Below are 230,686 nucleotides of genomic sequence, written 5' to 3'. Positions count from 1 at the left end.
CGAAACGGCACGCGGGCGTGGATGGCAGACGCATCACTTCAAAGGCACGGACGGCTGGGCAGATCGACTGGTGGCAGAGGGTTTGTTGACCGTCGATGAAGCCCGCTAAGCCGGAGCGGGTGTCGCACTACGGTTCTCACGGATCGGCAGGTGGACAATGGCGCTGAAGGCTCCGACCGCGACGCCGATCCACCAGACCATGGTGTAGTCACCATAGACATCGTACATCCGTCCGCCCAACCAGACGCCAAGGAACCCTCCGATCTGGTGGCTGAGGAAGATGAAACCGTAAAGCGTGCCCATGTAGCGCAAGCCGTAGAGGTGTGCGACAAGACCCGAGGTTAGAGGCACCGTGGCGAGCCACAGTGACCCCATGACGATTGAGAAGATGATCACCGAAGTCGGCGTGATCGGCATGAGAATGAACGCCGCAGCCGCGACGGTTCTAGCTGTGTAGATTGCGGCCAGCAGGTATTTCTTGGGGAAATGATTGCCCGCCCAACCGGCCAGTAGCGTGCCGCCGATATTGGCTAAACCTACCAACGAAATCGCAACCGCACCCAAGGCGGACGTGGTGGTGATACCCAGGGAGTGCAGGACGCCTCCGGGTTGGATCGGGCCGCACATCTCGGTCACGAAGGCAGGAAAATGGGCGGTGATGAACGCCAGTTGATAACCGCAGCTGAAAAAGCCCAGAAAGATCAGCGCATAAGACGGATCTCGGAACGCTTTTCCAAGAATCTGTCTCATGCTTTCTTCCAACTCGGCTTTGCTGACCGGCTGCGGGGCACGCATGAAGGGCAGTGTCAGCACAAGGGCAAGGATTGCGATGGCGAAAACGATGAAGACCTGTTGCCAAGGCAAGAAGGTGAGAAGCCATTCGGCGGTTGGTGCGCCGATCACTTGGCCGAAGCTGCCAGCCGCAGTTACAATCGCCAAAGACATGGACCGGTTCTTGTCTGATGAGGCCCGACCAACCACCGCAAGGACCACGCCGAACCCGGTTCCCGCGATGCCAAACCCCACCAGCCAAGCATACATCTGATGCCCAAACGGGGTGATAGACCAGGCCGACAAAACCATGCCTGCCGCATAGGTCAGCGCCCCAAGAATGATTGCCTTACGATCCCCAATCTTTTCGGCGATCGCGGCGAAGATGGGTTGCCCGATGCCCCAGGCCAGATTTTGAATCGCAATCGCAAGCGAGAAATCCGTGCGCAGCCAGCCGAACTCATCCGCAATCGGGATCTGGAACACCCCGAACGAGGCACGCACAGCGAAACTGACCGTGATGATGATACATCCGACAATCAGGATTGGATTTATTAGGCGGGCAGAATGCGGCATTGGGAGGCCCCGGTCCATAAAACGTTCGCCGACGGTACAGGATTCACTCTGGCCGTCAATTCAACAGATTTGCGGTCGAGGATAAGGAATTTTGATGTATCGGCAGAACTGCTTGCTTTTCAAGTCGCCGTCTCATCGGTAAGGCTCTGACTTATGACGGATTTGATCTCGCTTTATGACACCCGCATCGACGCTGGAGAGCTGACCCGCGACGATGCGCAAGAGGCCGTGCTGCCGCATTTCGAACGGATCCGCGCAGCACTTGCAGCTCCGGTAAAGCGTGGTTTGTTTCGCAAAGCACCGCCTGCGCCCAAAGGGTTGTACCTGTGGGGCGGTGTTGGGCGTGGAAAATCCATGTTGATGGATATGTTCGTCGACAGTTTGCAGGACATTCCCGCGCGCCGCGTTCACTTTCATGCCTTCATGCAAGAAATCCACGCAGGTATGCACAAAGCGCGCAAGGACGGTGTTGAGGATGCGCTGGCACCGGTGGCGCAAGAAGTGGTCAAATCCGTCCGGTTGCTGGCTTTTGATGAGATGCAGATCACTGATATCACCGATGCGATGATCGTTGGGCGTTTGTTCGACATGTTGCATGCAGGCGGTGTGGTGGTCGTAACGACATCGAACCGGCATCCGGATGATCTGTATAAGGACGGGCTGAACCGGCAGCTGTTCCTGCCCTTTATCGCGCATATCAAAGAGCAGCTGCAGGTGTGGGAACTGGTCTCGCCCACCGATTATCGGCAGAACCGGTTGGAGGGCGCGCCGGTCTATTTCACCCCGATTGGCCCCGAAGCCCACCAGAGTATTCGCGCGGTCTGGACCGATTTGGCCGGTGGTTCGGCTGATCCGCTGGTGCTGCAGGTCAATGGGCGCGCGGTTGAGCTGCCTCAGTTCCGCAACGGTATTGCCAGGGCGACCTTTTATGATCTGTGCGGCCGGATGCTGGGACCTGCGGACTATCTGGCGATTGCCGAAACGGTGAAGGTTTTGGTGCTGGAAGACATCCCGCGCCTGTCGCGGAACAATTTCAACGAAGCCAAGCGCTTTGTCACTTTGATCGATGCGCTCTATGAGGCACGGGTGCGGTTGATCTGTTCTGCCGCGGCAGAGCCCGAGATGCTTTATGTCGAGGGGGAAGGCACGTTTGAATTCGAGCGCACCGCCTCGCGCCTGAGGGAGATGCAGGCTGAGGATTGGGGCGTTTAGGGGGCTCTGCCCCACCGCCTTTGGCGGTTCCCCCGGGATGTTTTTGGCCAGATGAAGCCCTGCGGGCGGATGCCCTTAGCCGTTTTCGCGCAGGATATGGCCAGCAAGATAAAGTGAGCCGCAGATCAGCACGCGGGCCTGTGGGTCCTGAGTAACGATTGAGCGAAGCGCATCACCAACGCTGGCGGCGGTTGTGGCTCGCAGATTGACCTTCGCCGCGGCAGCGGCGGTGTCTTCGGCGCTGAGTGTCGCGGTTTCGCCGGGGATCGACACGGCGGTCAGGCTGTCGGCCTGCGTGGCCAGTGGTGCGAGATAGCCGGTGACATCCTTGGTGTTCAACATGCCGCAGATCATATGGGTCGGGCGTTTCGGCAGTTTGGCCAGCACATCAGCCAGTGCGATACCAGCAGCGGCGTTGTGGCCGCCATCCAGCCACAGCTCGGCTTGCGGCGCGGCCTGAACCAGAGGGCCCGTTTTCAGCCGCTGCATGCGCGCGGGCCATTCGGCGCGGGTGACAGCGGCCTCGTAGGCGGCATCGCCCAGGTTGAGGTGCCGCAGAACGGCCAGCGCCGCGCCAGCGTTCTGAATCTGATGCGCACCCAGAAGGTTGGGCAGCGGCAGGTCACGCAGGCCGGTTTCGTCCTGATAGATCAGGCGTCCGTTTTCTTCGGCCACATGCCAGTGCTGGCCATAGGCGATCAGCGGTGCGCCGAGGCGGGCAGCGGTCTGTTCAATGATCTCCATCGCTTCTTCCGGTTGCCGACCAACGACACAAGGCACACCGCGTTTGATGATTCCGGCCTTTTCAGCCGCGATCTTAGCCAGCGTGTTGCCCAGGAATTGTTCATGGTCGATGGAGACCGGTGTGATCACCGTCATCGCAGGAGCATCGATCACGTTGGTCGCGTCAAGACGTCCGCCCAGTCCGACCTCAAGCAGCGTGTAGTCGGCCTGCGCGCGGGCAAAAGCCAAAAGGGCCGCGCAGGTGGTGATTTCGAAATAGGTAATATTCTCACCGCCATTGGCGGCGTAGCATTCATCCAGCACGGCCGTCAGATTGGGTTCCGAGATAAGCTCGCCCGCCAAACGGATGCGTTCGTGAAACCGCGCGAGATGCGGGGAGGTATACGCATGAACCAGAAGCCCAACCCCTTCGAGCCCTGCGCGGATCATGGCTTGGGTCGAGCCCTTGCCATTGGTGCCGGCAATATGGATCACCGGCGGCAATCTGGTCTGCGGATTGTCCAGCGCATCCAGCAAACGCCAGACACGATCCAAGGTCAGGTCGATGATCTTGGGGTGCAGCGCCATCATCCGGTCGAGGATGGCGTCAGATGTTTGGGGGGTCATTTCTGATCCGTATCGTCAGCTGGGGCGTCTGCCTTGGCCTCTTCCGGTTCTGGCGCGGGCAGATCACCCCGGATCGCCGGGGGTTGGTTCATCAGCATCCGGGTGATGGTGATTAGCTCGTCTCGCATTTCGGTCCGTTTGGTCACGCGATCCAGCATGCCATGATCCAAAAGATATTCAGCGCGCTGGAATCCTTCGGGCAATTTTTCGCGGATGGTCTGTTCGATCACGCGCGGCCCGGCGAAACAGATCAGCGCGTTGGGTTCCGAGATATGCACATCACCCAGCATCGCATAAGACGCGGTTACGCCGCCCGTAGTCGGGTGTGTCAGCACAACGATATAGGGCAGGTTCGCCTCTTTCAGCATTTCGACCGCTACAGTGGTACGCGGCATCTGCATCAGGCTCAGGATACCCTCTTGCATCCGCGCGCCACCCGCGGCGGAAAACAGGATCAGCGGGCGTTTTAATTTCACCGCCTCTTGCGCGGCAGCGATGATGGCATTGCCAACATACATGCCCATCGATCCGCCCATGAATGAGAAATCCTGCGCAGCCGCCACAATCGGCGTGCGCCCAATTTCACCAGCGGCGACCAACATCGCCTCTTTCTCGCCCGTCTTTTTCTGCGCCGCTTTCATGCGATCAGGATATCTTTTCTGATCCCGGAAATGCAGCGGATCGTCCTTGGGCGCGGGCACGTCGACTTCGGTGAAAATGCCACCATCAAACAGATGCTTAAACCGGTCGCGCGGGGTGATCGCCATGTGATGGCCGCACTGAGTACAGACATTCTGGTTTTCTGCCAGCTCGCGGTGGAACAGCATGGTTCCGCATTCCGAACACTTGTGCCACAGGTTTTCGGGCACCTCGCGACGCGAGAAGATCGAGTTGATCCGGGGGCGGACGTAGTTTGTGATCCAGTTCATATCGGAACCTTAATAGAGCGGCTTTGACGTCAAATAAGACGCAACGGAAGGAAATGCAATCAACGCCTGAGTGCAATCCGCGCGGTCAGCCAGCAGACCAGCATTGTAGCGAAATCCACAAACAGCCATTGGCGGAGCATATCGGTCTCTGACATCTCAAAAGGCAGCAGGTAGAGCGCCAAACCGCTCAGCGAATCCGGCAACGAGATAAATACAAGTGCGATAAGATTGTTGAAAAAATGCAAAGCGATGGCCGGACCCAATGTGCCAGATCGCGCTGTCAGGTCCGAGGCCAGAAGGCCAAACACACATGACCAGACGGCCACGATGAGTGCGTTGTCCCCGGCCAATTCGGGGGCATAGTGGCCTGCTGCAAACAGGGCCGAGGGCACGCCCATCCAGATCAGGGGCGATTGGAATCTGGCCGCCAGCGATTGCTGAATGTAGCCTCGAAACAGGATCTCTTCGGCGCTGGTTTGAATCAAAACTGCACACGCAGCGAGGGGCAGCAGGATCAGCCAGACTGGCAGTGCCAGGTTTTGGATCAGCGGCTCGCCCATCCCATAGGGTGGCAAAGCAAACATCACCAACCCCAATATCAATAGGGCCAGAAACACACGCCCAAACTGCTGTAGGGCCAAATTGCGTGGTCCGAGGATGTGACCTAGAGATCGGTGCTGCATCACCCGCGCCGCCGCCGCGACACCCACGATCAGAAACCCGAAGCTGACCAGCAGTAACAATGTGCCTGCCGCAGTCGATCCGCGAAAGAACCCTTCGGCCTGCGCAGGCGGGATCAGGCCCGCGATGAGTGCAAAGATCACCGAATTCAGTGCCATGTAGAGCGCAGCGACGATGACCAGACCGGCCAAAAACCGCCATAGCTCAGGCCGGGCACGTGCCTCAGCGACCAGTGCCTCATGGGCTGCATACGCGCCGGGCTCAGGCGTCATTGGCAACGCTTTCGTCCGAAATTGCCTGAGGCACCTCCGGGAAGATTTCCGAAGGGGTCTGGGCTGTGTTGATCCGCGTCGCCAACGTGGTCAGATAGCCCGCAACCGTTTGCAACAATTGAACTGCAACGGTTGCATCGTTTTCAATGACTGCGCGCAGTTCCTCGGCGCCGATACGCAGGAACGTACAGTCTGACACCGCAGTCAGGTCCAGCTGACGGGGTTCGCCGGTGATAATGGATAAGTCCCCGATCAGGCGCCCGGATTCAACGACCGAAATGGTACGACTGCCGCCCTCGTCATCGACCCAGTTCAGATTGGCCGTGCCTTTGATGCACAGATAGGCCGCATCAGCAGCCTGCCCGCGCGAGAATATCTGCTGCCCCGCCGCCACATCAAACCATTGCGCGGAAAACGCCAACAGGCGCTGGTTACGCGCATCGATGCCAGAAAACAGCTCGGTCGAAGAAATGATCTCGAGCTTGCGGCTTAGATCCGCCGAGGTGCTTTCTTCATGCTTTGTTTGTGTGCGTGAGACGCCATCGATCCGGCCATCTTTGATCTCGATGAACAGGTCATAGGCTTCGGGATGCGCGAAGTGATCTTCCATGAAGATCATTATCGAGTCGGGCAGCAACTCGCGCAGTTTCAACCGTGTCCGCAGGCGGCTTTCTGAATCGTGGCTAGCCAGCGCCTTGTCGAGGATCAGAACATCCGGCCGCTTGATGCCAGCCCGGGAAAAAGCCGCGCGCTCCTGAAAGACCGTGGCCAGATTGTTGCCGCCCAGACCGGCTGGCAGATCATATATAATCGCAGCAGCACGGCGTCTGAGACCAGCCTCGTTCATGGCTTCTGCGACTACATCCTCAATCTCATCCAGATGCGCGCCCGCCGTTACCGAAACCCGGCCGTATAGCGCATTTACCAACACGGGCAGTATCGGGAAATATGTGTCAGGGGACAGCGGGACAAACATTCCGTTCATCGCCCCACGTAGCTGTTCGGCCTGACCCTGCCGAATTGCAAGAATCTTGTCCTTGTACTCATCCGGGAAATCCGAGCCAATTTGTTCGGCGGTCAACAGGAAGGGAACGGTCAGCAGCAGGGCCTGTTCTTCATCGCTGAGCCCCGCGTCGCCCTTAGCCTTGCGCCGCTCATCTATGTCCAACCAGCGGTGATACATTTCCTTGCTCATACCCAACCGCAGGAACAACGGGTGATCCGTGCCATCCCGACCGAAGGTCCGGCTGAGCGTATCCAGCACGGCGTTCGAGATATTCAGCGCGTCCTCTGCCAGATCATGCGCCCGAAGCATCGACAGAAAATGCCCGTCATTGGCCAGGCTTTCGGGTGAAATCTGGCGGGTCGGCGCGGCATAAAGCAGGTTTCCACCCAGCGGAACGGTTGGGTTGAACTGTTCCGGATCAAACCGGTGGACATACTTGTCCAAGCCTTTTTCGCGCAGACGCGTCGCAATCGTATCCCGCAGATTTACAATGTCCTGCGCCAAGTTCGGATGCAGTTTCGGGTCAAACGACGACCCTAGCGTTCGGCGGAACATGAACTCGTCAATACCCATCGCCTCAACCAGTTGGAACCACCAGTCGCGGATATCGTCGATATCGTCCAGCCCTGCTAAACCGGGATCAATCCACTCATCGCTCAGCAGATCTGTCGGATTGCCCGAACGCGCAGATTCGATCTGTCGGCGGGTCGGGGCCTTTACACCAGCCTCATCAATCTGCGGATGCGTTCGCAGCGGCATCATCAGGTTGTCGCCCAACGTGCCGTCAAACAGATAGGGTCGCGAATAGGCATAGCCGATGCGCGCGGCAATCACCGCCTGATGCAGATTGCGCAGATCATGCCCGGCCATGATCACCTCACCCTGAACTGGCAGCACCTCTCGCGTCATCAATTGGCCAAGCGCTGTACGCTCCGCCGAATTGGTCGACTGAATCGCCACTCGCGCACCTTTCGGGATCTTCAGGTCAAGGTCTTCAAGAATGGTTTTGCCGTCCCCATCCCGCACAGTCACATTGCGCAACTCAATATCGCCATCCAAATGCGGGACCGTCTCGGGTTCACCCTCGAATAGCTCCTCTGGGATCATGTTATCCGGGGCAAATCGCTCAGTCACGATTTCCCAGCGCAGCGACATATCCTGCACCTGGTTGTAATAGGTCAACAGATCCTTCCACGGGCCGCTCAGGTCTTTGTAAGCCCCAAGCGCCGCGACCAGGGCACCTACCGTGATCTCGCCTTTGATCGCCAGATAGCCGCCGGCGGAATAAAACAGAAACGGCGTCATCTGAGTGATCAGATTGTTGAGAAACTTCATAAAGAATTTCTTGTTGTAGATCTTGAACCGGATCTCGAACAAGGTGCCCAACCGATGGCTGAATTGCGCCAGACGATAGCGCCAGCCGCCATTGGTCCGCAGATCACTGATCCCCGCGGCACTTTCGCCGATCTCAGAACTCAGGCTGCGCACCTCCTGAATGCGGTCCTTGTTCAGCAGGTTGATCTGGCGTTGCAGCTTGGGGATCAGCCACGCCTGCAACGGGATCAGCGCAATGCTGGCCAGCCCGAACCAGACGCTTTGCATGAACAGGAATGTCACGATGGTCATCATCTGGCCGAACTGGAACACGGGCTGCGCGATAGCGTCCCCCATCAGGCCGCCCATCGGTTCAGCCTCGGATGTGATCATCGACACCAGCTCGCCCTGGCTGGTGGTGGCAAAATAGGACTTGGGAAAGCGCATCGAGCGGTTGATCAGGGTGAATCGCAGGCGTCGTAGCATCCGTTCGGCCAGAACACCCTTCATCGTGTTGATCCGCATTTTCATCACACCGCTGGCGATGACTGTGGCCAGAAAGGCGAAACACAGGATCAGCAGATACTGCACCTGGGTGAATGTGATCCCCCAGACGGCAACCGTATCGCCAGGCGCACCGATAGCATCGTTAATAATCTGCTTGGGCAGCTCAAGCGAAGCGTAGAGAAACGGAAAGGACAGAACCGTCAAACCCAACAGCACAAGCTGCTGCTTTTTCGAATATTTCCATATGAATGAAAACAGAGTGGGTTCCATGAACTGGCCTTATCTGTGCTTAATCTGTTGCGCGGAGGTTCCGAGGAAAACCCACCCTCAGCCCGGTGCCAGACGGTAAGCATTGACCCGGCTGATTACAAGAATGCAACGGGTCTTTGTCACGCCGAATTCAGATCCGCACCAACGGGTCTTCAGGATTTTGTGACTATTCACCCCCATACTGCCATTCCGGGTTTGTCCCCTACACCGTCTTTGACTAAAGAGGTGCAACTTGGGACGATAGGACAATGGGCAGGATTCTGGATCGCTACATACACCGCAAGACGTTGCAGCGATGGCGCAAAGTGGCGGAACAGGCGCAAGATGCCCCGCAATCGGCGTTGCGCCTGCAACGCGATCAGGCGCGCGGCTTACGGGCCAGTCTGAACAAGTTGATCCATATTGCAGATAGCCGCCTGACCCGACCTCAGATCGGATCGGCCCAGTTTCCAAAACCCGTTGGCACGGATTGGGCCTGGCGGCCCGATTTGTGGCGTGGACCACTGGCGCAACCCGGGCTTGCCTCAGCTCCGCGCAAGGCGGGTATCGATGGGCAGGTGACCCTGTTTCACGATTGTCCGCGCGCCCAGATCGCCGTGCGCCAAATCCGCAACCGCGACGAAGCCGATCTTGCGCCGTTCAGCCTGTCGGTTGAGGCATTCAGTTTTGCAGGGACCTTCCTGTCCCTGTCGATCGAATTGCCAGCCGACGCCGCGCGCGATCTGACCCTACAGCACCTGCTGCGGCTGGATGCGCTGGTAAACAGCGAGCAGGACACCGGAATTTTCGCGCGACTCAATATCCAGCACGGACCCAACACCGAACAGGTGTTGCGGCAGATCGATCTGTCGAAAACGCCCAGCGCTGTTGATTTTGATCTGGCGCATCTGCCCCTGAATGAACAGCGGATCGAAAAGATCTGGCTGGATGTGATATTTGAAAACCCGCGCATGAACCGCATTCTTCTGCGCGATCTGACCCTGTGCCGCCGCCATCGCGCCGATTTGTGAGACGCCAGACCATGACGCACCCCAGATTGATCCCCCTTCGGTTCGAAAACGGCCTGTGGCAAGGCCATCTTGAGGCCGAAACAAAACCAAATGTTGAGGTGCGCTATCTGGGCAAGCCCCTGCCCCAGGTCACATTGACAGAAGCCCAGGATGGGTGGGCCTTGGCCGTTCCTGTGCCTGCTGCGGCGCTATCCGAAGGCGTACACTGTTTTGTCATCGTTGATACGACGACTACACAAAAACTGGGGAATTTCACCGTGATCGCAGGCGAACCAGCCGCGGATGATCTGCGGACCGAGGTCGAGCTGCTGCGCGCTGAGCTGGAGATGCTCAAACGCGCTTTTCGCCAGATTTGCCGGGGCGACGACTGACCGCCAATAGTCCGTCAACCTATCTTTTTGGCTTCATTCATGCATCATTGACCCATTTGGATCACGAAGGATGCGGATATGGATCGCAGCAGCATTGTAAAAGTTGCCGCATTGATGGTGACGGGATTTGGCATCGGTATCGATTTCACCGGCGCCCTAATGCTGGTGCCCGCAATCGAAAACAGTTTCGACGCTGACATTACCAGCACCCAATGGGTGCTAAACATCTACGCGCTGTTTTTTGCCATGACCATGGTCGCCGGGGGCCGCCTGGGTGATATGTATGGTCATCGAAAGATCATGATCATCGGCCTCACGATCTTTCTGTTTGCATCCGTGGTGTGCTTTGTTGCCCCCAGCCTGGACTTTCTGATTGGCGCGCGGGCCCTGCAGGGGATCGGCGCGGGCTGTGTCTGGCCTTGCACACTGGCGTTTGGGGCCACCAAAGTCTCACGCCCGGAACACCGTGCCCTTGTGATGGGCCTGATCCTGGCCGGCGTAACCACGGGCAATGTCTTTGGCCCCATGATCAGCGGGCTGGCGGTTAGCTTCGGAGAATGGCGGTATTTCTTTCTGGCGAACATCGTCTTTTCCTGCATCTCCATGGCAACCGCGCTGCTGCTGATGCAACGCGAGACCCAGCACAAACAGGGTGAACATATCGACTACGCAGGCATGGCTATCTTGTCTTTTGCCGTGCTGCTGTTGCTATACGGGTTGGATGTTGGTGCCGATTGGGGCTGGACCTCAGTCCCCCTGCTGCTTTTGTTCTTCGTCAGCGCGGTTTTGTTCTTTCTCTTCCCCAAGGTCGAAAAACGCGTGGTCGAACCGCTGCTGCTGCCTCAGATGATGCAGAACAAACAGTTTCGGATCACGCTGGGGCTGAACATGTTCAATGTGTCTGCCGCCTTTGTCGGCCTGCTGTATTTCCCGCAATACATGCAAAAGGTTTTGGGGTGGTCGACCTTTGAATCTGCGCTGGGGCTGGCACCGCTTACCCTGTTGCTGGCTGTTGGGTCAGTGGTCTCGGGCACGCTCTACAATGATTTCGGCCCCAAACGGCTGCTGTTCTGGGGCTATTTGATCGCCACGATTGGCGCGGCCAGTATCGTGGTTCTTCCCGCCAGTTTCGGATATTTTCAAATCCTGCCCGGCATGGCGATGATCGGGCTGGGTGCAACGCTAACGGTTGGCCCATCGGGCACCGCTGCGGTCTGTGCCGTTAAACCCGAACGCGCCGGACTTGTGGGCGGGCTAAGCTTTATGACCCATCTCGTGTATGGCGCCATCTCGGTCGCCTGCGCTACAGCGATCATGTATGTGGTGTCTTTGTCCAGCCTGCGCGACAAGCTGGCGGCGGCCAACATCCCCCTGACTGACGCCGATCAGCGGGCCATCAACGGCGGAACGCTCAACACCGAATCCGCCCATGCCGTATTGGCCAAACTGAATACCGATCAAGTCGAAACCCTGAAATCCGCGATTGCCAGCGCGTTTGACAGCGGAATGAACATGGCCTTTATCTTTTCCACTATCTCGGTATCCGTGGGCATCCTGCTGGCGCTGATGCTGGACGAAAGCAAGCTGCATAAGATTGAAGACTGAAAAGGGTCCCGTCCTGTGCCAGACCTCTTGCGAAAAAGTTGCGAAGTCAAACACAACGCATAGTGTAACAGGAAACTAAAGAGCTTTTACCCACACAAATTTCTACGAAGGTGCTGCAATCCGGAACGGCGGTTTTGCGGACAGAGTTGTCGTTCGAGGCGCTGAGCTTATTGCGATGAGCAACACAGGTCTGTTCGAATAACCACTCGGTCGCCCCAGAAAGTTATTTTGGGGGTTGGACAGATGTGCAACTCAAACCAGCAGTCCTCCAAGCCTATATCAGGCGCTGCCCATGCGAATCCAGAGAGCTTAAACTCGGACCCGTTCTGTTCTTTCACCTCTACAGGCCAAGACTCTGTTTTTTCACCATAAACCACATCAACGGAGTTTTGACTTAATTGCTTCACTATTAGTGTGTAGTTGCCATTGGGGAAATCAAACTTCCAAGTATGATTTCCAATCTCAGCGATGTCATCATCGTCAAAACGGTGCCATTTCTTCATGCCGTGATAATGTTGAAGTGCGGTGCAATCAGCAACCCCAATCAAGTACAAACTGGTTGAGTAAATTGGGCTCAAATCGGACGTCTAAGGCTTAAATTCTGAAATCAGCTCCAGTTCCTCGAGAGGCAAGTCTTCGAGGGCGACCGTACGTCCATTCCCATCAATGAATTCCACGATGAATATCTTTCCGTCGACATGCTCGTGCACAATTGTGCCTTGCGAACCAGCAGCGACGCCCGCCCTACCTCTCCTCAAAGAGATAACATCAAATTCCTTCACTTTCCCCCCACGACTTCGAGACTTCGCGTTGAGTTTACTTGCCAACTCTCACGTGTCTGCACAGGCCTCACAACCGTTGTTCAGAGGCCACTGATCGCGCATCAAATCACACGCGATCAGCAACTGGTAAAAGGTTTCGCCTGAACCACCTACCCGATCCTTCGGCCTGCCGCTTACTGAGACGGCCCGTTCGGATTGAAGGCGGACAGGCCCTTGAGGATATCGATGGCATAGGCCAGCTGATAGTCCTCTTCCCGCAGCTCGGCTGTCTCTTCGGCCTTGGCGCGATCTTCTTCAATCTGGCGGATTTCATCCTCGCTCAGGCTGTCATTGTCCAGACTGCCGCGCAGCTGGGCCTCGGACCGGGTGAAGGGGTTCTCCTCGTCCTCCTCGGCTTCGGGCTGCGGGCGCGGTTGTTCCACGATGATGTCCGGGCTGACGCCCAGCGCCTGGATCGAACGACCCGAAGGCGTGTAATAGCGCGATGTGGTCAGGCGCATCGCCCCGTCGCCACGCAACGGCATCACGGTCTGGACCGAGCCTTTGCCAAAGCTCTTGGTGCCCACAACGATCGCTCGACGATGATCCTGCAAGGCACCCGCAACGATTTCCGAGGCCGAGGCCGAACCACCATTGATCAGCACCACGATTGGCTTGCCTTCGGCCAGATCGCCGGGGGTGGCGTTGAACCGCTCACCATCTTGTGGATCACGGCCGCGGGTCGAGACGATCTCGCCTTCGTTCAGGAACGCATCCGACACTCGGATCGCTTGCGTCAGCAAACCGCCAGGGTTGTTCCGCAGATCCAGCACAACGCCGTTGACCTTATCGATCCCGCCCGCTTCGGCGATCTGTTCCTCAAGACCCGCTTGCAGGTTCGGGAAGGTCTGATCATTGAACGTGGTTACACGCAACACAACGCTGGTGCCTTCGGTACGTGCGCGCACAGCGGTCAGTTTAATCGTGTCACGGATTATGGTGACATCAAAAGGCTCAGGCTCGCCTTCGCGAACAACCGTGATGATGATCTCGGAGCCCACAGGCCCGCGCATCAAGTCAACCGCCTTGTCCAGCGTCAGGCCCAGAATGCTTTCACCATCCACATGGGTGATGAAATCCCCGGCTTCGATCCCGGCTGCCGCGGCAGGCGTATCATCGATGGGCGAGACGACTTTGACAAAGCCTTCCTCTTGCGTCACCTCGATGCCGAGGCCGCCAAACTCACCCCGTGTCTGCACGCGCATCTGCTCAGCGTCATCGGGCGACAGATAGCTGGAATGCGGATCAAGCGATGTGAGCATGCCGTCAATCGCAGCCTCGATCAGCTCCTCGGGCTCAACCTCTTCGACATATTGCGCGCGAATGCGTTCGAAAATGTCACCGAACAGGTCCAGTTGCTGATACACATCGGCCTTCTTTTCGGCCTCCTGCGCCAGAAGCGGACCAGCGATCTGGGTGGTTGCGATAATCCCTGCCACGGTTCCGGCCAGACCGGCCATCACAAATCTCTTCATACTCGTCTATCCATCCTTGTTGGTCCGAAACCACGATTCCGGGTCCACGGGGCTATTGTCTTCTCTTACCTCTATATAGAGCGTTTCTGACCGGTCAGTTCCAGTGCCATCACCACTTGTTGACAAAATAGCGCCGATTTCGGGCGCCGCACCGGGCATTAGCCCAACTGGTGTGCCTTCGGGGATCACCTGTCCGATGTCTCCGTATACCTCCTGCAATCCAGAAAAAACGAATAGAAGTCCGGGCTGGGGTTCCAGAATGATCAGGTTCCCAAGGTCCAGCAATGGTCCGCGATAGCGGATCGTTGCTGCGGTGGGCGCGGTGACCAAGGCGCGGGGCCGTGTGCCCAAAACCAGTCCGGGGCGGGTCACCCCCGCCGCATCGGTTTCCCCCGCACGGTGCAGCAAGATACCCTGTACCGGAAGCTGTACATCCCCCTTGCGGCTGGCCACGCTTGCGTCGGTCGCGGCAATTTCACCTTCCGAGATTTCGGACAACCCGCTGGCGAACCCATCCAGTGTTTCGGTAGATGAGATCAGGATTGCCGTCTTGATCGGGTCTTCGACGAAACGCATTGGTAGGTCAGTTCGATCAGCAATCGCCTCGCTTAGGCGGGTTCGGGCGGATTGGACGCCGCTCAGGCCCTCGGTCAGGGTCTCAGCAGCATCCTGTTGCAACAGGCGCAGGGTTCGAACCTCTTGCAGATCACGCGCCAGATCTTCTGCCTTGGCGTTCAGGCCCGGCGTGACTTCGGACAGCATCATGCCCGTCCGCGCCGCGCCCAGCGGGCCTGAAGGATGCAGCATCAGAACCGGCGGTGCCGTGGTTTCGATGGTTTGCAAAACCCCCAAGAGCTGCGCCACATCCTTTTCCCGTGTTCGTAATTCTGCCGATAGCTGAGCCTCACGGGTTGCGGCCATGCGCAGGCCATCGCGCATCGCAGACAGGCCCGCCTCATAGGCCTGAATGGTCTGGGTCAAAGCCCGTACCCGATCCCGCGCGCTGTCCGCTTCGGTCAGCGAGATCGAGGCATGCTCCAGCATCTCCGCTGCGTCAAGCGCCGCCCGCGACGGGTTCTGTGCTATAGCCTGACCTGCCAAAGACAGTGCTATGGCAGCTGCCATTACCCTCATGAGATCAAGCTTTCGCCCGTCATTTCAGGCGGCTTTGGCAGGTTCATGAGATCCAGCAGGGTTGGTGCCAGATCGGACAAGCGCCCGCTACGCAGCACGGCCCCTTCGGGACCCCCAACCAAGGCCACCGGAACCGGGTTCAGAGTATGCGCGGTATGCGGCCCGCCGGTTTCCGGATCGACCATCACCTCGCAATTGCCGTGATCGGCTGTGACGATCATCGCGCCACCGACGGTGTTCAACGCCTCGACAACTTGCGCCAAGCCCTGATCCACCGCCTCACAGGCTTTGATCGCGGCCTGCAGGTCGCCGGTGTGACCCACCATATCCGGATTGGCATAGTTGGTGACGATCAGATCATACCCGGCTTCGATGGCCTCAACGAATTTTGCCGTCACTTCGGGCGAGGACATTTCGGGCTGCAAATCATAGGTCGCGACTTTGGGCGATTTGGGCATGTAACGGTCCTCACCTTCCTCGGGGGCCTCTTTGCCGCCATTAAGGAAGAAGGTCACATGTGGGTATTTCTCAGTCTCGGCAAGCCGGAACTGACGCAAGCCCTGTTTGGCCACCCATTCGCCCAGAGTGTTGACGATTGCGCGTTTCGGGAACACGGTGGTCATATAGGCGGTATGGCTATCCGAGTACTCGACCATCCCCAACAACGCCGACAAAACCGGGCGCGGACCTGTATCGAAATCAGCAAAGCCCGGCTCGCCAATGGCGCGCAGGATTTCCCGCGCGCGGTCGGCACGGAAGTTCAGGCAAAAGAACCCGCCGCCCTCTTTGACACCCTCATACCCACCCAGAACCGTCGGCGTTATGAATTCATCCGTTTCCGACTGGTTATAGGCGTGATCAACGGCCCCATACGCCGTGCTGGCCGCACGGCCCTGACCCTTGATCATGGCATCATACGCCTGCGATACCCGCTCCCACCGGTTATCGCGATCCATGGCAAAATAACGCCCGCATATGGTGACAATACGGGCCCCTTCGGGCAGGCGATCCTCAAGCTCGGCAACATAGGTCAGGGCTGACTTCGGGGCTACGTCTCGCCCGTCGGTCATAGCGTGCAGCGCGACCGGTACACCGGCATCGGTGATCGCCTTGGCCGCCGCAACGATATGGTTCACATGCCCATGCACGCCGCCATCTGACACCAGACCCATCAAATGTGCCGTGCCGCCCGCGGCTTTCACCTTGGCAATAAACGCCTGCAGCTCGTCATTGTCAAAAAATGATCCATCCTCGATCGCCAAATCGATCTGCCCCAGATCCATAGCCACAACACGACCAGCACCAATGTTAGTGTGTCCGACCTCGGAATTGCCCATTTGCCCGCTGGGCAGACCCACATCCGGGCCGTGGGTGATCAGCGTGGCATGGGGACCTCTCATAATCGCGTCAAACGTGGGCGTGTCGGCCAAATAAGGGGCATTCGCCTGTGTGTCTTCGGACAACCCCCAACCATCCAGGATGCACAAGACTACGGGTTTGGGCGTGGCCATTTCGGTCTCCGGTAACTGCTCTTGCCCCATCTTCTAGCCTCTGGTCGCCGGGGGGTGAACCGCCTTTGCAGGAATTGGTGCAGATTTAATCAAACCGTCGGCGCATAAGAACCTTACGTCAGGTCCTCTTGTGTGATCAGGGCCGGGCCGCCTAGTCTCGGGACCTGAGGAAGAGGACAATCATGCAAACAGGACTTTCGGGTTTTGCCCTGATCTATGTGTTGGCGCCAGCTGCACTGATGTTATTGGCGCGGCACTGGGCGTTGGCTGGGCGTATCGGGCCGATTGTTTTGTGTTACATGGCCGGGCTAGCTTTGGGGGTTTCCGGCCTGCAACCCGAAGCCGCACAGCAACTTAGGGAAACCGTGATTGAAGCGAGCCTGGGGCTTGCTCTGCCCTTACTGCTGTTTGGCGTCAACCTGCGGGCCTGGGGCCGCGTGGCCGGGTCCGCTTTGCTGTCCATGGCACTGGCCGTTCTTGCGGTTGGGCTTGTCGCGACAGGGCTGTTCTTTGCCTTCAGCGCCACCGGGACCGAACAGGCCGAGCAGCTTTCGGGCATGGCAGTCGGTATGTATACTGGCGGTCTGGCGAATATGGGCGCGATCAAACTGGCGCTGGATATCCCCGAAGGCCGCTATCTGCTGTTTGCAACCGTCGACACGGTCGTCGGCTCGGCCTATCTGTTGTTTGTGCTGACCCTTGCGCCTGCGGTCTTTGGTCTGTTCCTGAAACCCTTCATGGGCGACCGTGACGCAGACCTCCCGCAAGAGGGCGAGGCTGCAAAGCCAAACCTGTATCTGCACGGCATCATCGCCTTCCTTGCAGCGTCGCTTTGTGTTGCGACCGCGTTGATCTTTGCGCCAACCTTCAGCTTTGCCGCTCAACCCGTAGTGATCGTAATCTTGCTGACAACACTGGGTCTTTTGGGATCACTTACGCCATCGCTGCACCAAAACAGAGCTGCGCCTGAAATGGGTATGTTCCTGCTTTATGTATTCTCATTCAGTGTCGCCGCTTCGATGGATCTGGCCAAGTTGCAGGACATGGATCTGGCTGTTCTGGGATTTGTCCTGATCGCCACATTCGGCAGTTTCGCCCTGCACGCGCTGTTCGCCCGGATCGCGGGAATTGACCGGGACACATTCCTGATCACATCGGTCGCCGCCGTCATGTCGCCCGCCTTTGTACCGATGATCTCGCGCAGTTTGCGCAACCCCGCAATCTTGATGTCGGGCATGGCAACCGGCATTCTGGGATTTGCCATTGGGAACTATCTGGGCATTTCACTGGCGCTGCTTCTGGCCAGAGGGGGATAGGATATGGATCATCAAAAGCTGCCCACAGCGGGTCGCCCCGAGGATGAGATACTGGATCAGCTCAAATCCTTTGCAGAGGATGACCCGAACTATCGTGAGGGCCGCACGTGGAGCCTTGTTTATCATCTGGATGACGCGCACGACGCCTTCATCGCCAAGGCCTACAGTGCGTTTTCTTCGGCCAACGGCCTGAACCCTGCCGCGTTTCAAAGCTTGAAACGGATGGAGACCCAGATCATCTCGACCATGGCAGGTCTGCTGCACGGCGGGCCGGACACGTGCGGTGTGGTCACGGCAGGCGGGACGGAAAGCTGCCTGATGGCGGTTAAAACCTACCGCGATATGGCGCGCAAACAGCGCAAGGTGACACGGCCCAACATGATCCTGCCAAAGACCGCTCATGTGGCATGGTTCAAGGCTGCTGAGTATTTCGGGGTCAAACCGCGCCTACTGCCAATGACACCGGATCATGCGACTGACATTTCCCGGCTGAAACGCATGATTAACGCCGGCACCGTGATGATCCTTGGGTCGGCCCCCGAGTACCCGCACGGCACCATCGACCCCATTGCCCAGATGGGGGCGATTGCACAATCCAAAGGTATTCCCCTGCATATCGACGCTTGCGTCGGCGGGCTGATCCTGCCGTTTATGGAACGCAACGGCGTTGACCTGCCCGACTGGGATTTCCGCGTTCCGGGGGTCACTTCGATCTCAGCCGATCTGCACAAATACGGCTATGCGGCCAAAGGGGCCTCGACCATCCTCTACCGCAATCTCGACCTGCTTAAGTATCAGATGTTCATCTGTCAGGACTGGCCCGGAGGCGTCTTTGCCTCACCCGCCCTGCTAGGCACCCGGCCAGGTGGGGCCTATGCCGCTGCCTGGGCGGTCATGCAGAAACTGGGGGTCGAGGGTTATTGCCAACTTGCCAAAGACACAACTGAAGCCGTTGAAAAGCTGAAATCCGGCATCGCGGCAATTGATGGCCTGCGCATCCTAGGCAACCCGCAGGGGCCCTTGCTGGCCTATGGTTCGACCGACCCGAAACTCAACATCTATGCGGTGGCGGATCAGCTAGAACACGCGGGCTGGAGCATCAATCGTGTCCAGAATCCCGATGGCATTCACTGTATGGTCACCGCTAAACATCTGCATGTGGCTGATGAATATCTGGCTGATCTGGCACAGACGGTTGCCACCGTGCGGGCAAATCCCGATCTGGCCAAGACCGGCGGCGCCGCGACATATGGCATGATGGCGCATGTCCCGCTACGCGGGATGGTCAAATCTAAAGTGCTGGATGTATTCGCCGAAATGTATCGCGCAGGGGGCGGGGGTTTGCATCTGGATAGTGGCAAAGCGCCAAACCTGCTGGAACGCGGCATGGCCCGGTATGTGCAGTGGAAAGCGCGGCGTAGTTAGAGCCTGACAATCAGGATTGCCGCTCCATCTGCGCCAGCATCTTCTTTGCGCGTTTGCACTGCAGTTGATCGCGCAGCGGGCTGTTCGGGTCGACATCTTTCTGGCAAACCACGCATTTATCCGCACCCGAGATTGCGTTCAGACCACCGCAGCTGCCTTTGATGGTCTTGCCCATCAGCATCACACCCAGTGACATGCCAATCATGACAAGTGCCAGAAGAACAAAAGCCAGAATGAAAGTGCTCATCTCAGTTCCTACCGTCAGTCGGTTCCCAACGCGTCTTTGAAGGCGCTGCTGTGAACCGTAATATAGGCATCATCGCCGCCTGTCACATCCCGCGAGATGAAATACACGGCAAGTTTATGCTCTTCAGCCAGCGCCAACCCTTTTTCCTGCCCCAGGGCCAGCATCGCGGTCGCCCAGGCATCGGCCATCATCGCGTTTTCCGCCAGAACGGTGACCGAGGTTGTCCGATGTGTGATCGGACGGCCCGTGACCGGGTCGATGATATGCGAATAGCGCACGCCATCTTGCTCGAAGAAGTTTTTGTAGTCGCCCGAGCTGGCCATGCCACGATCGTTCAGCGGCACGATCAGTTGCACGGTTTGCGATCCGGCTTCGGGCTTTTCGATACCGATCTGCCAGGCCTCGCCTTTGTCATTTTGCCCCTTGGCGACCAGATCACCACCAATCTCGACCAGATAGTCCTCAATCCCTGCTTCACGCAGGGTCCCAGCCACCGCGTCGATGCCATAACCTTTTGCGATTGCGGACAGGTTGATCCCCACGGCTGGATCGGATTTCGCCAAAGTACCGGCAGCGCCGTCCAATGTCAGCAACCGGGCCTGACCAACACCGCTTAGCGCTGTCTCAATATCTTCATCCGATGGCACCGGATCTTCGGGTTTCCGTGGGCCAAAGCCCCAAAGCTCAATCAGCGGGCCGAGCGTGACATCAAACGTCCCGCCTGTTTTCGCGTGCACATCGTTGGCCGCGGCCAGTACCAATGCGAACTCTTCCGACACCGCCATAGGGTCCGTGCTGGTCGAGGCCGAGAAAGTTGAAACCTCGGAATTGGGATCCCAGTTCGACATCTTGGCATTGACCTGAGCTAGAGTCTCTTCGACCGCTGTGGCCAGCGCCGCCTCGTCCAAATCCTCACCAATCGCAGTGATGTTGAAGGTTGTGCCCATTGTCTCGCCAGACAGGCGAACAACTTCGGGTTCCTTGTCGAACAGGCAACCGGTCAGAGCGGTCAAAAGGGCCAATGCAGGCAGCAGACGCATGGGGTAGTCTCCGGGAAAATCAGTGCCCGGCATATGCCAGCCACCATTGGCGGAGTCAAACCAGCATCACAGCTTTAGCGGCAAAAAGCCCAGCATCAAAAGGCCAACACCCGCAGGTACGCCAAACAACCAAGCCCGCTTTTGCCATCCTTCGGCCTGTTGTTTCCAAGCCAGGCGAAAATTATGCCCGCAAACGACCACAGCAAAGAAAATCAACGCAGCAACTGGCGGTGTCAGGTAAAGATCGCTCACGTCTTTGGGCTCCTGTTCGGGGTCCGGTTTTTGCCGATCGGGACAATTGGACCCTATACAGGTCGTTTAGCTGCGCTAAGGTGAAAGGGAAAGACACACAATACCCCGGAAGGAGAATGCCTATGGCTCCAACCTCGTATCAGTCCCCCTCGCGCGGCGATAAGGCTGACAAGTCGACCTACAGCCAGTCTGCGGAATCGAACCTGTCGCATGCACAGACAACAGTGGCAAAACTGTTGACAGGTAAAGGAGATGATGTGTTTTCCGTGCGCCCGAACGAGACCATTCATTCCGTAGTCAACACGCTCAAGGAAAAGCGGATCGGGGCAGTTCTGGTGACGGATCAGAACGGGGCGCTACAGGGTATTCTATCGGAACGCGACATTGTGCGCCGCATGGCAGATACGCCTGGCCAGACCCTGCCACAATCGGTCGAAGACTTGATGACACGCGATGTCAAAACTTGCTCACCTGACGATTATCTGAATGACGTTCTGAAAACGATGACCGAAGGCAAATTTCGCCATATGCCCGTCTTGCGCGACGGTAATCTGTGCGGTGTGATCACTATTGGCGATGTGGTGCATTTCCGGTTACAGGAACTGGAATACGAAGCGCTGCGCATGAAGCAGATGATCGTAGGCTGATCGCGTTCAGGTCGAGGTGAAGCGCACACCGCCATGAAACACCTCGGCCGCCGTGAGGCGATTGGTGACAAACGCGCCGGTGTCTATTGAGATAACTCCGTTCTCTGCCCGCGCCTGATCAACAATGGTATGGCCGTGCAGGACCCATTGACCATCCTCTCTGGGCTCGCGCGTTAGCATCGGATGCCCCCACAGGCAGATATCGCGTGGTTGCGCATTAACAGGATGGCGTGGGTCCAGTGCCGCGTGCACAACAGTGATATTGCCGCTGGTCCAGGTCAGGGGACGATCCCTGAGCCAGCTCAATAGGTCTTCCCCCATAACCCGCTGCAATTTTTCAGCAATCTCGACCGCCGGTTCGCCTAAAATGGCCTCGGCCACACCGGTGATGCCAAACGAGGCGAGCGTTTGAACGCCACCGTTTTGCAGCCACAGGCGGCTGACCCGTTTTGGATCGTCAACGAAGCGCAAAAGCATCTCTTCGTGATTGCCCAGCAGGCAGGTGACCCGTCCGCCCGAAGATTCGCTGAGATGCCGCAACTGATGCAAGACCTGAGCGCTGTAGGCACCGCGATCTACATAGTCGCCAACAAAAACCCAAGGGCAACTGTCGTCCAACCGGGGCAGCAAATCCTGCAACAGATCCAGCCGCCCATGAATGTCGCCAATGGCGATGAACGGTTGATCGGGCGCGATCTCGGGCATTATGGGCGACGGCGCTTGCGCGTCGTGTTTACCGAACAGCCCTTTGATCCAATCCCTAACCATCACGTGCCCTCCCTACCCCGGCTCAGCCTTGGCGACAATCGGCAATTCCCAGTGGCGTTTTCGGCGTGTGCCTAATCGACCAGCTTGGCCGAATAGCCGCAAAACGGGAAAATCTGCTTGACCTCGAAGCGGGGAAAGTATCCCTGATGCGCAGAGTTTTATTGTGTTCGAGGGTTTTATGAAACGTGTTTTGATCACCGGGACCGCAGGGTTCATCGGCTTCCATCTGGCAAAGCTCCTGCTGTCAGAAGGGTTCCGGGTGCATGGCTATGACGGGATGACAGACTATTACGATGTCACCCTGAAACAGCGCCGCCATCAGATGCTGATGCAGACCCCAGGTTTCACCGCGACCGAGGCGATGCTGGAAGATCACGAACAGCTGATGAAAGTCGCTGATGAGTTTCAGCCCGAGATTATCGTTCACCTCGCAGCACAAGCCGGGGTCCGATACAGCCTGGAAGAGCCGCGCAGCTACATAAACTCCAATGTTGTCGGTACGTTCAACGTGATGGAGGCCGCGCGCATCCACAAGGTCGAACACCTGCTGATGGCTTCGACCTCATCGGTCTACGGTGCCAATGAAGAGATGCCCTTTACAGAGGTCGAAAAGGCCGACACCCAGCTGACCATCTATTCGGCCACCAAAAAGGCCAATGAGGCGATGGGCCACTCCTACGCGCATCTTTGGGACTTGCCGACAACGATGTTCCGGTTTTTCACCGTCTATGGCACCTGGGGACGGCCTGATCTGGCGCTGTACAAATTCGTGGATGCGATTCTGGATGACCGGCCCATCGACATCTACAATCACGGTGACATGTATCGCGATTTCACAAACGTGGACGATCTGGTCCGTGGCATCCGATTGTTGATCGATGTGCCGCCCGTGCGCCCCGAAAGCGCTGACCAGATTGAAGAGGGTGACAGCCTGTCCCCCGTTGCGCCCTATCGCGTGGTCAATATCGGCAATGGCGACAAGGTGCGCCTGATGGATTTTGTCGAAGCCATCGAAGAAGCGATAGGCAAAGAGGCCATCCGAAACTATATGCCCATGCAGATGGGCGACGTCCCCGCCACATGGGCCAATACTGATCTGCTGCAACGGCTAACTGGTTACCGCCCGCAAACCGATTTCAAAGATGGGATCGCCCGGTTTGTCGCGTGGTTCCGGGACTATCACGGCAAATAAAGACTGAGACCTGAATGCTGCAAACGAACCCCGATGCCCGCAAGATCGCTGTCATTGGATTGGGCTATGTGGGCCTGCCTTTGGCGGTGGCCTTTGGCAAGATCAGCCCGGTCATCGGGTTCGACATCAACCCGGCCCGCATCGACGCCCTGCGCGCCGGCCAAGATGCCACGCACGAGGTTGAACCGGAAGATCTAGCCGCCGCAACGGGTCTGACCTTCACCACCGATGTCGCAGATCTTGCGGCCTGTGACACCTATATCGTCACCGTGCCCACCCCGATCACGGCTGGCAAACAGCCTGACCTTTCGCCTCTGCTTGCGGCATCGGAAACAGTCGGCGGTGTTCTGAAACCCGGCGATCTGGTGATTTACGAATCCACCGTCTATCCCGGCGCGACCGAGGAAGATTGCGTTCCGGTGCTGGAACGCGCTTCGGACCTGAAATTCAACACGGATTTCTTTGCAGGCTACAGCCCGGAACGCATTAATCCTGGCGACAAGACCCATCGGATTGCGGATATTTGCAAGGTGACCTCTGGCTCGACCTCCGAAGTGGCCGATCTGGTCGATGCGCTATATGCCCGGATCATCACCGCCGGAACCCACAAGGCCGAAAGCATCCGCGTGGCCGAAGCGGCAAAGGTCATCGAAAACACCCAACGCGATCTGAACATCGCGCTGGTCAATGAACTGGCGATGATCTTCGGACGCATGGGCATCGATACCGAGGCCGTCCTGCGCGCCGCAGGCACCAAATGGAATTTCCTGCCCTTCCGCCCCGGCCTGGTCGGTGGTCACTGTATTGGCGTTGATCCGTACTACCTGACCCACAAGGCCGAGGCCGTGGGCCATCATCCCCAGATCATCCTGGCCGGGCGGCGGCTGAACGATCGGATGGGCAGCTATGTGGTATCTCAACTGGTCAAACGCATGACCCGCAACGGCATCAATGTTGGTACGGCACAGGTTCTGGTTCTGGGCCTGACCTTCAAGGAAAACTGCCCCGACCTGCGCAACACCCGCGTCGTTGATATCATTGAGGAATTGCAGAGTTATGGCATCAGCGTTGATGTCCACGATCCCCATGCCGACCCCGCCGCAGCCGAGGCTGAATACGGTCTCTCGCTTTTAGAGGTCCCTCAGGACGAGACTTATGACGCGGTCGTTTTGGCTGTCGCGCATCAGGAATACAAAGACCTCGACCCTGCCACATTCCGCGCCTACGGCAAAGCCAACAGCGTGGTGTACGACATCAAGTCCTGCCTGCCAAGGGACGCAAGCGACTTGAGGCTTTGACTCAGTTCCGCAAATGAAAACCGGCGCGTGTTGCGCCGGTTTTTTTGGTCTCTTACCCGCCGAAATCGTCGAGCATGATGTCTTCGCGGTCCACACCCAGATCCAGCAGCATGTTGATGACCGACTGGTTCATGATTGGAGGACCACACATGTAGAACTCACAATCCTCGGGCGCAGGGTGATTCTTGAGGTATTCTTCGAACAGAACGTTGTGAATGAAGCCGGTATAGCCCGTCCAATCGTCCTCGGGCTGTGCGTCCGACAAGGCCACGTGCCAATCGAAATTGTCGAACTCTTCGGCCAGCTGGTCAAAATCCTCGACAAAGAACATCTCTTTCTTAGACCGCGCACCATACCAAAAACTGATCTTGCGATCGCGGTTTTCCAGACGCTTAAGTTGGTCAAAGATGTGGCTGCGCATCGGCGCCATACCCGCGCCACCACCGATGAAGACCATCTCTTTTTGGGTATCGCGGGCGAAGAACTCACCAAACGGACCCGAGATCGTCACCTTGTCACCCGGTTTCAGGTTGAAGATGTAAGACGACATCTGACCCGCCGGAATACCCTCGGACCCCGGAGGCGGTGAGGCAACCCGGACGTTCAGCATGATCATGCCTTTTTCATCCGGATAGTTGGCCATCGAATAGGCGCGTTCAATCGGCTCGTTTACGACGGATTCGTACTGCCACAGATTGAAGCGATCCCAGTCCTCGCGATATTCCTCTTCCACGTCGAAATCGGTGTATTTCAGTGCATGCGCAGGGGCTTCGATCTGGATGTAACCACCGGCGCGGAAGTTCACGTCCTCGCCTTCAGGCAAGTCCAGAGTCAGTGCTTTGATGAAGGTCGCCACGTTTTCGTTCGAACGAACGGTGCATTCCCACTTCTTAACGCCAAAGACCTCTTCGGGGACTTCGATCTCCATGTCCTGCTTGACTGCAACCTGGCAGGACAGACGGTCACCACACGACGCCTCACGTTTTGTGATATGGCTTTCTTCGGTCGGCAGGATCGAGCCGCCACCAGAATGCACGCGCACACGGCATTGCGCGCAGGTGCCACCGCCGCCACAGGCCGACGGGACGAACAGCTTTTCAGCCGCCAGGGTTTGTAGCAGTTTGCCACCCGCCGGGACCGAAACGGTTTTCTCACCGTTGATGGTGATGTTGACATTGCCGGTCGACACAAGGCGCGACCGCGCTGCCATGATGACGGCCACCAGACCCAGAACGATAACGGTGAAAAGGGCTACACCTAAGCCAAAGGTTTCCATTGCGCCCTCCTTACAGTTTCACGCCCGAGAAGGACATGAAGGCCATCGCCATCAGTCCTGCGGTGATGAAAGTGATGCCCAGACCCTGCAAGCCGTCGGGGATGTCCGAGTATTTCAGCTTTTCCCGAACACCCGCCATCGCGGTGATCGCCAGCGCCCAACCAAAGCCTGAAGACAGGCCATAGGTGGTCGCCTCGGCAAAGTTATAGTCGCGTTCCACCATGAACAGCGAGCCACCCAGAATAGCGCAGTTCACTGTGATCAGCGGCAGGAAGATCCCCAGCGCGTTGTAAAGCGGCGGGAAATATTTATCCAAAACCATCTCAAGGATCTGAACCATCGCCGCGATCACACCGATATACGAGATCAGACCAAGGAACGTCAGGTCCACATCCGGGAACCCGGCCCAGGCCAGCGCGCCCGGCTTGAGCAGGTAGTTCAGCAGCAGGTTGTTGGCGGGCACGGTGATGGCTTGCACAACCATGACCGAAATACCCAGACCCAGCGCGGTCGAAATCTTCTTGGAAACGGCGATGAAGGTACACATCCCCAGAAAGAAGCTGAGCGCAAGGTTTTCGACAAAGATGGCCTTTACGGCCAGTGAGATCAGACCTTCCATCAGTGGGCCTCTACCTGCTGAATTTTGTATTCACGCTCTTCCACCTGGTTCGGCTTCCATGTGCGGAAGGCCCAGATGATCAGACCGATGATGAAGAACGCCGACGGTGGCAGCAGCAACATACCGTTGGGCACGTACCAGCCACCGTTGTTGACGGTCTCCAGTATGGTAACGCCGAACAGCGACCCGGCACCGAACAGCTCACGAATGAAGCCGACCAGCAGCAGGATCAGGCCATAGCCCATGCCGTTGCCCATGCCGTCAATGAAGGACGCGACGGGCGGGTTTTTCATCGCAAACGCCTCGGCGCGGCCCATCACGATACAGTTGGTGATGATCAGGCCGACGAAAACCGACAGGGTTTTCGAGATCTCGAACGCATAAGCCTTGAGGATCTGGTCCACCAGGATCACCAGCGAAGCGATGATCACCATCTGCACGATGATCCGGATCGAGCCGGGAATCTGGTTGCGCAGGCAGGAGATGAAGAAGGACGAGAACGAGGTCACGAAGATCACCGCCAGCGCCATCACCATCGACACCTGCAGCGACGAGGTCACCGCCAGTGCGGAACAGATGCCCAGCACCTGCAAGGTGATCGGGTTGTTGTCGACAAGCGGGTCGACCAGCATCTCTTTCTTGGTCTGGGACATCAGAGCTCTCCTGCTTGCAGCTTGGCCAGAAACGGTGCGTAACCCGCATCGCCCATCCAGAATTTCACCAGGTTATCGACACCGACCGAGGTCAAAGTGGCACCCGCCAACGCGTCGATATAGAAGTCGGGTCCGGCTGCCGGCTGGGACTTCGACACGGTGATTTGCAGATCACCATTGTCGTCACGCAGCTTCTTACCGTTCCACAGAGCCTTCCAGCGTGGGTTGTCCACCTCGGCCCCAAGACCGGGGGTCTCACCGTGCTGATAGAATTGAAGGCCGTAAATGTCGTTGCCGTTATTCTCCAACGCGATAAACCCGTAAAGCGTGGACCACAGGCCATAGCCGTGCAGCGGCAGGATCACCTTGTCCAACGCACCGGCGTCGTCGCGCAGCAGATAGATTACGCGATACTTCGACTTGCGGCCAATGCCAGCCGGGTCATCGTCCAGCGCAACGCTCAGCTCAGGATCGCTGGCTGCAGCGATGTCATCGAACGTGGCCGGGTCGAACTGATCATCTACGAAATCGCCGGTGGACAGTTCCAGCACATGAGGTTCGAACGCGGCGAAGGCTTCGGTTACGTCGATGCCGGGCTCGAACACCCCTGCGACTTGCAGAACGTTGACCTGCTTGTCCTTCAGACGGTTGGTTTCCTGCACCGGGCGCAGGCTGACGGCAGCGGCGGATACGACCATCGACGCGACCAGACAAACCGCGACTGCGACAAAGATCGTCTTGCCAACTGAGTCTGGCGAAGCAGCCAGGAACCGGGCAATCGCGCCTTTTGGTTCTTGAGGTTGCGGATCAGACATGGCGACGCGCCCTCCGTTTGATGTTGGCTTGCACGACGAAATAGTCGATCAGCGGAGCAAAGACATTGCCGAACAGGATGGCCAGCATCATGCCTTCGGGGAAGGCCGGGTTGATGACACGGATCATCACAACCATGACACCGATCAGAGCACCGTAAATGTAGCGACCCATGTTGGTGTGGCTGGCGGAAACAGGCTCGGTCACCATGAAGGCCAAGCCGAAGGCATACCCACCAATGACCACATGCCAGTACCAAGGCATCGCAAACATCGGGTTGGTGTCCGACCCGATCAGGTTCAACAGCAGGGTAAAGCCGATGGTCCCCGCCAGACAGCCGACGATAAGCCGGTAGTTGGCGATCCGCGTAGCCAACAGGAAGGCCAGACCGATCATACAAGCAAGCGTCGAGGTCTCGCCAAAGCTGCCCTGGATCGAGCCGAAGAACGCGTTCCACCAGGTGATGCCATCAGCTGCCAGCGCCTGAAAGCCCTGCGACGCGGAGACGGACAGCGCGGTTGCGCCCGAGAAGCCATCAACCGGTGTCCAGACCGTGTCACCGGACATGCTCGCCGGATAGGCGAAATACAGGAACGCACGACCAACCAAAGCCGGGTTCAGGAAGTTCTTGCCGGTGCCACCAAATACTTCTTTCCCGATCACGACGCCGAAGATGATGCCCAAGGCCACCTGCCACAACGGCGCAGTTGCCGGCATAATCAGCGTGTAAAGCATAGAGGTCACAAGGAAACCCTCGTTTACTTCATGGCCTCGCACGGTGGCAAAGATGACCTCGAAGATACCGCCTGCCACAAGGGTGACGATATAGATCGGCAGGAAATAGGTCAGCCCGTGCATCACATTGGCAAAAACGCTGGAGGGGTCCAGCGAGATACCAAACATCTGCAGCAGGGCAATCCGCCAGCCGGTGGCCGAGTCAGGCCCTAGCAGGGCAATGGCCGAGTTCGCCTGATAGCCGGTATTGTACATCCCCCACAGGATACAGGGGATCGTCGCGATCACGACATAGGTCATGATCCGCTTCATATCGATGTAGGACCGTGCATGCGGTGCGACGGTGGTTACAGTTTTCGGAGTGTAGATGAAGCTTTCCACCATCTCGTAGATGGGGAAGTACTTCTCGTACTTGCCGCCCTTGGTAAAGTTCGGCTCGATCCGGTCAAAGAAGCTGCGCAAACCCATGTGGCTCAGCCCTCCTTTTCAATCTTTGCAAGGCAGTCGCGCAGCGCCAGCCCGTATTCATATTTCGCCGGGCAGGCAAAGCCCACAAGGCCAAGATCCTCTTCGTCCAGCTCCAGTGCGCCCAATGCCTGAGCGGTGTCGGTGTCCATCACCAGCAAGGCCCGCAACAACTGCGTTGGCAGGTAGTCCTGCGGCATCAGCCGTTCGAACACGCCGGTCGGCACCATCGCGCGACGGCCCCCATTCAGGTTCGACGTCAACGGAAACAGTTTCTTAGACAAAGCGGACCCGAGCACGGGCTGGACCGAATACTTCGATGGCATCGGACGAATCCATCCCAACGGGATCTGGTCGTGATCCTCGCGAATGATCGAAAGCTGCCGCGCGAACCGACCCAGATAGGCAGTCGGCCCATCGGCCTGCATACCCGACAGGATCGAGCCTGAGATAATTCGGGGCGTGCCGTCGACATTGACCTCATCCCGGGTCAGATCGTCGGTCGAGGCACCCATGACGGTACGGATAAGACGCGGCTGACGCGCGCCGGGGCCGCTGATCGCGATCACGATGTTCGGGTCCAGATGTCCAGTCTGCACCAGACGACCGATGGCGATCACGTCCAGATAGCCGATCGTCCAGACCTGTTTGTCGCCTGCCAGAGGTTCCAGGAAGTGGATATGCGTACCGGCCAGACCTGCCGGGTGCGGGCCTGCAAAAGCGGCCGCTTCGACACCGGCTACATCCGCACCGGGAACGCTGTCACCTTCCTTGTGGCACAGATACGTCTTGCCCTCAGTCAGCTTTGCGATGGCTGCAAGACCCGCAGCAAACGCATCCCCTGCATCTGCAATGATCAAAGCGGCATCCCCGGCCAACGGCTCGGACTCCATCGCGGTGACAAAGATGGCTGCCGGCTTTGTACCCGGTGCAGGCATCTTGGAATAGGGCCGCGTGCGGAACGCGGTCCACAGACCGGCGGCACACAGCTTCTCGGTCACGCCTTCTGCGCTGTCGGCATCGCCAATGCCCGAGAAATCGACACCCGTATCATTGGCGTCCGACACCTCGATCACGACGCTTTGCAGCACGCGGCGCGCACCACGGTTGATCGCCACGATCTTGCCGGTCAACGGCGCCACCATCATCGCCTCGGGCGCATCCTTGTGGCAGAACAAGGGCGTGCCGCGTTGAACCGCATCGCCTTCCTGTACCAGCATCTTTGGCTTGAGGCCCAGATAGTCTGCGCCCAGCGCGGCCACGGTTTTGAACTCCGGCCCTGGATGGATTTTCTGCTCAGGTGCACCCTGAACCGGCAATTCCATCCCTTTTTTCAGTTTGAAAGTTTGCATGTCGCTACGGTCTTCCAAGCCTCTTTTCCTGCGCCGACTATCCTGCCCGCTCGTTCGGAGCCAAGATAACACGAACCACGTCACCTGAGGGAGAACGATTGCGCCAAATCCCCAATGCAATCCGCCAGCGTGCTTTCGATCAGGGACCCTTTACGCGCGCCGCGCACGAAACGCAAACCTGTTACCGCCGAAAAACCCGACAACCGCTTCACTTTCTGCTTAGTCCACCAATTCAAGGGCAATCTAGCACAAAAAAACCGTGTCGCGCCCGATTTGTATCCGGTGTAAGCAACCCCCATGAAAACACCCGGTATGTTCGAAATTTTCCTAGTGGCCACCCCAGGCTTGGAGGCACCGCTTTGCGAAGAAGCGGTCGAGAATGGATTCGAGAATGCACATCGCGTTGCGGGTGGTATCAGTTGCAGGGGAGACTGGGCCGAGGTCTGGCGTGCCAATCTTTCCTTACGCGGGGCCAACAAGGTTCTGGTGCGCATCGGCAGTTTCCCAGCGGTTCATCTTGCACAGCTAGACAAACGGGCACGCAAATTCCACTGGGCCGAGTTCCTGCGTCCCGACATCCCCGTGAAGGTCGAGGCCACCAGCCGCAAGTCTCGTATCTATCACGCCGGGGCCGCGCGCCAGCGGATCGAACGCGCAATCACCGAGACATTGGGCGCACCCGTCTCTTCAGACGCTGATCTGCGCGTCATGCTGCGGATCGAGAAAGATGTTTGCACCCTGTCGCTGGACACCTCCGGAGAGCCTTTGCACAAACGCGGGCACAAACCCGCAATCGCCAAGGCTCCGATGCGCGAAACCATGGCCGCAATGTTTCTGCGGTCCTGCGGTTTTGTTGGGTCCGAGCCAGTGCTGGACCCGATGTGCGGTTCGGGCACGTTTGTGATCGAAGCGGCAGAAATCGCCCTTGGGCTGCAGTCCGGTCGATCTCGGCGGTTCGCATTCGAGTATCTGGCAGGCTTTGATGCCGCTGCATTTGAAGCGCTGCGTCAAGGCGGCCCAACCACCGAGACATCTCTGATCTTTCGCGGCTCGGACCGCAATGCCGGCGCGGTTGAGGCTGCCAGTGCCAACGCGGCTCAGGCAGGGGTCTCAGATGTCACTCAGTTCGCCCACCGCTCTGTCAGTGACATCAAGCCCGTCGGCGATCAGCCCGGCCTTGTGATCGCGAACCCACCCTACGGTGCCCGCATCGGCGACGAGAAACGCCTTCGCGCGCTTTACGGCAGCCTGGGCAAAACCCTGATGTCCCGCTTTCAGGGCTGGCGCGTCGGGATCGTCACCAGCAACCCCTCCCTTGCCCGCGCCACACGCCTGCCCGGCCTGTCAGCCGGCCCCGTGGTCGATCATGGCGGGACCAAAGTGAAGCTCTACCAAACCGGTCCCCTGCCCTGAGCGCATGTCCTGCGCATGGCTCACAATGCCCCTTGCACATCCACCTCACCGCGTATAGACCCCGCGCCACGGTCGGAGTGTAGCTCAGCCTGGTAGAGCACTGTCTTCGGGAGGCAGGGGTCGGAGGTTCGAATCCTCTCACTCCGACCAATGGAACTGGATCGTTACTGTGGAGTTGCAGGGACTTTGTCCCATAAATCACCAATGTGTCCTCAATCGGCACACACTTTGTCCAACTAACTGAAAACAAAAGATCACTTTTTGAGCCTTTTTCAGCGGCTTTTGATCCAGCGTCAGGGGCGGAAAGCGGAAGTCTGCTGCAGTTGCATCGTCTGGTAGATGGCATCGAAGAGCAGACATTCAAAATCACCTGGTTTCGGATGCCGAGACTTCCACAATTGACCGATACGGATGAAGATGAGCACTGACTTTTTCTTTCTTTTTCGTATGATGAGAAGGCTTAAAGCCAGTCGCAGCAATTAGAGTTTTGCTATTGGTGAAACAGGAATGAGCTGCCGTGACGAATGATACGATCAATAGAAATGATATCGCGTTGGCGTTATCAGGAGGTGGATCGCGCGCGATAGCGTTTCATCTTGGTTGTCTTCGAGCACTCAGAGAACGGGGTTTACTTGATCGTGTGAGAACGATCTCAACCGTTTCAGGTGGCAGCGTTATAGGAGCCGCCTATTGTTTGGCGGTTGATGACTTCGATACCTTTGAAAAGCAAATCACTCACTTTCTGAGAAACGGGTTGTTCAAGCCGACCCTGAAGACTGCTTTTTCGCTAATCGGCCTCGCCTGGGTGATCTCAGAGCTCCTTATCTTGTCTCTCTACATTTTTTGGAAGTTCCTTGGTCTAGGCCTTAAGGCGCTCAGGTCGATACTTCGCCTATGCGGGATCTATGTCTGGGTTGGGCGGCGGTTTCGTTTTTTGTTGCGACGACCATTGACGCGAACTTCTTTGATCGAACGGACGCTGGACCGGCTGCTGTACCAGGGAGCGACACTCAGCAAACTGCCGAAAGGCAGTCCAAACCTCATCGTGAATGCAACCGAGCTTACAACTGGCTCAGCGTTTCGTTTTTCTCCCACAGCATCAGGCGGATGGAGGTTTGGCCAAATAGAAAATTGTGACGTCCCGTTGTCGCATGCGGTAGCTGCATCGGCAGCCTACCCTCTTTTCCTCAGTCACGTTCGGGATCGATACGAATTCAAGCGCAAGGACGGAACCAAGCATACGAGTGTTGTCTCGCTGACCGACGGAGGAGTTTACGATAATCTCGGTCTTGGACCGCTCTGGCCTGATCGGTCATCGAAGGTCAGTCTCAATGTAGATCCCAGCCCACATCTCATTTGTTGCTCTGCTGGCTATGGCCTGCGCGCTGACGACCATCCTGCCTACTGGATCAGTCGCATGATGCAATCATTCTACACGACATTTGACCGGGCCCAGAATGCTGCCATTAACCAAATGCATGCACTCAAGGCCAACGGCAAAGTCGACGTCTTAATCTTTCCCTATCTTGGAATGCGAGATCAAAACTTACCCGAAAAACCTGCTGATCTTGTCACACGCGAACAGGTTCATGCATATCCTACTGATTTCTTTGGTATGTCTGACGAAAACATACGGCTCATTGGCCGGCGTGGAGAACAGCTGACACACCACTTGTTGGACCTCTACGGGCAAGAACTTGGCCCGCGGGAGACGTAGGCTCTTGTTTCCGCTTTGTTCCCTCCCCACGTTGGGTGAAAGAAAGGGAGAAGTCCGTGACCCAACTGACGTTTTATAACCTTGGCAATGCTGATTGTTGCCGAATTGATTTCCGCGATGACGGTCGCATGCTCATCGATTACGCCGACACGAAAGACCGTTCTGACAAGAACGATAACCGTTCGGATCTTCCGAAGCTGTTGTGGGAAGATCTTGATGATTTGGAGACGGACACGTACCGCGTTGTCGCGTTTTCGCACCTGGACTCCGACCACATTCAGGGAGCATCCGACTTCTTCTATTTTGATCACGCCGCCAAGTACCAAAAGGGCAAGCGGGCCAAAATAGAAACTATGTGGGTTCCGGCAGCGGCGATCACCGAAGAGGGAGTGGAAGGCGATGCCTACGCCATCCGCGCTGAAGCGCGACACCGCCTAAAGAAAGGTAAAGGGATCATCGTATTCTCGCGTCCAGAACGTTTGAAGGACTGGTTGGAGGATAACGGTTTGACGATCAAGGATCGAGAGAACTGTATCGTCGACGCAGGCAAGTTGGTGCCAGGTTTCACCTTAAAGGGCGACCACGTCGAGTTTTTCGCGCACTCACCGCACGCCTACCGCAGCGATGAAAACACAGTTGAGGATCGCAATGGCGACTCTCTGGTGTTTCAGGCACGATTTGAAGAAGGTGGCGAGCATACCGACGTTTTGTTTACTGCAGATGTCGACTCAGATGATCTCGGGGAAATCGTTGATATAACGCGTCACTATAAGAACGATGACCGGCTACACTGGAATGTTTACGCTCTTCCGCACCACTGTTCTTTCAAGGCCATAAATGTCGAGAACAAGGGAACAGACAAGACCAAACCGACAGATCAGATTAAGTGGTTGTGTGAAGAACAGGGTGAGGAACGCGGATACATCGTTTCGACAAGCAAGCCGATTCCGGCAAAGGGTTCGAAGGAAGACAAGGATAAGCAGCCACCTCACCGACAGGCAGCGAATTACTACAAAGAAGACGTTGTTGAGAAAGATCGTTTTCTGGTGACAATGGAGCGACCGAATGCACTGAATCCCAAACCGATAGTCATCACGATCGGGTCAACTGGGGCGGTCTTCAAATCGTCGGGTGCAGCGGCTGTCGCTGCGACAGCGGCCACCACAGCGCCGCGCGCGGGGCGCGCTTAGTGGCATCGAAGTTTTTCGATCACATAAACAAGCCGATCTCGCCGGACACGCTTCAAAGCGCGTCGGCAAGACGAATGTATGCGCTTATTGCTTCCGGTCGATTGGACGATGTGCGGCTTGTCGATTGCCTGTCGAATGAGGCAGGAGATCATGAAGCGATCGTCGTCGAGATAGTCGTCCCGTTAGGGCAGAAAAAAACCGTTGCCAACATACATACGGTTGAACCCGTTGCGATAACCTTTCGACCACAAATGAGTGTGCCAACGGCGTATCCGCTGCGAGAAGACTTTCCGACCAACGTTCCACATGTGAACGTGGCTCCGGCCGGATTTCCCAGATCCCTGTGCCTGTCCGAGCAACCACATGAAGACCAACTTCGAAGCTACACCGCCGCAGGATTTCTTTCTCAAGTCCGATGGTGGCTTGAGAAGACCGCCTACGGCAAGTTGCACGGTGAAGAGCAACCGCTTGATCCGATGTTCCATCTGTCGCCGGTCGATGTCATCGCATCCGATCGTTTAAACGATGCGGATTACGTCATGGGTGTTCGGCTCAGTTCTCATGAAGATGCGCCACTGCTTCTGGCTCCGCTATCGGAAAGGGAATACGCCCAAGCCATAGGTCAAGATGGCTTGATGACCCCGCTGCTAGTCATCACAGATTCAGTTGCCCACGGACAGCTCAATTGGTTGCCGTTGAGCCTCGCCGAGTTGGTTAAAGTCTACGATGAAGTAGGCGCAGACATTCTGCCTACACTCAAAAGCGCCGTGAAAGCCTTGGTGTCAAAGCCACAGAAGGCTGCGCTGTTGGCACAGCCTACGGTCTTAATTGTTGAAACCGAGATCAAGTCATCGGACGGGCGCAGCCGAACTCAAAAGAAGGCATTTGTCACTAGTACGTCGGCTAGTGAGATCGGGGAAGCATTGGGTGTTCTGGCTAAAGAGGGTGGCGTTTGGGCAACGCTCATTCAGTCGCAGGACGTGGCGACTGACGCCTTAAAGGACATCGGGATTGCCTCGGCAGATCTCCATCCACATTTTTCGCGCAGTCTTGCCTCTGCAGCATCAGGGTATGGCGATGCAGATGAGAATACCATTGTATTGGCTGGTGCAGGCGCTGTCGGATCTCATTTTGCGATGAACTTGGCACGCGGTGGCATTGGAACTTGGCACATTGTCGACGATGATTTCCTGCTTCCTCACAATCAGGCGCGATATGCATTGGAACCAGACAACATCGGCAGCGCTAAATGCGATGCCTTGTGTCTGGTGATCAGACGCCTTTTTGAAAGATCTGATGCAGCGCACGCCCATCTCTCTCGCATTGATGCTGACAATCGACCGGAAGCGCTAAAATCTGCACTCCACGCGGCGAGCGCGTTGATCGACGCAACGGCATCAGTGCCTGCGGCAAGACATTTAGCTTTCGACAGCGACATCGCTGGCTCCGTTAGCTCAATCTTCCTAAATCCAGCGGGCACCGACGGAGTTGTACTGAACGAAAGTTCAGATCGCTCTGTTAAAATCGACTGTGTGGAGATGCATTACTACTGGCTGATCAGCTCTGACGACAGGTTTGCCAATCACCTGGCGAATGCAGGGCAACCTCTGCCTGTTGGGGGTTGCCGGTCACCAAGTGTCCTAGTCCCCGAAACTCAAGTATCCCTGCTGTCGGGGCTCATGGCTGGACGATGGCTGAAGGATCGTGGCAGTGAAATGGCGTCGGTGTCGTTCTGGCAAGGTGCTGAAACGTTTGAAGGTGTAAGCTACACCAAAGCCGAGGTGCCCGGCTTCACGGATGTGTCTGTTGGCGACTGGACAGTGAAGATCTCTGGTGAGCTAGTCCAACAGGCAAATGCTCTGAAAAGTAAGGCTGCACCAAAGGAAACAGGGGGCATCATTGCCGGCACTTGGGATCGACTGCGGAATGTCATCTATCTGGTCGGAATCTACGATGCCCCTCCTGACAGCGTTCACTCGGAAACTGGCTTCGAACGAGGTTCTGTTGGAGTCTTCAAGACTATTTCGGAGCTTGAGCAATCCACGCTGGGCAATCTTACATATGTGGGAGAGTGGCACAGTCACCCTCCGGGCTCGAAAAGCGCACCAAGTTCCGACGACAAGACACTTCTTCGGTGGATTGGCGATATCCTCTCTGACGTGGAAGCGCCCGCGACCATGTTGATTTTTGGAGAAGACGGTTGTCGCATCGTCTTGAAAGAGGGCGACGAAGAGAAGCAAGCTCTGATACATTGAGCATCGGTAAGGTGCATAATTCGGCAAAATTTCAGCCATGGTTCAAGACGGTCGTTTACTAGCTGGGTCCCCTAGGTCGATTTCGTCCGCAAAGCAAAGACTTGCAAATCCGCTGAGTAGTCCAGCATTGCAAGCACTAAGAGTGGACGTCTCAAAACAGATCCTGGGACAAAGGCAGAAAAGCCCGTTCCCTAGACAATTACGTGTCTTTCAATCTCGCGCTTGCGGCGAAATTCCGGGTTAGCGGGCCGCATTGAAGCATTTCCAGCCAAGGACTAACAGCAGGTTTGGGCCGCGATCGGCATGACCTAGGTCTAATTGAGGTAAAATGCTGCGCTGCTTCCAAGGTTCGGAACGAGCCCAACTTTGCTGAGGCTGCAACTCGCGCGAATAGCTAGCCTACCGACCATTGAGCATACGCCGCGGTTGCCCCAATGGCGGCTTGTAGTGTTTTGCTCGCTCCGATGAAGTGAGCGCCCCCACAAACCAACGCTCTGTACTTCACACTGAGAGACTGACACCACTTGCTTCACAAGCCACTCGGCGGCCCCCACAAACCAACCAAATGATCAACGACTGTCGGAGCAGACGCTCTCACCCACTCAGTGCCACCGGCGCCGTAAGGCTGAAACAGGGATCTCGCCATATCCTCTTGTTTCATCGCTTCTTTGACAGAACCAAACTCCCACGCTGCCGCACGTTTCAACGGCTCAGTCATGTCGGTATTGCGGCTCAGACGCTTCTCTAAGTCCCGCGCGTGCCCGATCTTGCATACATCTGGCTGGCTTTCACGGTAATGTACATAAACGAAGCAGATCGGGTCTGGTTCGACAAAGTGCCCAGCCGCAGTTTCTTCAAACAGTTCGAGCAGACTTCTGACCGTTCCTTTCTGCCTTTTTTCTACGCGCTCGGTTTCAAGAGCAATACGACATGCTTGAACAAGGGCAGCACTACGACCTTTGGTCAGTTTGAGATGTGGTACGCCGTCAATAATAGCGACCGACTCTTTCACGCGGGCCATTTACCCTTTCTCCTTTGTTCAGGTACGTATCGGCAAAAGGGTAGTATTTTTTGCTACCTGCGCAAAGTCGAACAATCTTGAGCTTCTTGCATTCCTGTTGATCACTTGGGAGGCCGCCAGATACCATGAGCGGGCATCGCCGAATTCCGCCAGAAGGCAGCAACGCGCAGGAAGCAGACCCCGTGGTGGATTCGTCGACCGGCAGCTCGGTCCGCGTAGCCGTCGTGTGCCAAGGTCATGATCAAGCAAGCGCAGCGAATGGCAGAAATGTAGACTGCGGCTGCAGCATCTAGACTATGTGCCGAAGGTCCGGTTTGGGCCGTTCGTGCTGCCTGGGCACTCCTCGATCACGGTGATGCTGCGAAACCTCCGGGGTCAGCTCCGAACCCATTTCCACAAATGCTGCGGACTGCACCGATGTCGGCTTAAACGATCAGTCATCCTTTGGATGCAATGCGGATGCACAGATCGCTTCGAGGAAACCTAGGTACTCACGGAATGCCGTAGTCCCACTTTCAGATAGGCAATAGACAGTATGTGGTCGCCCTTCTACGACCATTCGGCTGTGCAGATATCCGACCACGCTAAGCTTCTTCAGATGGGCATCCAGATTGCCGTCTGTTATCGAAAGAGAAGCCTTCAACTGTGAGAAACTTGGCTCTCCAAGATAGAGAAGCAAACAAAGACGGGTCCTGACGGGTTGATGAAAAATGGGATCCAGTACGGAAGGAAATGCTTTCATCACATTGCACGACGCCGGAGCTGTGCGGTGTCCCTATCCCATGTCCATGTCGTATAGGCATCTGCAACTTTAACACCGCCCAGCCAAATATCGCGCGGCATGAGGCCAAAAGCGCTTTGCGTACCACTGAGGACCCTCGACCCCACCTCAGTGAGGTTTAAACTTTGCCTGTTGAACTCAGCGAGCTTTTCACGCGAGAAAGACGGATAGCGGAATGGGTATGGCACGCATGCGGCAAGCCCAGCGGCGCACAAATCATCCAGTATGTGATAGGTTGTCCAATCTCCGATATACAGCGCCGTTTCCAGATCCATATTTTGTAAAAACAACTGTTGCGGTCTATGAATTCCGTCGGCAATCAGGCTAAGCAATTGATTTTCTGTTCTGGTCAGCCCCGTTGAGGCATCTGGGAATTCCTCAAGATGACGGCGCAGCGCTGCTGACAAAAATGGGAGTTCATCAAGGTCGCCGTCAACAAAAGTCAACAAGTCCCGGGGATCGCCAGACCGAAATGCAGCCCAACCGGACGCCGCCAGCGTCAGCATACTAGTTGTCACCGGTTGCCTCAGACCTGTCAGCGACGCCATTTCTTCGGGGGATAGTTGGCCGATCCCTCTGAAACCCGGCCTTCCCGGAAATCTATCGACACAAATTATTTCGAGGATCGTGTCGTTAGCGCGCGCGCCCGAGAACCAATCGAGAATTTGCAGAATCTGAAGTTGATCTAGGAGGTCATGTTCAAACCACAGAGTGATACTGTCGTAACCTTCTGATGCTCTCAGATGTCGATCCCTCAACTCAAAATCTCTCTCAATTTCTGCCGGATCTCCATCTGGACCGGCAAGATGGGCCGCACGAACCTTGCTCAGTTCTGAAAGTGACGCTTGGGGCGGAAAGGGGCCATGGAACATCGGATCACGCCACGGAAGAACGTCTCCGGCAACAGCACTTTGCTTGATGATGTTCGCTGCACCATCGCCATTCGTGATGTTAAGAGCTTTCATTTTGATCGACCCTAAGGTTCATCAGCAACTCTGTATCACAGAGCAACTCTGAAATACAGAGTAAAAATCGAGCTCTTCTGGAAGGCTGTCGGGTCGCGTGCTTTATGTGGAAATACAGACCTTGGGGCTAGTGCAGCGAATTTACGCTTGGTCCGCGGTCTGTGAGTTCGAGCATCGATCAATTTTGCACATCCAGCGAGTGTCGGGATTGACCGGCAGCGCCGCAGCATCAGAGGTGGCTGGCGAGTGACCGCAATGGGCCGTCCTAGATCGAGCAGACAATTTTTAGACTCACATGTTGCGATCAATCTGACGGCAGCGGCGAGCCCTTAGCTGCCGTTCATCCGCCTCCAGCATTCTGCGGTGCGACCCGCCGAAGCCGCCGCAAGCAGCATTCGCGAAACCTGAAAGGGCCGAGAGGTCTGCACTGCGAGACAAAATGAGCTTTCACTGCTTCCGCGCCAATGTCAGCTTCACCCATCCGCGAGCCAATACCTCAACTCGGATGAAACAATCGCGCTTCTCCCGCATAGACCTGTTTCCATCTGATGATCGAATACGATTTGCAATCTAGTTTCTCCATCTGATTTGCCAGGAACTGCAACGGTGACATTGGGATTCTCAAACCTTGACTTACGCTTGCTATTGATCGAGCTCTCTTGAGAGTTGAGCTTCAGGAAATGGGACATTTTGTGTCTGAGTAGTCTCGAAGAAAGGGCGTTGGCGATCGTAACCGTTAGACCGCCAACGCCTTTTAACGCCTCAGCTGGACCTTCAAACCTCGTAAGATTGAGAGCTGGAAACCTCCATCGATTTCAATCGGCACAGCGCAACTGGGCCCGTTGCTTCGCGGCATTCCAGAAAGGCAGAATTGATCACCGTTCAGCGCCCAAGAAATTCTTCGAGACATTGATCTAACCTGAATGTGTCCTGTTCCGTCTGGATTGAATGTCATCATCATCGAATTACCGTCAGGCATGGTCGCGGTCCAAGGCTGACCATTCGTGAGGGTGTCAATGGGATCGTTGGCTATTGCGGGCGTTGCAAGAACGAGACCAACCAAAATCGCCACGATGGGTGCACTTGTCATTGTTTCTTACCTCGAGAGGTTTCAGGGTTTAGGCTTCAGATCTGAGGATTATGGAATCATCAGCATTGCAGCGTAGAGGCCAGAGGCTAAAGCGACCAAAAGCAAGACCGCGATGACAACAGCCGTGCCCGAGCTCAGTGTATCAGGCTTCTCTGTTTCATATCGTTTTGTCATCTTCGATTACGTGGCAATTGTAAGGACACTACCAATCCGCTTGGTTTGTTACCAAACAGTTGGAGATATCCGCCCTGCCGCTCCATGCATTCCCTCGCGATTGCTAACCCAAGTCCAAAACCGCCTACGTGACCGTCTGAGCCAGCATCTATGAGCGCAAGGCGATTAAACGGCTGTTGAACGATTCCTCTTAGTTCAAGGGCTATTCCCGGCCCTTCGTCCACAACATTGATTTCCACAAAGTTCTCCTTGTTGCCGTCACCCAGATTGATGATCGCACCACCAGCATATTTGACGGCGTTACCAACGATATTATTCATCGCCCTCAGCGTGAGGGGAATATCGCAAATTGCATCGATTTGTGTCTGACAGCGGAGTTCAACCTTCGCGCCTTGATCGCAAAAATCATCAACAATAGTTTGGCAGAGGCTGTTCAGGTTCGTCGGATAAAGTTCGACATACTTACTTTCACTTCGCAGAAAATTAAGGGCATCATCGATAAGTGTTTCAAGTGCAGAAATATCTCGTTGAACCCCCAAAAGTTGATCACCTAATTCTACGTTTTCTAACCGAAGTTTGAGCCTTGTTAACGGCGTTCGCATGTCATGACCAATAGACGCAAGGGTCTGACCGCGCTCTTCGATCAACCGATTAAGCTTCGATTGCATCTTATTGAATGCGACAATTGTGGAGCGCACTTCTCTTGGTCCATCTAGCACAAGCGGAGAAGAATGAGCGTCAAGTCCAAAACTGTCAGCACCGCGCCCTAACCGTTCTATTGGTTTGACAATCGCGGTACCGGCCCAGATCGCAAGAAAAGCAAGCGGAACGCCAAGAAGAACTACCATTAGCGTTGAAGCGACCAGTGGCAGCGCGCGAGCAAGTGCGTCCGGGCTTGGATAATACCAGAGCCTGGTCCCGTCCGCCAACTCAGCATTTAACGCGAAAGGATGAACGTTTGGTACCGGCCATTTCACCGTTTCTGGCAAAAGACGAGCTTCCACGCGCCCTCGCCACGGGGTGGGCAACACGTCTTCAATCAAGTCGCTCAAGGCGGTCGAGACTATTAACTCAAACTCACCTATCGGCGCATTTCCCAGTTCGAAGCGCCGATCGTTGGTAGTCAATTGAGCGATCGCCTCAGAAGTCGAAACTGTTTTCGGATCTAATACGGCCAGAACGCTCAAGAATGCGTCAGATAGATCTATCTGTAGCTGATTTTTATTCTCACCACCGGAAATTATACCTGAAGATACGATCAATACCGTAATCGCATGGGCAACCAACTGCGAAAAAATCAGTAAGAAAAAGACTTGTAGGCGTATGCTGGTTCGCATCATGAACCATCGGAAATAACCTTTGAAACCGGAAATCACAGTTCTTGAACCTCCACTTCGGCTGTGAAGACATAACCTTCACCTCGTACGGTTTTGATAATTTCAGTATTTCTTTGGTTGCGCTGAAGTTTTCTTCGAATACGGCTAACGAGAGTATCTATGCTGCGATCGTATGGCTCTACGACCCTGTTTTGAGCGAGACGAACTATCGTGTCGCGCCCCATGGTTTTCCCAGCACTCCGGCACAGTACACTCAAGACATCGAACTCGCCACTTGTGAAGAAAACCGCAATCCCGGATGGATCTGCCACAGTTCGCGTTCTTGAATTGAGCGTCCAAGCATCGAATTTGTACAGTCGATGGACGATTTCGGTCTCATTAGAACGAGATCTTCGTAGAACAGCCTCCACACGAGCGACAAGCTCACCTGTGTGAAAAGGCTTCGTAACGTAGTCATCAGCTCCCCGAGTAAGCCCCTGAACGCGTTGGTCAGGTTCGGCCAAGGCCGTCAGCATAATTACAGGAACGTTGTGACGTTGCCGAATTCGTTCTAGGATCTTGAAACCGCTTTCGCCCGGCAGCATGACATCCAGAATGACGACGTCGGGAATGCTGACGGAGAACTCTGCTAGCACCGTCTTGCGGTCGCGAGCAACACCAGTAGAGAAGCCATGCTTAATAAAAGCCTTTTCCACAAATGTTGCAATTTCGCCGTCGTCTTCGACGATTAAGATGTGCAGTTTGCGCTTCGAGTCATTTTCCATAGATACCCAGGGACGTTGCCATTCTCATGTCGTCAAAACTATAGACGTTCGACTCGACCTCATTTGTTACGTTTTTTGTCTGTTCATGTAGACCTGCTAGCTAGGGAAAAATCAGGTCTGAGTTTCTTCAGATGCTGTTCTCAAAAGCGTGGCTGCGGCAAAGCAAATGGTCGTTGGTCCCCTCGTATTTACCCTCTAGCACTACGACTTCAAAGGCCTCATCCCGATGGAACGTAGGCCAATCATGCATTTACACTCAAACTGGACCACTTGGATGGGGCTGATCACTGGCTTTCACAATCAGACTGAACCCAGGTTAAGTTCAATCTGAGCGTTTTTACATATGGTTGAATGCAAAACGGCAGCAAATCCGCGCGCCTTTCTAAAACCTCTTGCGCATCGGGCCCGTCACAAACTTCGAAATCTAGGAGCCAAACATGTCACAACTAGACTATCTCAAATGTCTGGTAGAAGAATTTGGATGCAAGGTAACAGACGAGGAATGGAGTCGCGTCGGCGAACATGGTGTGGAGCGGCAAGTCAAGGCGCGCGCACCGATCTACGACGATGTGACCGTTACCGATCGCGTTTTTCTCATTTCATCGGGTATTGCTGCCTCTTTCTTCAACCATGAAAATGGTCGCGTTACTTTGACGCGATTCTTTGAGCCCGGTCACATCGCGACAAATGTCGACAGCATTTTAACAGGTAACTACGGCAGTGAGGAAGTTATTGCAGTGACAGATGTTGCGGGACTCGATTTTCCATTTGAGTTCTTTTTTCACGAGTATTCATTCGGACAAGAGTTTGGTAGGTTTATCCGATTGCATTTCGTCCAAACTCTACAATTTGATAAAGATCTCTTGGTTTGCCAAAACTTGAACTTCCCGGAGGCGCGTCTAAAATTTCTCCAGACACACCATTCCTCCGTGATGGAGCATGCACTTAAGAGAGACATCGCTGCTTTCCTCGGCATCACGCCTCAAGCCTACAGCCGGATACAGAGAAGACAGAGGCCAGCTAACCAAGCTTTTGCCAACGATGCTGCGGCTACTATGGGCGCAGAGCAAGCCGACAAGAAGCCAGCCGGATAGTGGTCACGCGACACTTGCGCTTTCATGCGGTTGGGAACCTATTGCTGGATTCACATAAATAGTTCGGTTTTTTCAACACCACACTGACTAATGAACTGAGATCTGATTCCTATTCGATATCGTACTCTCATTTGCGAATCTTTTGCTTTAGGACCAGAGAGCAACGTCCAAGTAGGAAACGGTAATGACCCAACTAGAGTATCTTGAAAGCCAGATGATAGAACTTGGTTGCAAGCCAACCCGGTCAGAGTGGCATCGAATCTGTGAAAATGCATCCGAACGAAGGTTTAGAGCGCGCGGCCCAATTTACGATGATGTGAGCAGTGCAGAACGAATTCTTCTCGTTTCGAGTGGGATAGCCGCCTCAAGCTTTATCCACGAGGACGGTCAGGTAAGCCTGACGCGATTCTTTGAAACAGGACATGTTGCGACAAGTGTCGACTGTGCGTTTACCCACAAGTATGGGAGAGACAGGGTTTTTGCCGTTAGCGAGGTTGAGGGGGTGGAGTTTCCATCACAGTTCGCTCTCAAGGAATATTCTACTTCTGGTGACGCGTTTGGCAGGTACATTCGTTTGAAGATCATCGAAACTCTGGAGTTCGAAAAAGATCTTTTGAATTGCAGAAGTCTAAACAGCTCGAAGACGGGCATTAAGTTCCTCGAAACACGCTATAAGTCTGCAATGAAACATGCACTGAAGAAAGATGTTGCGTCGTTCCTCGGAATCACACCACAAGCCTACAGCAGACTTCGAAAAAGGTATTTGGCCATCTGAGCACGCGTTGTTCCGGCACACGATTTCCCAACTTTTAAATCTAGATGGGAAAAAAAGCGTGGCGGACGGTATAGCGGTTGGTTGCGAGAAACCTCGCGAAAGTTGTCAACCGGTGTGGTCAAATGCATCCTGTGAGTTTCAACGAAGATCTGTGCGCACACGCCAGCCCCGGCCCAAAGCGACTTGCAGGCTGGACCATTCAGTAGCCGCGGCTCGAACTTCAGAGGCCAGCGAAAGTCGCTGAGAGGTGGTGGTGCGTTCCGCGTCGAGAAGTTCAAACAACGACGACTGCCCAGCCTCAAAATTCGCCCGATTGAGGTCCAAACTCAGGTCGCTGGCGGTGACTGCCCGGCGCAAGAACTCAATTTGAAGTTGGGACCTGACGAGCGCAGCTGCGTTTTTCTCTACATCTTCTACCGCTGATCGAACAGCCGTGCGCCAAGCGAGCTCGGCTTCTTCCACCGCGGCGATCTGTGCGTCGCGTTGTGCTATCAAGGCGCCCTGCCCAAAAACTGGCAGCGAAAGCGTTGGTCCGAAAGACCATGTGTCCGTATCCGATACAGTCAAGTTTCCCGACAGAGTTAGCGAGGGCAGCAGGTTGGCTTCTTGCACGCCAAGGTCCGCGACTTCGGCAGCATAGCCCCGTTCCGCAGAGCGTATGGAAGGTAGGCTGCGAAGCAAATCCGCAGGCACACCCAGGCTGGAAACCCTGGGCGCAAGAGGTTGAGCAGCGCCTTGCTGCAATCTGCTCAAAAGCGGCGCGGGCTCGGCATCAAGAAGTGTTGCAATGGCGAACACCGATGTTTCAAAGTCAGAGATATATCCTTCGAGATCAGCTTGAGCCGAGAACAAATCGGCTTCTGATTGTGCAACATCGAGTTCCGAGGAGGATCCTGCCGTACGTTTGCTGCGTACGAGGTCCAACGTGCTCTGGCGACTCGCGACAGTTTTTCGCGTGAGCTCCGCGGCTTCCTGCGCGAAACGCGCGTCGATATAGCCCCCTACGATCGACAGCGTGAATGCCAAACGGGCATCGCCGAGGTCGAAGCCGGCCTGTTCAAGATTGGCCACAGCTTGTTCCCGTTCACGCCGGATACCTCCAAAGAGGTCGATCACAAAAGATCCCGAAAGATCGGTGCTGCTGTTTGTGGTGGTCGGGACTCCGTCACCCCCTGTGCGAAGATTGTCATTGGACAGGTTTCCCGAGAGCTGTGCGTTTACCCCGGTTCCACGCAGACCAGCCTCTGCCTGTGCGATACGCGCGAGGCTGGTGCGAATGTCGAGGTTGCTTGAAAGTCCCGTTGCTATGAGGTCGTTCAATATGGGATCGTTGAATTCGCGCCACCACATTTGGGTTTCCGGGGATGTCAAACTCTCGGTCTGACCGGCAACAAAAGAAGAGGAAAGTTCAACCTGTGGGGGTGTGAAGTCCGGACCAACTGCTGTGCAGGCCGACACAAAGACCGTGGCACAGATCGTTACAAGCGTCAGGGATTTCATGAAATGGCCTTGTCAAATGGCACCCCGGCGTTTTGCCCCAACCACCTGTCCAGATTGGCGAAGTCAAAGTAGATCGACATGACCGCAGGAAAAACCAGGATCACGAGAAACACGGATGACAAAACTCCGAACGCCACAGAAACAACCACAGGAACGATCGTGGCGATGGATGGTGACGTCTCAAAGACGACAGGCAGCAGGCCGATGAAGGTGGTAAACGAAGACAGCACGACCGGCCGGAACCTTGCGCGTACCGCCTCAACCGCGGCTTTCGCATAGTGCGTTTCGACCGCGTGTTTTTCAAAGAACGTAACGAAGAGGATTGCGTTGTTGACCACCACGCCGGATAGCGAGGCAAACCCGATCAGCGATGGCATTGATATATCCATGCCCAACGCGAAGTGTCCGAGGACCACACCGATCAGCGCGAACGGTATCGAGATGAGTATAAAGAGTGGCAGAACATAGCTTCTGAACTGGAAGGCAAGGACGATGTAGACCAGCACCAGCCCGATCGCGAATGCTGACAGGATCGACGCTTGCGTTTCGGCTTGTTCATCCGCTGCCCCGCCGATAGTGACGACCACATCGGGATAGAGCGCTGCGATCTCAGGCGCATATTCGTCTGTAATGATTGTACTGATACCGTTGGCGGTTTGAACGGCGCGATCAAGTTCACCAACAATACGGGCCCTTGCGCGATTGTTTTCTCGGGTGATCTGCGCGAAAGACGCGCTCTCTACAATGGTGGCAACACGCAGAAGCGGCACCTGCGCGCCATCGCTTAGCGTAATTGGAAAGGCCTCGAGATCACCCAATGTCGAGGCCACATCCGTTTGTTCGACTTTGATACCATAAACCGTTTCTCCTTCGCTGAAGCTATCGGTCTCGGTGCCCGAAAAGGACGTTCTAAGCTGCCCGGCCAAAGCGTCAGATGTAAGACCCAACGAGCGCCCGAAAGCGTTCAACTTTAGTTCGATTTCGGTTTGCCCGAATGTGAAGTCAGAATAGACAGACCTTACGTCATCTCGTGCCGCAAGTCTGTCCAAGAGAATTGCAGACGCCGCATGCAACTGATCCAAATCTTGAGAAAAGAGTGAGGTTTCAATGTCGCTGCCGCCCGGCGAAGCACTTGAGGTGGTGAAGTTGAGCTGCGAAACGTCAGGTATTGCACCGGCTTCCTCGCGCCAGGCTGCGAGCAGCACCGCCGAAGACACGTTGCGTTCATCGCTGCTGAGCAAATCCACCGTCACGGTCGCGGTGTGCGGTCCGTTGTTGCTGACATCGGCGTTCCGGCCATATTCAACCAGTATGCGCTCAACCAAAGGCGCACCGGCTTCGGTGTCAGGCGCAAGTTCCGCATCGAGGCGCTCAACTGCGGCGACAATTTTCGATGTTGCCGCTTGCGTATGCGTAACCTGCAAGCCCGGTGTCAGTGCCACGCGAGCAACGATTGTATCAGCCTCTGTCTCGGGAAATCCCACCACGCGCACCGTGCCCGAAGTGATCAGTCCGACAGTCAGGACGAGCACCGCAAAGACACAGCCCAGTGACAAGTAACGCCACCGGGTCAAAATCGTGGTCAGTGGCACAACGCCATGTTCGTTGAAGTATTCCAGCATACGCGAAACAAGTCGCTTTTTCTGCTCTCTCGGATTGGCGCCGGAATGCGAAAGGTGATTTGGCAGGATAAGGAATGCCTCTATCAGAGACGCGGTCAAAGTGATCAGCAGTACGATCGGCACAACCTGGAGGACGGCACCAATTTCGCCGCTCAGAAACATCAGCGGCCCGAATACTCCAGCCGTCGTAAGAAACGACGATATGACGCCGGACATCACCTCCTGCGTGCCCTTTATCGCGGCGTCTTGCGGTGGAAGTTCTGCCCGCCACTTGTCGATGTTCTCCGCAATGACGATGCTGTCGTCCATGATAATGCCGATGGACATGAGCAGCGCCAGCAGTGACATCATGTTGATCGTGACACCCACGGCGTTCATCGCAAAGAGCCCCAACAGAAAGGAAAACGGCAGGGCGAGCGAAATCCAAAACGCTTCTCGAAACGAAAAGAACAGGCACATCGTGACGAAGACGAGCACGAGCGACTGCACTGCATTTTCAACCACTAGCGTGATTTGATCCGAGATTGTCTGTGTCGAGTTGTTGATGATCGAAAGGCGAAGGTTTCCGCCATGGCGAGCGTTCACATCGCCGACAAATTCGTTCACCGCGGTAAAGGCATCCAGCGCATCGTCGGCTTTGGCTTTACTCAAAGCGATGATAGCCACCGCGTCGCCGTTAAGCTCTGATCGGTCATCGGGATCGGCAAGGGACAAGGAAACCGCTGCAATATCCGACAACCGGACGAGGCCGCCGTCGCTGGTTTCCACAATTGCAAGCGTGTTCAATTCGGGAACGCTGCGCCGCACGTCGTCCAGCCTCAGACTAAAATTCATCCCGGCGGTTTCGACCGTTCCAAGGGGGCTCGCAATCGACCTTGCGGAAATCGCGTCCGCAACGTCTTTCGGCGAAAGTCCATAGCGTCTGAGCGCGGTTTCGTCGATGCGTATCAGGTATTCCAAAGTTGAGATGCCACGGACGGTAGCACTTGCCACGCCGGGCAACGACGCAAGCTCTGCCGAAAGAGTGTCGGCATAAAGTACGAGCGCTTCATCCGAAGCAAGGCCGCCCACGGCTACCAAGGCAATCTGTTCGGTGCGTGCTGCGATGGCCACAGCGGGCTCTTCTGCGTCGGCCGGGAAATCCTGAACCGCGGACACTTCAGAAAAAATATCGTTGAAAAACTGTGCTATGTCTCCGCTTTCAATCATCGACAAAGTCGCAACGGCAGACCCGGATACCGATTGACATGACAGCTCATCAAGGTCGGTGATGGCTTGCAGGGTGTCATCGAGAACCAGACAGATCTCTTCGTCAACATCCTCAGCGGTTGAACCGGGATAGGCGACAGTGACCGAAACCTGCGAAGACGAGAACTCCGGGAACGACTCCCGTTCCATGCCGCTGAAGGTCATAAGGCCCAAAAACAACCCGGCCAGCAAGATAAGATTTGCAGCGACCGGATGCCGCGCAAAAAACGCAATCATTGGTCTGCCCCGTCCTCAAATGGATCCAAAAGCAAGCCAATTGTTGCAGGCACGGGATTTGATAGGACAAGCCTTGTCCCAGCAGCCATGCCGGCACGAACGTGCACCATGTCACCAAAGGTTTGGCCTAACTCGACATTCAGGCGCACAAGCCTGTCATCCAACCCTACGCCATAGACATAAGCCTGCTGGCCCTCGAACCTTACCGCCCTTTCCGGAGCTAACAGCACATTCTGGAGCAGTGGGCCCGTTAAAGTGACTTCAACGAAGCCGCCGTTCAACAAAGGGGGACGTCCTGACGCCGGATCTGGGAAAGCGGCCCCTTCTATGCGGACGGCAATTCCGATGGCGCCTGTAACTTCATCGATCTGGTCGGTTATGCGTGCGAGTTTTGCGGGCCAGGTAATCGCCATCCCATCCGCGAAGCTTGCCACGACTTCTGCTGTCAGTACGTCTCCAAAAACCGATTGAAAGTTTACGTTTACAGGTTCTAGCCCGGGCAAACCAACAATCTCCGCGACATTGACCGAGCCAACCAGTCGCGCAAGATCAGTGGGCTGGAAGGCGGCTTCGACCTCGGATGCGCTCACGTCTTCAATTGTGACAAGCACATCGCCTACGCGCGCATATTCGAGTGCGCTTGCCCCCCGTTCAATGACACGACCGGTAAAGGGCGCCTTGACCTCGGTCCGCTCCAGGTCGCGCTGGGCGCTTTCGAGATCTGCCTCAGCCTTCGCCAGTGAAGCCTCCGCCGAAAGCGTATCCGGATCAACAAGCGCAAGTGTTGCTTCGAGAGACGTCACCGTTGATTGTTGCGAAAGGTAAGACTGGTTGGCGCTGTCAAGCTCGGTTGTGGCAATAGCGCCTTGGTCGACCAGCCCTTGTAAGCGATCCCTTTCCGCTTTCGAGATTTCAAGAATTTCTCTCTCAATTTCAAGGGACGCCTCTGTGTTCTCACCGTTTACACGAACATCTTCCAAATCCGCCTCAGCGCGCAGAATGTCGGCTTCGGCCAGAGCGACTGCAATCTGATAATCTCTTGGGTCAATCTCAAAAAGAACGTCACCTTCCCGAACCAAGGCACCAACGCGCAGGTCGTCGTCATAGCGCGTCAAGCGCCCTTCCACTTCAGCTATGCCTGACCAAGAACGTGTCGCCTCCACGCGGCCAAAGCCCGTTATTCTGGCCGAAACGGACGTAGGTTGTATTGCTCTAACGCGAACAGGGACTGGTATCTCGGCATTGGAGGAAGCGGCACCGTCCGTCTGATCGGTCATCAACGAAACAACGAATATTGCAAAGACAACAGGAACCAGAAAAATCGACTTGATCAAGACTGAGCGCAAGGCTTTGACCCAACCCTATTTGGAGTATTCTCATTGTGAGACCGGCAGACAACTTCGCCCCACACTGCCGCCCAGTTTAAAATAAATTCTAAGGATGAAAGTTAACCAAGGTTCAGTGGCGTGGCGTTTTCTTCGATTAAGGTCGACATGGGAAAACCAAATTGAAACATTGGTATGGCACGGATCACAAAACCTCTGGTATTCACACTACTTATCGCTGTCGCAGCACTCTCGATCCTTGCCATCTACCGGCTAACGGCCACGCAGCCGCATTTTCAAGATATTGCGTATGCCAAGGAAAGCAGCAGAAATACGCTTGACGTCTATCTCTCCGAAACAACTGCCGAGCCGCAGCCAGTTGTTATCTTGGTTCATGGTGGCGGCTTCCGGTCAGGTGATAAGGCAAGACCAGGCCACTTAAACGATTTTCTCGCAACCGGCTTCGCAGTCGCGGCAATCAACTATCGGCTTTCTGGCGAAGCAAAGTGGCCTGCGCAATTGGCAGATGTAACTCGCGCTGTGCGGTTTCTACATGACAACGCAACAGACTTCGGGATCGACCCGGATCGGATCGCGCTTTTTGGACAATCCGCCGGCGGTCACCTGACCGCGACGTCTACGTTTGAGCTTGCGGCTCAAAGAGCAGGCATCGTGCGCGCGGCCGTGGTTTGGTTCGGCCCAGTCGACTTCAACACGATGGATGACGACATGGCCGCTTCCGGGCAAGGATCAAGCAACACGGATGGTCCGGGCTCTCCGGAGTCGGGACTCATTGGCGCTCCAGTGGGCGAAAATCCGGAGTTGGCGCGGTCCGCCAGTCCACTTACCTTTCTTGAGGCTTTGCCGGATGACGCCCGATTGCCACCCATCCTGATCATGCATGGAGCGAAAGACCCCCTTATCTCAGCACTACAGTCCGTTCGGCTGCATGATGCCATCGCAACGCATCCGTCAAATGGTGGTGTCAGGCTTGAGATCCTCGCTGAAGGGACGCATGGTGGCGGTGAGTTCAATGACCCTGCAACAATCCAGGCGGTCATAGAGTTTCTCGCGGGTGAGTTGGACTCGGATACGTGATGGCCGCATCTGACCAAACATGTCCGTTCGACACGCCAACGAACGCTACCAACAGGCTAACGACGTCTGGTCCATTTGATCGCCGGAAGTTCCTGCTTGGTGCCGCAACTTTGTCCGTAACGGGATGTGCGAGAGACGCCGACTTCGAAATCTCGGGGGTAGGTCCAAGCATGCCTACGCGAAAGGTACTTGTTGCCTCAAATCGCGTCGAGCCGACGTCCGAACAATACCGCATCGGTCGTGGTGACGACGTGCGGTTCTCGATGCTGGAGCTGAGCACACCGAAGAACCGACCTTTTGGAGAATTGCCAGCATCCGAAGGAAACAATTTCGAGCTTGTTTCAGAAATACGGATTCCCGAAAGACAGCTTAGAGCGACTTTGCGAGAGATTGTTCCTGACGCTGCCGAACGGGACGACCCGCTCATGCTCTGGGTTCATGGCTTTAACAATACACCAGCCGAGGCAATCACAAGACAAGTGCAGGTTGTCCAAGACGTCGGGCACGTAGGTCCTGCCGTATCTTTTGTTTGGCCGTCAGCGGGTCGAGGCACTGCATACATCCATGACCGGGATAGCGCCATCCATGCAAGGACCACACTAGCGGACGTATTGAAGGCGCTTCGTCAGGCATGGAACAAGGATATCATCCTCGTCGCGCATTCCTTAGGAGTATTTTTGGCGTTAGAGGCGCTGATCAAATTGAGAGGTGAGATTGGCGACGCTCTTGTGATTGATGGCTTATTGATGGTTCAACCGGATGTTGCTCCTGACGTCTTCGAAAGCCAGATCATGGATGCGCAGCCTTTGCCTTCCAACTCTGTGCTCATCATATCCCAAGGTGATCGGGTGCTAAGGCTATCGGCCTTCTTATCGTCACAGCGTGAGAGGGTTGGCTCTTCGCGCGATGCTGATCGATATCGAGCGCTTGGCCTGACGGTTTTGGACTTTACGTCGATCGAAGACGCTGGGAACTCCCATATTGTTCCGTTCTCGTCCCCGACTGTCTTGGGGCTTCTTGGGGATGCCCTATCGACTGGGTTAAGGAATCCTTCGGCGCCACCTCTCCCACCCCCATCGTGAATGCTGAAGGTGCAACCAAATTGGAAAGTATAGAGCATCAGTTGATCCCATTGCTTCAGGACAGTTTGGCCGAGGCTCAGATGACCGTGCGAGCATATGATACAAAAGCGCAGATTGTGGGTGTCGGTTACATATTCGCTCTCGGAATTGTTGCAGAAATCAATGAGGTGCTTCCAACGGTACCGGGAGATCCAATCGTGTTCGTTCTGCTTTCATGGGGGGTTATTCTGTTTCCGATTTTTCACTTTGGCCACGTCCTCTACCCAACGCGCAAAACGGCACCGAAGTTGAGCCAAAACCTTGAAGTCAGCATAGAGCGAATTCTTTATGTTGAGCCGGAGAGCGTCACTTCGGTAGAAGATCTGCGCGCATCGATCACGAAATGCGACCCGGTAAGCGAATATTGCTACGAGTTGCTGAAAACCTCGAAACTGCGCGAGATCAAGCGGATGCGTTTCTTGCGTGGATTGATCTGGGCTGCATGTGCATTTGGCATCTTGTTCCTTAGCCACACTGGCGCGGTGATGGGCTTGCCCGGAGCTGTCTGAGCCCATGGCGCAAAGAAATTCGCCGGTATTCGCCACTATGCGCAGCGTCCATGAAAGTGCCGAGCTCTGCAGTTCAGAGTACCGGTTCTGTTTTCGCGAACACCCGCCGGGAGACCTAACGTCCAAGCTTAACCGAGGTTCATCTGAGTGATCGTACTTCCGGCTAATGTCAGCGGGGTTTTTCGATTCGGCCGACTGTGCCGTAGCGGTGTTACTGACGATGCTTTTCCAATAGGCGTGGAGCTTGACGATGGAACAATTGGCGACACAGAAATCATTCGCATTTCGATTTAGTCTCATTCTCCTTTTACTGGTGGTCTTAGGTTTTGGCAGCAGGGCTGTGTTTCTGCCCGAGTATTGGCCGCCTATCCGCTCAACACTTATCGTCCATATTATTGTTATGGCCGTTTGGTTCTTCTTAGTCGTTTCACAATCGTTACTGATCAACAGGCGCGAAGTCACCACTCACATACATATCGGTCAGTTTGGCCAGCTCGCTGCGCTTTTGGTCGTGGTGACGGGAGTCTTAATGATCATCGAACTGAATGTGAGAGAGTTCAATTGGATCCAGGTTGTTTCGAACACCAGCAACATAGTCACCTTCGCGATTTTCTTTAGTGCTGCGATGGTCTGGCGCCAAGATCGTGTTGCGCATATGCGGATGATCCTTTTTGCAAGCCTCGCTCTCATGACGCCAGCGCTCGCCAGATTGTTTCAACCTTTCGGAGCCGAAGCCTTGGCAATGCCTGCTTGGCTTGCGCTGATGGCGAGTATTGCTGTCCTCGACTTCAAACTATTCGGTAGGGTGACCAAAGCCACCTTGTTCGGTCTTGCGGTGAGTGTTCTTTCTGCCGTTGCTCTCTTCGTGACCTTGCTCGTTCTCGGTCCAGAACCACCCGGAGCCGAAAGCGCAAGTGCCAGTACCCCGCATAGCCGGCTCGCCAAAATACGAAAACGCGGCCTACCGTGCACCGTTCCAAACGAAGCCAATCATCAGCGAGCCAATGGAGGTTCCATTTGTGCTTGAAATGTGGAGGACAATTCGGGCGGCCTGGCCGATGCTGTCCCGGGCGATCCGCAGCGGTCAGATCTTTCGCCCGCAGTGCAATTTGATCGAGCCGGACCCCGATATCCTATGCCAATATGATGTGCACGTACCCATCGCAAATGGCGCCGTGATGACCTGCAACATTTTCCGGTCAAAGTCGCGTACCAGAGATCGCTTGGCAGACCCTGTCGTGATGTGCGCTCATCCCTACGACAATCATCTGTTACCGGTTTTGGGTCGTACTCCGCTAAAGGGGCCGCCTCAACAGTATCGCCTCATACCACAATCAGGTGAGATCCCGACTTTTTCGACGCTCACAAGCTGGGAGTCGCCCGATCCCAATTTCTGGGTTCCAAATGGCTATACGTTGGTGAACCTCAACCTACCCGGCTACGCCAACAGCATCGGTCAAGCGGAACTCATGTCGAAAAAACAGGGCGAGGACTTCTACGAAGCAATCAAGTGGGTTGCCGCACAGAAGTGGTGCGATGGCGCGATTGGCCTAAGCGGTGTCAGCTATCTCGCCATTAGCCAGTACCATGCGGCCGTTGCCGCCGCGAAAGACGGCGATGCATCGCCTCTCAAATGCATCTCGCCATGGGAAGGCGTTTCCGACCTTTACCGGGATTTAATCTGCCGCGGTGGCGTTGCAGACACGACGTTCCTGAAATTTTGGTGGCATACGGAAGTCAAAGAAACGCTCAACAATTCCCACGAAGCACTGGCAGCGCGCGAAGGTGCCAAACCAACAGAGCTTCTGAACGCTCACCCCTTGTTCAATGAATATTGGGCCGACAAGGCCGTGGATTTCAGCGCGATAAAGACACCTATGCTCGTTTGTACATCGTTCTCGGATCACGAACTGCACACGCCGGGCTCAGATCGCGCCTTTCGCGAGGCTTCAAGCCCACGTAAGTGGATGTACACCCACAGGACTGGCAAATGGGCTTCTTACTACTCGGAGGACGTCAAAACACTTCTTTTGGACTTCATGGATCACCATCTGAAGGGCCAAAGCAACCGTTTCAATAATCTCCCCAAGTTGCGTTTGGAAATACGGTCCTCAAAAGACCAAATCCACGATGTGCGTTGGGAGCAGGATTGGCCCCTGCCAGACACAGAGTACAAACCTCTCTTTCTCTCTGGCGACGGCCTTGTCGAAACCTGCCCTGAAATCGCGTCCGAGGTGCACTATGATATGCAGGGCGCTGCGGAATTCGCTTTAACCTTTTCAGAAGACACTGAACTGAGCGGCCACGTCAAACTGCGCGTCTGGGTAGAGGCAAGGGGCGATAACACATCCAAGACGCCCACTGACATGGTCCTGTGTTGTTTTTTGGATAAGCGCGATGCCCACGGTCATTCGGTCCGCTTTAATGGCACAATCGGATCAGAGGACGATCTTCTATCCCGCGGATACTTACGCGTTTCCCGGCGATCGCTTGACGCTGCACGTTCAACCGATTGGCTTCCCGTTCTGGACGGTAGCACGGTTCAAGAACTGACGGATGGACAGATTGTCCCGGTCGACATCCCTTTGTGCCCCATTGCTACGTTTTTCTCAGCAGGTGAAAGCCTGCATGTGACCATTTCGCCGCGAGAGTTAGTCCATGCACCAGTCTTTGGAAAGGACACGAGTCTGAACAAGGGATTACACGTGCTGCATTTCGGAGGTGAGTACGATGCACAACTGCTGGTACCAGTTGTCCCGCGCGATCGAGTACCAACTGCTACCAATGACTGAGAGCTTCGAAGCCTAACGACCACGTTTAGTGTCGCAAAGAACAGGGCTTCGGCAGTTCCATCACCTCCGACCGCTTGTCGAGCGATCAGAGCACAGCTGGTCGCGCCAGATAAAGGAACTCCTTTGTGTTACTCACTGCTCAATTTCGAGAGGTTCTAAAAGCTTACACATTCGGGTAGAGGAGCACAGGTGCCACACGGGACCGGGACCAGTCGGGCAATCATTTGTCGTCTGCATACGTCCGTCATGATACAATTAGGTTCGAGACCGAAATGTAACACGTATAGTTTAGCCAAAAATGGACTCCTTCGCGGACAGAAGCCGGACTAGCTGCCGAAATAACGCACTATTGGACTCCGATAGTGTTCTGCGGATTGTTGCAGACCAATATGATGTTGGTGAGCCAGAAGACTGCGAACTAATCCGAGCGGGCTCTAATCAAAACTACCTGGTCAGAACCGAACGGGGTTGTTTTGTGCTGCGCATTTATCTGAATGGAAAATACTATATCCGGGGATTCAACGACTTTCGGTTCGAACTTGAGATTCTAGACTTCCTGGGATCCCAAGGATTGCCAGTCGTTCGACCTGTAATGAACAAAAGTAACTCGTGGCTTTCAACATTTAACTTTCAAAACTCGCACCGCTCCTTCGCGCTGTTTCGCTTTCTGTCTGGTGTAAATGCAGAACGAGCTGTTGACGAAGGATTGTTGCAACGTAGGCACGTCGCCGGAGTTGGTCGTACTTTTGCCCTGATCCACAACACTAGTGATGGGTTCACTTCTCCCTACCACCGATACCATCTCAACCTTGAAACCCACCTACTTAAAGAACCGATAGAGTTTTTTGCAGGATTGTTCTCAGAACGGGGTATGATCGATCAATCGTTTTTTTATGAGTTTACAAAAGAGATCAGAACCAGATTCGCCGCGATGCAGACTAAAGCACCAGTGTATGGCATTATTCATGCTGATTTGAACGTCGGCAACATTCTTTTCGATGAAGAGGGTAACTATACGTTTATAGATTTTGATCACTGCGCTTATGGTTGGCGCGCTTATGACTTCGCAGTTTCAGCATTTCAAAATCCCGACATGCGACACGAATTCATGGAAGGGTATGAAACGATCCGACCTTTCAGCACACTCGAAAAGGAACTCATACCCTCGTTTGCCATGCTCGGCCAAATTTGGAACCACTATGATATGGCTCAATTCAGCTTGCTAAGAGGGGAAGAACTTTCAACTTCGCGTCTTCAAGAGGTCAAATCGAAGCTTGAGCGCATAGTATAAGGGCAAGAGGCGAAGCGCTCATGTTCCAAGCAAAAACCTCTGCAGAAACCCTTTAGGTGTGTCATGGAGCAACCGAATAACTCTTATTTAATCGGCGTCAGTCGGCATCACATAAACGAGCGGAGGTTTGGTTCCGAACGAACTCTTGTATCTGCAAGTACTCCAGATCGCAGGTCTGCGATCAAAGGCCCAGCAGTGTCGGCAACGCCGTCGACAGGCGTGGAAGCAAAACGATAACGAATAGGGACAACAGAAATGCGGCCAGGAAAGGCAGCGCGCCTTTGACGATTGGTGTCATTTTCAAACCAGTTGCGTCCATGGCGATATAGAGGCCAGGTCCAACCGGTGGAGACACCAGCCCGGTCAATGTTGCCACACTTATGACAACGCCAAAATGGATTGGATCAATTCCAAAGGCCGCAGAAACTGGTAGCAGAACTGGAACGATTACAATCATCACGCCAATCCCATCGAGAAACATACCAAGTACGAAGACGACGAGACAGACCAGAAAGAGAAAGCTAACAGGCCCAACCGAAAGGCCGGCAATTCCTGACGCCAAGAGATCAGGGATCCCTTGATATGCGAGAACCCAACCCAGCAACGTTGCAAATGCGATAAGCGAGATGATCGATGCTGAGGACATTACAACAGACTTCATTACCGGAACAAAGTCAGCGGCCTCCAGCGAACGAAAAACCACTGTCGAGATTACGAGCGCCACCATCGCGGCAAGCGCTCCAGCTTCTGTGGGTGTCATGACGCCGGAGACGATACCAAGGATAATCGTCAACGGAATCAGACCAGGGAGAGCATCCATTAGAACATCCGACAGAACATAGGACAGAACTTGGTGTTCCGAACGAACCGGCAGACGTTTTCTCGACAGGAAAATCGTGACGAAGAAAGCCGTCATCACCAAAATACCTGGCAGAAGCCCTGCAACAAAAAGCGCGGCAACAGACTGATATGCTAACACGCCGTAGATGATCATAAGCATCGAAGGTGGAATAATGGGTCCAAGAAGTCCCGTTGTCACGGTAAGACCCGTCGCAAAGGATCTGTCGTAGCCGTGTTTCGCCATTTCGGGCACCATGGCGCGGGACATGATCGCAATCTGAGCTGTGGCTGACCCCAGAATCGCGGCGCAAAATGCATTGGTCAGGACGTTCACGTAGGCAAGACCACCATGAAGACCGCCGACAAGACGCATCGCGGAGCGTATCAACCTTTCGGTAATGCCACTCCGGTTCATGATTTCGCCGACAAGGATGTAGAGGGGGATCGCCAGGAAGCCTGTCGCCTCAACCCCCTTAACGGATTGAACAAGAAAACTGTCGAACAGCGCGATAGCACCCACTTCCACTACAAATACGATGGACGACAGCAAAAGAAGAAAGATAATTGGCAGTCCTAAGCAAAGCAGCAGTGCAAACACGACAAGAGTGATCATTGCAACTGCTCCGATTGGTCGTCCGAAAGAAGGATGATTAACTGGTGAAACGTTGCCACGCAGAATTCGATGGCCACAATCGTGTAAAGGCTGGCTCTTGGGAGTGGCACTGTGGCAAAGCGTTCAAACCAGACCCAGGGCGTTACAACGTAGCCGACGGCAAGAAAAGCTAGGCAACCGCACACTGCCGCTAAAAGAAGCTGAAGCCCCTTGACCAATCGACGACGCGCTCCGGGTGACAAGTGCGGTCCTACGAGATCGATACCTATCAGGCGCTTCTCCGCGACAAGAAGGGAAAGCCCGGAGAAAGTTGCAATTATCAGAAGGATGAGAGCAACTTCCTCAGCAAAAAAGATTGGATCGCGCAAAACATAACGGAAGAAGACTTGCGCCGTGAGTATCCCGACCACACCAAGCATCGAGACGATTGCAAGTGTCATTTCCGCAGCGCGCAGCGCTTTGTCGATAGAACTAAGAAATCGCATTCTCTGTCATGACCTGAGAGTCGGTGGCACGGCGCAAGTCTTGATCGCGCCACCGAAACTCACCTTACCGGTTGGCGTCATAGAACGCTTGGACCAGAGGATCGCGTTCCAAAAAGGTTTGTGTAACCGCCGCGCCAGCCCCGCGCAGTTCTTCGCTATCAAGCGATGTCACGTTTGCACCATTATCGGCAAGCACACCGGGTAACGCAGCTTCCGTTGCGATCTGAGCATCCAACGCCCATGCGGTGGAATTAGCAACGATGGCTTCAATGCTGGCCTGCTCTTCCGTGCTTAATCCATCCCACCATTGCTTTGAGGCCAAGATGGCCCCCGGAAAAGACATGTGATTGGTCATGACTACATTGGGCGCCTGCTCGTACATCTTGAGCCCCACAACAATGTCGAGATCCACATCCACTGCGTCGATAACACCGGTTACCAGTGAAGGCATGATTTCCGGCAACGGCAACGCTGTCGGAGCGGCGCCTACTTCACGCCACCACGCGCTGAAGATATCATTTGGAAAGGCGCGCACCTTCAAGCCCGAGAGGTCTGCAGCACTTGCGATTTCGGTCTTCGACAAAACGTGTCGTTGACCCGGAAATACGTAGCCAAGTCCTATAAGTCCCTGTCGCTTGAGACGATCAAGCATCTCTCGTGCCGGAGCGCTTTGAGCTGCGGCACCTGCTTCACTAAGATTCTCGAATTGGTAGGGTAAGAACCAAGCCAGAAAGGCAGGGTCGCGGTTTGCGAGATCACCAACCGGCACGACCGCCATCTCGAGTGCACCGCTTTGCAGCAGTGACAAGACAGTCGGCACGTTGCCCAGCTTGTTCACAGGAAAGACGGCGAGTGTGTCGTCCTGCGACGAGGACGCAAGCGCTTCAGCCATATGGTTTGCTGTCTTTGTGAAGATATGCGGGGGCGGCGTAGGCGTTGAGATACGAAACTCATCTGCATTTACCACTGACGCTACGCCAAATGCCGCCACGACACCCGTGATCAATCCTTTGATGTTCTTCATTCTTTCCTCCCTGGTTGTCGATTTGTATTGAGCCTTAGGCGCTCAGTCTTGATGGTTTCTCCGTTGCTCGACGCAGCGGTGGCGCATGAATCTGTCGGGCGGGATCCAGCAATGCCGTTGCGTCTGCCGTCTTGCAGGCTGCGAAGACATAGCGGTCCCGCCGCAGCAACAGAATGTGTCCGAGGTAGTCTGCAAACGGACGGATCCCGAAACCGTTGCTACGGTCACGCACGACGGTGAAATCTGTCTTTGCGGGGTTCATCCATTCTGGCGTTAGACCTACGATTGCCACGCCAGCATCTGTGAATTGGGCCAGCAGTTCGCCGTTAATCACACGTTCGGGATGTTCCGCGAAACACAACGCCACAGGCGCGTCAGGCAAAATGTCGTCCAGAAGGACTTCGCGACGATCAATTGTCACGACAACCGGTTGCGGGATCATGGTACCGACGGCGGTTGAACCAAGAGGTTTTCGGTCTTGCTCCAAGATACCATCAGCAAATCGCGGACGTGGCTTATACTTCATGTGGGCCACGTAGTCCCGCGCCGGCGGGTAAAGAGCCAAAAGCCGAAAGCTAGCACGCGTCAAAACGCTCGCGATTGACGAAGACGGCATCATGACACGCCCCATTTTCAGGGCGAGGTCGATCATCGCTTGGGCATGAGGTTTTCGCTCGGCCTGATAGCTATCCAGTATTCGCTCCGGATCGGCCATCTTCAGCGCTTCGCAGAGCTTCCATGCCAGATTATGCGCGTCACGAAGACCACTGTTCATCCCTTGGCCCGCAAAAGGCGGCGTTAGATGTGCAGCGTCTCCCGCCAGAAAAACCCTGCCTTCGCGCCACCGCTCCGCCGCGCGGGCATGGAACGTGTAGACCCGACACCTCCGGATTGGAGCAGCTTCATCGGGCCCAATCTTCGCCATGAGACTGCGTGCGAAGCTTTCTTTTTCGGCGGCCTCTGTGGTCTCCCCTGGATTAAGTTTAAACTCGTAACGCCGAATACCGCCCGGCCCCGGTAGGCTGATCGCCGACCTTGAAGGGTCGCAGAAGACCTCCGTATGGAACCCAGGGTTACTTGTCTTCTCCAGATCGACGATCAGCCAAGGTTCTTCAAATGTCGCACCTTCCATTGCGATGCCAAGCCGCTTTCGTGTTGGCGAACGACCACCGTCACACGCAACGACATATGCAGCACTTTGGGTCACAGCTTCGCCGGCAGACGCAAGCTCCACTTCGACGGTCTGATCGTTCTGATGAATACCGGTGACTTCTGAGCCAAAGAGAGCTGTTACCGACGGGTGGCGTTGCAAACCCTGACGCAGGACGTCCTCGAACGCCGGCTGTTCGAAGGCATTGCGCTTATCAAAGCCGAATTCCTTTGCGACTGGCTTAACCTCAGCAAAGACCTTGCCGCTTGGACCCTTATATACCGATCCATAGCCCTTTGCGGTGATACGAGACACTTCGTGGTGCAGCCCGGCTGCTTGAAGCGCGCGCATCGACTCGTCGTCGATGGAAACCGCCCGCGGTTCCTGAACTGTTGTCTCATTGCGCTCTACAAGGGTGGTTTTTACGCCCATGCAGCCGAGAAGGTTGGCCAATAGCAGACCTGTCGGCCCCGCCCCGACAACAAGAACGTCGGTATCCGTTTGGCGTTGCAAATCAGAGCGCATTTTCGTCCAAGATCGGATTGACTAGAGTTCCCAGACCTTTGATCTCGACCTCCACAACGTCGCCATCAACCATGTAAACGGGCGGTTCGCGTCTGTCCCCAACTCCACCCGGCGTCCCAGACAAAATCACATCCCCTGGCGCAAGGGGCGTGAAAGTCGAACAGTAGGAGATGAGACGCTCGACCGGGAAGATAAGATCCGAAAGCGTGGCGTCCTGCATGACCTCGCCATTCAGTCGCGTCTGAATGGGAAGGCTGCCGTAGTCACCCACCTCATCGGGGGTCACCATGTAGGGGCCGAAGGCACCAGTGCTCGGAAAGGTCTTGCCTGGCGTAAACTGAAATGTGTGGCGCTGCCAATCACGCACAGAGCCGTCATTGTAGCAGGCGTAGCCCGCGACATGGGCCAGAGCGTCTTCCTCAGCGATTCCACGTCCGCCCTTACCGATGATCACCGCCATCTCGCCCTCGAAGTCAAATCTCTCTGATACGGCAGGTTTAATCATGGCCTGTCGATGGCCGACCTGGCTGTCAGCGTAGCGTGTAAACACTGTAGGATACTCCACGTCTGGGCGGCCGGTTTCTTCTTTATGCTTTTGATAGTTCAGCCCGACGCAGAGAATCTTGGACGGATTGGGGATGACCGGTAAATACGAAATGTCTGAGAGGCTAAAGCCCGGCTTCGCTGCATTTATGTGTTTTTGAACCTTGTCGAGTGCGTCCACCTGAAGCAACTCTTTGAGCGTCGAAGCTCCCGAAAAGCCCGTCAAGTCTAACACTCCGTCAGACAGAACTGCACCGAACCGTGCACGCCCTTCTCTAATAAAGCTTGCGAGTTTCATGAAAAGTCTCCTCAGGACCGCAGGATCGCGTCGCCCCATTTGTTCAGCGTGCGGGGGTGCTGCGGCCAGTCAATCACATCGCGGTCGTAGATCGTCTCAAGTTCACCAGATATCTCGATCCAGTTGCCGTCTGGATCGGTGTAGAACACGAAAAGGTTGTTGCCCGGTCCGTGCCGCCCGGGCCCCCATGTTAACAGCACATCATTGGCGGCAAACCGATCGCACAACAGCTTGATGTTCTCCATCGTTCCTGCTTCGTAGGAATGATGGTCGACGCCAGTACGGTCCGATTTGAAGCACGCAATCGTGTGATGCTCATGGTTGGTCGTGGTAAAGACCGTCGCAAGATCACCGTTTTCGTGAATGACACGGTCGGACAGAAAGAAACCCATCTTTTCAACATAGAAATCGACAAATCCCGCGATGTTCTCAGTTGCGAAAGTCAGGTGCTGTGTCGGGGCATGAATACCACCTATGTCGGGCTGGTAGGCGACAGTCGGGGCATCTGCCACGCCGAAGCAAATCATATGCCCGTCATTGTCGCGAACTGCAAATGCACCCTTTCCAAAATAGGGACTGGGCGAGTCCAGTATCTCAATCTGCGCCGCCTCTGCTCGAGACTTGTAAACTTCAAGATCGCTCTGCGACCTGCACGCCAGTCCACCAAACGACAGCTTTCCGTCCTGGCCTGCAACGAACGCAATGCGACGAAGCGGGCCGATACACCGAAACTCCCGATCAGATACACGCTCGACGACCATATCCATGTTTGCCGCATAAAAGTTGGCTGCGCGCTCCGGATCGCTGCTCTCGAAAACGATGTGATGAAGAAACGCGGTCGCGTGACCGGTGTACTGCTCCATAGCGCACCCTCCTGTACTGTCAAAATTGTCATTAATCGATAATTTAGACAGAGTCTAGAATCTAATTTGCAATAATCGATAAAAAAACCGTAAACATCGCGAAATTATCCACATTCTGGTAAGATCGGTGTATCGTCTGCTAGGTTGGTGCTAGCAAGAAAAAGTGAAACCTGAGGTGGCCATAGAATCATGACGCAAGGAATTCGTCGCTACGAAAGGATCCTCAATCTCTTCGACGAGGACGACCCGGAGTGGACTGTGCAACGCATGTCCGAGGCTCTTGCTACGTCAAGCAGCACACTTTATCGGCTTGTACGCGAACTCGTCGAAGTCGGCATGCTGGAAAGCACGGTGGAGTCTCGGTTCAGGTTGGGCCCGTTCTTCATCGAATACTACAGGCGCATTCGCCTGAATGACCCGCTGGTTCGCTCTGGAAGCATCTTTCTCAAGCCCCTAGTCAAACAAATTACGGTACCAGCGGCCGTCGTTCTCGCGCGGCTCTACAACGGACAGGTTATGTGTGTCGCCGATGAGCGCTCCCCCAACGCCAGGTTTGAGACGAGTTATGAACTTGGCCGACCAATGCCAATTTTGAGGGGCGCGACATCCAAGGCGGTTTTGTCAACGATGCCCCCCAAAGTGGCCGAGAGGTTCCTCGCAAAAAAGATCAACGCAAAGCCTGCCGAAATTGCACGCGTTGCAGTCGAACTGACAAACATTCGAAAGACTGGCATCAGCGAAACAAGAGGCGAAGTTGATCGTGGCCTCGTTGGCATAGCTGCGCCCGTTCGAAACAACCGGCTCGGCATCAACGCATCGGTGAGTGTCGTTATCGAAGAAGCGACCTCGAACGAAGAGGTCCGAGCCATGATCCTGAGCACTCTAGTTGGTGCAGCGAAAATGATTGAGAACTTCATGAATGAGATAAATGCGGTTGATTTAGCTAGAAACCTTTAGTGCCGGAGTTCAATGCGGACAAAGAAGACAACAGGAACCGGGTGATTTCTTACCCGCAACATCCATTGGCTATGCTCCACAATGCCAAATTATTGTCGCAGTCTTATGGCAGCAAATTTCTATGAGTAGCTAGAGCGGACGTCGTGATGTTGGACTGCAAGGCGCTAAGGGATTACCGATGAGAGTTGTAGAGCACTCGCACGACCGTCTAACTATCAAACGCTCAGCATTTTTCGACCGCCTTATCTTTTCTGGTGCGGTGCTCATTGGGGTAGCTGCGCTCACTCTGATACCCGCCGACGAGGCACCCATTTGGTTTCGGCTAACAATAACGGGACTTTTTGTAGTGGTCGGAACCATATTTCGGCTACTATGCGCCGATGTAGTCGTAACGCTCGACCGAGCGTCCAAGATAGCACGCGTCGACTGGATCAGGCCGATACGGGGCACAAAAAGTCGGACAGTGCATCTAAGCCAGATTACCGGACTAGGGACAGAAGGGGATGACGAAGCGGAGCGATTGGTCTTTCGCCTTATAGGCGAAGAGCCACTTCCACTGGTGCCATACCTTTACACTGGAGGAGATCACCCAGAGATCAAGAGGACCATTGATGCCTGGTTTGTTAGGAACCTGCCAAACTAGACGACTATGCATATCCTGGCGACGAGAACCTGCTTCGATACTCTAAGCCATCGTATTCCTGCGCACGCGTTGTGACATTTCGCGCTCTACCCTCAGGCAGGCTTAACCTCGGCACTTCAAGCAGTCGCGTGAGCATCATGCCAACTCTTCTTCTAAAGCACTGATCAAATCAGTCATTTTGATACCGAGACCATCGCATAACCCTTTAATAGTGCTCAAACTCGGTTGGTGTTTGCAGTTCTCCAACAGCGATATGTAACGCAAGCTTGTGCCAGCTAGATGCGCGAGTTCTTCCTGTGAAAACCCAGCTTTCCTACGCTCTAGCCTGAGGACCTTAGCGAAAGCTTCTAACAACAGCTTGTCATTCGTGGGTTCCATACCCTGACAAACGGCCAATATACGGATTGCATCTATGAAGTATACTGTGAATAATGAAGTATACTGTGAAATCTCTTCAGGGGAACCGAATGCAGATCGTCACTTTCTTCTCACCATGTAGGGCAGTTGGAAAGACTACCGCTGTAGCGGCACTTGGCGCGGCGTTTGTGGAGAGTGGTGAGCGCATCGGGGTCATCGAGTTCGGAGAACGTTCTGAGCAAAGCTACGCCTCCAACCGGACGCAGCTCAGTGACTGGGAGATCGCAATGCATTGCGTTGTTAGCGAGGGCCATGTGCGTGTCGATTACGTCACCGACTTTGAAATGCTGATTAGATCGCTGTGCTTCTGCGAGTTTTCAGACGTGGACTTTATTCTGATCGATGCACCGCAAGAAGACTGCCAGCTTACGCACGAGGTGCTGGATAGAGCTGATCTGGTCGTCATACCGTTTTGCAATGCCGTCGCCGCAAAGCGCAACAGCCAGTGGATTGAACAAAACACATCGATCGCGGCAAAAACTGTTGGGTTGATCACCTGTACAACAAGGAAAGAGGCTGTCTCCATTTCAGCGGATATCCAGTTTGACCGGGCTCCAATCCTTTCGAACGAGCTTCCATTCAGTGCCGTTTTGGAGCGCCAGTTCAAAGAAGGCAGCCCATTCCACTTAGATCTGCATGGATCACGTCATGATACGGAGATTGTGCAGAACGTGTTGGTCGCCGTAGAGGCTGCGGACGCCTGCTTGGCAGCAACGGCGATCGCTGACGAGATCCGCACTTTCATTAGGACCTCTAAATTCGACGCCGCGGGCACTCGTCATGGCTCACTATTCCGATCTGAAGCAATCTCCAGCCCATCAGTCGTTGAAAGCGTACCTGAGACATGAGCCCAGAACTGAACATTTTGCGGGGACATGTTGTTGCCATTGGCAGCCGTACGACTGGCGGGCGGATCGCACGTGGAGCACATCAGGCTGAGTTGCATGCAACACCGGAGATCTGGCTCAAAGACGAAGATGGAAAAGAGCACCATCTACGCGGATGGGAATTCGACAGCGCTCGAAACGGGCACGCATTGATTGTTGTATTGATGAAGGGTGGTGGCGAACTTGTTCAAATCCGAAATCTATCTGCAAAGACGGTCACGGATGGGCCAGCGCTAAACAAAACAAGAATTGGAAGCCAAACCTCTTTCGGTTCATTTGTCAGTTTAGCGCTCCTGCTCTTCATCCCTGCGTTCTTCGGTTGGTTTTTAATTGCCGCCTTCGTTTCGGCGGTATTTGGTATGGATTCCAACGGTTTGAACATTGGTCTGCATATTCCGATTTTCGTGCCGGTTTGGATCGCTTGCTGCCTATTTGTAAACTCGAGGTGGGTCGCGTCAGAACACGCTAAAGGACGGAACATAGAAACCGCTTTGCGGGAAGCTTTGTCCGGCCAAGGTCTAGACTAGCTATAAAGTCACATCGTTCACTGAGTGGCACGCTGCGACACCGATCGACACACTGCTTGAGCAGCGCATGGCCATGATAAAAGAAGTTTGATGAAAAAAATGAACAACTGGTACATCGCCGACACGCACTTCGGGCACGAAAACATCATCAAACACTGCAATCGTCCATTCAGGTCTATCAACCATATGGACTCGGCTCTTGTCGACAACATCTGCGCGAAGGTTGGCCCAAGCGATCGGCTGTGGGTGATCGGAGATCTGGCTTTCGGCCCGAATGCCAAGGACGTGGGTTGGCTACACAGGATCTTTGCACGGCTCCCCGGTGAAAAGCATCTGGTTGTCGGGAACCATGACGGTGACCAGACTCGCTCGTTGCCCTGGGCCTCCGTAAGTGATGTCGTCGAAGTCCAGGATGGTGACGGCCCGAAAACTGTGTTGAGCCACTACCCCATGTTGACGTGGCATAGAGCGCGGAAAGGAGCACTGCACCTGTTTGGTCATGTTCACAATCAATGGCTGGGCAGTCGAAACGCCGTCAACGCAGGGGTCGACGTATGGAATTTCGCGCCAATCTCATTACGAGACGCAAAGCAAAGAGCCCGCACACTTCCGCGGAACAAGCATTGGGATGACGTCGAAAGAGTATCATTCTAGTAAGCCTCCATCGATCAAGCAGTGCTTGCCTTGCAATTTTTCTAGGCCGCTTAACCCGCAGGCGGTTTTCCGCCTATCAGCTGAAGTGGTCATTTTCGCTTCGTATTCGCCGACTGCGACGCGATCCGGCAAATGAAGCGCAAAGCCAAATTCGGCTATGCCACTAATAACACACGAAATCATGGTCTAATCTAGGTGATTGATTTTACAGCGGAATACATCTGCACAGCAACTTGAAAGGCAAGCTTTTCCGCAAGCCAAATAGCTTGCGAAAAGAGCCTGCGTACAAATCCATTGATCTCACCGAATCGCCATGATCAGTCTTGTAAAAGCAGATGAATTGGACACGAAATCGGCCTCAAACCATGAAGAAAACGCTTACGTTTGACATGTCCGATCCAATTGAGCGGGCAGACCTCATCAAAATAAAACTCCGCAATGCTGGTGTCACGACATCAGTCCTTGCAGAGACTCTCGAGCTTTCCCAAGCGTTTGTGGGCGATGTCATCAATTCTCGAAGGGCAAGTACGCGAGTACAAACCTTCATAGCTGAGCAAATCGGCGAACAGGTTGACGAAATCTGGCCGACGAGGAGAGGGAGGGCGATCAGGATGTAGAAAACGAAACGGCCCTCTACCGATGCAACAGTAGAAGGCCGGATGTTCTTATCAGTTGGTACCTGATAACCAGAACATCCTTTGAACAGTCGCAAAAGTCAAGCCGACGCTCGCTTCGCGGGCGTCGAACAGAAACTGCTGTCTAAGGACAACCGACATGAAGTCACTCAAATCAACGGCCCGCCGGAGCGGGTTGCCCAACCGTGTGCGCGCGCATGAAGATGTTCACCTCCTCCCATTTGCGATGCGAAGGGCTCTGGCTCAGCCTTACGGCGTCGGACCGATAGCCACGATACCGACTCCACCGGAGCAAACAATGCCAGAGGAGAGGCCCGCAGGCCGGACCGTCAGCCTGCGTGGGAACAAAGGCAGCGCGAAAAGCGCAATTTCATTGTCCTTGCCAGAGGCCAATGTTTTCATTCGCGAGCGGGCGGAGTCACTCCTAGAAAAGTCCTGTATTCAAGGTCTAGCCTCTCGGCCAGATTTTTTGGATTTGCAAACTCAGGTTGGCCCGGTCACCTACCGTAGCGCAAGTGGCTCGCTCGCTGAGCACTTCATCGATATAGTTTTTACAGATCTGGCCGGCTGTAGAACTGCGTTTCTGGTCAAGCCATGGCATAGAGCATCAAGTCAGAGATTTAGGGGGATCGCAAATGCGGTTGCTCGTGCGGCGGTCCCAAACTATGCGGATGAGGTTCGCATACTCACGGAAGCGGACTTTGCACGTTCAGATGCAACAAACGCATCTATGTTCTTGCAGTTTTCGCGGTTTCCCGACCCAGAAGCCGATCAGGCGCTATCCGAAGCAGCATGCTCTTTCGAAGGCGTCTTCACAATCGACAGGCTGATCCGTGGAACCGGTTTCGGCGGAAGGGCATTTCGATCGGCAGTGAAGGCAATTTTTCGCGGTGAACTGACCCTCAAGAGCTTTGGCACGATAGATCGCTGGACACTCGTGGCGCGGGAGGCAGTGGCATGACGCGTCTTCGAATTAGTGCAGGGACCACCATCACTTTAGGGGGTCATGACCACCGTTACCTCGGCCAAAATAAAGATGGTTTACTGCTCGGCAGAACCGATGACGAGCACCACCGTGAGCTCATTCCCGTCCCTAGGCTCCTGTCACTCATCAAGTTGGAAACGGCCGAGCTTCACCAGCCTTCCTGTCCACCTCAAAACGATCTTAGAGGTTCAGCGGACCCGGCTTCGATTATGACCCTTCTCCCGACTGAGGAGTTCCGCAAGACGTCACATCGGTGGGCTCTCGTGTGCGCCGTGTTCAGCTTAGCCGCCGAAAAGAAGGTCTCCTTCACGGATCGGAGCTTAGCAGAGAACCAGCAGGAGATCCTCGATCGCGGAGAACAGCTTCTTCGCAGAAAGGCGATCTATCGGGCGTGCGATCAAAAATTGAGCCTTGTCTTTCCAAGCACCCGGCAATTGCGGCGTTGGTGCAAACGGTGGCGCAGCAGCAGTGGCTCAGTTTTCTCACTCGTCAATCGCCGGAGTGTTACCAGAACCGTCTCGAAAAGGTGGACCCCTGATCAACGTCGGTTCCTTGATCGGGCGTGCGAGATTTATCTAGAGCCGAAATGCCAGCACATCGGCATAGCAATCCGCCAAGTGCAGCGCGAACTGCAGCAGGAAAACGAGAAACGCAGCACGCACGGTGAACCAGAAATCGGCCATATCTCTCAGCGCGCATTTTCAAATGAAATCAGAAAATTGGATGCGTATTTGGTCGATCTGGAAAGGCATGGCCGCGATTTTGCCTTGAGTAAGCATTCCGTGTCAGTTCCGACAGAAAACCCACCTTTCGTGGGTGCACGGATCGAGATTGACGCAGTACGTATGGATATCATGACCCTGCTCACCGAAATGGGTGTGGCGGGGCGCATGACAGCCGAACAACTGGATGCCGTGCCTCGTATCCGAGTTACAGTGATGATGGCTATCGATGTCGCCTCTCGATGTGTTCTCGGACTGTACATCTCTGAAAATGAAGACACGGCGGCGGCTATCCGTGCGCTTCACCTTGTGACAGTCGACAAATCGAGTTGGAGCCAAGCCGCCGGGTGTAAACGCTCTTGGAACCAATCTGTGGCGTTACACGATGTGTTTTCTGACGCTGGGTCAGCTTTCGCCAATGAAGTCCTCATGCGCGCCATCGCGGCGGTTGGTGGCAACTTAAACATCCTCATTGCTGGCGCGGCACGGTTGCGCGGCTCATGCGAACGGGTATTCCGAACCATCAACCAAGGTTTCCTGCCGCTCCTCAGTGGGCGCACTTTTGGGGATGTTATAGAGCGCGGTGCCTATGATAGCGAGGCAAACGCAGTCCATACGATCGATGATCTAACCAACCTGCTAATTCGTTTTGTCGTCGATGTTTATCATGAAACTCCAACCTCTTCACTTGGTGGTCTCTCGCCAAGAGAAATGTGGGATCATCTCGTCGACGAAGCGGGTCTTTCACCCTGCCCATCTCCCAAGAAACAGCGCCTTGCCTTTGGGTTTTGCGAACAAAGGGTAGTCGACACTGACGGTGTAAAAGTCGCTGCTATTCCCTTTAACTCTCGCGAACTGCAAACTACTGTGCCGCGGAAAGGCAAGACAAAATTCAACGTCTATGTGAACCCACTGGACCTTGGGGCCGTGACGGTCGAGGTGAAGGGAGAATTCATCGACGCCTTCGCTCCTGACCCAAAATTTCGAGGGGTCACACTCGATGAATGGGTCGATGGACACACGTGCATTTGGCCGACTGGAAGATCGTCGAAGGATCAGCCGGTGCAGGTCGCCTTGGAGGCCATCGATAGCATTCGTCAGAGCGACAACGCTGCGCGAACCCGGCGCGGACTAACGTTCAACAGTGTATCGGCAGCTGGCTTCAAGGAGGTTGAACGTAGGCGCTATTTCGGACTTTCGCTTGTTGAGGCAATGCGTGAAGAGGAACAACGCTCCTCTCTACTAGACAAGGAGCTACCTGGACGACCGGCGACACGGCCGGGCGCGGGTTCCAACTCGAAAACAAGGATTAATAGCAAAGACTGCGACACGTCGTGGTGGGATGGTGACGATGAGAGTTGATCGCACCGTCGCTAGCCTTCGCCGTATATTCATTCCCCATGCGGCATCCGATGCGGTCTCTGACGAGTTAGATAGGCTTTTGAGACAGCAGTTTGCCTCAGAAGTGCTCGGGCACTTTGATGAGGCTGGAGGACTTGTTGTCATGGGGCCGTCGGGCTCGGGCAAAACAACGGCAATCAAACACGCGATTGAGCAGCATAAGCTGCTCACCGAGGCCCAAGAAGACGGTATTCGGCCTGCGGTCTTTGTCCGGGTTCCCGCACCTGCGAGTATCAAAGACTTGGGTGCCGCGACACTCAATGCGCTTGGCTGGACAGTTCAAGTTCCATCGCGGTGGTCCGCGATGGAACGATGGCGACGCGCGCAGAACCTGTTGCACGATTTTCGTGTGCGGGTCCTGCACTTTGACGAGGCTCAGCACCTCGCCATGGGCAAACAGAAGGAGCTGCAAGCCACCAACGACGCACTGAAGAGCCGTCTTCAAGATCCTACTTGGCCGGTTGTCGTAGCAATATCGGCGACGCTCGAATTCCAATCAGTGCTGTCTCAAGACACCCAACTGTTAAGGCGTGTGGTCCCCTTAACGATTGAACGGATGTCGCTGGCATCGGATCGAGATGAAATCAGAGACGCCTTGCAGGTATACGTCCAAGCCGCAAAAGTTTCACCGTCCGACAGCATAAAGTCCCACGACTTTTGCCGTCGACTCATGATCGCTGGCGATCGGCTATTTGCGCTGACCTGCAGAATGATCGTCGATGGCATCGAGGAAGCTCTCCGCGAAGGAGCGGACGAGTTGCAAATCGAGCATTTCGCTAACGCGTTTCGCAGGCGGACTGGTGCAATGGACGCCCATAACGCTTTCGTTGCGGACGACTACCAAAAGTTGGATATCTTTTCGATCCTCGACCAACGAAGTGAGGATACCCGGAAATGAAGATGCAGTTGCCGAAAGGCGTCGAAACGTTTCCCAACGAGCCCTGCTTTTCGTTTCTCCTGCGCCTGGCTGAACGCAACGACATCTCTGCGTTTGAGCTGGCTTCGGTATCAGGAGCACGCTGGCCGAACGTAAAGATTGGCTCCCATCAAGCGGTACGCACGAGCGCTGCGCTTGCCGGAATTGGTCCCTACGCGCTCAGACGAGCAACACCTCGCCTGATAGATAGACGTCTATACGGTTTCGTGGGCGCGACATTGCCGGACCGGCTCATGCGATCTGCTGATCTGAGGTTCTGTCCGAGCTGCGCGCAGGAAGATGTTTATGCTGGGCATCCACCCTACATCAGATCGGAATGGTTGCTGCGGGCTTTTAGAGTTTGCCCGATCCATCAAACACCTTTGATCGATTTGTGCAGCATCGACCATCTCAAATACAACTACCTCAGCCAAACGATCGCAAGACGCTTGGAGGACCACAGGCCTGGGCAAAACACGCTCCCTGATCGTCCAGCTTTCGAGCAATACCTGACCAGTCGTATAAACAGGGTCTACACAACGCAAAAACGATGGGTGGACACGCTGTCACTCGAGTCACTTATCGAGTCAGCTGAACTGTTCGGCGCGCTTTTTAGGTTTGGAAAATACAATAAACCGGAATTGAGCTTCGATGACTGGGTGGCTGCCGCGGAACTTGGTTTCTCTATCCTTGAAAACGGGAAAGATGAATTGTTTCAAAGGTTGGCACACCACACAACACGAGCCGAGAAACGGTCACTGATCGGCTATGCCCAATGCTTCGGCCAAGTCTATGCTTGGCTGAACAAGAACCGAGAAGATCCAAGACATAAGGAGATTGTGTCTACGGTTCATGAGTTCGCTGAAAGGAGCTTGCGAACCGAGCATTTGACCACGTTCCTCGGGAGACCACTTACCCGTATCGAGGGTTGTTCGGTAACGCGCCTTGCGGAAGTCTTCGACATTCAACCCAAGCGGGTTCGCGTTTTTCTCGCCAGGTCGGGGGTTGAACCGATAGGTTCAATCGACACCATTATGGGTCAAGTTGTGCTGTATCCAGATGACCCTGCTCGACAGGCCGTACGAAAGTGGTTGGACTTAATTGATGGGCAAGAGGCGCGACAGCTGCTTGATGTCACGCGGTACACATTCAACAGCTTGGTCGAGCACAAAATCGTTCGCCAACACCGCTTCGAGAATCTTCGAGGTCCAAGGTACTCGACAAGAACACTGATTTCATTGCGCCGAAGACTCGAGAGGCTACCGAGCGACAAAAACGAGCAAGACTACGATGTTATCCGCGACCGCTTGGAAAACCTCAGTTCAGCGGCTCGACGAATACCCTGCGAAATCGGGGAGCTTTTTCGGCTACTCTTGCAAAATGAGTTATCTCGCTTGTCGGTAACGCCGAAAGATCAGGGCATCCCAGACATTCAGATCTGCATCAATGAAGCTAAAGAACGGCTTCAGCTGCCAGAACCGCCGGGACTAACGGAGCAGGCCGCTGCCGCGAAGCTTCAGCTGTCGGTCCAAGCCGTTCAATCTCTACGAAAGGCTGGGCACCTCGCGACAATCCAAGGACGTAACCCGGAAACGCGAAAGTTGCTCAAACGGATCGATGAGACTGGCGCGAGCGAGTTTGCTAAGACCTTCGTTAGTCTGTTCGCCTTAGCAGATCTAAACGGCTTGTCCCGGACGGCCGCGGCTAAGTTGCTAGAAAGCCTGCATTGCCCAGTTGCTATCTCCGTGGCCAAGTCGCCCAAGTTCTTCCGGAGATCCGATGTAGCCAAGACCGAACTGACACATGAGTTTGCCGCGCCAAATCAGTCCGGCAAGCCCTCGATTGTAACATCATGGCCCCATTGAAGCTTCGTTCGACAGGGCTCTTTGTTTGCAACGCCTTGGACAAAGTGGGTGAAAAAGAAGGACACTTTGATTTCGCCGACGCGATTTGGCATGATGTATTTCAATGACTTACAGTGGTATTATGGACAAAGTGACCGCGTCTCTTCAGTTACCCTGCTATCTAGGTGATGCTGTCCTCACTTTGCCCGCAGTTTTGGTTCGCAGTAGGAGGCAAAACGATAGCCCGGTATTCAAGTTGTTCTTCGACCTTGATCAGCTACAGGTACGCGGAAACGCCTAAGTGCGACACAAGGTGAAACGCAGCCTGCCCAGCAAACCCTTTAAATGGCTCCGAACCTGAAAAGGTTCGGAGCTTTGCGATTGCCCCAAGCGCTTCTGAATACTGCGTTTCTATGAACTTCACATCATTCAACCAGCCCGAAAATTAGACGCTCCTATTAAGCGTTCCAATCAAACGCGTGCGAAGAGCTTGAACATTCTGGCTAGATCGTGAAACTTCTCTCATGAGTGAATATTTTGATGAGATGTTCAACGGCGACGGATCGCTCAGAGGTCCGTATGAAGAAATCGGCCGTTGGTTCAACGCTGAAGACGCATCAAGATTGCGGGCGAAACAGCGCGAAGCCGAAGAAGTTTTCAGGCTGACAGGGATTACTTTTAACGTCTACGGCAAAGCCGAAGCCGAGGAACGGTTGATCCCGTTTGATATTGTGCCACGGGTCATTTCTGCGCGGGAATGGCAGCGGCTGGAGCGCGGCATCGAACAGCGGGTGCGGGCGATCAACGCATTTCTCCACGACATTTACCACCGTCAGGAAATTGTCCGGGCCGGGCGCGTACCGGCTGAGATGATTGCCGGAAACGAAGCGTTCCTCCCGCAGATGCTTGGTGTCTCACCACCCGGTCAGGTCTATACGCATATTGTTGGTGTCGATTTGGTGCGAACCGGTCCGGATGAGTTCTTCGTGCTGGAAGATAACGCGCGCACACCGTCCGGGGTGAGCTACATGCTCGAGAACCGGGAAACGATGCTGAAGATGTTTCCCGAGCTCTTTAGCGCCACAAACGTTCGGAACGTTTCCGACTATCCACGCAGTCTCAGGCGGTCTTTGGCGGCCTGCGCTCCAACTTGCGCAGAGGGTGAACCCACTGTCGCTGTCCTGACACCCGGCATATATAACTCGGCCTATTACGAGCACGCGTTTCTTGCGGATCAGATGGCTGTCGAGTTGGTCGAAGGGCATGACCTACGCGTTGTCGACGGACGCGTCTGCATGCGCACTACGAAAGGCTACAAGCCTATCGACGTTCTCTATCGTAGGGTCGATGACGATTTCCTGGATCCACTGAACTTTAACCCCGATAGCGCCTTAGGCGTGCCGGGCATTCTGGACGTTTATCGCGCAGGCGGTATCACAATCGCCAACGCGCCCGGAACGGGTATTGCCGATGATAAGGCGATCTATTCCTACATGCCCGAGATCGTAGAGTTCTACACAGGCGAAAAGCCTCTGCTTCAAAATGTTCCCACCTGGCGCTGCAGCGAGCCCCAGTCTCTGTCCTACGTGCTGGACAATCTGTCTGATTTGGTCGTGAAAGAAGTGCACGGGTCTGGCGGCTACGGAATGTTGATCGGTCCAACGGCCAGCAAAAAAGAGATTTCGGCTTTCCGCGACAAGCTCAAATCGCGGCCCACAAACTATATCGCCCAACCTACATTGTCGCTTTCAACGGTTCCGATTTTTGCACGTTCGGGGCTGGCGCCCAGACATGTCGATCTGCGGCCGTTCGTCTTAGTGTCTCCCGAGGGGATCAAGATAACGCCTGGCGGTTTGACCCGCGTGGCGCTCAAGAAAGGGTCGTTGGTCGTGAACTCAAGCCAGGGCGGCGGGACCAAAGACACCTGGGTTCTGGAGGACTGACCATGCTGGGAAAAACTGCCGGTGGGCTGTTCTGGATGGCTCGGTATCTGGAGCGTGCGGAAAATACGGCCAGACTGCTTGAAACAGGACAAAGGATGGCTTTGACCCGCACCAAGAACTCAGCCGAGGAATGGGGCTCGGTTCTGAAAACAGCCGGTGTTCTGGATGGGTACCATGCGAAATACGAAGACATCTCAAAAGACAATGCTGTGGATTGGATGCTACGCGATGCGGATAACCCATCTTCGATCAAGTCGGTCATCAAACAGGCGCGGAATAATGCACGCCTTGTTCGAACTGCCCTAACACATGATGTCTGGAGTGCGGTAAACTCGACCTGGATGCAATTGGATGAGGCTATGAAGCGGCGCGTGAATGAAAGGGATTTGCCTGCGACGCTGGAACTTATTCGGCATCAGGCGGCCTTGGTCCGCGGGGCAATACTGGGGACTATGTTGCGCAACGACATGTTCGACTTCGTTCGCCTCGGAACGTTTGTCGAGCGGGCCGATAACACAGGGCGCATTCTGGATGTGAAGTATTACGTGCTTCTGCCCACCGCCTTCTCGGTCGGTTCATCACTGGACAACATCCAATGGGAAAGCATCTTGCGCTCGGTAGGTGCGGGCGGTGGGTACCGAATGACCCATGGCGACAAAACACGGCCGTCTGATATTGCCCAGTTTCTGATCCTGGACCAACGTATGCCACGCAGCCTTCATTTTTGTTGCAGGAAACTGCAAGAGAACCTGTCTTACCTCAAGAAGGACTACGGCTTTGCCGGACCTTCGTGTGAGGCATCAAATGCTCTCTACGAAAAATACCTAGATCAGAAAATCTCCGATATCTTTGAGCTTGGCCTCCATGAGTACATTCAAGATTTTCTTAACGATCTCGTTGGCTTAAGCCGTCAGATCGAGATTGATTATCGGTTTTACGAGTAGCCAATGAAACTGCACATTCGACACGAGACACGATACGATTTTGACGCGCCAGTTCCCTTTGGTCTGCAACAGCTGAGGAAGACACCAAAGTCATTCCGAAATCAGAACATTGAAAACTGGAACACCGAAATCACAGGCGGGCGCAAAGAACTGACCTTTGAAGATTGCCACCGCAACACTGTGGAATTGATCAGTTTCGAAGCCAATACCCAAAGCATCTCGTTGATTTCCGAAGGCGTTGTCGAGGTGGAAGACACCCATGGCGTGCTGGGGCGTCACGAAGGATCCACTCCATTGTGGCTTTTCGAAAGAAGCACTCCGCAGACGACGCCAGGCAAAGGCGTTGCCGACTTGATCAGAGCGTTGCCCGAAGGCGAACCGCTGGAACAGATGCATGCCCTGTCTGAAGGAATTCGAACTCGGGTCGCGTACGAGATTGGCAGCTCGCATCCGGGCTGGAGCGCTGAGGATGCCCTCGATGCCGGACGCGGTGTGTGTCAGGATCACACGCATATTTTCATTACCTGCGCGCGACAGATCGGTCTGCCAGCACGGTATGTATCAGGCTACCTGATGATGAACGAGACGGAACTGCAGGACGCGACCCACGCCTGGGCCGAAGTGTATCTGAACGGGCTGGGTTGGGTCGGGTTTGACGTTTCAAACGGAATATCCCCTGATGATCGTTACGTACGTGTCGCAACCGGTCTGGACTATGCACAAGCCGCACCGGTAATAGGGAACAGAATAGGGACAGCAGGCGAGCAATTGACAGTGCAATTGCAAGTCGCACAGCAGTAACGGAGAAATTGATGACCTATGCTGTGGGCATGCGGCTGAATCGCGGGCTGGTGTTCATGTCCGACACACGCACGAATGCAGGCGTCGACAATGTTTCCACCTTTAACAAGATGTTCAACTGGACAGTCGAAGGGGACCGGTCGATCACAATTCTGACGGCCGGAAACCTGGCGACCACTCAGGCGACCATAAGCCTGCTGGAAGAACGCACAAAAGCACCGGCAGATCGTTCACCGTCGATCCTGGAAGCACCGACAATGTTCCAAGTCGCACAATTGGTGGCCGCCACGCTGAACGACGTTATCGAAGAGCACGCCCGATCCGGTCAGGAAGCCGACAGCGCCTTTCACGCGACACTCATCCTTGGAGGACAGATCAACGGCGGCCCGTCTCGCCTGTTTCTGATTTACCCTGAAGGTAACTTTATCGAGGCCGGAGAAGACACCCCATTCTTCCAGATCGGAGAGACAAAGTATGGTCGCCCAATTCTGGTACGCGCCTATGATCCAGAAATGAACTTTCCAGAAGCTGTTAAACTCTTGCTTGTGAGTTTCGACTCTACAATCAAGGCAAACCTATCAGTCGGGGCTCCGCTTGACCTGCTTCTCTACGATGAAGACAGTCTTGCAGGTGGTACACGATCCAGGTTCGAACCTGACGATCACTACTTTCGCACAATTTCCGAGGGATGGGGTGACGCGCTGAAATCAGCCTTATCTAAATTGCCTGAGTATGACTCGTAAGAAATCTGAACGATTGAATGCCTGATCCGCACAGTGAGCCACGCGGTTCAGTTTGATGATATACGCGACTAAGTTGCATGTTGTTCTAGTCCCAACAATCGAACTGGCACAATTAGATGAGGCGGCCCGCTAAGGCTGCCTAACAATTGCTATTTTAGCTTACGCCCAATTGATGCCGGGATGAGGTCCGAACAAGGTTCTAAATCCAGATGTTGAAAGCCGCATGACCAATTCGAGGCGACCCAATTGTGGGCCCTGATGTTGTGCAACAGAGCAAGAAACACTTGGTTCAGGATTACCTTTTTCTCGCATTCTCAGCGCGCCAAAGAAGCAGCGCCACCAAAGTTTCCGTGGTTATCGCCAGCCACACCCCAGGACCAATCTCTCCTCGTGCAAACTCGATAGCACCAAGAATAGCCAGACCAATCAGCAGGAATACAATCGCCAACACGATGCTTCGTCGTGTCGGGCTTGGTGGATGTGTTGCGATTGCCAGCATCAGGAAGGCTAAACCTCCAAACATGATGCCAGCGCGCCGAGCGATCACCGCTGACCCTTGTGAAGCGCCAAGTTCAAACAGTTCAAGGACAACACCTGGTGCAAAGATGAGTGCCAAACTCAGCGCTGTGAATAAGCCCCCGCAAATCTTGCATTGATGCGTGAACGAAAGCGCCTGGATCATTTAGGTCAAACCTTGATAGGCCGCGTAGAATAGCCATCCTATCGTCAGGAAGAACACCCACGACAGATGGCGCCCCCGCCCGGCGATAAGGGCGATCAAACCAATCAGCACAAATAGCCCAACGCCACCCAGCAGGAAGGCGGGAATAAACAGCTCGGGCCTCGTCTCGAGTATAACCAACAAAACGGCAAGTGCGAGCCAAAACAGCGACAAGGCATGCCACCCAAACTGCAATGTTAGAACGGTGTTTCGGCGGCTGCCCAAGATGATTGGCAGATCACTGCGGCGGCAGATTGGGTTGATCAAGCTGATCCCACCCAGCACCGAGTGCATCAGCGAAACACCAACAAGAAGTACGGCTGCGATAACAAGCATCTAAAGCCTCACGTCATAGAAACAGGATCAACGCGCACATTGCCCCCAAAGTCAGGATCAGAGGGCTATAGTAGCGGCGGTTGTTGGTGCGAAATGGCTCATAGATGCCGGCGGGTGCGAGATCTGTATACCCAAGAGCTCCGCGAAGTAGAAACACGATGGTTTGCAAGACCAGAAGCCAGAAAGTGATCGGGGCAGGAAAGGGTGAAGGCAACACTTCGGTTTTCACTAAGGGCAAGAGCCCAGCCGCCGCGATAGCACCGGCTGCCATTATGGTGATGACAAATTTTGCACCCTGACTGATCTTAGGATCCAATGCTGGGCCGCCTACCGCGCGCGCGAGCTGATCCTCGGTTGCGAAGGGCCATGGCTTACCGAAAGCCCAAACCAAGTGTAAACATGCGATCGGAAAAAGGATTCCCGCAACGGCAAGAGCCAATACTGTCATAGCATCATGCTCCCGCAGCTACATTCATTCTGCGTTTTGCCCACAATCTTGATTTGTCGCTGGATTTCAGGTGCCACACGCCAAGGGTAGCGCACAGGTACGCCACAGCCGCGACCAAAGGGAATGACATGTGGCATCCGATCAGAACTCAAGCCTTGTGTATACATTCGCTGCGGGCTTTGGCTCGGACGCTCGCCAGAAACGTGCGCTTGCCTCTTTTGAAACCCATTGCTGAAAGACAGAGACTCCTCCATCGGTTTGCTGAAGAACGTCCACCTTCATACAACCCGGTGTCTGACGAAGTTTGCCGACAAGATCTGCGGCTTGTAGCGCAGTACGAACCTGTACGATTTGCAAAACTGGCACAGCCAAGACGCTTGTGGCGGGGCCCGGCCATGCGGCAAGCTGATTTGCCAGACACAAAGCCGGAACCGCGGCAATCACAGAACGCCGTGTCACAGAAACAGTTTCCGCCATTACATCACCATGCGGTCATAGTAAGTGACCTTAGGCGAGCCTTCCATGAACCCCAGCAAGGCAGCCATCACACCGCGTTCTTCGATGAATGCGATATATGCCTGATGATGATCCCGGCTCATCCACTCTTCGTGAATTAAGAAAGCGCGCGAGGCGGGATCGTAATAAAGTGTAACGCTTAGCGCGCCATCAAAGCCGCGCACGTTCGGCAAGTTTTCCGCAAGGAATGAAGACAGTAAGTCAAACTCACCTTCTTTCACTGTCATTTCTAGCGTGACCCAGGTTGTCATAGTTGATCTCCTTCAATGATGCGGAGATGCTGACACCAAACCCCTTAGCCGCGATAGAAAACGCGCCAAGGAAATCGGGATTACAGGTCAATTTCGACGACTGGATCACGCGATATGCAGTCGATGCTGTTTGGGTGTTTCGTGAAACAGGCCTTTGTACGCTTTGATAAAATGCGAGGTGTCCGAAAACCCCGCCTGCAGAGCGATATCTGCTATCGTATCCCGGCTGTTGACAACTTTGTCACGGGCATGCTCAAGCCGTGCACGTCTAAGCCAGACACTTGGAGTTTCACCAAACTCACGCTTGAAATCCCGCTGAAAGGTCGAAACCGAACGTCCCGACAAAGTCGCGTAGTCTGCAATCGACAAATCGGTCAACGCATGCGCGCGCATGATCTGCTTGATATTGCGGCGGGCACGATTGGCATTCTCATGTACCAGAAAGCTATAAAGCTGCCCATCATCATGCAAATGCAGCAGCAAAAGTAGCTCCAGAAGCTTTGCCTTTATAAGCGCGGGTGGGACAGTCAGATCATCATATACTTTTGGTAACGCATCCACATATCCCTGCAGCGAAGGCGAACCTGCAAATAGTGCTGTCTTGCTTTTGGGCGCGGGTGTCAGACCTTTGGACGTTGCCGCGAGATAGTCGGCAATCACCGCGTCGCTAAAGAAAAATAGATAAGCTTCCAACGGGCCATGCGCATCTGAGAAGTCTGAAATCATATGATGATGCCTGGGAACCAATAACGTGTCTCCAGGTTTGACCGTCGTCTCCTCGCCATCCGGGTCAAAGAACGTCTCTTGCCCCTTTAGCACATAGGCAAGGCAGGGTGCGTTCGAAAAAAATTCTGTACCGAAGGCATTTTGGTGCAGAAGCTTGTGAAAGATTCCAGCCCGACCGCTTGCCATAACGGTCTGCGCGCCTGCGAATTGATACAAGCCTTCGGGGATAAGAAGGACATCACTGTTTGATGTCGCGATCGAATTCAGTTGAGCCATTAAGAAGTGCCTCTGCGCGCGGGTGAGCGTAACCTTCGCTGTGTTTTGAGGCAACGGAACACGCGGCGACAGATGGGCGCAGGTGAAAAAGTGAGGAAGCGGCCGGAGGCGCTCAACCGACCACAGCTTTCTTGCCGGATTACATCACGCGTCTCGACCTTGCCTGAGAAACACCGAAAGTCAGAGGCATGCGCACCCTTCCTGCGTATGAAAGCAGCAAACCATCCATCAGTTGAACCAAATGCTGTGCACGGGGCGTTGAAAAACCCCGTGCACTGTTTTCAACCACCAGCGATCTTATGCTGGCCGATGGTAGGGGTATTGTTTCAAAGCGCCTTTCTGAAGATCACTTTGTCGTCCCCTTCAGCCCAGAAATCGCGTATCCGCGCCTCCTTCTCGTAGCCATTTTTTGCGTAGAACCTGCGCGTGGCTGCGAAGTCATCGGTTCCCGAGGTTTCGACGATCAGCATACGTTGTTCCATTTTGATCAAATGCTGCTCCGCGGCTTTGACCAGATGGGTGCCCAACTGATGACCCTGATGCTGCGGATGCACCGCTAAGGCAAGCATGTTCCATGTACCGTCCGCAAGTTCTTCGGGGACGGTATAGCATAGACCAACAGCCTTGCCATTCAGGTGACAGGTCAACCAGAAAGCGCTGGTTTGTTGTGCTAGAAAAGGGGCCAGCATGTCGGGCAGCAGTTCAGCTGGGAACAGCTCTGTCGCGTCCAACACCTGTTGAAGCGCCGGGATCTCTTCGTCTTGTGTTTCTTTGATGACTACATTTTCCATTGTGTGTTTGTCCTATCGATTATCATGGTCAGAACACAGGCCACTGGCAGCGTCTCGATGTGCTGCGGTGTCTGTTTCCGGATGTGTTGAGTGATTGTCTCTCGCCTAGACCTGCAGGGCGAATTGCCGTTCGGTATATCCCCAGACTGGATCGCTCCACCTAAGGTCCGAACAGGCAAAACACGCTGCGGGTGTTTTGAGGTTCTCAACAAAGTCTCTCTTGAGTTTATGTCAACACAAAAGGCTTCCAGCATCGCGCCTGGAAGTTCTTTGGTTCAAATTGGTCCAATCCAGTGGACCTTAGCGGCGGACCGCAATCGTAGACATAAAATCTCCATCACCCGTCGATGCTTGCGGGTGTAGCTCTCACCTAGCGTCGTAAACCCAGTCAGGCAAGTAGATATGCGTAAATGGTCAAAAACTGCTCACGCCTACCAGTCAATGTTCTTTCGAACCCGAAAGAACCCACCTGTCGGGCCACCTTCAGGTAGTGTGGCAAGCCAAATTGCCGTGTCTGCGACGTCCTCGGGGGATCGGTTTGCACCGGCTCCACCCATTCGCGTCCGCACCCGGCCAGGACACATAACATCGTTTAAGCGCGCACTTTATCTCGGGCGTCCAAGAGGTCACCAACGAGATGTGAGACCAGCTTGAGCAAAGATCAGTTCTGATTGCTTGCAACGCGTTCCGCCGCAAGTGCAGGCAGGTTCTCATTTCCCAGTTGTGCACGCAGATTCGCGCGCATGAACGTGATCGAAGAAAGGCAGCAGCTCTGCCCAGGCCTCTGTCAGCGCTTCTGGTGCTACGTCCGATGCCGGTCCTCCGCCATAAGTCGAATAGTCGACATGAAATGGATCGGTCATCAGCTCTTGCACTGCGGCCCAATCACAACGGTCGACCGCAGCAAAGAACCGCGAAACGGTATTGGCAATATCCGTCATCATTGCTCTGCCCTTCATGCTTTGAAGAAATCTGCCACGGCATCTGCCGAAGCGTTGACCACATCAGCGCGGTCGTAGAAGTCGAACTGGGTGACGTCCTCGGCCAACCAAAGCTTCTCTAACGGTGCCTTCGTGCGTGCCTCATAGGCTGCGGCACCGGCAGGCAGTGCGATTGAAGGCGAGCCAACCATGAGGATCGGCTTGGTCAACCGATCTGCCGAGGTCTGAGCATCATAAGTCAGCCAAGGTTTCCAGCTGAGGGCAGAAAACTTGTTGTCGTAAGCGGGGATCAGGCCACGATCTTCTTCGGTATAATATGGCGCCTGATACATCACTGCGGTCTCATCGGTCGAGCTGGCACCCAACAAAATGGTGTCGGCTGCATCCGCCGCCTCACTGGCAGAAATCAGCGCCGTGGTCGCATCTGCGCCACCATAGATACCCTCGGCCATTTCGGGATCGTGCAGCCAAGGCGCGACCAGAGCGAGTTTCGAAAGCCGAGTATCGTCGGCGACCGCCTCGGCCATGTAGCCAGACGACGCACAAATTCCTAAGCCCGAAACGCTGCCGATGTCATCCCGACTGGCCATGAACGTGACCGCGGCTTTGATATCGGCTGTCTTTACCACCGGATCTTCGACATAGCGCGGCGCGCCTTCGCTTTCGCCCCAACCGGTAAAGTCGAACGCCAGCGCCGCGACGCCGCGTGCTGCCAATTCACGGGCATAGGTGCCCGGCATCTGTTCCTTCACCGTGGTCCAGGCCCCCGTAACGATCGCCCCGGGTAGCGCGCCCGCCTTTTCAGCGGGTTGGTACAAAGTGCCTCTAAGCGTCGCACCATTGCTGTCAAAGCTGACTGCTTGGGATGTCACGCCTTTTCGATCAGGTTGGTTTTGCAGGTTGATCGTCGCCATCGGGTCTCTCCATCAAGGCCGTTGTTGATAAGAGATGTAACTGTTCACATGAACTGTGATAATATAGCTATCAACCACCACTATAGTGTATGAAATCGAATAATGAGATTGCCTCTTGGGACCTTGGAAATCTTTGATGCCATCGCCCGCGAAGGCTCGTTCAAGGGTGCCGCCAACCGGCTTGGGCTGCAACCTTCGACGGTCAGCCATCAGCTCAAAACGCTCGAGGCGCAACTGGGTACAGCGCTGATAATCCGCACCACGCGGTCGCTAAGCCTGACAGAAGCTGGCCGGGCCTTGCTGCGCGGCGCTGGCCCGGCGTTTGATCAATTGGCGGACGCGGTCGAGACGGCCCGCTCTGTCGGTCATGCCCCGCGCGGTGCGTTGCGCCTGGCGATGACCGATTTCGTCTACGAGCTCTATGTCAGCCATGCGCTGGAAAGCTTTCGAAGCACCTATCCTGACATCGAAATCGAGATGGCGTTTACCGACGCTCTGACCGATCTGTTGTCAGAAGAACTGCATGCGGGTTTCCGTTTAGGAGACCGTATCGCCCCCGACATGGTCGCGGTCCGGCTCAGCCAGTCTGAACCGCTCGCCGTTTTGGCCAGTCCGACATATCTAGAGCGATGCGGAATTCCAAATACACCAGCCGAACTGCTCAAACATGATTGTATTCGCTATCGTTTTCCCACCTCGCGTCAAATCGCACCCTGGACATTCATTGACCAATCTCAGGACTACACAGTCGAGGTCACAGGACGCTTGATCGTCAATACACTACCAGCAGTCGTTGATCTGGCGCTGAAGGGTCATGGGCTGATATTCACCTTCAGGGATTATTGTGCAGATCAGATCGCACTAGGGACGTTGGTGCCCGTCTTGCAGGATCACTTGGGCAATACGCCCGGCACCTACATTTATTTCCCCCGAGAATACCGCAACATGGTTCCACTGCGATTGTTCATCGATCACCTGAAATCTTCGGTTCTGGACCGGCCATAGATCAGCCCGATAGCGCCTGCGGTAACACGAAAGGAATATCTGTTGGCGGCAGAGTGTTGATGGGTAAATCGATGCCATAGACCTGCTTCATCGTTTCGGTATTCAGAACCTCAGACACTGTGCCCGACATCCACATGCGACCTTCGGACAAGACATAGACCAGATCGGCAAACAGTGCCGTCAGGTTAAGATCATGCATTACAACGACAACGCCGCCGCCTTTGGCCGCGAAGTCGCGCGCGATACCCAGGACGGTGAACTGATGCGCGATGTCCAGGCTGGCGACAGGTTCGTCTAACAGCAACCAACGGGGTTGGTCCTGATCCGTTGCCTCCCAGACCTGGGTCAACACGCGGGCCAGTTGGACACGCTGCTGCTCGCCGCCCGACAGGTTCTGATAAGATCGGTTTTCAAACCCGGCAAGATCGACATGCGCCAAGGCCTGCGATGGCAAATCCCCTTCCGTAGCGGCCAAGCCATTGGACAGTCCTAGCCGTACAATTTCGTGTACGGTAAAAGGGAAGGCCACCGTCGTTTGCTGCGGCAACACACCCCGCATCGCCGCCAATTCCCAAGGGCGTAGCTCTGCAATGTCGTGGCCATTCAGTAAAACGGTCCCCGTGCCCACCAGCTCGCCGCTCAGTGTCTTCAGCAGGGTTGATTTGCCCGACCCATTCGGACCGATGATTGCGATGACCTGCCCGGGTTGGGCTGTAAATTCCACGCCGTGCAGAACCTCTTTGCGTCCCAGACAGACACGAATGTTCTTCGCCTTCATCATTGTTTACATCCCCATCTGCCCGTGGCGTCGCAACAAAATCCAGAAAAAGACCGGCGCGCCCAGTATCGCCGTGACGATTCCGATGGGCAGCTCTGCCGGGGCGACGATAACCCGACTGATCATGTCGGCACATAGCAGCAGCGTTGCCCCCAACAGAGCCGAGTTCATCAATAGCCGGTGGTGATCAGGCCCGGTGCTGAGCCGCAACAGATGCGGCACAACAATACCGATAAACCCAATACCGCCTGACACAGCAACCGCAGCCCCAGTGGCCCCCGCAACCGTAAGAACAGCGATGTTTTTGCAGCGCTGCACCGGGATGCCCATGTGATGGGCAATCGCCTCACCCATCGCCAGACCATTCAACGCCCGCGCCAAGAACTGTGTGCAAATGATGGATGCCAGAATGATCGGGGCTGCCGTTGCAACCTTGGCCCAGGTCACCCCGGCAAGCGACCCCATACCCCAGAAGGTCAGATCCCTTAGTTGCTGATCATCAGCCAGATAAACCATGACGCCTGTCACTGCTCCGAACAATGCAGCCAGCGCGATCCCTGCCAGCAACATTGTTGCGACCGAAGTCTGCCCCTGCCGGGTTGAGACACGATAAAGGATCAGGACAGATGCCCAACCGCCCAGGAACGCGGCAAGTGCGATCAGCCCGTCCCCGACCCAGGCCAGCAATGTCACAGGAAGCAAGCCGCCAAAGACAATGGCCGTGATCGCACCCAGCCCAGCCCCCGAGCTGACACCTACTATACCAGGGTCCGCCAGCGGGTTGCGGAACAATCCCTGCATCACCACCCCGGAGACAGCCAGCGCCGCTCCGACCAAGACGCCCATTGCGAGGCGTGGCAGGCGCACATCCCACAGTACGACCCTGTTGAGATCGGATAGGGGACGCCCCTGGATCAAATCCGCCACGGCCGTGATCAGAGAGGCTTGGGATGCGCCGACAGAAACGCTAATCGCACTGGTTACGATCAGCACTGCTATCAAGCCCAGGGTGATACGTCTGGCGCGAACACGGCGATCCTGAAACTCGATGCGCGACGGTGCGCCGTCCAGCGCCAAGGTCATGATCCGTTCACATCCTGCAACGCCGCCGAAAGGTCAGCGATTGCCTCCGCCGTGCGTGGACCAAAGCCCAGCAGATACGCTCCCGGCATCCGGATCAAAGAGGTGGATCGACCTGCCGGTGTCAACTGGATCGCAGGCAGGGAAAACAGGTCTTCGTCCGAAACCGCATGATTTCCCTGACGCTCCATCATCAGGATCACATCCGGGGCGGTGACGGCAAGCGCCTCGGGCGTAATGGGTTTGAACCCCTCAACCGCGGCGGCGGCATTGATACCACCGGCCATCTTTATGATGCTGTCCGCCTGCGTGCCTGCACCGCCGACAGTTATGTCTCCGTCGCGTGCGTTCAATATGAACAGGACACGTTGCCGATCCTGCCCGGCCAGGTTCTGCGCATTGTTTTCCGCCAATGCCATCTGCTTAGACGCTTGGGCGGCCAGCGCCTCGGCCTTGACCTCAACCCCCAATGCGGCGCCAATGGTCAGGATTTTCTCGACAACCCCATCACGCGAAAAGGTGTCGGCTACGGTGACATAGTCCACCCCTGCCTCTTGCAAGACTTTGATCGCATCCGGCGGGCCGGACCCCTCCAGCGCCAAGATCAGATCGGGCTCAACCGACAGCACGCCTTCGGGCGACAAAGCCCGGCGATAGCCCACGTCCGGCAATTCAAGCGCGGCTTTCGGATAGGTTGAGGTTCGATCACGGCCGACAAGCCTGTCTTGCTGGCCCAGCGCATAGATGATTTCCGTCACCGAGCTGCCAATGGCGATAATGCGTTGGTCCTCGGCCAGTGTGGTACCGGCAGACAGGATCAGCGCCGCGATAAAGGCGATCAGGGTTCTCATTTCGTGACCTCTTGTTCCGACAAAGTAGGCAACCCATCAACCAAAGCGTTCCAGGCCGGGCGGTGATCGGTTTCACCCGAGCGACGCCCGAAGATCTGAAAGATCAGCGCGCCTTCGGCATCGAACACCTCGACCGATACGGCCGGGCCACGCTGCGTGGGCTTGTTCACGGCCCAAACCTCGGCAATGTGATCGGTGCGCAGGTGTAGATTGAAATGCGGATCAAGCACGTTGAACCACGGACCCATCTGTTTCAGCGTTTCGACCGGACCGCCGTGAATTTCGATACATCCCCGGTTGCCGACAAAAACCATCACTTCAAGGTCTTGGTCGCGCACTTGTTCGAACATTCCGGCGACAATATCGGTTTGCAGTGGCCGCGTCAGCGGTGCGCCTGCGATCCGATAAGCCCCCAGCCGGTTCATCTTGAGCTTTGAGGTCAGGCGCATGAACTGATGCGTATCGGTCATCTTAGCCCATTCGCTGCGCAGGATATCAGCTTTCTCGGGGTTGGCCTTAGGTGTCTCGGTCGCATTGCGCGGCTCAACCGATAGGGTCTGCGATTGATCCTCTGACGCCAGCGCCCGCGTCAGATGGGCCCAGTGATCCAAATCCGATCCTTCACGCAGAAAAATCTTATGCACGGCATCGCCGGCCGCATCAAACACCTGGATCGAGCGGCGCGTTCCCGCCTCGGTCTCACGCTCAACCGCAAAGGCATGTTTCCAGTGGCTGGGGAACATCCGCAAATCAATTGCTTCGGTCAGCACCATCGCAGCATGAGAACCCGAATGATAGTTGTCGTATTGACCAACTTTTTCGATGACACAGGACGGGTTGCGCGTTAGCGCCATGACCTCGCCCAAACCGTTCAACTGACCAAACAAATCATCCAGATTGGCCGATATCCGGGTCGCCCCCTGCCCCACAAACGCTGCAACCAGCTGTCCTTCGGTCAAGCCGAGCGATTCCGCCAAGTCCCGATCCCGCTTACCCGCCTTGTTGACATAGGCCTCGCGGATATCCTGAGGGGCCATAAGCACCTGTTCCATAGTCGGTTTCCCATCTTTTGGTGGTTTTGAAGATGCTGGCCCGGTCACTGACGCCGTCAGTGACCCGCTGGCAAAGACTGCATAAACAGTCACGAAATTTGTTGACTGTTTTAGTAAGCTTTATTAACGAGCACAAGTCATCGTCAAATGACGATTCTGAAAGACACTAAAAAAGACTGACTAAGCCAGCGGCTTGCAAGCATTTCCAGTCCTTACACATGCATAGGGGGACAGATATGCGTGCACGAATCTATAAGGCAGGCCTGCTAGGTACTGCCTCTTGCCTAAGTTTGATGACAGCCGCCGCCTGGGCTCAGGAACAGGATGACGGTTTCCTGGGTACGCTGGAGCTGGGCGAAAGCAAGCGGGAAATCCAGACCGACACGGCAGTGCCAATCACCAATATCGATCAGGAAGAGATCAATGACCGTCAGGCGAACACAGTCGCCGAACTGATTGATACCGTACCTGGCGTGACACTGGTGAACGGCTCGACCCCGCAAGGGTCTGGTATCAATATCCGAGGCTTTGGGGCCAACGGGACTTTCGGCACCGATCAGAAAGTTCTTATCCTGGTCGACGGCGCCACCACCGGCGCGGAAGAGCTGTATCGGATCGGCAACCAGTTGTTCACCGATCCACAGCTTTACAAAAGCGTATCCGTGATCCGCGGCACTGTTGGTTCCTTCGAGTTCGGTTCAGGCGTTGTCGGCGGTGTGGTGCAGCTGGAAACCAAGGATGCATCCGACTTCACAGGCGGCATTCCCGGCGTCAAACTGCGCCAACTGCTCGAAGCGTCTACGAACGGAAATGGTTTTGTCTCGTCCTCGATCCTGGCCTGGCAACCAAATGAACAAACCGAGTTCCTGTTGAGCTACACCTATCGGGATCAGGACGATCAGGAAGATGGAAACGGCGATACCATCGGCAATAGTGAATTCACGCTGCCGTCCTATCTGATCAAAGGTAAGTACAGTTTTGGCGACAATCTGGAACACTCGATCACGGCGTCCTGGAACAACTCGACTTCGGACGAGAAAGATGTGCCTTACGACTCGTTCAGCGTCACGGCTGACGCCTTTGGCAATGTGGATCGACGGATTGAAAACCGGGTTGCCATACTGCGGTATCAATACCAACCGGCTGGAAATGATCTGGTCGATCTGGATGTGAACCTCAGCTATTCCGACCAGAGGATCGACAACACCTACATCGCGGGTTCATCCCCTCTGGAAGGGTCTCCGTTTTTCCCATCGCTTCTGGACCTTGCCGAGGCCGAACAGCGGTACGAGACAACAAAGCTGACAATCAAGAACACGGCCTATTTCCAAACCGGTATCGCGTCACATGATCTGCGCGCCGGGATCGAGTTCATTGATCGCGATCGCTTGGATGGCGGTGATGCTGCCCCCGGCGGGACAGATCGTCGTTTCGCACTGTTTGCGGTTGATGACATCAATATCGGCGACAGCCTGACCCTCACGCCGGCGATCCGTTACGAGAAGCAGGATATCTCGGGCGATTCAGATGCGACACCACCGCTGAGCGCAAGCTATGACAACGATGCACTGATGGGTGGCCTGTCTGCGCGGTATGAGTTCAGCAATGGCTTTGCGATCTTTGGCGGCGGAGCCTACACAGAAAACCTTCCGATCATCGATGACCTTGGCACGCCGTTGCTGATGAAGCAGCCCGAAAAGTCGCGGACATGGGAAGCGGGCTTTTCTTATAATGCGGGTGATGTCTTTGCCGCGGGCGATGTCATGCGCGCCAAGGTAAATGCCTATGAGACGACCTTGTGGGACATCACATCCTACCGCGACGTGGACAATGTCAAAGCTCGCGGCGTGGAAGTTGAGGCCTCATACGCAAATGCCGGTGGTTTCTACATGGATTTCAATACCAACATCGTCCACGCGACCGAGTCGGATGCCGGTGTCGAAACCCGGTGGAGGAACGAACCTGCCGACACGGCTCGTCTGACTGTCGGCCAGCGCTTTGGTGAAACGCTGGATGTCAGCTGGGAAATCCTTGGATCCCGTGCCGGGTTCGATTCGTCAGGCGATCCTTTGGGTGGGTTCGGCGTGAACACGCTCCGCGCCAGCTACTTCCCGCAAGAAGGGGCTTTCAAAGGCTTTGAATTCTATGCCGGGATCGAAAACATCCTGGACAAAGACTACCAGGGCAGCCTCTCGTCGCGCCGCGCACCCGGCCGGAACTTCAAGTTCACCGTCGCCAAAACCTTCTGATCTGACACACGAAAGGACCATCATGAAAATCGCATCATATAGAAATGCTCGGCTGGTCCTGCTGACCCTGCTCCCAATTCTGGGGGCAGGGTTTGCCAGTGCTGAAGAGCCGGAAAAGCCCAAGGGCATTTCGATCGAGCTCAGCTCGGCCGAAGACAAGGACCAAAGCTGCATGGTCAGCTTTCTGGTCGAAAACTCCTACGACATAGATATCGACGGCGCGATCTACGAGACTGTGCTGTTCGGTGCTGACGGCAAAGTTGCCTTGCTGACCCTGTTGGATTTCCAAGACCTGCCCGCCGGTCGCCCGCGCGTGCGTCAGTTTCAGTTTGCCGAAATGGCCTGCAACCAGATCAGCCGCATTCTGATCAACGGGGCGCAGGACTGCACCCATCAGGGAGATATGCCAGACGCCTGTATGTCGGGCCTGATGCTAAAAAGCCGCCTCGAAACCGAGATGATTGGATAGGCAAATGGATGCGATCTTGCAGAACCTGAAAGGTATTCTGGCACTCGGCGGACCCGTTGTTGCGATCTTGATCGTCACATCAATCGCGACGCTGTCGTTGATCCTCTACAAGCTATGGCAATATCGGGCCGCCGGAGTGGGCCGTCACATAGAATTGTCCCGCGCCATCCAAGCCTGGGATCGTCAGGATCGTGCCAACGCGATGGCGCATCTGGACAAAAGCCGCAGCTATCTGGCCCCGGTGATTGCCATGTCTCTCGGCGGCGATGGAACCGCCTTGTCGGATCGCGTCGATGCCGAGTCTGAGGCCCGGTTTGCCCAGCTTGAACGGGGTTTGAACGTGCTGGACATGGTCGCGCAACTTGCGCCACTTCTGGGCCTATTCGGCACTGTCCTGGGCATGATCGAAGCGTTCCAAACATTGCAAGGCGCAGGCAATGCGGTTGACCCCGCGCTTTTGGCAGGCGGAATCTGGGTGGCCTTGCTGACCACCGCCGCAGGGCTTGCGGTTGCTATGCCAACCTCACTTGTGCTCACCTGGTTCGAAGCGCGGATGACACGTGAACGCATCTTTGCCAATCAGGCCTTGCGCACGGTCTTTGCCCCTGGCCATGCAGCCGACGACTCCAGCACCCTGCCCGAGGTCACCGCCGCGCATGTCGCTTGAGACCCGCCGAAAACGGCGCAGACGCCTGTCGATGACATCCCTGATTGATGTCATTTTCCTGCTGTTGCTGTTCTTCATGCTCACCTCAACCTTCTCAAAATTCGGAGAGATTGAGTTCGCAACCGCCTCGGCTGGCGGACCGGTTGCGGACATGCCGATGCGATTTGTGAAACTGGTAGGGGATCGTGTTCTAGTCGATGGAACCGAGGTTCCGTTGGACACGGTTGCTGCACTTTTAGACGGCGATGCCGAGCAGCTTGCCCTGATCAGCCTTGGTCAGGACGCAACAGCGCAGCAATTGATCGATCTTCTGACAGCGCTGCGCCCCGTTGCGCAGCTACGCACGCAGGTCATCGGATGATGCGACTGAAACCCAAAGCCCGGCGAACTCGCGAACCAACGATTGCCCTGATCAACGTCGTCTTTCTGATGCTGGTTTTCTTCATGATCGCGGGAACGCTCGCCCCACCGCTGAGCGGTTCGGTTCAGCTGGTTGAAACAGAGGATCTTGAGGGGCGAGAGCCGCCGGATGCTCTGGTCATTCGCGCAGATGGGGTGCTTGAATATCGCGGGGCCGAGCTGACAGATGCTGAGGCCTATGTTGAACGCGCCTCAATCGACTTTCCGCTCGATGACGTCCGCCTTGTGCCCGACAGATCGGTCCCTGCAATCCGGTTGAAAGAGGTCAGCGATGCCCTGCGCGCCTTGGGAGCCACGAAAATCTATGTCGTGACCGAGCGGGGTTTGCCATGATTCCCAGATCGCGCGCAATTGCGGCGCTCGCAATCCTGTTGGCCGCCGCCACGCATAGCCTCGCGCTGCATGAGTTTCGCACGGATGAGCCCGTGTTGGTAGAAGGCGGTGGATCTGTTGAAACAGCCGCGCTTGGATCCTCCTTCAAGGATTTCGTCGCCGGAACTGTCCCCTCGACATCGGCTGAGACGCAGCAACAACCGGTCGAGCCAAACCAGCAAGCTCAAAAAGCAGTGCCGGAGACGAAATCTTTAAATAGAACAGCACCATCCGTCACAGGGGCAGTTCCGGCTAAGCCGAACCTAGCAATTGCACAAACCCCACGCTCTCTCGAGAAACCTTTGGTCCAGAAGCCCATCGCCGAACCAGTGACAGCCCCGAAAACGCCACCCGTCCAAAAGCCTGAACCTGAGAAAACAAAAACCGCCGAAACTCCAGCGAAGGCTGGATACGCCGAGCAAGACCGGAAGAAGGGAGCGGCAACGGGCAAGACAGCAAAGGGTGCAGCTACGGCGCAAAGCGTAACACGAACCACCTCGACCCAGGGCAATGCAGAGGCCAGCAACTACGCCGGTCAGGTCAAGCGCAGAATTCTCCGGGCGCGACGCAAAAGCGTGAACATCAAAGGATCTGTTCTGATCACCTTCCGCATTGCAGACAACGGCGCGCTGCAATTGGCCCAGATCAAGCGCAGTTCGGGGTCAAAAAGGCTCGATCAAGTCGCATTGGCCCAGATCCGTGCAGCGGCCCCGTTCCCAGTCCCGCCACCTTCGGCACGACGCCAATACACCTTGGAGATCAAGGGAAAATAGCGCGGCAAGGTGTCCGAAAGCCCCATCACTTTTCCAACGGCTTGATATTGAAGCTTGGCATGCGCCCACCAAAAAGTGTTCAATCGGGGCAGCAAGGGGATCGGCATGCACAAACCGGAGCGTTTCGAAAAGTTTTATTTCGCCAAGGTGGGCATGGGTGAGGCCTGTGGCTGCGCCGAGCGTGTTATCGACGTCTATGAGTTCAATCGCAAAGGTGGAACCCAGTCGAAGCAAGCCCTGAAGAAAGACAAGCGCAAACGTCGGTCATTTCGATCATGGGCAATGAAATACGGGTTGCTCAGCCGGAAGCCTCGGGCTTAAACCTACACCAGAAAAGTCAGGCGCAAACCCAACCGGAGCCCCGTCGATTGGGACCGGATCACCCCGCGCATCAGACCAAAAGGACATGCCCGTGACAGACCCGTCCATGCAAACCCTCTCACTCGCCGATGTGCGGTCGCTTGCAAAATCGACGCTACAAGGGGTGGGGGTGGATGAGGTTGGAAGCGATATTCTGGCCGATATCATCATGCGGTCGGAACGGGATGGGCCGCGCAGCCACGGTTTACGCAATCTGCCAATTTATGCGCAAAGTTTCACCTCCGGCTACGCCAACCCGACGGCCAACCCGGTCATTCGCCGCATTGCCCCCGGCGTTCTGCGCGGGGATGCGGATAATGGTTATTACCAGATCGCGGCCCATGCGGCGCGCGACGAACTGATCGACATGACCCGTGAAAACGGCATCGCCGCCTTCACCTGTGCCAATTGTCACCATTTAGGTGCGTTGCGTTTTGACACCGAACCATTGGCCGAGGCCGGGCTGGTCGCCATCGCCGTTATCAACTCACTGTCACTTGTGGTGCCACAAGGCGGTGTGCGCCCAGTCTTTGGCACCAACCCGATGTCCTTTGCCTGCCCTCGCGACGGGGCCGCGCCGGTGGTGTGGGATCAGGCCTCGTCCGCCGTGGCGTTTATGGACATCAAGATGGCCGCTGCAGAAGGGCATGATTTGCGGCAACCCGCCGGGCTGGATCGCGATGGGACCCCCACAGCAGATCCGGACGCCATTCTGGAAACCCGCAGCCTATTGCCGTTTGGAGGTCACAAAGGTGCGGGAATTGCCCTTTTGGTCGAGGTTCTGGGCGCAGCTTTGGCTGGCGGCACCCTATCCGTCGACAATGCTGAACGTGAAGCACATGGCGCGCTGAACATCAAAGGCGGGGCGACGCTGATTGCCCTGGATCCTGCCCGCTTTGGCAATGACGCCTTCGCCGGTTACATCACCCGCATCTGCGCTGAGATTAAGGATAATGGTGATGCCCGCGTGCCTGGCGACGGTCGGCTTAAAAATCGCGCCGAAGCCGAGGCCAATGGCATCACCGCCAGCCAAGAGGTTTTGGATCAGATCGCAGCCCTGACCTGAGCGCATAGTCGAAGGCTGAACCCCAGCCAAAGACCCACAATACGGTCACTACGATAGACACGCTCAGGACACGTATGGCTGAAAACTGCCTCGTGTCTGCCTTGTTATTCGCGGTTTCTTGCTGGAAAAGAGAAGCATTCTTGGCAATGCAGGCCCGGCTTTCTAAGTCAGAGGCCCGCACCGCCGGACCTGATTGATGTGGAATGCAGCTTGAGACCCGAACACAGAATGTCGCCCGCCCCACGCCATGAATTGCGCATCGTGCGCAATCAGGGGATAACTTTTCTGGCTTTGGCCTTCCTGTTCAGCATCTTCGTCAATCTTCTGATGCTGACCGGACCGTTGTTCATGTTGCAGGTCTATGACCGGGTGCTGAGTTCGCGCGCGGTTGAGACGCTGACAGCCCTGTTTATCCTTGTTGCGCTGCTTTATGCGCTGATGGCGATGCTGGATTTTGCCCGCGGTCGCATCGTTGCGCGTTTTGGCGCGCGGTTTCAATCCAAGCTGGATGAACGGGTGTTCGATGCCACGTTGCGGCGGTCACTTAACCCGCAGGCCCGCTCGGCCCCAGCGACTGCTTTGCGCGATCTTGAGTCGATCCAGAACCTGTGCTCGTCGCCTGTGCTGCTTGCAGTGATGGACATCCCGTGGACCCCGGTGTTCCTGGCTGCGATTTTCATATTCCACCCGCTTCTGGGGTGGCTGGCCGTTGCAGGTGGCGGGCTTTTGATCGTCATTGCCTTGCTGAACCAGGGCTTGACCCGCCGCAAGGTGGCCGAGGCGCAGGCCGCATCGGCGCGGGCCAACTCCTTCTCGGAACATGCCCGACAAGCGGCCGAGGTTGTCCGGTCCCAGGGGATGCAACAGGATGTCACCCTGCGCTGGATGAACCAGCGCACTGATGCGCTGCGTCAGACGATCGCGGCCAGTGACTGGACAGGCAGCTTCACCTCACTGACCAAATCGCTGCGGCTGTTTTTGCAATCGGCCATGTTGGCGCTTGGCGCTTGGCTGGTGTTGCAGAACGAATTGTCGCCCGGTGCGATGATCGCGGGTTCTATTCTGCTGGGTCGGGCGCTGGCTCCTGTCGAACAGGCCGTTGGGCAATGGTCCATGATCGAAAAGGCGCGCACCGCCTGGACCTCGCTCAACCAGTTTCTGGACCAGACCCCGCCCGAACCCAACCGCACCAAGCTGCCGACACCTGGGGCACGCCTGGCCGCCAAGGCGCTGACCGTGGTCCCACCGGGCGCGGCGGCACCGACCTTGCGCAATGTGACATTGAATCTGGACCCCGGAACGGCGCTTGGGGTGATCGGCAAAAGCGGATCAGGCAAGACCACGCTGGCCAAGGCGTTGCTGGGCCTTTGGCTCCCTTCCGCCGGGGAAATTCGGCTGGGCGGCGCGACACTGGATCAATATGACCCCACCGATCTGGGTCAGCATATTGGTTATCTGCCACAGCAGGTGACGCTGTTTAACGGCTCGGTCGCGGAAAACATCGCCCGCATGTCGCAAAACCCCGATCCGCAGGCTGTGGTCGAGGCGGCCAAAAAGGCCAACGCGCATGAGCTGATCCTGTCTTTGGAGAAGGGCTATGACACGTTTCTGGAAGGCAATGACAGCCAGCTGTCGGGCGGTCAGAAACAGCGCATCGCATTGGCGCGGGCCTTGTATGGCGACCCGGTGCTGCTGATCCTGGACGAGCCGAACTCTGCCCTTGATGCGGATGGAACCGAAGCGCTGAACGCTGCAGTGCGCGGGCTGAAAGAGGCGGGAAAAGCAGCCATCATCATGACCCATCGACCTCAAGCGATCTCGGAATGTGATACTTTGGCGGTTGTCGAACAGGGACAGCTGGTCAAGTTCGGCACCCGTGACGAGGTGTTGAACGCGATGGTCCAAAACGCAGGTGCCATCAAACGCAATCTCAATCAAGTGAACACCGGATGACCGAGCAGACGAAAACCAGTGGGCGCACTCCTTGGCGGATCACAGTGCCAGCATTTGTGGGTTTCTTGGCCCTTGCCATTCTGGTCGGCGGTCTTGGTATCTGGTCGGTATACACCCAACTGGCGGGTGCAATTGTGTCCTCAGGCTCGATCGAGGTGCAAAGCAACCGTCAGGTGGTGCAGCACCCGGATGGCGGCGTCGTAGGCGAGATTTTTGTGCGCGACGGTGCGGTCGTGTCCAGCGGCGATCTGCTTTTGCGGCTGGACGATACCTTCCTGTCTTCGGAAAAAACCATCGTCGAGGCGCAGCTGTTCGAACTTCTCGCCCGCCGTGCCCGGCTGGAAGCAGAACGGGACAGCGCCACCCCCGAAGACCTGGCCATTCAATTGGACGGCGTTCAGCAAGACCATGGCATCCAGCGCGACCTGATCGAAGGTCAACAACGCCTGTTCGAGGCGCGGTTGAATACAATGACTCAGCAAACCGATCAGCTGAAAAAACAGCTGGTTCAAACCGAAAGTGAGATTGACGGCACCGAGGCGCAGCTGGTCTCGCTCCGCCTGCAGGTCGAGCTGATCCGCGAGGAGCTTGAAGATCAACAAAGCCTGCTGAGCCGCGGCCTGACACAGGCCAGCCGGGTCCTGGCCCTGCAACGGGAAGAGGCCAGTCTGAGCGGTGAGATCGGGCGTCTTGAGGCGTCAATCGCCCGGCTCAAAGGACAGATCGCCGCGACCGAAATTCGGATCGTTGAGCTGGACGCCACCCGACGGGAAGAGGCGATTACCACCCTTCGCGACGTGCAATCGCAGGTCGCGGAACTGTCAGAACGGCGGTTGTCTCTGACGGAACGCCTGTCCCGTCTAGACATTCGCGCCCCGGTTTCGGGCACGGTCTATGGCAGTCAGGTTTTTGCCCTGCAATCGGTAATCCAGCCGGCTGAGCCGATGATGTATGTGGTGCCGCAGGACACGCCATTGCTGGTCGCCGCACGGGTGGATGCGATCCATGTGGACCAACTGCATGTGGGCCAACCTGTTGCCCTGCGCTTTCCCGCCTTCAACCAGCGCGAAACGCCTGAACTTGACGGCCACGTGATCAACGTCTCGGCCGATACATTCACCGACGAGCAAACCGGCTTCACCTTCTACCGGGCCGAGCTGGTCCCTGATGAAGGACAGGTCGAACGGCTGAACGGTCAGGTTCTTCTGCCCGGCATGCCGGTCGAGGCGATGATCAAGACCGATGAACGCACGCCGCTGTCCTATCTGGTCAAACCGATGGCCGACTATTTCAACCGCGCTTTCCGCGAATGATCAGTTTTTGACATCACCCGAAAACCGGGCGGCGTTTTCCTTCGCGAAAGCGCTGGCATCTGCATCGGCATCCCAAAACTGTGGATTCGCCTTTGGAATGGTCAGCGCCTTCTGAACCGCAGGGCGCGCATCGATCCGATCAAACCAGGCGTTCAGATGCGGCAGATCATCCACCTTAACCCGTGCCCAGACATAGGCTCGCGCCCAAGGATATAACATCATGTCCGCAATCGTGTATTCTCCGGCCGCGATCCAATCGCGACACTCAAGCCGATCATTCATAACCTCCATCAGGCGGCGACTTTCGTCGACGTAACGGCGGATGGAAAACGGTTCCTCGTGGCCGTTGGGGGCAGCAATATGCTGGAAATACATTGCCTGCCCCATCATCGGGCCGACGTGACCGACCTGAAACAGCATCCACTGCATAACCTCGGATCGTTTGGTTGGATCTAGGGGCAGGAACTTTCCGTATTTTTCAGCCAGGTGCCACAGGATCGCGCCGCTTTCAAAGATTGCACGCCCTTCGGATCGATCTTCGATTGTCGGGATCTTCCCATTGGGGTTGAGGGCCAGAAACTCCGACGTCTTCTGCTCTTGTTTTGAAAAGTTGATATGGGTCAGATCATATGGAACGCCCGCTTCTTCCAAAAAAATGACAGGCTTGTAGCCGTTCATGGTGCCAGCGGTGTACAGATGAATTTCGGGTTGAGACATGGTTATCCTCGGCATGTTTCAGATGTCAGGACAGGCTGACCAGGATCAGTTTAGTTGTCTGCAAAATCTGAGGATTGAGAGATCAAAAAGCAACCAGTATACTTTTAGTAACCTAGTCCAACTTGTGGGTTCAAAGAATGCAGGCAGTTGTGAAACAGGATGAAAACGGGCGACGCGTCGTAAGCAACGCCTGTGCCGAGCCCTGCGCGATCGAGCGCGGAATGCGGATTATCGGCGGCAAGTGGACCGGGTCGATCCTGTGGCATCTCAAGGATGGACCCGTTCGATTTAATGACCTGTCCCGCATGATTGGCGGCGCCAGCAAGAAAATGATCACCGAGCGGCTCAGGCAGCTGGAACATCAAGGCCTTGTGCACCGGCAAGTGATGGATACCGCACCCATTTCGGTGCAATATTCGATTACCGCCTTGGGCACCACCGCACTTGGTTTTCTGGACGAACTCAGAAAGTGGAGCGATCAGTTGCCGCCCGCATTCGCCCAAACTGATACGCCAAAGGTCTGACCGCGTTCTGTCGGCCACTCAGAAATCTCAGCGGTCCTGTGCGATTTAGGCGGCTGGGCCACCTGACCTATGACCCTGCCTTCTGCGCCCCTTCACGCATTTGGCTGAGGGTCTGCCTTGGGGTCAGCGCTTCGGCTGAGATGTTCAGGTCCAGAACAGCCCCTGTATCTGACGCCAGCGCCCTTTCAAACGCGGCCTCGAAATCCTCGGTTCGTTCGACCCGTTCGCCGTGATAGCCATAAGACCGGGCGAGTGCGGCGAAATCGGGGTTTTCCAGCGTGGTCCCTGAAACGCGGGCGGGATAGGTTTTTTCCTGATGCATTCGGATGGTGCCATAGGTGCCATTGTTCAGGATCAGCACGATGGGTTGTGCACCTGCCTGCATGGCGGTCCCAAGCTCCTGACAATTCATCTGAAAATCCCCGTCCCCTGCAAAGCAAACAACGGTTCGCTCTGGATGTGCCACTTTCGCGGCAACGGCTGCGGGTAGGCCATACCCCATCGCACCGGATTGCGGGGCCAACAGGCGTTGTTGAGGGCCGTATTTGAAAAACTTGTTCGGCCAGACGGTGAAGTTCCCTGCGCCATTGGTCAGGATTGCATCATCGGGCAGTCGATCCCGCAAATAGGCCGAGACCTTGCCCATATCCACCGGGCTGGGCAGGTCGGGCAGGTCGAAACCAGCCTCGTAATCCGCATGTGCCTGTGCGCGCCAATCTGCCCATCCTCCACTCGCCACATGCTCGGACAGGGCGGTTGCGAAGGCATTCGGACCGGATTGAATACCCAGATCGGGAATGTAGACCTTGCCAAGCTCTCGGTCCGAGGCGTGGACATGGATCAGCTTCTGTTCCGGCTTGGGCACGCTCAGCAAAGTGTAGCCTTCGGTTGTCATCTCTCCGAACCGCACGCCGATGGCCAGGATCACATCCGCGCCTTGTATCTGCGCCCGTGTGGCCGGTGTCATTCCGGTTCCGGCATCGCCGACATAGCTGGGGGAATGGTTGTCAAACAGGTCCTGAAACCGGAACGCGGCCACAACGGGGATGTCAGAGCGTTCGGCAAAACGCTGCAACGCGGCACTGCCTTCGACGCGCCAACCCCCGCCGCCAATCAGGATCAACGGGCGATCCGCACCGGACAGGGCCGAGATCACACCAGCGATGGCGTCGGGCGTTGGGCCGGGCTCATGTACAACCGCCGAGCCGGTCAGCGCGGGCACATCGGTGACGGCAGTCAGCATATCCTCTGGCAAGGCAACGACGACCGGACCGGGGCGGCCCGAGATAGCCGTGGTCCAGGCGCGGGCGATGATCTCGGGAATACGGTCGACTGCTTCAATCTCGGTCACCCATTTGGCGACGGCTCCGAAATAGGCGCGATAGTCGATCTCCTGAAACGCTTCGCGCCCTTTCATATCCGTGCCCACCTGACCCACAAACAGGATCATCGGCGCACTGTCCTGCATCGCCGTATGCACCCCGATTGAGGCATTGGTCGCCCCCGGGCCGCGTGTGACGAAACAGATACCGGGCTGTCCAGTCAGTTTGCCATAGGCTGCTGCCATAAAGGCCGCGCCACCCTCGTTCCGGCACAGGGTGAAATCCAGCGCACCATTGGCCCCGGCCCGTGCGCTGCCGGTATCATGCAGTGCATCAAGCACCGCCAGATAGCTTTCACCCGGCACACCAAAACTGTGCTGCGCGCCCAGCGCCTGCAAGCATTCCACCAGCACAACGCCACCGTTCCGTTCTGTCATCTCGGGCTTTTCCTTCGATTCGTCCTCTGAAACGCACGCGTCAGACCGACATCGATGGCGTTCCTGTCGCGGCCAACTTGGCCGAAGAAGGCGTCGCAGGTAAATCCGGAAATCCATGAATTGGGAAAATTATTCGACTGACCAGGCCAGGATCATCTGATAACCCGCTTATCACCCCTCGTTGCAAAGACCAGCCCCCTGATCTGGCAGGATTTAAGGAGAGGATCATTGAAGGCTGCCATGAATATCCTGTTCATCATGTATGACCAGCTGCGGTTCGACTATCTCAGCTGCGCCGGGCACCCTCATCTGGATACACCGAACTTTGACCGGGTTGCACGGATGGGCGTGCGTTTCACCAACACATATGTGCAATCGCCGATCTGCGGGGCCAGCCGGATGAGCTGTTATACCGGGCGCTATGCCTCGTCCCATGGTGCGCAATGGAACGGGTATCCGCTGCGCGTCGGCGAGGTCACGCTGGGCGATCACTTAAGGGGCGCGGGTATGGGGTGCTGGCTGATCGGCAAGACCCATATGAAAGCCGACGCTGCCGGAATGGCGCGTTTGGGCTTGTCGCCCGACAGCATCATTGGCGCACGGCAGGCTGAATGCGGATTTGACGTCTGGGTCCGCGATGACGGGCTTTGGGCCGAAGGACCCGACGGGTTCTATGACGAAAAACCCGCGCCCTATAACGACTATCTCAAATCCAAAGGCTATGAGGCTCAAAACCCCTGGGCCAATCATGCCAATGCTGGGGTCGAAGATGGTGAGATCGCCAGCGGCTGGCTGTTCCAAAACGCCGACAAAGCCGCCAACATACGCGAGGAAGATAGCGAAACCCCCTGGCTGACCGACCGAGCAATTGACTTCATTGATCAGGCCAAGGGGCCCTGGTGCGTCCATGTCAGCTATATCAAACCGCATTGGCCCTATATCGTACCCGCCCCCTACCACGACATGTACGGCCCGGCCCATGTGCCACCGGCCAAGCGGGCCAAGGTCGAGCGGGACGACCCCCATCCCGTCTACGCCGCGTTCATGAATAACAAAATCGCCGCAGCCTTCCAAAAGGAAGGGACCCGGCAAAAGGTCATCCCGGCCTATATGGGTTTGATCAAGCAATGCGATGATCACCTTGGCCGTCTGCTGGACCACCTGGAAGCTACGGGCCAGATGCAGAACACGATGATCGTGCTGACATCGGATCATGGCGACTATCTGGGCGATCACTGGCTGGGTGAGAAAGATCTGTTCCACGAGCAATCCGTGAAAGTGCCTCTGATCCTCTACGATCCGCGTCCCGAAGCAGACGGAACGCGCGGCACCACCTGTGATGCGCTGGTCGAACAGATTGATCTGGCCCCCACCTTCCTTGAGGTCGCAGGTGGGGAACCGGCAGGCCATATCCTCGAAGGCCGCAGCCTGATGCCGTGGGTGCGTGGGGAAACACCTGACTGGCGCGACTTCGTGATCAGCGAATATGACTATTGCCTTACGCCGATGCGTCAGGCGCTTGGGCTTTCGAACCCGGACGCGCGGTTGTTCATGGTCTTTGACGGCCGTTTCAAGATGATCCATGCCGAGGGCGGGTTCCGCCCGATGTTGTTCGATCTGCAAAACGATCCGAACGAGTTCAACGACCTGGCCAAAACAGACAGCCACACAGATCAGATCGACCGCCTGTATGGCATGCTGGCGACATGGGGGCGGCGCATGTCGCAGCGGGTCACCCGGTCCGACGCCGATCTGGATGCGATGCGCGGTCGGTCACTGCGCCGGGGCATTCTGCCGTTTCTGGTCGATGGGACCGAAGTTCCTGATGAGCTTATGGAAAAATATCGTGGGGCGGTGTCGCAGAACTTCACGCCTAAGGACAGCTAAACAAGACCTGAGATCAGGGGTCGAGGCGACCCAATACACTTTGAAGATGTCGCGTCGAGTGCCATGTCTGACTGTCGCAGAAGATGCCCGCGCAGCCGCGCAGCTTCAGGCTGACGGCCGAGGCGCTTTGAATCGTTCCCCGATACACACGCCCGGTTTCCGGGTCGCGCAACTGACCCTCCCAAACTTCACCGTTGAACTTCAAACCGGTCAGGATCAGATCACCGATCCGCGCATGCGGCGTATCGGCCTGATCCCAGACCCATAGCAACCGACCACAGGTCGCAGCCGAATCTGAGGGGCAATTTTCAAACCGAACCACCACGCCCAAACCCGGCGAGGCATAGCTGCCGCCCAGATCAAACGCTTGCGCCCGGTCGGCCAGGAATCCCGCAACTAGCGCGACGATCAGACCAACGATGCCCAGCCGGGCCCGCGACAGGCGCGGCGCAGTTTGGGCATAACTCTCATGATATTGCGGATGCTCGGTTTTCATCAACCGATCCCACCATGAGAAGTACAGGCCCAGATTGTACCGCGCATGAGCGTGGTGCAGATCGTGATGCGTGACGGTGGTCAGCCAGCCAAAAACTGGCCGCCCGTCGGGCCGGGCCGGGAATACCTCGACCCCGCAATGCCCCAACGCATTACGCAGCATCATATGGGTCACAAAGATGAACAACGCGACGGGATGCGCGGGCAATATGATCAACACAAGCGGAAGGTAGATCGCGTTCACGACAGCCTCGCCCACGTCGAAACTGTACGAGGTGAAAGGCGTCGGCTGATGCGACCTGTGATGCAACCGGTGAAACCGCCGGAACAGGGGCGGATGGTGCAGCAGGCGATGGCTCCAGTAAAACCATGCGTCGTGCAAGATGATCAGCGCGGCCACGCTGAACAGAAAATACCACCACCCGCGATCTGCGACCTCGGGATATATCGTCATCAAACCAGCCCGCGCGCCCAACGCGATCGACGTCCCGGCAGCCGCGAAGATCAGAACCGTGCGCAAGCTGGCCAATACTTCGCGCCTGATTTGTCCCTTGGGTGGGTCCGTGGGCCTGATCCTCTGTCGATTTAAGAGGCGTGACAGCAGGATATTGATCGCCAGATAGGTGCCGCCGGCACCGATGACATAGCGCAGAAGGTCTGCACCAAACACCTCGGCATAAAGGGTCATGATGTTCGAAAAGGTCAACATAATAGGCTCCGTCGTCTGAATGGATACGAGCAAAGGCTTGGCACGCGCGACTGCACATGACCTGTCGATTTCAAAGACCAGCGGGTTTTCTTAAGAATCGGCTAGGGTTTTTTAAGATCGACCAGCCCATACCGTTGACCCGGACAGGAAACGCCCGTTCTGTTGGGATCAGAATGCCCGATCTTGCGCTGATTGATATCTTTCTCAGAGGTGCCGCCCTCGGCGCCCTTGTTTTATGCGCCTGTATTTTCCTCAGCGGTCGCGTAAACAGAAAAAACCTTTCTGTGGCAACGCTCTGCTTGTGCCTTTGCCCTTACCTGATCGTATCCACACCAGATATCCCGCTGCACCCGATGGCACAGACCGTACTGATCTGGGTGGCGTCACTGGTACCAGTTCTGCTGTATTGGGCTGCGCTGGAGCTATTTCAGGATCAAGCGGATGTAAGACCATGGCAGATCAGCCTTGCCGTTATAGTTGTCGCTTCGGCCTGGTTGTCACATCTGCACATTTGGATCGCGGCACTGCGTGGCATCGCTGCGCTTGTACTGCTTTTTCACATGCTCAGTGTGGTGATACGCGGGGACGCGAATGACCTGATCGCCCAGCGCCGCCGATTCCGGCGGTGGTTCTTGGTCTGGGTTCTGGGCCTTGCCAGCGTCATCACCGCCGTTGAGATCCTGCAACTGGACCGCACAATGCCGCGCGGGCTGTTTGTCCTGCAAGCGGGCGTTATATTCCTGTCAGCGGCGTCGTTTCTTGTTTGGTCGGCATATTTGCGCCCGGATATCTGGCGCACCGCGCCATGCGGCGCTTCGGAAAACGCACCGGCCAACCCGACCCAGGCAGCTTTGGCACAACGCATTCAACAAGCTATGGAAAAAGGGTTGTGGCGTCACGAGGGGCTGACCGTGGCCCAGCTTGCGGCGCATCTGCACACGCCAGAGCATCGCATCCGGGCCGCGATCAATCAGGGCATGGGGCACCGGAACTTTCCCAGCTACGTCAACACGTTCCGCATCACCGAGGCACAAAAACTACTGACCGAACCCGAAATGGAGGCCCGCACTGTCCTTAGCATCGCCTTCGATGTCGGCTTTTCTTCACTCGGCCCGTTCAACCGCGCGTTTCGGGATCAAACTGGAACAACACCAACGGCGTTCAGAAAGCAACATCTAGAGAGAACAATGACGTTAAATGCGAACAGTCCCTAAACGGTCGGCACAACAAGCAGCGTTCGACTCGCCAAGTGTCGAATTTGTTCGCCAAGGCGACAATTTTTGATCAAATTGTTCGTGAGATTAACATTTTTTGATCGCTGTTATTCAATCCAAGATTTGTTGTTGCATTACGTAACCGCCTTGGTCTTAAATCTTTCAGACAGATCAATGAAATCCGCAAAACGCGGATAATCATTTGACGCTACAGGGGGTCTTGTGACCGAATCTATGAACGACGCCGCGTTTGTCGAATTCCAACGCGTTCAAAAATCTTATGATGGCGAAAACCTCGTCGTCAAAGACCTTAACCTCGCCATGCCAAAAGGTGAATTTCTGACCATGCTGGGCCCCTCGGGCTCGGGCAAGACAACTTGTCTGATGATGTTGGCCGGGTTTGAAACCGCCACCCATGGTGAAATTCTTCTGGATGGCAAACCGATCAACAACATTCCGCCTCACAAGCGTGGCATCGGCATGGTCTTTCAGAACTACGCCCTGTTCCCGCATATGACCGTGGCCGAGAACCTCTCGTTCCCGCTTGAAGTGCGCAAGCTGGGCAAATCCGAGCGTGAGGAAAAGGTCAAACGCGCGCTGGATATGGTTCAGATGGGGGCCTTTGGCGGGCGTCGCCCGGCGCAACTGTCCGGGGGTCAGCAACAGCGGATCGCACTGGCGCGTGCGCTGGTGTTTGAGCCCGAGCTGGTCTTGATGGACGAACCGCTGGGCGCGTTGGACAAACAGCTGCGCGAGCATATGCAGTTCGAAATCACCCGCCTTGCGCATGAGCTCGGCATTACAACGGTTTATGTGACCCACGACCAGACCGAGGCTCTGACCATGTCAGACCGGGTTGCAGTGTTCGATGATGGCCGCATTCAGCAGTTGGCTCCGCCGGATCAGCTGTATGAGGAACCCGAAAACAGCTTCGTCGCGCAGTTCATCGGTGAAAACAATACGCTGGAAGGCGTGGTGAAGTCGATTGATGGTGGCGCTTGCGTTGTGCAGCTGGATGACGGCTCCGAGATTGACGCAGTTCCAATTAATGTGAACGCCCCGGGTGATCGGACCAAAGTGTCCATCCGACCCGAACGCGTCGAATTCAACAAGGACCGTCTGCATGCCGATGCGCATACGCTGAAGGCAACGGTCAAAGAGTTCATCTATATGGGTGATGTGTTCCGCTTCCGTATGTCGGTTGCCGGGAATGACGAGTTCATCGTCAAGACGCGCAACGCCCCCGATGCCATTCGCCTTCAGCCCGGCCAAGAGATCGACATTGGCTGGCTGGCTAAGGATTGTCGTGCGCTTGACGCATAGACCAAACCGCGCAGTACAAGCGCGGTTTCACCGAGGGACCGGCTGGCGAAAACCCGTGCGCCAGCTGACACTACAACAAACGGGACTTACTGGGAGTATCATATGAAACCGACAAAGACACTACTGACGGTGGCCGCGCTTGCGACGGCTGCTGGTGCCGTTTCAGCTCAAGAGATGACAATCGTCTCGTGGGGCGGTGCTTATTCGAAGTCTCAGCTAAAAGCGTATCACGAGCCCTATTCGGAAAAGACCGGCGTCACCATCCTGAATGATGACAGCTCGGCCGAAGCGGTCGCGAAACTGCGCGCCATGAACGAAGCGGGCAACATCACATGGGATGTGGTGGACGTGGTTGCCGCTGATGCGATCCGCCTGTGCGACGAAGGTCTGGCACTGGAAATCGACCCGGATACCATGCTGGCACCGGCACCCGATGGCACACCAGCTTCGGAAGACTTCGGTGACCTGCTGGTCAGCGACTGCTTTATCCCGCAGATCGTTTACTCGACGACCTTCGGCTATCGCACCGACCTGGTTGGCGACACTCCGCCCACCGATGTCTGCGCGGTTTTCGATCTGGAAACCTATCCAGGCAAGCGTTCGCTTGAAAAGCGCCCGATCAACAACATGGAATGGGCTCTGATCTGTGACGGCGTTGCCAAGGACGACGTTTATGACGTGCTGGCCACTGAAGAAGGTCAGAACCAGGCGCTGGCCAAGCTGGACACCATCAAGGACAGCGTTGTCTGGTGGTCTGCCGGTGCCGACACGCCGCAGCTTCTGGCCGATGGCGAAGTTATCATGGGCTCCACCTACAACGGTCGTCTGTTCAGCGTCATCGAAGAGCAGAACCAGCCCGTCGCCATGCTGTGGGACGCGCAGGTGTTCGATCTGGACGGCTGGATCATTCCCGCCGGTCTGAGCGAAGAGCGTCAGCAGCGTGCGTTGGACTACATTATGTTCGCAACCGACACACAGCGTCTGGCAGATCAGGCCAAGTACATCTCGTATGGCCCGGCCCGCGCCTCGTCAGCACCGCTGGTTGGCAAGCATGCCGATCTGGGCATCGACATGGCACCGCATATGCCGACCGATCCGGAAAACGCCAAGAACACATTCCTGTATAACTACGAGTTCTGGGCCGACTACCGTGATGACATCGACGCCAAATTCCAGGCGTGGCTGGCACAATAAGCCGGACCTGACGTCATAAATCCGTAGGGGGCGGTGCGCCGCCCCCAGACCAAGACAACGCAGGGTACAATGATGACGGACGCAAGCGAAAACGCAGGGCCAATGCTGGCTGCAGACGGTACGCCGCTGAAACAGTCACTGGCGCGGTCATTGCGGCGGCAAAAGCTCAGGGCTTTGATGCTGATCGCCCCGCTGCTTCTGTTTGTGATGTTCTCCTTCATCGTGCCTATCGCCTCGATGCTGTTCCGTTCGGTCGAAAACAGCATTGTCGCCGAAACCCTGCCGCTGACGGTTCAGGCCTTAGGCGACTGGGATGAAAAATCCGGTGAATTGCCGGACGAGGCCGTCTATGACGCCTTTGTCCGCGACATGGTTGTCGCCATCGACAACAAAACGCATACCCGTCTGGGCTCGCGTCTGAACTACGAAGAAACAGGCATGTCTTCGATGTTCCGCCGGTCCGGTCGTCAGATCAATAAGCTGGACCCCGAAACAGACGGGCCGTTCAAGGATCAGGTCATCGAAATCCACGACGGCTGGGGAGAGCCCAACACCTGGGCGGTCATCAAGACGCACTCGCCTGCAGTGACGAATGGCTATTTTCTGAATGCGGTTGATATGCGCCGCACGCCCGAGGGCGCGCAGTCACAGCCCGAAGACAAGCAGATCCTGATCAAGCTGTTCGGCCGGACCCTGTTCATGTCGCTGGTGATCACCGCCTCCTGCATCCTGCTGGCCTACCCGGTTAGCTATTTGCTGGCGACCCTGCCGATGCGCGTGTCGAACATATTGATGATATTGGTTCTCCTGCCGTTTTGGACGTCGCTCTTGGTGCGAACCTCAGCGTGGAAGGTCATGCTGCAACAACAGGGGGTGATCAACGAAACCCTTGTCTGGCTTGGTCTGGTGGCCGATGACGCGCGACTTGTGATCATCAACAACCAGATTGGAACGATCATCGCGATGACGCATATCCTGCTGCCGTTCATGATCCTGCCAATGTATTCGGTGATGCAGACCATTCCGCACTCTTACACCCGCGCCGCGAAATCCATGGGGGCCACCAACTGGACAACCTTCTGGCGCATCTATTTCCCGCAATCCATTCCGGGCATTGGCGCGGGCTCGATCCTCGTGTTTATTCTGGCCATCGGCTACTACATCACGCCGGAAATCGTGGGCGGCACCAAGGGCGTGTTCATCTCGAACCGGATCGCCTACCATATCTCGTCCTCGCTGAACTGGGGACTGGCCGCGGCACTTGGGACCATCCTTCTCGCGGTCGTGCTGCTGCTCTACTGGTGCTACGACAAGATCGTGGGCATTGATAACGTGAAGCTGGGATAATCAAGATGGCCGCACTTACTCCGATATCCCGCAAACCGCTTTCGATGGTCCTGCCCAGCTTGGCATTGGCCGGGGCTTTTGCCGGCGTCTTTGTCGGCGCAGGCAATGGGTCAATTTTCCTGGGTATTTTGATCGGCGCCGCCCTGATCGCCGCGCTGGCCTGGGTCTACATCACTGTCCTAAAAAACGAACAACTGGCCCGCTGGATCAACATCCTGGGCTTCGGGATCGGAGGGTTCCTGCTTGCCGGACCCCTTGGCGGCGTTCTGGGCCTGCTGGGCGGGTGGTTTTTTGCCTGGTTCACCTATTGGCTGTATGAAGGCCGCTATCGCCAGAAGTTGCTGCCTTACCTGACCGCGAAACAGGTGTTTTATCACTACCTGTTCCGGGTGATCTGCGGCGCGATCTTCGTGTTCCTGATCACACCCATCCTTGTGGTTCTGCCGCTGTCGTTCAACGCGCAAGACTTCTTTACCTTCACGCCGGAAATGCTGCGGCTCGACCCCGAGGGGTATTCGCTCAAGCATTACCGCGACTTCTTTACCAACAATGAATGGCAGCGCAGCTTCAAGAACTCGCTGATCATCGCACCAATTGCGACGGTTCTTTCGGTCACGCTGGGTACGCTGGCCGCCATCGGCCTTAGCCAATCCCACGTGCCGGGACGACGCGCCATCATGGGTATCCTGATTTCCCCTATGATCGTGCCGCTGATCATCTCGGCCACTGGCATGTTCTTCTTTTACAGCGACATTGGCCGCTTTCTGGAAGGCACGCTGGGCATGAACAAGAACTTCGTGGGCTATCTGAAGGTCATTCTAGCCCATGCCGTACTTGGCATTCCATTCGTCATCATCACCGTGACCGCAACACTGGTGGGCTTTGACCGTTCGCTGACGCGTGCGGCAGCGAATATGGGTGCAGGTCCGGTCCGGACGTTCTTCAAGATCCAGATGCCGCTGATCCTGCCGGGCGTGATCTCGGGCGGGCTGTTCGCCTTCATCACCTCGTTTGACGAAGTGGTAGTCGTCCTGTTCGTGGGATCCGCCAGCCAGAAAACCCTGCCCTGGCAGATGTTCACCGGCCTGCGCGAACAGATCAGCCCGACCATTCTGGCCGTCGCCACCATCCTCGTGGTTCTGTCCATCGCACTGCTGACAACGGTCGAGCTACTGCGCCGTCGTTCGGAACGTTTGCGGGGGCTTTCCCCCGCTTGACGGAACGCGCCGTCTGATCTAACGATTTCCTTGTTCACCCCCGCTGCGATGGCGTCGCGGCACTTACGGGGGTGATCGGCTCTCGGACCCCGAGACCGCCTGTCCTGAACGCCGGGACATGTGGCCGGGTTCTTGCTTTTCCCGGCATAGATGAGAGACCGTATGATGAAAGACCTATCCAATCGCCCCGAATTCTTCACCTGCCACAATGGTGAAAAGGCCCCCCTGCCCTTTAGCCAAGGTGAATACGACCGCCGCCTGTCCAAGCTGCGGGCCGTCATGGCACAACGGGACATTCCCGCCGTGCTGCTGACCTCGATGCAGAACATCGCCTACTACTCGGGCTTTCTATACTGCGCCTTTGGCCGTCCTTATGGTTGCGTCGTCACGCAAGATGCCTGCACAACCGTGTCCGCCAATATCGATGCGGGTCAGCCCTGGCGTCGCTCGGTCGATGAAAATGTGATCTATACCGACTGGCAGCGCGACAATTACTGGCGCGCCGTGGCCAGCCTGATCGGTGGCGCGAAACGCGTCGGCATCGAAGGTGACCACATGACGCTTGCCGCCCGCGATACCGCCCTGCGTATGCTGGATGCACCGGAACTGGTGGATATCGCACCCGATACCATGACCGCCCGTATGGTCAAATCCGCCGAAGAGATCGAGTTGATCAAAGGCGGCGCGCGCACCGCCGATGTAGGGGGTGCCGCCATCCACGCCGCGATCCGTGAAGGTGCAACCGAGATCGAGATTGCCATGGCAGGCCGCGACGCAATGGAAGCGGAAATCGCCCGCGCCTATCCGCAGGCCGAATACCGCGACACCTGGGTCTGGTTCCAGTCAGGTCTGAACACCGACGGCGCCCACAATCCGGTCACCAAACGCGCGCTGCAAAAGGGCGATATTCTGTCGCTGAACACCTTCCCGATGATCTCGGGCTACTACACCGCACTGGAACGCACCCTGTTCTTGGGCGAGCCCGACGCCGAAAGCTTGCGCCTGTGGCAGGCAAATGTGGCCGCGCATGAGCTTGGCCTCAGCCTGATCAAACCCGGCGCAACTTGTTCTGGCATCACCGCCGAGATCAACCGCTTCTTCGCTCAGGAAGGCCTGCTGGACTACCGCTCCTTCGGCTACGGCCACTCGTTCGGCATCCTCAGCCACTACTACGGGCGCGAGGCCGGTCTGGAACTGCGCGAGGATATCGACACAGTGCTGGAACCCGGCATGGTCGTCTCAATCGAGCCGATGCTGTGGATCCCCGAAGGCCAACCCGGCGCGGGCGGCTATCGCGAACATGACATTCTGGTCGTGGGCGAGGATGGCGCCGAAAACATCACCGGTTTCCCCTACGGCCCGGGCCACAACATCATCGGTGCCTAAAGCGCTTAGGCGGGGCCCCGGCCCCGCCTATCTTCCCTAACTGCTCTTGCGCAAAAAAGACATTGGACGCGACAGCTATCAAACCACAAACATCACGAACGAATCCGAGATCAATCTCGCGCAGACTTTCTAAAATTTGCTCGCCTCACACGCATTTTTTAATTCACTCAATTTTATCCCATCAAAATGAAAAATTAAGCTTTCTTTCATTTCCAGTGATTTACGCGACTTCCTATCCTCCCAAAAAACATTTTCGAGAAAATTGCAGTTCTGACCACCGGATAGGACACTCTTCTCAAAGCGGAGGAAGCGACAATGTCCAACCAGAACCCGGTCTTTATTCCCGGCCCCACCAACATCCCCGACCGTTTGCGCCTGGCGATGCAGGTACAGACTCAGGACCACCGCGCTCCGGATTTCGTTGAGACCTTCGCGCCGGTTCTGGAAGACACCAAAACAGTCTTCGGCACCACGACCGGACAGATCATTACCTTCCCTGCCAGCGGAACTGGCGGGTGGGAGGCCGCAGTGACCAACACGCTCAGCCCCGGCGATACGGTTCTGGTCGCCCGCTATGGCATGTTTAGCCACCGCTGGATCGACCTGTGCCAACGTCATGGGCTGGATGTTCGGATCATAGAATGCGCCTGGGGTAGCGGCGCGCCGGCGGATAAGTTTGCCGAGGCTTTGGCCGTCGACAAAGCCAATGAGATCAAGGCCGTTCTGGTCACCCATAACGAAACCGCCACCGGTGTGCGATCGGATATCGCCGCCGTACGCAAGGCATTGGACGGCTGCAGTCACCCCGCGATGCTGTTTGTGGATTGCGTCAGCTCTCTGGCCTCGATGCCATTCGAATTCGATGACTGGGGTGTTGATATTGCGGTCTCGGGCTCGCAGAAGGGCTTCATGCTAGTCACCGGAATGGCGATCTTGTGTGTCAGCCCCAAGGCGCTGGCAGCGATGGAAACGGCCAAGCTGCCGCGCACCTTCTTTGACTTCCGTGACATGATAAACGCAAACGCGTCGGGGGGCTTTCCGTATACCCCACCGCTACAGCTGATCTACGGCCTGCGCGAAAGCCTGAAAATGCTCTTCGAAGAAGGCCTGGACAATGTTTATGCCCGTCACTTCCGTCTGGCCGAAGGCGTGCGCAAGGCGACCTCAGCCTGGGGACTGGAACTGGTGGCGCAGTCGCCCGAGCTCTACTCGGATACGGTCAGCGCGATCTATGTGCCCGAGGGCTTCGACAGCAATGCGCTGACCGATCATGCCTTCAACGCTTATGGCGTCAGCTTCGGCATCGGGTTGGGAGAGATGAACGGCAAAGCCTTCCGTATCGGCCATCTAGGCAGCCTGACAGATGTGATGGTTCTGTCCGGTCTGGCCACAATCGAAATGGCCATGGCCGATCTGGACTATCCGATCAAGCTGGGCAGCGGTGTTGCGGCGGCACAGGAATACTTCCGTGCAAGCCACGCAGCCCCAATGAAATCCGCAGCGTAAGGAGGGCCCCGATGCTTGACGCGATGACCACTGCCGATTGCCTGACCATCGCCGATATGCGCGAGGCGCATGAGCGGATCAGGCCGCATATCAACCGCACACCGCTGCTGCGCTCGGCCTATCTGGACGATCTGACAGGCGCGCAGCTGTTCTTCAAATGCGAAAACTTTCAGGAGGCCGGGGCCTTCAAGGTGCGCGGCGCCTGCAACGCGGTCTTTGGCCTGAATGATGAGGCCGCCGAACGCGGGGTCTGCACACATTCCAGCGGCAACCACGCGCTCAGCCTGTCTTATGCCGCTGGCCGCCGGGGCATCCCCTGCAACGTGGTGATGCCGCGCACAGCGCCGCAAGCCAAGAAAGACGCGGTACGCCGCTATGGCGGGATCATCACCGAATGCGAGCCCTCGACCACCTCGCGCGAGGCGGTGTTTGCCGAGGTGCAGGCGCGCACAGGTGGCGAGTTCGTGCATCCCTATAACGACCCGCGCGTGATTGCGGGGCAAGCGACCTGTTCAGCGGAACTGCTGGAACAGACCGATGGGCTGGACGCGGTGGTTGCGCCCATCGGCGGTGGAGGCATGATCTCGGGCACCTGCCTGACCCTGTCGAACCTGGCCCCTGAGGTGAATATCTATGCCTCGGAGCCGGAACAGGCCGATGACGCCTATCGCAGCTTTAAGGCCGGTCACATCATCGCCGATGACGCGCCGGTCACCATCGCCGATGGGCTGAAAGTGCCACTGAAGGAAAACACCTGGCACTTCGTGTCGAACTTCGTCAGCGACATCCACACCGCAAGCGAAGACGAGATCATCGCGGCGATGAAGATCACCTGGAAATACTTGCGCATCGTGATGGAGCCCAGTTGCGCCGTGCCGCTGGCCACCATCCTGAAACACCCCGAGGTCTTCAAAGGCAAACGCGTCGGCGTGATCATCACCGGCGGCAATGTGGATCTGGACAAACTGCCCTGGATCAAGGGTTGAGGAGGACATCATGAACAAGCCCGTAAACATCGAGCAACTCGAAGTCGGCTACGACATTCCCGCCGCCATCGGCATGGACGCATCCGAGATCCAGACCCCGGCGCTGGTGCTGGATCTGGACGCGCTGGAGCGCAACATCAAGAAAATGGGCGATTACGCCAAAGCCCACGGCATGCGCCACCGGGTGCATGGCAAGATGCACAAATCCGTCGACGTGGCGCGGCTGCAGGTCGAGATGGGCGGCGCCTGCGGTGTCTGTTGCCAAAAAGTGTCCGAGGCCGAAGTCTTTGCCCGTGGCGGCATCAAGGACGTGCTTGTGTCCAATCAGGTGCGTGACCCGGCCAAGATCGACCGGTTGGCGCGGATGCCCAAGCTGGGTGCGCGGACCATCTGCTGCGTCGACGATATCGACAATGTCGCCGACCTGTCCGAGGCCGCGCAGCGCCACGGCACCCAGATCGAATGTCTGGTCGAGATCGACTGCGGCGCAGGCCGCTGCGGCGTGACCACCACGCCCGAGGTCATCGCTATCGCCAAAGCCATCGACGCAGCCCCGGGTCTCAAGTTTGCTGGCATCCAGGCCTATCAGGGTGCGATGCAGCACATGGACCTCTACGAGGATCGCAAAGCCAAGATCGACATCGCCGTGGCACAGGTCAAAGACGCCGTAGACGGGCTCAAGGCCGAGGGGCTGGACTGCGACATCGTCGGCGGCGGCGGCACCGGGTCTTACTACTTCGAAAGCACCTCGGGCGTGTATAACGAACTCCAGTGCGGCTCCTACGCCTTTATGGATGCCGACTATGGCCGCATCCTCGATGAACAGGGCAATCGCATCGACCGAGGAGAGTGGGAGAACGCCTTCTTCATCCTGACCAGCGTCATGAGCCATGCCAAGGCCGACAAGGCCATCGTGGATGCCGGCCTTAAAGCCCAGTCCGTCGACAGCGGCTTGCCGGTGATCTTTGGTCGCTCGGATGTGGAATACATCAAATGCTCGGACGAACACGGCGTCGTGTCGGACCCGGACGGGATTCTGAAAGTCAATGACAAGCTGCATTTGGTGCCCGGTCACTGCGACCCGACCGCCAATGTGCATGATTGGTATGTGGGTGTTCGGAACGGCAAAGTTGAAGCGCTTTGGCCGGTCTCCGCGCGCGGTAAAGCCTTCTGAACCGGGGAAAGGATCATGAAAGATATGACTGACAAACCCCTGCTGATCGTCGGAGAAGACCTCTGCCAGCAACTGGTTGGCCGCGCCGAGGCATTCGTAGCCGTGCAAGACGTCTTCGCTGCTATGGCGCGCAGCGACGCCTATAACTTCCCGGTCATCCGCGAGGCCATCGGCTATGCCGACGCGCTCTATGGCTTCAAATCCGGCTTCGACCGCGCCGGTCGGGTGCTGGGCGTCAAATCCGGCGGCTACTGGCCGGGTAACATGGACAAGGGGCTGACCAACCATCAATCCACTGTCTTTCTGTTCGACCCCGATACCGGACGTCTGTCGGCTCTGGTCGGCGGCAACTATCTGACCGCTGTTCGTACTGCGGCCTCATCCGCTGTGTCCATCGCCCATCTGGCGCGCAAAGATGCCAAGGTGCTGGGCATGGTCGGCGCAGGCCATCAATCCACCTTCCAGCTGCGCGCCGCTGCCGAACAACGCGACTTTGAAAAAGTCGTCGCCTGGAACCCCCATCCCGAGATGCTGCCCCGCCTAGGCGCAGTCGCGACCGAGCTGGGTCTGGACTTCGAGGCGGTCAGTCAAGAAGACCTGGGCGCACAGGCGGATGTCATCATCACCATCACCTCTGCCTTTGAACCACTGCTGATGAAAGATTGGATCAAACCCGGCACCCACCTGGCCTGCATGGGTACCGACACCAAAGGCAAGCAAGAGGTCGATGCCGCGCTGGTGGCTTCGGCCACCGTTTTCACCGACGAGGTCGCACAATCCGTAACCTTGGGCGAGGCGCAACATGCCATCGCAAACGCCACCTTGACCGAAGATCAGATCACCCCCATCGGGGCCGTCATCAACGGCGATCATCCGGGACGCAGCAGCGATGACCAGATCACGCTGTTCGACGGCACCGGCGTCGGTCTGCAAGACCTGGCCGTCGCCTCGGTCGCAGCGCGCCTAGCAGATGAGGCCGGGCTGGCGGAACGCGCCATTCTCTAGATACAAGCCTTTTCAAAACGGCCCCAAAACAGGTTAACCTGTTGGCACCTCTCAGTTCAAAGGTGCCGACTGTGACCATCCGAATGCTGCGCACACTTGTGGCGATTGCAGATACCAAAACCTTCAGCGCGGCGGCAGATGTGGTGCATGTCACCCACGCCGCTGTCAGCCAACAGATGCAAGTGCTTGAGGCTGATCTTGGGGTCACCCTGTTTGATCGCAGCACCCGCACGCCCGAGCTGACCCCGATCGCGCATCAAGTGGTCGAAAAAGCCCGCAAGATCATCGCGGATTACGACAGTTTGGTGCCCTCACTTCATGAACAAGGCGAGCTAGCCAGTACCATACGGCTTGGTGTCCTGCGCACCACGCTGACAGGTCTGGCCCCGCAGGCCATGGCCCGACTGAAGGCGCAACAACCTAAACTGGGTCTGCATCTGAAACCCGGCCTCACCGGTACGCTATTGGCGGAACTCGCGCGCGGAAATTTGGATGCAGCTCTGGTTACCAGACCCTCGGTGATGCCTCAGGGCGTCATCTTTCGAACGCTGGTCGAGGAACCGATGCAACTGATCACGGCCCATTCTGTCGCAAACTTTGCTCCCAACTGTCATTCCGACTGCGGTTTTGATAACGCGCGCTCGGATAAGACAGGGGCAAACCGGGATCTGTTGCGAAGTTTTGACTGGCGACAGCGATAGCATTGTACCGGCGGGCTAAGCGGCCAGCTCTTGCAAATTGCCGAAACGGACAGACTCCGGGCGTGATTTGACCTTTGCGGATCATGTGTGCCACTTCGATTCCGTCGAGGGTTGCCGCCGCTGCAGCGAACGCCTTGAACCCTAGCATTGGCCGGACGCGTCTTTTGATGAAACGATGGTCCTGTTCCAAGATGTTGTTCAGGTATTTCCACCTCACCATCTCAATCGAGATCGGGCAGCCAATGCCTTTCAGCATATTGTTGATCGCCTTGATACCAGCTGTTTTGGCTCCGCTTTTGTCAACGACAATTTTTTGCGGTAGACCAATGAGCTCCAACATCCGGGTGAAGAATTTGGTGGCGGCAGGCTTGCTCCGACGGTGTGAAAGCATGAAATCGAAAGTTTTGCCGTGTTTGTCGACCCCTCGGTAGAGGTAAACCCATGATCCCTTTACTATAGTATACGTTTCGTCCATTCGCCAGGAGCGGTTGCATTTGCCTTTGCGGCGGCGTGCCGTTTCAGCGATTGCGCAAGAGTACCGTGTCACCCAGCGGTTCAGCGTTGTGTGATCGACGGAAACACCTCGCTCTGCCATGATCTCTTCCAGATCGCGGTAGGAAATGCCGTATCGAACGTAGAAGAATACCGCGAATAGGATCACATCTTTCGGATACTGTGCACCTTTGAAGGAAATCATGAGCGGGCTTTCGACTTGATACGACCGACAGTCATTCACTCGTCAATGGCCGAAAGTTTGCGACGGAACCCCTCGGGGAACCGATTGTCACTGCAGGGTCAAATGTGTTTAGTGGCAGCAGCTTTGGTTTCGATGCAGGTTGTCTATGTCCGAGCGTGGAAAAACACGTGAACTCGCCGCCAATATGTCGTCAGGGCCGCCTATAAAGTTCTTCTTTGATGTTTCAGGTTTGGTCGACTTTTTGCAGCGCAACGCGCATTATTCTGGGATTCAGAGAGCCCTGACCGAAATTGTCAGCGGATTTTCGACTATAGCGCCGTCGCATCAAGTTTATCTAACCTATTGTGAAGGTAAAAGCGGCGCGTTGAAGTGTATGCCTTTTGACGCTCTGACTGCAAATACCTTCACGAATCCAATTAAGGCGCGCCGGTTCTTTCATCCGCACCGTACGTCGATTGAACCCGTAGCACCGTTACGGAAGTACCGCCGGAATAGAGCACGATACCTGTTTCATCGCACGCGATTGGACGTGTTGGGGTGGCTCGGAAAAGACGACAAGCTCCGAAAATACGGGATAACGGCCGCCGACTGGCGAAGCATCAGAACTCGGCAAAAAACTGCGGGTGTCTCAGCGGCCGGAACCGAGAGATTGCAAGACATTGCGACTCCGGACGATCGTTTCATCGTGCTGGATTTCTCAAACCACCCCCGGCACGTTCAGGCCTATGGCGAGGCAAAGAGACTCGGGTTAAAAATCTCTGTTTTCGTCCATGATCTGATACCGCTGGTCCGGCCGCAGCTTTGCTTTGATCACGCGCCCACCTTGTTTTTTGACTGGCTCGAAGGTGCCGCGAGAATCAGTGATCAGTTTCTGGTCAATTCCGAGGCGACATTTAGGGACCTCAGCACTTTCGTTGATCGTCATGAGGTGTCGGTACCAGTCGGGATTGTTCCTCTGGCGCAAACTAAACTGAGTATTCCCGACCAGGCAGATCCGTTGCCCCAGCCCTCAAAACTCGTGGGCACCTATCCAGACGCATATGACTGCCGCGACTTGGCGGATGAAGTCCGCACCATTTTGGCAGGGCCGTTTGTTTTGTGCGTTGGCACGATTGAAGCCCGTAAGAACAACTGGCGTATTCTGATGGCATGGAAATCGCTGTTGGACAGTGGATGTTGCAACCTACCTAAGATCGTTTTTGCTGGCAAACCGGGGATCATGCGGGATGATTTTGAGCAGGCCATGCAGGCGACAGGTCATCTTTATGGCTATGCACAGATTGTCGAAACACCGGATGATGTGCTGCTCGATCTGCTATATCGGCGATGTATGTTCACGGTTATGGCCTCGCTTTACGAGGGCTGGGGGCTGCCCGTCGGCGAGGCGCTGGCTTACGGCAAGACGGCGGTTGTCTCAAACGTCAGTTCTCTGCCGGAGGTAGGCCGGGAGATGGTGGAGTATTGCGATCCGGAGGACATCGCCAGTATTGCCAGCGCTATCGCAAAGATGTTGAATCCGGATCATCGCGCCAGTCTGGAGCGCAAGATAAGCGATTACAACTTACGCAACTGGGGTGATGTTGCTGCAGACTTGCTGAAGGCCGTGGGCACAAACAACTCTCAGGCGCAAAAGTTGCATTGATGTGTCACAAAACCTGGAATTCCGAGACACAACTAACAGGCTTTGAATTCGACATGAAGTTAGGCTTATACTCAACCTGCGCAGCAACGCTCAAAACTGCTTCAAAACCTGCAGGCTTGAACAACGAACCAGTGCTGAAATCTAGATGGATACCATAGGCAATCTGAATCTAGATATTCGCAGAATGCGGACCGCATCTTTAGGAATAGCGTATAATTGATGAGTGGACTGGTGTTTGATCTGACCGAGGTGTTTCGCGCCTCAACCGGGCGATTCCGCATGTATGGAATTTTACGCGTGGTTGAGGAGATTGCTCAGGTCCTGGCTCGACGCAATGACCGTGTTCAATTCGCGGTTTTTTCCTATGCTCATCAAGGATTTATCGAGATACAACCCCAGACGGACCAAAATGGGCAGGTCGATCTAGCGGTGCCCTTGGGGATTTCCGAGTACCGCATTCGGTCAACCCATGATCAATACGGATCTGTGACCCGGAAGCTACTGAAAGCATTGCGGCCCCTGATGCAACAGCGCAACCAGGCAAACTGGCGGCGGGCCAAATTTGCGCCGGACACGATCGATATGACCGACAAAACCCTTGTGTCAGCGTCTCGTCCCAAGATCATTTCGGATGCGATCCAAACCTTGCGGCGAAAAGGTGTTATGCTAGCGGTGGTTCCATTGCTGCATGACCTGATCCCGTTGCACAAAAAGTTCGGTCACAAGACGGCGTATTTTCCAGGCAAGTTTCTGGACGACAACCGAACCATCCTTGCCTGCTCCAGTCTGGTATTGGCGAATTCCGAGTTCACCAAATCCGAGATACTGCACTTTACACAACAGGGCCTGTTGCCCAATGGCCCGGATATTCGCACCGTCCAACTGGCGCATGAATGCAAGGACTATACCGGTGAAAACGTTAAAACTCTGCCCAAGCAGGGTTACTTGCTGACCGTCGGGCTGACGATGGGCCGCAAAAACCTCGAGGTAGTCTTCGAAGCGTTGTTGCAGATGCAGAGCCAGGGCAAACCGGTACCTCGCTTGGTGCTGGCCGGAAGCTTGCGACGCACCACCCGAAAAACTCTAAAAAGCCCGCGTTTGGCCTCGCTCCGTCCGTTCATTGAGATCTGCAATGAGCCAACGCAGGCTGAATTGATTGCGCTGTACCGGGGTGCTTGTGCCCTCGTTCTGCCGTCGCGGATGGAAGGCTGGGGGTTGCCGGCTGGGGAAGCGCTCTGGTGCGGTACGCCCGTCATCTGCACGGATGTCCCAGCGTTGACGGAGGTTTGCGGCGACCTCGCGCTGTATTTCGATCCTGACGATCCCAGTACTCTGGCCACCCACATCACAGGGTTGACGCAGAATAAGGCCCACAGCCTGGGTTTGCGAGCTCGTATCACTGCGGAAAAGCCGCGATTGCGATCTTGGGAGGATGTGACAGATGACCTGTTGGAACATCTGATCACAGCAGAAAAACCGCCCCAGCTCCAACAGGTGCGTGCGGGAAAGTGACCAGAGCAGTCTGCCAATGACCTCCATACCGCAGAGCCAATCCGCCGATGATGGGTCTACCTATTTTCTCGATATCTCGGGGACGGTGGAACATGTTGCAACCCATGATGCACTGTCCGGCATTCAAAGGGTCGTTCTAACTCTCGCGGCTGAGATGGCCGGGGAACTGCCGACGGATCGGTTGTATCTTTCTTGGTGCGACAGGGCTCGAAACGCTTATCGATGCGCGCCGTATGAGGCTATTGCCCAGAGAAGGCCACTGGATACGCGGACCCTGTGGCGGTTGTTTCATACGGATGCCTTCGATGGCCCGATTGGCGCGGTGCTCGGAAGATATCAGCGTAGCCCGGTCAAGTACCTATTTCATCGCGCGCGCTATGATCTGGCCGCAATGCTGGGGTTTGAGGCCAGATTTAGAAAAGTGAATATAGACTGTGCTCAGTGGAAAAGGCTACGGCGCCGCAGCCCCGAGCAATTGAGGGGTCGCGACTTTAGGGATGTATGCCGTCCCGGGGATCATCTGATCCAATTGGATATGGTGACGCAGGAATGGCAAAAGAACATTCTGAACGCTTTGCGTGATCTGCCGGTGACGAAATACCATCTGATCCATGATCTGATACCGCTTGAAACCTCGGAATTTGTGTCCGGTGAAACCGCCAGAAGCTTCTGGAACTGGATGAACTGGGCAGCCGACTATTCCGATTTCTTCCTGACCAATTCCAATTTCACACATGAAATACTGTCTCACTTTATCAAGTTGATTGGCCATCGGTTACCGATCAGAACACTGCCGCTTGCTCAGGCCCCGCTACCGCTTGGGACGCAGGTTTCTTTGGAACACGACCCGGCAGGGCGAAACCTTGCGATCAACTATCCGGCCGCCTTTGATCTGGACGGACAGGACCGGGTCTTTACCGAGGTGTTCTGCCAGCCTTTTGTTCTGTGCGTCGGCACGATCGAGGCCCGCAAAAACGTCCGGCGCATCGCGATGGCTTGGAAGGCACTGTTCGATGCCGGGCATCGCAATCTGCCTACTTTGGTTTTTGCAGGTCACAGCGGTCACATGCCCTATGATTTTGTCCGCTTTCTGGAAGGAACCGGAGATTGCTACGGGCTTGTCAAGATCATTTCCAGCCCTTCTGACAAGGCGCTTGATCTGCTGTATCGAAGATGTCTGTTCACGGTTCAAGTCAGCCTGTCCGAAGGGTGGGGGCTGTCGGTTGGCGAATCCCTTGCCTATGGAAAGACGGCTGTTGTGTCTCGCGCATCGTCTTTGCCCGAGGTTGGAGGTGATCTTGTCACCTATTGCGCGCCCGAGGATGTGGACAGTATTGCGGACTCGATTCAGAAGCTCCTTAACCAGCAGCACCGGCAAGCGCTGGAACAAAAGATCGCAGAGACCTCGTTGCGCAGCTGGTCCGATGTGGCAGATGACCTTCTGTTTGCGATCTCAAATCAGTCCCGACATAGTGGGCCAGCCCACCCGGAATAAGATCAATCACCACCGCATCGATCCGGACGCGTAACGCGCCGCAGAAGATAGAGGTCACAGCATGAACCGCTCGCATTATCTGGGTGACTATACGGCCCTGACCTACACTTATTTTGATCGGAAGATCTTTGTCGATACGCGCGATATCAGCATCACACCGCATCTGCTAACCGATGGCCGGTGGGAGCCGTGGGTCAGCGCGTATCTGGAGACCGTTCTTACACCCGGCTCAGTGTTTTTCGACATTGGTGCAAACTGCGGCTTCTACAGCCTTCTGGCGGCGCATCATGCCGGGCCAGACGGATATGTTCTGGCTTTCGAGCCACAGGCGCGCATGGTCGATCTATTGCGCAAATCCGCCAACGTGAACGGCTTTGACAGCCATCTGCATATCGTTCCCAAAGGTCTATCAAACCGCGACGAGAACTTGAGGCTCTATCACAAAGATGAGTTCATGGGGGATGCGTCCTTTTCCGAGCCAACGGACCGGTTCGAAGATTTGTCGGTGGTGGCCGCTCATAGTGAAGTTGCAAAACTGGAAAAGACGCTGGGACGCCGACTGACGCCTGACATCATCAAGATGGATGTCGAAGGTTTTGAGCCTCAGGTCTGGGAAGGTCTGCGCCCCTTGCTGGACCGTTCGGATCAATGTGTTGTGGTAATGGAGTTTTCACCAGCGCGTTATGAAAACCAGCCTATCGATGCGCGCGCCTTTATCGACATGATCGAAGAGGCCGGGTTTGCCATTTATAAACTGAAGCATGACGGATCGGTTGTGCCGATTTGGAATGCTGACCTACTGGACGGATCGGTCCGAGGTTTTGTCGATCTTGTGTTGCTTAAAGGGCGGAGTATCTGATCCTACAGCTCGGACAACCGGATGTTGAGGATGAACAGCTGCGGACCAAAGGTGCAGATGCTCAGCTTTCGCTCAATCCCCTCATCTGCGGTGAACTCGATGATCGCTGTGGCCTCGCCATCCGCTGTCTGATGCAGGTCGGTGATATGTGGCGGATGCATAAGCCGCACGCCTTCATAGCCGCTCAGCCGCGCAAAGCCGATCTTGGGGTCTGGAGCCTCGGGGCAACGATAGGTGACCTCAAGCCGATATGCGCGACCGGCGCGGGTCTCAAGAACATCCCGGCTCAGTAGTGCAAAACCCGGTTCACCCAGACTGTGCCTTGATCCCAGATGGCCCTCGACCGGGCAATCGAAGTCCTGAGCCGCCGGCAAAATCGTCTGAACGCGCTTCGTGTCACGCAGACCTAGCCCATCATCGGTCCAGATATCGGGGTTTTCAAACATATTGGCGAGGTCATCTTCCGAGATCCGCAACAGCACATTCACCATGCGCTGCGCATGAAACCAGTCACGCTCGCTGAGCGACAGACCCAGATAGGCATGTCTCTCATGGATGAAGAATGAGGTGACATCTTGCAGATGAAAACCCTGTTTGCGAAACGTCGGGAACATCATGGCGTCGCCACACTGAACCTTGCCATCTTGTTTCAGTAGCCATGGGAACGGGGCGTGGCAATAGTTGGAATAGGTGAAATGACCAAAGCCATAGACATCCCCATCGGTCCAGGCCTGACCGTTCGATCCGCCACGATAGATTGAATAGCCATCATGCGGCGCGGGTTGATCATAATCGGTTTGAAGCTCGGTGACGGGTTCGATACGCCCGTCCCGACACAGTTCGATCACCCGCGCCGGAGCAAAGCTGTGCAAAACAAACAATCGGCCATCTCGCAAAAACGGCTGCCAGTTCTTGCCCATCGGGAAGTTGGTATGTTCATAGACCTGGCTTTGGCGAGAGGGCAGTTCGACCACGCGGAACACCCCGCGAAATCCGTCATCACTCAAGTAGTCGGCATATACCACAAAAGCACGGCTACGATCCGACACAATTCGGGGATCGATGCCCTGTCCCAGCACTTCTTCTCGCGCAGGCTTGAACCAGCCTGATCTCAACACACGCCGGGTTAGGACAACTTCGCTGTCCAGGGATCCACCCTGAAACAACTGATCGGTTCTGTGCAGTCGAAATCGGCGATGCACAGAGATTACCTCATCGCCAAGCACCGCAAAGGCACGAAAGGCCTCGGCCTGCTCACCCAGTGCCGAGAACCGAGCCTGCTGATAGATGATCTCAACGCCCATAGCTTGGCCTGATTTACCTTCGCCACCTATTTCTGCTAAATGCCGGGCAGACGCAACAGCGCGAAGGCCTGGACCTTGAACGATCTTGTAGGACATCTCGGCTGCAGCGCGCTGCAATCCCTGTCTGCCATTGCCCGGCACATGCGCAACACACCAGCGCAGCTGGTATGGCACTACGACCGCGTGGCGAAGTTCGGCGCTTATAACGACTATTTCTATTCGTTCGCATTCTGGCGCGATACGCTCTATTCGCTGAACGCAAGGGATATGACTGCAACACTTGACAGGATCGGGCAGCCCGACTTTCACGACGATCAGATCATACTGACCCAGTACACCCGGTCAGAAGACGGATATCAGATTGTCGAACAGCGTGATCTTGGTTTTGGCGGCGATCCCCGCGTGGTCAGCGACGGGGAACAGGCCTTTGCCCTGATTTTAGGCACCTATTTCTCCGCAGCCAAAGTCTATTTGTATGATTTCGCAGCGGATCGCCGTGTTCCGATCACGGTGGATGACGACGACTTTGACTTTGGCAAAAACTGGCAGCCTTTCCTGAGAGGCGGTGAGCTGTTTGCTGTTCATCAGCTGGCCCCCATACGGGTGCTGAAGATTGATACCACGTCCGGCCACGCGATCTGTGTTGCCGAGCGTGAGCTCGATTTCAAACTCACTGCATCCTATCAACCGTTCCCGTTGTTTCGTGGCGGCGCCAACGCAATGGCTCTGGGCAATGACATTGTGGGGCTGGGCCGCACCACTGCAAACCGGGTCCATCATACACCGTTTTTTTGGTCACTGGATGATGATCTGCATATCGACATCATCTTCACTGAACTATTCCAGTCTTTTGTCGAGCTGGGATATGGCATCATAGATCCAACCTGTTTTTTCATCCATAACGGTGACCTTTATGTCGGGCTGGCTTGCTCCGAGCGGAACTGGGCTCATACCCAGATAGTCTCCGATTATCTTCTGGTGTTCCCGAGTTCGAGTCAGACACAACATCCATTGTGGTCGGATTATCTGCAGACCCGGCAAAAAGTGGTGCTGGCGGGCAAACCTGATCTGCGACGGCATATGTTTCAATGCACGGACATGCCGCAGACCCGGGATTTCAGACACGATCTGGGTGGGGTAATTTCCGACGGGCAGCCGGGTCACATGATCTATGGGCCTTATGTGCCCATCGACGCTCCCGGCCCCTATGCGGTGGAGTTTTCCTATCTCACCCTGCCCGAGCAGAAAGGGCAGATCGGCATCTTTGAAGCCTCGGTTTTTGATGGCGATGTACTGGGGCAATGCGCGATTCTAGCTCAACCGGAAACAATCGGCACCGCCCGCATTGACTTCGATGTGCCCGAGTCAGGGTCGGGGCGTCTTGAAACTCGGATCGGGCTGGATGCGGGTGCGTTGATCTCGGCCTATCACGTGCGCATCTGGCGCCGGGATCTGGCAGCCAAGGGCGATCCGGATCACCCTTGGGCCGATATTTTCTGGACCCGGATCTGACCGTCGGCTGTGGTCAGGCGGTGACGGCCATGGCGTGCTCTAGCTGACTGCGCACCCACGGGTATGTTCGGGCCAGACCGGCGGCAAGATCCGTCACCGGTTCCCAATTCAGCTCTTTCCGGATCAGTTCATTGTGGGAATTGCGGCCGCGCACGCCCTCGGGCCCGGGCACGTTGCGGATATGCAGGGTCTTGCCGGCAATTCCGGCAACCATCTTCGCCAGATCATTTATTGAGACCATCTGTTCCGAACCAATATTGACCGGCCCGGCAAATGTATCACTGCGGGTCAGACGGACAGTGGCTTCAACACAGTCGTCTACATACAGGAACGAGCGCGTCTGTTTGCCATCACCCCAGATTTCGATCGTGCCACCATCCTCGGCTTCAGCCACCTTGCGGCACATCGCGGCGGGGGCTTTCTCTTTCCCCCCGGTCCAGGTGCCTTCCGGGCCAAATATGTTGTGATATCGGGCGATCCGGCATTCCATGCCGTGATTGCGGCTAAAGCTCAGGAACAGGCGCTCGGAAAACAGTTTCTCCCACCCATATTCACTGTCCGGCAAGGCTGGGTAGACACTGTCTTCTCGAGTGACCGGGGCGGCTGTATCTTCCTGATTGTATTCGGGATAAACACAGGCCGACGAACTGTAGAACACGCGTCCGGCATCGGCTCGCCTGCATGCATCAAGAACGTTCAGATTGATGGCTGCGGAATTGTGCATGATATCGGCGTCGTTATCGCCGGTGAACAGGTATCCGGCCCCGCCCATATCCGCAGCCAACTGATACACTTCGTCGAATTTGCAGTCGAACAACGCTTGGCATTCCGCCCGCCCGCGCAGGTCATAAATAACGAAGTCGTCTGCATGTGATTCCCCGAACTCAGGATACTTCAGATCCACTCCCCGGACCCAGAAACCGTCCCGTTTCAGCCGTTTAACAAGGTGCGATCCGATGAACCCACCTGCACCACAAACAAGGGCCGTTTTCATGCTATCCGTCTTTCTGCAATCAAGTATCTCGGTTCAGATTGCTATTGCAGGTTGCGATCCGCCGGGCAAGGGTGATGATGCGCGGGTCGCTTCTGATTTGATTGGACAAAGAGATGACCTAGTTCGCGCGCGTGAATTGGCCCTTGCGGATCATGTTCGCGACTTCGATTCCAGCGAGGGTTGCTGTAGCAGATTCGAAAGCTTTGAACCCCAGCATTGGTCGAGTGCGTCTCTTGATGAACCGATGATCCTGTTCGACGATGTTGTTTAGGAACTTCTGCCTCACCATCTCGATTGGAATCGGACATCCAAAGCCCTTCAGCATTTTGTTGATGGCTTTGATACCTGCTGTGTTTGCGCCGCTTTTGTCGATGACAATCTTTCGCGGAAGGCCGTTGATCTCCAACATTCGAGCAAAGAAGTTTGTGGCTGCAGGTTTGTTACGACGTCGAGAAAGCATGAAATCAGGGGTTTTGCAGTGTTTGTCCACGGCCCGGTAGAGGTAAACCCACGCACCTTTCACTTTGATATAAGTTTCGTCCATTCTCCAGTAACGATCACATGACCCTTTTCGGCGACGCGCTGCTTCAGCGATCGCGCCGGAATACCGTGTTACCCATCGGTTCAGTGTGGTGTGGTCCACCGAAACACCGCGCTCGGCCATGATTTCTTCTAGATCCCGATAGGAAACACCGTAGCGGACATAAAAGAAGACCGCGAACAAGATCACGTCTTTCGGATACTGAGCGCTTTTGAAAGAAATCATGGACCAAACTTCAATTGGATAGTGCCGTTCGCCACACGGGCGCTGACGCTACAAAAGTCAATGGTCAAAAGTTTGCAACACAACCTCAAACTCGCATGCGATAGGGGCAGATACTTCGAGGTGCGGAGTTTTTGGATGAGGCCTTTGGTCATTCCGCATTTGGGCGAACGCGAGTGCTACATATTTGAGGATATTCTGGAATAATTCTCGCGTCCTTAAACAACTTCAGCGACGCAACCTTGGGGTGATTGCGGAACATCGATACCCCTCGGGTACGGTTAACCGTTGGATCAGGACGAACAGCTGCTTCTTGAATTCACAAAAAAGTATTGCGGCGCTATGGTTTTCCGTCAGCGGCCCAAATTGCACCACGGCGAATGATCTCAGCGACCTGAGGCTGTTTCAAATCGTCCAACTCATGCCCGATTGAGCAATAGAAAACGCGACCCTTATCCCATCGGCGCTTCCAAACCACCGGGATGACTGTCCCCTCGATCCACCACAGATGGTCCCCGGAAAAGGTTGTCGTTGCCAAGACGTCGTTAGAGGGATCAACCAGCATGTAATACTGCTCGGTTGTCAGACGAAAGCTTCTGATCCCTTTAACGATTGGGTCATAGGGTTTGCAGATGGTCACATCATAATCGATGTAATCCTCGCGCGGTTGAAGGTTATCAGGCCAACCCGGCGGATGCGCAACAAACTGACCTCCGATCAGAAAGTGATAAGTGGGCCGGTCGCGGAACGCGTCGCCCATATGGCCATGCCACCCTGCCAGCCCGCACCCGTCCCCGATCAGCTTCAAAAGCCCGTCTTCCTGCGATTTTGTCATATTCCCGTATTTATCTTTGTGGCCCGATCTGGCGGATGACCAGATCGGTGTGATCAGATCCAGATCGGCCAGTTCATCCGGGTTTTCCAGAGGCTCCAACGTGTCGTAGACATCCACGTCGAACCCGTTGTCCTTCAGAAGCGCCCCGTACCAATCGCTGAATTGCTTGGGGGCGTGACCTTTCCAGCCTCCAACAAAAAGTGCGGCTTTCATTCCGATTGTCCTCGCATGTAGTTGAAGATGGACGCCATGTCGCGCGCATCGAAGCCCTGTGCTTCGGCATTTTTCAGCACCTCAAACGTAGTTTTGGCCAGTGGCATCGGCACACCGACATCCTGCGCCAGATCCAGAGCAAGCGCGACATCTTTGCGTGCCAGCGCAACTGTGAACGTCACAGCCTGGCTTGCTTCGTTCAGATAAATAGGGCGGCGGAACTTTAACATCGGCGCCGCAGCCGCAGAGTTTTCGATCACATCAAATGCGAGATCAGTGGCTATGCCAGCGCTCTCGGTAAGGCAGAGCGCCTCAGAGACCGTCTGGTTCAGCCCGTGGATCAGCAAATTCACCGCAAGCTTCATGGCCGCACCGGCACCGGCCTGCCCCAACCAGATGGTCTTGCGCCCCATCGCGTCAAACAGGGGTGACAGCGTCTGAGCGAGCGAAGCATGAGCGCCTGCCATAATCAGAAGCGTAGCATCTTCAGCGGCGTTGGTCGCCCCGGAAACCGGCGCATCAACAAAGCGTTTTCCGGCTGTCTCGGCAGCCTCTGCAATCTCGGAAACCAAAGCCGGGCTCATTGTGCCCATCTCAATCAATATTTGCGCGCCCGGTGCCGAGATCAGACCTGCATCTCCGAAATAGACTGCCCGTGCGGCTGCATCGTCTGCGAGCATCGAGACCGTGACATCAGAAACTCGGGACAATTCTCCAGGAGTGTTGGCAATTCCGCCGCCAACACTCTGTGCAAAATCCTGCGCAGGACCGGTGCTGCGGTTCCAGACCGTGACCTCATGCCCTGCCCGGGCACAGTTGGCTGCCATCCGGCGCCCCATGCGCCCCAATCCTGCAAAACCAACCCGCATCACGCGACCTGCGTCGTGCCGTTGTCAGACATGCCTGAGATAGCCCGAACCAGACTATCTTCGGTCACATCTTCAGACGTGAATTCCTGTGTGATCTGCCCTTGGAACATAGCGTAGATCCGGTCCGCGACGTGCAACACTTCAGGCATTTCCGAACTTATGACGATCACCGCATATCCCTGCGCGGCAAGATCTCGGATCAGGTTGTGAATCTCTGCTTTACTACCGACATCGATTCCCCGGGTCGGTTCATCAACAATCAGCACGTTGGGGTGCATGGACAGCCATTTTCCGATGACAATCTTTTGCTGGTTTCCGCCTGATAGGTTTCCGACAAGTTGCCTCCAACCGGGCGTTCGGATGTCCAGCCGGTCGCGGTATTGATCAAAGATCGAGATCTCGGCCCCTTCGGCCACAAACGGACCAGCCTTGAGATCATCAACCTGAGGCAGGGTCATGTTGTCCCGGCAGTTCATGCCCAATACCAACCCCTGACCTTTGCGGTCTTCTGGGACCAGCGAGATGCCCCGCTCGATCGCGTCTGAAGGTGTGTGGATGCGTATCACTTCCCCATCAAGCAGGATTTGTCCGGTGGATGGATCGCGCAAACCAAACAAGGTTTCGGCAATCTCGGTACGCCCCGCGCCAACCAACCCATAAAAACCGACCACTTCGCCGCGTCTGATCTTGAAACTGACGTTTTCGTACAGATCACCGCAACTCAGATTTTGCACTTCCAAAGCCACGTCCCCCAATTCGTGATGTGAGACGTTGCGGGACAAGTCCAACTTTCGCCCAATCATCATCTGGGTGACGGATTCTTCATCTGTTTCAGCTGTGATCTCAGTGCCGGTGTGCTGCCCGTCCCGCAGCACACTGACCCTGTCGGTAATGCGAAAGATCTCTTCCATCCGGTGCGAGATGTAGATGATGCCCACTTCCCGCGCTTTCAGATCGGCGATCACTTCGAACAGAACATCCTTTTCCGTGTCCGTGAGTGATGCGGTGGGTTCGTCAAAAATCACGGCTTTGGCGTCGACCGTTAGGGCGCGGGCAATCTCGACCATTTGCTTGTTGGCGATGGACAGATCTCCCACGAGGGTCTTGGGTGTAAAACTGACCTTTAGCCGATCGAGAATGTTTGCTGTATCGGCATATAGCTTGTCCCAATCGACCCGCCCGAAAGACTTACGCGGCAGCTCACCGAGATAGACATTCTCGGCTACGGACAATTCGTCTGCGAGGCTGAGCTCCTGGTGAATGAACACAACACCCTTAGCCTTGGCTTCCAGAGGTGAAGTCATGGCAGTCGGAGACTCTTCGATAAGGATCTGGCCTTCATCGGGTTGATAGATACCTCCCAGAACCTTCATCAGTGTTGATTTCCCAGCGCCGTTTTCGCCCATCAGCGCATGCACTTCTCCAGGCATGACCGCAAAGGAAACGCCATCAAGCGCGCGGACCCCGGGGAAAGTCTTCACGATCCCTTCAAGGCGCAGGGCGGGCGTGCGTTCGGTCATGTCTTCAGCTCCTCTGCACCTTTGCGGTTCAGTTGCTTGTCGAGGTAGAGAACTGCAATCAGGATCAGACCGATCACCAAATTGACGGTTGATGTATCTGCGCCGATATGACCTAAGCCTTTGCGCAAAAGCTGGATCGCCAGCACACCACCAAAGGTCGAAATCACCGAGCCAGCACCACCGGTCAGCTTAGTGCCGCCCAGAACCACTGCGGTGATAATCCACAGCTCGTACAACTCACCATCATTGGGGTTTACTGATCCGCTTTCGGAGTAAAACACCACGGCCGACAGCGCCGCCAGAAACCCGATGATCATGAAATTGACCATCATGTGTGGACCTACCCTGATACCAGCATTCACAGCCGCCTCGCGGTTGTCGCCAATGGCATAGGCATTACGTCCGTGGATGGTGCGAGTCATCACGAACCAGATCACCAGCGTAACCGCCAGAAGAAACCATGTGGCGGTATGCAGGCCGAGAAACTGCGCCTCGGCAAAATCAACCAACGTCCAGTTCAAATGACTTGTCGGCTGCTCGCCATTGTACATGAACACCAGACCACGATAGCCCAGCATCGAGCCAAGCGTCACGATGAACGCATCGACCCCTGTTTTCCAGACAATCAATCCGTTAATGGCGCCCAGCACGATGCCGGTCAGCAACGCAAGGCTCCACGAGATTGGGATGACCCAATCCCCGAGACCTGCAAAGACAGGCCATGTCAGGCTGTCCAGCAAGACAATTGCGCAGAGTGCAAAAGTAGCTCCGACGCTTAGGTCAATATTGCCATTGATCATGACGATGGTCATACCCATCGCGATGATCCCGATGGGAGCAGACTGTTTGAACAACAGCAGCATGTTGTCGAGATCCATGAAGGCTTTGTCACTGAGTGACAAATATTCTCCCGCAACGCTGAAGAAGATCAGCTCGAAAACGATAAAACCCCAGATGGCGCCTCGCTTCAGGAAAGTGCTCAGAGTACCAGCATGCATGTATCCATATCCCTTACGCGATCGGTGACCAGAGTTTGCCGCGCTTGGCCGCAATATCGAGCCATACTGCCAGGATAATGATCACCCAGGTCACGACGTATTGAACGTAGAATTGAAGGCCGACGAGCAGTAACCCGTTCTGAATAAACCCAAGCATCAGAACGCCAATCACCGTCTTGAAGATTGTCCCGGACCCGCCCAGCAAAGACGCGCCTCCGAGGATGACCGCTGCCAAAACTTCAAGCTCCAGACCTTGCCCCACGGTGTTCTGGCTTCCCAATGAACGGCTCGCCTGAATAAGACCGGCGGTCGCGACACAAAAGGACGACGCAAGATAGCAGGCGAAAACAACGCGCGCGCGCCGAATACCGGAAAAGGTTGCAGCTACACCGTTGCCCCCCACTGCGTAGACCTTGCGGCCAAAAGGGGTTTTGGCCAGCACGATACCCAGAAAAGCGGCCAACAGAACAAACAACAGAATTGGAACAGGAATACCCAACGCGTCGCCCTGGCCGAAAACGCTGAACCAGGTGCCTTCCTTGTCGGCGATATCCATGTTCTTGCCGCCAGAATAGGTTAGCGTCAGCCCGTGGATGGCCGACAGCATTCCAAGCGTCACAATCAGCGAGTTGAGTTTCAGGTAACCAACAAGAAACCCGATCAGGGCGCCAAGGCACATTGTCATGGCAAACATCGAAGGGATCGCCAGCGTTGGCCCAATTTTGTCGTGAAGGTCCAGGACAACAATAGTTGAAAAGGACATCATTGAGCCAACGGACAGATCAAGATTACCGCTGATCACAACAAAGGTCACCCCCAGCGCCATGACACCCAGAATGGCAGATGAGCGGATCACGCCCATAATGTTGTCCGGATCCAGAAATCTGGGGTTCGCCAACGTAAATCCGATGATGAACACGACAAAAGCAACAAGAATACCTTGCCGGGCCAGTATGCCTCCGATGTCGGATTTCTTCAGTTGCGCCATCCCGTTCTCCCCGTCTCCGACAAGCCGGAGCATCTATCTTATTCGTGCGCTCACCGGGCGCAGCGTGTTCATACCAGCGTCATGCCGCCATCAATCATCACGATCTGACCGGTCATGTAGTCGCTATCGTGCGACGCAAGGAACGTTGTCGTTCCAGTGATGTCCTCAGGCTGGGCAACACGTCCGCGCAATATTTCAGCCGAAAACTCCTCCATCGCCTGTCCGGGGCGCTCGGCGGCACCGATCTCCATCAGGTCGCGGTCGACCTCTTCCCACATTTCCGTCGCGACCACGCCGGGGGCGAAGCCCGTCACCGTAATATCATGCTTTGCCAAATCCCGCGCACCCGACTGGGTCAGCGAAACAACAGCCCATTTTGAGGCGCAATAAGGCGCTACGTTGTCGAACCCCTGTCGGCTTGCAATTGATGCGGTATTGATGATTTTTCCACCGGTTCCCTGAGCAATCATCTGACGTGCGGCCTCCTGCATGCCTATCATGCATCCCAACCCATTAACGCCCATGATGAAATGCCAGTTCTCATCTGTCACATCGAGGAAATTCATCGGCTTGTTCACACCGGCATTGTTAAATTTCACATCCAGTTTTCCAAACAGGCTCACCGTATGTTCGATCATCGCACGGACCTGTTGGCGATTGGTCACGTCGACGGATGCATGGGTAACTTGACCGCCATGGCTGTTGGCTCTCTGTCTGTTTTCGGCGGCGACCGTTGCCACCTTGTCGCCGTTTATGTCGGCAAAACAGACATCCGCGCCTTGTTCTAACAGCGCCTCGCCAATGGCGCGGCCGATACCTTGAGCTGCCCCGGTGACAATACAGGAACGTCCAGAGACTCGCCCCATGGGTTTCTCCCTGTTCAATTGAATTGAAGAAGCAGCGCAGAGCCCAGTAGGCTCCGCGCATCTGGGGAGAGACTTAGAAAACTGGCTTGGTAAACTCGCCTTGGTTGTCCTGCGTGATCTTCGGTGTGTCGAAGTAGTTCAGGAACGGCAGTTCCTTACCTTCCAGCGTTTCGATCGCTGTTTTCAATGCAGCCTCGGCATCGTCAACAGGTGACTGGTAGATCGATCCCCAGTATTCGCCACGTTCCATAGCTTCGTAGCCAACAGCGAAGTTCGTGGCACCAACAAAGATGATACCTTCACGACCAGCGGCTTTTGCAGCATTCAATGCGCCCACGCCCATATTGTCATCGCCGGAATAGACCCCATCGATGTCATCATATTTCACAAGGAAAGCTTCCATAACCTTCTGGGACTTTTCACGGTTCCAGTCCCCAGGTTGGGTTTCAACCAGCGTCACATTGGGGCAAACTTCCGGCAGGCGATCATCAAAACCCTTTTGGCGTTCGATGGCCGTAGTGTACCCCGGCTGCCCCGAGATCTGTACGACGCGTGCTTCATTTTCGATGCCCATGTCCTTGAATTTATCGCACATGATTTCCGCTGAACGTGAACCTTGTGTGATGTTGTCGGGGCCAGAGAAGGACGCGACGAACGGAAAGCCTGCTTCGGCGATGTTTGAGTTGGTGACAATAACGGGGATACCGGCCTTGTGCGCCTTGCGTACCGCAGGGATCACGGCCTCGCCATTGGTTGGCCAGATGATGATGGCATCCACTTCCTGTTGGATCAGGTCCTCCATTTGTGCAATCTGACGGGCTACGTCACCTCCTGCATCCAGAACGACAACGTCGACATCGCTGTTCGCCTCGGCGGCTGCGATAAAGGCTTTTTCATATGTGGTCTGATAGCTGTCGACGCCGACATTATTCTGCGTAATGCCAATGGTCATTGTATCAGCCACGGCTGCCCCGCCGAAAGCCGTCAGGGCCAGGGCGGTGGTCGCCACAAGAGTTTTGCGGATATTCATTCGGTTTCCTCCCGGGTAAATTCTTGGTCTTGCCAACTCCCGTCTTTCCTCCGCGGGAATCATCATCCGTTGATCGGATTAGCCCTGACAGGTTCGCGAAAACTTCCGCGCTAAGACCCCCCGAAAGTATCCAAATTGAGAATCGTGGTATCCAGAACGGATATCTAAGCGATACTGCACCAAGATCATTCTGAACATTTTGAAAGGGAGGGCAATATGAGCGAATCGAATTTGTCCAAATCGAACAATCCAGCGCCAGACTCGGCCCAAACTCATGATCAGGGTGCAAAGCGGTACAAACCCATGGACGGCTCAGCTTCGACATTTCAGCAAGGTTTTTATCAGGACAAGACCGAAATGCTTCAGGTTGTTTCGTTTCTGGAAAGCTTTTGCGAAGAGCTGGAAGATGTGATCGAGGTCTTTGCCCCGAACCCGTTTTTTCTGATGTCTCTTTTCCTGATCCGAAATCACATTGAGGGTAAAACCGTCACCCCGACGTCTCTCATATCGGCGTCGCACATTCCATATGCCACTGCGTCGCGCCGCGTGAAGGAAATGATCGAAACAGGCCTGATCGAACAGCGCCCGCGCACCAGTTCCGGCAAAAGCTTCTCGCTTCATCCCAGCGAACATCTTCTTGAGGGATGGATGCAGCTGTCCACCCGCATCCGGCGCCTGGCCGAAATCGAATTTGGAACAAACGAAGAGCGGGCAGAGTCCACCGACTATTATTTTGGCGGATCTTACATGGCGACCAAGTCGATACCACCGCTGCAAGTTCTAGGTGAACCCCTGAAACTGGCTGGTGGGGTTCGCGTTCTGGTGCATGGTGACCCGACCTTCATGGTGATGGAAACGCTCAAGCGGCAATTTGAACAAGTGATCGGATCACAGATCCAGCAACGCGCCTTTTCAATTGATCGCTTGCGGGAAGAAGCGCTCAAAAACGCGGAACGCCCAACCAGCCGATATGACATTATCGCAGTCGATCTTCCTTGGATCGGTGAGTTTGTTGAAAAAGACGTGTTGCTGCCGTTAGAGAAAGTGATGGATTTGGCAGTGCTGGATCCGGCCGACTTCCATACCGCAGGCTGGAAAGCGGCACATTGGGGCGGTAAGGCCTATGGTGTCCCGGCGCAAACCACACCAGAGCTTTTGTTCTATCGGCGCGATCAGTTTGCCGATGCGGGGCTGGAACCACCTGCAACGACGGATGAACTTCTGACTGCGGCAAAGGCTTTCCACGATCCGCAGCACGGGCGATATGGCATAGCTTGGAACGCGGCACGTGGGACAGCGCTCGGACATACATTCCTGACGACGCTTTCAGATTTCGGGCAGCCGATCGTTGATCTAAAAGAGATCGCCGGCGGTTTTGACACCGAAGACCTGCATCAAGATGCCTATCAATTCACTATCGACACGGCCGTGGGGCTAAGTGCTGCCGAGTATCTGATGGAGCTACTCAAGTACTCACCGCCCGACATTTTGTCTATGTCGTGGTACGAACGTATCCGTCCCTTTGCCGCAGGCAAGGTCGCGATGGCATACGGCTACACGCTGTTGGCGCCTTATTTCGAAAGCGATCCGTCTTCGCCCGCACACGGGCAGACCGGTTTCCTTCCACATCCTGCAGGACGTGGCGCCACTCAAGTAGCACCGGTCGGCGGGTATGTTATGGGCATCCCTTCCAACCTGCCGGTCGAGCGTCGTGCCGCAGCAGCAGAAGCGTTACGGGTCTTCACGTCTCCAGAGGCTCAAAAGCTGTACGTCCAGAACGGCAGCCGGACCAACCCGCGTTATTCAGTTGGTGCCGACCCCGAAGTACAACGATCGTCGCCGATTTTCGAAGCAGTTGACGCCATGTCCTGGCGAGATGAGCTGCAATTCTGGCCACGCCCACCCGTACCTGAGATCAGCGATGTCATTCGCATCTGTGGAGAGGAACTTCACGACATGCTGCGCGGGATCATACCCCCAAAAGAAGCTCTGCGCCGTGCGCAGGATCGTGCTGACGAAACGCTAAGTGGCAAGCGCCGAAGATAGAACCCCAAGGAGAAGATCATGGACCCCAATCGCCTGAAAGGTAAGAACATTCTGATTACTGGTGCCGCTCGCGGCATGGGACAGGCGAACGCCGAGTGCTTTGCGTCTCAGGGTGCAAACATCTGCATTGGGGACATTGATCACGCAGAGGCGCAGAAAGTTGCGGATGGCATCAATGCCAACGGCAACGGCAGCGCAATCGCGGTAAAAATGGACGTGACCAAGCGCGAAGACAATGCGGGGGCCGTTGCCGCAACCGTCGACGCCTTTGGCAGCATCAACGTGGGTCTGTTCAACGCGGGCCTGAACAAACCCCGGTTCTTCATGGATATCGATGAAGACAACTGGGAAATGATCATGAACGTCAACACCAAGGCGATGTGGTTGGGTATGCAGGAAACCGCGCGTCAGATGATCAAGCAAGGCCCGATGGAGGAACATCCTTACAAGATCATCAACGTCGGCTCGATCGCCTCACGCAAACCACTTGTGGATGTGACGGTTTATTGCACCTCGAAGTATGGCTGTCTGGCCCTGACCCATTGCGGTGCCGTTGCGCTTTCCGAGCACAACATCACGGTCAACGGATATGCGCCGGGCGTGGTTGTAACCCCACTCTGGGAGCAGCTCGACAAGGATCTGGTCGATATCGGTTTTAAGGAACGCGAGGGCCAAGCATATGAAGACATCGTCCGTGATGCGCTTCAAGTAAAACGGGTCTCTTACCCCAATGACATCGTCGGTACCGCGTCGTTCCTGGCCAGCGATGACAGCGACTATATGACCGGCCAGATGATTCACATCGATGGCGGCTGGTGCATTCAGTAACGCAGCAACACCGCGCAGACACTACACAACACACCGGTGGTGCGACCACCCGAAGGAGCCGTCATGTCCAGAGCACTCATGCCTAACCTGCTTACGCCGCAGGATCTTGAACCCAACTGGCAATGGGAAGGGCGATTGCCCGCATGGGGTCATACATCCGTCGACTTTGAGCGTCGAATTGATCATGACCGCCTGCGCCGATATCGCCTGGCACGCACGCGTCAGGCACTAAAAGCTTCGAATGCGGGCACACTCCTCCTCTTTGATGTGAACAATATTCGCTACGTTTCGGCCACCAAAATCGGGGAATGGGAACGCGACAAGATGTGCCGGTTCTGCCTGCTGACCGGCGACGACGCGCCCTATGTCTGGGATTTCGGGTCCGCCGCGATACATCACAAAAAATACTCGGATTGGCTGGTGCCAGATCATTGCCGCGCCGGAGTTGTTGGCATGCGGGGCACTATCCCGCCCGAGTTTGGATTGATGCGCAAATATGCCAAGGAAATCGCCGGACTTATCCGCGACGCAGGAATGGGGGATATGCCGGTTGGAGTGGACTATGCAGAAACGGCGATGTTCGAAGCGCTCAAGGCTGAGGGCATCAACGTCGTCGACGGCCAACAAATCATGTTGGCAGCACGCGAAATCAAGAACTGGGATGAAATCCAGCTACTGACGCAAGCTGCTTCGATGGTCGATGGCGTCTATCACATGATTTACGAAGAGCTGAAACCGGGCGTGCGTGAAAACGACATCGTCGCGCTGTCCAACAAGATGCTTTATGAGATGGGCAGCGACGATGTCGAGGCGATCAACGCCATTTCCGGCGAACGCTGCAACCCGCACCCGCACAACTTCACCGACAGGCTGTTCCGACCCGGTGATCAGGCATTCTTCGATATTCTGCAATCCTATCAGGGGTATCGCACCTGTTACTATCGGACCTTCAACATAGGCCGGTCCACGCCGTCCCAGAACGACGCCTATGTGAAGGCGCGCGAATGGATCGATGCATCGATTTCGATGATCAAACCGGGGGTCAGCACCGACAAGGTGGCGGAAGTTTGGCCAAAAGCCGAGGAGTTCGGCTTTCCCGACGAAGCGTCTGCCTTTGGCCTTCAGTTTGGTCACGGTTTGGGCCTGGCGCTGCATGAACGGCCGATCATCAGCCGCGCTGTCAGCCTTGAACATCCGATGGAGATCAAGACGGGAATGGTTTTCGCGCTTGAAACCTATTGTCCGGCTACAGACGGATACTCTGCCGCGAGGATCGAGGAAGAGGTCGTGGTCACCGAAACCGGTTGCGAGGTGATCAGCCTTTTCCCGGCTGAGGACCTGCCAATCGCCAACCGCTACTGACGCCTATCCAACCGGCCCCCAAGGGGTCGGCGTTCACTCCTTAGGAAAGTTTGCCATGAGCGCCGCAAAAACCAACACTCTGGACTATCTGCGGATGTACACCCAGATGGTTCGCATCCGAACATTCGAAGACAACGCAAACCAGTTGTACCTGTCGGCCAAGATGCCGGGGCTGACCCATATGTATTCCGGTGAAGAGGCCGTGGCAGTTGGTATTTGCGAAGCTTTGCGGGTCACCGACAAAATTACCTCGACCCACCGTGGCCACGGCCATTGCGTAGCCAAAGGCGCCGATTTCAAGGAAATGTTCTGCGAGTTGCTGGGCAAGGAAGAAGGCTATTGCCGTGGCAAAGGCGGGTCGATGCATATCGCGGATCAGTCCAATGGCAACCTTGGTGCAAACGCGATTGTTGGCGGGTCGATGGGTATCGCAACAGGGGCTGCCTTTTCTGCCAAACTGTTAGGCAAGGATGACGTCACCGTCTGTTTCTTTGGCGATGGGGCCACCGCTCAGGGGCTGATGTACGAGGTCATGAACATGGCCGCCTTGTGGAAGTTGCCGGTGATTTATGCCTGCGAAAACAACGGGTATTCAGAATACACCCGCACGGACGAAATCGCGGCAGGCATCATCACTGCACGCGCCGAAGCCTTTGGCATTGAGGCTCACCAGGTCGACGGACAAGATGTGCTGGCCGTGAATGAACTGACCGAGAAATTGGTCGCACGCGCTCGCAAGGGCGAAGGTCCGTTCTTCATCGAACTGATGACTTATCGCTACCACGGCCACCACGTGGGCGATATCAATCGCGAATATTACCGGTCGAAAGAAGAAGAAAAGCACTGGAAGGATAACAGCGATCCGATCACGCGGTTCCGATCCTGGCTTGTTGCAGAAGGTATTGCATCGGAGGACGAGATTGAGGCCATGAACGCTGACATCAAATCCGAAGCTACCGCCGCCGTCGAATACGCCCTGAACGCAGATTATCCAGACGCCGCCGAAGTCGACATGCATGTGTTCACCGACGTCAAACACGCGCTGGCCTGAGGAGCGAAATATGCGAGAAATTACTCTGTCTCAGGCCGTCAACGAAGCGCTTGCCGAAGAAATGCGTCGCGATCCCAATACATTCGTCATCGGTGAGGATGTTGCCGAAGCAGGAACTCCTTTTAAGATCCTTTCCGGGCTGGTCGAAGAATTCGGCACCGATCGCGTGGTCGACACCCCAATTGCGGAACCAGGGTTCATGGGGCTTGCGGTCGGTGCCTCCATGACCGGCACCCGTCCGATCGTTGATCTGATGTTTGGCGATTTTATCTTTCTGGTCATGGACCAGCTCTGCAATCAGGCGGCCAAGATCCACTACATGTCTGGCGGTAAAATGAACGCGCCGTTGGTCCTGCGCACAAATCTGGGCGCGACTCGACGATCCGCTGCGCAACACTCCCAATCCTTGCATGCGCTTGTGGCCCACATTCCGGGTTTGAAAGTGGCGTTACCTTCTTCGGCCTACGAGGCCAAGGGACTGCTAAAGACCGCAATCCGCGACGAAAACCCGGTTGTGATTTTCGAAGACAAGCTGATGTACAACGACAAGGCACCGGTCCCTGAGGAAGAGTTCCTCATTCCCTTTGGTGAGGCCCATGTCAAACGCCATGGCACAGACATTACGTTGATCGGCACGTCTTCGATGGTTCAGGTTTGTGAGAAGGCCGCTGAAATACTATTAACCGAAGGGATCTCAGCCGAGGTGATTGATCCACGTACAATTGTTCCATTGGACGAAGAAACGCTACTTGCCTCTGCCCGCAAGACGAGCCGTGTGATTGTCGTGGATGAAGGGCACCAGAGCTATGGTGTGACGGGTGAAATAGCCAGCCGTATCAATGAAAAAGCGTTCTACTACCTTGATGCACCTGTGCTGAGGATGGGGGCCATGGACGTGCCCGTCCCGTTCTCGCCCGCACTGGAGGACATTACTGTTCCAACCCCGGAAGGTGTTGCCGCAAACGCCCGCAGGCTTATGGCGGGGGACATGTTTCATGCCCCATGAGGTGATCATGCCGGCCCTTGGCATGGCGCAGGACACGGGTCTTTTGGTCAACTGGCTGAAAGCGCCGGGCGAGGCGGTTAGCTTGGGCGATCCGCTCTTCGAAGTGGAAACCGACAAATCGACTATGGAAGTAGAGGCACCTGCGGATGGGTTTTTGACCGATCTCAAAGCCGAAGCAGGTGCAGAAGTACCAGTGGGTCAGATCATCGCCCTGATTTCGGATACTGCCGAGGGTGAAGGGCTTACGCAGGACCCCAGCGACTTCATTGACACCCAAGTCGCGGAAAAGGTCGACGCAGAACCAGCGGCCGCGATCCCAACACACAAGGTCGCTGATCCACCCGTTGGGTCGCGTCAAAACACAAACATCGCCGTCGCACCGGTCGCAGAGAACGAACGCATTCTCGCCTCGCCCAAAGCGCGCCGCCTTGCCCACGAAGCTGGTTTGGATCTGAACCGGCTGGTATTGGCCGGGCATCCACAGCCTTATCATATCGCCGACATCGAGGTGCTTCGAACGTTACCCAAAACCGGCAGCAACGCAGCCACTTCGGCCCATCTTTCTCAGATCACAGCATGTGTACCACGAACCGGCACGGATGACTTCCTCAACTGGATGCTGGAAGACGGCGGAATAACCATTGCACCAACCGCGCTGTGGGCCAGTTTCGCCTCGGGAGCACTGCGTTCTGCGATGCCAGACACAGTGGATCTGGTAATCGCACTTTCGAATCTGACCGGCGTAACCGCAGTTCTGAAGAACCCTGACAAAACGCGCTTGCTCCATCAGATGGAGGTGCCGGATAGTCACGCGGATCTGGTTTTGAGAGACATGACGGACAGCCCCATCACCGGGTTGCGAATAGGTTCCCCTGACACACCGGTTCTGAGCGTCGCAAGAGACAGAGAAATGTTGCGCCTCAGCCTTGAATTCACGTCGGACCAGTTGGAGAGCGAGGCCGCAATCGCGCTGATTTCAGGCTTTGCCGAACGATTGGCCGACCCTTTGCAATATTTGATATGACTTGAACGGACACACCATGAAAAACACCGATCTATACATCAATGGTCAGTGGCACGCCGGCGCTGCAGATCAACGATTTGACGTAGTCAATCCAGCAACCGAAGAGGTGATTGCATCAGTCGCGTCAGCCGAAATCGCAGATGCAGATACCGCGTTGGATGCTGCCGAAGCGGCGATGGCAGATTGGGCCGCGCGAACGCCCCGCGCACGCTCTGAGGTTCTGCGCAATGCTTGGGAGCTGATGACAGATCGCCTGGAAGAGTTTGCCCATTTGATCACTTTGGAAAACGGCAAGGCACGCGCGGACGCAATGGGTGAAGCAACTTATGCCGCAGAATTCTTTCGCTGGTTTGCCGAGGAAGCGGTGCGCTCGGACGGCATGATTACTCACGCGCCCAGTTCGGGTGCGCGGATCCTGGTGCAGCATAAGCCCGCAGGCTTGGCTGTGTTGGTGACGCCCTGGAATTATCCCGCCGCCATGGGCACGCGCAAGATCGCCCCGGCCCTAGCGGCCGGTTGTGCCGTCACTATCAAACCCGCCTCGGAAACCCCGCTGACCATGCTGGCATTGATGCCTTTGTTGGAAGAGGCCGGCGTTCCACCCGGTTTGGTCAACGTGCTACCATCACGGCGCACTGGCGCCTTGGTGGATCACATGATGCATGATCCGCGCGTGCGCGTTGTGAGTTTTACCGGCTCTACTGGTGTGGGCCGAAAGCTTTTGAAAGGCGCGGCAGATCAAGTGCTGAAACCCGCGATGGAGCTTGGCGGCAACGCCCCGGTCATCGTTCTGGAAGATGCCGACATGGAAACTGCAATCGAAGGCACGATGTTGGCCAAGATGCGCAATCTGGGTGAGGCATGCACGGCCGCCAACCGCATTTATGTCCACGTCTCCCGCGCCGAGGAGTTTACGAAGCGCCTATCTGATGAAATGTCCGCCTTGAAAGTCGGCGATGGCACCGACCCTTCCGTTGATGTCGGCCCATTGGTCAACTCTGACACGCGTGACAAGGTGGCCGGGTTTGTCGCCGATGCGGTCGCAAAAGGGGCCCGTGTTGAATGTGGTGGTGCCACGCCTGACGGGACCGGTTTCTTTTACCCGCCGACCGTCCTCTCCAACGTGCCGGAAAGCGCCGATTGCCTGCATGATGAGATTTTCGGGCCAGTCGCCGCCATACAGACCTTCACTGACCAAGAGGATGTGATCCGCCGGGCAAACAACACGGAATACGGCCTTGTGGCCTATGTGTTCTCGGATGACTTCAAACGCGCATTACAGGTGTGTGAACGACTGGAATACGGCATGGTTGGCCTGAATCGAGGACTGGTAAGCGATCCGGCAGCACCGTTTGGCGGTGTTAAACAATCAGGCCTCGGACGCGAAGGCGGCCACGAGGGTATGCTGGAATTCATGGAAACTCAGTATATCTCGGCCAGTTGGTGATTTTGGAATTTTCAAGCTGAGTAAAGCCCGGAAATCGAAACCACCGAACGTGACCCACCCTTGGAATAACAGGCTAGGGTGAGATCCAGATCCCAGACGCTTGCGATCATGGAAACATCACAATCGCTGCCACTGTATCCTAATATACCAGAATCTGCGGATTGAGAGCGATTTTGGGGCAAAGTTGTACCCTTAATTGCAATGTTTCCACAGGACTTGCTGCAGGGTGCCACTCAACGTTTCGCCTACCCTGGAAGGCCTGCGTCCGTTTGCGCGCCACAAAAGGCGCCTATGTCTTCCACAGTTTTGACCGTCCGGCAATTAAGGGTGCAGTATTGGAATTAACGGTACGGTATGAAAATTAAAGGTACAAAACACCATTGAAATCGCGAGAAAATTTCAGACGAGAATCTGATTCATTAGGGTACAGTGACAGCTGGGCTAGGTTTGGATTGTACCTGGAGGCAGTCCTGTCCAGATGTCAATGGGTTCCACCCGACCACGAAGCGTATGTTGGCCAGCTGGGTGTAATCCCATTTTCACTGCTCGGTCGCGCGTTCGCGGATCTGGCTCCAGAAGTGCGCTGGACAGGGCAATAGCCACATTTTGAGATTTAGCGAACTCCTGCAGGCGACTAGCTGTGTTGACCACGTCACCGCTCACGGCGAGTTGTTTGTGACGCTTTCCACCGATGATGCTGGTCTGAACTGGACCCGCATGCCCACCGACCCGTAACCCGAGACCTGGCCAGTCTGGACTATTGCCAACCGTCACATACAGCGCCTCAATGAAGAGTAACGCGCGCATAGCGTCGTCCGGGCCGGGCTCCGGCAACCCAAAGACGACCATCGCGCCGTCTCCGGCAAAATGTGCTATAATCCCGCGCTGCGGTTCCACAGACTGTTCGACCAGCCCGTGGAACAGCCGCAAAAAATCGGCGGTGCCCTCGGGGCCAAGCCTCTCGGAATGTGTCGTGAAGCTAGCGACATCGACAAACAAGACAACGGCAGGTCTTGCCGAGGCTTCGAAGCGAGGGTCGGTTGCATCTGCCAACCGCTCAACAAGCAGGGGCGACTGATAGAGCGCGAGATTCGCCGCGCGTCGACGATGTTGGACAAGCCGTAGCCCGGCGCCGGCACAAGCGCCCAATAGAAGCGAAAAAACCGCCGTGACCCCATCCAGCCACCAACCGACGACGAATGCGGCTTGCAGTACAAGAGCCACAACACTGAATACCGCTGCGGTCGCGAGAACCCCAAGCCAGGGCCGGTCCATTCTTGCCGCGAAGAATCCGAGCGTAGTCGCCATTAGTGCCACTGCGATGTCCAATGACCATGACAGCGCGTTACGACGCAGAAAACGCTGCTCGATCACGTTTGCAGCCAAAGTTGCATGCAGCTCAACGCCGGGAAACGTGGCATCGTAGGAGGTGGCATGCCGGTCCCCGAACCCGGTCGCGGTCGCCCCGAGAAATATGATCTTGCCCCTCAGGTCTGCCTCCCCAAGCTTTGCGAAAGAATAGGTCGGGATCGTCCCTTCATGCCCGTAAAAGTTCAGGGGGATAGCGCCCTGCCTGTCCAGCGCGACCAAGGTGTCCCCAACTGTCAGGTGCCCGCCTGTTTCGGATGACCGCAACTGTAGGTCCAGCTTATCATCCGCCGCCTTGAGGACCGCAAGGGCGAGCGGCGGATACCATGCGTTGCCGTCTTTAGTTGCCAGATACTGCGCAGCAATAAGCCGACGTGCTGCTCCATCGGGATCATGGCGCAGGTTCACATGTCCGATCGATACCACACCGCGCAGAGTTTCAGCCGGTCCCAACGCGGGCAGCGGGTTGTCGAACTCAGGGGCAATCACAACTAAAAAATCGCCGCTCTGGAGATCTTGCAGAGATGCATCAGCGGGCGCCTCGGCTACCCCAAGTACTGCGTCTGCACCTGCCAATGCCTCAGCAAGACCTTCGTCACCCGCACGCGGATCAATCAACAGAAAGTCCAAAGCAATTGCTGCGGCATCCGCCTCTGAGGCAATCGTCACCGCCTCTGCCAAGGCTGATCGAGACGGCGGAAACGTTTCAAGCTGTGCCATGGCAGCATCGTCAAATGCAATGATTGCGACACCATCCGGGGGTGTCACCGGGCCGCGCCAAAAGAATCTGGCGTCGAGCAGTCTGCCTTCAACTCCCTGCCAAAACGTACTTCGGTCTCCTGGGTGCCAGATCGCGATCAACAGGCTCAACAGCAGCACGATCACCCCGGTAATGCGTCGTGCGCGTCGAAACCCGTCGCGTGCTACCATTCCGCCCCGAGAAGTACGTCGAATTCCTCTATGCGCGCCGATCCCCAATCCGTGACCGACCCAACCTCGCCAGAGGAGGATACATCAATGCCTTTGCCCGGGCTTAGTTGCGCAACGATGTCATCTGCAGAAACAAACACCGTGCCTTCACGTGTGAAGATGGCGCTTGCCCTGTTTTCGACTCGCATCGCCCACTCGGTGGAACGGACCGCGGCGACAGCAGAAGGGGTTCTGACCTGGACGCCATTCCCGTCTTCCGAGGAAAAAAGGAACCCGGCGACGCCATCGATCAGACGCAGTCCAAAGGGGCGCGTTTCATGATCCAATAGACCAAGCACGTCGATCTCGCTTTCCGGGCCTATAACAACTTCAAGCCCAACATAGCAGGCAATGGTAACCCTTGCATCGGCTTCCGTGCGCAGCTTGGCATTCAACCCCAAACCCAAACCAATGACTGCAGGTTGGGCACCTGCTCCTCGGGCAGAAACGACCGCCTGCCCTTCCATACGCGTTATGACACATGTTCCTTGTGTTTGAGCGGCGACCGAACCGGGCAACCCGATCCAGGAATAAATAAGAAGGATAACAAGCAAGCTTTTTTGAATCATTGCGGCCTCGCGGCTGAAGATACTCACAAGAGTGAAGAGTATGACACGAGAGGTCAACCAAAGGCGGCCTTACGTTTCTGTCGCATGGGTGGGAAACTGCTCGTTTCAATCAACGCCCGCCCTCGTCCCCGATTCAGATTGGACACGCAAAACTCACGAACTGGGGAATGTCTGCGTTCGCGTCGGAATTGATGAAAGAGTTTACAGCAGACTCTTTGATTTCGGGTGTAATAGAAACCACCCTACCCACTTTGTGCTCATAATTTGGCAGTAATGATCGTTACTTTTGCCGCAGCATCAAACCCTCATCATACCCGATAAGTATCCCTTATTCGGTCTAATACGAACTCCGTCAGGAGTTGGAGGCAGAATCGGCGTTTAAGCCGAAGCACGTTAGCTCCCTGCCCTGCCCCCCCCTTCCCTCTCACAATAAATCCGTGGAATGGTCTTTGATCTGTGTGCACCTTCCATGATCGCTGGACCCATGAACAAGGCAACGGCGTTGGCCTTGATTGCCTCCGGTCCTCGTGACATCGGCGGCATCTCAAACGAGAACAACGGCGTCAGACAACAATGGTCTCAGTCGCGCAATGCCTGCGCAAGACACTGGCCTGCCCGACTGGGCTCGACTTGGACCGGAGCGTCACATCCTGGCGGGAGCTTTGCTGGGCTAAATAGCTCGCATAGCGTGCTGGCGCGTCTTAGATGAAACAAATGAGCGTCTGAATCCAGTTACAGATCCAAGGGGTTTGCGTAGATCTTGCAGATGGCCTTCTGATGAATGTGTTGGCGTTAGTTCTATACGCAAAACACCGGGCTGATAGCCCGGTGCTTGGTCTGGTCTAAGATGGCGAATTCTTACCCGTGGGTAAGATCATCCTCTTCCTGAAGATCATCAAGCAACACTGCAACAGCCTGTTCCAGCTTGCTGCGATCTACACGCGTGAAATCCAGATCATATTTCAGCTCTATGCGCCCGTTCGAAGCCGAGCATCGGGCGACCCCTGCCCTTCCCGACACTTGAAACGTCGTTTTGGCGCGGCGCGTTTTTCCTGAACTGCTGGGTGCCGGTTTCTTTTCGGCTCCTGTCTGAACCTCTATAAACGATCGCAAAATGGCCATCTCGCGCGCGCTGTCCCGCTCCGGTTCGCTCATCACCGCGGTACTCACCTGACGTACCAAACCAGGATCAGCATCGAGCTTGCGTTTCAACGTGACCCCCAGATTGCGCGGGATGTCATTTGGGTGCATCAGCACCTTGTCCAACATCATCAACAAACTGGCAAACGCGCGGATATAACTGCGCTTTGTGTAGCTGGCTGATTTGAACAGGATTGCCACCGCCTTATCGACATCTGCACAATCATTTGTCGGGTCTTCTGCATAGGCACGTGCCAAGGTACCCATCTCCGCAAATGAGATATCCTTGCGGATGAGGTTTTCATCCACCATCCGCCGGTAGCTGTCGTTGATATCCGCGGCATCCGAAATGCCTGCCGGGATTTCAGCGTAAATCTCATCGCCAGTTTCCTCATACAAGGCGCGATAAGCAGACAAGCGGCGCATACCTTGTATCAGATCAAACCGACCATCCGAGCGACGTTCCAATCGAATTGGGTTTGACAGACCAATGTCGCGGATCGAATCCTTTAATTCATCCAACTCGTCATCCGGACCAGCCTTCCGATCGCGTGTCAGCTTTTCGGTGACAACATTCGAAAGCGCCACACGCTCGGTCACCAAACCTTCAGACCGCAGGCGCACCAGTTCATGCGCCAATCGGTCATTTTCGGCGCGGATCGTATCTTCGGTTGATTGCTGGTCGCGCAGGGCATCTGCGTTCTCTGAGATCGCTGCAGCCATCGGACCACGCCTTTTCTCCAGCACCTTGTCTGGAACCTTTCCGACGGGGATGTCCTCCATTGCCGGCATATCGATGTCAAACATTCTGCGTTTACGGCTCATGCGTCATCCTCCAGCTTGTCCCAGGCCGTCAGCATGACATCCCGGAATTCCTCATAGACGTTATCAAAGGTCGATCGTGCGCGCCGCCAGGTTTCGCGCGTCATCTCTCGGTAATCCATCTCGTAGACCGAGCTCAGGAAACGGCCCGATTGTTCTACGGCGCGCGTCATTTCCACCGGGTGCTGCGCTACGTTGTCGCCGAAGACCTTGCGGAACGCCTCGAACATCGCGAGGTGCAGAGCGTTACCCGGCTCGTATCGCGTCAGCAGGAAACGAAGTTCGCAGAAGGTTTTGGGAAGACCGATCTTACCCGTGGGTAAGGTCTTGTCGAACCCATAGGCCAAGTCCTCGAGCGCTTCGGCAAGCTGACCAATGAAAGAGGTGGTCGAGTCGTATTCCCAATATCCCGGCCCGGAGGGGATATAGAGCATGTCCGCCGCAAAGACCGCATTCATGGACTGATAGCCAATTGCGGGCGGGCAATCGAATAGGATCAGGTCATAGGCATCATCCGGGATCTGATCCAGGTAGCGCGACACCGCTGCAAAGAACGACCATTCAGGATTTAGGTGCCGATACTGGGCCGACGCAAATTCAACAAAAGCGGCGTTCGCACAGGACGGGATCACATCGATCGTCGACCAGGAGGTCTGCCGAATAAAGTCAGCGACCCGCAGATCACCCAGGCCCATACCTGTGATCGAGGGTGGCAGCTCGCGGCGGGGCAGGGCGGTGCCGGATTCGGCAGCGGCAGGGCGGTTGTTCATTCGCTCTGTTTCTCGGATAAGATCGCGCGCCATGATACCCCAAACAGTGAAGTCTTCGGCTACATCGGTCAGGCCCATCGAATGGCTAAGCGTCGCCTGCGGGTCGAAATCCACTACTAGTACACGATAGCCATCCAGCGCAGCCGCATGCGCCAGATGTAAAGCAACGGTCGACTTCCCGGCACCCCCTTTGAAATTGGCAACAGCCGCGCGCATGGCGCGTTTGCCGGCGGGGCGGGGCGGCATCAGGGATTTGCGGTTCACCTTGAGCCTGCGGCGCAGCTCGTTCACCTCTTCGAGGCTGAACCAGCGCTGTCGGCCATCTGGCTCGACCTCACCACCGGGCAGTGAAGGATCAGCGGCAAGCTTACCGCGGAAGGTCGACTGGTTGATCCGAAAGATCAGCTCGGACACTTCCCAACTAGAGAAGCGGCGGAGCGTCTTCTCCATCTCGGGGCTGAAGGTCTGCTGCCGTATCCAGCCCTGCAGTTTCAGCGATTGATTGCGCAATGCGTTTAGATCTTCGTGCGTATACATGCCTCAGCTCTCGTTCCTTCGGACGCTATTTGTTATCTTTTTTCTATTTACGCCCGATTTGCACTTTACGCAAAAGAAAATATCATGAAGATAAAACTTACCCATGGGTAAGAAAACAAGGGCCAGCGCAACGCTGAGCGATTCGGAGTCAAGGGTGCTGAAATCCGCGGTAGCGCATCGATGACCCGCCCACATTTAGGGGGCCATCAATAGGCGACCAACCCCATTTAGGGGGACAGAATGGCCAAATAGGGGGTCATCCAGTATGTCCCCCATCACCAATACTTCACCAAATTTCTTTTATTGAATTGGTCTGAACCCAAGCCCAAACTGGCCTGAAATGAGACTCTGCTTGACAGAATCGAAGCTTTGGACGCTAATCACTGCAAGATGACGAAAAGCGTTGGCAAACAGCGTGGCACGGCGGTAATAACCGCATGAGGCAGACCAGAGCGGTGAGAACGAGGATGCAGCTTGCAAAACCGGTCGGGCGAAATGCACCGGCCCTCAAGTACGATATTCTATCGGCGCTGACAGTGCATGCGCTGTCGGGCGACAAGCATCGTCAGCGCAGTATTCTACGTATCGTAGCCCTGATCACCACGCGGTATAACTGGCGCAGCAATGAGCTTTCGATTGGACGAGAGGAAATCTCGCGGCTGTGGTCGGTGAATGAACGCACGGTGAAACGAGAAATGGCTAAGTTTCGTGCGATGGGCTGGGTTGTGGTTAAACGACCCGCTGCCCGTGGGCGCGTGGCGGTATACGAGCTGGATTTAAAGCAACTGATGTTGGATACCTCAGAGGTCTGGCCTGTGATTGGCACTGATTTCCAGGCGCGTATGACCGAGGAACCCGAAGCGGCTACTAATATTGTGCCATTCAAGGTCAAAGCGACATTACCTGACGGGGCCGAAGATGATGTCTGGACGCAAGTACAGGCCATTTTGCATGGCCGGGACCCTGAGCTTTGGGCAAGTTGGTTCCAACATCTAAGCGAGGCCGAAAGGGCAGGGGGCGTGGCCACGTTGATCGCCCCCTCGCGCTTTATGGCTGATTATATTGCCCAGAAATGGAGCGCTCGGTTGCTGGCAGCTTACAGCCGGGTTGATCCGGACATACGCAGGCTGCGCTTTGAAACATCGGAATAGTCCGGAGATGCTCGGGGAATGGGCCCTCGATCAAGCTCTATTGTGTAGTCTTGATCGAAGGTGGGGATGCGGCAGTCTTCCGCCGCATCGAGTTGCTTAGACGTGATCGTCTTTCACCAGCTCGCCCCGGCCGTGCCCGGCCAAGCCACCTGAGACTTCTTCGGTTGCCTCATCGGCCAGTGTTTCGGGCAGGATAAGGTTCAAAACAATTGCAATCAGCGCGGCCGGCAAGATCCCCGAGGCCCCCAGGATGCGCAGCGTATCCGGTAAATGCTGCAGCGCATTGGCTGAGCCCGGTGCGACGTTCATGACTTCAAGCTGAAGACCCAGACCTATGGACAGGGACACCGCAAAGATAACCATGTTCCGACGGTTCCAGACCACGTCTGACAGCATCGAGACACCTGCCGCGACAACCATGCCGAACATGACGATCACACCACCGCCCAAAACCTCAATCGGGACGGTACGGATCAGGCCGCCGACCTTGGGGACAAGCCCGCAAATGATCAGGAAAATAGCGCCAATGGTGACGACATGGCGGCTCATTACGCCCGTCATCGCGATCAGGCCCACGTTTTGGCTGAACGAGGTGTTGGGAAAGCCTCCAAAGATACCGGCAAGCGCTGTGCCGAAACCGTCAGCATAGGTTGCGCCTTGTATCTCTTTGTCGGTGGCTTCGCGCCCGGCGCCACCCTTGGTGATGCCTGAGACGTCGCCAACGGTCTCGATCGCCGATACAAAGGCCATGAGGCAGAAGCCGATTACAGCGGCCAAAGAGAACTCGAACCCGTATTTGAAAGGTTGCGGTAAGGCGAAGGCGGCAGAACGTTCCCACGAGCCAGAAATCGCATCGAGTGGCAGTTTTCCAACCAGGATGCAATAGACGTAACCCACTAGAATACCGATCAAAACCGCCGAGATCGACAGCATCCCGCGAGCAAAGAACTTCAGCCCTAGCGTGACAACGACCACGATTAAAGCAGGGGCCCAGCTGGACAAAGAGCCATAGCTTTCCGCGCCCGACGCCTTGGCCGGAACACCACCAGCTGCGTATTCGATACCTACTTTCACCAGTGCCAGACCGATCATGGTAACGACGAGGCCGGTCACAAGCGGCGGCAAAGCAAAGCGTATCCGGCCGATTACCGTGCCCAGAAGCGCATGGAACAGGCCGCCAATGAGTACGCCGCCAAACAAAGCGGCCAGCCCATCCACGCCTTTCCCGGCGACCAACGGGATCATGATGGGAATAAACGCAAACGACGTGCCCTGAACGATAGGCAGCGCGGCCCCAACAGGCCCGAGAGTGACGGTTTGCAATAGCGTGGCCACACCCGCAAACAACATCGACATCTGAATCAGATACAGCAGTTCGGGAAAATCAGGGCTGTTCGAACCAAAGCCAAACCCGGCTGCGCCCGCAACGATGATGGCCGGGGTCACGTTTGATACGAACATGGCCAACACGTGCTGAATACCCAAGGGTACCGCGCGATAGATGGCAGGAAAGTAATTCGGGTCTCGAAGTTGTTCCGGTGTCCCGATTGGTGACGTCGTCATGAGGTTCCTCCTGTAGGACCAATGGAGTCGTCTCTGAGCGGGTGCCGGTTCTATGTATTCGTGTGTTTGGTGTGCAGCCGTTCAAAGTAAGCTATTGATAGTCCACCACTGTGGTGGCGATTATCAAAAATACCCGAAAGGTTCTGCACGCCCCTTGCAATCTGGAGTGCAAGGGCGCTCTGGCTAAAAACGGAGCAGATCTGGTTGCTGCTGCGGGTTTTGGCAGCGTCAACCGGACGGTCAGGTCACCACATCCGGAGAGTTTCTGTCGCAAATCTCCTGCAATCTGGTGATGGCGGCGACGGCATCGGCGACGTCGCGTAGGGCGCTTTGCGGATCAGCACCCAGGTCGCCGTCCTTTGGCGTGAAGCTTTCCAGATAGACCCGGATTGTGGCGTTGTCCGTTCCTGTGCCAGAGAGGCGGATCACACCTCGGCTGCCGTTTTCAAAGACGATGCGAATGCCCTGATTGTGGCTCACCGATCCATCGACCGGATCGTGATACGAGAACTGATCTGCGGTCTTGACCACAAGCTCTCCCTTACCGCTGCCGGGTAGGGTTGGTAGCCGTGCGATAAGCTCTGACATCATCTGATCGGCCTTGGCGCTGTCCACGGCTTCGTAGTCATGGCGCGAGTAGTAGTTGCGCCCATAGGTCTGCCAGTGGTCTGCCATGATCTGCCGGACGGAAACCCGGCGGTTCGCGAGAATATTCAGCCACAGGAGTACTGCCCATAATCCGTCTTTTTCGCGCACGTGATCTGATCCGGTCCCTGCGCTCTCTTCTCCGCACAAGGTGATCCGACCTGCGTCGAGCAGGTTGCCAAAGAATTTCCAGCCGGTTGGGGTTTCATAGCAGTCAAGTCCAAGATGGCTGGCCACGCGGTCCACAGCGGTGCTGGTGGGCATGGATCGGGCCACTCCGGACAACCCCTTGGCATAGGCCGGAGCGAGGTGCGCATTGGCGGCCAGAACCGCCAGACTGTCCGATGGGGTAACGTAGATGCCTTTGCCCAGGATCATGTTGCGGTCGCCATCGCCGTCGGAGGCTGCGGCAAAATCCGGGCCATCAGGGGACATGATCAGATCGACCAGAGGCTTGGCCCAGATCGGATTGGGGTCCGGATGTCCTTTGCCGAAATCAACCGAGGGCACCGCGTTCAGCACCGAGCCTGTTGGCGCGCCCAATTCCTGTTCAAGAATCGCAGTCGCATAAGGTCCCGTCACCGCATGCATCGCGTCAAAGCGTAAGGAGAAGCCCTCGGACAGAAGCGATCTGATCGCGTCAAAATCAAACAGCTCGCGCATCAGCTCTGCATAATCGGCAACTGGGTCGACGATTTCGACCTGCATCCCCTCAAGCACAGATGTACCAATCTGGCTAAGGTCGACATCATCAGCTCTCAGCGTGTGATACTGGGTGATGGTCTGCGACTGCGCATAGAATTTTTCGGTCAGACTTTCCGAGGCCGGACCACCATTGCTGCCGTTGAACTTCAGACCGAAATCCGCGTCGATGCCACCGGGATTGTGACTGGCCGACAGGATGAAGCCGCCATCAGCCTTTCGCTTTCGGATCAGGTTCGACGCGGCCGGTGTCGACAGAAGACCATTCTGGCCGACGATAACACGGGCGATGCCGTTGGCCGCTGACATGCGCAGGATGATCTGGATGGCCTCGGCATTGAAGAACCGACCGTCGCCGCCGATGATCAGCGTTTTGCCCGCGCCACCGTCAATGGCGTTGAAGATCGACTGGACAAAACACTCCAGATAGCCCGGTTCCATAAACACCCGTGTCTTTTTGCGCAGTCCCGAGGTTCCGGGCTTTTGGCCCGCAAAGGCGGTGCAGGGCTGTGTCACGATCGGCATATTTCAAATTCCTTATTCTGAACAATGACGCAAGTGGTGCGCGCCGGGTCCCAAAAAATGTGCAATCCCCACACGGGTCAGGTATCGGGCTTCGATGGTGAAGTGATAGGGTAGGGGGGCTGTAGGTCACAAGCCTGTTGGTTAAAGTTGGGCCATCTGTCTTGATGCGTCTCACCAGGGCCATGCTTCGCCGAGCGTGGCCTGCGTTGCATGACTTGTCGTTGCCAACCATCGTCTTTGCCTAGGTAAGGATGAATCCCTGCGCGCGGATGTAGTCGCCGAAGGTCTCGCGTTCCGCGTGGCTGTATTGCCGCGTCCTGTCGTCAATCCAGGCCCAAAGTTTGCGACACATCATCGGTTTATTTTTATCGTGCCGTCGACAAGCACGGCAAAACTCTTGAATTCATGCTGTCGGAGCGCCGAAATAAATCGGCTGCTACAAGATTTTTAGCTCGGACACTGGAGGTCAACGGTCTGCCGCAAAATAGATCGTTGTCGACATAAGCGGAGCCAGCACTGCTGGCACTAAGGCGATCAACAAAATGCTGAAAGGCGTTGGCTGCCTGATCCCGATTGAGATGTTGAGGCGCAAATATCTGAACAACATCGTCGAACAAGACTATCGTTTCATCAAAAGACGAACGCGCCCGATGCTCGGTTTCAAGAGCTTTGCCTGGGCTGCAGCAACACTTACTGGCATCGAGGTGTTACATGAGCCGAAAGGGCCAATTCGGCCCGGACTCTGCCCGTATGAGCAATTAGCTGAACTGTGAGCCTAGCTTCGTCGCGTTCGCCAAGACAGTCCGGCTAGCTCATGACTTTGCAACAAGGCCGGTGCGCAAACCCCGTCTAGAGGCCCAAAATACTTCGTGCCTGGTCGGCTGTCGCAACCGGGCGATTGTACAGGTCACAGATTTCAGCTGTCCGGGTCACTAGAGCCGCGTTTGATGGTGCAAGCGTTTTGCGATCCAATCGCACGTTGTCTTCCAAACCCGTACGCGCATGGCCACCTGACGAAATTGCCCAATGGTTAAGAACCTCCTGCTGCGCTCCAATGCCTGCGGCGCACCAGGGCGCACCGGGAAACAGTCGGTCAACAGTCTTCACGTAGAATTCGAATACGTCCCGATCCGCAGGCATTGCGTTTTTCACACCCATGACAAATTGCACATACGGCGTGTCTTTGATTTGACCTTTCTTGTGCATCTCGGCCGCCTTCAAGATATGGCTCAGATCAAAGGCTTCAATCTCTGGCTTGACGTCATAAGTGGCCATCTCAGCCGCGAGCCAGTCGACAAGATCGGGTGGATTTTCGTAGACGCGCGTGGGGAAGTTGTTCGACCCAACCGACAGCGATGCCATATCCGGCTGCAACGGCAACATGCCGCCCCGCGTCTTGCCCGCCCCGGACCGCCCGCCTGTCGAAAACTGGATGATCATGCCAGGGCATTGTTTCTCAAGCCCCTCTTTCAGTCTTGCGAACTTTTCCGGGTCGCTCGAAGGCGTTTCATCATCGTTTCGAACATGGGCATGGCAGATGGACGCGCCCGCCTCAAAAGCAGCCTGTGTGCTTTCGATTTGTTCTTCGACTGTTATGGGCACAGCCGGATTGTTGGCCTTGGTTGGCAAGGACCCGGTTATTGCAACGCAGATGATGCAGGGGTCGGACATTTCAGGTCTCTTTCGGTGCGAGGACAAAGTCGAATTCGACATCCCAATAGGGACCTTCAAAGCCAACTTCCGCAGATCGCGCCGGATCATCGACCCGGTTGAATTCGGCGATCAGGCTTTCTTTGACGCCAAATACCGCATCCGAGTCGATGTACTGATCATCGGGATCAAAGATATGGGTGGTCAGGTCGTCGTAGCCGTCTTTTGAAACGATGTAGTGTAGGTGCGCTGGTCGGTACGGGTGTCGACCAAGATGCTTCAACAGATCGCCAACCGGCCCATCATCCGGGATCGGATAGTTCTTTGGCCGCACCGCACGGAACCAATACGTCCCGTCAGCACCGGTCGTGAAGACGCCGCGCAGGTTAAAATCAGGTTGAATACCTTTCTGCTGCACGTCGTAAAACCCATCATCATTGGCTTGCCAGACATCAATCTTGACGCCTTCCAGTGGGTTGCCCTCCACATCGGTGACACGACCCCGTACCACCATGTCCTCGCCCTTTTGGTCGAGACAAATGTTGTGTCCCATCTCGTATTCCGGGGCACCTCCTACGTGGAAAGGGCCCAGCACAGTGTTCTCTGAGGCCCCGGTGGGGCGGCGTGAGTTCACGGCATCCACCAGCATCGAAACGCCCAGAACATCGGACAGAAGAATGTATTCCTGCCGCCAGTCATCGCACATGTGCCCAACCTTGGTCAGGAACATGATCGCCTCGAACCACTCCTGCTGCGTCGGCTCAATTTCCTTCACGGCTTCATGGAGCTTACGGGTGATGACTTCCATAACCTGCTTCAGCCGTTCGCTTTCTGCGTTTTTGTTGCGCGCGGTGACGACCTCGGCCGAGTTTTCCTCGGTAAAGTATCCCATCTCATGCGAGTCCATTTTGGCCTCCTGACTTGTGTAAGTTTGCTCCAGATTGGCTCATCGCGAAAGGACTGTGGTCAGCGCGCGACGCAGTTCGGCTTCGGCATCCGCAGCCATATCGGCTGAGCGCCACGCCACATGTTGATCGGGACGGACCAACAAACAGCCCGTATCCGAAATCTCCGACGCGCGCGCCCAATCCCCGTTGTGGTCAACATAAGTCTGGCGCGGACCGATGACGTGACAGCGAATGGGCATGCCCAGTTCGCGAGAAACGGTCTCGGCCGCCGTCAACCAAGCCTCGCCACCAATTCCGGTCAGCAAGGTGAATTCTCCGCGACCGCACAAATCCAGAGTGGAATGTTTGTTCCCAGTATCATGATCAAACACCCAAACATGTGGGATGCGCGCGCCGGGCCAAGTCGTGGGCTGGTAATGCAGCTCAGCATCCTGATCAAAACCGGGATTGGGTTGACCATCCGTTTCAATCGCACAGGAGTCGTAGCGCTGGTTCATTTCAACGCCATGCGCATCGAACTCATACTTTTTGAAGGCAATCGCCTCGCGAATGGCCTGTCTTTGTGCCGCAGCTTCAGGCGTTGATCCCGAGCGTGCCTCAAGGTTGCTTTGCATGACCTCTGGGTCAACGCCTTCGGCCATTCCGAGCGATTCAAAGATGGGACCGAATTCACCGATGGATTGATTGGCCCGTGTGACGATCTGCTTTGCTACTGGCGCGCGTTCTTCGCTGTAGCTGTCCAGCAGGCTCTCTCCGGCATGACCTTTCAGGACAGCCGCCAGTTTCCAAGCGAGGTTGAAACTGTCCTGTATCGACGTGTTCGACCCCAGCCCGTTTGACGGTGGGTGTCGGTGTGCCGCGTCACCCATTATGAACACGCGATCCTTCTGCATATGGGTCGCGTACATGTTGTTGACGGTCCAGGTGTTGGCGCTGATCAGTTCGATCTCAAGTTCGGGGTCGCCAACAAGTTGGCGCGCCACCTGCGTGGCCATGGCCTCGTCAACTTCGGGGGCGGGTTGGTTTATGTCATAGCCCCAGACAATGAGCCATTCGTTCCAAGGGCGGACCATGCGGACCAGACCCATGCCAATGCCACCGACATTCGCACCCGGTTGCATCACCCAATAGAGGACCGATGGCCGATGCGCCACGTACTTGCTGAGATCGGCCCGGAACAGGATGTTCATGGACCCGCCGACGCCCATCTGACCTTCGAAAGGCAGGCCGACATGTTCGGCAACCAGTGAATTGCCCCCATCCGCACCGACCAGGTATTTTGAACGGATCGTGATTTCTTCGCCCGACAAGCGATCCAAACACGTCGTCGTCACACCATCTGCGTCTTGCTCATGTCGCAAGTATTCGGTGCTCATACGTGCTTGAGTCCCACGGCGACAAGCGGTGCCGAACAGGATCGGCTCCATGAATGTCTGCGGAAGGTCGTTCATCATGGTCGGGCTGGACAGCAGGTGCTCGGCTTTGGATAGAGGATGATTGCCCCAGCTTTTCATCCGTCCGATTTCCTCACCGGCGAGGCTTTCGCAGAACACGTTCTCGCCCATCAGATCCTGATGCGCGGCGTGCATGTAGGCTTCGGCCTCGACCTCGTGACCAAGGTCGCGCAGCACCTCCATCGTGCGCTGATTGGTGATATGCGCGCGCGGCGTATTGGCCAGCCAGCGATAGCGGTTGATGACCATGTTCTCGACGCCGTAGCTCGACAGCAAAGCCGCCGTTGCAGACCCCGCCGGGCCGGTCCCGATGATCAGGACATCCGTTGTGATGGTGGCCATAAGCTCTCTCCCTTGTTCTTTGATTGTTAGGACCGCGGATCCCAGAGGCGACCGTCATATTCGGCCTCATAGGCTTTGCCGTCCGGGTAGCTGACCAGTTCAAGCTGCATGCCCCAGGGGGCGAGGAAATAGACCCAGGTTTCCCCAGCGCTTGGGCCTTCGGTCATGGTTGTCGGGTTGCCCAGGACCTTAATGCCCTTGTCCTGCAAATAGCTGACGGCACCGTCCATATCGGTGGTATAGAACGCGATGTGATGCCCGCCGATATCCGAGTTACGCGGCAGCTTCGTATCCTGATCCGGCGCGGTGTATTCGAAGATTTCAAAATTGGCGCCGTTGCCACAGCGGACCAGTCGCATCGTCGGGATCTCGGCCTTGGCGTCCACGTTTAGATGGTCCGCCATCCAGGTGCTGTCACCGCCCGAGAACGGGCCCAACGGGTAAAACACATTGCAGCCGATAACGTCCTGAAAGAAGGTGACAGCCTCATCGACACTCGGGACTGTAAATCCCACATGGTCTGTACCCGTCATTCCCGGCAGGGAGTTGCCAGCGAATGCGCCAGTTCCTAATGCTGCGACGGCGGTCGTAAATGCGAGTGCTCTCATGGTTCAATCCTCCTTGTTCGACTGCGCGCCAATCACCAGACGACGGCGCACGGGGAATATTTGAAGCCCGGTTTTTTCAGAGATCAGCCCCCAGATGCCGCGCGGTGCGAAGAGCATGACGGCGATCCCGATCAGCCCAAGCACCATGAGGTACCAGGAGCCGTAGTCGGCCAGCAGGCTTTGCAAGATGAAGAAGATCAGCACGCCCAGGATTGGGCCTTCGATGGTACCGATGCCCCCGATCACCACAATGAAGATCACATAAGCCGTCCAGTCGGTGACCGAGAATGCGGCATCGGGTGAAATCCGAAGCTTTTGAACGTAAATCAGAGCGCCGGTCAGCCCGGTCCCGGCGGCTGAGACGAGGTAGACCAACCACTTCATCCGCACCGCATCGACGCCGATGGATTTCGCTGCTTCGACATTGTCCCGTACCGCAGCCAGTGCCAGCCCGCGCTTTGTTCTGAGCAGCCAGTAAATGCCCGCAATCGTTGCGGTCACCAGCGCCAAGGCCAGCCAGTAAGTCAGGATATCGCGCGCTGCTGCGCCGCGAACGTCAAAGGTGGTCTGGATCCATTCGGTCGCCCACATCTCACGCGTTGCGGTGCGCGGCAGAGAGGTTCCGGTGCCGCCTCCCAGCACTTTCCATTGGGCCACCAACAGGCGCATGACCTCGGCGATGACCCATGTTCCGATGGCGAAGTAAGCTCCTTGCAGCCGGAAGGCGAAGAAAGCCGTGGGTATGGCGACAATCAGGGCTGCAACGCCGCCCAGCAGGATCGCCGGAACCGGGTCCATACCCCAAAGGATGACACCGCCGAACATGGCGTAGGCGCCCATGCCCACGAAGGCTTGCTGGCCGACGGACACAAGGCCACCATACCCCGCCAGCAAGTTCCAGAATTGCGCCAGCACCAGCATGGTGAAGATGAAGAACAGGTCTTGAATCAACCCTCGGCTGGCAAATGTCGGCAGCAGGATGAACAGGATGATCAGGGCGATACAGACGGCTCCGGCACAGTAGGACGCGCGGGTCTGAGTTTGGACGCGGTAAATCGAAGTATCAGCCATCAGTCCACCGCCCTTGGAAACAGGCCTCTTGGTTTGATCAGAAGCACGATGAGAAACGCCAGGTGACCAGCCAGGATTTGCCATTCGGGGTTAATTGCTGCGCCGATAGTCTGCGCGACGCCGATGATGACGCCTCCGATCAGAGTGCCCCACAGACTGCCTAGGCCACCAATGATCACGGCCTCAAAAGCGTAGATCAGGCGCGCGGGGCCGATATTGGGGTCAAAGTTCGCCCTCATTCCCAGATAAAGCGCCGCCAAAGTCACCACGAGCATCGCAATGGCTGTCGCAGTGGCGAAGATGCGTTCTGGCCGAATACCCATCAGACCCGCTGTCACCGCATCATCCGAGGTTGCGCGGAACGCTCGACCCAGCTCTGTGCGGTAGAAAAGCTGGTTCAGACCGATGATGACAAGGATCGCCGAGGCAAAGGTCAGCAGCGGCAGAACACCGAGGTTCAGCCCGCCCATTTGAACGGACGCCGTTGCAATCTCACCTGCAGGCAAACGTTGGCTATCGGCTGAGAACCCTTCGAGCAGAGCGTTTTGCAAGACGACCGACAGACCGAATGTCACAAGCAAAGGCGGCAGTATATCTGGACCGAGTACGCGGTTCAGCACATGTCTCTGCAAAGCCCAACCCACGCCGAACATGATCGGTGCGGCAATGATTGCAGCCAGAAACGGTGAAAGCCCAAGCAGCGAGACCAGCAGAAGGATCAGATAGGCGGCAAAGACGATGAGATCGCCATGGGCCAGATTGACCAAACGCATGATCCCGAACACAAGGCTAAGTCCTGCGGCGAACAGCGCGTAGAGCCCGCCCAAAAGAACGCCCTGAATGATGGTGTCGATCCAGATCATGCGGCGGCTCCTCCGAAATAGGCGTCGTGAATGGCCTCGCGGCTGAGCGTGTCTGCGGTGCCTTCCAGCGTGACGCGGCCTTCCATCATGCAGTAGACGCGGTCTGCGACTTTCATCGCTTGACCAATGTCCTGCTCCACCACGATCAGGCTGGCTCCTGCCTCCTGAATGCGGGGGACGGCATCGTAGATGTCTTTGATGACCACTGGCGCGAGACCAAGGCTGATCTCGTCACAGAGCAGAACACGGGGGTTGCTCATCAGCGCACGACCGATTGCAACCATCTGCTGTTGTCCGCCAGACAGGGCCGTGCCCGGGTGGTTGCGGCGCTCTTTCAGGATCGGGAACAGGTCGTAGATTGTTTGCAATGACCAATGGCCAGATACCTTGCGGCCATAGGTTCCGATCAGCAAGTTTTCCTCGACGCTTAGGGAAGGAAACAGCCGACGCCCCTCGGGCACCATGGCCACTCCGCGCGCCATAATTTCGTCGGCGGCCAAGCTTCCTATGGGTTGCCCATCAAAGCGCACTTGGTCGGACCTGTTGGTCAGAACGCCCGAGATTGATCGCATGAGGGTCGATTTCCCGGCCCCGTTTGCCCCGATGATGGCAACGGTTTCACCTTGGTCCAGATGGATATCCACGCCGAACAGGGCTTGGAAATCGCCGTAGTGGGCGGTCAGCGCGTGGGTCTCTAGCAGGCTCATCAGACTTCGATCCCCAGGTAGATTTCTTTGACTTCCCGGCTGTTCATGATCTCATCCGGATCACCGAGGCCGATGACCTTGCCGAAATCCAGAACCAGCAGCCGTTCGACGACCGAGGTGAGCGCATGCAGGACATGTTCGATCCAGATGATCGTCACGCCGCTGCTGTGCAGCCCCTTGATCGTGTTGATCAGCGCGGTGCATTCCGCGTCGGTCAGCCCCCCTGCAATCTCGTCCAGCAGCAATAGCTTTGGATTGGTTGCCATCGCGCGGGCCAACTCCAGTCGTTTGCGTTGCAACAGCCGCAATCCACCGGCCGTGTTATTGGCCACATCCAACAATTCCGTTTGCTCAAGAATGCGGGCGCAGTCCTGTTCGACCTCATGTTCCGATTTGCTCTGCCCATGCGTCGCGGCCACTAGCAGGTTTTCGAATACGGTCAGATGATCAAACGGCTGAGGGATCTGGAACGAGCGCCCAATACCCGACAAGCAGCGCTGCATGGGCGGCACGCGCGTCACATCAGCCCCGTCGAAATGGATCGACCCCGCGTCAGAGGTCAGATTGCCTGTTATCAGATTGAACAGCGTCGACTTGCCCGCCCCATTCGGACCAATGATCCCAAGGGCCTGCCCTTGCGCGACATCAAAACTGACATCGTCAGTGACGGTGAGCGCGCCGAAGCTTTTCGAGACGTTTTTGAGCGAAAGAATGGTCATACCGGTGTTCCTGCCCCGGACCGGGTCCGGGACGCTGGTTTCATTGCGATCAGGAGATTTCTTCCATCACACCTGCGGTCGGGATTTCGGGTGCTGAAGAGTTGTCGACGATCACGAGGTCATAGCTGCCATTGTCGAGCAGCCTCCACTGCCCTCCGACCAAGGGTGTTTTCGCAACGTTCTGCGCGGCGAAGGGTGGCAGGCCTGCTCCATCAAAGGCGATCCGGCCAACGATCGAGTCCAGCTGCGTCGCTGCGATAGCCTCGGCTACGGCATCGCCATCACCTGCGTCATCAACACGTCCCATGACGTTGGCGGCCATTTCAAACAGCGCGTGCACAAAGCCGATGGGCTGGGTCCATTGGCGGCTGGTGGCGGCCATGTAACCCTGAGCCAGTTCCGCTGAGCTCGCACCGGTGAGCGACGATGAGAACGGATGCGTCGGTGACCACCACACTTCGGAACTCAGGTTGTTGCCTGCGTTGCCCAAAGCTTCGACGGCCTGCGGGAATAGGATGGCTTTGCCGATGCTCGCCGCCTTAGGGGTGAAGCCTTGCTGCTTGGCTTGGCTCCAGAAGGTGGTGAAGTCAGGCGGGATCGGAACGCCGGTTACAATTTCGACATTTGCCTGGCGGAACGCATTGATCTGGGCCGAGAAATCGTCGGTCAGGTTCTGGTACCGTCCGGGATCTGTCAGGCTATATCCCAACTTGGATAGAACCGGCGGGAAACCTACATTCGGATCGCCCCAGGCATTGCCATCACCGTCATTCGGGAACAGAGCACCGACCTGCTTGTTGGTCTCCAACTGGCCCCACATCGCCGTGAAGACCGAGATCACATCCTCAAGGCCCCAGAAGAAGTGATAGGCGTAGTAGAACGGTTCCCAACTTGCTGGATCGCCGGGGTTGCCCTGCTGGCCGATGAACCACGGCTGCCATGGCGCAACAGTGGAAATACACGGTATTTCCTCCGCCTCACAGGTGGAGGCAACGGGGTTGGTCGTTTCTGGCGTCGAAGCGACCAGCATCAGGTCGATCTCATCGTCCACAATCAGCTCGCCCGCCACGTCTGCTGCACGGTTCGGGTTAGACTGGCTGTCTTTGACGATGACTTCAAAATTCGCACCGGCGTCGGACGCGGCGAAATTGTCGAGAATAAACTTGTCGGCCTCAGAGAACGCGGCCAGAGGACCTGATTGCGGGCTGACATAGCCCAGCTTGATCTTGGCGCCCTGAGCGATAGCGGGCGCAGCGAGCGTGCCGGCGGCTAGGCCGAGGCCGGTTGCAGCGCTGGATTGCAGCAATTTGCGTCGTGTGATCATGTGTCCCTCCCTTGACACGGTGAAGTCAAACGCTTGGGGCGTTGCCCGCCCACGCGTTTTGAAGAAGCGCCCGCAGCCCATCAGCAGTGATCGGTTGCGGGTTCCAATACGGGTTTCTAAGTGCGATTTCGGTGGCACGATCCAGATCGGTCTCCGAGAGGCCAAAGTCTCTAAGAGCCATTGGGGCGCCCATGTTTTTGGCAAAATCCCAAAGGGCTTGCCCGGGTCCAGAACCGCCGAGAACATCTGACACCGGGGCCAGCAGCTCCGGTACACCCGCCGCGTTGTAGGCAATGGCATGGGGCAGAACGACTGCGTGGGTTTCCGCGTGCGGCAGATTGAAGGATCCACCCAGCGTATGGCAGAGCTTGTGGTGCAGGGCCATTCCGACCAGACCAAGTACCGTGCCGCAGGCCCAAGCACCGCGCTGTGTTTCTTCTCTGGCTTTCAGATCGTCGGGGTTTGCCACAACGGTCGGCAGGCCTTCTGCAAACGCCTTCAGGCCGTCGATCGCCAATTCCGTGGTCTGATCCGTGCGATCCTTGGCATAAAGCGCCTCAGTTGCATGAGCCATTGCGTTCAAGGCGCTTGTTACGGTCATTGCAGGCGGCAATGACGCCACAAGTTCGGGATCGTACAGAATGACCTGCGGCAGAATCTTCGGGTCTGTCAGGGTAGTTTTGATGCCATCCTCAGTCTGGCCCAGGATCGGAGTAGCCTCGCTGCCGGCATATGTTGTCGGGATGGCGATTTGTGGCAAACCGGTCCGAAGGGCAATCGCCTTGCCTAAGCCAATCGTCGAACCTCCACCGATAGAAACAATGCTATCGGCATGGACTGACAAAGCGTGTTCAACCGCTTCTTCGGTCACGCCGACCGGAGTGTGCATTGTTGCCCGAGTGAACACGCCTGCAGCACGATCCCCAACGGTTGTCGCAAGCTCCATTGCCATATCGACTTGCTGAGGCGTCGATAGGATCAGCGCCTTATTCGATCCCAGCTCCGCCAACTCCGCGCAGATGTCGTTGCGCAAACCTGCGCCGAACCGGACTTTCTGACCATTGATGCTGGTGGTTCTAAGAGCCATTGGGCGCGTTCCTGACAAGCGATGGATTGCGGGTCTGCGGGGAACGCTAGCAGGCAAAAACAGCACTCTTGATCGAATTTTCGACCATCAATATAACTTTGAGTTATGAAGCTTGATCCTAGACATCTCGAGATCCTCGCGGCCATTGTTGAGGCCGGAGGATTGACCGAAGGCGCTGCTTTACTTGGGAAATCTCAACCCAGTGTCTCCAGAAGCGTCTCTCTCTTGGAGGACAGGGTGGGTGAGCCCCTATTCCTGCCGACCCGAAGACCTTTGCAGCCTACTGAGCTTGGTCTTGCGCTTGCTCAGGAAGGTCAAAGAATCCTAAGCGCAGGTCGCCATGCAAGTCGTGTTGTGGACGAGCACCGTCAAGGCATTGCTGGTGCTGTGCGGGTTGCGGGTACGCCGATCTTCATGGACGGTGTCATCTCAAACGTGATTGCGGAGTTTCAGGCCGAGTACCCCAATATTCGGATCGACCAATCCTATGGGTACCCCACTGAACTTTTGTCCCAGTTGTCCGCTGAAACTCTGGACTTGGCCATTCTTCCTATGCGCCCGGCAGACGTGTCTGATGAGTACGAATTTCGTCAAATCCTGCCTGGCCGAAACGTCATTGCGTGCCGCATTGGTCACCCATTGGCGCGCAAAAAAGAGGTTAAGCTGGAAGATATCACCGAGTTTTCCTGGATCGCGCCACCTGCAAACAGCCCGCTGTTTCGTGACTTGCGAAACACGCTGGACGGTATCGGTATGCGAGATCTCAAAATCAGTTTCACAGGCGGGTCTTTGAGTGCGGTTGTGAACGTTCTAACGGGTTCAGATTCCCTTACCGTTTTGCCTTTTTCTGTGGTCTTTATGATGCAACGGCAAAAAACTCTGACAGCACTGCCGATAAAAATCGGTGATCCCGACCGGCACTTGGGTTGCGTTACACTAAGCGCCCGAAGCATGCCGGCTTCGTCAAACCGCGTGCTTGAGTTTATAAAGCAGAAGTTCGAAATGCTTGATCGGTTGATTTGTAGCGCGGGATGACTTCTCTGACCGGTCTAGCCTGTAAAAACACAAGAGATTGAATTGCTTTGTGAAGCCCGTACGAGGTTTGGGGCGGACGTTGTTCAATGCGTGCTGCCTCAGGGGACCCTTCGGTTTGTTGGTCATCTGTATGTTTCAACTGTTCTGGGTCAGAATTGCTTGACGTTTGGGTCAGAAATGAATGACGTAGTTGACCGATTTATCGAGGTTTTGATCGTCGATTGAGTCAACGATGTGTAACGTTCCACAGGGTTTTTATGTGGCGACAAATAGTTTTGCCGTTTGCGACAGAACTTTTCCTTTGCGCCGCATAGCTTGGCCTTCTGCCAAACGGTTACGTTGTGCACTTTTCCCCCTAAAAGCTGGATTTGAGTGAAGCCCTTCAGGGTGCCCGCCTCCAAAACCTGCTCCCGAAGAGGGTAGGGGGATAGCAAGTGCAACACAATTCGACAGGGTGGTGCGGCCCACAGGCGTTCGCCGAGGACACGGCCCTGTCTAGTTGTATTTCGGGTGGGGGACGACTTCCCCTAGTTCCGCTGCCTTTTCCGAGTGGCGCGAAGTATATGCGGCACATAGGAACGCACTATTGGCGTAATTGGAACTGGTCTGAGTTTGTCTTACAGAACTATTTGCCAAGCACGTCTATCGCCGCCTAGACGATATTTCCTGAAGATGTTCGTATGCCGCGCGGAAACGGATTTTTGCCGAGTTGAAAGCCTCTGTCATATTACTGTCCGGAAGCACCCGCTCACCAATTCTGGGAGGTTTGAGGATGTCCTCTGGCGACGCTCCGGATCCAGCGATCATTGCAAGTCGAGCTGCCCCAAGTGCGGCACCGAACTCACCATCCTGCGGTAACTCTATGGGGACACCCAGAACGGTTGCGATCAGTTTTACCCAGTACCGCGATTGCGTTCCACCGCCGATGCCGATCAGACGGTCTATGCGGGCTCCAGTCTGCGCCAGTGCATCATACGAGTCGCTCAATCCATAGGCGACGCCTTCGAGCACCGCACAGGTAAGGTCGCTCTGGTCGGTATCCTTTCCCAGCCCGGTAAAGCTGCCGCGAATGCTGGCGTCGTTATGGGGTGTGCGTTCTCCGGACAGGTAGGGGTAGAACTGCACGCGACCGGGCGTACACAAAGTGTCGCCCAGATTGCGCGTCAGGTCGGATGGAGTCTTGCCAGTGATCTGACCCAGCCAGTTTAGGCTGTCTGTTGCCGACAACATGACTCCCATCTGGTACCAGCGATCAGGAACTGCGTGGCAGAACGTGTGCAGTGCGGAATCAGGGGCAGGGTAGTAACCATCCCGCGCAGCCAAAAGAACGCCTGAGGTTCCGAGAGACAGAAAGCCATCAGCCTCATTCAAAGCCCCTAGGCCACAGGCAGCTGCCGCATTATCTCCCGCACCACCCGCAACAACGACGCTGCCACTGACGCCCCAGTTTGCCGCTAAATCGGGCCGTAAGGTGCCTGCTGGCTGGCATCCTTCGACAAGCCGCGGCATCTGTGTTTCGCTCATCTGCCCGGCGGTCAACAAGGTGTCGGACCACGCGCGGCCCGACACGTCCAGCCAGGATGTTCCGGCACTGTCCGACATATCGGCGACATAGTCGCCGGTCAGGTAGTAGTTCAAATAAGCCGCAGGAAGCAGGACCTTGGCCACGCGGGCGAAACTTTCAGGCTCATGAGCCTTGACCCAGAGCAGTTTGGGCGCCGTGAAACCGGGAAACACGATGTTGCCTGAAATCTCACGAACGCCGGGCATGGCATCCAGATGCTGTGCCTCAATATCCGAGCGCGTATCATTCCACAGAATGCAAGGCCGGATCACGTCGCCTGCAGAATCCAGCAGAGTTGCGCCATGCATATGTCCTGCGACGCTGACAGCGCGGAGGTCGGTAAACTCGGAGTGACTACCGCGCAATTCGCCAACCGCCATCTCAAGCGCCGTGATCCAATCCGCCGGGTTCTGTTCGCTCCAACCGGGGTGTTTGTGTTCAGATGAGTAAGACTGCTCAGCAGATCCGATCACGCTGCCATCTTCTGCCAGAAGCAGGGCGCGAAGCCCGGATGTTCCCAGATCAATGCCAAGGTAGCTCATGCCACGTTGCCCCCCATTGGTGCCTGTAAATCGTTTACTTTTTTTGCCCGCTACCTGAATAGGGCGGGCGCAAGTGATTCATAGGATGATATGATCAGATCAGCTCCTTGCTGACGAAGAAACTCGCCATGCTGGTCTTCAATACCACGTAGATGCGCCCCACCCACAAATCCGGCACAATACATGTTAGCCGTCTTGGCAGCGCGCACGCCATAAGGTGAGTCTTCGATCACAAGGCAGTTTCTGGGGGGAACACCGACCTGAGCAGCGGCGTATAGAAACAAGTCTGGTGCTGGTTTGCCGTGCTCAACCTGCTCGGCGCTGAAGACGTTATCAAACAACGCGGTCATCTGCATCGCCGTCAGGGCAACACTGATCCGTTCGAACGTCCCGCTGGAGGCGATGCAATACGGAAGGTTCAACGTCGTCAACACCCCCAAAAAATCTTTGACTTCAGCAATAGGTGAGAGTTCCCGCTTGAAACGTCGGAACAACTTGGCCTGCCATGTATGCGCAAAGCCTTTGGCAGAGGTTGTGCTGTGCTCAGCAACAAAAGCTTCAATTGTCGAGAGAGATTTGCCCAGAAATAGGCTTCGGACCTCTTGTGCCTGCAGGTCGATACCATACTCTGTCAGAGTTTCTTTTAATGTGGACAGCGAGATGATCTCGCTATCGGCAATAACTCCATCAAAATCAAAAATAATCAGATCGAACGCCTCAATCGATATAGGAGGCTGCGCATCCGGCTTGGAACCCTTGGCGTTGTCGCCTGCCATCGCGCGCACCGTTACAATGCGCGCCCGTCGGCACTAAATTGATGCAGTCGATTTTCGGGGACTCGAACACCTACGGTTTGACCAACAGGTGTATCGTCGTCACCGCCGACGCGCGCTACGATCTCGCTATTGTCAGGGAGTGTGAGGTATAGCAAGCTCTCGCCTCCCAGCTGTTCCTTGACCCTGACCATGGCGTCGGTATTGCCCGCGTCTTGTTGCACCAGCTCAAGATGTTCGGGGCGGCAGCCGACGAAAGCCGCCTCCGGCTTGATGGTCAATCCGCTCACTGTGTTACTGGGCGCAAACACATTCATGGCCGGGGAACCGATAAACTCGGCAACAAAGCGTGACCGGGGTGAATGATACAATTCCATCGGAGTTCCAACCTGCTCGACGCGTCCGCCATTCAAAACAACGATTTTGTCGGCCATTGTCATGGCTTCAACCTGGTCATGGGTCACATAGATCATCGTTGCGGCGAGTTGTTTGTGCAGGCCTTCCAGCTCGACCCGCATCTGCACCCGCAGTTTTGCGTCCAGATTGGACAGCGGCTCGTCAAACAGGAAGACCTTTGGATTTTTGACGATGGCCCGACCAATGGCCACACGCTGGCGCTGACCACCCGACAGCTGTGAGGGCTTGCGATCAAGATAATCTTCCAGCTGTAGGATACGGGCTGCTTCGGCGATCCGTTCCTGCCGCAGGGCAGGCGCAAATCCGTTGACTTTCATGCCGAAATCCATGTTTTCGCGCACGCTCATGTGCGGGTAGAGGGCATAGGACTGGAACACCATCGCTAGCTCACGGTCGGCAGGTTCAGCATGCGTCACGTCCAGCCCGTCAATCTCGATACGCCCCGAGTCGGCACCCTCCAATCCAGCCAGTGTTCGCAAAAGGGTTGATTTGCCACAACCCGATGGCCCTACGAATACAACAAACTCTCCGTCCCTGATGTCCAGACTAACATCGAACAGCGCCTGTGTTTCACCGTAAAATTTGTCGAGCCCTTCAATTCTGATGCCAGCCAAGGCAACCCCTCCCCAACGGCGAACGCTGCGGTCCGCAAATTATCTTTTGTTTATCAGTAGAAACAAATGTATTGACTTTCAAGTCGGAAAAATACTTTTGTATGAACTAGTATGCAAAAGAATTTTGAACTGGGAGGAGACCTGAGAATGAAAACTCTTAGAAACTTGCTGGGTACCGCAGCCGTCGCCAGCATCATCGTGACCGGTGCGGCAGTTGCAGATGATAACTGGAGCCTAAAAAAGGCTGCCGAACCCTATGCAGGCACAACCATTGACGTCGTATTCCTGCTGCGCCCGGGCTATGAGGCGATCGAAGCCATGCTGCCCGAGTTTGAAGCGGAAACGGGAATTAAGGTAAACGTCATAAAGCATCCCTATGAGAACGCTCTGGGTGAACAGGTGCGGGATTTTGTGGCTGGCGGTGATCTGGATATCGCACTGATTGACCTTGTTTGGATAGGCAACTTTGCAGAGAACGATTGGATCATTCCGCTGGCGGATGTGCAGGCAAAGTTCCCTGACGCAGTTGATCCAGATCTGGACATCGATGACTTTTTTCCGCTGGTGCTGAACGCCTTTGGTGGATGGAATGACACGCTGTATGGCCTGCCGTTCGACAACTATTCCGGCCTGATGTTCTATAATCGCTGCATGCTGGAAGAAGCCGGGTTCGACGGCCCACCGGAAACTTGGCAAGAGCTGAAGGACACATATGGCCCGGCGCTGACAAAAGACGGAAAATACGCCTTTGCGCTGCAGTCCAAGCGGAATGAAACCCAGTCTGCCGACAGCTTTGCACGGATGCTGTGGCCCTTTGGCGGTTCGTTCCTAGACGATGAATTCAAGTCCAATCTGATGAGTGACGAAAGCCAGGCAGGACTGAAGTTCCGTCAGGAACTGATGGAATACATGCCTGACGGTATCGTGGCTTATGACCATGCCGAAACCGTGAATGGGTTCAGTCAAGGCGACATCGCAATGATCACCGAATGGTCGGCCTTCTATTCGTCGGTCGTCTCGCCCGAGACATCGAAAGTGGCGGATTGCGTTGAAATCGCACCCGAGCCCACAGGCCCTGCGGGCCGCAAGCCAGCACTTGGCGGATTCTCTCTGGCAGTAGCTTCGCAAGCAGACGAAGCCGAACAAGCGGCAGCCTATTTGTTCATCCAGTGGGCAACCTCGAAAGCCAACGCACGGGAATACCTTGAGCGCGGTGGTGTTCCGGCCCGACAGTCTGTTTATCAGGAAGACGGTCTGGAAGACTTCAAGTTTGTGCCCGCGCTGGTCGAGAGCTGGCAAGACGGCGTGCCGGAATTCCGCCCCCGTTTCGCGGAATGGCCCGAGATCACCGAGATCGTTCAGGAATGGGGCACAAAAATGATGCTGGGTGAGGTCTCGACCGAGGAAGGTGCGCAAGAAATCGGCACCCGGATGGAGGCTGTACTGGACGCAGCCGGATACTATTCTGGCGACAAGCCGCTGGCTCAGTAAAACATAGATTCAGGGGCGCATATTTGGCGCCCCTGTACCCGGTTCGAGAGGGTCAGCTGGAGGACGGATATGCGCGGCCAAGTACCCCGCAGAACAATATTTGCATTCATCGGTCCAGCGGTCATTGGTCTTGCCGCGGTGGGCATCGCGCCATTGCTTTACGCGGCTTGGACTTCAGCGCATTTCTACAACCTTACAAAGCTGAAACGGGTCGAGTTCATAGGTTTCGAAAATTATTGGACCGTACTGACGGATGAAGTGTTCTGGCAGGCGATGGGCCGCACGTTTTTCCTGCTGGGTACGGCCCTGCCGCTGCAAATCGCACTCGGTCTGGGCATTGCGTTGGTGTTGCATCAACCTGGTCTGACACTGGTAAAAACATTGGCGCGCCTAAGCCTCGTTCTGCCGATGGCCACGACCTACGCGGTTGTGGGTCTGCTGGGTCAGGTGATGTTCAACCAGAAATTTGGCGTAGTGAACCAGCTTTTGGGCGGGGCCGACATAAACTGGATCGGTGATCCCCAGAACGCTTTTGCCATGATAGTCTTCTGGGACGTCTGGCAATGGACACCGTTTGTAGCGCTGGTTCTTCTAGCAGGTCTGACCATGGTGCCGGGCGAAGTGGAAGAGGCCGCTCGCCTGGAAACCAAGTCCAAATGGATTGTTCTGCGCCATGTGCAACTGCCCTTTCTGGTGCCGGGTCTGGTTGCGGTGTTGATCCTGCGGACAGCGGACACGTTGAAGCTGTTCGACATGGTGTTCACGCTGACACGTGGCGGTCCGGGATCGTCGACCGAGTTCATTTCGCTGATGATCCAACGGGTCGGGTTTCGCGGCTTCGATCAGGGGCTGGCCTCGGCGCAGGCAATCATCCTGCTGATCATCACCATTATACTGGCGCAAATCTATATCCGCGTCTTCTACAAAGAGGTCTGAGCCATGATGACGACCCGCTCATACTGGTCTCAGATTGCCTTGCTGGCTTTGATCATTCTGGTCTGTGTCTTCCCGTTTTACTGGATGGTCACGACTTCCTTAAAAACGCAGGTGGTAGCGCTTGAATCGCCCCCCGTGTGGCTATTCGAACCGACACTGGCCAACTATCGTGAGGCCCTGTTCGAAGACGGGGTACTACGGACACTGATCAATTCGCTGATCATTGCAATCTCTACGACGCTGCTGGCGCTAGTTCTGGGCGTTCCTGCCGCCTTTGCGCTGGCCAGGTTCGAGTTTCGCGGAAAAAAAGACCTTTGGTTCTGGTTCATCACCAATCGGATGGTTTCCCCCATTGTTCTGGCTCTTCCATTCTTTCTGATCGCCCGTAACCTGTCGCTGCTGGATAAACACATCACGCTGATCCTGATATACCTGACCTTCAACTTGCCGATCGTCATCTGGATCGTGACAGATCAATTCAGAGGCATACCCTATGATCTGGACGAGGCCGCACGGCTGGAAGGGGCCTCGCAGTTTACCATCATGCGTAAAATCTGCCTGCCATTGGCCATGCCTGGTGTAGCCGTATCGGCGATCTTTTCTTTCATCTTTTCGTGGAACGAACTGATGTTCGGTCTGATCCTGACCAGGACCGAAGCCAAAACGGCCCCCGCAATGGCCGTGTCTTTCATGGAAGGCTACAACTTGCCGTATGGTAAGATCATGGCCACATCGACGCTGATCGTGATACCGGTTCTGATCTTCGCGCTCATCGCCTCCAAGCAATTGGTGCGTGGCCTGACGATGGGAGCCGTGAAATGAAGTCTTCGACCACTCCCTTTCCCGTTTCGTTGCGGTAGAACGGAACCAAAAGGAAAGGACATCCATGTCACGCTATATCAAACTCGACCAGATCGACCCGGAAGAACAGCTATTGGTGCGGCTGTGCTGGGCCTGTGAGGTCGAGGGCATGACACAGGCCGACGCGGCCGAGCGGTTTGGAACAACGCGGCTGCGTGTCAACAAAGCGCTCAGCGAGGCGCGGCGGCGTGGCATTTTGCGTGTCAGTGTGGATTCCGTTTTTGCGGCAGCGGCGCAATTTGAATGGGAGCTTGAGCGGCAGTTCAAACTGACCCGCGCAGTTGTGGTACCTTCGCCCGAGGACCGTGTGTCAGTCACCCCGCTGGTTGCTGCGGGGCTAGGTGCGCATTTGGGCGAAGTCTTGTGCGACCCGAAACTGACTCATTTTGGCATGTCCTGGGGCAACACTTTGAACCTTGCGACGCGCCACATGCAGCCGCTCGACCGTCCTGATCTTGAGATCGTGTCGATCATGGGCGGTGTCTCGCGCGGATCAGACGTGAACGGGTACGAGATCACCACGCGGCTGGCTGATTTATGCAACGCCGAGCACAGCTTTTTCACCGCGCCGCTTTATGCGGGTAGCCCGGAGAGTCAGGCACTGTTCATGGATCAGGACGTGATCCGGGATATGCTGGAAAAGATCCGCTCTTGCGGTGCAATTGCGCTGGCTACGGGGGATCTGGAGAGTTCGCTGCTGGTGCGTGATGCCTTGCCCAACGGGGTCGATCCGGCCGATCTGGTCGCCAAAGGCGGCGTAGGCGATATCACCGGGCACATCTTGAATGCGGATGGTGAGCTGATTGATCATCCGTTGAACCAGTGCGTCATTGGCCTGTCGCTGGATGAGATGGCCGAAATAGACAATGTCATTCTGGCCGCTGGTGGCCTTCATAAAACGCCGATCATTGCTGCGGCCCTGAAGCGCGGTTTTGTCGACACGCTTGTTACGGATGAGAACACGGCAGCCGCTTTGCTTGAAACCAACGGAACATAAGAGAGGTGCAGGATGGCCAAAGCTCTGGTTTTGGAAAAAGCCCGCAGCCTTGCGCTGCGCGAGATTGAGCTGGCCAAGACATTGGGCCCTGAGGATGTCCGCGTCGCGATAGATACGGTTGGGGTGTGCGGCAGCGATGTTCACTACTACACCCATGGCAAGATTGGGCCCTTTGTCGTGAACGCGCCTATGGTGCTAGGACACGAGGCTGCAGGTGTGATCACCGAGGTTGGGTCAGACGTAACGGACCTGGGTGTCGGTGATCGGGTCTGTATGGAGCCAGGCATACCCAACACCCGGTCCAAGGCCGCAAAGCTTGGTGCCTACAATGTGGACCCATCTGTGCAGTTTTGGGCCACGCCTCCGGTGCATGGCTGCCTGACCTCCTCGGTCGTACATCCTGCGGCGTTCACCTATCGCTTGCCCGACCACATCAGCTTTGCCGAAGGGGCAATGGTCGAACCCTTTGCAATTGGCATGCAGGCAGCAACCAAAGCGCAGATCAAACCGGGTGATGTGGCGCTTGTCACCGGTGCAGGGCCAATTGGCATAATGGTGGCTCTGGCCGCGCTGGCCGGTGGTTGCGCCAAGGTCTATATCTCTGACCTGGTTGAGGAAAAGCTGTCGGTTGCTGCGCAATATGACAATATCGAACCTGTTCTGATCGGACGCGATGACCCCTCAGCCGTTGTGCGCGACGCGACCGAAGGATGGGGCGCGGATGTGGTTTTCGAATGCGCCGGCGCGGCCACCTCAATTCAAACCGCTCTCGATGCCGTAGCCCCTGCGGGCTGTGTAGTCTGGGTAGGCATGCCGGTCGATCCAGTGCCGGTCGACATTGTTCTGGCTCAGTCCAAGGAAATCAGGATGGAGACGGTGTTTCGCTATGCCAATATGTATGACCGGGCCATAGCATTGCTTGGGTCGGGTAAAGTGGATGTGAAACCTCTAATCTCTAAAACATTTGACTTTGAGAACAGCATCGAAGCGTTCGAGCGTGCAGTTGAGGCGCGACCAACAGATGTCAAAATCCAGATTCGGTTGGACCGAACATGACCGACGTTTTGGACAATTTGGCCGAACAGGTCCTGTCTGAACTACGACCGGGCTTGTCCGGTCACGTTTTGAAACAGATCGCGCCTTTATCTGAGGCTCTTGCCAATTCGCGGCAGATCCTTTGCTACGGTGTCGGTCGCGAGGGCCTGATGATGAAAGCGCTGGCGATGCGGCTGTTTCACTTGGGGTGTGACGCCCATGTGGTCGGCGACATGACGGCGCCACCGGTCGGGGCATCGGACATCCTGCTTGTCAGCGCAGGACCAGGGCATTTTTCGACTGTGGCGGCGTTGGTGGGCGTTGCGCGGGAGGCCGGTGCCAAAATTGTCTGCATCACTGCAGAACCCGAGGGTGCCGTGCCACAGGCTGTGGATCTGACCGTTCACCTTCCCGCGCAAACCATGGCCGCAGACCAAGGTCCCGATGCCACGTCTGTGCTGCCGATGGGGTCGCTCTATGAGGTGCTCATGTTCCTGTTCTTCGAGCTTCTTGTGCTGGACCTGCGCGACAGGATGGCCGTCACGCCCGAGGATATGCGCGCCAATCACACGAATTTGGAATAGCTCATGCCCTGGGAAACCCGTTTCAGTTTGAAGGGAAAGAAAGCGCTGATCACCGGTGCATCTTCAGGGATTGGAACCTCAATTGCACAGGTTTTTGCGGATGCAGGAGCGGACATCGCGGCGCATGGCCGCGACAAGGACCGGCTTGCGCAATTGGGAACTGAGGTTCAAGCATTGGGGCGAGATTTTGCAGCAATAACCGGAGACTTGGCTGATGCCGAAGAAACGGCCTTGGTCGCAGCCAGGGCATTGGAGGTTTTTGGGCGGGTCGATATTCTCGTTAACTCTGCCGGAATTGCCCTGACCGGGCCGGTTGTTGACTATGATCTGGCGGATTGGCAGCGCACTTTGGCGGTAAATCTAACAGCGCCCTTTATCCTATCCCGCGCGGTACTGCCTGGCATGATGGAACGCCGACAGGGCAAGATCATCAACATTTCATCGCAGACGGGCGTTATTGCCCTAGCCGATCACGCGGCCTACGCCACCTCCAAGGGGGCGCTCAATTCTCTGACGAAATCGCTCATGACCGAAGCTGCGCCGTACAACGTACAGGTCAACGCGATCTGCCCAACCGTCGTGCTAACCGAAATGGGGAAAGAGCTATGGTCGGCGCCGGAAAAGAAAGATCCGTTTATCGAGCGAACGCCTTTGGGCCGCTTTGGCGCACCTGTCGAGATCGCAGATATGGCCCTGTATCTGGCTGCCCCCGCATCCGATCTAGTGAACGGTGCGATCATGATGATCGAAGGGGGGTATTCAAGCATATGACGCGTTTTGCAAACCAACCCTCTGGGTTTGGGATTGGCCCGTCGATCTGTTTTCGGCACTGCGGAGACTTCCCGGAAGGTGAGGAAAAACGGTACGGTTTGATGTAGAGGAGGCAACTGAATGGTTGATCTGGCGGGCAAGGTGATCGCGATAACGGGCGCTGCGTCGGGGATTGGGCTGGCTTGTGCCAAAGAGTGTATCGCGGCAGGGGCCACGGTTGCTTTGGTCGATCGGAACGAAGCGGCACTAAAGACAGTTTGCGATGACTTGGGGGACGACGCTTTTTCAATCGTTACAGACGTTGCGAGTCCTGACAGCGTGGACCAGATGCTGCCAGAAATCCTCGGAAAAGCGGGGCGTCTGGACGCGTTCCACGCCAATGCTGGCGCTTACATTGGTGGGGACGTTCTGGAAGGCGATCCGGATGCGTGGGATCGTGTTTTGAACCTCAACATAAATGCGGCGTTTCGCTCGGTGCAGGCGGTTTTGCCATATCTGGCCAAACAGGGGTCGGGTGATATCATCATGACCAGTTCCATCGCCGGTGTCATTCCCGTCGTGTGGGAGCCCATCTATACAGCCTCAAAACATGCGGTGCAGGCCTTCACCCACTCTGTCAGACGGCAGGTTGCCAAGCATGGTGTGCGGGTTGGCGCTGTTTTGCCGGGTCCTGTAGTGACCGCTTTGCTGGATGACTGGCCGAAGGAAAAAATGGAACAAGCATTGGCCGAGGGGAGTCTGATGCAACCCAAAGAAGTGGCCGATTGCGTGGTTTTCATGCTCAGCCGCCCCGCGAATGTCACGATCCGGGATCTTGTCATCCTGCCAAACGCGGTGGACCTATGAGCTGTTTCGTAGGCGTAGACGTTGGGACCGGCAGTGCCAGGGCGGGTGTTTTCGACAGCAACGGCACATTGTTTGCGAGCCGAAAGCAAGACATTCAAATGTGGCGCGACACCGGCGATATAGCCGAGCAGTCTTCGACAGACATCTGGCAGGCTGTGTGTGCCTGTGTTCGAGGCGCGGTTGAGGAGAGTGGAATCGAGGCCTCGCAGGTCAAAGGTGTTGGTTTCGATGCGGCGTGTTCAATGGTCGTCCTGGACCAAACCATGCAACCGCTGAGCATCAGCGCCTCGGGTAAGGCCGAGCGCAACGTAATCGTTTGGATGGACCACCGGGCCAAGGATCAGGCCGAGCGTATCAATGGACTGGGCCACCTCGTTTTGGACTATGTTGGCGGGCGGATTTCTCCTGAGATGCAGACGCCCAAGCTGCTGTGGATTAAAGAGAATATGCCGGACTCCTTCCGCAGCGCCGGCCAATTCTTTGACCTGCCGGATTATTTGACATGGGCCGCAACTGGGTCACTGGATCGCTCCGCTTGTACGGTGACATGCAAATGGACTTACCTGGCACATGAACGTCGGTGGGATGACAGTTATTTCAACCAGATTGGTCTGTCAGAATTGCCATCTGAGGAGTATGCCCGTATCGGGCAGAAGATCGTGGCCCCCGGGACACCTCTGGCACAGGGATTGACCGCTCAAGCCGCATCGAGCATGGGGTTGCTTGAAGGTACACCCGTTGGCGCGGGTTTGATTGATGCTCATGCCGGGGGTATCGGCACCGTAGGCGCTAATCCCGAAACAGGACCCGAGTCGACGATGGCCTATGTATTCGGAACGTCCGCCTGCACGATGTCGACTTCAAAGACTGCGCACAAGGTTCCGGGTGTGTGGGGGCCATACTATTCGGCCATGGTGCCGGGAATGTGGTTGTCAGAAGGGGGGCAATCCACGGCCGGGGAAGCGATCGCGCACCTAATCACGAGCCATCCATCAAGCAGCGACGCAACCTCCCTCGCGCAAGCAAAGGGCATGTCACTGCAATCGTTTCTTCTGCGCGAGGTCGAACGGCGCGTGTCAGATGCAAGCGATGCGGTCCGACTGGCAGGGTCCCGGATAATTGTCCCGGATTTTCTGGGCAACCGGGCACCTTATGCCGACCCGGACGCAACCGGAATCGTTTCTGGCCTAACGCTGGCAAATGATAGCGATGACCTCATTGCAACCTATGTCGCTGCAGTGCTTGGGGTAGGTTATGGGATGCGCCAGATTATGGAGGCGCAAGCCGCACATGGTGTTCATCCTTCGACCGTCGCGATTAGTGGTGGCGCAGGGGAAAGCGCCACGATCAAGCAACTTTTGGCAGACGCTAGCGGCGCTCCTGTTCTATCGACAACCTCACCTGAGCCGGTTCTGTTGGGTGCAGCCATGCTAGGTGCTGTGGCAAGCCAGCCAGAAACGTCTCTTGAGGAGGCAATGGCGAGGATGTCGTCAGAAAAGGATCGGTTCTCACCAAAATCTGGCGTGACCGCACAACTACATGATGCCCGTTACGAGGCCTTTAAGGGTCTGCAAGACGTTGAACGGCGTCTACGTCAGGCATTGGCAGCACCTTAAGGGCTACGTACATCGCGTTCCGGAAATAGTTTTTGAACTTCTTCGGCACAGCATTTGAGCCCAAACGGCGAACTGGGAACTATTCGCTAAATCTGTGACGAGGAGGCGGTGTCGCAGCCTGTTTTGTCAGATATGACAATTGGCGCAATCTGGATGATTTCAGGCTCATGGGGTGGTTCACCATCAATAATCCTGAACATCGTGTCCACCATCGCTGAGACATCCTGTCGAACGGAGAACAGATTCTGCGCCATATACTGAGCAAACGGATCCCAATCAAAGCTTCCAAACAGAATTGTGTCTAGTGCGGCCCTGTCATTCTGCGCCAACCAATCAAATACACCCTCCAACGATATCGTCGAGTTTACGAACATCGCAGTCGGCATTCGGCCCGTTTCTTTCAACTTTGCGGCAAATGCGGCCTTAGACTTGGCGGCTGCGTAGCCGCAGGCCAGTATGTTCTCGTCCAAAGGTCTAGCCCCTGCGTCCGAGACCGCATCACGGAAACCGCGTATTCTTTCGCTTGTGTTGTGATCGGTCGGGCGGCCGCCCAGGAACAGAAACTCGTTCTGCCAATCCCGACCTTTTGCTTGCGCATGTTTTATTAGGGCTGCAGTCAATCTATATGCGCCTGTGTAGTTGTCGGAAATGATGGAAGTCGCTACTGTACCGGGCAGATCAAGGTTGATCGTTGGAACGCCCTGCGCCTTGCAAATCCGGGCGATGGTATCGGGGTCAGAGGCACCGGCACAGACGATCCGGTCTACATTGTACGACAGCATCTGCTTGACCGTCGCAAGTTCCAGCTCTGGTTCACGATGTGTGCAAGAGGTCATGGGCAAAAGCCCTCTGGCACGGGCCGCCATTTCGAAACGTTCGGCGATCGCGCCGAAGTAACGGTTGTCGTACATCGGAATAATCATGCCAATCATGCTTGACCTGACGCTGCGAAGGGCGCGGGCCTGCATATTGGGTGCATAGCCCATTTCGTTTGCGATTTGCTGAATCGTCTTGGCGCGCTTTTCACTGATGCGTCGATTGCGCCACGAGCCGTTCAGAACAGCACCAACAGTACTGGCCGAGGTGCCAGCCCGGTCGGCGATGTCGTAAATCGTGACCTGTTTCTTAGTCTCGGTTGTCGACACCGAAGATTCCCCTTTGACAAGATTAGTGTGTTCCATATAGCCTTTGCACCATCGATTGCGCAACAAAGAACAACCGATGGTGCAGTTTGATTTCTGCTGTGCGCTGTCTTTTCGGCGCTGGCCAACCTGGGAGGAAACTATGAAACTTAGACCGATACTCGCAGCCTCAGTCTGCGCTTTTGCTCTTGGTGCAACCAATGTCGCTGCTGAGACTACTATGGGAATCGTCGTCAAAATTGGAGGGATCCCTTGGTTCAACGCTATGGAGGAAGGAATCAAGGAACGTGCCGGTGAGCTGGGTGTCAGCGCCGAGATGATCGGACCGACCTCAGCCGACCCGGCCCTTCAGGTTCGTGCGATTGAAGATCTCATTGCGAAGGGTGTGGATGTCATCGGCGTGGTGCCCAACGATGAGGCGGCGCTTGAACCCGTGTTGCAGAAGGCCTTGGACGCCGGGATCAAAGTGATCGCGCACGAAGGGCCCGGGTTGAACAACGTGGATTGGAACTTCGAACTGGCTTCTGCAGATGGATTCGGTGAAGCGCATGCCAAGCTTCTTTGTGAGAAAACCGAAGAGCCGGGTACCTATGCTGTTTATGTGGGTTCACTGACTGTACCGCTTCACAACGCTTGGGCGGATGCTGGCATCGCCTGGCTGGCTGAGAACTGCTCCGACAAGTTGCAGCCGGTGGGTGATCGTTATGGCGTTGCAGAAAGTGTTGATGACAGCCGTTCGACCGCACTTGACCTGATCGCAGCCAATCCTGATTTGCGTGGCTTCCTTGCGTTTGGCAGCCAAGGTCCGATCGGGGCAGGGCGCGCGATCGAGGAACGTCGCTTGGGCGGCAAGGTCCATGTGCTTGGGCCATTCTCACCCGGTCAGGGCCAGAAGCTGCTGAAAGAAGATGTCATTTCTGGCGGGTTCATGTGGAACCCAGCTGAGGCGGGCCGCGTGTTTGTCACTTTAGGCGACATGCTGGTGAACGGCGAAGAAATCTCGGAAGGAACCGAGATCGAGGGATTGGGTGTTGTCAGTCCGGATGCCGCAACCCGCAACATCATCACCGATAACCTCTTGGAGATTAACAAGAGCACTGTTGACGAGCTGGCTGCCAAGGGGCTCTGATACGATTTAATGTTGATTTGGAGCTCCGCGCATCGCGGATCTCCATTCAGACTAAGAACACACATGAAAACTGATCCAGACAAAGCCCCGGCGCTGAGGCTTCGAAACGTCTCGAAAACCTTCGGTGGCGTAAAGGCGCTGCAATCCGTTGATTTCGAAGTGCGTTCGGGAGAGGTGCATTGCCTTGCCGGAGAAAACGGTTGTGGCAAGTCCACACTGATCAAGCTTGTTACTGGTGTGTATACAGCTGACCCTGGCGCGGAATTGCAACTGTTTGGTCAGCCAGTTGACACGATTTCCCCGACAAAAGCCCGAGCGTTGGGGATCGCGGTTATTTGGCAGGATCTTGCGCTATTTCCGCATATGACCGTCGCGGAAAACATTGCTTTTGATGAGATGGTTGGACTGGTGCCGCGCCTGACGTTCGGACGTCGCTATAAGACCCGCGTACAGGCAGTGCTTGATCGCCTGAAGGTGCCGTTGAACCTGGATACACGACTGGGTGATTTGCCAATTGCGCAACGTCAGATCGTTGCGATTGCGCGGGCGTTAATGGGCGACGCACGTCTGGTGTTTATGGATGAGCCGACGGCGTCGCTAACCCAAAGCGAAACGGATTCATTGCTAGAGGTCGTTCGCACGCTGTCCTCACAAGGTATTGCTGTCGTCTTCGTCAGCCACCGATTGGCAGAAGTGATCGACATTTCAGAGCGGGTCACAGTCCTGCGCGATGGCAAGCTTGTCGGCGTCTATCCGACCGAGGGTATGACGCAATCCCGTCTTGGCGAGCTTATGACCGGGGCGCTTTTGGAGAACACGGTCAGCGCTCAGGACCGTTCTCAGGCGGAACCGGTTCTGGAAACCGTTGGGTTAAGTCGGCACGAAGAGTTCTACGATGTTTCCCTTACCATCCGGCGTGGTGAAGTTCTGGGTTTGACGGGCTTGATCGGAGCCGGCCGCACGGAACTGGCCCTTGCACTAATTGGTATGAAACCACCCGATGCGGGTGAAATCCGGATGGAAGGGTCGTCTGTTCGATTTGCCTCGATCCGCGACTCTATCGCGCGCGGTGTCGCTTATGTGTCGGAAGACAGACTGTCCCTGGGGCTTATTCAGCCGCAATCAATCGCGGATAACACGTCTATTTCAGTGCTTGATCGCATTCTCAATGGGATCGGATTGTTATCCGCCAAACGCCAAGCCGATCTTGTTTGTCACTGGATCAATGAACTTGCAGTCAAGATTGGGCAGCCTAAGGATGCTGTCTCGACGCTGTCAGGCGGCAACCAGCAAAGGGTTGTACTGGCAAAATGGCTGGCAACCGAGCCGCGGCTGTTGATCCTCGACAGCCCAACCGTGGGTGTGGATGTCGGGGCTCGTGCGGGCATCTTTCGCATCGTTAGGCATTTGGCCGAAGAAGGGCTGGCGATCCTTTTGATTTCGGACGAGGTGACCGAAGCGATGTTCAATGCGGATCGTGTGCTGCATATGGCGGATGGGCGTATTGTGGGCGAATACGATCCACGGGCGACCAGCGTTCCCGAACTTGAGGCACGTATCTATGCGTGACTTCTTTCGTGATCATCCCGTCGAGGCGCGCCTCAGTGTTGTGTTGCTTTTGATGATCATTGGTTTGTCGCTTGGTACGGACACCTTCCTGACGTTGGGCAACATCACGTCGTTGTTGAACAATAACGCGGTGAACCTGATCTGGGCGGTTGGCCTGCTGGTCGTCCTCATTGCTGGTGGCATCGATATTTCTTTCGCGGTCGCGGCTTCGGTCGTTCAGTATGTGGCCGCGCAGGTTTTCATGGGCATAGGGGGCGGAAACTGGGCGGTGGGTTTTTTGGTCGCGGGTCTGCTTGGGATCGGTCTTGGAATGATCAACGCCCTTTTGATCCACGGGTTTCGGGTGATTTCTATTGTTATCACCATTGCCACCTTCAACGCGTTCTTTGGGTTGCTGATGTTCTTCACGAAAGGTCGAAACATCTACAACCTGCCGGATTGGTGGACTGATCGTATTTTCATTTTTGAACGACAAGCCTCGGATGGAACCTGGTCGGAACTGAATCTTTCAGTTGCCGTCATGATCGTCTGCGTCGTCGCGACTTGGGGCCTCATCCGTCTGACCACTCTGGGCCGCCAGCTTTATGCCTTTGGCGACAACCCCGAGGGAGCAATGCGTGCGGGCGTGAATATCTGGCAGATGCAAATTGTCGCCTTTGGTTGGTGCGGGATGATGGCCGGCATAGGGGGGCTGATGCAGGTGAACATTGCCCAAGAGGTTGTTCCAAATGCGCTATACGGTCGGGAACTGGACGTGCTGGCTGCGGTGGTCCTCGGTGGGGCTCGACTTGGTGGTGGGCGAGGCACTGTTCTTGGATGCATCCTTGGGGTGATGTTTGTTGCGATCACGCAGAACGGTTTGAACCTTCTTGGAATCTCGCCCTTTGCATTCCAAATGATCATCGGCGCGGCGATCCTGCTGGCCATCTCATCATCAAACCTGAGTTTTGGGCGGCTCCCACGCGGCGCTACAGCTGTCGCAAAGGTGGGCACAACATGAGCTTGCGTGACAGACTCAACACGGCAGTTGGTGCGGAAACCCTGCCATTACTTGTCTTTCTTGGCCTGGTCTTTCTGGCGTTTTCCTTTGCGACCCCTTTGTTCCTGACCGGTGCCAACCTGCGCTCGATGGCGTTTCAGATGCCGGTCTTGGGGTTGCTGACACTGGCAATGCTTGTTCCGATTCTTTCGGGTGGGCTGAACCTTGCCATCATCTTTCAAGCCAACATTTCGGGTCTCGCACTTGCTTGGGTTTTGATACAATTCGGGGGGCCTGATGCCGGACTGGGGGCTTTTGTGCTGGGTGTGGTGCTTGCATTACTGGCGGGTGCTGCTTCGGGCGCTGTCATGGGCGTCGTCGTGGCTTATGTCGGTGCACATCCCATTCTGGTATCGCTTGCCATGATGATCTTCCTGCGAGGGTTGGGTGAGTTCCTGACGCGTGGAGGGGACATATCGGGATTTCCAGAGTACATGAACGTACTGGGCCACGGCAGCGTTATGGGCGTTCCAGTTCCGATGATAGTCTTTCTGGTGGCCGCGCTCATTTGGCATATCATGCTAAGACGATCAAGACACGGGTTCTCGGTCTACATGATCGGTTCGAATATCCAGGCGTCTGAATATTCCGGCCTGCATACGCGCCGGACACTTGTCTTGATCTACGCGATTTCGGGCGTGATATGCGCCGTTGCCGGGATTTTGATGGCGGCGCGATTCAATTCTGTCCGTGTTGGCCACGGTGAGGCTTTGCTGTTGGTGACAGTGCTTGCTTGTTTCCTGGGCGGGATCGATCCGTTCGGCGGGTTTGGGCGTGTTCTACCGGTGGTTCTGGCCTTGATTATCCTGCAAGCGCTTTCATCGGGTCTGAACCTGATCGGTGCCAACCAGCATTTGTCGACCGCTGTCTGGGGGTTGTTTCTGATTGGCGTGATGGCGCTGCGCTGGGTTGGTGAACGGTGGCGAGACAAACGACGAAGAGGGACATGATCATGGAAGGTTTCGGCGTACATACCAGCATGTGGACCATGCATTGGGATCGTGATGGGGCCGAGCGGACGATACCCGCTGCGGCGGCCTACCAGATGGATTTCATCGAGATTGCTTTGCTGGATACCGGCGTTGTGGACGCGGCTCACACGCGCAACTTGCTCGAAAAACACGAAATGCGGGCGGTCTGTTCGCTCGGGCTGCCCGAACAAAACTGGGCGTCAGTCAATCCAGACGGCGCAATCGAGCACCTTGTCGATGCTATGAACATGGCCAGTAAGATGGGTGCCGAAGCCCTTTCCGGCGTCACTTATGGCGGCATCGGAGAACGTACAGGCGTACCACCCACGCAGGCAGAATACGATAATATTGCTCGGGCTTTAGAGGGGGCCGCGAAACATGCTAGGACCCTTGGGATCGCCTTTGGTATCGAGCCGGTAAATCGCTACGAGAACCATTTGATCAATACAGGTTGGCAGGCGGTCGACATGATCGAAAAGGTCGGAGCCGACAACATCTTCATCCATCTCGATACGTATCACATGAATATCGAAGAAAAGGGCGCGGGCAACGGTATCCTCGATGCACGAGAACACTTGCGCTACATTCATTTGTCGGAAAGCGACCGCGGCACACCAGGCGAGGGGACCTGTGACTGGGACGAAATCTACGCCACGCTGGCCGCGATCGGCTTCAAGGGGGGGCTTGCGATGGAAAGTTTCATCAACATGCCCCCTCAGATTGGGTACGGTCTTGCTGTTTGGCGCCCTGTTGCCCCTTCCTTCGAAGACGTTATGGACAAGGGGTTGCCGTTCCTCAGGAACAAAGCGGCCCAGTACCGCCTCATATGATGACAGCAGCAGGTTCATTTGGGGATTTAAGGGGCGGTGTATTTGCTGACGTGCTAAGCTTTTGACCAGAAAAGCTGATATCGCTGTTATCGATGTTGGCAAAACCAATATTGAACTCTGGGTTGCCAGCAAAGACGGCACTTTGCTTGAGAGTCGGTCGACCTCAAACTCGGTTCTGGATGGTCAGACCTGGCGATACCATGACTTGGAAGGCACTTCGATATGGTTGATCACAACGCTTGCAGAGCTTTGCAAGCGGCATCCAATCCGGACGATTGTTCCGGTCGGGCATGGGTCAGGCGGGGTACTTGTCGGCTCGGACGTAGACGGCGCCGGTGCGGGACAAGCCTTGCCGATGATCGATTATGAGCAGGCATGCCCTGCTGACATTGATGCAGAATATCGCAAAAAAGCGGGAACCTTCGAGGATCGCGGCAGCCCGGTGATGATGGCATCCACGCATGCAGCGCGTTAGTTGCTTTGGATGGAACGCATATACCCGGCAGCGTTTTGCAACGCTCGGCACTTTCTGAACATCGCGCAATTTTGGGGTTGGTGGCTGACCGGAGTCGCGGCCTCTGAATACTCGGCAATGGGGGCGCAGTCGCATCTGTGGAATGTATCGCAGCGACGGTGGACGCCGATTGTTCTGGAGCAAGGTTGGGAAACACTTATGCCAGAATTCAAGGCGGCCTGGAACCCTCTTGGACCGGTGCGCGAGGACCTTGTGCAGCGATTTGACTTACCTCAGGACATGGTGGTGTTGACCGGAGCACATGACTCAACGGCCAACTTTTTTCGCTATCTGGCCGCGCAGGTTAAAGATTTTACGCTGGTTTCTACGGGAACCTGGGTTGTCGCTTTGTCGCGTGACGTTGAAACCGGAAAACTTGATCAGTCACGTGGCACCACGATTAACGCAGATATGGCTGGCACCCCGATCGGTGGGGCACTGACGATGGGTGGGCGAGAGTTTTCGGCCATTGCCGGAGCAGACACAAGCGATGAAGTTGCCGAACAAAAGGTCGTGGCGCGTCTGATCGCGCGGGGTACGATGGCCATGCCGAGTTTTGGTGACAATGACGGGCAGTTTCCCGGCTCAGCCAGACGAGGTCATATTGTCGGTGCTCCTCCAGAAAACCAAGCTGAGCGCGCGGCGCTTGCGGTTCTGCATTCGGCATTGCTGACAGTCACCTGCACTGATGTCTTGAACGGGGGCTCAAGGCTCATCTTGGATGGCACGTTTCTGAAGGACCCAATGTACGCGCAAATCGTCGCGGCCTTGCGTCCGGGCCTTCGCACAGAAGCGTCGCATGAAACTCATGGTGTTGTCGCAGGTGCGTTGCAACTCGCACGCAGGGCGTCGGGTAGCCTATCGACGCCTCTGACGCTTGAACCGGTCGTACCCATTGTACTGCCGGGCCTGACGGAATACGCGACGCAATGGCGCGAGGCCGCAAATCGACAAGGAGGCCAATCTTATGACTGAACAAGATCTACGCGAGCGTATGGTTGAGACATGTTTGAAAATGAACTCCACGGGGATTAATCAGGGCACGGCCGGAAATCTGTCGGTCCGTTTCGAGGATGGGTTCCTGATAACACCGTCGTCTTTGCCCTATGACAAGATGATTCCCGACGATTTGGTGGAAATGGATTTCGAAGGCACCTATGTCGGGCGCAGGCCATCATCTGAATGGCGTTTCCATCGCGATATTCTGAAAGCCCGTCCGGATATCGATGTCGTGTTGCATTGCCATTCGGTTTACGCAACGACGCTTGCCTGCCATCACCGCCAGATCCCGGCTTTCCACTATATGGTCGGAGTGGCTGGCGGAACGACCATCCCCTGTGCCGAATATGCTACATTTGGGACGCAGGAGCTATCTGAGGCGGTGCTGGCGGTGCTCAAAGGCAGAACAGCGTGTCTGTTGGCTCAACATGGGCAGATCGCGATCGGCAAGACACTGGACAAGGCTCTTTGGTTGGCGACAGAGGTCGAGACTTTGTCGCGACTTTATGTGCAGGCGCTACCGCTTGGGGAACCGCCGGTTTTGTCGAATGAAGAAATGTCACGTGTGATCGATCAGATGCACCGAATGGACTATGGCCTTGGACCAGAGCCTGAAGGCAGCAACGACATCGCACTACCACGCGGCTAGTGTTTGCGGAGCTCATTTTAGAGCTCTTGTCAGAAGGACTTTCTTTTTGACGTGCAGGGGGCTTTCTCATCCTGCGTATGTAAGAAAACAATCGGCACCTAAGATATCGATACCAGGTCAGCCTGTCCGTGGCTTAAAAGCGGCGCGCCCATTGGGGTTCTGTTCGACCTGCTTGGGCGGCACTGAGTTGAACCCAACAACGCCACTGCCCGCGTGCCGATCAACAGGCCGCATACATATGAGCGACTTCCGAGAACATGCGAGAAAGCAATTGCCAACAGCAGCTGGCACATACAATTGGGCCGCGTGCGCAAAAGTCATCGGCTTGAAGAAGCAATGTTAGAATGTCCAGCATTGGCAATGTGAAAGCGTCACACATTCGTTTTGAGCACGCCCGATTCTTGGGGGCGATCGTCTTGTTTTCATTTAGCAGTTTATGTGGCATACGTACGCCAATTCGCGACTACCTTCGAGGTAAGCGACGAGTATTTAGCCTCCAATAAGGTTTGGCACAGCCAGCGCTACCGCCGGGATCATCAGGATCAGACCAACGCGAATGATCTCGGCTCCGAGGAAGGGTATCACACCACGAAAGACTGTCGACATAGGTGTGTCGCGCGTCAGGGATGAGATGATGAAAACATTGAGTCCAACGGGTGGCGTGATCAACCCTAGCTCCACAACGACCAGTGCTAGAATTTCAAATCATATCCTGAGGCCATCGTTGTCCATCCGGAATGCGGCTGTTTCTGCGGTCACGAAACCCGCCTAGCATTCGATTAGCGTCCCGGTGTTCTAAGTGGCCATCTTGCGATCTCGTATTGTGGATCAGTTGTCGGATTTGCATATCCTCCCGCGTCCTTGCACCATGCGAATGAAGCATGGAGGCGAAAATGATATACGCAATCACGATTTATGGGGAGCCGGGCGTGTTCGAAGCGCTGCCTAAAGATCGCCAGAACGAAGTGATGTCAGGCCACGGCGCGTTGCAAACGGCGCTATCTGAGCGCGGGGAGTTCGTATCGATGAAGTTAATGCCGCCGACCTCTGCCGTGATGGTCGAGCCCGCTCCAACCGAAGGCACAGCGCCATTGATCACCGACGGCCCATTTGCCGAGACCAAGGAGAACTTCCTCGGGTTTTATGCTGCCGAATTCAAAGACCTTGATGAGGCGTTGGAATACGCAAAAATGATCTCATCCCCTGTAGCAAGGCTTGAGGTGCGACCAGTGGCCTGGGCTGGCGGTGTGATCTCGTCGGAATAGGACATGTCGGACTGGCTCGAGGCCACTTTCACTCTGCACCGACCGCGTGCGCTTGCAGCCCTGACCCGTTTGTTTCGGGATATCGATATGGCGGAAGAAGCATTTGCCGACGCCTGCCTAAAAGCTCTGACGGTTTGGCCCAAAGACGGAGCACCTCGTGACCCGTTGGCGTGGTTGCTGACGACGGCGCGCAACGCGGGTCTTGATGATTTGCGCAAATCGCAGCGCCGCGCGGCAATCCTGTCGCGCCACGGTGAGGAGTTTCAGCCGATGCCTGCCGAAACCCCAGATCCGGACGAATTGCGCGACGATGTTTTGCGGCTTCTGTTCATCTGCTGCCATCCCGAACTGGAACATCGAGATCAGATAGCCATTGCCTTGCGGGTCGTCCTGGGGTTGAGCGTCGATGAAATCGCGAGCGGTTTTCTAATCAAGCCCAAGACCATGGAACAGCGGATTACCCGAGCCAAAAAAAAGATCGCGAGCAACCCGGTTGCTTTCGAAACACCCAGCCCAGCAGAACGGGGTGCGCGATTGGGTGAGGTCTCTCTGATGGTTTACTTGATGTTCAATGAAGGATGGTCAACCTCGGCCGGTCCAACGCAAATCAAGCTTACCTTGTGTGAAGAGGCGATCCGTTTGGCACGTCTGCTTGCGGCACTGTTTCCGGCGATGGGGGAACAGGCCGCCTTGCTGGCACTATTGCTGTTTCAACACGCGCGGCGACATGCGCGCATTGATCCAGAAGGCAAGCTTGTCGCATTGGATGATCAGGATCGCAGTCTTTGGGATCGCGCGAACATCGCCGAAGCGACGGGTCTTTTGCAAAAGGCCCAGCGGATAGGACATCATGGTGTCTATATCATTCAGACTGCAATCGCGGCGACCCATGCCCATTCGGCCTCGGTTGATGACACCGACTGGTCATTGATTGAAAGTCACTACGCTGCGCTTTACGCATTGCAACCAACGCCTGTCGTCCGACTTAACCAGATTGCAGCGCAGGCCAGGCTGCATGGCCCGCATTACGCGCTGAAAGCGATGGAGCCTCTGAAACAGGATTTGTCTGCGTATCGCTGGTTCCACGCAATGCGCGGTGGCTTGTTGCAGGAAACGGGTGACCACAGCGCGGCGATTTCTGCGTTTGAAACCGTTATTGCACTTGGCCCTACGGCTCTCGAACGTGATGCAATTGCAGAGAAAATTGCAATCAGCGAAGAAAGTTTACGCAGCGTGTAGGGATCGCGGTGCGTTGTGCGTCCTTGGATCAGACCCGTATTTGGCGGGCGCAACCAAGGGAGAAGCACATGAGTATTCTTGAGATGACCACTGTCGGGAATTCCGGTTGGATCGGACATTCCGGTCCCGACCAGGGCAAAGCCAAGGCCTTCTATCAAGAGGTGCTAGGCTGGACGATCAACGACATGCCCATGCAGGATGGGTCAAGCTATTCCGCCGCCGTCGTGGAAGAAACCGCGATTGGCGGATTTTCCCCGATGCCGGAAGATCACGGCAGTTGGACGATCTTTTTTACGGTTGCCGACGTGGAGGCCAGTGTCGCCAAGGCTGAGGCCAAAGGGGCCGTAGTTGTTCAGCCGGCGATGGATATGCCGGGGGTCGGCCGCATGGCCACTCTGACTGACCCGCAAGGGGCTCGGTTTGCGCTCATCACATATGAGAGCATGGCGTCTTAAGCGCGATCAAAGAGGAGGCATCACATGGAACAGTTTCCGCAGATCGCGCTGGCCGTTACGGCAGTGTTTGTTTTGATGAGCATTCCGATGGCGATTGCCGTTGGTGTACGTCGCACCAAGACGGGAATTTCTTTGCTTCACGGTGAAGATGAAAGCCTCCTGCGGCTGATGCGGGCGCATGGAAACTTCATCGAATACGTGCCGCTTGCGCTGCTGGCCCTTGCAGGGGCTGAGATTGCGGGAACTGCACCCTGGCTGGTCGCTACCTGCGGTGGCGTGTTGCTGCTTGCCCGTCTTATCCACTATTTCAGCCTCAGCACTTCGGTGAATGGCAAGGGGCGCGCGATTGGCGCAGCGCTCACCAATATGGCAATGCTGGTGCTTGCGCTGGCAATCCTCTGGCAGCTTTGGACCGGCATCTGATGCCCGTGGACGAAACACACAACGCCCGCATGCGAGACGCTCTGGCCGCGCATGTGGGCATTTCCGAAAAACGAATGATGGGTGGTACGTGCTTCTTCTTGAACGGCAACATGCTTTGTGGTGCGCGCAGACATCAGGATGGCGTGGGTCGGTTCATGTTCAGGGTGGGAAAGGTGAACGAGCCCACGGCATTGCAAGACCCCACGGCCCGCGCTGTGATTCATGGCATCCGCAAGCTGGGCGGTTTTGTTCGCGTTGACGCATCAGATTGCAATGACGCAGTCTTGCAACGGTGGCTGCACTTCTGCCTCGAACATGCAGCGGTGTTGCCCAAGAAAGACTGAACGGAGGATCTTATGGCCCAATTCGATTGTTTTGCTGCCGAGGCAGTAGGCTTCCTGCAAGAACTGAAGGCCAACAATACCAAGGACTGGTTTGCAGCGAACAAGGCGACGTATGAGACTCACATTAAGGCACCCAGCAAGCTGTTCGCCGAAGATATGGAGTTGGCGCTACACGACTTGACCGGGCAGGATCATAGCAGCAAAATCTTTCGGATTCATCGCGATGTTCGGTTTTCCAAAGACAAGACACCCTATAACGCGCATCTGCACCTTGCGTTCCTACCGACAGGACAGGCGGTTCAGCCGCCAATGTGGTTCTTTGGCCTTTCCCCAGAAAGGCTATCGCTCGGTTGTGGGGTGTTCCAGTACGAAAAAGGGGCTTTGGGCGTTTTCCGCGATGCGATGGCGGGCCCTCTGGGCGCAGAGTTGACCCAGACCACCATAGAGATGCGAAAACAGGGTTTCCGGGTCGGTGACCCGGAGTTGAAGCGCATCCCGCCTGGTTTTGACAAAAATCATCCTTATGAGGAAGCGTTGCGGCGCAAAGGCTTTGCGGTTTGGATGGATGCCATGTCTTCTAACTTTGCCCACGAACCAAACCTAACGGAACGAACAGCAACCAAGCTGGCTGAACTAATGCCGGTGTTTCAACTGCTTTCCCGGATCAAGTGACCCCACTATCGCGAACGCAGCAAATGGCGGATTTGACGAGCACACCGCAACTTGGCTCTGGTTGGATGAACGGCAGGGAAGGGCCGATTACTGCAGCGCGCGACGGTCCCTTGCTGACAATGCTACACTGGCTCTGAGGTCGGCGGTGAGCCCAAAGTTACCGATTTCATTCCCAGAATTGGTTTTAGTCAACAGCATGGATGCAAAATTTCACACACTAGAGAGCCTCGTTGGTGATCTCTTTTCACTTGACGTTCAATAAGGTAACGGAATCTTGGTACACGGATCAATGAAAGCGGTTGGCCCAGTTGTTAGTGGACCAAGAACAGTCATTGAAGCGCTTGTCAGAGCTGTCGGTGAAACAGGGCTGGTAGGAATGCCTAGCTTTTCCGGAGACGCATACTTTCCGGTTGAAATAGACCAGTCTGCATTGGCGCCAGATGAGATCGCTCAATTCGAGGATTCAGTACTTGGGCCGACGTACGAAATCACCGACATCAGACATGGGTGTTATTGCGGAGACATTCAGAACGGCGGTGCATCCAAGCGCTGCTTTGAACACAGAGTGCCAAATGCTGCGGTTGGCCTAAATACGTGCGAAGCGTGCGTCGCTGCGGTTGGTCGTGCAAGGACGGCCCATAGCAGACCTTGAACAGAAAACGGAGATGCAGCGTCAGCAGCCTGCTTTGCCGACATTAGCGGCAAGCTTACAGTTCTGAAAGCTACCTCGAGCGGTCTGGTTCGTTGGTGTTGCGTGCAATCAAGCTTTCAATTTCGTTCATTACTTCATCCGGCAAAGCACCGAAGGTCAGTGCGCCTGAAATGCCCTCAATTTGTTCTTCTGTCCGTGCGCCCGGAATCGGTACATATGTTTCAGATTGGCCCCATATCCACCCAAGAGCCCCCTGCACAAGCGTTCGACCATTTGTGGTGAGTAAATCGCGAACCGTATCGAGCTGTCGCATGAAATCTGGATTTACCCGGCCATCCGTATAGTACTCCATCCAGCTTTCGCCGGATGCACGCACATCATCAGACGCCATAATGGTATTCCGATTGTATTTCCCTGTAAGCAGCCCCATCGCAAGCGGTGAGCGGATAAGGGACAACAATCCTTCCTCTTGGACCACCTGTTGCATGCGGGGCGCGTCGAAAAAGACGTTCAACACGTATTCCACTGCACTGAAGCCATCCCTGGATGCGGCTGCCCGGGCGCTTTCGGAATAGTCGGTGCTCCAACCATAGGCGCGCAGCTTCCCGGCCTCTTTTAGCCGGTCGAGTTCGTCAAACACAGCCTCGGCCTGGTCAATTGGCATATCGTTCACATGCAACAGCAACAGATCGATCCGATCCCGCTCCAGCCGCGACAGACACCCATCTACAGCAGGGCCAACCTGATCCGGGGTGAAGGATTCAAATGAAATCTGTCTGCTCGCTTCATCGATCCCAACCCCGATCTTTGTGACAATCAGGACGTCGGGTCGATGCCTTAGCGCTTTGCCCAACAAACGTTCCGAATGCCCAGCGCCATAGGCGGCTGCAGTGTCAAAAAGTGTGATCCCACCGTCCAGTGCCGCGTGGATCGTACGAATGGAGGCACCGTCGTCCGATCGGGTGTAACCCAACGACTGCTCACCACAGTACATTTTGCCACCAATCGGCCAGCACCCCATGCCAAGGGGTGAGATTTCGGTTTCGAGAAAGTTCATCTGTGAGTCTCCTGACTGATCCTTCAGAAAAAACGCCATCACAGCCTTTTCATCAACAACACAAAATGTAACCTTTATTTCATGTATGAAAGTAACTTTGACTGGGACAACCTGCGGCTTTTCCTTGCGGTTGCCAGAGCGGGCGGGCTTGGGCCAGCAGCTGAACAGACCGGCAAGAGCGCACCCACGCTGGGTCGGCGCATGATTGAGCTTGAGCGCAACCTCGGAAGCGAGCTGTTTCACCGTAATCCGCGAGGGTATGATCTGACTGAGGACGGACAAGCGCTGTTGAAAAAAGTCGAAAGCATCGAAGCGCGTGTCCTACCTGTCACGGAAAGCAGCCTTGCTACTGCACCACCGTTGGTCAAAATTTCGGCCGGGACCTGGGTAACAAGAATTTTGATTGGCGCTCTCGCAAGACTTAAGGGATCAATGCCAGTCCGGCTGCGTTTCATCTCGTCAGAAGACCTATTGAACATCGGACACAGGGAAGCCGCGATTGGTATTCGAAACCACCGGCCAGAAGAGATCGGCTTGGCCGGCCGCAAGATCGGGCGGGTTCGGTTTGCGGTCTATGCTGCGGAAGAAGGCATTTCGACCTGGGTGCGCGTCATGTCCAAAACACCCTCGGCCAGATGGGTGAGAGAACATTCGCAAGAGGACGACGCCATCGAAGTTACGGCGCCACAGAATGCGCTTGAGCTTGCAAATGCAGGTCTTGCCAGAGCGGTTCTGCCAACTTTCATTGGAAACACACAGCCGGGCCTGATACCAGTGTCACCTTTGATCGACGATCTGGAACATGATCAATGGCTCGTCACGCATCATGAAGATCGGTTTCTTGCTGAGGTGCGGCATGTCATAGATCGCACCTATGCAGTGATGTCGGAAGCGTGTGAAAACGGTTGAACCGATGTTGGCTGTTAGCACTATTCGCCCAACCGTTCCATCAACCGGGCGTAAGCCATTTGGCCACGTCTGAAGGTTGGCAGACGGAAGAACTCGTCAGGGGCGTGTTGGTTTTCATCCTCATGTCCAAAGGCAAACATGACAGCATGCAGACCCAGCTCGTCCAGTAAGGTCGACATCACAGGGATCGATCCGCCAACGCGGGTTTTGTACGCTGGTTTGCCGTAAACCTCTTCGAGAACCTGTCCCGCGATTGCGGTTGCGTTGTGGCCGGCCGGTACAAGAAACGGATCCGCGCGCCCTGGGTTGCGCGATACCTCAGCAGTGACACCCGGCGGGCAATGAGCCTCAACATGGGCCGAGATCAGATCAAAGATCTTTTCGGGGTTCTGATTGGCGACCAAGCGACACGTGATCTTGGCCGAAGCAACTGCAGGCAAAACGGTCTTTGTGCCTTCCCCTTGCCAACCACTGGTCAACCCGTTGACCTCAAGCGTCGGACGCGCCCACAGATTTTCACGTGTTGAATATCCCGGCTCACCCAAGGTTGCTGGCGCTCCGGTCTGGACCAGATAGGCCGCCTCGTCCCAGGGAACCCGCGCAATTGCCGCGCGGTCTTCATCTGTCAGCTCGACGACATCGTCGTAGAAACCATCCACCGTGATGCGACCATCGGTCGATTTCATACTGGCAAGCAACTGGGCCAGCGCCATCGCCGGGTTTGCGACGCCGCCGCCATGCATACCAGAATGCAAATCGGATTTGGCGCCCTGAACCGAGATCTCAAGTGAGGTGAGCCCTTTCAGACCGAGGACAAGTTGCGGCGTCTCGGTATCCCACTGGCTGCCATCGGCAGAAAAGATCATATCGGCCTGAAGCCGGTCGAGATTTGCCTCGATAAAGGGCGGAAGGTCGGGCGATCCGATCTCTTCCTGGCCCTCAAAGAAAAACCGCACATTGACTGGCAGTTTCCCGGTTTCCGCCAGCAGAGCCTCAGCCGCAAGGATCGGGATGAACATGGCGCCTTTGTCGTCGGTCGCCCCACGCCCGTAGATCCGATCTCCGCGGATCGTTGGCTCGAACGGAGGCGAAGACCAGAGCTCAAATGGTTCGGCTGGTTGCACGTCAAAATGGCCATAGATCAGAATCGTAGGCACATCAGGCCCGGCATGCAGCCAATCGGCACAGACCACCGGATGACCGGCAGTCTCCATCATCTGAACGTTTTCCATTCCCGCCGCAACCAACCGATCAACCACCCACTGCCCGGCCTTTCGAACATCGCCCGCGTTTTCGGGTTTGGCTGAAACCGATGGAATACGAATGAAGTCGCACAGCTCTTCAACAAAGCGCGATTGGTGTGTGTCGAGATATTCGGTCCAGCTCATTCCATGCCCTCTCTGATGCTGGCGCCTAACTTACGAAACTGGACGTGGCCCGCAAGCCTGCGGAAGACAACCTAATACTTTTAACAACCCTACATGCTTGAGCGATGTTAGTTCGGCCCAGAACTACTTTTGCAACTAGGTTCTGAGGTAGTTAGGTCACAGGCAATGAAGTTGGCCTGGCGCAATGAATTGAACGCTAACAGAGACCATGCGAGCGATAAAAACTTCGACATCGCAAACTGGCTGTTGAGCTGACCGGGTTTCGCGAGGCCGGCACTGGGGTTCTGACCAACGGCGCGATCGAACTTTATAATCACCTTGTCAGTGATATTGTCCGGCGTGTCCGTGACTGGTGATCCGAACTGCCGCACGGCAGGTATCACCTTTGCAGGCACTGGTTACCGAGATTTATGGGTTGGTTCAGAACGAGGATCTAACGGGTGATGAGCTTCGTGCAAGTATTGTGGCTTTGATCAAGCCTTTCCGCTCGGAACGTTGGCCGTTCGCACGCGAAATGGCGACCCAGTGGGAGCTCTGCGTTGACATCAATGATCTGTCGCGGCTTCTCGCTGTTGCTGCTGATCTGGAACCTAATCTGCCAGCCAACCACCCATTGGCCGAGGTGTTCGCCGTTCTTGACGTTGCAACCAATAAAGAACTCACCTCTCGGTCAGAGGAACGTCTTAGGACGCGCGTGGCTGGGGTTCGCAGCAGATGAGGATTGGGTGGCGTCACACCGTTCCTGGACGGCGGCAACCGTGTTGCTGATCAAACGAAGCCTGTGCAACGGGTCGGCCAGTATCTCTCACAGTCGTGATCACCGTGATCTCGACAAGCATCTGATATCAAACGATGTATGGAAGAAGAACCCGGGCCGTTACCGCGGGGTCCGCCGCCCCGATACGAAAGGCAGCGACATCAGACATCAGATATGTGGTCGTGTCCTCGCCTACAAGACAGCCGTCAGGGGCTTCTGAGAACCGGCTGTGATACCAATCGCGCAAAGCCGGAGCCTTCGGATCACGCCAGACCAGATCCTCACCGTCCATCTGAAAGAAATCGCGATGCGCAATCGGATCATCGGCATCAAAAAAGTACAATTCGTTTTTGGCCATCCAGACACCAGGGTGCTGATCCAGCACCTGATGCAATGAGGTCGTTCCACATTTCGGTGCCCCTCCGATAATGAAATCCGGTGTTTTCAAAATCATCGACTCCAAAATGGCCAATCGTTCAGGCGTTAAGACAGCTTGATGGGCGCGTGGGTGCTTCTGGGTGCAATTGCCGATGCTTGTTTTACCAAGGCCTGGCAGCGATCCAGAAACTGGATGTTCTGATGGTCCTCGTTGAACTCGCTCTCCACCTTTTCCCGTGCTGTCTTGGCAAGGGCTTTGGCCAGATCGGGGTTTTGAGCGAGAAGGACGATGTTTTTGTAGAACCCTTCTGCATCGCGCTCATCCGCCAGCAAACCGGTTTCACCATGGGTCACAAGCTCTGGGATGCCGGAATGGTTGGTGGTGCAAACCGGTGTCCCCAATGCCATTGCCTCCATCAATGTGACCGGGATGCCTTCCTGATCACCATCCCTGGCCGTCAGGCTTGGCACAAACAAAACATCCGCACCCGCTATCTGATACAGCGCATCCTTGTGCGGCAACGATCCCAGAAATTCAATGCGATCCCCGAGCTTTGCGTTCTCCACCTGATCGCGCAGTTGATCCATTAGGGGACCATCCCCGCCTATATCATAACGCCAATCCAGTTCAGGGTGCCTCTGACGCAGCAGTTTCAGCGCCATGATTGCTGTTTCTAAGCCCTTTTTCTCAACAAGCCGACACACGCTAACAAAGCGTAGTGTTGTTCCGAACGATGGAGAGCAAAATTCGTATTCCGAGATCGGGATACCGAGATGCCGGGTTTCAACATGATCTGACGGTGCGCCGCATTCCACAAGTTGCCGGGCAAACTGCTTATTTACGGTGACGTGCAGATCTCCTTCGGTAAAGAGGTCACGATAGCCCGCCAAAACATCACGCTGGTATTCAACGCTGACATCGCGACCATGGAAAACGGTCACAAGCGGGGGGCGATGTTTCCAGCCACGTTGTGCCCGAGCGACCGCCCTTCCCCGAAACCCGAAATGCGCAACAACAACATCGGCATCGATCTGACGTCGCCACGCAGCACGGTCCAGCTGTGCGGCGATCCGGCGAGACCACGAACTCGGTAAAACCTTAAGGATACGTGGCTGTTCGCGTGGCCAGATGATCGTCTTCACATTGCCAAGCAAGCTTTCCTGTTCCTCTGAAAGAGCAATGTCCGTGCCGACCGTCTTGCACGCGACAATCACCTCGTGCCCTTGCCGCAAGGCGTGAAGCACCTGCGAGGTCACAAAGGTTTGCGACAGAACCGGAAAGCTTGAGACACAAAAGCAGATCTTCATAGCCCGCTTCCTTGGGTGATCGAAGTCCGCATATCAGGCTGGAACGCTGGCATCTTGCTCAGACACTGCGCGCTTGAGCACCGAAATAAAAGTGTCATGCTGGCGATGGAAGTTCAGCTCGGGCCGTTGAGCGTAGGCCAACGCTTTTTCGGACAGATCGGCATAAGCGGTGTCATCGAACCAGAGTCTGCGCAGCGCGGCGACCCAGTCTTCGGTCGGTGCATCATGGGGCAGGACAATACCGCCAGGTCCAATAGCCTGACCCAGCCCACCACTGTCCGAGCCGACAACAGGGATACCACTACAATGGGCCTCGGACGCGACGCGGCCCCAGGCTTCTTCCCACTGGCTTGGGGCCAACAGGACCTTTGTGCGGCCGTAGACCCTCGACATATCCGAGGTTCGGCTCATGTAAGTTACATTCGGCAACTCGGCGATCTCAGCCATGATCTGTTTGAAAAGCCCGTCCCACAAGGTCCAGGCCTCGACAAACAAGAAAGGAATATCGGGACATGCGCGCGCCATGTCGCGAGCCACCTCATATCCTTTTTTGGGGTGGATGTTGATCAGTGTCGCAAACTCTTTTGTCGAATCGCAGCTGTATTCTTCAAAGTTTATGGTCGGGGTGATAACTGTGCAGTCGATACCATAAGCGTCGCGATATGCTCCGGCCGTAAAGTTAGAATTAGCGATGAAACTAGCACCCGGAATGGCGCTGACATCGCCATCATTCTCATTGAATTCTACATTTCGTAGATAAAGCACAACGGGCAGGCCCATCTTTGCGAACTCATGCCCCAGATGGGCCGAATGGCGTGTCTGGATCACAACGACATCGGGCCGGAAATGCCGGGCAGCTGCGGCGATCCGATGCGGATCGGTCGGCTCCCACGTACGCATCACCTCATAACCTTGCCTTTGGTCGATACTGAACGGTCGGCCTGTCATCTTGCGTTGCACGCGCATTCGAAAACCAAAAACCCCGCGCCCGGAAAAGCCGCAATAAACTGCACAATCGTGGCCCTGTGCTATACTCTGTCTGATCAGGTGATCGGTGCTGTTCTGGGTTCCGCCGCTGGCTTCGGGCAACCAGCTATTCCCGCCGGCAAACAGAATTCGCATTGTCAAAACCTTCCAGATTCGTATGAAAACAGCGGGCTCAGTGACGTCTGAGGAAAACTCATGTGCAGGATTCTTGGCATGATTCCGCCTTCCACATTTGGCAGGTTTGTGTGAACAGAGCGGCGTCCTGCGCATAAATACTGCGCAGATGATCGGCCGCTGATTGCGGCAGCTCCGAGCGCCGCCCGTTTGTTTTATTGGCATGTTTAAGGGCACTAGGGGCCACACCGGCAAATTTCTCCAGCCCCTGCGCTATCCTGTGAAACGGGATCAAATGATCTACCTTGACGACATCACCGTCAGAGATGAAGTCGCTTTGGGGGCGGAAGTGAAAATACCGCATGGAGGTAGCCCGAAACGACAGGTTATTGCAGAACCGGTTCAGGAACGCGTCAATTGAGCGATCCCCGATCATACGCGCACCGAATTGTCTGTCCTGCTCGTTCCGTCCGCCAGATTTGAGATAATCGAATGCCGATAGGAACCGATCCACCGGATCACGTAGTATCGCGATCTTGGGAAGAGATTGCCAGGCGCGCGGACAAAGCGCCTGAACCTCGCGCCATGTTCGATGACGAACGTGATAACCATAGATCGCATCCTCGACCGAGGTGCCCGCGTTCTTGGGAATATGAATCAGGATCAACCCGCGTTTCATATAGACGTCGTCAAGTTTTGGATCGGGTTTGGGATGAGACCGTGCAATCATCCGATCAGGCGCGACCTGCCAGCCGATCCGGGTTCCGATCTTTTCGAGATAAGTCAACGCAACTCCTCCGTCATACAACGGCGAGTCGCACACTGACCGACGAGATATAGCGTTCCTATTCGCATCAGGCGTGTTTCCCCGATCTAGATCGGCGGAGGGTTCTTGCTGCCTGGCTAAGCAGCTGCTTAGCCTCTATCAGAATCTCGCGCCCGTAGGAGCTGAACGTCAAAACGACCACAAAAACCAAATAGCTCAGAGCAGTCGCTATCAGCAGTTTCACAATCGCAGTATCGGGCAATGCCGCTCGGTTGCCCCAAACGACTGCATAGGCGGCAAGCCCGGCGCAAAAAACCGGCAAGATATGCTTGCATAAGCTGTCTCGACCAATTGGTCCTTTTCGGCTGACAAGAGCCCAAAGCGGAAACAGCTTCAGGACCGTGACGGCGGCATAAGCCACTGCAACTTCCCTCACACCGTATTGCACACCCCACAGAAAGGACCCGCAGGTCACCACGGCTGACGCGAGGCCCCAAAATGCCATCTCGGTCGTACGCCCCTGACTGACAAACAGCCAGCCCGTTGGATTAGCGAGCGGTTGAGCCAGGGCGGCGATTCCCAAAGCCGCAAAAATTGGCGCGCTGTCGGCCCATTGCGCGCCTAAAAGAAAGGGAACCGCCGTCTCTGCCATACCGGTCATCGCGGCGACACCGGGCAGGATCGCGAGCTGCATCAACCCAAAGACACGAAAAAATGCACGGGCATAGCGCTCAGACTCATCCTGCATACGCGAAAGGACAGGCACCATGACCTGCGACAGAGGCTGAGCCACCCGGTTCAGCGGAAACAGTATCAGCTTGTAGGCGCGGTCATAAAACCCAAGCGCCGCGCTGCCCCAGACCCGACCGATCAGAATACTATCCAGATTGCGCGACAGAAAATTTGCCAGTTTGAAACCTGTGATCCCGGCCCCAAACCCCAGCAAATCGGTTGTTCCCGGCGCTAAGCCGGGCCGCGAAGGGCGCCAGGCCACCCAGACCCAAACCATCACAGACCCAACAACTCCGCCCACTAACGTACCCGCAACCAAGGCCCAGGGTGAGGGCGAGACAAGCGCCCACAGGATCGATGTTGCAAGGGTGGCCAGCGCAACCATTCCGCTGTTTATTGCGATCCGTCCAAACATCATCTGGCGGTTCAGCAGCGCAAAATGTTGCGCACCAAGGGCGGTCAGCATCATGCCAAGCGCCATCGCTCGGATCAGCCAGATCAGGTCTGGTTCATTGTAGAATTGTGCGATCAACGGTGCCATCAGGATCAGGAAAATCGTCAGGACAGCGCTCACGCCCATATTGATCCAGAACAGCGAATTGAGCTGACCGTATGTCAGCGACTTTTTCTGAATAACGGCTTGCAGCAGACCCATTTCCTTGAACATCGACAAGAAGGCGACAACCGGACCAATCATCGCGATACGGCCAAAGTCGGCAGGCATCAACAGACGCGACAGAATGAGGACCGAAGCGATCTGACAGCCGACTGTCACACCCTGGCTGAGCCCGGTGTAAAAGCTGCCCTGCAGAACGGTACCTTTGTAACTGTCATGAGCAACAGTTTCGACTGCCTCATGAAGTCCATGTTGAGCCATTGCGAGGTTCTTTCCGACAATCCGACATCGTGCGTTGAGGCGACCTAAGCACGCCGGGACGTGACTCGCCCATCCTTTGCAGTTGCAGCATCCTTTTTAGCAAATTCCCGCCATACGGGTGCCCGACAAAGTGGCAAACCCGCTTATTTCCCACGCGAAAGATTTAAAGCGGACATCTGCGCCCTAAGCCGGCACAGCATTCGACTATTGCCGTAAGATTCCGCACATCGACGGTTTCCTGCTCATTTCAACCCGAACATCGGCTCTGTTTCGCCTGCCGTTGACTCCGGCTTTGACAATCGTCGAAGCGCGCGCCTAGCTACAACCCATAGCTGCATCCGTGGTGGGATGATCGACCGATGACGACTCAGAGCCACAAGTATCATGATAATTTTTCTGCATGTTGCAGGAGCTCCGACGGACAGAGGCGTATCCTTTATCTGGCCCATGATCTGGATGACGCCGCGATCTGGCGTCGGGTTGACATGCTGCGTCTGGGCGGTGCGCAGGTCACGGTTGCCGGGTTTCGTCGCCGCACCGGTACTTTGCCGGAAAATGCTCTGATTCTGGGACAAACCTACAACGCCAGAATGCTGCAACGCGTGCTGTCTGTGCTGCAACAACGCATGCGCTTGAAGGCATCGTTTTCGGACATCCCGCATCCCGACACTATTTTGTGCCGCAACCTTGAGATGCTGGCATTGGCCGTCCCGTTGCGTCGTAACCTTTCGAAGGGTCGGCCCGTTTCGCTTGTCTATGAGGTTCTCGATATTCACCGGCTGATGGTTGGCCCGTCGAAACCTGCACGAGCGATGCGCTGGATCGAGCGACGCTTGTGCCGGGGAATCGATGGCCTGATCGTATCGTCTCCGGCCTTCCTACGCGCCCATTTCGAGGCCTATGAGCAGTGCCAAGCACCGGTCTTTCTAGTTGAAAACAAAGTGGTCAATGCTGCTTCCCCAATACCCAAGCCCAGCGAGCACCAATGTAAGGACGCGCCGTTGCGCATCGGCTGGTTCGGGATACTCAGGTGCCCTTTCTCGCTGCATAGTCTCGATGCGCTGACACGGGCGCGGCCGGGCCGCTATCAGGTCATTTTGCGCGGACGCCCGGCCCTTGACACTCTACCCGATTTTCACCGGATTGTGGAGGCCAACCCGGACCTGCAGTTCGAAGGATCCTATATGTATCCGGACGATCTGGCGCGCATCTATAGCGGAGTCGATCTTGCATGGTTGATCGACCGATATGATACCGGAAGCAACTCCGACTGGCTTCTGCCAAACCGTATGTATGAAAGCGGGATCAATCAAGTCCCGCCGATTGCCTTGGCCGGGACCGAAACTGCGCGACGTCTGAACGAACTGGAACTGGGGCTGATCCTGGATCAAGCGGATAACGATGCCGTCATCAATATGATGGATAAACTGTCGTCTGAAACCCTCGAGCATCTACGCCATGCCCAACACACCGCACCCCTCAGCACTTGGAAGATAACCGCTCAAGAGGCTCGCGATCTTGTAGACGCAATAGCAGGCCAAAAAGCCGAGCAACATGTTGATACATCACAGGACGCGGTTCTGATCGTTGTGCCGACATTGAACGAAGCCGCGCATATCGCGGCTGTCATCGATGGATTGGCGGGTTTTCTGCAACGCAGGCTGCGTCGTAGTGCTCTGGTGCGTCTCGTGATTGCCGATGGTGGATCAACAGATGGCACACAAGAGATCGTCCGCGACCGGATCGCCGCTTTTCCGCAATTCGACATTCGGCTTTTGGTTAATCCTGCCCGCATCCAGAGTGCAGGGATCAACGCCGCCTGCGCCCGGTTCGGGGATGATATGGATTGGCTGCTGCGCCTGGATGCGCATTCCAGTTATCCTGACAATTTCATTGATATTCTGATGGATGAGGCCCAAAAAAACAGCGTGGCAAGCGTCGTAGTTTCCATGAACGCGGTTGGCACGACCCCAATGCAGCGCATCATCGCACTCACCCAGAACACTCGGCTGGGCAATGGTGGATCGGCCCATCGCCTCGCCGGAACGGGACGGTTTGTCGATCACGGGCATCACGCCCTGATGCGGCTGGATGCGTTCCGGTCAGTGGGTGGATATGATGAGAGCTTTTCGCATAATGAAGATGCGGAACTGGACTTGCAGCTGGCGCAGGCAGGATATCGCATCTGGCTGACATCCCGCACGAGGTTAACCTATTTTCCGCGCCCATCTCTTGTGTCACTTTTCCGACAATACCTAAATTTCGGTCGAGGACGGGCGCGCACGGTTTTGAAGCACCAGCTGAGGCCGCGGCTTAGGCAATTTGCAATGATATCTGTCGCCCCTGCGGTTGCTTTGGCAGCTCTGACCCCGTTTGGGGTGCTCTTCGCCCTTCCCGCTGCTCTTTGGTTGCTTGCCTGTCTGATTGGTGGCACCTCGCTGGCGGTCGGTCGTAGCGATCCGAGTGCGCTTGGTACAGCGCCGATTGCTGCCATGATGCATCTGGGATGGTCTCTCGGGTTCTGGCGGCAGATTCTTCTGCGCCCAGCCACACCACACTCTCGCTTTGCACTGAACCACCCCGCTGCGAGCGCACCAATCGCAATCAACCATGTCGCCGTCGGAGTCTGCACTTATCGGCGGCGGGAACTGCGCGGGACTTTGCGCTCACTGGAAGGCCAGATACTGCCAAGCGGAACCCGCCTATCGATCATTGTGGTCGACAATGACGATACTCCCACTGCGCGTGACATGGTCGAGAGCTTCGCCTCTGAGTCGCAGCACAACGTAATCTATCGCTTCGCCCCCTCCGGTAACATCGCGATTGCCCGTAACGCAGCCTTGGAAGAGGCCGAGCGTCGCGAATTAAGCGTCTTGGCATTCATTGATGATGACGAGATCGCACCCTCCGATTGGCTCGACACGCTTATAACCCGGCTGACAGACACGAATGCGGATGTCGTTGTCGGACCGGTAAGGGCTATCTATCCGACTGATGCGCCGCGTTGGATGCAGCATCTCAGTATCCATGACACGCAACCTGAAACAGACGCAGACGGACGACCCATCGCCGGACACAGTTGTAATGTGATCATGAATCTTGCGAGTGATGCGCTGACAGGACGCCGTTTCGATCTTGAGCGTGGAGTATCTGGCGGCGAGGATACGGCCTTTTTCAGGGCGGCGATGCAGGACGGCGCGCAAATCGCGTTTGCACCAACTGCGTGTTTGGACGAACCGGTACCCCCTGAGAGGGCAACGATTTCATGGCTGCTGAAGCGCCGGTTTCGGATGGGGCAAACCCATGGGAATCTCCTGCGTCAAGAAAACGGAAACCACGGGCGTTTTGTCATGCTGCCGCTCGCTTTTGCAAAAGTGGCATATTGTATGGGTCTGGCGCTTGTAACTATCCCGGTTGCTGCTCGGCGCAACGCCAACCTCTTGCGGGGTGCGTTGCACATGGGCACAATTGCGTCACTGATCGGCTTTCGCGAAATCGCGATATACGGATCATCCTCTAGCAAGGGTCGCGTAACTAGAATCTGACCTGGATTCCCGCCAGGAATCCCGTGGACAGGTATCTAGAAATTTCCTCGATTTTGCTCAATTGACGTCCAGAATAGAATGCAATGTCAGGCAACAAGCGACGATCCTGAGCAAAACACTGTAGCAGGGTCGCGGACTTTTGCTGTAGGCTTTGTCGAACAATGGGCGAATTGAACCTCAATCTGCGTCCGTTTTGCAGGTGAAAACGATGCGATTGCCGATCTTCATAGCGGGTTTCTTTTTCTCTGTTGCTGTGGCGGCAGCGATTGGTATGGCCGCTGGCTTCAGCACCGGAAAGCTCATCCTATTTGTCATTGCCGTAGCGGTTGTTTTGCAGCTGGCATATGTAGCGGTTGCTGCTTTGATGGCGGCAAACCAGAAGCGCAAACGTCAGGACAAAGAAGGCAAAACGCCAGCCACCCCAACGGCACAGGTGCCTCAAGAGACTGACGCGTGATACCAAAATCGCTCTTTGAAGGTAAGCGCTCAAAACTATAGCAATGCGAGCGGTCGACTGCCGAGACGCCAGTGCAGACTTCAAAGACGCTTGGACGCAAATGGCAGATCGCATACGATTTTTTTATCATAGAACCCGTCGTCGGTTCCTTTCGACTTTGCTCAAACCGGTCCAGTCTCGATGCGCCCCAGCGTTACCGTCCTAATCGCCGCCTACAACGCACAAGACACGCTGTCGCGGGCGATCCAATCTGCACTTGCCGAGCCGGAAACGGCGGAAGTGATCGTGGTGGATGATGCCTCGCAAGACGAAACCGTAGCCATCGCCGCTGTCGAAGCGCAACTGGACCCGCGTGTTCGGCTCATCTGTCAGGACGAAAACCAAGGACCTGCGGCCGCGCGCAATCGAGCCTTAGAGGTCGCCATTTCCGATTTCGTGGCTGTTCTGGATTCGGACGACCAGTTCTTGCCGGGGCGGTTAAGGCGGTTGTCGTCAGAAACAAACTGCGAGGTGATCGCTGACAACATAGCGTTTGTGGCGTCGGCACAACTGGAAGCGGCAACAACTCAGGATTGGTCGGAAATCGCGTCCAAGTTTTCTTCGCTTGGAACCGTTGAGTTCGTGCTCGGCAACTTACGCAGACCCGGTGTTTCGCGCGGAGAGCTGGGGTTTTTGAAACCCATTCTTTCGCGCGCATTTCTAGTCAAACATAACTTGCGCTATGATCCATCGCTCAGGCTGGGCGAAGACTATGATCTCTATGTACGAATGTTGCTCGCCGGGGCGCGAATGAAGCTAACGCACAGGCCAGGATATGCCGCAGTTGTGCGGTCAAACTCGTTGAGCGCACAGCATGGCGCTCAAGAGCTGGAGCAGTTCCAGAAAGCGCTGGAGGCACATTTGCTTATGGGACCTCACGCACCCGACCTGAACAACGCGATGCGGGCGCATCTAAAAGATGTTCGTCAAAAACATGATCACAGGGTCTTTCTTAACCTGCGTCGCACACAGGGTTCGGCCGCTGCAATCCAATATCTTCTGGATGCGCGCGACAGGGCCTGGCCCGTCATACACCAAATCGCACGAGATAAACTTGGGCTCAGTAAAATGGCTGATGAGGCTGCCCCCGAGACCGGTGCGCGGTTGCTATTGAGCCCTGACAGAGCTGTTCCCATCCCGGGACTCTAAGATCTCCAGCATCGCGTTTGAGGGAATGCTAGCGGCCTTGGCTTCTTCTGCGGTAAGAATTATCCGAGCTGAGTTCCAGTCGGGCACGTAGCCCAACCCGTCCAAACCCTCCAAACCTATCGCGATAATGTGGACCGGGCCTTGTGCGGCCAGTTCTGTCAGGCGGCACACCATTGCATATCGGTTTGACTCATTAGATGGAGACCAAGCTTCGACGGGAACGCGTACCGCATCCTCAGGTGCATCAGCAGACGAAATCTGCTCGGACAAGGCAAGCACAACGGTTCTAGGTTCCGAGATATGTCGATCCGACGCGGCGTGTCGGCGGCGGTTCCAACGGTCTGCCAGGCTGGCCACCAGATCCATCACAAGCTTGGGGCGCCGCAGCAGTTGGCGGCACGCGCTTAGTGTATCGCGCGTTGTAATCGCAACCACCAGATGCTGATAGTGTAAGGTGCGTACAAGACGTTGTCGCCGAGTTGCCAGCGCTGCGTACAAGCCTTCATCGCCCACCGATTTCGACAGCGTCGCTGCCGAGTCGTGAGCTGCAATCAAGTTCTCTAGCGCAGGCACGGACAGACGGTGTGACAAAGACCCCGAATGCCGTCGATAGAGATAGGTTGGCTCGGGTGTTACCCAGAACGTGGCCCCGCCGATCAGCAGGCGGCAATATAGATCAAAGTCCTCTCCGATCCGAAGCGTTTCGTCGTAGCGCAGCGCACGCAAGGCATCACGGTGGATCATTGGTTTAAGATAACCAAGCGATGCCAGCCCCAAACTGGATGTGTCACTTATTACCAAATCGACGGCGGTGATGCGTTTAGCGGCATTCGTCGCAGCATTTCCAAGCAAGGTTTGACCTGCAACATTCGCCGATCCAAAGCTCAGCAGATCATCGGCGATCATATCTGCGTTTAGCTTCGAAGCGGCGCACAGCAGGCGAGCAATACGCTTGGGATGGATCAAATCATCCGCATCCATGATGGCAATCCAATCGCCATTTGCGGCATCCAACGCACGGTTTCTGGCTCCTGCAGGCCCTAAATTGTTCGATAATGCAATGATTTTAAGCCGACTGTCTGAAGCTGCCAGTATTTGCAATACCGCCACACTGTCGTCGCTTGAGGCGTCATCAACAACAATAATCTCCAGAGTGGAATAAGACTGATTCAGGACCGAAAGCACCGCCGCAGCTAGATAGGCGGAACCGTTGTAATTCGACATGATTACCGAAACCAGTGGCCTGGCCACCCCGGCCTCCGCAGGGCCATCGGCAATCAGGGTTGAGGGTTCTGCTTTCATGCGCGCGCTGCCCCGGTGGGTTCAGACAACGCACAGAACAGCGGAGCACCGGTACATTAACCCGCGAGGATTACGCGGTTTCATCCGACCGCAGCGCTGCTGGTAGAGTTTGCACAAGGATGGCGATGTCCGTCGCGGTGTTCACATTGGTGACATAAGCACGGTCATAGGCAACGCGGCGTTTGTAGGTCGTATTGTTGCGACCACTAACCTGCCACAAACCTGTAATGCCCGGGCGCGCTCGCAGATAGTGGCGGCTCGAAGGGCCATAGCGGCGCAGTTCATCAAACAAAACCGGGCGGGGACCAACAAGGCTCATCTCACCACGCAGCACGTTGATCAACTGCGGCAGCTCATCGAGACTGAGCTTACGCAAAACATGACCGACCGACGTGACACGCGGGTCATCACGCAACTTCTGGGTCTGCTCCCACTCCAGCCGCGCCTCCGGGCTGTTTTCTAGATGTTGTTGAAGGACCTCGTCGCTATTCACCACCATTGTCCGAAACTTTAGGCAGCCAAATGACCGTTTGCGATACCCCACGCGACGATGAAGATACAGGATTGGACCTGGCGAGGTTGTCAATACCAGCAAAGCCAGTCCAACCATCAGCGGCGAGAACACGACCAGCATGACCAATGCAACTGTTACGTCGAGTGCGCGTTTTGCCAACCCGCCAACAGGGGCGTTATGAGGCTTCGGACGGATCCATATCGCCTGCGCTGGGCCTAGCGCTGACACCATAATGCTCTCAGCAGGAGCCGGTTCTGTCTCTAATGGTTTCATCACATCACATCCTCATTTCCCAGTTGCGTAACGCTGCAAATCAGCGCCGATGCCCCCTTAAATTGAAAAGACGATCGCCAACACGCATCACCCGATGCAGGCGAAAGTGATCTCTACCAGAGTGTCCTCATTACAAAGTTCCTTCTCGCATCTGTAGATAAGAAGGGTATGACAATTGCTGCAATTGCAAACTCGATTATCCGTGCGAGCGAAGCATTGCCTATGGATAACGGGTCGTTAACGTGGAATCCGCACATATTGATGCGGTTGCCGAGTATCTTTTGACTTCGGCTGTGCCAGCTGCCTGAATTCAAGGCAGCTACAGAACTTTATCGCGTTCCGATACAATCGGGATGCTCGAATCTGACTCACGCTATGCGAGAGTGCTCAAAGCAAGCAAAGAGCAGTAAATTCATGAAATCTGCATCGAACCATGCTCAGAACGAATCGTTCCTGAGTCGAATACTGACGAGGTGAATCTGGTGTCTTGTGATCCGTTCGTTTCCGCCTTCCGAAATCATCGGATCCGATTCACCATCAGCGTGCCGGTGAAGTTCTTGTCAAGATATGCATCTGATCGACCCGTAACCGCACGCCATAAGCTCCGCCGCTGAAGATCGAAAATGAGGTAAACCTGTCCATGCGCATTCTTTTTGGAAGTGCCCATCCCTATCTGCCTCAGATGTATGGCGGGGCGCAGACAAGTACGCACGAGCTTGTCAAACGTCTGCGCGCACGCGGGCACACTGTTGGAGTTCTAGCGGGTCTGACAGGCGAAGGCTGGCTGGGTTTGCGGAGCCGAGCGCAGCTCAAGTTGCATCGGCACGGTTATGTACGCGACACTGGGCTTGGTTATCCTGTATTCCGCGCGTGGTTTGCTAAAGAGGTCGTGGACCGTGTTGTAGCTGATTTTAAGGCCGATGTGGCGATCTTCCAATCTCGGTTGCCGGTACAACTCGCCCGGTCGATCAACCGGGACACAACACGCACGTTTATCTATCTGCGGAATGTTGAAGATGAGGATCTGGGCGGATCGCCGAGCGACCTGACCAAAACGGGATACATCGCGAACTCTAACTTCACCGCGCAGCGATTTGCCGAAACAGAATGCATTCATGCCGATGTGATCTATCCGATGATCGAAGCGGAGAAATACCGCGTGACCTCTTCCCGTAGCAATGTGACCTTTATCAACCCGCATCCGAACAAAGGCGTCGATATCGCGCTTAAGGTGGCAGCGGCCTGCCCAGAAATCCCCTTTGTCTTTGTGCGCGGCTGGGGTTTGACACCCGAACAGGAGGCGCACCTGCAAACCAGCCTTGCCCGCTTGCCCAACGTCACGTTGCGACCATCCACAAACGACATGCGCACGATTTACAAAGATGCCCGCATTGTGTTTGCCCCCAGCCAATGGGAAGAGGCATTTGGCCGTATCGCCGCCGAGCCTCAGATCAGCGGCATCCCGGTCATAGCGTCCCGGATTGGAGGACTGCCCGAGGCTGTTGGGCCGGGTGGACTGTTACTGAACCGTAATGCCCCGGTTGAGGAATGGGCGAAAGCTGTGCGTATGCTCTGGAACGACGAACAGGTCTACTCGGCAGCGTCACAGGCCGCGCTCGATCATGCCGCAAGGCCCGAGATGAGACCGGAGCGTCAAATTGATACATTGCTGGATATTCTGTCCCGCCCCATCCCGCTGGACGGGACGCACCGCTGTCAGGAAGGAGGTACCTCGCCAGCCGCTTCCCCCGGAATGGCCTGAGGCGGGTCAAAAGGCAATGTGTTATTGAACGCATTGGGTGCCAGGCGGCGTACGGGTATCATATCGTTTGGCGCAGATGTTGAGAGAACGACTTCCAGAACATCTCCACCTTCAATCTTGTCGTCTCGATTTGCCGCGAAAGTGGTCGTGCCTTCGGGACCCGTTCTGGTGATCTGCAATCTGGGTGATACGAGGTCCGAAAGCTCGACCAGCCCGTTGCCCGTGCGTGCCGCTTCGGAAAACAACGCGGCTTCTGTCTCCATTTTCACACCCAATTCAGCAATGGCAGCGCGCTGATCCTGCAATCCTTGAACACGTTCGCGGTCACGCGCGTTGGTCAGGTCCAGCCTGTCGCGGCGCGTCTCATTCAGCCGTTGTTCCGCGTTCAACCGCGCGGTTTCGACTTCGAGAAGCCGGACCTGTTGATCTGTAACCGCGCGTTGCAGATTGCTTCCTCGTACAACGGTGGACAAGCCGCGCTCGACGAGGCTGTTTGCGTTTTCAAGCTCTTCATTCAGTAGCTGCAGTTGCCGCTCACGCAGATCGGCCTGTTGTTTCAAACTATTAATCCGGTCGAGCAGCAAGGCCTCTAGCTCGTCGATCTGGGCCAAATTCGACGCGAAGGCCGAGTTCTGCGACACCATGATCCGGCGCTCTTGGTCAAGCAGTTCGATCCCCAACGGTGAGGACTGGAGCTCGGGCGGGGTCTGGATTTCGGTGCCACTTTCCTCAGCCTCCAGCCGGGCCAGCCGGGCCAGCCGCCGCATCTTTTCAAGCTCCATGACGCGGTAGGTGCCAAGGGCACTCAGCGCATTGCGTTCTCCGCGCACCAACGCGGAGTTCGGTGTGTTGATCCCGCCCGACAGGCTCAGTGCCTGCAGGACTGTCATGCCCGGCACATGTGGGTAAGCACCCGGTGTCCGCACATCACCCAAAACATAGATCGGCGCAAATTCGGTGATCGTAACAATCGTCTGTACATCGCTACGCAAGCCCATCCGATCCTGTATTCGCTGCGAAACATCGGCGCCCAAATCATCGGGCGTCATGCCTGCCGCCTGTACACTCCCGATCAGCGGCAGAGTCACCGCGCCGGTAGTGCTGACAGGATATGAGCCACCAACCGCGTCCCAGGATGCAAAAACCTCGTTCACCGGGTCCCATCGCCCGATCCGTATTTCAAGCGTTTGCTGCGGACCAATGGTTTCTGTGCCCACCCGAGGCTCGGGTTGTGATTGCGCGACAGCCACACTCTGGTGCGTCGCATTCAGCGCCATAGCATATGAAACGAGCCAAACAATGATGCGGAAATGTCGGTTTCTAAGCATTGATCTGAAGCTCCTCATAGCTGCCGGGGCCGATATAGCGCCGGGCCTGCGCCAGGTTGGCCTCTTCCAGAACCGTTGTGATCAAGGCCTCCCTGAAGCGGGGATGATCCATTAACGCGTCAGAGATAAAGCTGGGCAACGCCTTACCCCACTGGATGCGAAGCATCGTGGCATCGCACGCTTCCGCTAGAGTATCGGAAGCAGTGGCCTGGCTCAGAGGCCTGAGCGCGAACAGAACAAAGCTGAATTTGCTGCGCAAATCACTGGCCAACATCATTAGGTCAGCACCTTGCGGTAGTGTCTGGTCGCTCCCTAAAACAGTCTCCAGCACTTGCTGCAAGCTGGCGATTTCAACAGCTGCTGATTTACTTACGCGTAGCGTTTGCGCAAGCGCATCCTGATAAATCACCAATACCTTCCGCGACCCATCGCAGGACAGCCGTTCAGCAAGGTCCAGCGGCAAATCGGCCTCGGCCTTCAGACCAGATGAAAGCGGTGCGATTGCGATCAAAGCGCCTGTTGATTTCTGCAGAATGGTTTCGCAAGTCCCGGCCAGACGCTCCATTGTAAGGGTCTGAGCCCGCTCAGTGCCCGCGTCGTTGCGGCTTTTGAGACCGGGCAACAAGCCTGCGCAGTTTACTCCGACCTCCTCTCGCAGGGTCGAGACGGTGCGCACGGGTTTCGGCATCAATTCGCGAGTGGCCCCTATCAACGCCCCCAGCAGACCACCCAGAAATAGCCCCGCAAACAGCATTGCCTTCTTCTGCGGGCTAGACGGTGCCTGCGGAATTTCTGCCGGAGAGATGATTTTAACCGACGCGATCGGAAAGTCCTGCTGCTGCATGGTGACTTCTAGCCGCGCCAGATAGTCGCGATAGACCTGAGAATAGGTTTCCGAGATCGCCTCGAGCTGTTGCAACCGGCCCCTCAGGGCCACGTTCCAATCCGTTGTTCCTGTTATCGCGGCCAGATCGGTCCGCAACGACTGCTCTCGGCCACGTGCAATATTGTAGGCAACGCGCGCGGCCTCAGTCGCCTGCTGCAACTCGATCTTCAGGGCATTCTCCAATACTTGAATACTGCCATTGAGTTGCTGTACCTGCGGATGATCCGCCCCAAATTGGCTGATAATTTCTTGCCGCCTCTGGCGAGCATTCAGATAGTCACGCCGCAGTTCCTCGCTGATCCCGGCTGCGATTCCTTCGACCAAAGGAACTGCGATGATCTGATCACCATCAACCGCCTGGGCGCTCAGCGACTCCATGCTTTCAAGGTAAGCTTCTGCCTCTGCCGCCGCTGCTGCGGCTGTCATCAACTCGCTGGCAAGTTCAGATTGCTGCTGCTCGGTCAGCAGATCGCCGCGCACTTGCACCAAGTCGTTTTCGGTCCGGAACTCCTGCAAAGCCGATGCGGCATCGATGCTCTTTTGCTCGAGCTCTTCCAATCGTTCGCGCAACCATTCTTCTGCCTTGGCCGCCACCTCGTTTGTCGTCAAAAGCTGAAAGCTCTCATAGGCTGAGCCATAGCCGCGCGCGATCTGCGCAGCCCGCGTAGGATCAAAATCCGCAAACGCAATTTCAATCACCAGGCTGCGTCCCGATCGTGAAACCGACAGCCGATCACGTAGAATCCGAACCGCACGATCCCGATCCGTCAATTCCAGATCAAAGTCGGGTATTGCGTTGTCATCCGGGCCAGCTTCGCCCGCTACCGAAGTATTCTCGTTCGCGCGGGCGGGCGGTTCCGGTGTCAGCAGTCGAGCCAACGGGCGTGTTACGGAAGAAATCGTCCTGCTGATTTTTTCGGTCAATCCAACCGGCGGCGACAGAAAATCGGTATCTTTGTCCAGTTGCAGCAAATCGACCACCTGATAGGCCAGAGCTCCGGATCTGATGATTTCCATCTCGCTTTGTACTGCCGTATCCGACCGGACGGCATTGGGCAGGGGCGATACCTCGTTTAGCAACTCGGCACGTTCTTCATCCAGCAGCACTGTTTCTACGGCTGTGTATTTTGGCACCGATCCAAGGATCATCATCACGGCAATGGCGATACCAGTCATCGCAAAAGCCGCAACCAACAGCATTTGTCGCCGAACTGCACGTATCATCGCTCCGAAATCGACACGCGGTTCGTCCCGATAACCGGCAAGAAGATGGGCGTTGTCCTTGGTCCAATGGATGCGCCGTTCCTGTACCGGGCCGGTCATATCAGGATCTCCGTTGCGTGTCGGGGGCGTCGCGTTGGCATGGCAAGGCGCGTTGCGTGGCGGACGTTGCGATTGTGATCGAACAGCCGCAGAAGCGCGAAGGCGACCAGAAAGGTTCCGACCGTGTGGGGCGTAACAAAATCGACCTCGGCGACCGACCGGACAACAAACAGCACTGACAGTCCCGAGATCAGCATCAGAGATCCTACGCCACCCCGGCCGAGAGCGGCGCGAAGCGGCATCAGGATCAGCAAAAGACAAAGCCCAACCACAAGGCCCAGCCCAACCACCCCGGTGCCCACATAGGTTTCAATCAACAGGTTGTGGAAATGGAACCCGGTTCGACCAGTGATGTAGAACTCTTGCCAGAGCACCTCGGCCTCGGGGCGTCCACGCGTCCAGAAGGCATTATAACCAAGGCCCAGAACCGGCTGATTAGCGCCAAATTCAAATGCTTTGCTCCAAAGATATGTGCGACCCGTCAGGCTGGAATCCTTGCCAAAGGCCGCAAGCACGGCGTCGAATGCCCCCAAACGATAAGATGCCACCGCCATCGCAGCACCTCCGGTCACAGCCAGAAAAACCGCGGCTCGCCGCAGCCAGGGCGCAAGCAACAGGACAAAGCCAACAAACAGGATCGCGGAAAAAGCAGCAAAGGCAGATAGCAGCGATGTTGCTGAATCCGACATCCACAGCATGACGATCCCCATTAAGCCGGTGACGGCAGAGACAGGTTTCAGTGCGCCACGCGTCCGAAAAACCCAGATCAACGAAAGCGAGAAAATTATGGCGAGCGTGGCGAAATACCCCAGCTGGTTTTTCGATGAAAAGGCGCCGTTAAAAGCATAACTCCCATCAATATAGTCATAAGAGTAGCCGCCATTCATCGCCGAATATGTCAGGATCAGCAGGCTACCGATGGTCCCCCCAAGCGCCAGATTGGCGACAGAGGTGATCCGCGCAGCGACAAGGCCTGCAAAGAAGGTAATACCATATTGGATTGAAGCACGCAGAGTGGTCGACGGCGCATCGCTCCACAATACGGACAAGGCAAAGAAAAACGGAACCAAAAGCAGTAGGACCACCGGCCCCGGACGCGCCAGCAAAATGCGCGGGGCAAGTGCAAAGGGCAGAATCCAGCACCCGTAGAAGGCGAGAATCACCAAAGGGCCGAAACTCACCGAATAGGCAAAGGTGACCATCGACGCCACGATGGCCGGCACGACATAAGCTGTGTTCCGTTCAGGGTCGATGATTGAGGCCAGTCTGACGTTCATACGGTCTTAGCCAATTCCAGTTGATCCCAGGAGGTGAAAATGCGCTGTGCAATGTGCAACCCAAGGGTATGGTGTAGGCTCAGGTGCCGCATTGAGGCGCACAAAACAACAAAAGCCCGTAAAGCCAGCGCCAACATCGCCGTAACTTGCCCAAAAAATGAACAAGCTACCTCAGCTGAGTGCACCATGGGCTCACATCTAAAACGAACATAGGCGGGCTCAGGGCACATTGATCCCATCCCGGCACAACAGCGACTGCTCAAAAGCGCAGCCCTGCCCAAGCTTGGTAAAAGCGGCCCATTCGACCTCCAGTTCCTGCGGCGCAGAAGCGGCGTCGAACTTTCCCATCCAACTCACAAGTGTATCGGTCGACCACAGGCTGAGATACATCTTTTGCGGCTCATTCGGTAAAGCATCACCGCGAAGGTCCCGGATAAGTTCTCCGTCAATGAACCAGCGAACGCGCCCAGGCTCCCAAACAAAAGCATAGTCATGGAATGCGTTATCATCCGGTCGTGCGATCAGTTCTGTGTTTTCGCTGTCGCCCCGAAAGTGGACATTCGTCTGGAGCACCGGATTATTCGGCGCAATAAACTCAAAGTCGATTTCATTGTGTGGTCGGTCCTGCGGCGGGCCAATGAAGGTGAACATATTTGCGTTCATACCGCGTGCATATGGCACTTTCATGCGCGCCTCAAAGGTTCCGTATCCGAGGCGCGCATGTGTCTGGATTTCACCGCAACTAAACTGACGGTCTTTCTTTGCATGATCAGTTAAGGACAACAGCAGTTTCCCACCCTCAACGTTCACTCGGTCCTTGTGCCAAAGACAGCTCTGATGATCGCCATTGGCCCAACCGCTTGAGACAAACCAGCGGCTTTTCATCAGCTCATCAAACGGATCAAAAAACGATTCATCTTCCTCTGCCGCTACACCAGAGGTTACCAGTAGCGAAATGCTAACGAGACCGGATCGTGCGAGATGTAACGTCATGCCCTGTACCAGATATTGTTCACGGATATGAATCGTCTCGCCCACAAATATCCGGCGCGAGTAGACAGGCAAACCACAACCAGAAGGACACGCGGCCTTCCGCCGAAAACTTGGTTCACGTCTCGTCAGATACGCGGCAAACCGCTCATGCGCAGCAAATCTGCGCTTCTGATAACGACGATGAACCAGCCCGCTGTTTTGGGATGTGTCGCAAACTCTAGGGTCTAGTTGACGATTCTGCGTGATCTAAGGTTTTTGCTGGTCGAAAAATTTCGAACAGGTTAATTGAGCATGATCTCATTAAAGGGTTGTCATTTACCCACGGATGAAGTTTTCTACGCTGTTTACTGCTATCTGCGGTACACAGTGTCTTATCGTGACTTGGAAGAGATTATGGCTTTGCGTGGTGTGCGAGTTGACTATGCAACACTGAATAGGTGGGTTGTTAAATACTCGCTGATCGTCGCAGTTCGTGCGCAATCAAAGAAGCGTCCAACGCTGAATTCATAGCGTATGGATGAGACCTGTATTCGTGTTCGCGGCAAATGGATGTACCTCGATCGGGCCGTCGATAAAGCAGGGAATACTCTTGATTTCATGCTGTCCGAGAGTAGGAACCGTCCAGCAGCAACACGGTTCTTTGCGAATGCGCTGGCTTCAAATGGAATCCCGAGCAAGATTGTCATCGGCAAAAGTGGCGCCAAAGCGGCGGGCATTCGAGAGGTGAACAAAATCCTCAATCGGCTTGGCTGCCTAGCCAAAATCCAAACGGTTAGGTCCAAGTATATGAATAACCTGATCGAACAGGATTATCGATTTATCAAGCGCCGCTTACGGCACATTTGTGGGTTCAAATCATTCAGATCCGCTTCGGCTACACTGGGCGTCATCGAGCTCGCCAAGATGATCCGGAAGCGGCAATTCCCGGCAATAAGACATCTGGCTTCCAGCTATTCGCCGAGATTGCAGGGTAGGTGTATCCATTAAGTCGCTGACTTTGACCGTTCCAAATATTTGCGACACATCCGCGTTACCAGAACTGCTTTTGATCTAACGGGTGGGGCAAAGATTGCAACAGAACCTGCGATCCCGATAACCCTTATAAAAGTCACAGCTATGTTGAGAGATCAACGCAGCATTCTTTCAGAGATGTCTTCGAGTAGGGCATACAGCTCGAAATCTCCGCCTTTCTCTGCAAGCCCTTTGTCATGCAGAATGAAGGATAGCCCGTGCACAAAACTCCACAATAAGAACCCCCGTCTACGCACCTCGTCAGTGATTCCCGGTTCTCCGAGACATTTTGCAACCTCGGTCAAAAGAATCCCAAAGCTTTGTTGACCGCTTTCTTCAAGCTGGGGATCTGCGATGCGATCCGTAAAGCCACCAAATTTCAGCCTGAAAATTCCCGGCTCGTTAAGGGCAAAAGCAACATACTCCATCCCAATTGCGGTGATGCGCTCGGTCGATCCTTCAGGAACGCCCTCCAGTGCGGCAAGCATTTTACTTCGGTGACGCTCCATGCCTTCAAGAACAGTCGCAACCAGCATTTCTGTCTTGTCTTTGAAGTGCTTGTAGGGGGCCGCAGTCGAAACGCCCGCCCGTCTGCACGCCTCAGACACGGAAAATCTATCCGGACCTTTTTCTTCAACCAGCTGTCGGGTTGCCTCGATCAATGCAGCGCGGAGATCGCCGTGATGATAGGCTTTCTTGCTAACAGCATGACCGGTCGCCAGGTCGATTGAAGGGTGAATTTTTTCTGTGCTGCTCATGATCCAACATGTGCCAGATCACGTATCTCTTGTCAAAGTGAGAACTTCTAACATATGTTAGAGATGCTAACTTGATGAGGTCCCCAAATGCCGAATCCTGCAAATTCATCTACTGAAGCGACCAAACCGAGCCTATTTGCGCGTGTGTTCCGCGGCACTGTGCGTTTGGGAGTGACCGTCAGCTTTATAGTCGTTGCAGCGGTCGCAGTTTACTTCGGTGCGTCCGAGCTCACACGCCGGGCAGATGCTGTTCCTTCACCGGACGCTGCGGCAGTGACGCCGGTCTCGGCAACGCCAATCACGTCGGAGAGCGCCTATACAGTCGACCGTGTGTTCATCGGTCAAGTCGAACCACAGCGTTCGGCAGATATTTCATTCGAACTGAATGGAACGCTTGATCAGATTCTGGTGGACGAGGGTGACGAGGTTGCCAAGGGCCAACTTCTGGCGACGCTGGACACTGCTCTGTTGGAGGTCGAACGTGAGCGTCTGACCGCATCACGCGATGCCATCTCAGCCCAGCTCGCATTCGCCAAGAAAACAGTTGAGCGAAACGCCAAACTCATCGAACAGGGATTCACCAGCCAAGCCCGTTTGGACGAGGCCATTTCTCAGCAAGATGAATTGTTGTCGAGAATTGGCGAACTGGATGCGGCCATGCGTGATGTGACCGTTCGGATCGAGAAATCCAGTATCGAGGCCCCATTTGCCGGTCAAATAACCGCGCGACACGTGGATGGCGGTGAAACTCTGCGCTCGGGCGAGCTGGTTCTGGGAATGGTCGAGGTCGTGTCCCCGCAGGTTCGGATCGGTATCCCTCTTGATGTTGATCCGGCGCTGCTAACCGATGTTGAGATCGAAATAGCAGGTCAAAGCTATCGCGCCGAGCTTGCAACTTTGCGGCCCGACATTGACCCGGTGACCCGAACCCGCACCGCGCTGTTCGATCTGAAGAACGCACCGGACGTTGCTTTCGGACAAACCGCACGTGTTCATGTACTGGATCCCGTCCAGAGTGCGGGGACCTGGGTGCCCACGACATCGTTGAAGGAAGGTACGCGCGGGCAATGGACACTTCTGGTTGCTGACGCACAGAAGATTGTACGCCTGGCAACGGTCGAAGTTCTGCACGCTGAAGATGACCGCGTTTTCGTACGCGGCGCGTTTCCAGAAGGCACTGTTCTGATCGACCAAGGGCCACAGCGCGTTACCGTTGGCCAGCGCGTCGCTTTCAACACGGGCGAGTAACGGAGCGATTTGATGGAAACCCTTACTTTTCGCCACCCCCGACTGGTTGCTCTTATCATTTTGGTGCTTGTGTCTGCAGGCCTGTCTTCGTTCTTATCGTTGGGCCGGCAGGAAGACCCAACGATTACCAACCTCTTCGCAACCGTGACGACGCAGTTCCCGGGTGCAGACCCGGAGCGGGTCGAAGCGTTGGTCACCGCAGAAATCGAAGAAGAACTGCGGAAAATCTCCGAAGTCGATGAGATCAGTTCTGTCTCACGCTCGGGCGTGTCGGTTGTTTCGGTCGAGTTATTGGAAACGCTCGATGAAGCCACCATTGAGCAAGTTTGGGCCGAGGCGCGCGATGCCGTTGAAGATGCGCGTCAGAACTTCCCGGCAGGAGTATTGCCGCCAGAGTTTGATGCCGAGGGTATTGCTGCCTATTCCGCTGTCATTGCAGTTGCAGCCGAGGACCCCGACTTCCCGCTAGCTTTGTTGTCACGTCATGCCGAAGCATTGGGTGACAGATTGCGTGCGATACCTGCGACACGAGCAGTGGACTATTTCGGTCAGCCGGATGAAGAGGTGCTTGTAAGCGTCGACATGGACAAGGCTGCTGCGCTTGGGCTTAGCGCGGCCGAGATATCCCAGCGGATCGCCGAAGCAGATGGCAAGGTTCAGTCTGGTCGGTTGCAGTCCGATGTCGACCTGACCATCGGCATCAGTGGGGAGATTGAGACTCTGGACCGCATTCGAAGCATCGTCCTGCGTGAAAACGCAGACGGTGCGGTTGTGCAGCTCGGAGATATTGCCATCGTAGACCGGGGTGGGCGCGAACCGCAGTCCTCAATCGCGTTTGCCAACGGAAAACCTTCGGTTCTGATCGGGGTTCTGGCGCAGGACGGCGTGCAGATCGACCGCTGGACTGGCTTTCTTCGGGATGAGCTTGCGGCAGGCGCCGAACTGGTGCCTCTGGGCATGCGGGAAATTCTGCTGTTTGATCAAAGCCAGTACACGACGGATCGTTTGTCAGAGGTCGGGATTAACATGGCCATTGGCGTCGCGCTGGTGGTGTCGGTTTTGTTCATCACCTTGGGGGTTCGGGCTGCCGCGATTGTGGCCTTGGTTCTGCCTGTCGTCTCATTGGCCACTTTGGCGACGATGAACATGATTGGATTGCCCATTCATCAGATGTCCGTGACGGGTCTGATTGTTGCCCTCGGTCTGCTTGTTGACGCAGCCATCGTGATGACCGATGAAATTCGACGCCGTCTGCAGGATGGGATGGAGCGACTTGCAGCCGTGCGAGATGCTGTTCGCAGGTTGGCCGCGCCTCTACTGGCATCGACCGTCACAACGGCGCTTGCCTTCACGCCGATGATCTTGCTGCCGGGGCCCGCAGGCGACTTTGTCGGTGCCATCGCGATCGCTGTGGTACTTATGCTTGTCTGGTCCCTGGTCGTGGCCTTGACGGTGACTCCGGCGATTGCGGGCTGGTTACTGTCCGATCGCCCGGATGCAGGAATGTTAAGCCGCGGTATCAGCATACCGCCGCTTGCCCGTATGTTCGAGGCCTCAATCCGATTGTCCGTTGCCAACCCAGTGCGATCCATCGCGTTGGCGTTGGTCTTGCCCGTGCTTGGTTTTGCAGCCTTTCCAACGCTGACCGCGCAATTCTTCCCGGGCGTCGACCGCAACCAATTCTATATCGAGGTCGACATGCCGGGTGGAACATCAATTGCCACCACCGAAGCAACCACCCGCCAGATCGATGAAATGCTGCTGGCTGATGACGGCGTCAAAAGTGTCTACTGGACAGTCGGAGAGTCTGGCCCCGCATTCTACTACAACATCGTTGGCAACCGTTCACGCGAGCCCGGATTTGCACAAGCCATGATCACAACTGACACGGCCGATGATGCGGCCCGCCTTGTCGGAGCCCTGCAGGGTCGTCTGGATACCGACTTTCCTGACGCGCAGATCATCGTTCGCAATCTTGTGCAGGGACCTCCGGTCGCTGCACCGGTTGAGGTTAAAATTCAGGGGCAGGACATCACGGTTCTGCGTAATCTGGGCGACGAGGTGAGGTCAGTAATGGCCAATCTCGATTTGGTGACGCAGGCACGCGCCAGCGTGAACGGCGGCAACCCTCAAATCCGGTTCGAGATTGATGAGGTTAAAGCCCGTCTGCTGGGATTGGACGTGGCGGATATAGCGGGTCAGCTGGACACGGCGCTTGTTGGCATAACCGGTGGATCACTGATCGAAGGGACCGAGCAGTTGCCGGTACGTGTTCGTTTGGGTGACGAGGTGCGATCAGATCTAAGCGCCATCGTCAGTATGCCCATTCTGCTGCCGAACGCTGCCGCCATATCCGCGACCGGAGTGTTCCCCGCTGTACCTTTGTCGGAACTCGCCAGACCGGTGATCGAACCTGCAGAGAGCGTCATAACCCGAACGGATGGCGTACGCGAGAACACCATACAGGCGTTTATCGTGCCCGGTGTTTTGCCCGAAGAGGCTTTGCAGGACGTTCTAGAAGCGCTTGATGCGTCCGGGTTTGTGTTGCCGCAAGGCTATTCTATGTCCTTGGGCGGCGACAGTGATGCCCGATCCAACACCGTGGGCAATTTGCTTGCCTCTGTCGGATTGATTGTCACGCTCTCCATCGCGACCATTGTGTTGACCTTCAACTCGTTCCGGTTGACTCTTGTGACTTTGGTCGTGTGCGTGTTGTCTGCGGGCCTTTCAATGCTGTCACTGGCCGTCATGCAATTCCCGTTTGGCATAACTGCAATTATCGGAGTCATCGGTTCAATTGGGGTTTCGATCAATGCGGCGATCATAATTCTAACCGGGTTGCAACAGGACGATCAGGCCAGCCAGGGTGATCGGGCGGCGATGGCGCGCGTTGTTACTGGTTCCAGCCGACACATCATCTCGACAACAATCACGACTTTCGGTGGCTTCCTGCCTCTTATCTTAGGAGGAGGGGCTTTTTGGCCTCCGTTTGCAGTGGCGATCGCCGGTGGTGTTCTCTTGTCGACTGTAGTGTCGTTCTACTTCACCCCGCCTGTGTTCGCGTTGGTGTATCGTGGCAAATTCAAAAATCGGCGGGTAGCCAACCACCAACCATCTGACCGAAACAATCCAGTTGTTGCGCTCGCGGCGGAATGAGGGTCGGAACAATGCCTTCTGACAAATCATTTTTGGCTCAAGGCGATCGTTGTCCGAAGTAAGGGAGTATTTCGTTGAAAAACTCACGCTTGCGCAAGCGGTTTGTCGAACTGTGTGTTATCTAGAGTATATTGCCAGGCGGCAGGCCAGTCCGGCTTGGTGGCCGCAATCAAGACGGGCAGGCTTCACGCTTGCTCGCGTCGTAGCGCAAACGCCGTCTGGCATGAGGGTCCTCTTTTCCCTCGCAACCGAGCCATTCTTTCGGAGTCAAACTGTTCTTATTTAAAATTTCAAGCTTGAAATAAAAATGAGTTGCCCGCAGACTTAGTTCAAGAATCGGGGCAAGGAGAGGGATTGTATGCGTATCGCCTGTCTTGGTGGCGGCCCGGCAGGGCTTTATTGCGCGATCTCGATGAAGCTGCGCGACCCTACCCATGAGGTTGTCGTTGTGGAGCGAAACAAGAGGGACGACACCTTTGGTTGGGGCGTCGTGCTTTCTGATGAAACGCTCGACAACCTCGCGTCAAATGACAGCATAAGCGCTGCGGCAATCCGTGCAAACTTTGCCTATTGGGATGACGTGGCTTTGCACTTCAAAGGTGAACGACTGGTATCGTCGGGCCATGGGTTCTGCGGTATCGGACGCAAGACGCTGCTTCTTTTACTTCAGGACCGCGCGCGAGAACTGGGCGTCGAATTGCGTTTTGAAACCGAGATCGAAAGCGTCGAAACTTACGCGGCCGAGTTCGATCTTGTTGTGGCCAGCGATGGGCTGAATTCCAAAACGCGCGCACATTATGCAGATGTATTCAAACCCGAGATCGACGAACGGCTTTGTCAGTTCGTTTGGCTGGGCACGCATCAGCGTTTTGATGACGCTTTTACCTTCATTTTCGAGGAAACCGACAAAGGTTGGGTCTGGGCCCATGCCTATCAATTCGATGATGAGACTGCGACCTTCATAGTCGAATGTTCGCAATCCACTTTCGATGCGTATCGCTTTGGCGAGATGAGCCAAGACGAGAGCATCGCCGTCTGCCAGCACATCTTCAAAGATCACCTGGGCGGGCATGCTTTGATGACGAATGCCAATCATATCCGTGGTTCTGCCTGGCTACGGTTTCCGCGTGTGCTTTGCGAACAATGGCATCATGAGAATATCGTGTTGATGGGCGATGCCGCAGCCTCGGCGCATTTTTCGATCGGCTCTGGCACGAAGCTGGCGTTGGAGTCGGCGATTGCCTTGGCCGACTTGCTGCATAGCGAGGTGGATACGGACACTGCCCTTGCGCGCTATCAAGAGGATCGCAGGCTTGAAGTGTTGCGTTTGCAATCAGCGGCGCGCAACTCTCTGGAGTGGTTTGAAACTGTGGAGCGCTACTTCGATCTGGATCCCGTGCAGCTCAACTATTCCATGTTGACCCGGAGCCAGCGGATCAGCCATGAAAACCTGCGCGAACGCGACAAGGATTGGTTGGAAAGCGCCGAGCGTTGGTTCATGACGCGTTCAGGTATGCCAGAGGACGCACCCCTGCGCTCTCCGATGTTCACGCCGTTTAAGCTGAGAGAGATGACACTCAAGAACCGGATCGTTGTGTCACCCATGGCGCAGTATAAGGCTGTGGACGGCGCACCGACGGATTGGCATTTGGCGCATTATGGAGAGCGGGCCAAAGGCGGGGCCGGGCTGGTCTATACTGAAATGACTTGCGTCAGCGCAGAGGGTCGGATCACACCCGGCTGTCCGGGACTTTACGCACCGGAACACGAGGCCGCCTGGCGGCGGCTGACTGGATTTGTGCACGAACACACCGACGCAAGGATTTGCTGTCAGATCGGGCATTCAGGGTGCAAGGGTTCGACCCAGTTGGGTTGGGAAGTCATGGACGCGCCGCTTGCGGAAGGGAATTGGGACCTGGTCAGTGCTTCGGCCCTTCCTTGGTCGCCAAACAACGCAACACCCCGCGAAATCACCCGAGCGGAGATGAACGAGATCAAGGACCAGTTTGTTGAAAGCGTACGCATGGCAGATCGGGCCAAATTCGACATGATCGAGTTGCACGCGGCGCACGGGTATCTTGTTTCGTCCTTTATCTCGCCCATATCGAACGCCCGCACAGATGAATACGGTGGCGCACTCGAAAACCGCCTGCGATGGCCGTTGGAGGTATTTGCCGCCATGCGTGCAGCCTGGCCAGAGGCCAAGCCGATATCGGTTCGAATCTCGGCGAATGACTGGGTTGGAGACGCGGGTGTAACACCTGAGGAAGCCGTGTTGATCGCCAAAGCCTTCCATTCGGCGGGAGCGGATTTGATTGACGTGTCGGCGGGGCAGACCACAATTGAAGCTCAGCCGGTCTATGGCCGCATGTTCCAGACGCCATTTAGTGACCGTATTCGCAACGACGCGGGTATACCCACGATGGCAGTCGGCAACATCTATGAAGCTGATCACGCGAATTCGATCCTCATGGCTGGGCGCGCTGATCTTGTTGCGGTCGGACGTCCACATCTGGCGGACCCATACTGGACCTTGCACGAGGCCGCACGCATCGGCGACAGGGCGGCTCCTGATTGGCCACTTCCCTATCTGGCAGGGCGGGATCAGGCGTGGCGTTTGGCAGATCGCGAAGCGGAGATGCTTAAAGTATGAGACGGGTCTTAGTCACGGGTGGAGGTACAGGTATCGGGCGTGCGATAGCCCATGCCTTTGCTGACGCGGGCGATGCTGTCACGATTACAGGCCGAAGAAGCGATATTCTTGAAGACGCCAGCGCTGGGCGTTCAATCACTTGGCAGACCGCTGACGTCACAAAAGAACCAGAGGTCGAAGCGCTTTTTGACGCGCCCTACCACGTGGTGATTGCAAATGCCGGGGGCGGTTCCTCTGGTAAGGTTTCAAAGACGTCGCTTGCGTCCTGGGAAAAGACTCTGTCGGTCAATTTGACAGGCACATTTCTGACCTTTCGTGCGGCCTTGAACACGATGGGCGCTGGCGGGCGCCTGATTGCAATTGCGTCGACTGCTGCCTTGAAAGGGAATGCATCGGTTCCCGCTTATTCTGCCGCCAAACATGGAGTCGTCGGGCTGGTTCGATCCATCGCTTTGGATGTTGCGAAGTCGGGGATCACGTGTAACGCGATTTGTCCCGGCTTTACGGATACTGCGCTCGCAGATGAGGCCATATCCGGGCTTATGAAACGGTTTGATATGAACCGAGGTGAGGCGACGACAATGGTCGCGTCGGGCAATCCCCAGGCACGACTCATTGACCCGAGCGAAGTGGCCGCAACCGCGTTGTTTTTGGCGTCTAAGCAAGCCGCCGCGATCAACGGTCACGCATTGTCAATGTCGGGAGGTGAGATATGAATCCACAACCGCAACCCGACCAGGAACCGCTGTCAAAGGAGCGGCTGCGCCTTTGGCTCAGGATTTTGAAGCTTTCGTCTTCGGTCCAGGCAGATCTGCGCCGTAGGCTCCGAGATAATCACGATACGACGCTTCCGCGATTTGATGTGATGGCAGCCCTATCGCGCTATCCTGACGGATTAAAAATGAGCGAGCTTTCCGACTATCTGAAAGTCTCCAACGGTAACATTACTGGAATTATCGACCGCCTGGCGGAAGAAGGCCTTGCGCTTCGTGTTGCGGTGCCAGGAGACCGGCGTGCCATGATCGCGCGCTTAACACCCAAAGGCACCAAAGCATTCGCGGATTTGGCGCAGCACCATGAAGAATGGATAGACGATATGTTGGGCAACCTGACGCGTGAGGACGCAAAAACCCTGACCCGTCTTTTGAACAAAGCCCTAGATGATCGGAACACGTGATGAACCTGCCCCAGCCAAAGCATTTTCGCTGCAAAATTGTCGACGGCATTGCCCGTATTGCCCATGATCGACCAGATCGAAAAAATCCTTTTACGTTCGACAGCTATGCAGAAATGCGCGATTGGTTCCGTGCCCTTGCCTATTCCGACGAGGTCCACGCAGTTGTGATCTTGCCCAACGGTGGCAATTTCAGTTCGGGCGGAGACGTGCATGACATCATCGGGCCGCTCACCCGGATGACCATGAAAGAGCTTCTGGCCTTCACGCGCATGACCGGAGATTTGGTCAAGGCGATGATCCATTGCGGCAAGCCGATCATTGCGGCCGTTGATGGGGTCTGCGCGGGTGCAGGCGCGATTATGGCCATGGCCTCTGATCTACGCATTTCCGGACCGGACACAAAAGTTGCGTTTCTGTTCAACAAGGTGGGGCTTGCAGGCTGCGATATGGGGGCTTGCGCGATGCTGCCTCGGATCATCGGGCAGGGGCGCGCTGCGGAATTGCTTTATACCGGGCGCACCATGCGCGCAGAAGAGGGCGAACGTTGGGGGTTTTTCAATTCTGTGACCTCCGCTGAAGAGCTTGAGGCGGCGGCGATTGCCCTTGCCGAACGGATTGCCACCGGGCCGACCTTTGCCAATGCCATGACCAAGACGATGCTTGCGCAGGAATGGAATATGAGCCTGGATCAGGCGATCGAGGCCGAGGCGCAGGCACAGGCTATCTGTATGCAGGGCCAGGATTTTACGCGTGCCTATGAAGCCTTTATTGCCAAAGAAAAACCAGTGTTTGGGGGCGATTGATGGCGGATCAAACCTTTCTCCACTGGCCTTTCTTTGATGCCGAACACCGCGACTGGGCGGTCTATGTGGAAGGGATTGCGCAAGGGCTGGATATAGATCACGGCGATACGGACGCGGCCTGCCGGGCGCTGGTTGCAGAACTGGGAAAGGCAGGCGTTCTTGTGCCGACGTCCAATGACGACGGCGTGTTCGACGTCCGGAAACTGTGCCTGTCGCGTGAAATTTTGGCACGCCATGACGGGTTGGCCGATTTCGCCTTTGCTATGCAGGGGCTGGGGACTGGAGCGATCACGCTGTTTGGAACGCCCGAACAGAAAGCCGCCTGGCTTCCCAAGACGCGCGCAGGGCAAGCGATTTCCGCCTTCG

204 protein-coding genes, 1 tRNA gene and 3 pseudogenes (2 of these 208 cut by a window edge) are annotated in these 230,686 nt (G+C 55.8%); 113 read left to right on the top strand and 95 right to left on the bottom strand.

From position 1 onward, the window contains the following. A protein-coding gene (locus ACR0JX_RS11850) for an HAD family hydrolase (RefSeq protein WP_480544001.1) crosses the window boundary here: on the top strand, positions 1–109 show its 3' end. The gene continues 512 nt to the left of window position 1, outside the view; 109 of the gene's 621 nt are visible here — the last part of the coding sequence; its start codon lies off the left edge, out of view; its stop codon occupies positions 107–109. Here ACR0JX_RS11850 and ACR0JX_RS11845 read toward each other — a convergent pair. Continuing rightward, positions 106–1,347, bottom strand: coding sequence for an MFS transporter (locus ACR0JX_RS11845; RefSeq protein ID WP_480544000.1), 1,242 nt, complete (start codon positions 1,345–1,347; stop codon positions 106–108). The two genes, ACR0JX_RS11850 and ACR0JX_RS11845, sit on opposite strands and share 4 nt — an antisense overlap. Before the next feature lie 153 nt (positions 1,348–1,500). Here ACR0JX_RS11845 and zapE point away from each other — a divergent pair, with 153 nt between their 5' ends. Then, positions 1,501–2,559 carry a cell division protein ZapE gene (zapE, locus tag ACR0JX_RS11840; protein ID WP_480543999.1) on the top strand — a complete coding sequence of 353 codons (1,059 nt, stop codon included), beginning with the start codon at positions 1,501–1,503 and terminating at the stop codon, positions 2,557–2,559. Positions 2,560–2,634: 75 nt separating this feature from the next. Here zapE and ACR0JX_RS11835 read toward each other — a convergent pair whose 3' ends face one another. The 4 genes from ACR0JX_RS11835 to ACR0JX_RS11820 are packed head-to-tail and all read right to left on the bottom strand — an operon-like array spanning position 2,635 to position 8,888. Continuing rightward, positions 2,635–3,909: a bifunctional folylpolyglutamate synthase/dihydrofolate synthase gene (locus ACR0JX_RS11835; RefSeq protein ID WP_480543998.1), complete on the bottom strand. Its 1,275-nt coding sequence runs from the start codon at positions 3,907–3,909 to the stop codon at positions 2,635–2,637. Beyond that, positions 3,906–4,838: an acetyl-CoA carboxylase, carboxyltransferase subunit beta gene (accD, locus tag ACR0JX_RS11830; protein ID WP_480543997.1), complete on the bottom strand. Its 933-nt coding sequence runs from the start codon at positions 4,836–4,838 to the stop codon at positions 3,906–3,908. The genes ACR0JX_RS11835 and accD overlap by 4 nt, the downstream gene beginning before the upstream one ends. A gap of 59 nt (positions 4,839–4,897) precedes the next feature. After that, positions 4,898–5,791, bottom strand: coding sequence for a CPBP family intramembrane glutamic endopeptidase (locus ACR0JX_RS11825; RefSeq protein ID WP_480543996.1), 894 nt, complete (start codon positions 5,789–5,791; stop codon positions 4,898–4,900). Then, entirely contained in the window at positions 5,781–8,888 is a 3,108-nt protein-coding gene (locus ACR0JX_RS11820) for an ABC transporter transmembrane domain-containing protein (protein WP_480543995.1), read from the bottom strand. The genes ACR0JX_RS11825 and ACR0JX_RS11820 overlap by 11 nt, the downstream gene beginning before the upstream one ends. Before the next feature lie 248 nt (positions 8,889–9,136). Between ACR0JX_RS11820 and ACR0JX_RS11815 the strand changes: the two genes are divergently transcribed. From ACR0JX_RS11815 to ACR0JX_RS11805, 3 genes are all read left to right on the top strand, one after another. Then, positions 9,137–9,898 (top strand): DUF6478 family protein, encoded by a 762-nt coding sequence (locus tag ACR0JX_RS11815; RefSeq protein WP_480543994.1) that lies wholly within the window; start codon positions 9,137–9,139, stop codon positions 9,896–9,898. An 11-nt stretch (positions 9,899–9,909) separates the two neighbouring features. Further along, positions 9,910–10,269: a hypothetical protein gene (locus ACR0JX_RS11810; protein WP_480543993.1), complete on the top strand. Its 360-nt coding sequence runs from the start codon at positions 9,910–9,912 to the stop codon at positions 10,267–10,269. A 78-nt stretch (positions 10,270–10,347) separates the two neighbouring features. Beyond that, the gene (locus ACR0JX_RS11805) at positions 10,348–11,874 is read left to right on the top strand and encodes an MFS transporter (protein ID WP_480543992.1); all 1,527 of its coding nucleotides are present in this window, start codon (positions 10,348–10,350) and stop codon (positions 11,872–11,874) included. Positions 11,875–12,461: 587 nt separating this feature from the next. Here the strand turns inward: ACR0JX_RS11805 and ACR0JX_RS11800 are convergent. The 4 genes from ACR0JX_RS11800 to gpmI all read right to left on the bottom strand — a co-directional run bounded on the left by ACR0JX_RS11800 (position 12,462) and on the right by gpmI (position 16,815). Then, positions 12,462–12,656: a DUF4926 domain-containing protein gene (locus tag ACR0JX_RS11800; RefSeq protein WP_480543991.1), complete on the bottom strand. Its 195-nt coding sequence runs from the start codon at positions 12,654–12,656 to the stop codon at positions 12,462–12,464. A gap of 173 nt (positions 12,657–12,829) precedes the next feature. Continuing rightward, positions 12,830–14,170 carry a S41 family peptidase gene (locus tag ACR0JX_RS11795; RefSeq protein ID WP_353011140.1) on the bottom strand — a complete coding sequence of 447 codons (1,341 nt, stop codon included), beginning with the start codon at positions 14,168–14,170 and terminating at the stop codon, positions 12,830–12,832. Between the two features lie 6 nt (positions 14,171–14,176). After that, positions 14,177–15,304 (bottom strand): murein hydrolase activator EnvC family protein, encoded by a 1,128-nt coding sequence (locus ACR0JX_RS11790; RefSeq protein WP_480543990.1) that lies wholly within the window; start codon positions 15,302–15,304, stop codon positions 14,177–14,179. Continuing rightward, entirely contained in the window at positions 15,301–16,815 is a 1,515-nt protein-coding gene (gene gpmI / locus ACR0JX_RS11785; protein WP_480543989.1) for a 2,3-bisphosphoglycerate-independent phosphoglycerate mutase, read from the bottom strand. The genes ACR0JX_RS11790 and gpmI overlap by 4 nt, the downstream gene beginning before the upstream one ends. A gap of 182 nt (positions 16,816–16,997) precedes the next feature. Here gpmI and ACR0JX_RS11780 point away from each other — a divergent pair, with 182 nt between their 5' ends. Both ACR0JX_RS11780 and ACR0JX_RS11775 read left to right on the top strand, forming a co-directional pair. Continuing rightward, on the top strand, positions 16,998–18,131 hold the full coding sequence (locus ACR0JX_RS11780) for a DUF819 family protein (protein WP_480543988.1): 1,134 nt from the start codon (positions 16,998–17,000) through the stop codon (positions 18,129–18,131). Positions 18,132–18,134: 3 nt separating this feature from the next. Then, positions 18,135–19,556, top strand: coding sequence for a pyridoxal phosphate-dependent decarboxylase family protein (locus tag ACR0JX_RS11775; protein ID WP_480543987.1), 1,422 nt, complete (start codon positions 18,135–18,137; stop codon positions 19,554–19,556). A 10-nt stretch (positions 19,557–19,566) separates the two neighbouring features. Here ACR0JX_RS11775 and nqrM read toward each other — a convergent pair whose 3' ends face one another. The 3 genes from nqrM to ACR0JX_RS11760 all read right to left on the bottom strand — a co-directional run bounded on the left by nqrM (position 19,567) and on the right by ACR0JX_RS11760 (position 21,095). After that, positions 19,567–19,803, bottom strand: coding sequence for a (Na+)-NQR maturation NqrM (gene nqrM, locus ACR0JX_RS11770; protein WP_480543986.1), 237 nt, complete (start codon positions 19,801–19,803; stop codon positions 19,567–19,569). 14 nt (positions 19,804–19,817) lie between these two features. After that, entirely contained in the window at positions 19,818–20,843 is a 1,026-nt protein-coding gene (locus ACR0JX_RS11765) for an FAD:protein FMN transferase (RefSeq protein WP_480543985.1), read from the bottom strand. A gap of 66 nt (positions 20,844–20,909) precedes the next feature. Continuing rightward, positions 20,910–21,095 (bottom strand): hypothetical protein, encoded by a 186-nt coding sequence (locus ACR0JX_RS11760; RefSeq protein WP_480543984.1) that lies wholly within the window; start codon positions 21,093–21,095, stop codon positions 20,910–20,912. Between the two features lie 122 nt (positions 21,096–21,217). Here ACR0JX_RS11760 and ACR0JX_RS11755 point away from each other — a divergent pair, with 122 nt between their 5' ends. After that, positions 21,218–21,742 carry a CBS domain-containing protein gene (locus tag ACR0JX_RS11755; protein ID WP_170534749.1) on the top strand — a complete coding sequence of 175 codons (525 nt, stop codon included), beginning with the start codon at positions 21,218–21,220 and terminating at the stop codon, positions 21,740–21,742. A gap of 6 nt (positions 21,743–21,748) precedes the next feature. On the opposite strand, the gene ACR0JX_RS11750 is transcribed toward ACR0JX_RS11755, so the two are convergent. Beyond that, complete coding sequence (locus ACR0JX_RS11750; protein WP_480543983.1) at positions 21,749–22,510, bottom strand: metallophosphoesterase; 762 nt, start codon at positions 22,508–22,510, stop codon at positions 21,749–21,751. A 178-nt stretch (positions 22,511–22,688) separates the two neighbouring features. Between ACR0JX_RS11750 and ACR0JX_RS11745 the strand changes: the two genes are divergently transcribed. Both ACR0JX_RS11745 and tviB read left to right on the top strand, forming a co-directional pair. Beyond that, positions 22,689–23,702 (top strand): SDR family NAD(P)-dependent oxidoreductase, encoded by a 1,014-nt coding sequence (locus ACR0JX_RS11745; protein WP_480543982.1) that lies wholly within the window; start codon positions 22,689–22,691, stop codon positions 23,700–23,702. 14 nt (positions 23,703–23,716) lie between these two features. Continuing rightward, entirely contained in the window at positions 23,717–25,000 is a 1,284-nt protein-coding gene (tviB, locus tag ACR0JX_RS11740) for a Vi polysaccharide biosynthesis UDP-N-acetylglucosamine C-6 dehydrogenase TviB (RefSeq protein WP_480543981.1), read from the top strand. 52 nt (positions 25,001–25,052) lie between these two features. Here tviB and nqrF read toward each other — a convergent pair whose 3' ends face one another. The 6 genes from nqrF to ACR0JX_RS11710 are packed head-to-tail and all read right to left on the bottom strand — an operon-like array spanning position 25,053 to position 30,913. Beyond that, positions 25,053–26,276: an NADH:ubiquinone reductase (Na(+)-transporting) subunit F gene (gene nqrF, locus ACR0JX_RS11735; protein ID WP_480543980.1), complete on the bottom strand. Its 1,224-nt coding sequence runs from the start codon at positions 26,274–26,276 to the stop codon at positions 25,053–25,055. Positions 26,277–26,286: 10 nt separating this feature from the next. Next, positions 26,287–26,895, bottom strand: coding sequence for an NADH:ubiquinone reductase (Na(+)-transporting) subunit E (gene nqrE / locus ACR0JX_RS11730; RefSeq protein WP_039526851.1), 609 nt, complete (start codon positions 26,893–26,895; stop codon positions 26,287–26,289). Next, on the bottom strand, positions 26,895–27,548 hold the full coding sequence (locus ACR0JX_RS11725; RefSeq protein ID WP_152460184.1) for an NADH:ubiquinone reductase (Na(+)-transporting) subunit D: 654 nt from the start codon (positions 27,546–27,548) through the stop codon (positions 26,895–26,897). The genes nqrE and ACR0JX_RS11725 overlap by 1 nt, the downstream gene beginning before the upstream one ends. Further along, positions 27,548–28,363 (bottom strand): Na(+)-translocating NADH-quinone reductase subunit C, encoded by an 816-nt coding sequence (locus ACR0JX_RS11720; protein ID WP_480543979.1) that lies wholly within the window; start codon positions 28,361–28,363, stop codon positions 27,548–27,550. The genes ACR0JX_RS11725 and ACR0JX_RS11720 overlap by 1 nt, the downstream gene beginning before the upstream one ends. Beyond that, entirely contained in the window at positions 28,356–29,564 is a 1,209-nt protein-coding gene (locus ACR0JX_RS11715) for an NADH:ubiquinone reductase (Na(+)-transporting) subunit B (protein WP_480543978.1), read from the bottom strand. Before ACR0JX_RS11715 ends, ACR0JX_RS11720 begins: the two co-directional genes overlap by 8 nt. Before the next feature lie 5 nt (positions 29,565–29,569). Further along, positions 29,570–30,913, bottom strand: coding sequence for a Na(+)-translocating NADH-quinone reductase subunit A (locus tag ACR0JX_RS11710; protein WP_480544124.1), 1,344 nt, complete (start codon positions 30,911–30,913; stop codon positions 29,570–29,572). A 297-nt stretch (positions 30,914–31,210) separates the two neighbouring features. Between ACR0JX_RS11710 and ACR0JX_RS11705 the strand changes: the two genes are divergently transcribed. The 5 genes from ACR0JX_RS11705 to ACR0JX_RS11685 all read left to right on the top strand — a co-directional run bounded on the left by ACR0JX_RS11705 (position 31,211) and on the right by ACR0JX_RS11685 (position 37,488). After that, positions 31,211–32,326 carry a THUMP domain-containing class I SAM-dependent RNA methyltransferase gene (locus ACR0JX_RS11705; protein ID WP_480543977.1) on the top strand — a complete coding sequence of 372 codons (1,116 nt, stop codon included), beginning with the start codon at positions 31,211–31,213 and terminating at the stop codon, positions 32,324–32,326. 73 nt (positions 32,327–32,399) lie between these two features. Continuing rightward, positions 32,400–32,476: transfer RNA gene (locus ACR0JX_RS11700), tRNA-Pro, on the top strand. Positions 32,477–32,843: 367 nt separating this feature from the next. Beyond that, positions 32,844–34,043, top strand: a complete 1,200-nt coding sequence (locus ACR0JX_RS11695) for a patatin-like phospholipase family protein (RefSeq protein ID WP_480543976.1) — start codon at positions 32,844–32,846, stop codon at positions 34,041–34,043. A 56-nt stretch (positions 34,044–34,099) separates the two neighbouring features. Further along, complete coding sequence (locus ACR0JX_RS11690; protein WP_480543975.1) at positions 34,100–35,233, top strand: ComEC/Rec2 family competence protein; 1,134 nt, start codon at positions 34,100–34,102, stop codon at positions 35,231–35,233. Then, positions 35,233–37,488, top strand: coding sequence for a ThiF family adenylyltransferase (locus ACR0JX_RS11685; protein ID WP_480543974.1), 2,256 nt, complete (start codon positions 35,233–35,235; stop codon positions 37,486–37,488). Before ACR0JX_RS11690 ends, ACR0JX_RS11685 begins: the two co-directional genes overlap by 1 nt. A gap of 529 nt (positions 37,489–38,017) precedes the next feature. Here ACR0JX_RS11685 and ACR0JX_RS11680 read toward each other — a convergent pair. From ACR0JX_RS11680 to ACR0JX_RS11660, 5 genes are all read right to left on the bottom strand, one after another. Further along, positions 38,018–38,509: a GIY-YIG nuclease family protein gene (locus tag ACR0JX_RS11680; RefSeq protein WP_480543973.1), complete on the bottom strand. Its 492-nt coding sequence runs from the start codon at positions 38,507–38,509 to the stop codon at positions 38,018–38,020. Positions 38,510–38,942: 433 nt separating this feature from the next. Next, complete coding sequence (locus ACR0JX_RS11675; RefSeq protein WP_480543972.1) at positions 38,943–39,251, bottom strand: transcriptional regulator; 309 nt, start codon at positions 39,249–39,251, stop codon at positions 38,943–38,945. Continuing rightward, complete coding sequence (locus tag ACR0JX_RS11670) at positions 39,251–40,255, bottom strand: hypothetical protein (RefSeq protein WP_480543971.1); 1,005 nt, start codon at positions 40,253–40,255, stop codon at positions 39,251–39,253. The genes ACR0JX_RS11675 and ACR0JX_RS11670 overlap by 1 nt, the downstream gene beginning before the upstream one ends. 1,260 nt (positions 40,256–41,515) lie before the next feature. After that, positions 41,516–42,895 carry a sensor histidine kinase gene (locus ACR0JX_RS11665; protein ID WP_480543970.1) on the bottom strand — a complete coding sequence of 460 codons (1,380 nt, stop codon included), beginning with the start codon at positions 42,893–42,895 and terminating at the stop codon, positions 41,516–41,518. Next, positions 42,892–43,620, bottom strand: a complete 729-nt coding sequence (locus tag ACR0JX_RS11660; protein WP_480543969.1) for a response regulator transcription factor — start codon at positions 43,618–43,620, stop codon at positions 42,892–42,894. Before ACR0JX_RS11660 ends, ACR0JX_RS11665 begins: the two co-directional genes overlap by 4 nt. Positions 43,621–44,057: 437 nt before the next feature. Between ACR0JX_RS11660 and ACR0JX_RS11655 the strand changes: the two genes are divergently transcribed. After that, positions 44,058–44,714 (top strand): Crp/Fnr family transcriptional regulator, encoded by a 657-nt coding sequence (locus ACR0JX_RS11655; RefSeq protein WP_480543968.1) that lies wholly within the window; start codon positions 44,058–44,060, stop codon positions 44,712–44,714. Between the two features lie 184 nt (positions 44,715–44,898). Then, complete coding sequence (locus ACR0JX_RS11650; protein WP_480543967.1) at positions 44,899–45,489, top strand: Crp/Fnr family transcriptional regulator; 591 nt, start codon at positions 44,899–44,901, stop codon at positions 45,487–45,489. A gap of 138 nt (positions 45,490–45,627) precedes the next feature. Here ACR0JX_RS11650 and ACR0JX_RS11645 read toward each other — a convergent pair whose 3' ends face one another. The 3 genes from ACR0JX_RS11645 to ACR0JX_RS11635 are packed head-to-tail and all read right to left on the bottom strand — an operon-like array spanning position 45,628 to position 51,211. Next, a complete protein-coding gene (locus ACR0JX_RS11645) occupies positions 45,628–46,989 on the bottom strand; it encodes an efflux transporter outer membrane subunit (protein ID WP_480543966.1) in 1,362 nt (453 codons plus the stop codon). After that, positions 46,986–50,096 (bottom strand): efflux RND transporter permease subunit, encoded by a 3,111-nt coding sequence (locus tag ACR0JX_RS11640; RefSeq protein WP_480543965.1) that lies wholly within the window; start codon positions 50,094–50,096, stop codon positions 46,986–46,988. Before ACR0JX_RS11640 ends, ACR0JX_RS11645 begins: the two co-directional genes overlap by 4 nt. Continuing rightward, positions 50,093–51,211 (bottom strand): efflux RND transporter periplasmic adaptor subunit, encoded by a 1,119-nt coding sequence (locus ACR0JX_RS11635; protein WP_480543964.1) that lies wholly within the window; start codon positions 51,209–51,211, stop codon positions 50,093–50,095. The genes ACR0JX_RS11640 and ACR0JX_RS11635 overlap by 4 nt, the downstream gene beginning before the upstream one ends. 405 nt (positions 51,212–51,616) lie before the next feature. Here ACR0JX_RS11635 and ACR0JX_RS11630 point away from each other — a divergent pair, with 405 nt between their 5' ends. From ACR0JX_RS11630 to ACR0JX_RS11605, 6 genes are all read left to right on the top strand, one after another. Next, a complete protein-coding gene (locus ACR0JX_RS11630; RefSeq protein WP_480543963.1) occupies positions 51,617–52,519 on the top strand; it encodes an alpha/beta hydrolase fold domain-containing protein in 903 nt (300 codons plus the stop codon). Then, a complete protein-coding gene (locus tag ACR0JX_RS11625) occupies positions 52,519–53,601 on the top strand; it encodes an alpha/beta hydrolase (RefSeq protein WP_480543962.1) in 1,083 nt (360 codons plus the stop codon). The genes ACR0JX_RS11630 and ACR0JX_RS11625 overlap by 1 nt, the downstream gene beginning before the upstream one ends. A gap of 80 nt (positions 53,602–53,681) precedes the next feature. Beyond that, on the top strand, positions 53,682–54,149 hold the full coding sequence (locus tag ACR0JX_RS11620) for a hypothetical protein (protein ID WP_480543961.1): 468 nt from the start codon (positions 53,682–53,684) through the stop codon (positions 54,147–54,149). Between the two features lie 250 nt (positions 54,150–54,399). Then, positions 54,400–55,176: a hypothetical protein gene (locus ACR0JX_RS11615; RefSeq protein WP_480543960.1), complete on the top strand. Its 777-nt coding sequence runs from the start codon at positions 54,400–54,402 to the stop codon at positions 55,174–55,176. Next, complete coding sequence (locus ACR0JX_RS11610) at positions 55,154–56,941, top strand: CocE/NonD family hydrolase (RefSeq protein ID WP_480543959.1); 1,788 nt, start codon at positions 55,154–55,156, stop codon at positions 56,939–56,941. Before ACR0JX_RS11615 ends, ACR0JX_RS11610 begins: the two co-directional genes overlap by 23 nt. 298 nt (positions 56,942–57,239) lie before the next feature. Then, entirely contained in the window at positions 57,240–58,232 is a 993-nt protein-coding gene (locus ACR0JX_RS11605) for a phosphotransferase enzyme family protein (RefSeq protein WP_480543958.1), read from the top strand. Positions 58,233–58,413: 181 nt separating this feature from the next. On the opposite strand, the gene ACR0JX_RS11600 is transcribed toward ACR0JX_RS11605, so the two are convergent. From ACR0JX_RS11600 to ACR0JX_RS11575, 6 genes are all read right to left on the bottom strand, one after another. Then, positions 58,414–59,685 (bottom strand): TRAP transporter large permease, encoded by a 1,272-nt coding sequence (locus ACR0JX_RS11600; RefSeq protein ID WP_480543957.1) that lies wholly within the window; start codon positions 59,683–59,685, stop codon positions 58,414–58,416. Next, positions 59,682–60,170: a TRAP transporter small permease gene (locus ACR0JX_RS11595; RefSeq protein ID WP_480543956.1), complete on the bottom strand. Its 489-nt coding sequence runs from the start codon at positions 60,168–60,170 to the stop codon at positions 59,682–59,684. Before ACR0JX_RS11595 ends, ACR0JX_RS11600 begins: the two co-directional genes overlap by 4 nt. A gap of 64 nt (positions 60,171–60,234) precedes the next feature. Continuing rightward, positions 60,235–61,194 carry a TRAP transporter substrate-binding protein gene (locus tag ACR0JX_RS11590; protein WP_480543955.1) on the bottom strand — a complete coding sequence of 320 codons (960 nt, stop codon included), beginning with the start codon at positions 61,192–61,194 and terminating at the stop codon, positions 60,235–60,237. A gap of 34 nt (positions 61,195–61,228) precedes the next feature. Beyond that, positions 61,229–62,869, bottom strand: a complete 1,641-nt coding sequence (locus ACR0JX_RS11585; protein ID WP_480543954.1) for a bifunctional 3-(3-hydroxy-phenyl)propionate/3-hydroxycinnamic acid hydroxylase — start codon at positions 62,867–62,869, stop codon at positions 61,229–61,231. Continuing rightward, entirely contained in the window at positions 62,859–63,710 is an 852-nt protein-coding gene (locus tag ACR0JX_RS11580; protein ID WP_480543953.1) for a fumarylacetoacetate hydrolase family protein, read from the bottom strand. The genes ACR0JX_RS11585 and ACR0JX_RS11580 overlap by 11 nt, the downstream gene beginning before the upstream one ends. Positions 63,711–63,721: 11 nt before the next feature. Beyond that, positions 63,722–64,573 carry a VOC family protein gene (locus tag ACR0JX_RS11575; protein ID WP_480543952.1) on the bottom strand — a complete coding sequence of 284 codons (852 nt, stop codon included), beginning with the start codon at positions 64,571–64,573 and terminating at the stop codon, positions 63,722–63,724. 189 nt (positions 64,574–64,762) lie between these two features. Here ACR0JX_RS11575 and ACR0JX_RS11570 point away from each other — a divergent pair, with 189 nt between their 5' ends. Continuing rightward, on the top strand, positions 64,763–65,530 hold the full coding sequence (locus tag ACR0JX_RS11570) for an IclR family transcriptional regulator (RefSeq protein WP_480543951.1): 768 nt from the start codon (positions 64,763–64,765) through the stop codon (positions 65,528–65,530). A gap of 778 nt (positions 65,531–66,308) precedes the next feature. Here the strand turns inward: ACR0JX_RS11570 and ACR0JX_RS11565 are convergent. Beyond that, complete coding sequence (locus ACR0JX_RS11565) at positions 66,309–66,551, bottom strand: helix-turn-helix domain-containing protein (protein WP_480543950.1); 243 nt, start codon at positions 66,549–66,551, stop codon at positions 66,309–66,311. An 89-nt stretch (positions 66,552–66,640) separates the two neighbouring features. Here ACR0JX_RS11565 and ACR0JX_RS11560 point away from each other — a divergent pair, with 89 nt between their 5' ends. The 12 genes from ACR0JX_RS11560 to ACR0JX_RS11505 all read left to right on the top strand — a co-directional run bounded on the left by ACR0JX_RS11560 (position 66,641) and on the right by ACR0JX_RS11505 (position 79,592). After that, positions 66,641–67,438 carry a division plane positioning ATPase MipZ gene (locus ACR0JX_RS11560; protein ID WP_480543949.1) on the top strand — a complete coding sequence of 266 codons (798 nt, stop codon included), beginning with the start codon at positions 66,641–66,643 and terminating at the stop codon, positions 67,436–67,438. Further along, on the top strand, positions 67,435–68,004 hold the full coding sequence (locus tag ACR0JX_RS11555) for a hypothetical protein (protein WP_480543948.1): 570 nt from the start codon (positions 67,435–67,437) through the stop codon (positions 68,002–68,004). Before ACR0JX_RS11560 ends, ACR0JX_RS11555 begins: the two co-directional genes overlap by 4 nt. 90 nt (positions 68,005–68,094) lie before the next feature. Further along, a complete protein-coding gene (locus ACR0JX_RS11550; RefSeq protein ID WP_480543947.1) occupies positions 68,095–68,658 on the top strand; it encodes a metallophosphoesterase in 564 nt (187 codons plus the stop codon). Between the two features lie 335 nt (positions 68,659–68,993). Then, the gene (locus tag ACR0JX_RS11545) at positions 68,994–69,275 is read left to right on the top strand and encodes a helix-turn-helix domain-containing protein (protein WP_480543946.1); all 282 of its coding nucleotides are present in this window, start codon (positions 68,994–68,996) and stop codon (positions 69,273–69,275) included. 316 nt (positions 69,276–69,591) lie between these two features. Beyond that, positions 69,592–70,254 (top strand): hypothetical protein, encoded by a 663-nt coding sequence (locus ACR0JX_RS11540; RefSeq protein ID WP_480543945.1) that lies wholly within the window; start codon positions 69,592–69,594, stop codon positions 70,252–70,254. Next, positions 70,251–72,362, top strand: coding sequence for a hypothetical protein (locus ACR0JX_RS11535; protein ID WP_480543944.1), 2,112 nt, complete (start codon positions 70,251–70,253; stop codon positions 72,360–72,362). The genes ACR0JX_RS11540 and ACR0JX_RS11535 overlap by 4 nt, the downstream gene beginning before the upstream one ends. Beyond that, positions 72,352–73,299 (top strand): TniB family NTP-binding protein, encoded by a 948-nt coding sequence (locus ACR0JX_RS11530; protein WP_480543943.1) that lies wholly within the window; start codon positions 72,352–72,354, stop codon positions 73,297–73,299. Before ACR0JX_RS11535 ends, ACR0JX_RS11530 begins: the two co-directional genes overlap by 11 nt. Further along, positions 73,296–75,182, top strand: a complete 1,887-nt coding sequence (locus tag ACR0JX_RS11525; protein WP_480543942.1) for a TniQ family protein — start codon at positions 73,296–73,298, stop codon at positions 75,180–75,182. Before ACR0JX_RS11530 ends, ACR0JX_RS11525 begins: the two co-directional genes overlap by 4 nt. Before the next feature lie 503 nt (positions 75,183–75,685). Then, positions 75,686–77,104, top strand: coding sequence for a circularly permuted type 2 ATP-grasp protein (locus tag ACR0JX_RS11520; protein WP_480543941.1), 1,419 nt, complete (start codon positions 75,686–75,688; stop codon positions 77,102–77,104). 2 nt (positions 77,105–77,106) lie between these two features. Further along, positions 77,107–78,048 (top strand): alpha-E domain-containing protein, encoded by a 942-nt coding sequence (locus ACR0JX_RS11515; RefSeq protein ID WP_480543940.1) that lies wholly within the window; start codon positions 77,107–77,109, stop codon positions 78,046–78,048. A gap of 3 nt (positions 78,049–78,051) precedes the next feature. Further along, positions 78,052–78,849: a transglutaminase family protein gene (locus ACR0JX_RS11510; RefSeq protein ID WP_480543939.1), complete on the top strand. Its 798-nt coding sequence runs from the start codon at positions 78,052–78,054 to the stop codon at positions 78,847–78,849. A gap of 11 nt (positions 78,850–78,860) precedes the next feature. Then, complete coding sequence (locus ACR0JX_RS11505) at positions 78,861–79,592, top strand: proteasome-type protease (protein ID WP_480543938.1); 732 nt, start codon at positions 78,861–78,863, stop codon at positions 79,590–79,592. 295 nt (positions 79,593–79,887) lie between these two features. Here the strand turns inward: ACR0JX_RS11505 and ACR0JX_RS11500 are convergent, their stop codons facing one another. The 8 genes from ACR0JX_RS11500 to ACR0JX_RS11465 all read right to left on the bottom strand — a co-directional run bounded on the left by ACR0JX_RS11500 (position 79,888) and on the right by ACR0JX_RS11465 (position 85,512). Then, positions 79,888–80,274, bottom strand: a complete 387-nt coding sequence (locus ACR0JX_RS11500; protein WP_480543937.1) for a hypothetical protein — start codon at positions 80,272–80,274, stop codon at positions 79,888–79,890. Further along, positions 80,275–80,649 (bottom strand): hypothetical protein, encoded by a 375-nt coding sequence (locus tag ACR0JX_RS11495; RefSeq protein WP_480543936.1) that lies wholly within the window; start codon positions 80,647–80,649, stop codon positions 80,275–80,277. A gap of 13 nt (positions 80,650–80,662) precedes the next feature. After that, entirely contained in the window at positions 80,663–81,097 is a 435-nt protein-coding gene (locus tag ACR0JX_RS11490; protein ID WP_480543935.1) for a DUF3995 domain-containing protein, read from the bottom strand. 476 nt (positions 81,098–81,573) lie between these two features. After that, on the bottom strand, positions 81,574–81,864 hold the full coding sequence (locus ACR0JX_RS11485; RefSeq protein WP_480543934.1) for a putative quinol monooxygenase: 291 nt from the start codon (positions 81,862–81,864) through the stop codon (positions 81,574–81,576). 105 nt (positions 81,865–81,969) lie between these two features. Beyond that, complete coding sequence (locus tag ACR0JX_RS11480; protein ID WP_480543933.1) at positions 81,970–82,866, bottom strand: helix-turn-helix domain-containing protein; 897 nt, start codon at positions 82,864–82,866, stop codon at positions 81,970–81,972. A 326-nt stretch (positions 82,867–83,192) separates the two neighbouring features. Next, positions 83,193–83,657: a GNAT family N-acetyltransferase gene (locus tag ACR0JX_RS11475; RefSeq protein ID WP_480543932.1), complete on the bottom strand. Its 465-nt coding sequence runs from the start codon at positions 83,655–83,657 to the stop codon at positions 83,193–83,195. A gap of 710 nt (positions 83,658–84,367) precedes the next feature. Then, the gene (locus ACR0JX_RS11470; protein WP_480543931.1) at positions 84,368–84,601 is read right to left on the bottom strand and encodes a nuclear transport factor 2 family protein; all 234 of its coding nucleotides are present in this window, start codon (positions 84,599–84,601) and stop codon (positions 84,368–84,370) included. A gap of 11 nt (positions 84,602–84,612) precedes the next feature. After that, the gene (locus ACR0JX_RS11465) at positions 84,613–85,512 is read right to left on the bottom strand and encodes an alpha/beta hydrolase (RefSeq protein WP_480543930.1); all 900 of its coding nucleotides are present in this window, start codon (positions 85,510–85,512) and stop codon (positions 84,613–84,615) included. Between the two features lie 102 nt (positions 85,513–85,614). On the opposite strand from ACR0JX_RS11465, the gene ACR0JX_RS11460 reads away from it, so the two are divergent. Next, positions 85,615–86,517 (top strand): LysR family transcriptional regulator, encoded by a 903-nt coding sequence (locus tag ACR0JX_RS11460; protein WP_480543929.1) that lies wholly within the window; start codon positions 85,615–85,617, stop codon positions 86,515–86,517. Position 86,518: 1 nt separating this feature from the next. Here ACR0JX_RS11460 and ACR0JX_RS11455 read toward each other — a convergent pair whose 3' ends face one another. Genes ACR0JX_RS11455 through ACR0JX_RS11440 form a run of 4 tightly spaced genes read right to left on the bottom strand, consistent with a single transcriptional unit; the run spans position 86,519 to position 90,278 of the window. Further along, positions 86,519–87,298, bottom strand: a complete 780-nt coding sequence (locus ACR0JX_RS11455; RefSeq protein WP_480543928.1) for a heme ABC transporter ATP-binding protein — start codon at positions 87,296–87,298, stop codon at positions 86,519–86,521. A gap of 3 nt (positions 87,299–87,301) precedes the next feature. Next, positions 87,302–88,378: a FecCD family ABC transporter permease gene (locus tag ACR0JX_RS11450; RefSeq protein WP_480543927.1), complete on the bottom strand. Its 1,077-nt coding sequence runs from the start codon at positions 88,376–88,378 to the stop codon at positions 87,302–87,304. Beyond that, positions 88,375–89,226 (bottom strand): heme/hemin ABC transporter substrate-binding protein, encoded by an 852-nt coding sequence (locus tag ACR0JX_RS11445; protein WP_480543926.1) that lies wholly within the window; start codon positions 89,224–89,226, stop codon positions 88,375–88,377. Before ACR0JX_RS11445 ends, ACR0JX_RS11450 begins: the two co-directional genes overlap by 4 nt. Beyond that, positions 89,223–90,278: a hemin-degrading factor gene (locus ACR0JX_RS11440; protein WP_480543925.1), complete on the bottom strand. Its 1,056-nt coding sequence runs from the start codon at positions 90,276–90,278 to the stop codon at positions 89,223–89,225. The genes ACR0JX_RS11445 and ACR0JX_RS11440 overlap by 4 nt, the downstream gene beginning before the upstream one ends. A gap of 236 nt (positions 90,279–90,514) precedes the next feature. Here ACR0JX_RS11440 and ACR0JX_RS11435 point away from each other — a divergent pair, with 236 nt between their 5' ends. The 10 genes from ACR0JX_RS11435 to ACR0JX_RS11390 all read left to right on the top strand — a co-directional run bounded on the left by ACR0JX_RS11435 (position 90,515) and on the right by ACR0JX_RS11390 (position 99,920). Further along, positions 90,515–92,527: a TonB-dependent receptor domain-containing protein gene (locus tag ACR0JX_RS11435; protein WP_480543924.1), complete on the top strand. Its 2,013-nt coding sequence runs from the start codon at positions 90,515–90,517 to the stop codon at positions 92,525–92,527. A gap of 22 nt (positions 92,528–92,549) precedes the next feature. Continuing rightward, entirely contained in the window at positions 92,550–92,996 is a 447-nt protein-coding gene (locus tag ACR0JX_RS11430; protein ID WP_480543923.1) for a hypothetical protein, read from the top strand. A gap of 4 nt (positions 92,997–93,000) precedes the next feature. Continuing rightward, complete coding sequence (locus ACR0JX_RS11425) at positions 93,001–93,663, top strand: MotA/TolQ/ExbB proton channel family protein (protein WP_480543922.1); 663 nt, start codon at positions 93,001–93,003, stop codon at positions 93,661–93,663. Next, a complete protein-coding gene (locus ACR0JX_RS11420) occupies positions 93,608–94,024 on the top strand; it encodes a biopolymer transporter ExbD (RefSeq protein WP_480543921.1) in 417 nt (138 codons plus the stop codon). Before ACR0JX_RS11425 ends, ACR0JX_RS11420 begins: the two co-directional genes overlap by 56 nt. Beyond that, positions 94,021–94,416: an ExbD/TolR family protein gene (locus tag ACR0JX_RS11415; protein ID WP_480543920.1), complete on the top strand. Its 396-nt coding sequence runs from the start codon at positions 94,021–94,023 to the stop codon at positions 94,414–94,416. Before ACR0JX_RS11420 ends, ACR0JX_RS11415 begins: the two co-directional genes overlap by 4 nt. After that, positions 94,413–95,228 (top strand): energy transducer TonB, encoded by an 816-nt coding sequence (locus ACR0JX_RS11410; protein ID WP_480543919.1) that lies wholly within the window; start codon positions 94,413–94,415, stop codon positions 95,226–95,228. Before ACR0JX_RS11415 ends, ACR0JX_RS11410 begins: the two co-directional genes overlap by 4 nt. A gap of 105 nt (positions 95,229–95,333) precedes the next feature. Further along, positions 95,334–95,549, top strand: a complete 216-nt coding sequence (locus ACR0JX_RS11405; RefSeq protein ID WP_480543918.1) for a hypothetical protein — start codon at positions 95,334–95,336, stop codon at positions 95,547–95,549. 91 nt (positions 95,550–95,640) lie between these two features. Next, the gene (locus ACR0JX_RS11400) at positions 95,641–96,654 is read left to right on the top strand and encodes an Ldh family oxidoreductase (protein ID WP_480543917.1); all 1,014 of its coding nucleotides are present in this window, start codon (positions 95,641–95,643) and stop codon (positions 96,652–96,654) included. Between the two features lie 228 nt (positions 96,655–96,882). Continuing rightward, on the top strand, positions 96,883–98,607 hold the full coding sequence (locus ACR0JX_RS11395) for a type I secretion system permease/ATPase (protein ID WP_480543916.1): 1,725 nt from the start codon (positions 96,883–96,885) through the stop codon (positions 98,605–98,607). Next, positions 98,604–99,920 (top strand): HlyD family type I secretion periplasmic adaptor subunit, encoded by a 1,317-nt coding sequence (locus ACR0JX_RS11390; protein ID WP_480543915.1) that lies wholly within the window; start codon positions 98,604–98,606, stop codon positions 99,918–99,920. The genes ACR0JX_RS11395 and ACR0JX_RS11390 overlap by 4 nt, the downstream gene beginning before the upstream one ends. Here the strand turns inward: ACR0JX_RS11390 and ACR0JX_RS11385 are convergent, their stop codons facing one another. Further along, positions 99,921–100,637, bottom strand: coding sequence for a glutathione S-transferase family protein (locus ACR0JX_RS11385; protein WP_480543914.1), 717 nt, complete (start codon positions 100,635–100,637; stop codon positions 99,921–99,923). Positions 100,638–100,774: 137 nt separating this feature from the next. Here ACR0JX_RS11385 and ACR0JX_RS11380 point away from each other — a divergent pair, with 137 nt between their 5' ends. Next, a complete protein-coding gene (locus tag ACR0JX_RS11380; protein WP_480543913.1) occupies positions 100,775–101,161 on the top strand; it encodes a winged helix-turn-helix transcriptional regulator in 387 nt (128 codons plus the stop codon). Positions 101,162–101,228: 67 nt separating this feature from the next. Here the strand turns inward: ACR0JX_RS11380 and ACR0JX_RS11375 are convergent, their stop codons facing one another. After that, positions 101,229–102,920 (bottom strand): thiamine pyrophosphate-binding protein, encoded by a 1,692-nt coding sequence (locus ACR0JX_RS11375; RefSeq protein ID WP_480543912.1) that lies wholly within the window; start codon positions 102,918–102,920, stop codon positions 101,229–101,231. Positions 102,921–103,160: 240 nt separating this feature from the next. On the opposite strand from ACR0JX_RS11375, the gene ACR0JX_RS11370 reads away from it, so the two are divergent. Beyond that, positions 103,161–104,807: a sulfatase-like hydrolase/transferase gene (locus tag ACR0JX_RS11370; RefSeq protein WP_480544123.1), complete on the top strand. Its 1,647-nt coding sequence runs from the start codon at positions 103,161–103,163 to the stop codon at positions 104,805–104,807. A gap of 13 nt (positions 104,808–104,820) precedes the next feature. On the opposite strand, the gene ACR0JX_RS11365 is transcribed toward ACR0JX_RS11370, so the two are convergent. Next, positions 104,821–106,011, bottom strand: coding sequence for a sterol desaturase family protein (locus ACR0JX_RS11365; protein ID WP_480543911.1), 1,191 nt, complete (start codon positions 106,009–106,011; stop codon positions 104,821–104,823). Positions 106,012–106,364: 353 nt separating this feature from the next. On the opposite strand from ACR0JX_RS11365, the gene ACR0JX_RS11360 reads away from it, so the two are divergent. From ACR0JX_RS11360 to ACR0JX_RS11310, 11 genes are all read left to right on the top strand, one after another. Further along, positions 106,365–107,225 (top strand): helix-turn-helix domain-containing protein, encoded by an 861-nt coding sequence (locus tag ACR0JX_RS11360; RefSeq protein WP_480543910.1) that lies wholly within the window; start codon positions 106,365–106,367, stop codon positions 107,223–107,225. Between the two features lie 234 nt (positions 107,226–107,459). Further along, positions 107,460–108,548 (top strand): ABC transporter ATP-binding protein, encoded by a 1,089-nt coding sequence (locus ACR0JX_RS11355; RefSeq protein WP_480544121.1) that lies wholly within the window; start codon positions 107,460–107,462, stop codon positions 108,546–108,548. A gap of 102 nt (positions 108,549–108,650) precedes the next feature. Beyond that, positions 108,651–109,742 carry an extracellular solute-binding protein gene (locus ACR0JX_RS11350; RefSeq protein ID WP_480543909.1) on the top strand — a complete coding sequence of 364 codons (1,092 nt, stop codon included), beginning with the start codon at positions 108,651–108,653 and terminating at the stop codon, positions 109,740–109,742. Between the two features lie 72 nt (positions 109,743–109,814). Further along, positions 109,815–111,089, top strand: a complete 1,275-nt coding sequence (locus ACR0JX_RS11345; protein ID WP_480543908.1) for an ABC transporter permease — start codon at positions 109,815–109,817, stop codon at positions 111,087–111,089. A 5-nt stretch (positions 111,090–111,094) separates the two neighbouring features. Continuing rightward, entirely contained in the window at positions 111,095–112,306 is a 1,212-nt protein-coding gene (locus tag ACR0JX_RS11340) for an ABC transporter permease (RefSeq protein ID WP_480543907.1), read from the top strand. 165 nt (positions 112,307–112,471) lie between these two features. Then, on the top strand, positions 112,472–113,692 hold the full coding sequence (locus ACR0JX_RS11335) for an aminopeptidase P family protein (protein ID WP_480544120.1): 1,221 nt from the start codon (positions 112,472–112,474) through the stop codon (positions 113,690–113,692). 315 nt (positions 113,693–114,007) lie between these two features. Further along, the gene (bhcA, locus tag ACR0JX_RS11330; protein WP_480543906.1) at positions 114,008–115,198 is read left to right on the top strand and encodes an L-aspartate--glyoxylate aminotransferase BhcA; all 1,191 of its coding nucleotides are present in this window, start codon (positions 114,008–114,010) and stop codon (positions 115,196–115,198) included. 11 nt (positions 115,199–115,209) lie between these two features. After that, the gene (gene bhcB / locus ACR0JX_RS11325) at positions 115,210–116,184 is read left to right on the top strand and encodes a beta-hydroxyaspartate dehydratase BhcB (protein WP_480543905.1); all 975 of its coding nucleotides are present in this window, start codon (positions 115,210–115,212) and stop codon (positions 116,182–116,184) included. Positions 116,185–116,194: 10 nt separating this feature from the next. Then, positions 116,195–117,358, top strand: coding sequence for a 3-hydroxy-D-aspartate aldolase BhcC (bhcC, locus tag ACR0JX_RS11320; RefSeq protein WP_480543904.1), 1,164 nt, complete (start codon positions 116,195–116,197; stop codon positions 117,356–117,358). Positions 117,359–117,373: 15 nt separating this feature from the next. Then, positions 117,374–118,363 (top strand): iminosuccinate reductase BhcD, encoded by a 990-nt coding sequence (gene bhcD, locus ACR0JX_RS11315; protein ID WP_480543903.1) that lies wholly within the window; start codon positions 117,374–117,376, stop codon positions 118,361–118,363. Positions 118,364–118,446: 83 nt separating this feature from the next. Then, positions 118,447–119,064, top strand: coding sequence for a LysR family transcriptional regulator (locus ACR0JX_RS11310; RefSeq protein WP_480543902.1), 618 nt, complete (start codon positions 118,447–118,449; stop codon positions 119,062–119,064). Between the two features lie 34 nt (positions 119,065–119,098). On the opposite strand, the pseudogene ACR0JX_RS11305 reads toward ACR0JX_RS11310, so the two are convergent. Continuing rightward, positions 119,099–119,761: pseudogene (locus ACR0JX_RS11305) on the bottom strand (IS6 family transposase); the annotation flags it as partial. 145 nt (positions 119,762–119,906) lie between these two features. Here ACR0JX_RS11305 and ACR0JX_RS11300 point away from each other — a divergent pair. The 4 genes from ACR0JX_RS11300 (at position 119,907) to ACR0JX_RS11285 (ending at position 125,269) form a co-directional block, all read left to right on the top strand. Beyond that, on the top strand, positions 119,907–121,403 hold the full coding sequence (locus ACR0JX_RS11300) for a glycosyltransferase (RefSeq protein WP_480543901.1): 1,497 nt from the start codon (positions 119,907–119,909) through the stop codon (positions 121,401–121,403). Positions 121,404–121,622: 219 nt separating this feature from the next. Then, positions 121,623–122,915, top strand: a complete 1,293-nt coding sequence (locus tag ACR0JX_RS11295; protein ID WP_480543900.1) for a glycosyltransferase family 4 protein — start codon at positions 121,623–121,625, stop codon at positions 122,913–122,915. A gap of 16 nt (positions 122,916–122,931) precedes the next feature. Further along, positions 122,932–124,410: a glycosyltransferase gene (locus ACR0JX_RS11290; protein ID WP_480543899.1), complete on the top strand. Its 1,479-nt coding sequence runs from the start codon at positions 122,932–122,934 to the stop codon at positions 124,408–124,410. Between the two features lie 61 nt (positions 124,411–124,471). Further along, positions 124,472–125,269: an FkbM family methyltransferase gene (locus ACR0JX_RS11285; RefSeq protein WP_480543898.1), complete on the top strand. Its 798-nt coding sequence runs from the start codon at positions 124,472–124,474 to the stop codon at positions 125,267–125,269. A gap of 2 nt (positions 125,270–125,271) precedes the next feature. Here ACR0JX_RS11285 and ACR0JX_RS11280 read toward each other — a convergent pair whose 3' ends face one another. Next, positions 125,272–126,669, bottom strand: coding sequence for a hypothetical protein (locus ACR0JX_RS11280; protein WP_480543897.1), 1,398 nt, complete (start codon positions 126,667–126,669; stop codon positions 125,272–125,274). On the opposite strand from ACR0JX_RS11280, the gene ACR0JX_RS11275 reads away from it, so the two are divergent. Beyond that, positions 126,649–128,085, top strand: coding sequence for a hypothetical protein (locus ACR0JX_RS11275; RefSeq protein ID WP_480543896.1), 1,437 nt, complete (start codon positions 126,649–126,651; stop codon positions 128,083–128,085). The two genes, ACR0JX_RS11280 and ACR0JX_RS11275, sit on opposite strands and share 21 nt — an antisense overlap. Before the next feature lie 13 nt (positions 128,086–128,098). Here the strand turns inward: ACR0JX_RS11275 and ACR0JX_RS11270 are convergent, their stop codons facing one another. The 9 genes from ACR0JX_RS11270 to ACR0JX_RS11230 all read right to left on the bottom strand — a co-directional run bounded on the left by ACR0JX_RS11270 (position 128,099) and on the right by ACR0JX_RS11230 (position 137,161). Then, positions 128,099–129,079 (bottom strand): NAD-dependent epimerase/dehydratase family protein, encoded by a 981-nt coding sequence (locus ACR0JX_RS11270; protein WP_480543895.1) that lies wholly within the window; start codon positions 129,077–129,079, stop codon positions 128,099–128,101. Between the two features lie 118 nt (positions 129,080–129,197). Beyond that, positions 129,198–129,845, bottom strand: coding sequence for an IS6 family transposase (locus tag ACR0JX_RS11265; protein WP_480543894.1), 648 nt, complete (start codon positions 129,843–129,845; stop codon positions 129,198–129,200). A gap of 337 nt (positions 129,846–130,182) precedes the next feature. Continuing rightward, positions 130,183–130,890 carry a ThuA domain-containing protein gene (locus ACR0JX_RS11260; protein WP_480543893.1) on the bottom strand — a complete coding sequence of 236 codons (708 nt, stop codon included), beginning with the start codon at positions 130,888–130,890 and terminating at the stop codon, positions 130,183–130,185. Then, complete coding sequence (locus ACR0JX_RS11255) at positions 130,887–131,759, bottom strand: NAD(P)-dependent oxidoreductase (RefSeq protein ID WP_480543892.1); 873 nt, start codon at positions 131,757–131,759, stop codon at positions 130,887–130,889. The genes ACR0JX_RS11260 and ACR0JX_RS11255 overlap by 4 nt, the downstream gene beginning before the upstream one ends. Then, positions 131,759–133,279, bottom strand: coding sequence for a sugar ABC transporter ATP-binding protein (locus ACR0JX_RS11250; protein WP_480543891.1), 1,521 nt, complete (start codon positions 133,277–133,279; stop codon positions 131,759–131,761). The genes ACR0JX_RS11255 and ACR0JX_RS11250 overlap by 1 nt, the downstream gene beginning before the upstream one ends. Then, the gene (locus tag ACR0JX_RS11245; RefSeq protein ID WP_480543890.1) at positions 133,276–134,277 is read right to left on the bottom strand and encodes an ABC transporter permease; all 1,002 of its coding nucleotides are present in this window, start codon (positions 134,275–134,277) and stop codon (positions 133,276–133,278) included. Before ACR0JX_RS11245 ends, ACR0JX_RS11250 begins: the two co-directional genes overlap by 4 nt. A 13-nt stretch (positions 134,278–134,290) precedes the next feature. After that, complete coding sequence (locus ACR0JX_RS11240; RefSeq protein WP_480543889.1) at positions 134,291–135,265, bottom strand: ABC transporter permease; 975 nt, start codon at positions 135,263–135,265, stop codon at positions 134,291–134,293. 68 nt (positions 135,266–135,333) lie between these two features. Then, positions 135,334–136,131: an SDR family oxidoreductase gene (locus tag ACR0JX_RS11235; protein ID WP_475163982.1), complete on the bottom strand. Its 798-nt coding sequence runs from the start codon at positions 136,129–136,131 to the stop codon at positions 135,334–135,336. A 73-nt stretch (positions 136,132–136,204) separates the two neighbouring features. Continuing rightward, entirely contained in the window at positions 136,205–137,161 is a 957-nt protein-coding gene (locus ACR0JX_RS11230; protein ID WP_480543888.1) for a sugar ABC transporter substrate-binding protein, read from the bottom strand. Between the two features lie 216 nt (positions 137,162–137,377). Between ACR0JX_RS11230 and ACR0JX_RS11225 the strand changes: the two genes are divergently transcribed. The 7 genes from ACR0JX_RS11225 to ACR0JX_RS11195 all read left to right on the top strand — a co-directional run bounded on the left by ACR0JX_RS11225 (position 137,378) and on the right by ACR0JX_RS11195 (position 145,925). Next, entirely contained in the window at positions 137,378–139,207 is a 1,830-nt protein-coding gene (locus ACR0JX_RS11225) for an extracellular solute-binding protein (RefSeq protein ID WP_480543887.1), read from the top strand. An 18-nt stretch (positions 139,208–139,225) separates the two neighbouring features. Continuing rightward, positions 139,226–140,035, top strand: coding sequence for an SDR family NAD(P)-dependent oxidoreductase (locus ACR0JX_RS11220; RefSeq protein WP_480543886.1), 810 nt, complete (start codon positions 139,226–139,228; stop codon positions 140,033–140,035). A gap of 63 nt (positions 140,036–140,098) precedes the next feature. Beyond that, on the top strand, positions 140,099–141,397 hold the full coding sequence (locus tag ACR0JX_RS11215) for a M24 family metallopeptidase (RefSeq protein ID WP_480543885.1): 1,299 nt from the start codon (positions 140,099–140,101) through the stop codon (positions 141,395–141,397). A 55-nt stretch (positions 141,398–141,452) separates the two neighbouring features. Continuing rightward, positions 141,453–142,448 (top strand): thiamine pyrophosphate-dependent dehydrogenase E1 component subunit alpha, encoded by a 996-nt coding sequence (locus ACR0JX_RS11210; RefSeq protein WP_480543884.1) that lies wholly within the window; start codon positions 141,453–141,455, stop codon positions 142,446–142,448. Positions 142,449–142,458: 10 nt separating this feature from the next. Beyond that, complete coding sequence (locus tag ACR0JX_RS11205; protein ID WP_480543883.1) at positions 142,459–143,454, top strand: alpha-ketoacid dehydrogenase subunit beta; 996 nt, start codon at positions 142,459–142,461, stop codon at positions 143,452–143,454. Beyond that, positions 143,444–144,478, top strand: a complete 1,035-nt coding sequence (locus ACR0JX_RS11200; protein ID WP_480543882.1) for a biotin/lipoyl-containing protein — start codon at positions 143,444–143,446, stop codon at positions 144,476–144,478. Before ACR0JX_RS11205 ends, ACR0JX_RS11200 begins: the two co-directional genes overlap by 11 nt. A gap of 16 nt (positions 144,479–144,494) precedes the next feature. After that, complete coding sequence (locus ACR0JX_RS11195) at positions 144,495–145,925, top strand: NAD-dependent succinate-semialdehyde dehydrogenase (RefSeq protein WP_480543881.1); 1,431 nt, start codon at positions 144,495–144,497, stop codon at positions 145,923–145,925. A 441-nt stretch (positions 145,926–146,366) separates the two neighbouring features. On the opposite strand, the gene ACR0JX_RS11190 is transcribed toward ACR0JX_RS11195, so the two are convergent. The 4 genes from ACR0JX_RS11190 to ACR0JX_RS11175 all read right to left on the bottom strand — a co-directional run bounded on the left by ACR0JX_RS11190 (position 146,367) and on the right by ACR0JX_RS11175 (position 152,100). Beyond that, positions 146,367–148,223 carry a CHASE2 domain-containing protein gene (locus tag ACR0JX_RS11190; RefSeq protein ID WP_480543880.1) on the bottom strand — a complete coding sequence of 619 codons (1,857 nt, stop codon included), beginning with the start codon at positions 148,221–148,223 and terminating at the stop codon, positions 146,367–146,369. Next, positions 148,217–148,831, bottom strand: coding sequence for a FecR domain-containing protein (locus ACR0JX_RS11185; RefSeq protein ID WP_480543879.1), 615 nt, complete (start codon positions 148,829–148,831; stop codon positions 148,217–148,219). Before ACR0JX_RS11185 ends, ACR0JX_RS11190 begins: the two co-directional genes overlap by 7 nt. An 858-nt stretch (positions 148,832–149,689) precedes the next feature. Next, entirely contained in the window at positions 149,690–150,796 is a 1,107-nt protein-coding gene (locus ACR0JX_RS11180; protein ID WP_480543878.1) for a ParB/RepB/Spo0J family partition protein, read from the bottom strand. Beyond that, on the bottom strand, positions 150,793–152,100 hold the full coding sequence (locus tag ACR0JX_RS11175) for an AAA family ATPase (protein ID WP_480501703.1): 1,308 nt from the start codon (positions 152,098–152,100) through the stop codon (positions 150,793–150,795). The genes ACR0JX_RS11180 and ACR0JX_RS11175 overlap by 4 nt, the downstream gene beginning before the upstream one ends. Before the next feature lie 467 nt (positions 152,101–152,567). Between ACR0JX_RS11175 and ACR0JX_RS11170 the strand changes: the two genes are divergently transcribed. Next, complete coding sequence (locus ACR0JX_RS11170; RefSeq protein ID WP_480543877.1) at positions 152,568–153,251, top strand: DnaA N-terminal domain-containing protein; 684 nt, start codon at positions 152,568–152,570, stop codon at positions 153,249–153,251. 96 nt (positions 153,252–153,347) lie between these two features. Here ACR0JX_RS11170 and ACR0JX_RS11165 read toward each other — a convergent pair whose 3' ends face one another. Continuing rightward, positions 153,348–154,814 carry a uracil-xanthine permease family protein gene (locus tag ACR0JX_RS11165; RefSeq protein ID WP_480543876.1) on the bottom strand — a complete coding sequence of 489 codons (1,467 nt, stop codon included), beginning with the start codon at positions 154,812–154,814 and terminating at the stop codon, positions 153,348–153,350. Positions 154,815–155,054: 240 nt separating this feature from the next. Continuing rightward, positions 155,055–156,686, bottom strand: coding sequence for an alpha-D-glucose phosphate-specific phosphoglucomutase (locus ACR0JX_RS11160; protein ID WP_480543875.1), 1,632 nt, complete (start codon positions 156,684–156,686; stop codon positions 155,055–155,057). 357 nt (positions 156,687–157,043) lie between these two features. Between ACR0JX_RS11160 and ACR0JX_RS11155 the strand changes: the two are divergent. Then, positions 157,044–157,459, top strand: a pseudogene (locus tag ACR0JX_RS11155) (DDE-type integrase/transposase/recombinase); the annotation flags it as partial. Positions 157,460–157,535: 76 nt separating this feature from the next. Here the strand turns inward: ACR0JX_RS11155 and ACR0JX_RS11150 are convergent. Genes ACR0JX_RS11150 through ACR0JX_RS11105 form a run of 10 tightly spaced genes read right to left on the bottom strand, consistent with a single transcriptional unit; the run spans position 157,536 to position 167,419 of the window. Then, positions 157,536–158,357, bottom strand: a complete 822-nt coding sequence (locus ACR0JX_RS11150; protein WP_480543874.1) for a 3-oxoadipate:acetyl-CoA acetyltransferase — start codon at positions 158,355–158,357, stop codon at positions 157,536–157,538. A gap of 1 nt (position 158,358) precedes the next feature. Further along, positions 158,359–159,243 carry an intradiol ring-cleavage dioxygenase gene (locus ACR0JX_RS11145; protein ID WP_480543873.1) on the bottom strand — a complete coding sequence of 295 codons (885 nt, stop codon included), beginning with the start codon at positions 159,241–159,243 and terminating at the stop codon, positions 158,359–158,361. A gap of 39 nt (positions 159,244–159,282) precedes the next feature. Further along, complete coding sequence (locus tag ACR0JX_RS11140) at positions 159,283–161,040, bottom strand: FAD-dependent oxidoreductase (RefSeq protein WP_480543872.1); 1,758 nt, start codon at positions 161,038–161,040, stop codon at positions 159,283–159,285. A 26-nt stretch (positions 161,041–161,066) separates the two neighbouring features. Continuing rightward, the gene (locus ACR0JX_RS11135; protein ID WP_480543871.1) at positions 161,067–161,648 is read right to left on the bottom strand and encodes a VOC family protein; all 582 of its coding nucleotides are present in this window, start codon (positions 161,646–161,648) and stop codon (positions 161,067–161,069) included. 3 nt (positions 161,649–161,651) lie between these two features. Then, a complete protein-coding gene (locus ACR0JX_RS11130; RefSeq protein WP_480543870.1) occupies positions 161,652–162,719 on the bottom strand; it encodes a branched-chain amino acid ABC transporter permease in 1,068 nt (355 codons plus the stop codon). Continuing rightward, the gene (locus ACR0JX_RS11125) at positions 162,719–163,582 is read right to left on the bottom strand and encodes a branched-chain amino acid ABC transporter permease (protein WP_480543869.1); all 864 of its coding nucleotides are present in this window, start codon (positions 163,580–163,582) and stop codon (positions 162,719–162,721) included. The genes ACR0JX_RS11130 and ACR0JX_RS11125 overlap by 1 nt, the downstream gene beginning before the upstream one ends. Further along, positions 163,579–164,289 carry an ABC transporter ATP-binding protein gene (locus ACR0JX_RS11120; protein WP_480543868.1) on the bottom strand — a complete coding sequence of 237 codons (711 nt, stop codon included), beginning with the start codon at positions 164,287–164,289 and terminating at the stop codon, positions 163,579–163,581. The genes ACR0JX_RS11125 and ACR0JX_RS11120 overlap by 4 nt, the downstream gene beginning before the upstream one ends. Further along, positions 164,289–165,008, bottom strand: a complete 720-nt coding sequence (locus tag ACR0JX_RS11115) for an ABC transporter ATP-binding protein (RefSeq protein WP_480543867.1) — start codon at positions 165,006–165,008, stop codon at positions 164,289–164,291. Before ACR0JX_RS11115 ends, ACR0JX_RS11120 begins: the two co-directional genes overlap by 1 nt. A gap of 49 nt (positions 165,009–165,057) precedes the next feature. Beyond that, positions 165,058–166,332: an ABC transporter substrate-binding protein gene (locus ACR0JX_RS11110; RefSeq protein ID WP_480543866.1), complete on the bottom strand. Its 1,275-nt coding sequence runs from the start codon at positions 166,330–166,332 to the stop codon at positions 165,058–165,060. Between the two features lie 25 nt (positions 166,333–166,357). After that, positions 166,358–167,419, bottom strand: a complete 1,062-nt coding sequence (locus ACR0JX_RS11105; RefSeq protein WP_480543865.1) for a maleylacetate reductase — start codon at positions 167,417–167,419, stop codon at positions 166,358–166,360. 105 nt (positions 167,420–167,524) lie between these two features. On the opposite strand from ACR0JX_RS11105, the gene ACR0JX_RS11100 reads away from it, so the two are divergent. After that, a complete protein-coding gene (locus ACR0JX_RS11100) occupies positions 167,525–168,454 on the top strand; it encodes a LysR family transcriptional regulator (RefSeq protein WP_480543864.1) in 930 nt (309 codons plus the stop codon). Positions 168,455–169,096: 642 nt separating this feature from the next. Here ACR0JX_RS11100 and xylB read toward each other — a convergent pair. From xylB to ACR0JX_RS11085, 3 genes are read right to left on the bottom strand one after another with little or no spacing between them, the layout of a single operon-like run. Further along, the gene (xylB, locus tag ACR0JX_RS11095) at positions 169,097–170,560 is read right to left on the bottom strand and encodes a xylulokinase (protein WP_480543863.1); all 1,464 of its coding nucleotides are present in this window, start codon (positions 170,558–170,560) and stop codon (positions 169,097–169,099) included. A gap of 50 nt (positions 170,561–170,610) precedes the next feature. After that, entirely contained in the window at positions 170,611–171,336 is a 726-nt protein-coding gene (locus ACR0JX_RS11090; protein ID WP_480543862.1) for an HAD family hydrolase, read from the bottom strand. Positions 171,337–171,347: 11 nt separating this feature from the next. Next, positions 171,348–172,364: an ABC transporter ATP-binding protein gene (locus ACR0JX_RS11085; protein ID WP_480543861.1), complete on the bottom strand. Its 1,017-nt coding sequence runs from the start codon at positions 172,362–172,364 to the stop codon at positions 171,348–171,350. 147 nt (positions 172,365–172,511) lie between these two features. Between ACR0JX_RS11085 and ACR0JX_RS11080 the strand changes: the two genes are divergently transcribed. The 9 genes from ACR0JX_RS11080 (at position 172,512) to ACR0JX_RS11040 (ending at position 181,501) form a co-directional block, all read left to right on the top strand. Next, a complete protein-coding gene (locus tag ACR0JX_RS11080; RefSeq protein WP_480543860.1) occupies positions 172,512–173,855 on the top strand; it encodes an ABC transporter substrate-binding protein in 1,344 nt (447 codons plus the stop codon). Between the two features lie 69 nt (positions 173,856–173,924). Continuing rightward, entirely contained in the window at positions 173,925–174,791 is an 867-nt protein-coding gene (locus tag ACR0JX_RS11075; protein ID WP_480543859.1) for a carbohydrate ABC transporter permease, read from the top strand. Positions 174,792–174,794: 3 nt separating this feature from the next. Further along, the gene (locus ACR0JX_RS11070; RefSeq protein WP_152460809.1) at positions 174,795–175,613 is read left to right on the top strand and encodes a carbohydrate ABC transporter permease; all 819 of its coding nucleotides are present in this window, start codon (positions 174,795–174,797) and stop codon (positions 175,611–175,613) included. A gap of 64 nt (positions 175,614–175,677) precedes the next feature. After that, positions 175,678–176,649: a sugar-binding transcriptional regulator gene (locus ACR0JX_RS11065; RefSeq protein WP_480543858.1), complete on the top strand. Its 972-nt coding sequence runs from the start codon at positions 175,678–175,680 to the stop codon at positions 176,647–176,649. A gap of 12 nt (positions 176,650–176,661) precedes the next feature. Next, positions 176,662–177,705, top strand: coding sequence for an NAD(P)-dependent alcohol dehydrogenase (locus tag ACR0JX_RS11060; protein ID WP_480543857.1), 1,044 nt, complete (start codon positions 176,662–176,664; stop codon positions 177,703–177,705). Continuing rightward, entirely contained in the window at positions 177,702–178,268 is a 567-nt protein-coding gene (locus ACR0JX_RS11055; RefSeq protein WP_480543856.1) for an SIS domain-containing protein, read from the top strand. Before ACR0JX_RS11060 ends, ACR0JX_RS11055 begins: the two co-directional genes overlap by 4 nt. 3 nt (positions 178,269–178,271) lie before the next feature. After that, positions 178,272–179,039 carry an SDR family NAD(P)-dependent oxidoreductase gene (locus tag ACR0JX_RS11050; protein WP_480543855.1) on the top strand — a complete coding sequence of 256 codons (768 nt, stop codon included), beginning with the start codon at positions 178,272–178,274 and terminating at the stop codon, positions 179,037–179,039. 120 nt (positions 179,040–179,159) lie between these two features. Then, entirely contained in the window at positions 179,160–179,885 is a 726-nt protein-coding gene (locus tag ACR0JX_RS11045) for an SDR family oxidoreductase (protein WP_480543854.1), read from the top strand. Further along, a complete protein-coding gene (locus ACR0JX_RS11040) occupies positions 179,882–181,501 on the top strand; it encodes an FGGY-family carbohydrate kinase (RefSeq protein WP_480543853.1) in 1,620 nt (539 codons plus the stop codon). The genes ACR0JX_RS11045 and ACR0JX_RS11040 overlap by 4 nt, the downstream gene beginning before the upstream one ends. A gap of 86 nt (positions 181,502–181,587) precedes the next feature. Here ACR0JX_RS11040 and ACR0JX_RS11035 read toward each other — a convergent pair whose 3' ends face one another. Then, positions 181,588–182,646, bottom strand: coding sequence for a LacI family DNA-binding transcriptional regulator (locus tag ACR0JX_RS11035; RefSeq protein ID WP_480543852.1), 1,059 nt, complete (start codon positions 182,644–182,646; stop codon positions 181,588–181,590). A 139-nt stretch (positions 182,647–182,785) separates the two neighbouring features. On the opposite strand from ACR0JX_RS11035, the gene ACR0JX_RS11030 reads away from it, so the two are divergent. The 8 genes from ACR0JX_RS11030 (at position 182,786) to ACR0JX_RS10995 (ending at position 190,343) form a co-directional block, all read left to right on the top strand. Then, entirely contained in the window at positions 182,786–183,772 is a 987-nt protein-coding gene (locus ACR0JX_RS11030) for a substrate-binding domain-containing protein (RefSeq protein ID WP_480543851.1), read from the top strand. A 63-nt stretch (positions 183,773–183,835) separates the two neighbouring features. Beyond that, positions 183,836–185,341 (top strand): sugar ABC transporter ATP-binding protein, encoded by a 1,506-nt coding sequence (locus ACR0JX_RS11025; RefSeq protein ID WP_480543850.1) that lies wholly within the window; start codon positions 183,836–183,838, stop codon positions 185,339–185,341. Continuing rightward, positions 185,334–186,341: an ABC transporter permease gene (locus tag ACR0JX_RS11020; RefSeq protein ID WP_480543849.1), complete on the top strand. Its 1,008-nt coding sequence runs from the start codon at positions 185,334–185,336 to the stop codon at positions 186,339–186,341. The genes ACR0JX_RS11025 and ACR0JX_RS11020 overlap by 8 nt, the downstream gene beginning before the upstream one ends. Continuing rightward, positions 186,338–187,330, top strand: coding sequence for an ABC transporter permease (locus ACR0JX_RS11015; RefSeq protein ID WP_480543848.1), 993 nt, complete (start codon positions 186,338–186,340; stop codon positions 187,328–187,330). Before ACR0JX_RS11020 ends, ACR0JX_RS11015 begins: the two co-directional genes overlap by 4 nt. Further along, the gene (locus tag ACR0JX_RS11010; protein WP_480543847.1) at positions 187,327–188,181 is read left to right on the top strand and encodes a sugar phosphate isomerase/epimerase family protein; all 855 of its coding nucleotides are present in this window, start codon (positions 187,327–187,329) and stop codon (positions 188,179–188,181) included. The genes ACR0JX_RS11015 and ACR0JX_RS11010 overlap by 4 nt, the downstream gene beginning before the upstream one ends. 61 nt (positions 188,182–188,242) lie before the next feature. Continuing rightward, positions 188,243–188,656 (top strand): hypothetical protein, encoded by a 414-nt coding sequence (locus ACR0JX_RS11005; RefSeq protein ID WP_480543846.1) that lies wholly within the window; start codon positions 188,243–188,245, stop codon positions 188,654–188,656. Positions 188,657–188,665: 9 nt separating this feature from the next. Continuing rightward, positions 188,666–189,670 carry a hypothetical protein gene (locus ACR0JX_RS11000; RefSeq protein ID WP_480543845.1) on the top strand — a complete coding sequence of 335 codons (1,005 nt, stop codon included), beginning with the start codon at positions 188,666–188,668 and terminating at the stop codon, positions 189,668–189,670. Next, positions 189,663–190,343, top strand: coding sequence for a class II aldolase/adducin family protein (locus tag ACR0JX_RS10995; protein WP_480543844.1), 681 nt, complete (start codon positions 189,663–189,665; stop codon positions 190,341–190,343). Before ACR0JX_RS11000 ends, ACR0JX_RS10995 begins: the two co-directional genes overlap by 8 nt. Positions 190,344–190,832: 489 nt before the next feature. Here the strand turns inward: ACR0JX_RS10995 and ACR0JX_RS10990 are convergent, their stop codons facing one another. After that, complete coding sequence (locus tag ACR0JX_RS10990) at positions 190,833–191,033, bottom strand: TRAP transporter large permease subunit (RefSeq protein ID WP_480544118.1); 201 nt, start codon at positions 191,031–191,033, stop codon at positions 190,833–190,835. A 203-nt stretch (positions 191,034–191,236) separates the two neighbouring features. Between ACR0JX_RS10990 and ACR0JX_RS10985 the strand changes: the two genes are divergently transcribed. The 7 genes from ACR0JX_RS10985 to ACR0JX_RS10955 all read left to right on the top strand — a co-directional run bounded on the left by ACR0JX_RS10985 (position 191,237) and on the right by ACR0JX_RS10955 (position 195,393). Beyond that, positions 191,237–191,608 carry a YciI family protein gene (locus ACR0JX_RS10985; protein WP_480543843.1) on the top strand — a complete coding sequence of 124 codons (372 nt, stop codon included), beginning with the start codon at positions 191,237–191,239 and terminating at the stop codon, positions 191,606–191,608. Positions 191,609–191,611: 3 nt separating this feature from the next. Next, positions 191,612–192,847 carry an RNA polymerase sigma factor gene (locus ACR0JX_RS10980; RefSeq protein WP_480543842.1) on the top strand — a complete coding sequence of 412 codons (1,236 nt, stop codon included), beginning with the start codon at positions 191,612–191,614 and terminating at the stop codon, positions 192,845–192,847. Between the two features lie 68 nt (positions 192,848–192,915). Beyond that, entirely contained in the window at positions 192,916–193,302 is a 387-nt protein-coding gene (locus ACR0JX_RS10975; protein ID WP_480543841.1) for a VOC family protein, read from the top strand. Between the two features lie 24 nt (positions 193,303–193,326). Next, positions 193,327–193,725, top strand: coding sequence for an MAPEG family protein (locus ACR0JX_RS10970; protein ID WP_480543840.1), 399 nt, complete (start codon positions 193,327–193,329; stop codon positions 193,723–193,725). After that, the gene (locus tag ACR0JX_RS10965; RefSeq protein WP_480543839.1) at positions 193,725–194,069 is read left to right on the top strand and encodes a TfoX/Sxy family protein; all 345 of its coding nucleotides are present in this window, start codon (positions 193,725–193,727) and stop codon (positions 194,067–194,069) included. Before ACR0JX_RS10970 ends, ACR0JX_RS10965 begins: the two co-directional genes overlap by 1 nt. A gap of 12 nt (positions 194,070–194,081) precedes the next feature. Then, positions 194,082–194,741 (top strand): DUF2461 domain-containing protein, encoded by a 660-nt coding sequence (locus ACR0JX_RS10960; RefSeq protein WP_480543838.1) that lies wholly within the window; start codon positions 194,082–194,084, stop codon positions 194,739–194,741. Between the two features lie 274 nt (positions 194,742–195,015). Continuing rightward, the gene (locus tag ACR0JX_RS10955; RefSeq protein ID WP_480543837.1) at positions 195,016–195,393 is read left to right on the top strand and encodes an AAC(3) family N-acetyltransferase; all 378 of its coding nucleotides are present in this window, start codon (positions 195,016–195,018) and stop codon (positions 195,391–195,393) included. A 70-nt stretch (positions 195,394–195,463) separates the two neighbouring features. Here ACR0JX_RS10955 and ACR0JX_RS10950 read toward each other — a convergent pair whose 3' ends face one another. Continuing rightward, a complete protein-coding gene (locus ACR0JX_RS10950; protein WP_480543836.1) occupies positions 195,464–196,450 on the bottom strand; it encodes an aldo/keto reductase in 987 nt (328 codons plus the stop codon). Between the two features lie 81 nt (positions 196,451–196,531). On the opposite strand from ACR0JX_RS10950, the gene ACR0JX_RS10945 reads away from it, so the two are divergent. Further along, on the top strand, positions 196,532–197,359 hold the full coding sequence (locus ACR0JX_RS10945; RefSeq protein WP_480543835.1) for a LysR family transcriptional regulator: 828 nt from the start codon (positions 196,532–196,534) through the stop codon (positions 197,357–197,359). 20 nt (positions 197,360–197,379) lie between these two features. On the opposite strand, the gene ACR0JX_RS10940 is transcribed toward ACR0JX_RS10945, so the two are convergent. Further along, positions 197,380–198,747: a dipeptidase gene (locus tag ACR0JX_RS10940; protein ID WP_480543834.1), complete on the bottom strand. Its 1,368-nt coding sequence runs from the start codon at positions 198,745–198,747 to the stop codon at positions 197,380–197,382. A gap of 385 nt (positions 198,748–199,132) precedes the next feature. On the opposite strand from ACR0JX_RS10940, the gene ACR0JX_RS10935 reads away from it, so the two are divergent. Continuing rightward, positions 199,133–199,465 (top strand): hypothetical protein, encoded by a 333-nt coding sequence (locus tag ACR0JX_RS10935; RefSeq protein WP_480543833.1) that lies wholly within the window; start codon positions 199,133–199,135, stop codon positions 199,463–199,465. Positions 199,466–199,592: 127 nt separating this feature from the next. Here ACR0JX_RS10935 and ACR0JX_RS10930 read toward each other — a convergent pair whose 3' ends face one another. The 5 genes from ACR0JX_RS10930 to ACR0JX_RS10910 form a co-directional block, all read right to left on the bottom strand. Beyond that, entirely contained in the window at positions 199,593–199,958 is a 366-nt protein-coding gene (locus ACR0JX_RS10930; RefSeq protein WP_480543832.1) for a sulfotransferase, read from the bottom strand. 29 nt (positions 199,959–199,987) lie between these two features. Continuing rightward, entirely contained in the window at positions 199,988–201,190 is a 1,203-nt protein-coding gene (locus ACR0JX_RS10925) for a glycosyltransferase (protein WP_480543831.1), read from the bottom strand. Positions 201,191–201,223: 33 nt separating this feature from the next. Then, positions 201,224–202,312 carry a glycosyltransferase gene (locus tag ACR0JX_RS10920; RefSeq protein ID WP_480543830.1) on the bottom strand — a complete coding sequence of 363 codons (1,089 nt, stop codon included), beginning with the start codon at positions 202,310–202,312 and terminating at the stop codon, positions 201,224–201,226. Positions 202,313–202,370: 58 nt separating this feature from the next. After that, positions 202,371–203,078 (bottom strand): sulfotransferase family protein, encoded by a 708-nt coding sequence (locus ACR0JX_RS10915; RefSeq protein WP_480543829.1) that lies wholly within the window; start codon positions 203,076–203,078, stop codon positions 202,371–202,373. Positions 203,079–203,145: 67 nt separating this feature from the next. After that, entirely contained in the window at positions 203,146–204,666 is a 1,521-nt protein-coding gene (locus ACR0JX_RS10910) for a lipopolysaccharide biosynthesis protein (protein WP_480543828.1), read from the bottom strand. 359 nt (positions 204,667–205,025) lie between these two features. Here ACR0JX_RS10910 and ACR0JX_RS10905 point away from each other — a divergent pair, with 359 nt between their 5' ends. The 3 genes from ACR0JX_RS10905 to ACR0JX_RS10895 all read left to right on the top strand — a co-directional run bounded on the left by ACR0JX_RS10905 (position 205,026) and on the right by ACR0JX_RS10895 (position 209,856). Beyond that, positions 205,026–208,211, top strand: coding sequence for a glycosyltransferase (locus ACR0JX_RS10905; RefSeq protein ID WP_480543827.1), 3,186 nt, complete (start codon positions 205,026–205,028; stop codon positions 208,209–208,211). A 208-nt stretch (positions 208,212–208,419) separates the two neighbouring features. Further along, entirely contained in the window at positions 208,420–208,668 is a 249-nt protein-coding gene (locus ACR0JX_RS10900) for a hypothetical protein (protein ID WP_480543826.1), read from the top strand. A 180-nt stretch (positions 208,669–208,848) separates the two neighbouring features. Beyond that, positions 208,849–209,856 (top strand): glycosyltransferase family 2 protein, encoded by a 1,008-nt coding sequence (locus ACR0JX_RS10895; protein ID WP_480543825.1) that lies wholly within the window; start codon positions 208,849–208,851, stop codon positions 209,854–209,856. Here ACR0JX_RS10895 and ACR0JX_RS10890 read toward each other — a convergent pair. Together ACR0JX_RS10890 and ACR0JX_RS10885 are read right to left on the bottom strand one after the other, a co-directional pair. Beyond that, positions 209,815–211,158, bottom strand: coding sequence for a glycosyltransferase family 2 protein (locus ACR0JX_RS10890; RefSeq protein ID WP_480543824.1), 1,344 nt, complete (start codon positions 211,156–211,158; stop codon positions 209,815–209,817). The genes ACR0JX_RS10895 and ACR0JX_RS10890 overlap by 42 nt on opposite strands. 70 nt (positions 211,159–211,228) lie before the next feature. Then, the gene (locus ACR0JX_RS10885) at positions 211,229–211,945 is read right to left on the bottom strand and encodes a sugar transferase (RefSeq protein WP_480543823.1); all 717 of its coding nucleotides are present in this window, start codon (positions 211,943–211,945) and stop codon (positions 211,229–211,231) included. Positions 211,946–212,585: 640 nt separating this feature from the next. Between ACR0JX_RS10885 and ACR0JX_RS10880 the strand changes: the two genes are divergently transcribed. After that, entirely contained in the window at positions 212,586–213,707 is a 1,122-nt protein-coding gene (locus tag ACR0JX_RS10880; protein ID WP_480543822.1) for a glycosyltransferase, read from the top strand. On the opposite strand, the gene ACR0JX_RS10875 is transcribed toward ACR0JX_RS10880, so the two are convergent. From ACR0JX_RS10875 to ACR0JX_RS10860, 4 genes are all read right to left on the bottom strand, one after another. Further along, complete coding sequence (locus ACR0JX_RS10875) at positions 213,662–215,035, bottom strand: polysaccharide biosynthesis/export family protein (RefSeq protein ID WP_480543821.1); 1,374 nt, start codon at positions 215,033–215,035, stop codon at positions 213,662–213,664. The two genes, ACR0JX_RS10880 and ACR0JX_RS10875, sit on opposite strands and share 46 nt — an antisense overlap. Beyond that, positions 215,028–217,244 (bottom strand): Wzz/FepE/Etk N-terminal domain-containing protein, encoded by a 2,217-nt coding sequence (locus tag ACR0JX_RS10870; protein ID WP_480543820.1) that lies wholly within the window; start codon positions 217,242–217,244, stop codon positions 215,028–215,030. Before ACR0JX_RS10870 ends, ACR0JX_RS10875 begins: the two co-directional genes overlap by 8 nt. After that, the gene (locus ACR0JX_RS10865; RefSeq protein ID WP_480543819.1) at positions 217,241–218,521 is read right to left on the bottom strand and encodes an O-antigen ligase family protein; all 1,281 of its coding nucleotides are present in this window, start codon (positions 218,519–218,521) and stop codon (positions 217,241–217,243) included. Before ACR0JX_RS10865 ends, ACR0JX_RS10870 begins: the two co-directional genes overlap by 4 nt. 219 nt (positions 218,522–218,740) lie before the next feature. Continuing rightward, entirely contained in the window at positions 218,741–219,514 is a 774-nt protein-coding gene (locus ACR0JX_RS10860; protein WP_480543818.1) for a family 16 glycosylhydrolase, read from the bottom strand. Between the two features lie 291 nt (positions 219,515–219,805). On the opposite strand from ACR0JX_RS10860, the pseudogene ACR0JX_RS10855 reads away from it, so the two are divergent. After that, positions 219,806–220,488 (top strand): annotated as a pseudogene (locus tag ACR0JX_RS10855) (IS6 family transposase). Positions 220,489–220,641: 153 nt separating this feature from the next. Here the strand turns inward: ACR0JX_RS10855 and ACR0JX_RS10850 are convergent. Continuing rightward, entirely contained in the window at positions 220,642–221,283 is a 642-nt protein-coding gene (locus tag ACR0JX_RS10850; RefSeq protein WP_480543817.1) for a TetR/AcrR family transcriptional regulator, read from the bottom strand. A gap of 87 nt (positions 221,284–221,370) precedes the next feature. Here ACR0JX_RS10850 and ACR0JX_RS10845 point away from each other — a divergent pair, with 87 nt between their 5' ends. The 7 genes from ACR0JX_RS10845 to ACR0JX_RS10815 all read left to right on the top strand — a co-directional run. Beyond that, positions 221,371–222,531, top strand: a complete 1,161-nt coding sequence (locus ACR0JX_RS10845; protein ID WP_480543816.1) for an efflux RND transporter periplasmic adaptor subunit — start codon at positions 221,371–221,373, stop codon at positions 222,529–222,531. Between the two features lie 12 nt (positions 222,532–222,543). Then, positions 222,544–225,687: an efflux RND transporter permease subunit gene (locus ACR0JX_RS10840; protein WP_480543815.1), complete on the top strand. Its 3,144-nt coding sequence runs from the start codon at positions 222,544–222,546 to the stop codon at positions 225,685–225,687. A gap of 358 nt (positions 225,688–226,045) precedes the next feature. Next, positions 226,046–228,340, top strand: coding sequence for a bifunctional salicylyl-CoA 5-hydroxylase/oxidoreductase (locus ACR0JX_RS10835; RefSeq protein ID WP_480543814.1), 2,295 nt, complete (start codon positions 226,046–226,048; stop codon positions 228,338–228,340). After that, on the top strand, positions 228,337–229,056 hold the full coding sequence (locus ACR0JX_RS10830) for an SDR family NAD(P)-dependent oxidoreductase (RefSeq protein WP_480543813.1): 720 nt from the start codon (positions 228,337–228,339) through the stop codon (positions 229,054–229,056). The genes ACR0JX_RS10835 and ACR0JX_RS10830 overlap by 4 nt, the downstream gene beginning before the upstream one ends. Further along, a complete protein-coding gene (locus tag ACR0JX_RS10825; protein ID WP_480543812.1) occupies positions 229,053–229,517 on the top strand; it encodes a MarR family winged helix-turn-helix transcriptional regulator in 465 nt (154 codons plus the stop codon). The genes ACR0JX_RS10830 and ACR0JX_RS10825 overlap by 4 nt, the downstream gene beginning before the upstream one ends. Beyond that, entirely contained in the window at positions 229,517–230,320 is an 804-nt protein-coding gene (locus ACR0JX_RS10820) for an enoyl-CoA hydratase family protein (protein ID WP_480543811.1), read from the top strand. Before ACR0JX_RS10825 ends, ACR0JX_RS10820 begins: the two co-directional genes overlap by 1 nt. Then, positions 230,320–230,686: the 5' end (the start) of an acyl-CoA dehydrogenase family protein gene (locus ACR0JX_RS10815; protein WP_480543810.1), read on the top strand. Its footprint extends 785 nt past the window's final position; 367 of the gene's 1,152 nt are visible here — the first part of the coding sequence; its start codon is at positions 230,320–230,322; its stop codon lies beyond the right edge, outside the window. The genes ACR0JX_RS10820 and ACR0JX_RS10815 overlap by 1 nt, the downstream gene beginning before the upstream one ends.

This window comes from Ruegeria sp. AH7 (genome assembly GCF_056541325.1).
This window is presented reverse-complemented; position numbering and strand designations above follow the sequence as displayed.

Bases quoted from the DNA above. Each gene is read 5' to 3' on its own strand.
- ACR0JX_RS11845 (WP_480544000.1), bottom strand. From the start codon at position 1,347: ATGCCGCATTCTGCCCGCCTAATAAATCCAATCCTGATTGTCGGATGT.
- zapE (WP_480543999.1), top strand. From the start codon at position 1,501: ATGACGGATTTGATCTCGCTTTATGACACCCGCATCGACGCTGGAGAG.
- ACR0JX_RS11835 (WP_480543998.1), bottom strand. From the start codon at position 3,909: ATGACCCCCCAAACATCTGACGCCATCCTCGACCGGATGATGGCGCTG.
- accD (WP_480543997.1), bottom strand. From the start codon at position 4,838: ATGAACTGGATCACAAACTACGTCCGCCCCCGGATCAACTCGATCTTC.
- ACR0JX_RS11825 (WP_480543996.1), bottom strand. From the start codon at position 5,791: ATGACGCCTGAGCCCGGCGCGTATGCAGCCCATGAGGCACTGGTCGCT.
- ACR0JX_RS11820 (WP_480543995.1), bottom strand. From the start codon at position 8,888: ATGGAACCCACTCTGTTTTCATTCATATGGAAATATTCGAAAAAGCAG.
- ACR0JX_RS11815 (WP_480543994.1), top strand. From the start codon at position 9,137: ATGGGCAGGATTCTGGATCGCTACATACACCGCAAGACGTTGCAGCGA.
- ACR0JX_RS11810 (WP_480543993.1), top strand. From the start codon at position 9,910: ATGACGCACCCCAGATTGATCCCCCTTCGGTTCGAAAACGGCCTGTGG.
- ACR0JX_RS11805 (WP_480543992.1), top strand. From the start codon at position 10,348: ATGGATCGCAGCAGCATTGTAAAAGTTGCCGCATTGATGGTGACGGGA.
- ACR0JX_RS11795 (WP_353011140.1), bottom strand. From the start codon at position 14,170: ATGAAGAGATTTGTGATGGCCGGTCTGGCCGGAACCGTGGCAGGGATT.
- ACR0JX_RS11790 (WP_480543990.1), bottom strand. From the start codon at position 15,304: ATGAGGGTAATGGCAGCTGCCATAGCACTGTCTTTGGCAGGTCAGGCT.
- gpmI (WP_480543989.1), bottom strand. From the start codon at position 16,815: ATGGCCACGCCCAAACCCGTAGTCTTGTGCATCCTGGATGGTTGGGGG.
- ACR0JX_RS11780 (WP_480543988.1), top strand. From the start codon at position 16,998: ATGCAAACAGGACTTTCGGGTTTTGCCCTGATCTATGTGTTGGCGCCA.
- ACR0JX_RS11775 (WP_480543987.1), top strand. From the start codon at position 18,135: ATGGATCATCAAAAGCTGCCCACAGCGGGTCGCCCCGAGGATGAGATA.
- nqrM (WP_480543986.1), bottom strand. From the start codon at position 19,803: ATGAGCACTTTCATTCTGGCTTTTGTTCTTCTGGCACTTGTCATGATT.
- ACR0JX_RS11765 (WP_480543985.1), bottom strand. From the start codon at position 20,843: ATGCGTCTGCTGCCTGCATTGGCCCTTTTGACCGCTCTGACCGGTTGC.
- ACR0JX_RS11755 (WP_170534749.1), top strand. From the start codon at position 21,218: ATGGCTCCAACCTCGTATCAGTCCCCCTCGCGCGGCGATAAGGCTGAC.
- ACR0JX_RS11750 (WP_480543983.1), bottom strand. From the start codon at position 22,510: ATGGTTAGGGATTGGATCAAAGGGCTGTTCGGTAAACACGACGCGCAA.
- ACR0JX_RS11745 (WP_480543982.1), top strand. From the start codon at position 22,689: ATGAAACGTGTTTTGATCACCGGGACCGCAGGGTTCATCGGCTTCCAT.
- tviB (WP_480543981.1), top strand. From the start codon at position 23,717: ATGCTGCAAACGAACCCCGATGCCCGCAAGATCGCTGTCATTGGATTG.
- nqrF (WP_480543980.1), bottom strand. From the start codon at position 26,276: ATGGAAACCTTTGGCTTAGGTGTAGCCCTTTTCACCGTTATCGTTCTG.
- nqrE (WP_039526851.1), bottom strand. From the start codon at position 26,895: ATGGAAGGTCTGATCTCACTGGCCGTAAAGGCCATCTTTGTCGAAAAC.
- ACR0JX_RS11725 (WP_152460184.1), bottom strand. From the start codon at position 27,548: ATGTCCCAGACCAAGAAAGAGATGCTGGTCGACCCGCTTGTCGACAAC.
- ACR0JX_RS11720 (WP_480543979.1), bottom strand. From the start codon at position 28,363: ATGTCTGATCCGCAACCTCAAGAACCAAAAGGCGCGATTGCCCGGTTC.
- ACR0JX_RS11715 (WP_480543978.1), bottom strand. From the start codon at position 29,564: ATGGGTTTGCGCAGCTTCTTTGACCGGATCGAGCCGAACTTTACCAAG.
- ACR0JX_RS11710 (WP_480544124.1), bottom strand. From the start codon at position 30,913: ATGCAAACTTTCAAACTGAAAAAAGGGATGGAATTGCCGGTTCAGGGT.
- ACR0JX_RS11705 (WP_480543977.1), top strand. From the start codon at position 31,211: ATGAAAACACCCGGTATGTTCGAAATTTTCCTAGTGGCCACCCCAGGC.
- ACR0JX_RS11680 (WP_480543973.1), bottom strand. From the start codon at position 38,509: ATGGCCCGCGTGAAAGAGTCGGTCGCTATTATTGACGGCGTACCACAT.
- ACR0JX_RS11675 (WP_480543972.1), bottom strand. From the start codon at position 39,251: ATGAAAGCATTTCCTTCCGTACTGGATCCCATTTTTCATCAACCCGTC.
- ACR0JX_RS11670 (WP_480543971.1), bottom strand. From the start codon at position 40,255: ATGAAAGCTCTTAACATCACGAATGGCGATGGTGCAGCGAACATCATC.
- ACR0JX_RS11660 (WP_480543969.1), bottom strand. From the start codon at position 43,620: ATGGAAAATGACTCGAAGCGCAAACTGCACATCTTAATCGTCGAAGAC.
- ACR0JX_RS11655 (WP_480543968.1), top strand. From the start codon at position 44,058: ATGTCACAACTAGACTATCTCAAATGTCTGGTAGAAGAATTTGGATGC.
- ACR0JX_RS11650 (WP_480543967.1), top strand. From the start codon at position 44,899: ATGACCCAACTAGAGTATCTTGAAAGCCAGATGATAGAACTTGGTTGC.
- ACR0JX_RS11645 (WP_480543966.1), bottom strand. From the start codon at position 46,989: ATGAAATCCCTGACGCTTGTAACGATCTGTGCCACGGTCTTTGTGTCG.
- ACR0JX_RS11640 (WP_480543965.1), bottom strand. From the start codon at position 50,096: ATGATTGCGTTTTTTGCGCGGCATCCGGTCGCTGCAAATCTTATCTTG.
- ACR0JX_RS11630 (WP_480543963.1), top strand. From the start codon at position 51,617: ATGGCACGGATCACAAAACCTCTGGTATTCACACTACTTATCGCTGTC.
- ACR0JX_RS11625 (WP_480543962.1), top strand. From the start codon at position 52,519: ATGGCCGCATCTGACCAAACATGTCCGTTCGACACGCCAACGAACGCT.
- ACR0JX_RS11620 (WP_480543961.1), top strand. From the start codon at position 53,682: ATGACCGTGCGAGCATATGATACAAAAGCGCAGATTGTGGGTGTCGGT.
- ACR0JX_RS11615 (WP_480543960.1), top strand. From the start codon at position 54,400: ATGGAACAATTGGCGACACAGAAATCATTCGCATTTCGATTTAGTCTC.
- ACR0JX_RS11610 (WP_480543959.1), top strand. From the start codon at position 55,154: ATGGAGGTTCCATTTGTGCTTGAAATGTGGAGGACAATTCGGGCGGCC.
- ACR0JX_RS11605 (WP_480543958.1), top strand. From the start codon at position 57,240: ATGGACTCCTTCGCGGACAGAAGCCGGACTAGCTGCCGAAATAACGCA.
- ACR0JX_RS11600 (WP_480543957.1), bottom strand. From the start codon at position 59,685: ATGATCACTCTTGTCGTGTTTGCACTGCTGCTTTGCTTAGGACTGCCA.
- ACR0JX_RS11595 (WP_480543956.1), bottom strand. From the start codon at position 60,170: ATGCGATTTCTTAGTTCTATCGACAAAGCGCTGCGCGCTGCGGAAATG.
- ACR0JX_RS11590 (WP_480543955.1), bottom strand. From the start codon at position 61,194: ATGAAGAACATCAAAGGATTGATCACGGGTGTCGTGGCGGCATTTGGC.
- ACR0JX_RS11585 (WP_480543954.1), bottom strand. From the start codon at position 62,869: ATGCGCTCTGATTTGCAACGCCAAACGGATACCGACGTTCTTGTTGTC.
- ACR0JX_RS11580 (WP_480543953.1), bottom strand. From the start codon at position 63,710: ATGAAACTCGCAAGCTTTATTAGAGAAGGGCGTGCACGGTTCGGTGCA.
- ACR0JX_RS11575 (WP_480543952.1), bottom strand. From the start codon at position 64,573: ATGGAGCAGTACACCGGTCACGCGACCGCGTTTCTTCATCACATCGTT.
- ACR0JX_RS11570 (WP_480543951.1), top strand. From the start codon at position 64,763: ATGACGCAAGGAATTCGTCGCTACGAAAGGATCCTCAATCTCTTCGAC.
- ACR0JX_RS11565 (WP_480543950.1), bottom strand. From the start codon at position 66,551: ATGGAACCCACGAATGACAAGCTGTTGTTAGAAGCTTTCGCTAAGGTC.
- ACR0JX_RS11560 (WP_480543949.1), top strand. From the start codon at position 66,641: ATGCAGATCGTCACTTTCTTCTCACCATGTAGGGCAGTTGGAAAGACT.
- ACR0JX_RS11555 (WP_480543948.1), top strand. From the start codon at position 67,435: ATGAGCCCAGAACTGAACATTTTGCGGGGACATGTTGTTGCCATTGGC.
- ACR0JX_RS11550 (WP_480543947.1), top strand. From the start codon at position 68,095: ATGAAAAAAATGAACAACTGGTACATCGCCGACACGCACTTCGGGCAC.
- ACR0JX_RS11545 (WP_480543946.1), top strand. From the start codon at position 68,994: ATGAATTGGACACGAAATCGGCCTCAAACCATGAAGAAAACGCTTACG.
- ACR0JX_RS11540 (WP_480543945.1), top strand. From the start codon at position 69,592: ATGCCAGAGGAGAGGCCCGCAGGCCGGACCGTCAGCCTGCGTGGGAAC.
- ACR0JX_RS11535 (WP_480543944.1), top strand. From the start codon at position 70,251: ATGACGCGTCTTCGAATTAGTGCAGGGACCACCATCACTTTAGGGGGT.
- ACR0JX_RS11530 (WP_480543943.1), top strand. From the start codon at position 72,352: ATGAGAGTTGATCGCACCGTCGCTAGCCTTCGCCGTATATTCATTCCC.
- ACR0JX_RS11525 (WP_480543942.1), top strand. From the start codon at position 73,296: ATGAAGATGCAGTTGCCGAAAGGCGTCGAAACGTTTCCCAACGAGCCC.
- ACR0JX_RS11520 (WP_480543941.1), top strand. From the start codon at position 75,686: ATGAGTGAATATTTTGATGAGATGTTCAACGGCGACGGATCGCTCAGA.
- ACR0JX_RS11515 (WP_480543940.1), top strand. From the start codon at position 77,107: ATGCTGGGAAAAACTGCCGGTGGGCTGTTCTGGATGGCTCGGTATCTG.
- ACR0JX_RS11510 (WP_480543939.1), top strand. From the start codon at position 78,052: ATGAAACTGCACATTCGACACGAGACACGATACGATTTTGACGCGCCA.
- ACR0JX_RS11505 (WP_480543938.1), top strand. From the start codon at position 78,861: ATGACCTATGCTGTGGGCATGCGGCTGAATCGCGGGCTGGTGTTCATG.
- ACR0JX_RS11500 (WP_480543937.1), bottom strand. From the start codon at position 80,274: ATGATCCAGGCGCTTTCGTTCACGCATCAATGCAAGATTTGCGGGGGC.
- ACR0JX_RS11495 (WP_480543936.1), bottom strand. From the start codon at position 80,649: ATGCTTGTTATCGCAGCCGTACTTCTTGTTGGTGTTTCGCTGATGCAC.
- ACR0JX_RS11490 (WP_480543935.1), bottom strand. From the start codon at position 81,097: ATGACAGTATTGGCTCTTGCCGTTGCGGGAATCCTTTTTCCGATCGCA.
- ACR0JX_RS11485 (WP_480543934.1), bottom strand. From the start codon at position 81,864: ATGACAACCTGGGTCACGCTAGAAATGACAGTGAAAGAAGGTGAGTTT.
- ACR0JX_RS11480 (WP_480543933.1), bottom strand. From the start codon at position 82,866: ATGGCTCAACTGAATTCGATCGCGACATCAAACAGTGATGTCCTTCTT.
- ACR0JX_RS11475 (WP_480543932.1), bottom strand. From the start codon at position 83,657: ATGGAAAATGTAGTCATCAAAGAAACACAAGACGAAGAGATCCCGGCG.
- ACR0JX_RS11470 (WP_480543931.1), bottom strand. From the start codon at position 84,601: ATGATGACGGATATTGCCAATACCGTTTCGCGGTTCTTTGCTGCGGTC.
- ACR0JX_RS11465 (WP_480543930.1), bottom strand. From the start codon at position 85,512: ATGGCGACGATCAACCTGCAAAACCAACCTGATCGAAAAGGCGTGACA.
- ACR0JX_RS11460 (WP_480543929.1), top strand. From the start codon at position 85,615: ATGAGATTGCCTCTTGGGACCTTGGAAATCTTTGATGCCATCGCCCGC.
- ACR0JX_RS11455 (WP_480543928.1), bottom strand. From the start codon at position 87,298: ATGATGAAGGCGAAGAACATTCGTGTCTGTCTGGGACGCAAAGAGGTT.
- ACR0JX_RS11450 (WP_480543927.1), bottom strand. From the start codon at position 88,378: ATGACCTTGGCGCTGGACGGCGCACCGTCGCGCATCGAGTTTCAGGAT.
- ACR0JX_RS11445 (WP_480543926.1), bottom strand. From the start codon at position 89,226: ATGAGAACCCTGATCGCCTTTATCGCGGCGCTGATCCTGTCTGCCGGT.
- ACR0JX_RS11440 (WP_480543925.1), bottom strand. From the start codon at position 90,278: ATGGAACAGGTGCTTATGGCCCCTCAGGATATCCGCGAGGCCTATGTC.
- ACR0JX_RS11435 (WP_480543924.1), top strand. From the start codon at position 90,515: ATGCGTGCACGAATCTATAAGGCAGGCCTGCTAGGTACTGCCTCTTGC.
- ACR0JX_RS11430 (WP_480543923.1), top strand. From the start codon at position 92,550: ATGAAAATCGCATCATATAGAAATGCTCGGCTGGTCCTGCTGACCCTG.
- ACR0JX_RS11425 (WP_480543922.1), top strand. From the start codon at position 93,001: ATGGATGCGATCTTGCAGAACCTGAAAGGTATTCTGGCACTCGGCGGA.
- ACR0JX_RS11420 (WP_480543921.1), top strand. From the start codon at position 93,608: ATGCAGCCGACGACTCCAGCACCCTGCCCGAGGTCACCGCCGCGCATG.
- ACR0JX_RS11415 (WP_480543920.1), top strand. From the start codon at position 94,021: ATGATGCGACTGAAACCCAAAGCCCGGCGAACTCGCGAACCAACGATT.
- ACR0JX_RS11410 (WP_480543919.1), top strand. From the start codon at position 94,413: ATGATTCCCAGATCGCGCGCAATTGCGGCGCTCGCAATCCTGTTGGCC.
- ACR0JX_RS11405 (WP_480543918.1), top strand. From the start codon at position 95,334: ATGCACAAACCGGAGCGTTTCGAAAAGTTTTATTTCGCCAAGGTGGGC.
- ACR0JX_RS11395 (WP_480543916.1), top strand. From the start codon at position 96,883: ATGTCGCCCGCCCCACGCCATGAATTGCGCATCGTGCGCAATCAGGGG.
- ACR0JX_RS11390 (WP_480543915.1), top strand. From the start codon at position 98,604: ATGACCGAGCAGACGAAAACCAGTGGGCGCACTCCTTGGCGGATCACA.
- ACR0JX_RS11385 (WP_480543914.1), bottom strand. From the start codon at position 100,637: ATGTCTCAACCCGAAATTCATCTGTACACCGCTGGCACCATGAACGGC.
- ACR0JX_RS11380 (WP_480543913.1), top strand. From the start codon at position 100,775: ATGCAGGCAGTTGTGAAACAGGATGAAAACGGGCGACGCGTCGTAAGC.
- ACR0JX_RS11375 (WP_480543912.1), bottom strand. From the start codon at position 102,920: ATGACAGAACGGAACGGTGGCGTTGTGCTGGTGGAATGCTTGCAGGCG.
- ACR0JX_RS11370 (WP_480544123.1), top strand. From the start codon at position 103,161: ATGAATATCCTGTTCATCATGTATGACCAGCTGCGGTTCGACTATCTC.
- ACR0JX_RS11365 (WP_480543911.1), bottom strand. From the start codon at position 106,011: ATGTTGACCTTTTCGAACATCATGACCCTTTATGCCGAGGTGTTTGGT.
- ACR0JX_RS11360 (WP_480543910.1), top strand. From the start codon at position 106,365: ATGGCACAGACCGTACTGATCTGGGTGGCGTCACTGGTACCAGTTCTG.
- ACR0JX_RS11355 (WP_480544121.1), top strand. From the start codon at position 107,460: ATGAACGACGCCGCGTTTGTCGAATTCCAACGCGTTCAAAAATCTTAT.
- ACR0JX_RS11350 (WP_480543909.1), top strand. From the start codon at position 108,651: ATGAAACCGACAAAGACACTACTGACGGTGGCCGCGCTTGCGACGGCT.
- ACR0JX_RS11345 (WP_480543908.1), top strand. From the start codon at position 109,815: ATGACGGACGCAAGCGAAAACGCAGGGCCAATGCTGGCTGCAGACGGT.
- ACR0JX_RS11340 (WP_480543907.1), top strand. From the start codon at position 111,095: ATGGCCGCACTTACTCCGATATCCCGCAAACCGCTTTCGATGGTCCTG.
- ACR0JX_RS11335 (WP_480544120.1), top strand. From the start codon at position 112,472: ATGAAAGACCTATCCAATCGCCCCGAATTCTTCACCTGCCACAATGGT.
- bhcA (WP_480543906.1), top strand. From the start codon at position 114,008: ATGTCCAACCAGAACCCGGTCTTTATTCCCGGCCCCACCAACATCCCC.
- bhcB (WP_480543905.1), top strand. From the start codon at position 115,210: ATGCTTGACGCGATGACCACTGCCGATTGCCTGACCATCGCCGATATG.
- bhcC (WP_480543904.1), top strand. From the start codon at position 116,195: ATGAACAAGCCCGTAAACATCGAGCAACTCGAAGTCGGCTACGACATT.
- bhcD (WP_480543903.1), top strand. From the start codon at position 117,374: ATGAAAGATATGACTGACAAACCCCTGCTGATCGTCGGAGAAGACCTC.
- ACR0JX_RS11310 (WP_480543902.1), top strand. From the start codon at position 118,447: ATGCTGCGCACACTTGTGGCGATTGCAGATACCAAAACCTTCAGCGCG.
- ACR0JX_RS11300 (WP_480543901.1), top strand. From the start codon at position 119,907: ATGTCCGAGCGTGGAAAAACACGTGAACTCGCCGCCAATATGTCGTCA.
- ACR0JX_RS11295 (WP_480543900.1), top strand. From the start codon at position 121,623: ATGAGTGGACTGGTGTTTGATCTGACCGAGGTGTTTCGCGCCTCAACC.
- ACR0JX_RS11290 (WP_480543899.1), top strand. From the start codon at position 122,932: ATGACCTCCATACCGCAGAGCCAATCCGCCGATGATGGGTCTACCTAT.
- ACR0JX_RS11285 (WP_480543898.1), top strand. From the start codon at position 124,472: ATGAACCGCTCGCATTATCTGGGTGACTATACGGCCCTGACCTACACT.
- ACR0JX_RS11280 (WP_480543897.1), bottom strand. From the start codon at position 126,669: ATGTCCTACAAGATCGTTCAAGGTCCAGGCCTTCGCGCTGTTGCGTCT.
- ACR0JX_RS11270 (WP_480543895.1), bottom strand. From the start codon at position 129,079: ATGAAAACGGCCCTTGTTTGTGGTGCAGGTGGGTTCATCGGATCGCAC.
- ACR0JX_RS11265 (WP_480543894.1), bottom strand. From the start codon at position 129,845: ATGATTTCTTTCAAAAGCGCTCAGTATCCGAAAGACGTGATCTTGTTC.
- ACR0JX_RS11260 (WP_480543893.1), bottom strand. From the start codon at position 130,890: ATGAAAGCCGCACTTTTTGTTGGAGGCTGGAAAGGTCACGCCCCCAAG.
- ACR0JX_RS11255 (WP_480543892.1), bottom strand. From the start codon at position 131,759: ATGCGGGTTGGTTTTGCAGGATTGGGGCGCATGGGGCGCCGGATGGCA.
- ACR0JX_RS11250 (WP_480543891.1), bottom strand. From the start codon at position 133,279: ATGACCGAACGCACGCCCGCCCTGCGCCTTGAAGGGATCGTGAAGACT.
- ACR0JX_RS11245 (WP_480543890.1), bottom strand. From the start codon at position 134,277: ATGCATGCTGGTACTCTGAGCACTTTCCTGAAGCGAGGCGCCATCTGG.
- ACR0JX_RS11240 (WP_480543889.1), bottom strand. From the start codon at position 135,265: ATGGCGCAACTGAAGAAATCCGACATCGGAGGCATACTGGCCCGGCAA.
- ACR0JX_RS11235 (WP_475163982.1), bottom strand. From the start codon at position 136,131: ATGGGGCGAGTCTCTGGACGTTCCTGTATTGTCACCGGGGCAGCTCAA.
- ACR0JX_RS11230 (WP_480543888.1), bottom strand. From the start codon at position 137,161: ATGAATATCCGCAAAACTCTTGTGGCGACCACCGCCCTGGCCCTGACG.
- ACR0JX_RS11225 (WP_480543887.1), top strand. From the start codon at position 137,378: ATGAGCGAATCGAATTTGTCCAAATCGAACAATCCAGCGCCAGACTCG.
- ACR0JX_RS11220 (WP_480543886.1), top strand. From the start codon at position 139,226: ATGGACCCCAATCGCCTGAAAGGTAAGAACATTCTGATTACTGGTGCC.
- ACR0JX_RS11215 (WP_480543885.1), top strand. From the start codon at position 140,099: ATGTCCAGAGCACTCATGCCTAACCTGCTTACGCCGCAGGATCTTGAA.
- ACR0JX_RS11210 (WP_480543884.1), top strand. From the start codon at position 141,453: ATGAGCGCCGCAAAAACCAACACTCTGGACTATCTGCGGATGTACACC.
- ACR0JX_RS11205 (WP_480543883.1), top strand. From the start codon at position 142,459: ATGCGAGAAATTACTCTGTCTCAGGCCGTCAACGAAGCGCTTGCCGAA.
- ACR0JX_RS11200 (WP_480543882.1), top strand. From the start codon at position 143,444: ATGCCCCATGAGGTGATCATGCCGGCCCTTGGCATGGCGCAGGACACG.
- ACR0JX_RS11195 (WP_480543881.1), top strand. From the start codon at position 144,495: ATGAAAAACACCGATCTATACATCAATGGTCAGTGGCACGCCGGCGCT.
- ACR0JX_RS11190 (WP_480543880.1), bottom strand. From the start codon at position 148,223: ATGGTAGCACGCGACGGGTTTCGACGCGCACGACGCATTACCGGGGTG.
- ACR0JX_RS11185 (WP_480543879.1), bottom strand. From the start codon at position 148,831: ATGATTCAAAAAAGCTTGCTTGTTATCCTTCTTATTTATTCCTGGATC.
- ACR0JX_RS11180 (WP_480543878.1), bottom strand. From the start codon at position 150,796: ATGAGCCGTAAACGCAGAATGTTTGACATCGATATGCCGGCAATGGAG.
- ACR0JX_RS11175 (WP_480501703.1), bottom strand. From the start codon at position 152,100: ATGTATACGCACGAAGATCTAAACGCATTGCGCAATCAATCGCTGAAA.
- ACR0JX_RS11170 (WP_480543877.1), top strand. From the start codon at position 152,568: ATGCAGCTTGCAAAACCGGTCGGGCGAAATGCACCGGCCCTCAAGTAC.
- ACR0JX_RS11165 (WP_480543876.1), bottom strand. From the start codon at position 154,814: ATGACGACGTCACCAATCGGGACACCGGAACAACTTCGAGACCCGAAT.
- ACR0JX_RS11160 (WP_480543875.1), bottom strand. From the start codon at position 156,686: ATGCCGATCGTGACACAGCCCTGCACCGCCTTTGCGGGCCAAAAGCCC.
- ACR0JX_RS11150 (WP_480543874.1), bottom strand. From the start codon at position 158,357: ATGTCCGACCCCTGCATCATCTGCGTTGCAATAACCGGGTCCTTGCCA.
- ACR0JX_RS11145 (WP_480543873.1), bottom strand. From the start codon at position 159,243: ATGGACTCGCATGAGATGGGATACTTTACCGAGGAAAACTCGGCCGAG.
- ACR0JX_RS11140 (WP_480543872.1), bottom strand. From the start codon at position 161,040: ATGGCCACCATCACAACGGATGTCCTGATCATCGGGACCGGCCCGGCG.
- ACR0JX_RS11135 (WP_480543871.1), bottom strand. From the start codon at position 161,648: ATGAGAGCACTCGCATTTACGACCGCCGTCGCAGCATTAGGAACTGGC.
- ACR0JX_RS11130 (WP_480543870.1), bottom strand. From the start codon at position 162,719: ATGGCTGATACTTCGATTTACCGCGTCCAAACTCAGACCCGCGCGTCC.
- ACR0JX_RS11125 (WP_480543869.1), bottom strand. From the start codon at position 163,582: ATGATCTGGATCGACACCATCATTCAGGGCGTTCTTTTGGGCGGGCTC.
- ACR0JX_RS11120 (WP_480543868.1), bottom strand. From the start codon at position 164,289: ATGAGCCTGCTAGAGACCCACGCGCTGACCGCCCACTACGGCGATTTC.
- ACR0JX_RS11115 (WP_480543867.1), bottom strand. From the start codon at position 165,008: ATGACCATTCTTTCGCTCAAAAACGTCTCGAAAAGCTTCGGCGCGCTC.
- ACR0JX_RS11110 (WP_480543866.1), bottom strand. From the start codon at position 166,332: ATGATCACACGACGCAAATTGCTGCAATCCAGCGCTGCAACCGGCCTC.
- ACR0JX_RS11105 (WP_480543865.1), bottom strand. From the start codon at position 167,419: ATGGCTCTTAGAACCACCAGCATCAATGGTCAGAAAGTCCGGTTCGGC.
- ACR0JX_RS11100 (WP_480543864.1), top strand. From the start codon at position 167,525: ATGAAGCTTGATCCTAGACATCTCGAGATCCTCGCGGCCATTGTTGAG.
- xylB (WP_480543863.1), bottom strand. From the start codon at position 170,560: ATGAGCTACCTTGGCATTGATCTGGGAACATCCGGGCTTCGCGCCCTG.
- ACR0JX_RS11090 (WP_480543862.1), bottom strand. From the start codon at position 171,336: ATGGCAGGCGACAACGCCAAGGGTTCCAAGCCGGATGCGCAGCCTCCT.
- ACR0JX_RS11080 (WP_480543860.1), top strand. From the start codon at position 172,512: ATGAAAACTCTTAGAAACTTGCTGGGTACCGCAGCCGTCGCCAGCATC.
- ACR0JX_RS11075 (WP_480543859.1), top strand. From the start codon at position 173,925: ATGCGCGGCCAAGTACCCCGCAGAACAATATTTGCATTCATCGGTCCA.
- ACR0JX_RS11070 (WP_152460809.1), top strand. From the start codon at position 174,795: ATGATGACGACCCGCTCATACTGGTCTCAGATTGCCTTGCTGGCTTTG.
- ACR0JX_RS11065 (WP_480543858.1), top strand. From the start codon at position 175,678: ATGTCACGCTATATCAAACTCGACCAGATCGACCCGGAAGAACAGCTA.
- ACR0JX_RS11060 (WP_480543857.1), top strand. From the start codon at position 176,662: ATGGCCAAAGCTCTGGTTTTGGAAAAAGCCCGCAGCCTTGCGCTGCGC.
- ACR0JX_RS11055 (WP_480543856.1), top strand. From the start codon at position 177,702: ATGACCGACGTTTTGGACAATTTGGCCGAACAGGTCCTGTCTGAACTA.
- ACR0JX_RS11050 (WP_480543855.1), top strand. From the start codon at position 178,272: ATGCCCTGGGAAACCCGTTTCAGTTTGAAGGGAAAGAAAGCGCTGATC.
- ACR0JX_RS11045 (WP_480543854.1), top strand. From the start codon at position 179,160: ATGGTTGATCTGGCGGGCAAGGTGATCGCGATAACGGGCGCTGCGTCG.
- ACR0JX_RS11040 (WP_480543853.1), top strand. From the start codon at position 179,882: ATGAGCTGTTTCGTAGGCGTAGACGTTGGGACCGGCAGTGCCAGGGCG.
- ACR0JX_RS11030 (WP_480543851.1), top strand. From the start codon at position 182,786: ATGAAACTTAGACCGATACTCGCAGCCTCAGTCTGCGCTTTTGCTCTT.
- ACR0JX_RS11025 (WP_480543850.1), top strand. From the start codon at position 183,836: ATGAAAACTGATCCAGACAAAGCCCCGGCGCTGAGGCTTCGAAACGTC.
- ACR0JX_RS11020 (WP_480543849.1), top strand. From the start codon at position 185,334: ATGCGTGACTTCTTTCGTGATCATCCCGTCGAGGCGCGCCTCAGTGTT.
- ACR0JX_RS11015 (WP_480543848.1), top strand. From the start codon at position 186,338: ATGAGCTTGCGTGACAGACTCAACACGGCAGTTGGTGCGGAAACCCTG.
- ACR0JX_RS11010 (WP_480543847.1), top strand. From the start codon at position 187,327: ATGATCATGGAAGGTTTCGGCGTACATACCAGCATGTGGACCATGCAT.
- ACR0JX_RS11000 (WP_480543845.1), top strand. From the start codon at position 188,666: ATGGAACGCATATACCCGGCAGCGTTTTGCAACGCTCGGCACTTTCTG.
- ACR0JX_RS10995 (WP_480543844.1), top strand. From the start codon at position 189,663: ATGACTGAACAAGATCTACGCGAGCGTATGGTTGAGACATGTTTGAAA.
- ACR0JX_RS10985 (WP_480543843.1), top strand. From the start codon at position 191,237: ATGATATACGCAATCACGATTTATGGGGAGCCGGGCGTGTTCGAAGCG.
- ACR0JX_RS10980 (WP_480543842.1), top strand. From the start codon at position 191,612: ATGTCGGACTGGCTCGAGGCCACTTTCACTCTGCACCGACCGCGTGCG.
- ACR0JX_RS10975 (WP_480543841.1), top strand. From the start codon at position 192,916: ATGAGTATTCTTGAGATGACCACTGTCGGGAATTCCGGTTGGATCGGA.
- ACR0JX_RS10970 (WP_480543840.1), top strand. From the start codon at position 193,327: ATGGAACAGTTTCCGCAGATCGCGCTGGCCGTTACGGCAGTGTTTGTT.
- ACR0JX_RS10965 (WP_480543839.1), top strand. From the start codon at position 193,725: ATGCCCGTGGACGAAACACACAACGCCCGCATGCGAGACGCTCTGGCC.
- ACR0JX_RS10960 (WP_480543838.1), top strand. From the start codon at position 194,082: ATGGCCCAATTCGATTGTTTTGCTGCCGAGGCAGTAGGCTTCCTGCAA.
- ACR0JX_RS10950 (WP_480543836.1), bottom strand. From the start codon at position 196,450: ATGAACTTTCTCGAAACCGAAATCTCACCCCTTGGCATGGGGTGCTGG.
- ACR0JX_RS10945 (WP_480543835.1), top strand. From the start codon at position 196,532: ATGTATGAAAGTAACTTTGACTGGGACAACCTGCGGCTTTTCCTTGCG.
- ACR0JX_RS10940 (WP_480543834.1), bottom strand. From the start codon at position 198,747: ATGAGCTGGACCGAATATCTCGACACACACCAATCGCGCTTTGTTGAA.
- ACR0JX_RS10930 (WP_480543832.1), bottom strand. From the start codon at position 199,958: ATGATTTTGAAAACACCGGATTTCATTATCGGAGGGGCACCGAAATGT.
- ACR0JX_RS10925 (WP_480543831.1), bottom strand. From the start codon at position 201,190: ATGAAGATCTGCTTTTGTGTCTCAAGCTTTCCGGTTCTGTCGCAAACC.
- ACR0JX_RS10920 (WP_480543830.1), bottom strand. From the start codon at position 202,312: ATGCGAATTCTGTTTGCCGGCGGGAATAGCTGGTTGCCCGAAGCCAGC.
- ACR0JX_RS10910 (WP_480543828.1), bottom strand. From the start codon at position 204,666: ATGGCTCAACATGGACTTCATGAGGCAGTCGAAACTGTTGCTCATGAC.
- ACR0JX_RS10905 (WP_480543827.1), top strand. From the start codon at position 205,026: ATGACGACTCAGAGCCACAAGTATCATGATAATTTTTCTGCATGTTGC.
- ACR0JX_RS10900 (WP_480543826.1), top strand. From the start codon at position 208,420: ATGCGATTGCCGATCTTCATAGCGGGTTTCTTTTTCTCTGTTGCTGTG.
- ACR0JX_RS10895 (WP_480543825.1), top strand. From the start codon at position 208,849: ATGCGCCCCAGCGTTACCGTCCTAATCGCCGCCTACAACGCACAAGAC.
- ACR0JX_RS10890 (WP_480543824.1), bottom strand. From the start codon at position 211,158: ATGAAAGCAGAACCCTCAACCCTGATTGCCGATGGCCCTGCGGAGGCC.
- ACR0JX_RS10885 (WP_480543823.1), bottom strand. From the start codon at position 211,945: ATGAAACCATTAGAGACAGAACCGGCTCCTGCTGAGAGCATTATGGTG.
- ACR0JX_RS10880 (WP_480543822.1), top strand. From the start codon at position 212,586: ATGCGCATTCTTTTTGGAAGTGCCCATCCCTATCTGCCTCAGATGTAT.
- ACR0JX_RS10875 (WP_480543821.1), bottom strand. From the start codon at position 215,035: ATGCTTAGAAACCGACATTTCCGCATCATTGTTTGGCTCGTTTCATAT.
- ACR0JX_RS10870 (WP_480543820.1), bottom strand. From the start codon at position 217,244: ATGACCGGCCCGGTACAGGAACGGCGCATCCATTGGACCAAGGACAAC.
- ACR0JX_RS10865 (WP_480543819.1), bottom strand. From the start codon at position 218,521: ATGAACGTCAGACTGGCCTCAATCATCGACCCTGAACGGAACACAGCT.
- ACR0JX_RS10860 (WP_480543818.1), bottom strand. From the start codon at position 219,514: ATGACGTTACATCTCGCACGATCCGGTCTCGTTAGCATTTCGCTACTG.
- ACR0JX_RS10850 (WP_480543817.1), bottom strand. From the start codon at position 221,283: ATGAGCAGCACAGAAAAAATTCACCCTTCAATCGACCTGGCGACCGGT.
- ACR0JX_RS10845 (WP_480543816.1), top strand. From the start codon at position 221,371: ATGCCGAATCCTGCAAATTCATCTACTGAAGCGACCAAACCGAGCCTA.
- ACR0JX_RS10840 (WP_480543815.1), top strand. From the start codon at position 222,544: ATGGAAACCCTTACTTTTCGCCACCCCCGACTGGTTGCTCTTATCATT.
- ACR0JX_RS10835 (WP_480543814.1), top strand. From the start codon at position 226,046: ATGCGTATCGCCTGTCTTGGTGGCGGCCCGGCAGGGCTTTATTGCGCG.
- ACR0JX_RS10830 (WP_480543813.1), top strand. From the start codon at position 228,337: ATGAGACGGGTCTTAGTCACGGGTGGAGGTACAGGTATCGGGCGTGCG.
- ACR0JX_RS10825 (WP_480543812.1), top strand. From the start codon at position 229,053: ATGAATCCACAACCGCAACCCGACCAGGAACCGCTGTCAAAGGAGCGG.
- ACR0JX_RS10820 (WP_480543811.1), top strand. From the start codon at position 229,517: ATGAACCTGCCCCAGCCAAAGCATTTTCGCTGCAAAATTGTCGACGGC.